The organism is Duganella sp. Dugasp78 (genome assembly GCF_059491455.1).
Genome location: NZ_CP168506.1, coordinates 6262479 through 6487978, shown reverse-complemented (window position 1 = coordinate 6487978; position 225500 = coordinate 6262479). Strand labels below are relative to the sequence as shown.

Annotated in this window: 202 protein-coding genes, 8 tRNA genes, 3 pseudogenes and 1 riboswitch (1 of these 214 only partly in view); of the genes and pseudogenes, 132 read left to right on the top strand and 81 right to left on the bottom strand. The window is 64.1% G+C overall.

Going from position 1 to position 225500, the window contains the following annotated elements; translation table 11 throughout:
- Positions 1-74 precede the first annotated feature (74 nt).
- Both ACEN9O_RS28775 and ACEN9O_RS28770 read left to right on the top strand, forming a co-directional pair.
- Entirely contained in the window at positions 75-422 is a 348-nt protein-coding gene (locus tag ACEN9O_RS28775) for a hypothetical protein (protein WP_495615203.1), read from the top strand.
- Positions 423-483: 61 nt separating this feature from the next.
- Positions 484-2187, top strand: a complete 1704-nt coding sequence (locus tag ACEN9O_RS28770) for an FAD-dependent oxidoreductase (RefSeq protein WP_495615202.1) — start codon at positions 484-486, stop codon at positions 2185-2187.
- On the opposite strand, the gene ACEN9O_RS28765 is transcribed toward ACEN9O_RS28770, so the two are convergent.
- A complete protein-coding gene (locus ACEN9O_RS28765; RefSeq protein ID WP_495615201.1) occupies positions 2188-3309 on the bottom strand; it encodes a patatin-like phospholipase family protein in 1122 nt (373 codons plus the stop codon).
- A gap of 107 nt (positions 3310-3416) precedes the next feature.
- Between ACEN9O_RS28765 and ACEN9O_RS28760 the strand changes: the two genes are divergently transcribed.
- Positions 3417-3722 (top strand): hypothetical protein, encoded by a 306-nt coding sequence (locus ACEN9O_RS28760; RefSeq protein WP_495615200.1) that lies wholly within the window; start codon positions 3417-3419, stop codon positions 3720-3722.
- Positions 3723-3759: 37 nt separating this feature from the next.
- Here ACEN9O_RS28760 and ACEN9O_RS28755 read toward each other — a convergent pair whose 3' ends face one another.
- The 3 genes from ACEN9O_RS28755 to ACEN9O_RS28745 form a co-directional block, all read right to left on the bottom strand.
- The gene (locus tag ACEN9O_RS28755; RefSeq protein ID WP_495615199.1) at positions 3760-5883 is read right to left on the bottom strand and encodes a TonB-dependent receptor plug domain-containing protein; all 2124 of its coding nucleotides are present in this window, start codon (positions 5881-5883) and stop codon (positions 3760-3762) included.
- 86 nt (positions 5884-5969) lie between these two features.
- A complete protein-coding gene (locus ACEN9O_RS28750) occupies positions 5970-7544 on the bottom strand; it encodes a peptidoglycan DD-metalloendopeptidase family protein (RefSeq protein ID WP_495615198.1) in 1575 nt (524 codons plus the stop codon).
- Positions 7541-7936, bottom strand: a complete 396-nt coding sequence (locus tag ACEN9O_RS28745) for a BlaI/MecI/CopY family transcriptional regulator (RefSeq protein ID WP_495615197.1) — start codon at positions 7934-7936, stop codon at positions 7541-7543. The genes ACEN9O_RS28750 and ACEN9O_RS28745 overlap by 4 nt, the downstream gene beginning before the upstream one ends.
- 288 nt (positions 7937-8224) lie before the next feature.
- On the opposite strand from ACEN9O_RS28745, the gene trhA reads away from it, so the two are divergent.
- From trhA to ACEN9O_RS28710, 7 genes are all read left to right on the top strand, one after another.
- Positions 8225-8842, top strand: coding sequence for a PAQR family membrane homeostasis protein TrhA (gene trhA / locus ACEN9O_RS28740; protein WP_495615196.1), 618 nt, complete (start codon positions 8225-8227; stop codon positions 8840-8842).
- A 40-nt stretch (positions 8843-8882) separates the two neighbouring features.
- Complete coding sequence (locus ACEN9O_RS28735; RefSeq protein WP_495615195.1) at positions 8883-9764, top strand: LysR substrate-binding domain-containing protein; 882 nt, start codon at positions 8883-8885, stop codon at positions 9762-9764.
- A gap of 139 nt (positions 9765-9903) precedes the next feature.
- Complete coding sequence (locus tag ACEN9O_RS28730; protein ID WP_495615194.1) at positions 9904-10062, top strand: hypothetical protein; 159 nt, start codon at positions 9904-9906, stop codon at positions 10060-10062.
- 106 nt (positions 10063-10168) lie between these two features.
- Complete coding sequence (locus ACEN9O_RS28725; protein WP_495615193.1) at positions 10169-10546, top strand: LiaF transmembrane domain-containing protein; 378 nt, start codon at positions 10169-10171, stop codon at positions 10544-10546.
- The gene (locus tag ACEN9O_RS28720; RefSeq protein ID WP_495615192.1) at positions 10543-11262 is read left to right on the top strand and encodes a LiaF transmembrane domain-containing protein; all 720 of its coding nucleotides are present in this window, start codon (positions 10543-10545) and stop codon (positions 11260-11262) included. The genes ACEN9O_RS28725 and ACEN9O_RS28720 overlap by 4 nt, the downstream gene beginning before the upstream one ends.
- Before the next feature lie 2 nt (positions 11263-11264).
- On the top strand, positions 11265-12344 hold the full coding sequence (locus ACEN9O_RS28715; RefSeq protein ID WP_495615191.1) for a sensor histidine kinase: 1080 nt from the start codon (positions 11265-11267) through the stop codon (positions 12342-12344).
- Between the two features lie 3 nt (positions 12345-12347).
- Entirely contained in the window at positions 12348-13085 is a 738-nt protein-coding gene (locus ACEN9O_RS28710; RefSeq protein ID WP_495615190.1) for a LytR/AlgR family response regulator transcription factor, read from the top strand.
- On the opposite strand, the gene ACEN9O_RS28705 is transcribed toward ACEN9O_RS28710, so the two are convergent.
- From ACEN9O_RS28705 to ACEN9O_RS28670, 8 genes are all read right to left on the bottom strand, one after another.
- The gene (locus ACEN9O_RS28705; protein ID WP_495615189.1) at positions 13075-13275 is read right to left on the bottom strand and encodes a hypothetical protein; all 201 of its coding nucleotides are present in this window, start codon (positions 13273-13275) and stop codon (positions 13075-13077) included. The genes ACEN9O_RS28710 and ACEN9O_RS28705 overlap by 11 nt on opposite strands.
- A gap of 138 nt (positions 13276-13413) precedes the next feature.
- On the bottom strand, positions 13414-15786 hold the full coding sequence (locus ACEN9O_RS28700) for an ATP-dependent DNA helicase (RefSeq protein WP_495615188.1): 2373 nt from the start codon (positions 15784-15786) through the stop codon (positions 13414-13416).
- Positions 15774-17414: a VRR-NUC domain-containing protein gene (locus ACEN9O_RS28695; protein WP_495615187.1), complete on the bottom strand. Its 1641-nt coding sequence runs from the start codon at positions 17412-17414 to the stop codon at positions 15774-15776. The genes ACEN9O_RS28700 and ACEN9O_RS28695 overlap by 13 nt, the downstream gene beginning before the upstream one ends.
- Before the next feature lie 264 nt (positions 17415-17678).
- A complete protein-coding gene (locus ACEN9O_RS28690; RefSeq protein WP_495615186.1) occupies positions 17679-18242 on the bottom strand; it encodes a phasin family protein in 564 nt (187 codons plus the stop codon).
- 68 nt (positions 18243-18310) lie between these two features.
- Entirely contained in the window at positions 18311-18520 is a 210-nt protein-coding gene (locus ACEN9O_RS28685) for a hypothetical protein (RefSeq protein ID WP_495615185.1), read from the bottom strand.
- Positions 18521-18523: 3 nt separating this feature from the next.
- Positions 18524-19645, bottom strand: a complete 1122-nt coding sequence (locus ACEN9O_RS28680) for a GGDEF domain-containing protein (protein WP_495615184.1) — start codon at positions 19643-19645, stop codon at positions 18524-18526.
- 134 nt (positions 19646-19779) lie between these two features.
- On the bottom strand, positions 19780-21981 hold the full coding sequence (locus ACEN9O_RS28675) for an ATP-binding protein (protein WP_495615183.1): 2202 nt from the start codon (positions 21979-21981) through the stop codon (positions 19780-19782).
- A gap of 81 nt (positions 21982-22062) precedes the next feature.
- A complete protein-coding gene (locus ACEN9O_RS28670) occupies positions 22063-22482 on the bottom strand; it encodes a winged helix-turn-helix transcriptional regulator (protein ID WP_495615182.1) in 420 nt (139 codons plus the stop codon).
- Positions 22483-22608: 126 nt separating this feature from the next.
- Here ACEN9O_RS28670 and ACEN9O_RS28665 point away from each other — a divergent pair, with 126 nt between their 5' ends.
- Positions 22609-23457, top strand: coding sequence for an NAD(P)H-binding protein (locus ACEN9O_RS28665; RefSeq protein ID WP_495615181.1), 849 nt, complete (start codon positions 22609-22611; stop codon positions 23455-23457).
- Between the two features lie 55 nt (positions 23458-23512).
- Here ACEN9O_RS28665 and ACEN9O_RS28660 read toward each other — a convergent pair.
- The 3 genes from ACEN9O_RS28660 to ACEN9O_RS28650 all read right to left on the bottom strand — a co-directional run bounded on the left by ACEN9O_RS28660 (position 23513) and on the right by ACEN9O_RS28650 (position 24078).
- A tRNA-Leu gene (locus tag ACEN9O_RS28660) sits at positions 23513-23597 on the bottom strand.
- A 171-nt stretch (positions 23598-23768) separates the two neighbouring features.
- A tRNA-Leu gene (locus ACEN9O_RS28655) sits at positions 23769-23853 on the bottom strand.
- A gap of 140 nt (positions 23854-23993) precedes the next feature.
- Positions 23994-24078, bottom strand: a tRNA-Leu gene (locus ACEN9O_RS28650).
- 207 nt (positions 24079-24285) lie between these two features.
- On the opposite strand from ACEN9O_RS28650, the gene ACEN9O_RS28645 reads away from it, so the two are divergent.
- Positions 24286-25890 (top strand): ATP-binding protein, encoded by a 1605-nt coding sequence (locus tag ACEN9O_RS28645; protein ID WP_495615180.1) that lies wholly within the window; start codon positions 24286-24288, stop codon positions 25888-25890.
- A 65-nt stretch (positions 25891-25955) separates the two neighbouring features.
- Here ACEN9O_RS28645 and ACEN9O_RS28640 read toward each other — a convergent pair.
- Positions 25956-26040, bottom strand: a tRNA-Leu gene (locus ACEN9O_RS28640).
- 339 nt (positions 26041-26379) lie between these two features.
- On the opposite strand from ACEN9O_RS28640, the gene rnr reads away from it, so the two are divergent.
- The 4 genes from rnr to ACEN9O_RS28620 all read left to right on the top strand — a co-directional run bounded on the left by rnr (position 26380) and on the right by ACEN9O_RS28620 (position 31219).
- Positions 26380-28881, top strand: coding sequence for a ribonuclease R (gene rnr, locus ACEN9O_RS28635; protein ID WP_495615179.1), 2502 nt, complete (start codon positions 26380-26382; stop codon positions 28879-28881).
- Positions 28882-29628 (top strand): 23S rRNA (guanosine(2251)-2'-O)-methyltransferase RlmB, encoded by a 747-nt coding sequence (rlmB, locus tag ACEN9O_RS28630; RefSeq protein ID WP_495615178.1) that lies wholly within the window; start codon positions 28882-28884, stop codon positions 29626-29628.
- 155 nt (positions 29629-29783) lie between these two features.
- Positions 29784-30530 (top strand): serine O-acetyltransferase, encoded by a 747-nt coding sequence (cysE, locus tag ACEN9O_RS28625; protein WP_495615177.1) that lies wholly within the window; start codon positions 29784-29786, stop codon positions 30528-30530.
- 11 nt (positions 30531-30541) lie between these two features.
- Positions 30542-31219, top strand: coding sequence for a YceH family protein (locus ACEN9O_RS28620; protein WP_495615176.1), 678 nt, complete (start codon positions 30542-30544; stop codon positions 31217-31219).
- Between the two features lie 121 nt (positions 31220-31340).
- Here ACEN9O_RS28620 and ACEN9O_RS28615 read toward each other — a convergent pair whose 3' ends face one another.
- The 5 genes from ACEN9O_RS28615 to ACEN9O_RS28595 form a co-directional block, all read right to left on the bottom strand.
- The gene (locus tag ACEN9O_RS28615; protein ID WP_495615175.1) at positions 31341-32078 is read right to left on the bottom strand and encodes a hypothetical protein; all 738 of its coding nucleotides are present in this window, start codon (positions 32076-32078) and stop codon (positions 31341-31343) included.
- Between the two features lie 2 nt (positions 32079-32080).
- Positions 32081-33034: a hypothetical protein gene (locus tag ACEN9O_RS28610; protein WP_495615174.1), complete on the bottom strand. Its 954-nt coding sequence runs from the start codon at positions 33032-33034 to the stop codon at positions 32081-32083.
- Entirely contained in the window at positions 33031-33888 is an 858-nt protein-coding gene (locus ACEN9O_RS28605; RefSeq protein WP_495615173.1) for an ABC transporter ATP-binding protein, read from the bottom strand. Before ACEN9O_RS28605 ends, ACEN9O_RS28610 begins: the two co-directional genes overlap by 4 nt.
- On the bottom strand, positions 33885-34256 hold the full coding sequence (locus ACEN9O_RS28600) for a GntR family transcriptional regulator (protein WP_495615172.1): 372 nt from the start codon (positions 34254-34256) through the stop codon (positions 33885-33887). Before ACEN9O_RS28600 ends, ACEN9O_RS28605 begins: the two co-directional genes overlap by 4 nt.
- Positions 34257-34342: 86 nt before the next feature.
- Positions 34343-35050, bottom strand: a complete 708-nt coding sequence (locus ACEN9O_RS28595; RefSeq protein ID WP_495615171.1) for a DUF72 domain-containing protein — start codon at positions 35048-35050, stop codon at positions 34343-34345.
- A gap of 33 nt (positions 35051-35083) precedes the next feature.
- Here ACEN9O_RS28595 and ACEN9O_RS28590 point away from each other — a divergent pair, with 33 nt between their 5' ends.
- Entirely contained in the window at positions 35084-35644 is a 561-nt protein-coding gene (locus tag ACEN9O_RS28590; RefSeq protein ID WP_495615170.1) for a DUF1439 domain-containing protein, read from the top strand.
- Between the two features lie 3 nt (positions 35645-35647).
- On the opposite strand, the gene ACEN9O_RS28585 is transcribed toward ACEN9O_RS28590, so the two are convergent.
- Both ACEN9O_RS28585 and ACEN9O_RS28580 read right to left on the bottom strand, forming a co-directional pair.
- Entirely contained in the window at positions 35648-37036 is a 1389-nt protein-coding gene (locus tag ACEN9O_RS28585) for a DUF1501 domain-containing protein (protein WP_495615169.1), read from the bottom strand.
- Positions 37037-37045: 9 nt separating this feature from the next.
- Positions 37046-38581, bottom strand: a complete 1536-nt coding sequence (locus ACEN9O_RS28580; protein WP_495615168.1) for a DUF1800 domain-containing protein — start codon at positions 38579-38581, stop codon at positions 37046-37048.
- 255 nt (positions 38582-38836) lie between these two features.
- Between ACEN9O_RS28580 and ACEN9O_RS28575 the strand changes: the two genes are divergently transcribed.
- Together ACEN9O_RS28575 and ACEN9O_RS28570 are read left to right on the top strand one after the other, a co-directional pair.
- Positions 38837-39346 carry a DUF6622 family protein gene (locus ACEN9O_RS28575; RefSeq protein ID WP_495615167.1) on the top strand — a complete coding sequence of 170 codons (510 nt, stop codon included), beginning with the start codon at positions 38837-38839 and terminating at the stop codon, positions 39344-39346.
- 80 nt (positions 39347-39426) lie between these two features.
- Positions 39427-40179 (top strand): tetratricopeptide repeat protein, encoded by a 753-nt coding sequence (locus tag ACEN9O_RS28570; protein ID WP_495615166.1) that lies wholly within the window; start codon positions 39427-39429, stop codon positions 40177-40179.
- Here the strand turns inward: ACEN9O_RS28570 and ACEN9O_RS28565 are convergent, their stop codons facing one another.
- A complete protein-coding gene (locus tag ACEN9O_RS28565) occupies positions 40180-40908 on the bottom strand; it encodes a substrate-binding periplasmic protein (protein WP_495615165.1) in 729 nt (242 codons plus the stop codon). It abuts the gene before it with no gap.
- A 129-nt stretch (positions 40909-41037) separates the two neighbouring features.
- Between ACEN9O_RS28565 and ACEN9O_RS28560 the strand changes: the two genes are divergently transcribed.
- On the top strand, positions 41038-41646 hold the full coding sequence (locus ACEN9O_RS28560; RefSeq protein WP_495615164.1) for a transglutaminase domain-containing protein: 609 nt from the start codon (positions 41038-41040) through the stop codon (positions 41644-41646).
- Here ACEN9O_RS28560 and ACEN9O_RS28555 read toward each other — a convergent pair.
- From ACEN9O_RS28555 to ACEN9O_RS28545, 3 genes are read right to left on the bottom strand one after another with little or no spacing between them, the layout of a single operon-like run.
- A complete protein-coding gene (locus ACEN9O_RS28555) occupies positions 41633-42409 on the bottom strand; it encodes a UDP-2,3-diacylglucosamine diphosphatase (protein ID WP_495615163.1) in 777 nt (258 codons plus the stop codon). The two genes, ACEN9O_RS28560 and ACEN9O_RS28555, sit on opposite strands and share 14 nt — an antisense overlap.
- 12 nt (positions 42410-42421) lie before the next feature.
- A complete protein-coding gene (locus tag ACEN9O_RS28550) occupies positions 42422-42916 on the bottom strand; it encodes a peptidylprolyl isomerase (RefSeq protein WP_495615162.1) in 495 nt (164 codons plus the stop codon).
- Between the two features lie 42 nt (positions 42917-42958).
- On the bottom strand, positions 42959-43588 hold the full coding sequence (locus tag ACEN9O_RS28545) for a peptidylprolyl isomerase (RefSeq protein ID WP_495615161.1): 630 nt from the start codon (positions 43586-43588) through the stop codon (positions 42959-42961).
- Positions 43589-43865: 277 nt separating this feature from the next.
- Between ACEN9O_RS28545 and cysS the strand changes: the two genes are divergently transcribed.
- The 7 genes from cysS (at position 43866) to ACEN9O_RS28510 (ending at position 51812) form a co-directional block, all read left to right on the top strand.
- A complete protein-coding gene (cysS, locus tag ACEN9O_RS28540; RefSeq protein ID WP_495615160.1) occupies positions 43866-45257 on the top strand; it encodes a cysteine--tRNA ligase in 1392 nt (463 codons plus the stop codon).
- The gene (locus tag ACEN9O_RS28535; protein WP_495615159.1) at positions 45257-45916 is read left to right on the top strand and encodes a DNA-3-methyladenine glycosylase family protein; all 660 of its coding nucleotides are present in this window, start codon (positions 45257-45259) and stop codon (positions 45914-45916) included. Before cysS ends, ACEN9O_RS28535 begins: the two co-directional genes overlap by 1 nt.
- Positions 45917-45980: 64 nt before the next feature.
- Positions 45981-46955, top strand: a complete 975-nt coding sequence (locus ACEN9O_RS28530; protein WP_008447525.1) for an acetyl-CoA carboxylase carboxyltransferase subunit alpha — start codon at positions 45981-45983, stop codon at positions 46953-46955.
- Positions 46956-47084: 129 nt separating this feature from the next.
- The gene (gene tilS, locus ACEN9O_RS28525; protein WP_495615158.1) at positions 47085-48506 is read left to right on the top strand and encodes a tRNA lysidine(34) synthetase TilS; all 1422 of its coding nucleotides are present in this window, start codon (positions 47085-47087) and stop codon (positions 48504-48506) included.
- 143 nt (positions 48507-48649) lie between these two features.
- Positions 48650-49897: an aspartate kinase gene (locus tag ACEN9O_RS28520; RefSeq protein ID WP_161090694.1), complete on the top strand. Its 1248-nt coding sequence runs from the start codon at positions 48650-48652 to the stop codon at positions 49895-49897.
- Between the two features lie 113 nt (positions 49898-50010).
- Positions 50011-50103: transfer RNA gene (locus ACEN9O_RS28515), tRNA-Ser, on the top strand.
- Positions 50104-50594: 491 nt separating this feature from the next.
- Positions 50595-51812, top strand: a complete 1218-nt coding sequence (locus ACEN9O_RS28510) for an AraC family transcriptional regulator (RefSeq protein ID WP_495615157.1) — start codon at positions 50595-50597, stop codon at positions 51810-51812.
- A gap of 122 nt (positions 51813-51934) precedes the next feature.
- On the opposite strand, the gene ACEN9O_RS28505 is transcribed toward ACEN9O_RS28510, so the two are convergent.
- The gene (locus tag ACEN9O_RS28505) at positions 51935-52057 is read right to left on the bottom strand and encodes a hypothetical protein (protein WP_495615156.1); all 123 of its coding nucleotides are present in this window, start codon (positions 52055-52057) and stop codon (positions 51935-51937) included.
- A gap of 462 nt (positions 52058-52519) precedes the next feature.
- Between ACEN9O_RS28505 and ACEN9O_RS28500 the strand changes: the two genes are divergently transcribed.
- The 19 genes from ACEN9O_RS28500 (at position 52520) to ACEN9O_RS28410 (ending at position 79499) form a co-directional block, all read left to right on the top strand.
- Complete coding sequence (locus ACEN9O_RS28500) at positions 52520-53719, top strand: XylR family transcriptional regulator (RefSeq protein WP_495615155.1); 1200 nt, start codon at positions 52520-52522, stop codon at positions 53717-53719.
- Positions 53720-54131: 412 nt separating this feature from the next.
- On the top strand, positions 54132-56645 hold the full coding sequence (locus ACEN9O_RS28495) for a cellulose binding domain-containing protein (protein ID WP_495615154.1): 2514 nt from the start codon (positions 54132-54134) through the stop codon (positions 56643-56645).
- A gap of 28 nt (positions 56646-56673) precedes the next feature.
- A complete protein-coding gene (locus ACEN9O_RS28490; protein WP_495615153.1) occupies positions 56674-57255 on the top strand; it encodes a PEP-CTERM sorting domain-containing protein in 582 nt (193 codons plus the stop codon).
- A gap of 576 nt (positions 57256-57831) precedes the next feature.
- A complete protein-coding gene (locus ACEN9O_RS28485) occupies positions 57832-58953 on the top strand; it encodes a hypothetical protein (RefSeq protein ID WP_495615152.1) in 1122 nt (373 codons plus the stop codon).
- A gap of 116 nt (positions 58954-59069) precedes the next feature.
- Positions 59070-62192: a TonB-dependent receptor gene (locus ACEN9O_RS28480; RefSeq protein ID WP_495615151.1), complete on the top strand. Its 3123-nt coding sequence runs from the start codon at positions 59070-59072 to the stop codon at positions 62190-62192.
- Positions 62193-62491: 299 nt separating this feature from the next.
- Positions 62492-63997, top strand: coding sequence for a tryptophan halogenase family protein (locus ACEN9O_RS28475; protein ID WP_495615150.1), 1506 nt, complete (start codon positions 62492-62494; stop codon positions 63995-63997).
- The gene (locus ACEN9O_RS28470; RefSeq protein ID WP_495615149.1) at positions 63994-65475 is read left to right on the top strand and encodes a tryptophan halogenase family protein; all 1482 of its coding nucleotides are present in this window, start codon (positions 63994-63996) and stop codon (positions 65473-65475) included. Before ACEN9O_RS28475 ends, ACEN9O_RS28470 begins: the two co-directional genes overlap by 4 nt.
- A gap of 41 nt (positions 65476-65516) precedes the next feature.
- Complete coding sequence (locus ACEN9O_RS28465; RefSeq protein WP_495615148.1) at positions 65517-67175, top strand: alpha-L-fucosidase; 1659 nt, start codon at positions 65517-65519, stop codon at positions 67173-67175.
- 114 nt (positions 67176-67289) lie between these two features.
- Positions 67290-68897: a rhamnogalacturonidase gene (locus ACEN9O_RS28460; RefSeq protein ID WP_495615147.1), complete on the top strand. Its 1608-nt coding sequence runs from the start codon at positions 67290-67292 to the stop codon at positions 68895-68897.
- Between the two features lie 109 nt (positions 68898-69006).
- Positions 69007-71574, top strand: coding sequence for a glycoside hydrolase family 31 protein (locus ACEN9O_RS28455; RefSeq protein WP_495615146.1), 2568 nt, complete (start codon positions 69007-69009; stop codon positions 71572-71574).
- A 78-nt stretch (positions 71575-71652) separates the two neighbouring features.
- Entirely contained in the window at positions 71653-73257 is a 1605-nt protein-coding gene (locus ACEN9O_RS28450; protein ID WP_495615145.1) for an alpha-L-fucosidase, read from the top strand.
- Between the two features lie 10 nt (positions 73258-73267).
- Positions 73268-75196 carry a sialate O-acetylesterase gene (locus ACEN9O_RS28445; protein ID WP_495615144.1) on the top strand — a complete coding sequence of 643 codons (1929 nt, stop codon included), beginning with the start codon at positions 73268-73270 and terminating at the stop codon, positions 75194-75196.
- Between the two features lie 213 nt (positions 75197-75409).
- On the top strand, positions 75410-75706 hold the full coding sequence (locus ACEN9O_RS28440; RefSeq protein WP_495615143.1) for a PfkB family carbohydrate kinase: 297 nt from the start codon (positions 75410-75412) through the stop codon (positions 75704-75706).
- 2 nt (positions 75707-75708) lie between these two features.
- Positions 75709-76197 carry a carbohydrate kinase family protein gene (locus ACEN9O_RS28435; protein WP_495615142.1) on the top strand — a complete coding sequence of 163 codons (489 nt, stop codon included), beginning with the start codon at positions 75709-75711 and terminating at the stop codon, positions 76195-76197.
- A 14-nt stretch (positions 76198-76211) separates the two neighbouring features.
- Positions 76212-76739 carry an MFS transporter gene (locus ACEN9O_RS28430; protein WP_495615141.1) on the top strand — a complete coding sequence of 176 codons (528 nt, stop codon included), beginning with the start codon at positions 76212-76214 and terminating at the stop codon, positions 76737-76739.
- An 11-nt stretch (positions 76740-76750) separates the two neighbouring features.
- Positions 76751-77587: an MFS transporter gene (locus tag ACEN9O_RS28425; protein ID WP_495615140.1), complete on the top strand. Its 837-nt coding sequence runs from the start codon at positions 76751-76753 to the stop codon at positions 77585-77587.
- Between the two features lie 156 nt (positions 77588-77743).
- Complete coding sequence (tnpA, locus tag ACEN9O_RS28420) at positions 77744-78034, top strand: IS66 family insertion sequence element accessory protein TnpA (RefSeq protein WP_495615139.1); 291 nt, start codon at positions 77744-77746, stop codon at positions 78032-78034.
- Positions 78031-78291, top strand: coding sequence for an IS66 family insertion sequence element accessory protein TnpB (tnpB, locus tag ACEN9O_RS28415; RefSeq protein WP_495615138.1), 261 nt, complete (start codon positions 78031-78033; stop codon positions 78289-78291). Before tnpA ends, tnpB begins: the two co-directional genes overlap by 4 nt.
- 314 nt (positions 78292-78605) lie before the next feature.
- Positions 78606-79499 (top strand): nidogen-like domain-containing protein, encoded by an 894-nt coding sequence (locus tag ACEN9O_RS28410; protein ID WP_495615137.1) that lies wholly within the window; start codon positions 78606-78608, stop codon positions 79497-79499.
- Positions 79500-80038: 539 nt separating this feature from the next.
- Here ACEN9O_RS28410 and ACEN9O_RS28405 read toward each other — a convergent pair.
- Positions 80039-80551: pseudogene (locus tag ACEN9O_RS28405) on the bottom strand (IS66 family transposase); the annotation flags it as partial.
- 28 nt (positions 80552-80579) lie between these two features.
- On the opposite strand from ACEN9O_RS28405, the gene ACEN9O_RS28400 reads away from it, so the two are divergent.
- Both ACEN9O_RS28400 and ACEN9O_RS28395 read left to right on the top strand, forming a co-directional pair.
- Complete coding sequence (locus ACEN9O_RS28400) at positions 80580-81116, top strand: IS66 family transposase (RefSeq protein WP_495615136.1); 537 nt, start codon at positions 80580-80582, stop codon at positions 81114-81116.
- 114 nt (positions 81117-81230) lie between these two features.
- Entirely contained in the window at positions 81231-81389 is a 159-nt protein-coding gene (locus tag ACEN9O_RS28395; protein WP_495615135.1) for a PEP-CTERM sorting domain-containing protein, read from the top strand.
- Positions 81390-81596: 207 nt separating this feature from the next.
- Here the strand turns inward: ACEN9O_RS28395 and ACEN9O_RS28390 are convergent, their stop codons facing one another.
- Positions 81597-82664 (bottom strand): GlxA family transcriptional regulator, encoded by a 1068-nt coding sequence (locus tag ACEN9O_RS28390; protein ID WP_495615134.1) that lies wholly within the window; start codon positions 82662-82664, stop codon positions 81597-81599.
- A gap of 103 nt (positions 82665-82767) precedes the next feature.
- Between ACEN9O_RS28390 and ACEN9O_RS28385 the strand changes: the two genes are divergently transcribed.
- Complete coding sequence (locus ACEN9O_RS28385) at positions 82768-85185, top strand: TonB-dependent receptor (RefSeq protein WP_495615133.1); 2418 nt, start codon at positions 82768-82770, stop codon at positions 85183-85185.
- A 406-nt stretch (positions 85186-85591) separates the two neighbouring features.
- Here the strand turns inward: ACEN9O_RS28385 and ACEN9O_RS28380 are convergent, their stop codons facing one another.
- Together ACEN9O_RS28380 and ACEN9O_RS28375 are read right to left on the bottom strand one after the other, a co-directional pair.
- Entirely contained in the window at positions 85592-86047 is a 456-nt protein-coding gene (locus ACEN9O_RS28380) for a hypothetical protein (protein ID WP_495615132.1), read from the bottom strand.
- A complete protein-coding gene (locus ACEN9O_RS28375; protein ID WP_495615131.1) occupies positions 86025-86666 on the bottom strand; it encodes a TetR/AcrR family transcriptional regulator in 642 nt (213 codons plus the stop codon). Before ACEN9O_RS28375 ends, ACEN9O_RS28380 begins: the two co-directional genes overlap by 23 nt.
- Before the next feature lie 254 nt (positions 86667-86920).
- Here ACEN9O_RS28375 and ACEN9O_RS28370 point away from each other — a divergent pair, with 254 nt between their 5' ends.
- Complete coding sequence (locus tag ACEN9O_RS28370) at positions 86921-87325, top strand: hypothetical protein (protein WP_495615130.1); 405 nt, start codon at positions 86921-86923, stop codon at positions 87323-87325.
- Here the strand turns inward: ACEN9O_RS28370 and ACEN9O_RS28365 are convergent.
- The 4 genes and pseudogenes from ACEN9O_RS28365 to ACEN9O_RS28350 form a co-directional block, all read right to left on the bottom strand.
- Positions 87261-87416: a hypothetical protein gene (locus tag ACEN9O_RS28365; RefSeq protein WP_495618552.1), complete on the bottom strand. Its 156-nt coding sequence runs from the start codon at positions 87414-87416 to the stop codon at positions 87261-87263. The two genes, ACEN9O_RS28370 and ACEN9O_RS28365, sit on opposite strands and share 65 nt — an antisense overlap.
- A complete protein-coding gene (locus tag ACEN9O_RS28360; RefSeq protein WP_495615129.1) occupies positions 87401-87718 on the bottom strand; it encodes a hypothetical protein in 318 nt (105 codons plus the stop codon). Before ACEN9O_RS28360 ends, ACEN9O_RS28365 begins: the two co-directional genes overlap by 16 nt.
- An 86-nt stretch (positions 87719-87804) precedes the next feature.
- Positions 87805-91440 (bottom strand): annotated as a pseudogene (gene putA, locus ACEN9O_RS28355) (trifunctional transcriptional regulator/proline dehydrogenase/L-glutamate gamma-semialdehyde dehydrogenase).
- Between the two features lie 60 nt (positions 91441-91500).
- Positions 91501-92745 (bottom strand): M24 family metallopeptidase, encoded by a 1245-nt coding sequence (locus ACEN9O_RS28350; RefSeq protein ID WP_495615128.1) that lies wholly within the window; start codon positions 92743-92745, stop codon positions 91501-91503.
- A 277-nt stretch (positions 92746-93022) separates the two neighbouring features.
- Here ACEN9O_RS28350 and ACEN9O_RS28345 point away from each other — a divergent pair, with 277 nt between their 5' ends.
- Both ACEN9O_RS28345 and ACEN9O_RS28340 read left to right on the top strand, forming a co-directional pair.
- Positions 93023-93181 (top strand): hypothetical protein, encoded by a 159-nt coding sequence (locus ACEN9O_RS28345; RefSeq protein WP_495615127.1) that lies wholly within the window; start codon positions 93023-93025, stop codon positions 93179-93181.
- A gap of 99 nt (positions 93182-93280) precedes the next feature.
- Positions 93281-93574 (top strand): annotated as a pseudogene (locus ACEN9O_RS28340) (diguanylate cyclase domain-containing protein); the annotation flags it as partial.
- Between the two features lie 17 nt (positions 93575-93591).
- On the opposite strand, the gene ACEN9O_RS28335 reads toward ACEN9O_RS28340, so the two are convergent.
- On the bottom strand, positions 93592-94257 hold the full coding sequence (locus tag ACEN9O_RS28335; protein WP_495618551.1) for a substrate-binding periplasmic protein: 666 nt from the start codon (positions 94255-94257) through the stop codon (positions 93592-93594).
- Positions 94258-94477: 220 nt separating this feature from the next.
- On the opposite strand from ACEN9O_RS28335, the gene ACEN9O_RS28330 reads away from it, so the two are divergent.
- The gene (locus ACEN9O_RS28330) at positions 94478-94939 is read left to right on the top strand and encodes a cache domain-containing protein (RefSeq protein WP_495615126.1); all 462 of its coding nucleotides are present in this window, start codon (positions 94478-94480) and stop codon (positions 94937-94939) included.
- A 25-nt stretch (positions 94940-94964) separates the two neighbouring features.
- On the opposite strand, the gene ACEN9O_RS28325 is transcribed toward ACEN9O_RS28330, so the two are convergent.
- Positions 94965-95705, bottom strand: coding sequence for a GntR family transcriptional regulator (locus ACEN9O_RS28325; protein ID WP_495615125.1), 741 nt, complete (start codon positions 95703-95705; stop codon positions 94965-94967).
- Positions 95706-95830: 125 nt separating this feature from the next.
- On the opposite strand from ACEN9O_RS28325, the gene ACEN9O_RS28320 reads away from it, so the two are divergent.
- Positions 95831-97129 carry an MFS transporter gene (locus ACEN9O_RS28320; RefSeq protein WP_495615124.1) on the top strand — a complete coding sequence of 433 codons (1299 nt, stop codon included), beginning with the start codon at positions 95831-95833 and terminating at the stop codon, positions 97127-97129.
- Complete coding sequence (locus tag ACEN9O_RS28315) at positions 97126-98049, top strand: amidohydrolase family protein (RefSeq protein ID WP_495615123.1); 924 nt, start codon at positions 97126-97128, stop codon at positions 98047-98049. The genes ACEN9O_RS28320 and ACEN9O_RS28315 overlap by 4 nt, the downstream gene beginning before the upstream one ends.
- A 127-nt stretch (positions 98050-98176) precedes the next feature.
- Here the strand turns inward: ACEN9O_RS28315 and cobA are convergent, their stop codons facing one another.
- Entirely contained in the window at positions 98177-98896 is a 720-nt protein-coding gene (gene cobA / locus ACEN9O_RS28310; protein WP_495615122.1) for a uroporphyrinogen-III C-methyltransferase, read from the bottom strand.
- An 82-nt stretch (positions 98897-98978) separates the two neighbouring features.
- Positions 98979-99171: riboswitch (cobalamin riboswitch) on the top strand.
- Between the two features lie 114 nt (positions 99172-99285).
- Between cobA and ACEN9O_RS28305 the strand changes: the two genes are divergently transcribed.
- From ACEN9O_RS28305 to ACEN9O_RS28240, 14 genes are read left to right on the top strand one after another with little or no spacing between them, the layout of a single operon-like run.
- On the top strand, positions 99286-99969 hold the full coding sequence (locus ACEN9O_RS28305; RefSeq protein ID WP_495615121.1) for an energy-coupling factor ABC transporter permease: 684 nt from the start codon (positions 99286-99288) through the stop codon (positions 99967-99969).
- Positions 99966-100313, top strand: coding sequence for an energy-coupling factor ABC transporter substrate-binding protein (locus ACEN9O_RS28300; protein ID WP_495615120.1), 348 nt, complete (start codon positions 99966-99968; stop codon positions 100311-100313). Before ACEN9O_RS28305 ends, ACEN9O_RS28300 begins: the two co-directional genes overlap by 4 nt.
- On the top strand, positions 100303-101037 hold the full coding sequence (gene cbiQ, locus ACEN9O_RS28295) for a cobalt ECF transporter T component CbiQ (protein WP_495615119.1): 735 nt from the start codon (positions 100303-100305) through the stop codon (positions 101035-101037). The genes ACEN9O_RS28300 and cbiQ overlap by 11 nt, the downstream gene beginning before the upstream one ends.
- Positions 101038-101045: 8 nt before the next feature.
- Complete coding sequence (locus tag ACEN9O_RS28290; protein WP_495615118.1) at positions 101046-101903, top strand: energy-coupling factor ABC transporter ATP-binding protein; 858 nt, start codon at positions 101046-101048, stop codon at positions 101901-101903.
- Positions 101900-102685 carry a precorrin-4 C(11)-methyltransferase gene (gene cobM / locus ACEN9O_RS28285; RefSeq protein WP_495615117.1) on the top strand — a complete coding sequence of 262 codons (786 nt, stop codon included), beginning with the start codon at positions 101900-101902 and terminating at the stop codon, positions 102683-102685. The genes ACEN9O_RS28290 and cobM overlap by 4 nt, the downstream gene beginning before the upstream one ends.
- On the top strand, positions 102682-103578 hold the full coding sequence (locus ACEN9O_RS28280) for a sirohydrochlorin chelatase (RefSeq protein WP_495615116.1): 897 nt from the start codon (positions 102682-102684) through the stop codon (positions 103576-103578). Before cobM ends, ACEN9O_RS28280 begins: the two co-directional genes overlap by 4 nt.
- Positions 103575-104252: a precorrin-8X methylmutase gene (locus tag ACEN9O_RS28275; RefSeq protein WP_495615115.1), complete on the top strand. Its 678-nt coding sequence runs from the start codon at positions 103575-103577 to the stop codon at positions 104250-104252. Before ACEN9O_RS28280 ends, ACEN9O_RS28275 begins: the two co-directional genes overlap by 4 nt.
- Positions 104249-105439: a cobalt-precorrin-5B (C(1))-methyltransferase gene (locus ACEN9O_RS28270; RefSeq protein WP_495615114.1), complete on the top strand. Its 1191-nt coding sequence runs from the start codon at positions 104249-104251 to the stop codon at positions 105437-105439. Before ACEN9O_RS28275 ends, ACEN9O_RS28270 begins: the two co-directional genes overlap by 4 nt.
- 2 nt (positions 105440-105441) lie before the next feature.
- Positions 105442-106764, top strand: coding sequence for a precorrin-6y C5,15-methyltransferase (decarboxylating) subunit CbiE (gene cbiE, locus ACEN9O_RS28265; RefSeq protein ID WP_495615113.1), 1323 nt, complete (start codon positions 105442-105444; stop codon positions 106762-106764).
- Complete coding sequence (gene cobI, locus ACEN9O_RS28260) at positions 106757-107563, top strand: precorrin-2 C(20)-methyltransferase (RefSeq protein ID WP_495615112.1); 807 nt, start codon at positions 106757-106759, stop codon at positions 107561-107563. The genes cbiE and cobI overlap by 8 nt, the downstream gene beginning before the upstream one ends.
- A complete protein-coding gene (locus ACEN9O_RS28255) occupies positions 107560-108321 on the top strand; it encodes a cobalamin biosynthesis central domain-containing protein (RefSeq protein ID WP_495615111.1) in 762 nt (253 codons plus the stop codon). Before cobI ends, ACEN9O_RS28255 begins: the two co-directional genes overlap by 4 nt.
- Positions 108318-108722, top strand: coding sequence for a cobalamin biosynthesis protein (locus ACEN9O_RS28250; protein ID WP_495615110.1), 405 nt, complete (start codon positions 108318-108320; stop codon positions 108720-108722). Before ACEN9O_RS28255 ends, ACEN9O_RS28250 begins: the two co-directional genes overlap by 4 nt.
- Positions 108719-109711, top strand: a complete 993-nt coding sequence (gene cobJ, locus ACEN9O_RS28245) for a precorrin-3B C(17)-methyltransferase (RefSeq protein ID WP_495615109.1) — start codon at positions 108719-108721, stop codon at positions 109709-109711. The genes ACEN9O_RS28250 and cobJ overlap by 4 nt, the downstream gene beginning before the upstream one ends.
- On the top strand, positions 109708-110091 hold the full coding sequence (locus ACEN9O_RS28240; RefSeq protein ID WP_495615108.1) for a (2Fe-2S) ferredoxin domain-containing protein: 384 nt from the start codon (positions 109708-109710) through the stop codon (positions 110089-110091). Before cobJ ends, ACEN9O_RS28240 begins: the two co-directional genes overlap by 4 nt.
- Here ACEN9O_RS28240 and ACEN9O_RS28235 read toward each other — a convergent pair.
- The 3 genes from ACEN9O_RS28235 to ACEN9O_RS28225 form a co-directional block, all read right to left on the bottom strand.
- Positions 110079-111071 carry a porin gene (locus tag ACEN9O_RS28235; RefSeq protein WP_495615107.1) on the bottom strand — a complete coding sequence of 331 codons (993 nt, stop codon included), beginning with the start codon at positions 111069-111071 and terminating at the stop codon, positions 110079-110081. The genes ACEN9O_RS28240 and ACEN9O_RS28235 overlap by 13 nt on opposite strands.
- A 118-nt stretch (positions 111072-111189) precedes the next feature.
- On the bottom strand, positions 111190-112623 hold the full coding sequence (locus ACEN9O_RS28230) for an aspartate ammonia-lyase (protein ID WP_495615106.1): 1434 nt from the start codon (positions 112621-112623) through the stop codon (positions 111190-111192).
- A 156-nt stretch (positions 112624-112779) separates the two neighbouring features.
- Positions 112780-113676 carry a LysR substrate-binding domain-containing protein gene (locus ACEN9O_RS28225; RefSeq protein WP_495615105.1) on the bottom strand — a complete coding sequence of 299 codons (897 nt, stop codon included), beginning with the start codon at positions 113674-113676 and terminating at the stop codon, positions 112780-112782.
- A 147-nt stretch (positions 113677-113823) separates the two neighbouring features.
- Between ACEN9O_RS28225 and cuyB the strand changes: the two genes are divergently transcribed.
- Positions 113824-115311 (top strand): cysteate racemase, encoded by a 1488-nt coding sequence (gene cuyB, locus ACEN9O_RS28220; protein ID WP_495615104.1) that lies wholly within the window; start codon positions 113824-113826, stop codon positions 115309-115311.
- Between the two features lie 51 nt (positions 115312-115362).
- Here the strand turns inward: cuyB and ACEN9O_RS28215 are convergent, their stop codons facing one another.
- Both ACEN9O_RS28215 and ACEN9O_RS28210 read right to left on the bottom strand, forming a co-directional pair.
- Positions 115363-116238, bottom strand: coding sequence for an amino acid ABC transporter substrate-binding protein (locus tag ACEN9O_RS28215; protein WP_495615103.1), 876 nt, complete (start codon positions 116236-116238; stop codon positions 115363-115365).
- Between the two features lie 62 nt (positions 116239-116300).
- Positions 116301-117569 carry a dicarboxylate/amino acid:cation symporter gene (locus tag ACEN9O_RS28210; RefSeq protein ID WP_495615102.1) on the bottom strand — a complete coding sequence of 423 codons (1269 nt, stop codon included), beginning with the start codon at positions 117567-117569 and terminating at the stop codon, positions 116301-116303.
- A 180-nt stretch (positions 117570-117749) separates the two neighbouring features.
- Here ACEN9O_RS28210 and ACEN9O_RS28205 point away from each other — a divergent pair, with 180 nt between their 5' ends.
- From ACEN9O_RS28205 to ACEN9O_RS28170, 8 genes are all read left to right on the top strand, one after another.
- Positions 117750-118652: a LysR family transcriptional regulator gene (locus ACEN9O_RS28205; RefSeq protein WP_495615101.1), complete on the top strand. Its 903-nt coding sequence runs from the start codon at positions 117750-117752 to the stop codon at positions 118650-118652.
- Positions 118653-118758: 106 nt separating this feature from the next.
- Entirely contained in the window at positions 118759-119538 is a 780-nt protein-coding gene (locus tag ACEN9O_RS28200) for a substrate-binding domain-containing protein (RefSeq protein ID WP_495615100.1), read from the top strand.
- Between the two features lie 58 nt (positions 119539-119596).
- Positions 119597-120910: an MFS transporter gene (locus ACEN9O_RS28195; protein ID WP_495615099.1), complete on the top strand. Its 1314-nt coding sequence runs from the start codon at positions 119597-119599 to the stop codon at positions 120908-120910.
- 11 nt (positions 120911-120921) lie between these two features.
- Positions 120922-121920, top strand: coding sequence for a porin (locus ACEN9O_RS28190; RefSeq protein ID WP_495615098.1), 999 nt, complete (start codon positions 120922-120924; stop codon positions 121918-121920).
- 236 nt (positions 121921-122156) lie between these two features.
- Complete coding sequence (locus ACEN9O_RS28185) at positions 122157-122768, top strand: TetR/AcrR family transcriptional regulator (protein ID WP_495615097.1); 612 nt, start codon at positions 122157-122159, stop codon at positions 122766-122768.
- Positions 122769-122833: 65 nt separating this feature from the next.
- Positions 122834-123931, top strand: a complete 1098-nt coding sequence (locus ACEN9O_RS28180; RefSeq protein WP_495615096.1) for an efflux RND transporter periplasmic adaptor subunit — start codon at positions 122834-122836, stop codon at positions 123929-123931.
- Entirely contained in the window at positions 123928-127026 is a 3099-nt protein-coding gene (locus ACEN9O_RS28175) for an efflux RND transporter permease subunit (protein ID WP_495615095.1), read from the top strand. Before ACEN9O_RS28180 ends, ACEN9O_RS28175 begins: the two co-directional genes overlap by 4 nt.
- Positions 127023-128453 (top strand): efflux transporter outer membrane subunit, encoded by a 1431-nt coding sequence (locus tag ACEN9O_RS28170; RefSeq protein ID WP_495615094.1) that lies wholly within the window; start codon positions 127023-127025, stop codon positions 128451-128453. The genes ACEN9O_RS28175 and ACEN9O_RS28170 overlap by 4 nt, the downstream gene beginning before the upstream one ends.
- Positions 128454-128474: 21 nt before the next feature.
- Here the strand turns inward: ACEN9O_RS28170 and ACEN9O_RS28165 are convergent, their stop codons facing one another.
- On the bottom strand, positions 128475-129107 hold the full coding sequence (locus tag ACEN9O_RS28165) for a TetR/AcrR family transcriptional regulator (protein ID WP_495615093.1): 633 nt from the start codon (positions 129105-129107) through the stop codon (positions 128475-128477).
- Between the two features lie 351 nt (positions 129108-129458).
- Between ACEN9O_RS28165 and ACEN9O_RS28160 the strand changes: the two genes are divergently transcribed.
- The 20 genes from ACEN9O_RS28160 (at position 129459) to ACEN9O_RS28065 (ending at position 144762) form a co-directional block, all read left to right on the top strand.
- Positions 129459-130289 carry an alpha/beta hydrolase gene (locus tag ACEN9O_RS28160; protein ID WP_495615092.1) on the top strand — a complete coding sequence of 277 codons (831 nt, stop codon included), beginning with the start codon at positions 129459-129461 and terminating at the stop codon, positions 130287-130289.
- Between the two features lie 25 nt (positions 130290-130314).
- Positions 130315-130560 carry a phosphopantetheine-binding protein gene (locus ACEN9O_RS28155; protein ID WP_116989858.1) on the top strand — a complete coding sequence of 82 codons (246 nt, stop codon included), beginning with the start codon at positions 130315-130317 and terminating at the stop codon, positions 130558-130560.
- Positions 130557-131792 carry a beta-ketoacyl-[acyl-carrier-protein] synthase family protein gene (locus ACEN9O_RS28150; RefSeq protein ID WP_495615091.1) on the top strand — a complete coding sequence of 412 codons (1236 nt, stop codon included), beginning with the start codon at positions 130557-130559 and terminating at the stop codon, positions 131790-131792. The genes ACEN9O_RS28155 and ACEN9O_RS28150 overlap by 4 nt, the downstream gene beginning before the upstream one ends.
- Entirely contained in the window at positions 131789-132496 is a 708-nt protein-coding gene (locus ACEN9O_RS28145) for a MipA/OmpV family protein (RefSeq protein ID WP_495615090.1), read from the top strand. The genes ACEN9O_RS28150 and ACEN9O_RS28145 overlap by 4 nt, the downstream gene beginning before the upstream one ends.
- 91 nt (positions 132497-132587) lie before the next feature.
- Positions 132588-133487, top strand: a complete 900-nt coding sequence (locus tag ACEN9O_RS28140) for a sulfurtransferase (RefSeq protein ID WP_495615089.1) — start codon at positions 132588-132590, stop codon at positions 133485-133487.
- 216 nt (positions 133488-133703) lie between these two features.
- Positions 133704-134975: a dicarboxylate/amino acid:cation symporter gene (locus tag ACEN9O_RS28135; protein WP_495615088.1), complete on the top strand. Its 1272-nt coding sequence runs from the start codon at positions 133704-133706 to the stop codon at positions 134973-134975.
- A 24-nt stretch (positions 134976-134999) separates the two neighbouring features.
- A complete protein-coding gene (locus ACEN9O_RS28130) occupies positions 135000-135992 on the top strand; it encodes a porin (protein ID WP_495615087.1) in 993 nt (330 codons plus the stop codon).
- Positions 135993-136030: 38 nt separating this feature from the next.
- Positions 136031-137905: a sensor histidine kinase gene (locus ACEN9O_RS28125; protein WP_495615086.1), complete on the top strand. Its 1875-nt coding sequence runs from the start codon at positions 136031-136033 to the stop codon at positions 137903-137905.
- Positions 137902-139233 (top strand): sigma-54-dependent transcriptional regulator, encoded by a 1332-nt coding sequence (locus ACEN9O_RS28120; RefSeq protein ID WP_495615085.1) that lies wholly within the window; start codon positions 137902-137904, stop codon positions 139231-139233. Before ACEN9O_RS28125 ends, ACEN9O_RS28120 begins: the two co-directional genes overlap by 4 nt.
- A 57-nt stretch (positions 139234-139290) precedes the next feature.
- On the top strand, positions 139291-139596 hold the full coding sequence (locus tag ACEN9O_RS28115) for a hypothetical protein (RefSeq protein ID WP_495615084.1): 306 nt from the start codon (positions 139291-139293) through the stop codon (positions 139594-139596).
- An 86-nt stretch (positions 139597-139682) separates the two neighbouring features.
- The gene (locus ACEN9O_RS28110; protein WP_495615083.1) at positions 139683-140438 is read left to right on the top strand and encodes an ArsR/SmtB family transcription factor; all 756 of its coding nucleotides are present in this window, start codon (positions 139683-139685) and stop codon (positions 140436-140438) included.
- A 9-nt stretch (positions 140439-140447) separates the two neighbouring features.
- Positions 140448-140963: a GFA family protein gene (locus ACEN9O_RS28105; RefSeq protein ID WP_495615082.1), complete on the top strand. Its 516-nt coding sequence runs from the start codon at positions 140448-140450 to the stop codon at positions 140961-140963.
- A 117-nt stretch (positions 140964-141080) separates the two neighbouring features.
- Positions 141081-141569 carry a hypothetical protein gene (locus ACEN9O_RS28100; protein WP_495615081.1) on the top strand — a complete coding sequence of 163 codons (489 nt, stop codon included), beginning with the start codon at positions 141081-141083 and terminating at the stop codon, positions 141567-141569.
- A gap of 42 nt (positions 141570-141611) precedes the next feature.
- Positions 141612-142010, top strand: a complete 399-nt coding sequence (locus tag ACEN9O_RS28095) for a VOC family protein (RefSeq protein WP_495615080.1) — start codon at positions 141612-141614, stop codon at positions 142008-142010.
- A gap of 90 nt (positions 142011-142100) precedes the next feature.
- Entirely contained in the window at positions 142101-142340 is a 240-nt protein-coding gene (locus tag ACEN9O_RS28090; RefSeq protein ID WP_495615079.1) for a hypothetical protein, read from the top strand.
- 72 nt (positions 142341-142412) lie between these two features.
- On the top strand, positions 142413-142721 hold the full coding sequence (locus tag ACEN9O_RS28085) for a hypothetical protein (protein ID WP_495615078.1): 309 nt from the start codon (positions 142413-142415) through the stop codon (positions 142719-142721).
- 103 nt (positions 142722-142824) lie between these two features.
- Positions 142825-143310 carry a DUF2199 domain-containing protein gene (locus ACEN9O_RS28080; protein WP_495615077.1) on the top strand — a complete coding sequence of 162 codons (486 nt, stop codon included), beginning with the start codon at positions 142825-142827 and terminating at the stop codon, positions 143308-143310.
- Between the two features lie 176 nt (positions 143311-143486).
- A complete protein-coding gene (locus ACEN9O_RS28075) occupies positions 143487-143855 on the top strand; it encodes a hypothetical protein (RefSeq protein WP_495615076.1) in 369 nt (122 codons plus the stop codon).
- Between the two features lie 101 nt (positions 143856-143956).
- Positions 143957-144388, top strand: coding sequence for a hypothetical protein (locus ACEN9O_RS28070; RefSeq protein WP_495615075.1), 432 nt, complete (start codon positions 143957-143959; stop codon positions 144386-144388).
- 77 nt (positions 144389-144465) lie between these two features.
- Positions 144466-144762 carry a hypothetical protein gene (locus ACEN9O_RS28065; protein ID WP_495615074.1) on the top strand — a complete coding sequence of 99 codons (297 nt, stop codon included), beginning with the start codon at positions 144466-144468 and terminating at the stop codon, positions 144760-144762.
- Between the two features lie 50 nt (positions 144763-144812).
- Here the strand turns inward: ACEN9O_RS28065 and ACEN9O_RS28060 are convergent, their stop codons facing one another.
- The 7 genes from ACEN9O_RS28060 to ACEN9O_RS28030 form a co-directional block, all read right to left on the bottom strand.
- Positions 144813-145379, bottom strand: coding sequence for a carboxymuconolactone decarboxylase family protein (locus tag ACEN9O_RS28060; protein ID WP_495615073.1), 567 nt, complete (start codon positions 145377-145379; stop codon positions 144813-144815).
- Between the two features lie 111 nt (positions 145380-145490).
- On the bottom strand, positions 145491-146213 hold the full coding sequence (locus ACEN9O_RS28055; RefSeq protein WP_495615072.1) for a substrate-binding periplasmic protein: 723 nt from the start codon (positions 146211-146213) through the stop codon (positions 145491-145493).
- Positions 146214-146220: 7 nt separating this feature from the next.
- Positions 146221-146961: a substrate-binding periplasmic protein gene (locus ACEN9O_RS28050; protein WP_495615071.1), complete on the bottom strand. Its 741-nt coding sequence runs from the start codon at positions 146959-146961 to the stop codon at positions 146221-146223.
- Positions 146962-146973: 12 nt separating this feature from the next.
- A complete protein-coding gene (locus tag ACEN9O_RS28045) occupies positions 146974-148008 on the bottom strand; it encodes a porin (protein WP_495615070.1) in 1035 nt (344 codons plus the stop codon).
- 233 nt (positions 148009-148241) lie between these two features.
- Positions 148242-149657 (bottom strand): MFS transporter, encoded by a 1416-nt coding sequence (locus ACEN9O_RS28040; protein WP_495615069.1) that lies wholly within the window; start codon positions 149655-149657, stop codon positions 148242-148244.
- A complete protein-coding gene (locus ACEN9O_RS28035; RefSeq protein WP_495615068.1) occupies positions 149654-154117 on the bottom strand; it encodes an Lhr family helicase in 4464 nt (1487 codons plus the stop codon). The genes ACEN9O_RS28040 and ACEN9O_RS28035 overlap by 4 nt, the downstream gene beginning before the upstream one ends.
- Before the next feature lie 65 nt (positions 154118-154182).
- Positions 154183-155187 (bottom strand): zinc-dependent alcohol dehydrogenase family protein, encoded by a 1005-nt coding sequence (locus ACEN9O_RS28030; RefSeq protein ID WP_495615067.1) that lies wholly within the window; start codon positions 155185-155187, stop codon positions 154183-154185.
- Between the two features lie 125 nt (positions 155188-155312).
- On the opposite strand from ACEN9O_RS28030, the gene ACEN9O_RS28025 reads away from it, so the two are divergent.
- The 4 genes from ACEN9O_RS28025 (at position 155313) to ACEN9O_RS28010 (ending at position 160851) form a co-directional block, all read left to right on the top strand.
- Positions 155313-156215 (top strand): LysR family transcriptional regulator, encoded by a 903-nt coding sequence (locus ACEN9O_RS28025; protein ID WP_495615066.1) that lies wholly within the window; start codon positions 155313-155315, stop codon positions 156213-156215.
- A 280-nt stretch (positions 156216-156495) separates the two neighbouring features.
- Positions 156496-157755: a hypothetical protein gene (locus tag ACEN9O_RS28020; RefSeq protein ID WP_495615065.1), complete on the top strand. Its 1260-nt coding sequence runs from the start codon at positions 156496-156498 to the stop codon at positions 157753-157755.
- A 10-nt stretch (positions 157756-157765) separates the two neighbouring features.
- Positions 157766-158191 carry a phosphate ABC transporter substrate-binding protein gene (locus ACEN9O_RS28015; RefSeq protein WP_495615064.1) on the top strand — a complete coding sequence of 142 codons (426 nt, stop codon included), beginning with the start codon at positions 157766-157768 and terminating at the stop codon, positions 158189-158191.
- A complete protein-coding gene (locus ACEN9O_RS28010) occupies positions 158188-160851 on the top strand; it encodes a bifunctional diguanylate cyclase/phosphodiesterase (RefSeq protein ID WP_495615063.1) in 2664 nt (887 codons plus the stop codon). The genes ACEN9O_RS28015 and ACEN9O_RS28010 overlap by 4 nt, the downstream gene beginning before the upstream one ends.
- Here ACEN9O_RS28010 and ACEN9O_RS28005 read toward each other — a convergent pair.
- From ACEN9O_RS28005 to ACEN9O_RS27995, 3 genes are all read right to left on the bottom strand, one after another.
- The gene (locus ACEN9O_RS28005) at positions 160838-161458 is read right to left on the bottom strand and encodes a helix-turn-helix transcriptional regulator (RefSeq protein WP_495615062.1); all 621 of its coding nucleotides are present in this window, start codon (positions 161456-161458) and stop codon (positions 160838-160840) included. The genes ACEN9O_RS28010 and ACEN9O_RS28005 overlap by 14 nt on opposite strands.
- Positions 161455-162681 (bottom strand): MFS transporter, encoded by a 1227-nt coding sequence (locus ACEN9O_RS28000; protein ID WP_495615061.1) that lies wholly within the window; start codon positions 162679-162681, stop codon positions 161455-161457. The genes ACEN9O_RS28005 and ACEN9O_RS28000 overlap by 4 nt, the downstream gene beginning before the upstream one ends.
- A gap of 176 nt (positions 162682-162857) precedes the next feature.
- Entirely contained in the window at positions 162858-163076 is a 219-nt protein-coding gene (locus ACEN9O_RS27995; RefSeq protein ID WP_495615060.1) for a DUF6500 family protein, read from the bottom strand.
- Between the two features lie 81 nt (positions 163077-163157).
- On the opposite strand from ACEN9O_RS27995, the gene ACEN9O_RS27990 reads away from it, so the two are divergent.
- A complete protein-coding gene (locus ACEN9O_RS27990; protein ID WP_495615059.1) occupies positions 163158-163679 on the top strand; it encodes a hypothetical protein in 522 nt (173 codons plus the stop codon).
- Here the strand turns inward: ACEN9O_RS27990 and ACEN9O_RS27985 are convergent.
- From ACEN9O_RS27985 to ACEN9O_RS27960, 6 genes are all read right to left on the bottom strand, one after another.
- The gene (locus tag ACEN9O_RS27985) at positions 163627-164268 is read right to left on the bottom strand and encodes a Vat family streptogramin A O-acetyltransferase (protein ID WP_495615058.1); all 642 of its coding nucleotides are present in this window, start codon (positions 164266-164268) and stop codon (positions 163627-163629) included. The two genes, ACEN9O_RS27990 and ACEN9O_RS27985, sit on opposite strands and share 53 nt — an antisense overlap.
- Before the next feature lie 164 nt (positions 164269-164432).
- Entirely contained in the window at positions 164433-165443 is a 1011-nt protein-coding gene (locus ACEN9O_RS27980; RefSeq protein WP_495615057.1) for a hypothetical protein, read from the bottom strand.
- Positions 165444-165622: 179 nt separating this feature from the next.
- Positions 165623-165958: a hypothetical protein gene (locus tag ACEN9O_RS27975; RefSeq protein WP_495615056.1), complete on the bottom strand. Its 336-nt coding sequence runs from the start codon at positions 165956-165958 to the stop codon at positions 165623-165625.
- Between the two features lie 243 nt (positions 165959-166201).
- Positions 166202-166963, bottom strand: coding sequence for a hypothetical protein (locus ACEN9O_RS27970; RefSeq protein ID WP_495615055.1), 762 nt, complete (start codon positions 166961-166963; stop codon positions 166202-166204).
- Positions 166956-167462, bottom strand: a complete 507-nt coding sequence (locus ACEN9O_RS27965) for a hypothetical protein (protein WP_495615054.1) — start codon at positions 167460-167462, stop codon at positions 166956-166958. Before ACEN9O_RS27965 ends, ACEN9O_RS27970 begins: the two co-directional genes overlap by 8 nt.
- A 9-nt stretch (positions 167463-167471) precedes the next feature.
- Positions 167472-168497 carry a transporter gene (locus ACEN9O_RS27960; RefSeq protein WP_495615053.1) on the bottom strand — a complete coding sequence of 342 codons (1026 nt, stop codon included), beginning with the start codon at positions 168495-168497 and terminating at the stop codon, positions 167472-167474.
- An 80-nt stretch (positions 168498-168577) separates the two neighbouring features.
- Between ACEN9O_RS27960 and ACEN9O_RS27955 the strand changes: the two genes are divergently transcribed.
- Positions 168578-169141 (top strand): cysteine dioxygenase family protein, encoded by a 564-nt coding sequence (locus ACEN9O_RS27955; RefSeq protein WP_495615052.1) that lies wholly within the window; start codon positions 168578-168580, stop codon positions 169139-169141.
- 19 nt (positions 169142-169160) lie between these two features.
- Here the strand turns inward: ACEN9O_RS27955 and ACEN9O_RS27950 are convergent, their stop codons facing one another.
- Complete coding sequence (locus ACEN9O_RS27950; RefSeq protein ID WP_495615051.1) at positions 169161-170000, bottom strand: HDOD domain-containing protein; 840 nt, start codon at positions 169998-170000, stop codon at positions 169161-169163.
- 170 nt (positions 170001-170170) lie between these two features.
- Positions 170171-171460 (bottom strand): D-amino acid dehydrogenase, encoded by a 1290-nt coding sequence (locus ACEN9O_RS27945; protein ID WP_495615050.1) that lies wholly within the window; start codon positions 171458-171460, stop codon positions 170171-170173.
- Between the two features lie 100 nt (positions 171461-171560).
- Between ACEN9O_RS27945 and ACEN9O_RS27940 the strand changes: the two genes are divergently transcribed.
- Positions 171561-172058, top strand: a complete 498-nt coding sequence (locus ACEN9O_RS27940; RefSeq protein WP_495615049.1) for an Lrp/AsnC ligand binding domain-containing protein — start codon at positions 171561-171563, stop codon at positions 172056-172058.
- A gap of 94 nt (positions 172059-172152) precedes the next feature.
- Positions 172153-173712, top strand: a complete 1560-nt coding sequence (locus ACEN9O_RS27935) for a hypothetical protein (protein WP_495615048.1) — start codon at positions 172153-172155, stop codon at positions 173710-173712.
- 90 nt (positions 173713-173802) lie between these two features.
- Here the strand turns inward: ACEN9O_RS27935 and ACEN9O_RS27930 are convergent, their stop codons facing one another.
- The 4 genes from ACEN9O_RS27930 to ACEN9O_RS27915 are packed head-to-tail and all read right to left on the bottom strand — an operon-like array spanning position 173803 to position 178366.
- A complete protein-coding gene (locus tag ACEN9O_RS27930) occupies positions 173803-174951 on the bottom strand; it encodes an HlyD family secretion protein (RefSeq protein ID WP_495615047.1) in 1149 nt (382 codons plus the stop codon).
- Positions 174952-174966: 15 nt separating this feature from the next.
- On the bottom strand, positions 174967-176394 hold the full coding sequence (locus ACEN9O_RS27925) for an efflux transporter outer membrane subunit (protein WP_495615046.1): 1428 nt from the start codon (positions 176392-176394) through the stop codon (positions 174967-174969).
- Positions 176395-176417: 23 nt separating this feature from the next.
- Positions 176418-177935, bottom strand: coding sequence for an MDR family MFS transporter (locus ACEN9O_RS27920; RefSeq protein ID WP_495615045.1), 1518 nt, complete (start codon positions 177933-177935; stop codon positions 176418-176420).
- Complete coding sequence (locus tag ACEN9O_RS27915) at positions 177932-178366, bottom strand: MarR family winged helix-turn-helix transcriptional regulator (protein WP_495615044.1); 435 nt, start codon at positions 178364-178366, stop codon at positions 177932-177934. The genes ACEN9O_RS27920 and ACEN9O_RS27915 overlap by 4 nt, the downstream gene beginning before the upstream one ends.
- Before the next feature lie 108 nt (positions 178367-178474).
- On the opposite strand from ACEN9O_RS27915, the gene ACEN9O_RS27910 reads away from it, so the two are divergent.
- From ACEN9O_RS27910 to ACEN9O_RS27900, 3 genes are all read left to right on the top strand, one after another.
- Positions 178475-179230: a transporter gene (locus ACEN9O_RS27910; RefSeq protein ID WP_495615043.1), complete on the top strand. Its 756-nt coding sequence runs from the start codon at positions 178475-178477 to the stop codon at positions 179228-179230.
- A 110-nt stretch (positions 179231-179340) separates the two neighbouring features.
- Positions 179341-179805: a hypothetical protein gene (locus tag ACEN9O_RS27905; protein ID WP_495615042.1), complete on the top strand. Its 465-nt coding sequence runs from the start codon at positions 179341-179343 to the stop codon at positions 179803-179805.
- 36 nt (positions 179806-179841) lie between these two features.
- On the top strand, positions 179842-181146 hold the full coding sequence (locus ACEN9O_RS27900; protein ID WP_495615041.1) for an NAD(P)/FAD-dependent oxidoreductase: 1305 nt from the start codon (positions 179842-179844) through the stop codon (positions 181144-181146).
- Positions 181147-181155: 9 nt separating this feature from the next.
- Here ACEN9O_RS27900 and ACEN9O_RS27895 read toward each other — a convergent pair whose 3' ends face one another.
- The 3 genes from ACEN9O_RS27895 to ACEN9O_RS27885 all read right to left on the bottom strand — a co-directional run bounded on the left by ACEN9O_RS27895 (position 181156) and on the right by ACEN9O_RS27885 (position 186286).
- Complete coding sequence (locus ACEN9O_RS27895) at positions 181156-183549, bottom strand: discoidin domain-containing protein (RefSeq protein WP_495615040.1); 2394 nt, start codon at positions 183547-183549, stop codon at positions 181156-181158.
- Positions 183550-183857: 308 nt separating this feature from the next.
- A complete protein-coding gene (locus ACEN9O_RS27890; RefSeq protein WP_495615039.1) occupies positions 183858-184586 on the bottom strand; it encodes a sensor histidine kinase in 729 nt (242 codons plus the stop codon).
- Positions 184587-184663: 77 nt separating this feature from the next.
- Positions 184664-186286 carry a response regulator gene (locus ACEN9O_RS27885; RefSeq protein WP_495615038.1) on the bottom strand — a complete coding sequence of 541 codons (1623 nt, stop codon included), beginning with the start codon at positions 186284-186286 and terminating at the stop codon, positions 184664-184666.
- A gap of 229 nt (positions 186287-186515) precedes the next feature.
- Between ACEN9O_RS27885 and ACEN9O_RS27880 the strand changes: the two genes are divergently transcribed.
- Positions 186516-186911, top strand: a complete 396-nt coding sequence (locus tag ACEN9O_RS27880) for a hypothetical protein (RefSeq protein WP_495615037.1) — start codon at positions 186516-186518, stop codon at positions 186909-186911.
- A gap of 28 nt (positions 186912-186939) precedes the next feature.
- On the opposite strand, the gene ACEN9O_RS27875 is transcribed toward ACEN9O_RS27880, so the two are convergent.
- The 3 genes from ACEN9O_RS27875 to ACEN9O_RS27865 all read right to left on the bottom strand — a co-directional run bounded on the left by ACEN9O_RS27875 (position 186940) and on the right by ACEN9O_RS27865 (position 191368).
- Positions 186940-187914, bottom strand: a complete 975-nt coding sequence (locus ACEN9O_RS27875; RefSeq protein WP_495615036.1) for a diguanylate cyclase domain-containing protein — start codon at positions 187912-187914, stop codon at positions 186940-186942.
- A gap of 263 nt (positions 187915-188177) precedes the next feature.
- Positions 188178-190406: a hybrid sensor histidine kinase/response regulator gene (locus ACEN9O_RS27870; protein ID WP_495615035.1), complete on the bottom strand. Its 2229-nt coding sequence runs from the start codon at positions 190404-190406 to the stop codon at positions 188178-188180.
- A 134-nt stretch (positions 190407-190540) separates the two neighbouring features.
- On the bottom strand, positions 190541-191368 hold the full coding sequence (locus tag ACEN9O_RS27865) for a response regulator (RefSeq protein ID WP_495615034.1): 828 nt from the start codon (positions 191366-191368) through the stop codon (positions 190541-190543).
- A gap of 316 nt (positions 191369-191684) precedes the next feature.
- Here ACEN9O_RS27865 and ACEN9O_RS27860 point away from each other — a divergent pair, with 316 nt between their 5' ends.
- From ACEN9O_RS27860 to ACEN9O_RS27845, 4 genes are all read left to right on the top strand, one after another.
- Positions 191685-191912 (top strand): hypothetical protein, encoded by a 228-nt coding sequence (locus ACEN9O_RS27860; RefSeq protein WP_495615033.1) that lies wholly within the window; start codon positions 191685-191687, stop codon positions 191910-191912.
- 191 nt (positions 191913-192103) lie between these two features.
- Positions 192104-192180: transfer RNA gene (locus tag ACEN9O_RS27855), tRNA-Arg, on the top strand.
- A 136-nt stretch (positions 192181-192316) separates the two neighbouring features.
- Positions 192317-192393, top strand: a tRNA-Arg gene (locus ACEN9O_RS27850).
- 136 nt (positions 192394-192529) lie between these two features.
- Positions 192530-192606, top strand: a tRNA-Arg gene (locus tag ACEN9O_RS27845).
- Between the two features lie 48 nt (positions 192607-192654).
- Here the strand turns inward: ACEN9O_RS27845 and ACEN9O_RS27840 are convergent.
- On the bottom strand, positions 192655-192855 hold the full coding sequence (locus ACEN9O_RS27840; protein WP_495615032.1) for an entry exclusion lipoprotein TrbK: 201 nt from the start codon (positions 192853-192855) through the stop codon (positions 192655-192657).
- A gap of 82 nt (positions 192856-192937) precedes the next feature.
- Here ACEN9O_RS27840 and ACEN9O_RS27835 point away from each other — a divergent pair, with 82 nt between their 5' ends.
- A complete protein-coding gene (locus ACEN9O_RS27835) occupies positions 192938-194086 on the top strand; it encodes an alpha-hydroxy acid oxidase (RefSeq protein ID WP_495615031.1) in 1149 nt (382 codons plus the stop codon).
- The gene (locus tag ACEN9O_RS27830) at positions 194083-194967 is read left to right on the top strand and encodes a class I SAM-dependent methyltransferase (protein ID WP_495615030.1); all 885 of its coding nucleotides are present in this window, start codon (positions 194083-194085) and stop codon (positions 194965-194967) included. Before ACEN9O_RS27835 ends, ACEN9O_RS27830 begins: the two co-directional genes overlap by 4 nt.
- Before the next feature lie 9 nt (positions 194968-194976).
- Here the strand turns inward: ACEN9O_RS27830 and ACEN9O_RS27825 are convergent, their stop codons facing one another.
- Both ACEN9O_RS27825 and ACEN9O_RS27820 read right to left on the bottom strand, forming a co-directional pair.
- Positions 194977-195948, bottom strand: coding sequence for a D-2-hydroxyacid dehydrogenase (locus ACEN9O_RS27825; protein ID WP_495615029.1), 972 nt, complete (start codon positions 195946-195948; stop codon positions 194977-194979).
- Positions 195945-196901 carry a LysR family transcriptional regulator gene (locus ACEN9O_RS27820; protein ID WP_495615028.1) on the bottom strand — a complete coding sequence of 319 codons (957 nt, stop codon included), beginning with the start codon at positions 196899-196901 and terminating at the stop codon, positions 195945-195947. Before ACEN9O_RS27820 ends, ACEN9O_RS27825 begins: the two co-directional genes overlap by 4 nt.
- A gap of 125 nt (positions 196902-197026) precedes the next feature.
- Here ACEN9O_RS27820 and ACEN9O_RS27815 point away from each other — a divergent pair, with 125 nt between their 5' ends.
- The 5 genes from ACEN9O_RS27815 to ACEN9O_RS27795 all read left to right on the top strand — a co-directional run bounded on the left by ACEN9O_RS27815 (position 197027) and on the right by ACEN9O_RS27795 (position 204177).
- Positions 197027-197236: a hypothetical protein gene (locus ACEN9O_RS27815; protein WP_495615027.1), complete on the top strand. Its 210-nt coding sequence runs from the start codon at positions 197027-197029 to the stop codon at positions 197234-197236.
- Positions 197233-198099: an alpha/beta hydrolase gene (locus ACEN9O_RS27810; RefSeq protein ID WP_495615026.1), complete on the top strand. Its 867-nt coding sequence runs from the start codon at positions 197233-197235 to the stop codon at positions 198097-198099. Before ACEN9O_RS27815 ends, ACEN9O_RS27810 begins: the two co-directional genes overlap by 4 nt.
- A 144-nt stretch (positions 198100-198243) precedes the next feature.
- Complete coding sequence (locus ACEN9O_RS27805; protein ID WP_495615025.1) at positions 198244-199488, top strand: efflux RND transporter periplasmic adaptor subunit; 1245 nt, start codon at positions 198244-198246, stop codon at positions 199486-199488.
- Positions 199489-199493: 5 nt separating this feature from the next.
- Complete coding sequence (locus ACEN9O_RS27800) at positions 199494-202682, top strand: efflux RND transporter permease subunit (RefSeq protein WP_495615024.1); 3189 nt, start codon at positions 199494-199496, stop codon at positions 202680-202682.
- A gap of 1 nt (position 202683) precedes the next feature.
- Complete coding sequence (locus tag ACEN9O_RS27795) at positions 202684-204177, top strand: efflux transporter outer membrane subunit (RefSeq protein ID WP_495615023.1); 1494 nt, start codon at positions 202684-202686, stop codon at positions 204175-204177.
- Positions 204178-204339: 162 nt separating this feature from the next.
- On the opposite strand, the gene ACEN9O_RS27790 is transcribed toward ACEN9O_RS27795, so the two are convergent.
- Positions 204340-204687 carry a hypothetical protein gene (locus ACEN9O_RS27790; RefSeq protein ID WP_495615022.1) on the bottom strand — a complete coding sequence of 116 codons (348 nt, stop codon included), beginning with the start codon at positions 204685-204687 and terminating at the stop codon, positions 204340-204342.
- A 176-nt stretch (positions 204688-204863) separates the two neighbouring features.
- On the opposite strand from ACEN9O_RS27790, the gene ligD reads away from it, so the two are divergent.
- Together ligD and ACEN9O_RS27780 are read left to right on the top strand one after the other, a co-directional pair.
- Entirely contained in the window at positions 204864-207383 is a 2520-nt protein-coding gene (gene ligD / locus ACEN9O_RS27785; RefSeq protein ID WP_495615021.1) for a DNA ligase D, read from the top strand.
- Positions 207384-207475: 92 nt separating this feature from the next.
- On the top strand, positions 207476-208165 hold the full coding sequence (locus ACEN9O_RS27780) for a PEP-CTERM sorting domain-containing protein (protein ID WP_495615020.1): 690 nt from the start codon (positions 207476-207478) through the stop codon (positions 208163-208165).
- Positions 208166-208183: 18 nt separating this feature from the next.
- Here ACEN9O_RS27780 and ku read toward each other — a convergent pair whose 3' ends face one another.
- Both ku and ACEN9O_RS27770 read right to left on the bottom strand, forming a co-directional pair.
- Entirely contained in the window at positions 208184-209074 is an 891-nt protein-coding gene (ku, locus tag ACEN9O_RS27775) for a non-homologous end joining protein Ku (RefSeq protein WP_495615019.1), read from the bottom strand.
- A gap of 3 nt (positions 209075-209077) precedes the next feature.
- Positions 209078-210094: an SDR family oxidoreductase gene (locus ACEN9O_RS27770; protein ID WP_495615018.1), complete on the bottom strand. Its 1017-nt coding sequence runs from the start codon at positions 210092-210094 to the stop codon at positions 209078-209080.
- A 286-nt stretch (positions 210095-210380) separates the two neighbouring features.
- On the opposite strand from ACEN9O_RS27770, the gene ACEN9O_RS27765 reads away from it, so the two are divergent.
- Positions 210381-211763 carry a GGDEF domain-containing protein gene (locus ACEN9O_RS27765; protein ID WP_495615017.1) on the top strand — a complete coding sequence of 461 codons (1383 nt, stop codon included), beginning with the start codon at positions 210381-210383 and terminating at the stop codon, positions 211761-211763.
- Positions 211764-211766: 3 nt separating this feature from the next.
- On the opposite strand, the gene ACEN9O_RS27760 is transcribed toward ACEN9O_RS27765, so the two are convergent.
- Entirely contained in the window at positions 211767-212903 is a 1137-nt protein-coding gene (locus ACEN9O_RS27760; RefSeq protein WP_495615016.1) for a thiolase family protein, read from the bottom strand.
- A gap of 87 nt (positions 212904-212990) precedes the next feature.
- On the opposite strand from ACEN9O_RS27760, the gene ACEN9O_RS27755 reads away from it, so the two are divergent.
- A complete protein-coding gene (locus tag ACEN9O_RS27755; RefSeq protein ID WP_495615015.1) occupies positions 212991-213563 on the top strand; it encodes a TetR/AcrR family transcriptional regulator in 573 nt (190 codons plus the stop codon).
- Between the two features lie 11 nt (positions 213564-213574).
- Here ACEN9O_RS27755 and ACEN9O_RS27750 read toward each other — a convergent pair whose 3' ends face one another.
- A complete protein-coding gene (locus ACEN9O_RS27750) occupies positions 213575-214870 on the bottom strand; it encodes a porin (protein ID WP_495615014.1) in 1296 nt (431 codons plus the stop codon).
- Positions 214871-215160: 290 nt separating this feature from the next.
- Here ACEN9O_RS27750 and ACEN9O_RS27745 point away from each other — a divergent pair, with 290 nt between their 5' ends.
- From ACEN9O_RS27745 to ACEN9O_RS27715, 7 genes are all read left to right on the top strand, one after another.
- Complete coding sequence (locus tag ACEN9O_RS27745) at positions 215161-216807, top strand: SulP family inorganic anion transporter (protein WP_495615013.1); 1647 nt, start codon at positions 215161-215163, stop codon at positions 216805-216807.
- Between the two features lie 184 nt (positions 216808-216991).
- Positions 216992-219541: an ATP-binding protein gene (locus tag ACEN9O_RS27740; RefSeq protein ID WP_495615012.1), complete on the top strand. Its 2550-nt coding sequence runs from the start codon at positions 216992-216994 to the stop codon at positions 219539-219541.
- A gap of 55 nt (positions 219542-219596) precedes the next feature.
- Positions 219597-221801 carry a two-component system response regulator gene (locus ACEN9O_RS27735; protein WP_495615011.1) on the top strand — a complete coding sequence of 735 codons (2205 nt, stop codon included), beginning with the start codon at positions 219597-219599 and terminating at the stop codon, positions 221799-221801.
- A gap of 22 nt (positions 221802-221823) precedes the next feature.
- Positions 221824-223599, top strand: coding sequence for a DUF885 domain-containing protein (locus tag ACEN9O_RS27730; RefSeq protein ID WP_495615010.1), 1776 nt, complete (start codon positions 221824-221826; stop codon positions 223597-223599).
- Between the two features lie 150 nt (positions 223600-223749).
- Positions 223750-224442 (top strand): MotA/TolQ/ExbB proton channel family protein, encoded by a 693-nt coding sequence (locus tag ACEN9O_RS27725; protein ID WP_495615009.1) that lies wholly within the window; start codon positions 223750-223752, stop codon positions 224440-224442.
- Positions 224432-224854 carry an ExbD/TolR family protein gene (locus ACEN9O_RS27720; RefSeq protein WP_495615008.1) on the top strand — a complete coding sequence of 141 codons (423 nt, stop codon included), beginning with the start codon at positions 224432-224434 and terminating at the stop codon, positions 224852-224854. The genes ACEN9O_RS27725 and ACEN9O_RS27720 overlap by 11 nt, the downstream gene beginning before the upstream one ends.
- A protein-coding gene (locus ACEN9O_RS27715; protein WP_495615007.1) for a hypothetical protein crosses the window boundary here: on the top strand, positions 224854-225500 show its beginning. It continues 784 nt past the right edge of the window; only the first 647 of its 1431 coding nucleotides appear in the window; its start codon is at positions 224854-224856; its stop codon lies beyond the right edge, outside the window. Before ACEN9O_RS27720 ends, ACEN9O_RS27715 begins: the two co-directional genes overlap by 1 nt.

Here is a 225500-nt window from a genome sequence, read left to right as displayed (position 1 = left end):
GCCGCGTTAGGGGTGGTGTGAGATGATGCTGAGATAGATAATTGCTGTAAGAAAATTAAAAAAGAGAAAATATTATGATTTATGCTAACACCACGCGCGGGGTCGCGGTGCTGGCGCTGATGGCCGTGTTGGCCGCCTGCGGCAAGAGCGCGGCGGAAAAGCGGCAAGAAGAAGCCGCGACGCTGACCAGTTTGGGCGAGAAATATGTGAAGGAAAAGGTGCGCGAACCGTCGTCGGCGATGTTCCGCAACCAAGTCGTAGGCAAGGGCGGCGCCACCTGCGGCGAGTTCAACGCCAAGGATGCCTTCGGCGCCTACATCGGCTATCAGCGCTACATCTCGGTGGCGCGCGACCTGACCTTGCTGGCGCAGGACGTGTCGCCGTCCGAGTTCGAGCAAAACTGGAACCAGTTGTGCCGATAGCCCCCGGCCTGCCGTGCTCGGCGATTAGCGCTATCATGGGCGGATCTGACCGAGGACACGCATGGGCATCGAACCAACAAACGCAAAAAACACGGCAGGCGTCGGTGAGTTTCCGATCGCCGCATCCACCGACATTGCCAACCGCCTGCACCAGATCCTGCCGACGCTGAGCGCGGCGGAATTTGAGCTGCTCAGCCGCTACGGCGAGCGGCAACACTTCAAGGCCGGCGACATCCTGTTCAAGCAGGGCGACCGCCACATTTCGATGTACGTCATCATCACCGGCGCGCTGGAGATCGAGCGCGCCTCGGCGCTCGGCAAGGTCGTCCTCAGCACCCATGGTCCCGGCATGTTCACCGGCGAGATGGGCACGCTGGCCGGCCGCGCGGCCCTCGCCCGCGGCCGCGCCACCGTCGACAGCGAGATGATCGTCATCAGCGAGGAATCCCTGCGCACGCTGGTGATCTCCGAGGCGGCGCTGAGCGAGACCATCATGCGCGCCTACATCCTGCGGCGGGTGGCCTATATGCAGGACCAGACCGGCGGCGTGGTGGTGTTCGGCGCCCGCCATTCGCAGGCGACGCTGATCCTGCGCCACTTCCTGACCCGTAACGGCCAGCCCACCGCCTACTTCGACACCGAACTGCACGCCGAGACGGCGGCGATGATGGAGCGCTTCGGCGTCACCGAAACCGACATCCCGGTCGTCGTCACGCCGGCCGGCCAGGTGCTGCGCCAGCCGACCCTGCGCCAGGTGGCCGACGGCATCGGCCTCAGTCCCGACAATATCGACGGCCGCACCTTCGACCTGGTGGTGGTCGGCGCCGGCCCGGCCGGACTGGCGGCGGCCGTGTACGCGGCCTCGGAAGGCCTGAGCGTGGCGGTGCTCGACTCCAAGGCGCCCGGCGGCCAGGCCGGTTCCAGCTCCAAGATCGAAAACTATTTCGGCTTCCCGACCGGCGTCTCCGGCCAGGCGCTGGCGGGACGCGGGCTGTCGCAGGCGCGCAAGTTCGGCGCCGAGGTGGCGGTGCCGGTGCGCGTCACCTCGGTCGATTGCGAAGGCCAGGATTTCGAGATCGCCATCGACAGCGGCGAGCGGCTGCGCGCGCGTTCCATCGTGGTCGCCACCGGCGCCCGCTACCGCAAGCCGGACTTGCCGGGACTGGAGCGCTATGAGGGCCGGGGCGTCTACTACAGCGCCTCGTTCATGGAAGCGACGTTCTGCGCAAACGAGGAAGTGGTGATCGTCGGCGGCGGCAACTCGGCCGGCCAGGCGGCGGTGTTCCTGGCCGCGCACGCGAAGCACGTGCACATCGTGGTGCGCGCCGACGGCCTGGCGGCCAGCATGTCGCGCTACCTGATCCAGCGCATCGAGGCCGCGCCCAACATCACGCTGCACACCCGCAAGCAGATCGTCGAACTGAAAGGCGAGGACAAGCTGGAACACATCTGCTGGCAAACGGCGGGCGGCGAGGTGAAGACCGCGCCGGCGCGCCATCTGTTCCTGTTCCTCGGCGCCGAGCCGAACACCGCCTGGCTGGGCGATTGCGTGGCGCTGGACGATAAGAATTTCGTGCTGACCGGCCCGCAGGTGCCGGCGGCGGAGTGGTCGCTGGAGCGCGGTCCGCACTTCTTGGAGACCAGCCGGCCGCGCATCTTCGCCGTTGGCGATGTGCGCAGCGGCTCGGTCAAGCGGGTGGCGGCGGCGGTGGGCGAAGGCTCGGCGGCGGTGCAATCGCTGCACCAGGTGCTGGCCTCCGACTGATCACACGCTGCGCAGCGGCTTGCTGTGGCGCGTGGCGCGGCGGATCGCCGGGTGCTTGCCCGGCGCATGCGCCAGCGCCTCTTGCGCGCGGTCGTAACCATACTGCCACTGGTCGTTCATGTGCTGGACGAAGGTGTCGTAGGTCGGCGGCATCGCCAGCTCGATGCGGTTGCGGCGCCAGTCCAGCTTTTGCTGTAGCTGCTGCTTGGCCAGCACCACCGACACATCCGAGGAATCGATGCGCAGGTCGGCCAGGTGGGTGTTGGCGTAGCGCAGGCGCGCATTGCCGTCGATGCCCAGCACCGAGCGCCAGGCGGGAATCGCAAACACCTGGTCGAACGCTTCCTTGAACTCCATGATGACTTCCGCGCCCAGCCGGCGCGCGATCTCCACCGGGAACAGGTCCAGCACGCCGCCGATGTATTCCTGGCCGCGATACTGCTGGCAGCGGAAGTAGATCATGTCGGCGATGGAGATGCGGGCGGCGTCGGTCAGCGGCACGCTGCCGTCGACCAGCAGTTCGTGCGCGACCGCGTGCTGGCCCCAGCGCGCGTCGCTCAGCGGCGACTGCATATTCTGCAGCAGCGCCGCGGCGTGTTCGCCGCAGAACACCGTCTGCGCAAACAGCTTGCGTCCCGCGCGCGGCTGGCCTACCGCCGATTCGTCGAACAGCAGCTTGCCGCCGATGATGGCCACGTCCACGTCGGGTGTGCCGGTGGCGGGCGGGAAGGGCAGCTGCGGCGGAATCTCGAACAGGTAGTCGCTGAACAGGTCGGGGATCAGCGGCGCCCTGGCGGTGGACAGCTTGCGTTTGGCGGCGCGCATCAAGCTGCCCATCAGGTCTGCGCGCTGGGTGGATTTCAGGCTGCACCAGAACTGGTACATCTCCGGCGACGACAGCCAGGCGCGTTGCGCGTCCGGGTCGGGCAGGTTGTGGATGATGGCGGCGGCGATCGCACCGCCGCAGCTGGCCAGCAGCATATCGGGAGCGCGCCCCGCCTGCCGCAGCGCGGCGTACATGCCGATGTATATGCCGAAACGGAAACCGCCCCCGCCCAGCACCATGCAGCGTTTATACGGTTTATACGATTGTTGCCAAGGTTGAATTTGTGCTTGCGTCATAAACCGAACCATACCACAGCAGGCTTCGCGGCTATGGAAATTGATATAGACCATATCGTGCGTGAACGCCGGTTGACGGTAGTGCACGACAGGTGAAGAATTGACGCATGGATGATCAACTCACCAAGATAGAGAAAGCTGTGCAGGCCTTATTGGCCAGCAATGAGGCGATGCGCGTTGACATCGCGACATTGCAGGTTCAGGTGGCCTTCATTGTTGAACACTATGCAACGAAGGCGGATCTTGAAATGGTCAAGGCACAAATTGAAACCGTCAGGACTTCGGTTTCCGATTCAAAAGTGGAATTCTATAAAGCCATGCAGGCGCAGACCTGGAAACTGATTTCCTGGATGACCGTGGTCTGCTCCGCCCTGACAGCCGCGGTCTATTTCATTGCGCGTAACGTACGGTAGTTGATCGGCGCCGCAGCGCGGCGTTGTGAGTGTTCGTTCAAAGTTGATGTTCCAGCAGGATGCGCAGCGTGGCGCTGGTCGGCGTTTGCGAGATGCGGTAGCGGCGGCCGTCTTCATTGACGTATTCGTGCGATTCGCTGGACTGCTGGCGTAGCAGGTTGCTGGCCGAGATGCGCAACTGCATCTTCGCATCCATCTTCCATTGCGCGTACAGGTCCAGTTCGCGTTTCGGGCTGGTGTTCATTTGCACCAGCGCCGATTGTCGCACCGGGCCGCCGGCCTGGTAGTTCAGGTTCCCACCGAACGTCCATGCCGCGCCGGGCAGGCGATAGTCGCCGCCCAGGTTGGCCGTGAGCGGCACCTGGTTTTCCAGGCGGTTGTCCGGCCCCGGCACGCTGTCCACCCGCGACCAGTTGCGCGCGAGGTTGGCGCGCAAGTCCAGCTGGGGCGACAGCGGCAGCTTCGCTTCCAATTCGATCCCGCGCACGCTGGCGTTACCGCTGTTGAAGGGCGCCTCAACCCACTCGCCGTCCTGCTGGAACAAACGGGTCAAGGTCACATCGCGGATGCGCCGCACATAGGTGCTGGCGCTGAGCAGGGCGCCAGCGCCGAGATAGTGCTCGTAGGCCGCGTCCATGCCCCAGGCCAGCTCCGGCCGCAGATCGGGATTGCCCTGTTCGTCGGGATTGGTCTGGTTATTGTTGTTGTCGTTGGTGTAGCGGCGCGGCACCAGCTGCGCCAGGGACGGCGCCTTGTACGTACGGCTGATCGCGAGCCGCAGCACATCCTTGTTCGGCAGCTGATAGCGCGATTGCAGCGAAGGGCTCCACACCTGCGAGCGCAAGTCCAGCGCATCGGGCGCGTTGGCGGCTTCGGCGCGGCTGGAGGTGGACAGGCTCTCATGGCGCAGGCCCAGGTACAGCGAATATCGCTCGGTGACCTGCCATTCGTCCTGCGCGAACAAGGCCAGGCGATTGACGTTGGCGCGGTAGTCGGCGTTGTTGCTGCCGGTGAGCGCGCCGCTGGCGTCGAACAGGGTTTCGCTGCGGTCCTCGTTGCGCACGGCGTGGCTGGCGTCCCAACCCAGCGCGATCGCGTGGCGCTCGCCGACCGGGTGGCGATAGGTGCCGCTGACCGTCACGCTGGTCTCCGACGGTCCGGAATCGACGTGGTGGCGGCCGGCGGGCTTGCCGTCGGCATCCATGCCGTTGAAGTCGAAGGCGCCGTTGCGGCGGTTGTCGTTCAGGCCTAGTTTGGTTTCCAGCTTGGCGCCGCTTTCCATGAGATGCGTCCAATTCAGGTCGCTGCGCAGCATGCTGAAGTTGGCCGCGAAATGGTTCAGGCTGCGTGGATACTGGCTGTGCGGGCCCAGCACCGCGGTCTCGTCCTCGCTGTGCACCTTGTCGACGCGCCGCAGATTGGCGAAGCCCAGCCAGGTCAGCGTATCGCCGCCGGCGAAGCTCCAGTTCAGGCGCGGCGTGACGGTGAGGGCGTCGTTGCGGCCGGATTCCGCCTTCGCCGTGCGGCGCTGCTCGATGATGGCACCGTTCGCATTGCTGTTTTCTTCCAGGTCGGCGAACGTCGCCGCGCTGCGATTCCGCGTCAGCGTCGCGGCCAGGCTGTAGGAATAGCCAGCGTCCTGGTCCGACAGCGTGGCCGACAGCGCCGGCGTGTCGACGCCGTCGTGGTGCGCCAGGCTGGCGCTCACCGTGCGCTGGCCGCGTCGGACGGCCTTCTTGAGGATGATGTTGATCGCGCCGGCGACGGCCTGGTTACTGAATTCCGCCGTGGCGCTGCGCATGATCTCGATCCGCTCGATCATCTCGGGCTCCACCGAATCGAGCGAAAAGCCCGCCGCCACAGGCTCGCCGTTCAGCATGATCTGCGTGTAGCCGTTGCCCAGGCCACGCATGCTGATCGCGCCGCCGCGCCCCGGCACGCCGGTGATGCTGATGCCGGGCAGGCGTTTGAGCACGTCGGCCAGCGTCTGGTCGCCCTGGCGCATGATGTCCTCGTGGTTGACGACGATGCTGGTGGTGGTCTCGCGCTGGCGTTGGTCGGCGCGCTGGCTGCTGACCTTCACTTGCGGCGGCTCGCTGTCGGTGGCATGTGCGCTGGCGGCGACCAGCAGCAGGCTGCCGGCGATATGATGTAGCTGCATATTCTTCCTTGTTTTCAAAAACGCGGGCGACACTCCCCCTTGCCGCAGCATGGAGGCTGCGGCTTGGAGGGCATCGGTGGCGTGGGCTAGTAGCCTTGCTGCTGTTGGCGCACGCGCAGGGCGCGCTTGGTGGTGTAGGCGTCCAGGTTGGCCAGTCTGGTGGCCGGGTTGATGACGTTTTCGCCTTGCCGGACTTCGAAGTGCAGGTGCGGACCGGTGGCGAAACCGGTTTCGCCGACGGTGCCGATCTGCTGCCCGGCCTGGACGGTGGCGCCGGCGGTGACGTCGATGCTGGTCAGGTGTGCGTACAGGGTGCGCTGCGCGCCGTGCTGCAGGATCACCGTCTTGCCGTAGCGGCTGGTGTTCTCGGTCAGCTCACCGGCGCTGACGACCACGCCGCCCGCCACCGCATGTACAGGCGTGCCGCTCGGCGCGGCGATGTCGATGCCTTTGTGTGGAGTCGCCATCACGGCGCGCCGCACGCCGAACAGGCCGGTGACGCGCATCTTGTCGAGCGGGTAGCGCCAGTTTGCGTCGGCGGCCTGCGCTTCAGGCGTGGCCTCAAGGGCCGGTGCCGGTATTGGCACAGCGTATGGCTGCTGGCCGGTGCTGAACGCCAGCGCCGGTTGCAGCAAGGCGCCGCCGGCTAGCACGGCGGCCATCAGCGCGGCGACGCTCCAGGCGACCGCGCTGCTGAGCACCGGCAGCGCCGCCTGCTGCATCTGGCGGATGCGCGCGCTGGCGGTGGCACCGTCGATGCCGCCGAAGGCCACGCCGCCGGTCGGCATCGCGGCTGTCTGGGCTTTCCATTGAAGCAGCAGGGCGGCGGCGTATTGCTTGCGCTGGGCTTGCGGGCGGCCAGCCAGTACACGCTGGTCGCAGATCAGCTCCAGCGCCCATTCCAGTTTCGCGTTCATCCAGCGCAGCGCCGGATTGAACCAGAACACCGTCTGCAGCAAGGCCGCCACGCCCAGGCACAGCGGATCGCGTGCCCGCCAGTGCTGCAGTTCGTGGGCGATGATCATGTGCTGCTGTTCGGTGCTGAAGCCGCGCAGGTGGCGCGGCAGCAGCAGCATCGGGCGCCGCACGCCGACCAGCATCGGCGAAATGGCGGCGTCGGTTTCCATCACGGCCAGGCGATGACGGGCGATGTCCGCCAATTGGGCGCGGTCGAAGGCGCCGTGCGCCAGCAGATCCTGTGGCGACAGGCGCTGCGAGGCGGCCAGCAAGCCGCGCCAGACGCGCCGCGCGCGCAGCCAGCGCGCCAGCATCCACGCCAGGCCGGCGGCGTACACCAGCGCCCACAGCGCGGGCAGCAGCAGGGTGAGGGAGGGCGGATCGATGTCGCCGGCGGCGGCGTCCGGCGCCACCGCTGCGGCGGCGGTGCTGCCTGGCAGGCTGACGGCCCGCAGGGTCGACGATTCGGCCGCGCTCAGCGTCATCGTCGGCGCCAGGTTGTTGTGCGCGCTGTGCGGCAGCAGTGCCAGCAGCGCGGCGCCGACTGTCACGGCTTGCGCCGCCAGCCATACCGCACGCCGCGGCAATAGCGCCGGCCAGTAGCGCAGCGCCGCCGATAGCAGTGCCCACACCAGCGCACCGGCCAGCACGCAACCCACGCTGGCCAGCATCCATTTGAACAGCATCACATAGGCCAGCATCATGGCTTGTTTGCCTCGTCGGATGGCCAGTCCTGCAGCATCTGCTCCAGCTGCGCCAGTTCATCCCGGTCGACCAGTTTGCTGCCGGTGAACATGGTGACGGGCAGCGGCGCCGCCATCTCCATCACACGGGTGCCGAAATCGTGGGCGAAGGCCGCCAGCGTGCCGACCTTTTCCAAGCGCGCGCTGTAGACGTTGACGCCGTGCGCCGTGTGCTGGGCCAGCATCTGCTTGTCGAGCATGCGGTCCAGCGTCTTGCGGGTGGACGAGAACGACCAGCCCAGTTCTTCGGCGACGGCGTCATGCAGCTCGCGCGCGCTCAGCGGCTGCTGTTTCCATAGTGCTTTTAACAACGTCAGCTCGCTGACGGACGGAATGGGAGTGGGTGTGGACATGGTCAGGCCTCTCTGCGACAGTTGGGACGATTATGCGACACATGTCGCATGCCAGTCAATCTGTTATCAATCTGTTGTCAAAAAATTTGTAACATTGCTTTATATTAATTCTCTATATGTTATGATTAAGTTTTTGCTAATTGCCAATTGTGTACGGTCGTGCCGGACGGGCCGCAAAGTGGCGTGGCGTGGGGCTGCGCTTGAAACCAGCAACACCGTTATGAAATGCGCTATACAATGCCCGAGGCCGCAGCCTTCCGCCGCTGCCTCACTGTATTGGAAACACATATGTATTACGGAGAGCGCTTCAACAGCATCACTCACACCGTGGGCGCCGCGCTCGCGGCAATCGGCGGCACCTTGCTGATTGTGCTGGCCGCGCGCACCGGCGACGCCTGGAAAGTGGTCAGCTTCAGCATCTATGCCGCCACGCTGCTGGGCTTATACCTGACGTCGACGCTGTACCACAGCCTGCGCGGCCGCGCCAAGGACGTGCTGCGGCAGATGGACTACTGCGCCATCTACCTGCTGATCGCCGGCAGCTACACGCCGTTCACACTGGTCAGCCTGCGCGGACCGTGGGGCTGGTCGCTATTCGGCGTGGTCTGGGGCCTGGCGGTGATCGGCATTTTGCAGGAGATCTGGTTTGCCAAGGGCGCGCGCGTCCTGTCGCTGCTCATTTACGTGGCGATGGGATGGGTGGGCGTGATCGGCGCCAGCCCGCTGATCGACGCGCTGGGTTGGCGCGGGTTCGGCTGGCTGGCGGCCGGTGGCCTGGTGTACACGGTGGGCATCGCCTTCTTTGTCACCGACCACAAATGGCGCTACGGCCACGGCGTCTGGCACTTGTTTGTGCTGGGTGGCAGCGCCTGCCATTTCGGCGCGGTCTTGCTGTATGTAGCGTGAAGCACCTGTACAACTGTTGGATTTCGAGAGTAGAGCACCAGTGGATATTAATTCCGACGACCTGAAGACCTTTATCACCGTGATCGACAGCGGCACCCTCAGTGCCGCCTCGGTCCACCTTGGCCAGACCACGTCCGGCGTCAGCCGCGCGCTGTCGCGGCTGGAGGACAAGCTGGCGACGTCGCTGCTGACGCGCACCACGCGCCGCATGGAACTGACCGAAGAGGGACAGCTGTTCCTCGAACGCGCGCGCGCCATCCTAGGCGCCATGGAGGAGGCCGAGGAAACCATCCGCATCCGCCGCCAGAAGCCGGCCGGCCGCCTGTGCGTGGACGCCGCATCGCCCTTCATGCTGCATTGCGTGGTGCCGCACATGGCCGAGTTCCGCGCGCTGTATCCGGAGATCAGGCTGGAGTTGAGCAGCAACGACCAGATCACCGACTTGATCGAGCACCGCACCGATATCGCCATCCGCATCGGCACGCTGACCGATTCGACACTGCATGCGCGCGCGCTCACTTCGAGCCCGCTGCACGTGCTGGCCAGCCCGGACTACCTGCTCCGCCACGGCACGCCGGAAACGCCGCAGGACCTGGCGCGCCATTCGCTGATTGGCTTCGCCCAGTACGAGCAGGGCAACCACTGGCCGCTGCGCCACGCGGGCGGCAACAGCCTGCCGATCACGCCGTCGATCTCCGCCTCCAGCGGCGAGACGCTGCGCCAGCTGGCGCTGACCGGCCAGGGCGTAGTCTGCCTGGCGGACTTCATGACGCGTGCGGACATCGCAGCGGGCCGCCTGGTGCCCATTCTTGAAGACGCCAACACCGGCTACTGCCAGCAGATCCACGCGGTCTACTACCGCAACACGCAGCTGGCCCAGCGCATCAGCTGCTTCCTGGAGTTCCTGCAGCAGAAGCTCTGAGCATCGAGTGTGCGGCGCCGTACAGATACCCCTCCGGTGCGGCGCTACACTGGCCTTGCGTGCTTGGGATAACCAGCAGCAGGTGAGCCGGTAGCCTCAAGTATCGGCACCAACAGGACATTGCCGCCGGGAGGCCATCATGTCGCAGACTACTCATCCATCGAAGTTCCTGGTGCGCGCCTACCTGGAGCGCCGCTCGCATGAAGTCAAGCCGCCGCCCACGCCGGAAGAGATCCGGCGCCAGCTGGGCTGGGGCTTGCAGATGTTTGAATCCAAGGTCGGCAACGGCCGCTCCTGACGTATTTTCGCCGTTCACCGTCCCTTTTCCGCCATTCGCCGAATAGCCGTTTCCCCGCCAGCCGTTCCCCGGTATTGTTACACCCATACCGACTTAGGGGACTGACATGAGTATCTACACCGCCTACCGCTGGCGCCAGCAAATCGTCTGGGGCACCGGCTTGATCATCGCCGGCTGCGTGCTGCTGCTGGACCGCGCGGGCATCATCGACTTCGATTTCGACCCGATGAACTTCTGGCGCTGGTGGCCCTGGCTGCTGGTCATCTCCGGCCTCACCAAGATCATCCCGCCGACCACGCCGCGCTACTTGCTCAGCGGCCTGTGGGAGATCTTCTTCGCCGGCTGGTGGTACGTATCGTTCAACCACATCTGGGGCTGGGGCTTCGGCGAAACCTGGCCGGCGCTGGTGGTGGCCTGCGGCATCGGCATGCTGCTGCGGCCTTTGCTGGACAATATCTTCGCCGCGACCAGGGAGCCGAAATGAGAGACAGATCGAGAGACAAGCGTCAACGGAATCCGGCCTCGCAGATGGCGGTCGGCCTGTTCGTCGTGGCGGTCGGCATGATCTTCCTGCTCGATAACCTCGGATGGCTGGACCTGGATTTCACACTGCATCTGTGGCCAAGCGCGCTGATCTTCTTCGGCATCCTGAAGGTGGTGCAAACCCGCTCGCCATCCGGCGCCATCGTCGGCGGCGCGCTGATACTGGTCGGCAGCATGATGCTGCTGAAGGAGACCGGCCTCATTTCCATCAGCTGGCCCTCGCTGTGGCCTTTGCTGCTGATCGCGGCCGGCCTGTCGGTGGTGTTCCGTTCGCCGTCCCGCCGCTGGCTGTTCGAGCAGCGTGGCGACATGCTGGACACGACCAGCGACGACGCCGTCATCAACATCACGGCGGTCATGGGCGGCTTCAAGCGCCGCATCACGTCGCCGGACTTCCGCGGCGGCGAGATCACCACGGTGATGGGCGGCTGCGACCTGGACCTAAGACTAAGCTCGATCAACGGCGAGGCCGTGCTGAATGTGTTCTCGATGTTCGGCGGGATCACCATCAAGGTGCCGATCGACTGGACCGTGGTCCTGCAAGGTACGCCCATCATGGGCGGCTTCGAGGAGAAGACCGTGCCTCCCGCCGTGCCGGGCAAGCGCCTGATCGTGCGCGGCTACGCCATCATGGGCGGCCTGGAAGTGCGTAACTAGGCATGCAGGAGATTTCCTCCAGCCGGCGCGGCATCACCATCTACCTGCTGGTGTGGCTGTTCCTGGGGATCGCGCTGGGCGGCGTGGTGGTGCTGGCGAACGACGCGCCGGTCGCCAACGCCATGATGTTCGCGATTCCGCTGAACCTGTTGTACGCGTTCGCGGCCGGCTATTCGTCCTACTACCTGTGCCGCGCCTATCCGCTGGGCGGCAGCCGGCCCGCCGCCACCGCGCTGGTGCTGACGGCGGCGGCGGTGGTGTCGGGCTTCCTGTGGCTGGCGGTGGGGCGCGCCTGGAACGGCGCCTGCCTGTCGCTGGATGTCTCGTGGGCCGGCATCGCCTTCAGCCCGCAGCTGTCGGCGCTGATCGTCGGCCTGGGCATCCTGCTGTACGGCTTCGCGGCGGCGGTGCATTACCTGGTGATCGAATTCGTGCGCGCCAAGAGTGCCGAGCAGCGCGAACTGGAATCGCTGCTGATGGCGCAGGAGGCCGAGCTGCGCATGCTGCGCACGCAGATCGATCCGCACTTCCTGTTCAACAGCCTCAATTCGATCAGCGCGCTGACGTCGCAGGACCCGAAGGCGGCGCGCCGCATGACGCTGGAACTGGCCAGCTTCTTCCGCCAGAGCCTGGGCATGGAGGCGCACAAAAAAGTCACCCTGGGCGAGGAGATGCGGCTGATACGCCACTTCCTGGCGATCGAGCAGGTGCGCTTCGGCGCCCGCCTGCTGGTGGACGAGCAGGTCGGCGACGACGCCGCCGCCTGCCTGGTGCCGCCGATGATCATCCAGCCGCTGGTGGAGAACGCCGTCAAGCACGGCATCTGCAATATGCCGGAGGGCGGCACGATACGGGTGGCGGCGCGGCGCGCCGGCTCGATGCTGCATATCCGCGTGGAGAATCCGGTCGACGCCGACATGGCCTCGGTGCGCAGCGAAGGCCACGGCATCGGCTTGACCAATGTGCGCCAGCGCCTGGCCGGCGCCTACAAACACGAAGCCAGCATCCACTGGGGACGTAACGAAAACAGCTTTGGCGTGGACATCGCAATGCCCGCGCAAACAGGCGAAGAGGGAGAATAGAGCATGCGTGTGATTATCGTCGACGACGAGATGCTGGCGCGCGGCGTGGTGCGCGAGTACCTGGCCGAGCACCCGGACGTGGCGGTGGTGGCCGAATGCGCCAACGGCTTCGAGGCGGTCAAGGCGATCACCGAGCTGGCGCCGGACCTGGTGTTCCTGGACATCCAGATGCCCAAGCTGGACGGCTTCGAGGTGGCCGAGCTGGCGGGCGCGAAAACGCGCTACATCTTCGCCACCGCCTTCGACCAGTATGCGATCAAGGCCTTCGAGTTCCATGCGCTCGACTACCTGCTCAAGCCTTTCAGCCAGCAGCGCTTCGACCAGGCGCTGGCGCATGCGCGCGCCAATCTGGGCAAGCCGGAGGGGGACGCCGCGCTGGCGAGCATGGTGCGCGAGGCAGCAGGCCGCAACAAGCCGCTGAGCCGCGTGCTGATACGCGACGGCGCCAGGGTTCACGTCATCAACTGCGACAAGATCGACGTCATCGAGGCGCAGGACGACTACGTGCAGATACGCTCGGAAGGCAAGTCCTACCTGAAGAACCAGCGCATGACGGAGCTGGAAGAGCAGCTGGACGCGCAGCAGTTCCTGCGCATCCACCGTTCATGGATCGTCAACATCGCTTGCGTCGAGCGCATCGAGCAGGCCACCAAAGACAGTTATGTCGCCATCCTCAAGGACGGCAGCAGGGTGCCGGTCAGCCGCAGCGGCTACCAGAAGATACGCGCGGTCATTCAGTAGTCGCCAGCCGTTCCGGCAGCGGGTCCGAATCGCGGCGTTTGCGGGCGCTGGAGAGCACCCGCAATATGGTGGCGTCGGGCACTTCCAGCGCAGTGAGATAAGCCCAGGCGTAGGCCGCGCCCCTGGTGGCGTCGATGACGACGGCCTGTTGTATGGCCCTCGACAGGCGCATGTTTTCCCGTGGTCTCATGTCGGCATTCCTGAAACTGAAGGCCCACGGAGTCGGAGTGAGCGGGAGACTGCAGCAAGCGGGCGCGAGGGTGGGGCGCAGTGCGGCGTTCAATGCAATATAACAGACATGCAAGTCACCGTTGATTGCATATTGCTATCATCGTGACGCCGGCGATTCGCCGTGCCCGGCCCGCTGGCCGGCGTCCGCGACGTCGATGCGCCACCACGCCGGCATCAGTTGCTGTATTTCGGGACGGCCGAAGCGGTCGTCGATCAGGTAGACGGTGCCGCGGTCCGATTGCGTGCGGATCACGCGGCCGGCCGCCTGCACCACCTTCTGCATGCCGGGGAAGGTGTAGGTGTAGTCGTAGCCGGCGCCGAAGATGGCGTCCATGCGCTGGCGGATCTGCTCGTTGACCGGGTTGATCTGCGGCAGGCCCAGCGTGGCGACAAAGGCGCCGATCAGGCGTGCACCGGGCAAGTCGACGCCCTCGCCGAAGGAGCCGCCCAGCACCGCGAAGCCGATGCCCTCGCTGTCGAGCGTGTAGCGGGCCAGGAACTGCGCCCGTTCCGCCTCGTCCATGCGGCGCGACTGGCGCCACACCGGCACCTCGGGGTAGCGCTCGGCGAACAGGTTGGCGGCCTTGTCCATGTAGTCGAAGCTGCTGAAGAAGGCCAGGTAGTTGCCGGGCTGGCGGCGGTACTGCTCGCCCATCAGCTCGGCGATCGGGCGCAGCGATTGCTGGCGGTGCTGGTAGCGCGTGGAGATGTGCGCGGCCACCTGCACCGACAGCTGCTCGGCCACGAACGGCGATTCCACGTCGACCCAGGCGGTGGTCTCCGGCATGCCCAGCATGTCGCCGAAGTAGTTCCACGGACTGAGTGTGGCCGAGAACAGCGCCGTGGTGTGGGTGCTGTCGAAGCGCGGCTTGAGGAACGGCGCCGGCACGATGTTGCGCAGGCAGAGCACGGAGTTGGAATGGCTGGCGCGCGCGCCCTCGGATTTTTCGATATCGAACAGCGCATGGTCGCCGAAGCTCTCGGCCAGCCGCGTGAACAGCAGCGCGTTGAAGTAGAAGGCCTGCAGATCAGCGTCGACATACGAAGGATGATCGGCCATGTAGTCGGCGATGGCGGTGGCCGCCGTTTGCAGCGCGCCCATGAATTTTTCCGGCAGCGCGGCGTAGGACTGGTACTCGGCGGGCTGGTCTTTTTCCAGCTGGTTCCACTGGCGGTGCACGCGGTCCAGCGGCTTCTTCAGTTCCTCGGGAACCAGCTTGCGCAGCAGGCGCAGCGCGGCGTGTTCCATGTCGGCCGAATACATCTTGCGCGCGCGCGAGACCATGTTGTGCGCCTCGTCCACCAGCACGTTGACCTTCCAGTCGTTCAGCAGCGTCAGGCTGTGCAGCATGGCGCTGAGGTCGAAGTAGTAGTTGTAGTCGCCGATGACGATGTCGCACCAGCGCGCCATCTCGCTGCTCAGGTAGTAGGGGCAGACGTCGTGCGCCAGCGCGACCGCGCGCAGCGTGTCGCGGTCCAGCGCGAGCAGGGTGGGGGCGGCGGCGCCGTCGTCGGGCTCAGGCGGCAGCATGATGTCCAGCGCGGCCTGGCGCGCGGCCGGCAGGCGGTCGTAGAAACCCTTGGCCAGCGGGCAGGAGTCGCCGTGGCAGGCCTTGTCCGGGTTGACGCAGGCGGTGGCCTTGGATGCCATCTCCAGCGTGCGCAAGGGCAGCAGCGGCGCGCCGGTGCGGATCACGTCCACCGCGTCCAGCGCCATCTGCCGGCCCGAGGTTTTCGCGGCCAGGAAGAACAGCTTGTCGACGCCGTGCTCGGCGCTGGCCTTGAGCATGGGGAACAGGCTGCCGACGGTCTTGCCGATGCCGGTCGGCGCCTGCGCCAGCAGGCACACGCCGCGCTTGCTGGCCTTGTACATCGCCTCGGCCAGCTGGCGCTGGCCGGGGCGGAAGTCCGCATGCGGAAAGCGCATCGCCTTGAGCTGGGCGTCGCGTTCGGTGCGGTGCGCCATTTCCTGCTGCGCCCATTGCAGGAACAGCGTGCATTGCTGCTCGAAGTAGGCTTGCAGGCCGGCCGCCGTGTGCTCTTCCTGCAGCACGGTTTCCTTCTGGCTGCCGATGTCGAAGTAGACCAGTGCCAGCTTGATCTTGTCCAGTTTCTGGTCGACGCACAGCAGGTGGCCGTAGATCCTGACCTGCGCCCAGTGCAGCTGGCGCTGGTTGTCCGGCATCTTCTTCAGGTCGCCGCGATAGGTCTTGATTTCCTCCAGGCGTTGGGCGCGGCTGTCGTAGCCATCGGCACGGCCGCGCACGTGCAGCGGGCCGAAATCCCCGCACAGCGCCACCTCGGTCTGGTAATCGTCGCCGCGCCGTGCCGTCACGACGGCGTGGCCGGCGATGCCTTCCTGCGCCGTGGGCGAGGGCGTGAAGCGCAGGTCGAGGTCGCCGGTCTTGGCGGTGAACTCGCACAGCGCGCGCACGGCGATGGTGTAGCGTGGCGCGCTCATGCCGCCCATTGCAGGTAGCAGACCGAGATCGGCATATCGTGCGTGGCGCAGTAATCGATCCAGCGCAGCTGGTTGTCCTGCAGGCGGTCGCCGGGGCCTTTTACTTCGATCATGTTGTAGCGGCGCTCGGCCGGCCAGAACTGGATCAGGTCGGGGAAGCCGCTGCGGTTGGCCTTGATGTCGGCCAGGATGCGCTCGAAGGCGCGCTTCAGGTGCAGCGCCGGGATGCAGTCCAGCGCCAGGTCGAGCAGCGCCGGGTCCAGCGCCTCCCAGTACACAAAGGGCGACTGGATGCCGGCCTTGGCGGCGAAGTTGGCGCGTATCGTGGCGCGGTATTGGTCGCCGTCCAGCTGCGCCAGCGCGGCGCCGAACTGCTGCGCGCGGCGGCGCTGGAAATCGGCGCTGTGCAGGTCGGCTGGGCCGCGATGGTAGGGGTGGAAGAAGGCGCCCGGAATCGGGCTGAACACGGCGTCCCAGCACAGCAGGCCGAACAGCGAATTGATCAGCGCGTTCTCGACGTAGTAGACCGGCGCTTCGTCGCGCGTCAGGTGGTCGCGCACGACGAACTCGACGTGGTTGGCTTCCTGCGGCGGCGGCAGGCTGAGGTCGATGCGCAGCGCCTGTGCGGGCGCGAGCGGCGCCGGCTTGGCGTGGCCCAGCTTGCGCGCCAGGCGCGGCTGCATGCGCAGCAGCTGCTGGCGTTCGGCCTCGCTCTCGGGCGCCTGCAGCGCGGCTTGCAGCAGCTCGAAGGCGGCGCGCGGCTGCTCGTTCTTTTCCAGCACGCGCACGGCGCGCGCGCGGGCGCCGGGGTAGTTGCAGCCGATGTACAGCGCGTGCGCGGCCGGCCAGTCGCCCAGCTTTTCGAGGTGCTGGCCGATCTGGAAGGTCAGCTTGTCGCGGCGGCTGCGCAGCCATTCGTTATCGGCCGGGCAGGGCGGCAGGTCGCGGATCACGTCGGCCGGCGCCTCGCCGTCGACAAAGCGCTCGTGGCAGCGGTGCAGCGCCAGGAAGTCGTCGATGTCGCGGCGGCTGCGGAAGCCACGCGCGGCCGGCGAGAAGTCCACCTTTTCGTATTGGTAGATGCCGAGGTCGGACAGCACGAATTCGGTCCAGTCCTGGTGGTAGTTGCCGAAGAAGATGAGGCGCAGACGGTCGCACAGTTCCTGCGTCAGGTTGCGGTAGCAGTGGTCGCCGGAGTCCTGGTGCCAGTTGGAGTAGCGGTGCTCGCCTTCGTACTGCGCGCGCAATGCCTCCAGCTGCTCGGCCTTGCGCAGCTGGCGCAGGTGCGGCGCCAGCTGGAAGATCTGGCCGATCTCGGGTTTTTGCAGCAGCTCGAACAGCTGGTCCAGGTCCAGCGCGGGGTCTTCCTCGATCAGGCCCAGCGCGGCCAGCGGACGGGCGGCCTCATGCGTGCTGCCGATCTCCGCATACGCCAGTTTGCTGGCGCGGAACACCGTCCCCTTGCGCATCACCATGCGCACGAACAGCGCGCGCGAGGCTTGCGGCAAGGCGGGGAAGGCGGCCAGGAAGCTGCGTTCCTCGGCGGTCAGCAAGTCGTCGTAGCGGTCGCCTATCCACGTCAGCACCTGATGGAAGTTATCCAGGTAGTAAAAGGGATTTTCTAGAACTTTAATCATTGCCGGAATAAGCTGCCGCGATAACTGTGTTTATGTACAGTGTATCGTATTTGGCAGCGCGCGCCCAGCAAAATAAAAAGCCAGGCGCGCGGTGATGCCGTTCAGTTAAGCTTAAATCGCCCGCTGTCATTCCCGCGAAAGCGGGAATCCATACGTCGCCTGCGAGACAAGCTCCGCATGGGTTCCCGCTTTCGCGGGAACGACCACCCTTGACTGAACGGCATGAAGGCGCGCGGGCCTGGCTGGTGCGGAGTGGGGAAGCGGCTATTTCTTCGCGGCCTTGGCCGGTTTGACGGTGTTTTGCTCGACCAGGGCGCTGGCCTTGGCGATCTGCGTTTCCACCGCTTCGACCGCCTGCTTGGTGGCCTTGGTCACCTGCTCGTAGCCGCTGAAGGCGTTGTCGATCGCGGTCTTGACGATCTGCACCGCGTTCTCCGAGCCGGGACGCACGTTCTTGGTGACGTCGTAGATCAGCGCGCTGAGCGTGCTCTTGGCTTCGGTCATGTGGGCATCGGCGGCGCGGGTGAATTCTTCGCGGATCTCGGCGATGATGCTGCCCAGCTGCTGGTTGTAGGCGGCGGCGCCGGCCACGCCCGGTTGCATCTTGGCGGCGGCCAGCGACATGGCGGCCTTGGGATCGGTGCTCTGGCTGAGTTCCTTGCCGGTGGCGAGGCCGTCTTCCAGCTGGGTTTTGGCGGTGGCCATGTTCAGGGCGACGACTTGTTCGACGCCTTGCACGGCTTTGCTGGTCAGGCTATTGAAGGTTTCGAGCTGAAATTCAAACAGTGCTTTGGTGGCGTTGGCAAATTGTTCGGGATTTGTAAACATACAGTCTCCTCAAGATGATGAAATGTAGCCAGTAATGCCCCGGGGTTCCCCCTGTTATTGCGACCCCATTATTTAGCAAGAACCAACTTTTCGCAACGGCTATCTTTATAGGGGCCGGAGTCCTTTTCCCAGCCCGGCCCCAGCGGCGTCTGCGAGCAGCTGAGGTAGTTGTCGATCTTGCTGCGCCACTTGTACCACGGCGCCGGTCCGGCGTTGAGGCTGGTGCAGCACAAGCCCAGCATGGCGGCGGCCAGCGCGTATCGTTTGATGTAGGTCATGTTTTATACCAGTTGTCGGGAACAGACGCGGTTGCGTCCGCTGTTTTTGGCAGCGTACAGCAATTCGTCGGCGGCGGCGATCATGTTGAGGTGGGCGTCGTGCGTGGAGGTGGCGAAGTCGATGCTGGCCACGCCGAAGCTGGCGGTGATGTGGATCTGCTGGTCCTGGTAGGCGACCGGCGTGTCGGCCAGCGCGTGGCGCAGGCGCTCGGCCAGCAGCTCGCCGCCGGCCAGGTCGGTCTCCGGCAGGATCAGCAGGAATTCCTCGCCGCCGTAGCGCACCACGCTGTCGACGCTGTCGCGCGTCATCGCCTGCAGCAGGGCGCCGAAGCGTTGCAGCACGGCGTCGCCGCCGTTGTGGCCGTAGGTGTCGTTGACCACCTTGAAGTGGTCCAGGTCGCTCATGATGACCGTCAGGCTCAGCCGGTAGCGCTGGGCCCGCGAGATTTCCGTCTCCAGCAGCTGTTCGTGCAGGTGGCGCCGGTTGTAGCAGCCGGTCAGCGGATCGCGCACCGACAGGTTTTTCAGCACCGTCTGCGCGTTGTATTCGTCGCGCAGCAGCAGCTGGTAGCGGCGTGCGGCCACGTAGCCGAACACATTGGTGAGCGTCAGCAAGGCGGCCATCGTGGCCAGCTCGACCCGGCGCAAATCGCCCAGCTGCTGGGCCAGCACGATGAAGCCCAGCGTGGCCGGCGCCGTGATCGCGGCCGCGTACAGCAGGCGGTTTGGAATGTAGATGTAGATCACAATGACGATGATGGACATCGAGATCGCGTGCAGCGAAAACTCGCCCGGCCGCAGCGCGGCGATCAGCAGGAATCCGGCCGCGCCCGCCGTTTCGACCACGCTGGCCACGGCGCGCGTGACGGGGATGGAAGCGGGCTGGCGCCGCAGCAGCACCAGGCTGGCCAGCGCGGTGGCTGCCACCAGCAGGCGCGCGCAGGCCAGCACCGCCGTGCGCGGGCTGTAGCCCAGCCAGACGACGTCGGTGACCGTAAAGCACAGGTAGAACAGCGAGCAGAACACAAAGGTCACGCGCAGCTGCGCCTGCGTCATGGCCAGGTGATGGCGCAGGAACGCCCGTTCGGCCGCGGCGTCGCTGAATTCGCAACGCAGGGTCGCCATTTCCATCTTCGCAGGCTGGGCAGGACGGTGGGGCACGGGACTGGATTCTCCACTAGGCGCCGGCTATTTGCCGGTCTGATGCAAGCTATTATACGGCTGCAATAATTGCGCGAAGGAAAATTGTTGAGTCCGGCTCAACGCGGGGCCACCCGCGGCAGGCGCATGGTGAAGGTGGTGCCGGCGCCAGGCTGGCTGTCGACGTCGATGCGCCCGCCCAGCACGCCGGTGACGATGTTGTGCGTAATGTACAGCCCCAGGCCGGAGCCGCCGGCGCCGAGCCGGGTGGTGAAGAAGGGATCGTAGATGCGCGGCAGATTGGCGCTCGGGATGCCCTCGCCGTCGTCGGCGACTGAAATGGCGATCTCACCGTTGTCGGCCTGGTAAGCCTGGATCGTGATGGTGCCCTGCGTGCGGCCGTTGAAGGCGTGTGTGACGCAGTTGTCGATCAGGTTTTCCAGCGCCTGGGCCAGCGGGCCGGCGTAGCTGTCGAGCTCCAGCCAGTGTTCGATGTGTTCGACCAGCGTCAGGTCGCGCTGGTGGAGCGCGGGCTGGGTCGACTGCAGCAGCTGCGCCACCAGGTCGCCCAGCACGAAGCGGCTGCGCTGCGAGCTGGCGCTGTCGACCGCGATGCTGCGGAAGCTGGACACCAGCGCGGCGGCGCGGTTCAGGTTGCGCAGCACCACGGCATCGGCATCGGCCGCCTGCTGCAGATAGTTGACCAGCACCGAGCGCCGCAGCCCGCTCTCCAGGTTGTGCTGGAGCTCGGCCGTGCGCTCGCTCATGCTGCCGGCCATGGTCAGGCAGTTGCTGATCGGCGTGTTCAGCTCGTGGGCCACGCCCGCCACCAGCGCGCCCAGCGCCGCCAGCTTGTCGCGCCGCACCAGCTCCTCCTGCGTCAGGCTGAGGTTGTTCAGCGCGGTGGTCAGTTCCTCGTTGACGTGCTCGGCTTCCTCCTTGGCGCGCAGCAGCTCGGCGGTGCGGGCCTGCACCAGCTCCTCCAGGTGTTCGCGGTGGCGCAGCAGTTCGGCCTCGCGCCGGGTGCTGGCGATGGCGATGCCGGCCAGGTGGCTGGCGGCCTTGATCAGCTGGCGGTCGTCCTCGGTCGGGCTGCGCGGCTCGCGGTAGTACATGGCAAAGCTGCCCAGCACCGTGCCGGGGTCGAGCAGGATGGGCATGGCCCAGCAGGCGCGCAGGCCGTAGTGCACGGCGAGCTCCTTGTACGGCGCCCACAGCGGATCGTTGAAGGTGTCGCTGACCACCACGGTTTGCTTGCGGTGGACGGCGGTGCCGCAGGAGCCCGCCACCGGGCCGGCAGCCAGGCCCTGGATGGCGGCCAGGTAGTCGGCCGGCATGCTGGGGCCGGCGGCGGTCTGCAGCGTGACGCCGTCCGGCGCCAGCAGCATCACCGTGCACAGCACCGGCGGCGCCTGCGATTCGATCAGCAAGGTCAGGCGTTCCAGCGTGTCGGCCAGCGGCGCGCCGCGCGCGATCATTTCCAGCACCTGGTTCTTGCCGTCGCGTAGTTGCTCGGCCAGCTTGCGGCTGCTGATGTCGACGATGCGCACGTGCATCAGGCGGTGTTCGGGCGTGTTCAGCGGCACCATGCGCAGCTCGCAGGCGACCTGGCGGCCGGAGCTGTGCAGCACCGTCAGCTCGAACACCTGCACGCCGCCCGCCATCACCCGGTCGACATAGCCGGCGAAGGCCTCGGCCGAGCTGCGGCCGTCCGGCTGAAGCGGCGGGCACAGCGAGGGCAGGGTGGTCTGCAGCAGTTCGGTCTCGGTGGTGCCGAACAGGATGCGGGTCTGGCGGTTGACGTCCAGGATGCGGTTGCTGCCGCGCTGCAGCAGCAGGATGGCGTCCGGCGAGCCGGACAGCATGGTGTGGTAATTGACCTCCAGCGTTGCCATGGTCGGCATGCCGGCCGCCGGCGGCGCCGGCGCGATCGCCTTCAGCTCCAGCAGCACGCGCTCGGCGATGTCCTCGGTGGGCAGCGACAGCGGCAGGTAGGTGCTGACGCCGGCTTCGCGGGCCCGTTCGCGTTCGTCGGGACTGGGGCTGCCGGACAGCAGGAACACCGGCAGCGTTCCGCCGCAGGCGGCGCGCATGCGCAGGCACAGCTCGAGCCGCGCGCTGCCGGCCAGCGCCACGTCGAGCAAGGCCAGTGCGACGTGGCCGCCGGCGGCCAGCGCCAGCGCTTCGTCGCCGCGCCGGACCAGCTCGACCTCCAGCCCGTGGCGGGCCAGCATGATCCTGAGCGTGGCGAGGTCGTAGTTCGTGTTGGTGGCGATCAACACGATATTGGGCTGCTTGGGGAGTTGTGCCGGCTGCATCATGGGTGAGGGTATCCGCTCCGCAGTTCGTGATTGCAGCCAGTGTCACAGGATGGGCGGGCCGGGTCAAGCCTTTCTGCTGGCTTAGGCCGCTGCCAGCGCGGCCTCATCCTGGGCCTGCCGGATCAGCGGGAAATTGTCTTCGATCCAGTCGACCAGCACTTCCAGCCGCTCGGCGGCCTGGCGCCCCAGCGGCGTCAGGCTGTATTCCACGTGCGGCGGCACCACCTGATGCGCCACCCGCAGCACCAGGCCGTCGGTGGCCAGCGCGTCCAGCGTCTGCGCCAGCATCTTCTCGCTGACGCCGCCGATCTCCCGGCGCAGCTGGCTGAAGCGGTGGGTGCCGTCCAGCAGCACCACCAGCACCAGCACGCCCCAGCGGCTGGTGATATGGCCCAGCACCGCGCGCGACGGGCATTCCGCCGCCAGCACCTGGGCACGCGGGTCGCCCGGCTTGCCGGCCAGTGCCTTGCGCAGGGAACGGCTGGATTTGCTTGGCTTCATATCGGTCTTCCTCGGCTCATGGGTACTTACCAAATTGTACGTACTTACAAATAGTAAGTATAGACCCTATTATAGCCTCAACCGCGCGGAAACCTCCCCGCGGCAGCCTACTCAAAGGAAGACCATATGATTATCGTTACTGGCGCAAGCGGCCAACTGGGCCGCCTGGTGATCGCCCGCCTGCTGAAAACCGTTCCTGCCGCGCAGATCGTCGCCGCCGTGCGCGATGTCGGCAAGGCCGCCGACCTGGCCGCGCAAGGCGTGCAGGTGCGGCGCGCCGACTACAACGATCCAGCCACGCTGGACGCCGCCTTCCTGGGCGCGAGCAAGGTGCTGCTGATTTCTTCGAGCGAACTGGGGCAGCGAGGCCCGCAGCACCGCAACGTCATCGACGCCGCCGTGCGCGCCGGGGCTGGCCTGCTGGCCTACACCAGCGTGCTGCATGCGGACACGTCGCCGCTGGCGCTGGCGGCCGAGCATCGCGACACCGAGGCGGCGGTGCGCGCCTCCGGCTTGCCGTACACCCTGCTGCGCAACGGCTGGTACGTGGAAAACTACACGGGCGGCCTGGGCGCGGCGCTGGCGCATGGCGCGCTGGCCGGTGGCGCCGGGGAAGGGCGGATCGCGGCGGCGGCCCGCGCCGATTTTGCGGACGCGGCCGCCGCCGTGCTGACCAGCACGCAGCCGGTCGAGCCAGTGTATGAGCTGGCGGGGGATCACGGCTTCACGCTGGGCGAGCTGGCGGCGGAGCTGTCGCGCCAGTCGGGCAAGCACATCCCTTTCCACAACCTGCCGCAGCAGGACTATCGCGAGATGCTGGTGAGTGTGGGCCTGCCGGCGCCGCTGGCCGAGCTGATCGCCGATTCGGACGCGCAGGCCGCCAAGGGCGCGCTGGACGATCGCAGCGGCACGCTGGGCCGGCTGATCGGCCGGCCGACCATCACGCTGGCGGAGGCCGTCAAAGCGGCGCTGTAATGAAAAAAGCCCCCATCTGCTTTTCAGCTCGATGAAGGCTTTTTTGCGGAATTTTTGGTGCCCACGGAGGGACTCGAACCCCCACACCTTGCGGCACATGGACCTGAACCATGCGCGTCTACCAATTCCGCCACGTGGGCACTGTTACTGCTCTCTGCTGCGTGTTCTGCAACAGAGGCCCGAATCTTAAAGGAGGGCTGCCACCTCGTCAATAGCGTTTTGGTGCTTTTATGAAATAATTTCCCGCGAGGGGCAATGAAAAAAGCCTCCATCGGCTTTTCAGCTCGATGGAGGCTTCTTGCGGAATTTTGTGGTGCCCACGGAGGGACTCGAACCCCCACACCTTGCGGCACATGGACCTGAACCATGCGCGTCTACCAATTCCGCCACGTGGGCACTGTTACTGCTCTCTGCCGCGTATTCTGCAACAGAGGCAGCATCATGCCGCATGGCGGCGCCGGCGTCAAGTGCGCATCGTGAATGAAAAAAGCCTCCATCTGCTTTTCAGCTCGATGGAGGCTTTTTGCGGAATTCTGTGGTGCCCACGGAGGGACTCGAACCCCCACACCTTGCGGCACATGGACCTGAACCATGCGCGTCTACCAATTCCGCCACGTGGGCACTGTTACTACGTTGCTGCTCTCTGCCGCGTATGCTGCAACAGAGGCCAGAATCATAGGGGAGCGGCGCGCCGCCGTCAAGAGCGGAATGCTGATTTTTCATAAAGATTGCACAGGGCGACAGGTCTGATTTGCTGCTTGCTTGTTAGCTCACACTTTCGTAAGCTCCTGAATGCTGGCCCCGACATCAGAGGCAAAGGAGGTAGGGATGGATACGATGAGCAGCTGGTTTGGCAGCCAGGGCTTCATGCCGCACGGTCACTGTTTTCTCTGGACGCCCTCGATCCTGTGGCTCGGTGTGATCTCCGACGCGCTGATCGCCCTGGCCTACCTGACCATCCCCATCACGCTGCTGTACTTTATCCGCAAGCGCCGCGACCTGCCGTTCGACTGGATGTTCATCGCCTTCGGCGTTTTCATCCTGGCCTGCGGCAGCACCCACGTGGCCGACATCTGGGTGATCTGGCATCCGGACTACTGGCTGGCGGTGATCCTCAAGGCGATCACCGCCGCCGCCTCGGTGGTGACGGCCGTCGTGCTGGTGCGGCTGGTGCCGGTGGCGTTGCGCATCCCGAGTCCGGCGCAGCTGGAGGCGGTCAACGCCGAGCTCCAGCAAGCCAATGCCGAACTGCGCATCGCCATGGAGCGCGCCGAAGTGGCCAACCGCGCCAAGAGCGCCTTCCTGGCGGCGATGAGCCACGAGTTGCGCACGCCGCTCAACGCCATCCTCGGCTACACCCAGATCCTCAAGCGCGACAAGGGCTTGACGCCGACGCAGAAGACCGGCGTCGGCACCATCCAGCAAGGCGGCCAGCACTTGCTGGCGCTGATTAACGACCTGCTCGACCTGTCGCGGGTGGAGGCGGGCAAGATGGAGTTCCATCCCAAGCCGGTGGCGCTGGCCGATCTGTTGTCGATGGTGGCCGACATCGTGCGCGTGCGCGCAGAACAAAAGCAGCTGCACTTCGAACTGGAGCTGGCGGCAGGCCTGCCGGAGGCGGTCAGCGTCGATGAAACCCGCCTGCGCCAGGTGCTGTTGAATTTGCTGGGCAACGCCGTCAAGTTCACTGACCGCGGCACGGTGCGCCTGCGGGTGCTGCAGCTGCCTGCCAGGCCGGGCGCCGCAGCCGACGCCGCCGCGCTGCGCTTCGAGGTGCACGACGACGGCATCGGCATCGCGCCCGACCATATCGACGCCATCTTCCGTCCGTTCGAGCAGGTGGGCGATGCGTCGCGCCGCGCCGGCGGCACCGGCCTGGGCCTGGCGATCAGCGGCCAGCTGGTGCGCCTGATGGGCGGCGAGCTGAAAGTGGAAAGCAGGCTGGGGGCGGGCAGCCGTTTCTGGTTCGATGTGACGATGCCGGTGGTGGCGGCGCCGGCCGCCGTCGGCAGTGAAGGCCACAACGCCACCGGCTACCTTGGGCCGCGCAAGACCATCCTGGTGGTGGACGACGTCGCCACCAACCGCGCCTTGCTGCGCGATTTGCTGGGTGCGCTGGACTTTCGCATGCTGGAGGCCGAAAACGGCGCCGAGGGCTTGCGCCAGGCGCAGTCCGGCGCGCCGGACCTGGTGCTGCTGGACATGGTGATGCCGAACATGGATGGCATCGAAACCACGCGCCGCCTACGTGCCGACCCGCGCACCAGCAGCATGCCGGTCCTGATGATTTCCGCCAGCTCGACCCGGGAAGAGGAGGAGCGCTCGCTGCAGGTGGGTGCCAATGCCTTCCTCAGCAAGCCGGTCGACGAGCTGGAACTGCTGCGCGAGATCGGCGCGCACCTCAAGCTGGAGTGGAGCACGGCGCCGGAGTGAGCCGGCCAATGAAAAAAGCCCCCATCTGCTTTTCAGCTCGATGGAGGCTTTTTTGCGGAATTTTGTGGTGCCCACGGAGGGACTCGAACCCCCACACCTTGCGGCACATGGACCTGAACCATGCGCGTCTACCAATTCCGCCACGTGGGCACTGATGCTTCTCAACAACTCTGCTATGATGACGGGGAGAGTTTCGCGCCAGATGAGCTTTCGCTCCTTACTGCACATCAACCCTGTCTAGCAATTCCCGCTTTGCCGCTGTTTTTCAACATTGTCGCTGCGAGAGACCAAGATTATAGAGGAATTTTGCGGGATGTCAAACGCCTCCACATAAAAAATTCGTTGGAATTCGCAAAAACGGCCGTAAATTAGTCAATCAGGGCGTTTCCAAGTACACTACGCCTGTCGTCGTGTCATATATATGCACCTGACGATTTTGCCAGGCCGGATTTCCTCTGAACACTGTCAATAATAACTACAGAAATACTTTTGAACCAATCTACCCATACCATTCCCAGCCGGGAGGAAATTCTCGGCATCTTCCGCAGCGCCAAGGCGCCGCTCGATCTGCGCGCACTGTCGAAGTCGCTGAAGGTCGCGACCGAGGCCCAGGCCGTGTTGTCGCGCCGCCTGAACGCCATGCAGCGCGACGGCCAGATCGTCTCCGATGACACCGGCCACTTCTCGCTGGCCACCGAAACCGGCTTCATCGCCGGCCGCGTCGCCAGCCACAAGGACGGCTTCGGTTTCGTGATCCCGGACGAGCCGGGCGAGGACCTGTTCCTGCCTGAAAAAGAAATGCAGAAAGTGCTGCATGGCGACCGCGTGCTGGCCAAGGTCGTCGGCGTCGATCGCCGCGGCCGCCCGGAAGGCACCATCGTCGAGGTGGTCACCCGCGCCAACACCCACATCATCGGCCGCCTGCTGAACGAGAACGGCGCCTGGGTCGTCGCGCCGGAAGACCAGCGCATCGCCCAGGACATCCTGGTCGAAGGCTCGATCGGCAAGGCCAAGGCCGGCCAGATCGTCAGCGTCGAGCTGACCGAACAGCCGATGCGCTTCAAGCAGCCGGTCGGCAAGATCGTTGAAGTGCTGGGCTCGCTGGACGATCCCGGCATGGAAATCGAAATCGCCGTGCGCAAGTTCGGCGTGCCGCATGTGTTCTCGGACGCCGCGCTCAAGCAGGCCAACAAGCTGCCGGACCAGGTGCGCGACGCCGACCTGGCCGACCGCGTCGACCTGCGCGACATCCCGATGGTCACCATCGACGGCGAGGACGCGCGCGACTTCGACGATGCGGTCTACTGCGAGCCGGTCAAGATCGGCCGCGCCAACGCCTACCGCCTGATCGTCGCGATTGCCGACGTCAGCCACTACGTCAAGCCGAACGACGCGCTCGACGCCGACGCGCTCGAGCGCAGCACCTCGGTCTACTTCCCGCGCCGCGTGATTCCGATGCTGCCGGAGAAGCTGTCCAACGGCCTGTGCTCGCTGAACCCGGCGGTCGACCGTTTGACGCTGGTGTGCGACGCCGTCGTCACCGCCAAGGGCGAGATCAAGGCCTACCAGTTCTATCCGGCCGTGATCCACTCGGCCGCGCGCCTGACCTACACCGAAGTGGCCGACATCCTCGGCAACACCAAGGGCCCCGAGGCGGCGCGCCGTCCGGGCATCGTGCCGCACCTGCTGAACCTGTACGAGGTGTACCACGCGCTGCTGAAGGCGCGCACCGAGCGCGGCGCGATCGACTTCGAGACCACCGAGACCTACATCGTCTGCAACCCGTCCGGCAAGATCGAGAAGATCATCCCGCGCACCCGCAACGACGCCCACAAGCTGATCGAAGAATGCATGTTGACCGCCAACGTTTGCGCGGCCGACCTGCTGATCCGCCACAAGCATCCCGGCACCTACCGCATCCACGCCAGCCCGACCGCTGAAAAGCTCAAGCAGGTGCGCACCTTCCTCAAGCAGGTCGGCCTGAGCCTGAACGGCGGCGACAAGCCGACCGCCGGCGACTACGCCACGCTGATGAAGCAGGTCAAGGAGCGTCCGGACGCATCGCTGCTGCAGACCATGCTGCTGCGCTCGATGCAGCAGGCGGTCTACTCGCCGGACAACATCGGCCACTTCGGCCTGGCGTATGAGGCCTATGCCCACTTCACCAGCCCGATCCGCCGCTATCCGGACTTGCTGACGCACCGCGCCATCAAGGCCATCCTGCTGGGTAAGAAGTACGAGCCGAAAGTGGCCAGCACCAGCGTGCTGAACACCAACGTCTCGAACGCCACCCGCAAGCAGCAGGCCAAGGACAAGGCCGAGGGCAAGGAAAAGAAAACCGTCGACCTGACCGTGTGGGACGCGCTGGGCGTGCACTGCTCGGCCAACGAACGCCGCGCCGACGAAGCGTCGCGCGATGTCGAAGCCTGGCTCAAGTGCTACTTCATGCAGGACAAGCTGGGCGAGGAATTCACCGGCATCATCACCGGCGTGACCACCTTCGGCATCTTCGTGCAGCTGGACCAGCTGTTCGTGGAAGGCCTGGTGCACATCACCGACCTCGGCGCCGACTACTTCCAGTACGACGACGCCCGCCACGAACTGCGCGGCGAACGCACCGGCAAGACCTTCCAGCTGACCGACCGCGTCAGCGTGCAGGTGGTGCGCGTGGACCTGGAAGCGCGCAAGATCGACCTGCGCCTGGCCGGGGCCGATGCGCCGCCGCCGCGCGCCGACAAGTCCGATGCGCAATCGAAGGACCGCAAGACCAACATCAAGCCGGGCCCGGCCGTGCCGAAGGCGCAGCCGATCAAGGCAGTCGCAAAAGGTCAGTCCGACAGGACTGGCGCCGGCAAGCCTGCCGCAGCCAAGCCGGCCGCGGCGAAACCTGCCGCCAAGGCGCGCGGCGGCCGCAAGACTAATGCCGGGGCGGCTGCCCCGGTAGCACCCCGAGCAGCGAAGACTGTCTCAAAAAGTAAAAAGAAGCGATAAATGAGTAAGAATAAAATGATTTTTGGTTTCCACGCCGTGACCTCGCGTTTGCGTCATGAGGCCTCGTCCGTGGAAGAGATTTTTGTCGACATCGGCCGCGACGACCGCCGCATGAAGGACCTGATCGCCAACGCCAAGGCGGCCGGCGTGCGCGTGATGCCGGTTGATTCGGCACGTCTGGACAAGATCGTCGGCACCCGCCGTCACCAGGGCGTGATCGCGTTTGCCTCGCAGCTGGCGCTGGCGCGCAACCTGGACGAACTGCTGGACGCCATCGAAGGCCCGCCGCTGCTGCTGGTCCTGGACGGCATCACCGATCCGCACAACCTGGGCGCCTGCCTGCGCGTGGCCGACGGCGTCGGCGCCCACGCGGTGATCGTGCCGAAGGACCGCGCCGTGGGCCTGAACGCCACCGCCGCCAAGGTCGCCAGCGGCGCGGCCGAGACCGTGCCTTACATCACCGTCACCAATCTGGCGCGCACCTTGCGCGACCTGAAGGACCGCGATATCTGGCTGATCGGCACTTCCGACGATGGCGAAAAAGGCTTGTACGAAGCCGACTTCACCGGCCCGACCGCGCTGGTCATGGGTTCGGAAGGCGAGGGCATGCGCCGCCTGACGCGCGAGACCTGCGACATGCTGGTCAGCATTCCAATGTTCGGTTCGGTTGAGAGCCTGAACGTCTCCGTCGCATCCGGTGTCTGTCTGTACGAGGCACGCCGCCAGCGTATCGCCAAGGAAGGCTGAGAAGCCTTCCGGCTGACCCCGGGGCGTTCCTCCGTGAGGGTCAGACCCCGTACGGGGTCTGACCCTGCCTTACCGGGGTTGAGGCCCGAGCCTCCCCCAGCAATCCCCCACCGAATACGCTACCATGAGCGTTTCCGTTGCACTCCTGACCATCCATGTTCCATCACCTGCGCCAAGACATTAACAGCATCATCGAACGCGATCCCGCGGCCCGCAACGCCTGGGAGGTACTGACCTGCTACCCAGGCCTGCAAGCCATCGTCATGCACCGCTGGGCGCACTGGTGCTGGTCGCACAGGATGAAATGGTTGGGCCGCTTCATTTCCTACCTGGCCCGCATCGTCACCGGCATCGAGATCCATCCGGGCGCCACCATCGGCCGCCGCGTCTTCATCGACCACGGCTTCGGCGTGGTGATCGGCGAGACCGCCGAAGTGGGCGACGACTGCACCATCTACCAGGGCGTGACCCTGGGCGGCACCTCGCTGCACACCGGCACCAAGCGCCATCCGACCCTGGCGCGCGGCGTCATCGTCGGCGCGGGCGCCAAGGTGCTGGGTGGCTTCACGGTGGGCGAGTATGCCAAGGTCGGCTCCAACGCGGTGCTGCTCAAGCCGGTGCCGCCGGGCGCCACGGCGGTCGGCAATCCGGCGCACATCGTGCAGAAGGAAGCGGCCTCGGCAACCAGCGCCACCGCCAACCTGTTCAGCGCCTACGGCGTCACGCCGAACGGCGACGATCCCTTGTCGAAGGCCCTGCACGGCCTGATCAACCACGCCGTGAAACAGGAAGAGCAGATCGAGCGCATCCTCGCCACCATGAAAGCGGCGGGCTTGCACTGTCAGGGCGTACCCGAATGTGATAAATTGAATTCAGACCAACTCAACAAGCTCGTCGAATAAGGAAGCTGCTTATGGAATCGTCGCCCGATGGCGTTGAAGTGCTGGACCCGTTTGAAATCCGCGTGCTGGCCGTGCTGGCCGAGAAGGAGGCGCTGACGCCGGATAACTACCCGATGTCGCTGAACGCGCTGGTCAACGGCTGCAACCAGCTGTCGAGCCGCGATCCGGTGATGTCGCTGTCGGAAGAGACGGTGGCCGAGGTGCTGCAACGGCTGATGCAGCGCAAGTACGTCAACGGCATCACGCAGGCGGGCGCGCGCGTGACCAAGTACGAGCACCGCATGCGCATCAAGTGGTCGCTGGAGCAGGACAAGCTGGCCGTGCTGAGCATCCTGATGCTGCGCGGCTTGCAGACCGCCGGCGAAATCCGCACCCGCACCGGCCGCCTGCATGACTTCAAGTCGGTGGGCGATGTCGAGCAGGCGCTGCAATTCCTGATCGACAAATATCCGCCGCTGGTATCGAAGCTGGCGCTGGCGCCCGGCACCAAGGAGCCGCGCTACGGCCAGCTGCTCGGTGGCGAGGACGCGCTGGCGCGGGAAGAAACCGCCGCCAGCATGGGCGGCTCGGTCAGCGTGGCAGGGCAGGGCGGCCGCGTCGCCGCGCTGGAGCAGGAAGTCCAGCAACTGCGCCGGCAAGTCGAAGACCTGACCGCGCAGTTCGCTGAATTCCGCCAGCAGTTCGAATAATAGGGCGGGGGTCAAGTCTGACATTCGGACACGGCCTCTGCTGTAGCACCCGCTACAGCAGAGGCCGTGTCCGAATGTCAGACTTGACCCCCGTGTTGAATGTCAGACTTGACCCCCGTGTTTATTCGAAAGTGAACTCGATCAGGGCATCGTTCGAGTAGGTCTTGTCGTTCAGCGGCACCGAGTACATTTTTCCATCCTCGTCGACCTTGAGCTCCAGCCTGCGCGCGCCGTCCACCAGCGTGGCGCTGGCGATTGCGCGGTCGCTGCGCACGCTCATATTGAAGTCCTTGAACGAGCACCAGTCCGTGGTCAGCGTCAGGGTGTTGATGGTCGCGCGGAACAGGAAGGGGATGTAGTTCTTGGCGATCGCGATCAGCACCCGGCACTCCAGCCGGATGTCGCCCAGGCGCCGCATGTCCGCCGGCACGCCGGCGCTGCGCACCTCCGGCATCCAGCCGTAGTAGCTTTTCTTCTGGTTCAGCACGACGTCGGCGTTGTCGCGCTCCGCCTGCCGGCTGCGCGGCAGCGTGAAGCTGTGGTCCGCCGCCAGCGGCACCGGGATGTCGGTCTCGTTGCCGGACAGGCGCACCACCAGGCTGTCGATGGCGCCTGCCGGCGTCTTCTTTTTGGCTTGCATGCGGAAGCGCAGCTCCTGCGCTTCCGGCGCCAGCGCGTGCTGGTCGTCAAAGGCGTCCATGCCGGACAGCATGTAGCGGTAAGGCTGCATTTCCGGGCTGCGGGTGCCGTTGATGACGACCATCTGCTCCGAGCCGGCTTCCGTTTCGGCTGCCGTGGCCGGCAGCGCCGCCACGGCCGCCGCCAGCAGCGCGGCGGTCATGAAGTGTTTGCCCGCCATACTCAACCTTCCTCGCGGCGGCGGCGCATCCAGACGGCGGCGGCGAGCATCGCCACGCCGGCTGCGACGCCTATCCACACGCTTACGCCGCCCAGCGTGTTCCACGAGGCGCTGAAGATGGCATCCGGCACCGCCAGCTTGTTCGCTTCATGGTGCAGCCCGACGTTGTCGGCGTCGAAGATGATCCACGAACCGGGAATCACGCCCAGCAGGATGCGGTCGACGACGCGGGTGACAAACCAGCCGGCGTTGAAGCCGAAGTGCAGCATCTTTTCGGTCCACAGCAGCAGCAGCGACGTCACCAGCGGCGTGCCCACGGCCCACAGGAACACCTTGGAGCGCGCCATGCTCGACACCATCAGCAGCCAGCCCACGGTCGGCAGCGCCCACAGGATGTAGACCGGCAGCAGTCCCACCAGGCGCAGCGGCGTCAGGTAGAAGTCCGGGGTCGTCAGCAGCGCGCCGAACAGGTTGGTGCCGTGTGCCAGCATGGCGATGCAGCCCGCCAGCAGGATCAGCAGCGACAGCACGATGCCGATCCCCATCGTGATCAGCGGCGCCACCACCAGGGCCAGCGCGGCCTTGGACAGCACGGTGCTGAAGTCCGACACCGGCAGCGATTTCCAGAACAGGATGCTGCGGTCGCGGCGCTCGTCGTTCAGCGCGCCCAGGCAGTAGAAGAACACCAGCAGGCCCAGCATCATCATGACCGGCAGCGCCGACAATATGTAAGCCTGCGACGCCGTGGTGACGATGCGCGCGCGCGCCGCACCTTCGATGGTGACGGTGTTGATCGACACCGCCTCGCCATCGTTGGTGAAGCTGGCGTTGTGTCCCAGGAAGATGCCGGTCAGCGCCAATGCCGCGACCAGCCCGGCGATGACGAGCGGGGTCCAGAACAGCATGCCCTTGTGCTCCCACAGCTCGCGCCTGATCAGCCATTTCATCGTTTTCATGCGTAGGTTCCTTTCATCGACGCGACAAACAGGTCGGCCACGCTGGGCGTGCGCAATTCCCCGAAGGTCGACAGTTGCGGCCGCGGCACGCCATCGAACAGCATGATGGGCTTGCCGAACACGGTGCGCTGGCTCATCGGCTGCAGCGCGTTGGCGGCCGCCACGAACTGCGGCTCGACCATCACTTCGGTGAAGCGCTCGCCCACCTCGTCCATCGACGCCGCCAGCGAGATCTGGCCGTCCTGGATGAACATCAGGTCGGTCAGGATGTGCTCGACCTCCTCGATCTGGTGGGTGGTGATCAGGATGGTCTTGTTCTCGTCGAAGTAGTCTTCCAGCAGGTTCTGGTAGAACTGCTTGCGGTACAGGATATCCAGGCCCAGGGTCGGTTCGTCGAGCACCAGCAGCTTGGCGTCGATCGCCATCACCAGCGCCAGGTGCAGCTGCACCACCATGCCCTTGGACATGGCCTTGACCTTCATGTCCGGACTGAGCTTGGTGTTGGCCAGGTATTTCTCCGCCTTGCTGCGGTTGAAGCGCGGATGCACGCCTTCCACAAAGGCGATCGCGTCCTTGACCTTCAGCCACTTCGGCAGGATGGCAACGTCGGCGATGAAGCAGACGTCGTTCATCAGCGCCTCGCGCTGGCTGCGCGGATCCATGCCCAGCACCGACAGCTCGCCTTCGAACTGGGTCAGGCCCAGGATGGCTTTGAGGGTGGTGGTCTTGCCGGAACCGTTGGGGCCGATCAGGCCGACAATGCGGCCTGCCTCGACCGTGAAGCTGGCGCCGTTCAGCGCGGCTTGTTTGCCGTATTTCTTGCTGAGCTGGCTCGCCGTGATGATGGCGCTCATGACGCACCTCCGGGGGCGGCGGGCTTGAGCAGGGTATCCAGTTCCAGCCCGAGGCGGCGGATGCGTTCGAGCATCAGCGGCCATTCTTCGCGCAGGAAGCGCTCGCGTTCAGTGGCCAGCAGTTTGTCGCGGGCGCCGTCAGTAACGTACATACCTAGTCCCCTTCTTTTTTCTACGAGCGTTTCGTCCACCAGTTCCTGGTAGGCGCGAGATACGGTGATCGGATTGAGTTGATAGTCGGCGGCCACCTGCCTGACCGAGGGCAGGGCGTCGCCGGGCTTGAGCAGGCCGTCGAGCATCATGCCGATGACCTTCTCCTTGAGCTGCCGATAAATCGGCGCATTGTCATTCCAGCCTATCGTGGACATACATGTGGTCCCCTTGATGTGTGTTAATGGATTGGTGTTGTAGTTAACTATAACACTAGAATTTGAAAAAGCAAGCCCTTCACGGTTTATATTGTTTTTTTCATCAGCGCCAGGGCGTTGGGCAGGGCGGCGCCGCTGGCGGTGTTGTCGAAGATGACCCAGCCGTCCCTGCCGGCCAGATAGGCGGCCACGCTGTCCAGGTACTGGTCCGTGTACGACGAGTAGTACATGCGCGGGCTGCCGTGCAGCCGGGCGTAGACGGTGTCGTTGGTCGGCACGTGGGGGCCGGGCTGGCCGGCGGGCGGATCGGCGATCACCCTGGCGACGCGGTGGGCGCGCAGCAGCTCGGTGGCGGCGCCGGCGAACCAGCTGGGGTGGCGGGCTTCGCAGGCGATGGTGCAGGGGAAGTGGGCGGCGAGGCGCTCGAACAGCGCGCCAGCCAGCGCCGCATCCAGCGCCAGGCTGGGCGGCAGTTGCACCAGCACGCAGCCCAGCCTGGCGCCGAGGGCGCCGGCCTCGCCCGCAAAGCGCGCCAGCAGCTCGTTGATGTCCTTGAGCCGGTGGTCGTGGGTGATGCTGCGCGGTAGCTTGACCGAGAAGCGGAAATCGTCCGGCACGTCGGCGGCCCAGCGCGCATAGGTGGAGGCCTGGTGCGGCCGGTAGAACGAGGAGTTGATCTCCACCGCGTTCATGACCCTGGCGTAGCGCTGCAGGTGGCTGCCTTCCGAGGCGAACTGCGGCGCCGACGCACGGTCGATACTCCAGCTTGCGCAGCCAATTCGCGTGTGGGTCATAATGTGGGCGATCCGTTAATTCAGAAAGACGACATGATTCATCTTAAACGTTACCTCCGAATCGCCGCGCCGCTTATGCTGGTGGGCGCGCTGGCCGCCTGCTCGTCGCTGATCGGCCCGCGCCAGGTGGAGCTGCCGCAGGCGCGCATGCAGCAGAACCTGGACCGCAAGTTCCCCGTGCGCCACCGCGTGCTGGGCGTGTTTGAAGTGGAGTTGAGCCATCCGCAGCTGGACATCCTGGCCGAGAACGACCGCGTGGCGCTGACCCTGGACGTGAACGTGTCGCCGCTGCTGGCGCGGCAGTCGTGGCATGGCAGCATGGCCTTGTCGGGCCGGCTGAAGGTGGACAATGTGCGCAACACCATCTACATCAGCGATGCGCATATGGACCGCTTCGTGGTCGACGGCATGGACGAGGGCAAGCAGAACCAGATCGCCAGCGTGGTCAACCTGCTGGGCGAGGGCGCGCTCAAGGATGTGCCGGTGCACACCTTCCGCCCGGAAGACCTGCGCTACGCCGGCGTGCAGTTCGTGCTGACCGGGATCAGCACCAGGCCGGGCGCGCTGGTCGCCAACCTGCAACCGGCGCAATAAGGCTTACACAAACCCCAGGTTGCGCGCGCTGGCGTTGTAGTTGGCCAGGTTGGGCAGCATGGCCAGCAGGTCGGTGTTCGACACGCCCAGCCAGCTGCCCAGCGTGGCCGCGTATTGTTCGATCGAGGTGGTCGGCAGCAGCCGGCCCTGGCCGACATCGTCCGGGCCGCCGCTGGCCACCACCGGCGCCGTGCCGTAGTAGCGGCCGCCCTTGACGGCGCCACCCAGCATGAAGTGCATGCTGCCCCAGCCGTGATCCGAGCCGTCGTTGTTGCCGCTCAGCGTGCGGCCGAAGTCGGACGCGGTGAAGGCCGTCACCTGGTTGGCCACGCCCAGCTCCACCGTGCTCTGGTAGAAGGCCGCCATCGCGTCGGCCACGCTCTTGAGCAGGCCCGGATGCACTTTGACCAGGCCGTCGTGCGTATCGAAACCACCCATCGACACAAAGAACACCTGCCGCTTGGCGCCCAATGCCGCGGCGCTGGAGATCATGCGCGCCACCATCTTCAGCTGATCGCCCAGGTTGTTATTGGCGGGGAAGGCGGTGTTGATGGCCGGCGCGCCCGCCAGCGCAGCGGTCAGCACGTCGTTGGCGGAGATGGCGCGCTGGGTCACGCTCGCATAGTCGGACTGCATCGCGTGCGCGTGCGGCTGCGTGATCAGCGTGCGCAGCGCGCTGCTGCAACTGGCCGAGCCGAACATCGGGCTCTGCAAGGCGCTGAACGGTACCGAACCCTTGGTCGACACCTGGTACTGCACCGCCTCTTTCCCCGACAGGAACACCGCGTTGCCGGAGACGTTGACGCAGGTGAAGGTGGCGTTGCCGTTGCCCGCTTCGAACAGGTCGCCCAGCCGGCCGCCCCAGCCCGACGTGGCGCCCTCCGGCATCGACGACTGCCACTCGGATTGCTGGTCGTTGTGCGAGAACAGCTTGGACGGCAGCGGCACCGACTTGGCCAGGTACTGCTGCTTGCTGGTTGGATGCACCAGCGTGCCGACGTTGAGCAGCACGCCCATCTTGCCGGCGTTGAAGATCGGCAGCAGCGGCGCCAGTTCCGGCGCCAGCGCGTACTGGTGGGCGACGCCGTTGACGTCGACCGGCGGCGCTCCGGTGTTGAGCACGGTGCCGGTCAGCGCGCTGTGCTGGTAGGCCAGCGTGGAGCGCAGCGCGTAGTAGGCGTTGTAGCTGGCGGCGTCGTACGGCACCAGGGTGTTGGCGTAGTCGTTGCCGCCGTACAGGAACACGCAGACGATGGCCTTGTAGTCGCTGGCGTTGGCGGCCGAGGTCTCGGCCATCGCCGCCAGGTTGACGGCCAGCGGCGCGGCCACGCCGCTCATGGCCAGCATCGAGGCGCGCTGCAGGAAGGCGCGGCGGGAAGAGTTGGTGGTCATGGCGGCTCCCTAGAGTTGGACGAGGTATTCGGGCGCGGCCATGACCAGGGTCAGCGCGGCGTAGATGCGGTTGTGCAGCGCGGCGTCGGTCCTGGCGGGCATGGTGTCGATGGCGCCGCGTATCAGGCCGACGCTGGCGCTGCTCAGCTGGCCGGCCGCCAGCACCAGGTTGATTTCGTCGACCAGCTGCTGGCCGTTGGCCGCCAGCGGCAGCAGGGCGCTGTAGTCCGGCAGCACGTCGCCGACGCCCTTGCTGACCGCGTGCTGAATGTAGTTGACGTAGCCGACCACCGAGGTTTCATTGGTCAGCTGGAATTCCGGCGCCACCAGTCCGGCCCTGGACACCGCGCTGTTGGGCGGCACGTAGCCGGGCCGGTAGAAGTTGAACACCGACGGCGAGCGCAGCGGACTCTGGCCCAGCAGGCTGGAGGCATCGCTGGTGTTGCCGATGGCCCAGGCGTCCGAGGCGGAGGCGGCGTTGTAGGCGCGCGCCCAGCCGATGAAGCGCAGCATCGGTTCGCGCAGCTTGCCGGCGTTGGGGCCGGCCTGCGTGTCGTAGCGCGCCTCGGGATCGAGCAGCAGCGCCTTGACCACCGCCGCCAGGTTGCCCTTGACGCCGTGGCTGTCGCTGTTGAACACGGCGGCCACGCGCGCCACATAGGCCGGCGACGGGTTGCTGGTCACCAGCTTCTGGATCAGCTGGCGGCTGATGAAGGGCGCCACATTGGGATGGGCGTAGATGATGTCCAGCGCCGCCTTCAGCGCGTCGGCGCCGGACAGGCCGGCCGGCACCGTGCTGCCGAGGAAGGTGGAGGCGCCGGTTTCGTGCCGCTTGGCCACCTGCGTCATCGGCCGCCGCAGGAAGTCCGGTACGGCGTTGGTCTGGCCGGCCATGTCGAAGTCCCAGCCGGTGAACACGCGGGCCAGGCCGGTGATGTCGCTCAGGCCATAGGTTTCCCTGGGCACGCCATTGCTCAGCTTGGGCGTGCCGTCCAGGTTCAGCTGCACCAGGCCGATGCTGAACAGCTGCATCAGCTCGCGCGCATAATTTTCGTCGGGCAGGGCGCCGGTGGTGGGGTTTTGCTTGACGTTGCCGCGGAAGGTCAGGTACTGGCCCATGGCCGCGCTGGTCGAGATGGCGCCCAGCAGCGCACGGTAGTTGCCGAATGCGTAGTCTTCCAGCAGGTCCAGGTAGGCCGCCGCCGAGAAGGAACGCCAGCCGGCGCCGACCAGGCCGTCGATCGCCACCACGCAGATTTCCGACAGGGCCAGCGTGACGCGCTGGCGCAGCGTGTCCGGCGCCGCGATCAGCTTGCGCCAGGCGCAGGCGTCGAAGCCGTTTTCCGAATTGCGGTTGGCGATATCGTTGTAGCCCTTGGCCATCAGCCAGTCCCAGCGGGTGCCGGAGCGCGGCGCGGCCAGTTGGCCATCGATCCAGCCGGCGTAGCCCAGCGTCTGCACCCTGGCGATCTCGGCGCGGTTGGCTCCCATCGAGGCTTGCGCCAGGAAGCGGGCGGCGGCGGCCGCGGTCGGTGTCGGGATCATGACTGCATACTCCTGCAGAAAAAAAGGGGAGGGCTCAGACATTGCTGTGTAGTAATTTATGCCGAGTCCGCTTACCTCGCCACCGATTATTTGTAACGAAGCATTGCGGCGCAACGCTTCCACGGTGGAAACCATGCGCTTTGCGCCGCGCGTCCGCATTTCGCGCCGTTTTGCCGCATTTCGTCGCATCGCGCTCCGCGCTGCCGCCGCGAACGGCATAGTGGCGTCACCTTAACCAGCCATGCGGAGCAGATCATGATTCAGCAAATTGTCAGCCACACTTCTACTTATGTTTGGGCCTTGCTGGCCTTCCTGGTGTATCGCGGCGTGCTGGCCAGCCGCGACCGCGAGATCGCCTTCCGCAATCTGTTCATCATTCCAGCGGTGATGTTGTGGCTGTCGCTGTCGAGCCTCAACCAGCATGGTGCGCTGGGCGGCGGCGTCTGGGGCGTCTGGGCCCTGGGCGCGGTGGCCGGCGCAGCGCTTACGTGGAAACTCGGCAGCGGCATCGTCATCGGGATCAACCGCGCCGCCGGCACCGTGCAACAGCGCGGCAGCTGGGCGCCGTTGATGCTGATGGTCGCCATCTTCGTCACCAAGTACGTGGTGGCGGTGTTGACCGCCATGCATCCCGAGCTGCAGCAGAACCTGGCGTTTGCCGCCACCTTCACCGCGCTGTTCGGCCTGTTCAACGGCGTGTTCATCGGCCGCCTGGCACGCTATGTGGCCGCCTGGCTGGGGCAGCCGGCAGCCAGTGTTGCTTAATTAATTAGCAAGTTTCCTTGTGGTGCGGGGCAAGAGCTTCTACAATTCGCGACATTGATGAAATGTGGGAGCTGGCCTTTATGACGATATTTGGAATTGGACTGCATGTGCTGGTGGCGCTTTTCTTCGCCATCCACGTGATCCGCAGCGGGCAGCAGATGTATTGGCTGATGATCCTGTTCATGTTTCCCGGACTGGGCAGCATCGTTTACTTCATCGCGATCTATCTGCCGGACTCAAAACTCAACCACGGCGCCCGCAAGGTGGTGACGGCGGCGGCCCGCTCGCTCGATCCGGGCCGCGAACTGCGCGAGGCGCGCGACGCCTACGCCTACACGCCCACCGCGCAGAACCAGATGCGCCTGGCCGTCGCCCAGCTGGAAGCGGGCAACGCCGACGAGGCGGCCGCCACCTACGAGGCCTGCCTGCAAGGACCATTCTCCGGCGACCTGGAAATCCGCTACGGCGCCGCGCGCGCCACGCTGGCCTGCGGCCGCGCCGCCGCCGCGGTGACGCATCTGCAAACCATCCGCGCCGCCGACGCCAATTTCCGCGGCGAGCAAGTATCGCTGCTGCTGGCCCGCTCGCTGGCCGCGGCCGGCCGCCAGGACGAGGCGAGGGCGGAGTTCGAGTTTGCGCTGGGACGCTACAACAGCTTCGCCGTGCAGGCCGAGTTCGCGATCTGGGCGGCCGGCGCCGGCGACACGGCGCGCGCCAGCCAGTTGCACGCCGAACTGCAACGCACGATGGAGCGCTGGACCCGCCACACGCGCGATATGAACCAGGAATTGATACGCCGCCTGAACGCGGCAATGGGCGCTGTCAGGCGCTGATTAGTTCTGCTTGGCGCTGTGGCCGGCGTTGTAGGCGCCGCCGGTCGCCGCGATGGCCTGGTTGAGCTTGGCCATGGTCTCGGGCGCCACGTCCTTGCTGCAAGCGATGTGGCGCTTCATCCCCGGCGGCATGTCGGCAAAGTCGTACTGCACGGTCGACTGCAACAGCTTTTCCTTCGGGCGGAAATAGTTCAAGTCTTCGCGGTCGACAAACATGAACGAGGCGCGCCCCACCGACAGCATGCGCATCATCAGCGTGGTTTCCACCGTGCGGCTCATGACGTGGACTTTGCCGTTCTTGATCATCTGGTCCAGCACCGGCCCGTAGGACACGCCTTCGACCACGCCCAGCGTCAGGCTGGTGTCGTCCAGCAGTGAGCTCAGCGTCGGATGCGCCGTGACCCGCTGCACGGCATCCTGCGCAATCAGCACGGTGTGCGGCAGGTCTTCGTGGATGGGGGCGGTGAACTGCGCCACCGCCTCACGTTCCGGCAGCCGGTACCAGCTGATCGAGCAGTAATTGGTGGCGCCGTGCGTGAGGTTGGCCCAGATCCGTTTCTGCGGTTCGTTGACGAACTGCGCAGGGACGCCGGCCAGAGTGAAAATAGCCTTTGCGCGCTCCAGCAGAAAACCCTTGGCCTTGCCCTGTTCAACGTAGTGGTAGGGCGGCTTGTCGCGCCAGGCCACGGTCAGCGTCGGCGGCGCGCACCAGCCACTGCTGCTCAACATCGCTGTGCTGGCAACAAGAGCGCTGCGGAAAAAACAGGTGCGTATCGTCATGCGCCGATTATAGGGCCATCCGCTGCGCCGCAGCTAGAACTGTGGGAGAATCTTGTTCGTTTATTAAAGAGGAGACCCATGAACGCCTTGTTGCCCGCATTCGTCGCCGCCAGCGATGTCGTCGATTTTCACCATCCCGAAGTGGAGGCCCTGGCCCGCTCGCTGCAGGCCGGCACGCCGCGCGCGACGGCGCAGCGCTGCTTCGACTGGGTGCGCGACCAGATCGAGCACAGCATCGATTACCAGCGCGACGAGGTGAGCTGCAACGCCTCCGAGGCGCTGGCGCTGGGCACCGGCCTGTGCACCGCCAAGAGCCACCTGCTGGTGGCGCTGCTGCGTGCCAATGGCATCCCGTCCGGCTTCTGCTACCAGCGCCTGACCTTGCGCGACGCCGGCTCGCCGTTCTGCACGCACGGCCTGGTGGCGGTGTGGCTGGAAGAGGGCGGCTGGTATCGCTGCGATGCGCGCGGCAACAAGCCCACGGTGCAGTGCGAATTCACGCCGGGCGCGGAGAACCTGGCCTTTCCGGTGGTGTCGCCGGGCGAGCAGCTGTATCCGCAAGTGTGGGCGCAGCCATGGCCGGAGCTGGTGCGGCGCATGCGCGAGCTGCCGTCGATCTCGGCTTATTGCGTGACGCCGATCGACGCCGCGCCGCCGGTGGATGGGGTGGCGATTACGCTGGAATGACGGCGCCGTCCTGCGCGTGGCGGGTGATGGCGCCGTGGCTGTCGATGGCGATCCAGCCGCCGCGCGGTGGCTGGGCGTCCGGCTCCCAGTCCGGCAGCACGTAGCGGCGCTTGCCGTCCACCATGTGCAGGGCGGGGCGGTGGGTGTGGCCGTGGATCATGACGTCGGCGCCGGTGGCGGCAAACACGTCGCGGATCGCCTGCGGCGTCACGTCCATGATCTCGTAGGATTTGCTGCCCTGGTCTTTGCGGCTGTTCTCGCGCATGCCGGCGATGATGGCCTTGCGCTGCGCCAGCGGCATCGCCACGAACTGCTGCTGCCACGCGGGCTGCCGCACCATGGCGCGGAACTCCATGTACTTGACGTCCTCGGTGCACTGGGCGTCGCCGTGCAGCACCACCAGGCGTTGGCCGGCGATCTCGGTCACGTAGGTTTCCGGCAGCAGGGTCAGGCCCGCCGCGGCGGCGAACTGGGCGCCGACCAGGAAATCGCGGTTGCCGGCGATCCAGTGGACGGCCACGCCCGCATCGCTCACGCTGCGCAGCGCGGCAATGATGTCTTGGTGATAGGGATCGCTGATGTCGTCGTCGCCGGCCCAGTATTCAAACAGGTCGCCAAGCAGGTACAACTGTTGCGCGCGCCGCGCATGCCGCTCCAGGAAGTCGAAAAACGCTACGCTGGTGGCGGGATGCGCGGGCTGCAAATGCAGATCGGAGATGAACAGCGCGCAGACCTGGTCCGCGCGCATGTTGGTGTCGCTCATCGGCTAGGCTGATTAAGCGGCCAGTTCGATCTTCTCGATGATGACGTCTTCCGCCGGCACGTCGGCGAACATGCCGCTGCGGGTGGTCTTGACCTTCTTGATGGCGTCGACCACTTCGGTGCCTTCGATGACTTTACCGAACACGGCGTAGCCCCAGCCGTCCTGGCCTGGGTAGTCCAGGAAGGAGTTGTTCTTGACGTTGATGAAGAACTGGGCCGATGCCGAGTGCGGCGCCGAGGTGCGGGCCATGGCCAGGGTGTAGGTGTCGTTCTTGAGGCCGTTCTTGGCTTCGTTTTCGACGGTCTCGTCGGCTGGCTTCTGCTTCATGCCCGGCTCGAAACCGCCGCCCTGGATCATGAAACCGTCGATCACGCGGTGGAAGATGGTGTTGGCGTAGTGGCCGGCTTCCATGTACTTCAGGAAGTTGGCTACCGATTTAGGCGCTTTCTCGTCGTTCAGTTCGACGGTCATGTTGCCCTTGTTGGTGGTGATGATTACGTTGGTCATGTTGTTATCCTGATGAGTTAAAAGATACGGCAGGCCGCTATTTTACAGTTTTGGCTGGATCGGGGTCTTCAAAATCGTCGCCGACTTGATCACGACCGGAATCACGGGGATGTTCTGGAAGCTGCCCTTGTCGTCCACCAGCACGCCCTTGATCTTGTCGACCACTTCCTGGCCCTTGATGACTTTGCCAAACACGGTGTAGCCGAAGCCGTCGCGGCCGGGGTAGTTCAGGGCCTCGTTATCGGCCACGTTGATGAAGAACTGCGACGTGGCCGAGTTCGGATCGCCGGTGCGGGCCATGGCCAGCGTGTAGGTGTTGTTGGTCAGGCCGTTCTGCGATTCGATCGGCACCGGCGCGTTGGTTTTCTTTTGCTTGAGCTTTTCGTCGAAGCCGCCGCCCTGGATCATGAAGCCGTCGATCACGCGGTGGAAGATGGTGCCCTTGTAGAAGCCGGCCTTCACATAGGCCAGGAAATTGTCGACCGATTTAGGCGCCTTCTCGTGGTTCAGTTCGACCACGATGTCGCCCATCGAGGTCTTGATTTCAACTTGCGGCGTGGCAGTGTTGGCGGCCCTGGCGGCCGGGGCGGCTGCCAGGGCCGCGCCGGAGAGGGCGACGCCGGCAAACATGGTCATCAGTTTGGCGAACAGCGATGGCTGAGTTTGGTGCATTGTTACTTCCTCGTGGTGGGTTTATCCGTGTTGAACAGTCCGACTTGCCAAAAATCCTCAGTCAGATTGGGTCTATGCTGTTTTTATCAATGCTATACTTGTTCATTCTACCCCTTAGAAGGTGGAAAGAATAATCGAGTAATAACTACCGAGTGTCAGCCGGTCCCCAACGATGCGATGAACTCCAGGTGCGCGCCTACCGCGCCGCGCCCGGTTCCCGTATTGCCCGGGACTGCGGCACGCGCTCAAGAACAAGCACAGAATACGCAAGAGCCCGATGAGCAATTTAAAGATTTACAACACGCTGGCGCGTGACAAGCAGACATTCATCCCCATCGAGGCAGGCAAAGTCCGCATGTACGTCTGCGGCATGACCATCTACGACTACTGCCACATCGGCCACGCCCGCATGATGATGGCGTTCGACGTCATGTACCGCTGGCTGATGGCCTCCGGCTACGAGGTCACCTATGCCCGCAACATCACGGACATCGACGACAAGATCATCAAGCGCGCGGTCGAGAACGGCGAGACGATCTCGCAGCTGACCACCCGCTTCACCCGCTACATGGACGAGGACACCGGCGCGCTGGGCATCCTGCCGGCCACGCTGGTGCCGCGCGCCACCGAATACGTGCCGCAGATGCTGGCGCTGATCGAGACGCTGGAATCGAAGGAGCTGGCGTACCAGGGCGAGGATGGCGACGTCAACTACGCGGTGCGCAACTTCCCCAACTACGGCAAGCTGTCCGGCAAGTCGCTGGACGACCTGCGCGCCGGCGAGCGCGTCGACGTCAACACCGGCAAGCGCGATCCGTTGGACTTCGTGCTGTGGAAGGCGTCCAAGGAGTCCGAGCCGGACGAGGTCAAGTGGGATTCCAAGTGGGGCAAGGGCCGTCCGGGCTGGCACATCGAGTGCTCCGCGATGTGCTCGGCGCTGCTGGGCGAACACTTCGACATCCACGGCGGCGGCGCCGACCTGCAGTTCCCGCACCACGAGAACGAGATCGCGCAGTCGGAAGGCGCGTTCGGCCACACCATGGTCAACTACTGGGTGCACAACGGCTTCGTGCGCGTGGATAACGAGAAGATGTCCAAATCGCTGGGCAACTTCTTCACCATCCGCGACGTGCTGAAGAAGTACGACGCCGAGGTGGTGCGCTTCTTCATCCTGCGCGCCCACTACCGCAGCCCGCTGAACTACTCGGACGTGCACCTGGACGACGCCCGCGTCGCGCTGACCCGCCTGTACACCGCGCTGGACGGCGTGGAGGGCGACGGCGCCGCGCTGGACTGGAGCGAGCCGCACGCGCTGCGCTTCGCCGAGGCGATGGACGACGACTTCAACACGCCGGTCGCGCTGGCCGTGCTGTTCGACCTGGTGAGCGAGCTGAACAAGTCGAAATCGCCCGCCGTGGCGCGTCAGCTCAAGGCACTGGCCGGCGTCATCGGCCTGCTGGGCCGCACGCCGCAGCAATTCCGCCAGGCCTCGGTCGGTGAGGCCGACGCGTCGGGCGACGGCGCGATCGCCGAGCAGATCGCCAAACGCATCGAAGCCAAGAAGGCGCGCAACTTCGCCGAATCGGACAAGATCCGCGCCGACCTGCTGGCGGCCGGCGTCATCCTCGAAGACAAGCCTGACGGCACGACCAACTGGCGCCGCGCATAATGGTCACCGCCAAGGATAACGAGGGCGCAGACGGCCCGGTATCGGCCGTGCCGCCGTACTGGGAAGAGGCCAAGATCGAGCTCATGAAGCGGGACCGCATCATGAAAAAGCTGATCCCGCAATTTGGCGACCTGCACTTGGTCGGCCACGACGACCCGTTTACCACCTTGGCGCGTTCCATCGTCGGCCAGCAAGTGACCACCAAGGCGGCCGACACCGCCTGGAAGAAGCTGCTGCTGGTCAGCCCGAAGTGCACGCCGGCGCAGATCATCAAGGCCGGCGCCGAGCAATTGGCGGGCTGCGGCCTGTCCAAGCGCAAGACCGAATACATCCTCGACCTGGCCGACCACTTCAAGAACAAGCGCGTCCACACCAGCCAGTGGGACCAGATGGATGATGAAGCCGTCATCGCCGAGCTGGTGCAGATCCGCGGCATCGGCCGCTGGACAGCCGAGATGTTTTTGATATTTAATCTGCTTCGACCGAATGTTTTGCCGCTCGATGACCCCGGTTTGATCCAGGGCATCAGCCAGAACTATTTTTCCGGCGAACCTGTGTCCCGCAGCGATGCACGCGAGGTTTCGGCCAACTGGGAGCCGTGGCGCACGGTGGCGACCTGGTACTTATGGCGTAGCCTGGACCCGGTTGCTGTAGAATAGATGCTCTAATCGCTGTGCGAGGCGTTTTTGTGCCCGCACGGCTGAGAATAATCACGGAGGTACAATGACCAAAACGACTTTCCTCAACTTTGAGCAACCGATCGCCGAACTCGATGGCAAAATCGAAGAGCTGCGTTTCGTGCAGGACGATTCGGCTGTCGACATCTCTGAGGAGATCGACCGTCTGGCCAAAAAGAGCCAGCAACTGACCAAAGACATCTACGCCAAGCTGACTCCTTGGCAGGTTGCGCAGATCGCGCGCCACCCGCAGCGTCCATACACGATGGACTATGTGAACGAAATCTTCACCGACTTCCACGAACTGCACGGCGACCGCAGCTACGCGGACGACCTGTCCGTGGTGGGCGGCCTGGCGCGCTTCAACGGCCAGGCTTGCATGGTCATTGGCCACCAAAAGGGCCGCGACACCAAGGAACGCGCGATGCGCAACTTCGGCATGCCGAAGCCGGAAGGCTATCGCAAGGCCATGCGCCTGATGAAGCTGGCTGAGAAGTTCGGCATTCCTATCTTCACCTTCGTCGACACGCCGGGCGCGTTCCCGGGCATCGACGCGGAAGAGCGCGGCCAGTCGGAAGCGATCGGCCACAACCTGTACGTGATGGCGGAACTGAAAGTGCCGCTGATCGCCACCATCATCGGCGAAGGCGGCTCCGGCGGCGCGCTGGCGATCGCCGTGGGCGACGCGGTGCTGATGCTGCAATACGCGACCTACTCGGTGATCTCGCCGGAAGGCTGTGCCTCGATTTTGTGGAAGACATCCGAGCGCGCCGCCGACGCGGCCGAAGCGCTGGGCCTGACCGCGCACCGTTTGAAGGCGATGGGCCTGATCGACAAGATCGTGACCGAGCCGCTGGGCGGCGCGCATCGCGATCCGAAGCAGATGGCCACGCTGCTCAAGCGCGCGCTGGCCGATTCGCTGCGTCAGTTCCACGGCATGAAGACCAAGGACCTGCTGGAAGCCCGTCACGAAAAGCTGATGAGCTACGGTAAGTTCAAGGAAACCACGCCGCAGGAATAAGATACTCGGCATGGATTCCCGCTTTCGCGGGAATGACGCGCTACCGTCATTCCCGCGAAAGCGGGAATCCATACACAACAACCGGGGGCACGCGCACGCGCTGCCCCCGGTTCGCATTTGGAGTCCACATTGAAGAAGCAACAGATCCCGACCCTGTCCTCAACCTTCGAACAGGCCGTCACGGCGGCGCTGGCGCAGCAGCAGGCGAATGAAGCGGTGCGTCCGCGCATGGCCGTGGCCCTCAGCGGCGGCCTCGACTCGTCGGCGCTGCTCCACCTGGCCCATGCCTACGCGCAGGCGCACGGCGTGGCCCTGTACGCCTTCCACGTCCACCACGGCCTCAGCGCCAACGCCGACGCCTGGCTGTCGCACTGCGAACAAGCCTGCTCCGCGCTGGGCGTCACCTTCGAAGCGCGTCGCGTGCAACTGGCGAACCAGCAGAAGAGCGGCACCGAAGCGGCCGCCCGCAAGGTGCGCTACGCCGCGCTGGGCGCGCTGTGCGCCGCGCACGAGGTCAAGCTGCTGCTGACCGCGCACCATCTGGACGACCAGGCCGAGACCGTGTTGCTGCAGCTGCTGCGCGGCTCCGGCCCGGCCGGCCTGTCCGGCATGGACGCCGCCAACGCCGCGCCCGAGTTGCTGGCCAATCCCGACCTGGTGATGGCGCGTCCGCTGCTGCCGGCCTCGCGCAAGCAACTGGCCGCGTATGTGGCCGAACATGGCATCGCCTACATCAACGACGAATCCAACGACGACCCGCGCTTCGCCCGCAACGCGCTGCGCCACCAGGTGATGCCGGCGCTGGCCGAGGCCTTCCCGGGCTTCCAGGAACGCTTTGCGCGCAGCGCCCAGCACGCGCAGTCGGCCCAGCGCCTGCTGACCGAGCTGGCCGAGCAGGACCTGGCCTTGTGCCTGGTCGACGATTGCATCGACATCGCCAAGCTGCGTCTGCTGAGCCTGGACCGCAGCTACAACCTGCTGCGCCACTGGTTCGCCACGCGCCAGCTGCGCATGCCGAGCGCGGCCTGGTTGTCCGAAATGCTGGCCCAGCTGTTGGAAGCGCGCGACGGCGCCCAACCGCTGGTAACGCACCCCGATTGCCACGTCAGGCGTCATCGCGACCGCCTGCATATCACGCCCAAGCTGGAAGACCTGGAAGGCACGCGCGAAGACGAGTTCGACAAAACGCCGGGCACCTCGTTCACCTGGAACGGCGAAACTGAAATGGTCTTCCCGGCCTACGGTGGCGTGCTGCATTTCGAGCCGGCCGGCGAGGGCGAAGGCGGGCTGGACGCCGACTGGCTGCGCGGCCAGCCCCTGCTGATCGAATTCCGCAAGGGCGGCGAGCGCCTCAAGCCGGCCCACAACCGCCCGACGCGCGGACTCAAGTATCATTACCAGGCGCTCAACATCCCGGCCTGGGAGCGCTCGCGCCTGCCCGTAGTCAGCACCGGTCGGCAGGTGTTGTTCGCGGCCGGAGTTGGCATGGATTGCAACAATCTGGTGGGTGAGGGGCTTTCACGCTGGCGTCTGCGTTGGCAGGCTGTATAGACAATAGCCCTTATTTACCGAATTTTGTATGTAGATATGTCTATTCGGTATGACTTTATGAGTTTTTTGACTTGTTATTTTGCAGTGCGACATGTAGAGTTAAGGGTTCCATTTACCTTTATTTGAGCGGAAAACTCTCTGTTATGGCTTTAATCGTGCACAAATATGGCGGTACGTCGATGGGTTCGACGGACCGTATCAAGAACGTGGCGCAGCGTGTCGCCAAGTGGCATGACGCCGGGCACCGCATCGTCGTCGTCCCATCGGCCATGTCCGGCGAGACCAATCGCCTGATCGCCCTGGCCAAGGAAATCCAGGCCCAGCCCGACCCGCGCGAACTGGACATGATCGCCTCCACCGGCGAGCAGGTCTCGGTGGGTCTGCTGTCGATGGCGCTGCTGGCGATCGGCAAGAAAGCCGTATCCTACGCCGGCTGGCAAGTCGCGATTAAAACCGATTCCGCTTTCACCAAGGCCCGCATCCAGTCGATCGACAACGAGAAAGTGAACCGCGACCTCGACGACGGCAAGATCGTCATCATCACCGGCTTCCAGGGCGTGGACGAGGGCGGCAACATCTCGACGCTGGGCCGCGGCGGTTCGGACACTTCCGCCGTGGCGATCGCCGCCGCGATGAAGGCTGACGAATGCCTGATCTTCACCGACGTAGATGGCGTGTACACGACCGACCCACGCGTGGTGTCGGAAGCGCGCCGCCTCAAGGCGATCACGTTTGAAGAAATGCTGGAGCTGGCATCGCTGGGCTCGAAAGTGCTGCAAACCCGCTCGGTGGAATTCGCCGGCAACTATCGCGTGCCGACCCGCGTTCTGTCGTCGCTGACCGACCCGATGCTGGACCTGGAAGTAGAAGCCAACTCGGGCACCCTGATTTCGTTTGAGGAAGATACACACATGGAACAAGCAGTCATCTCCGGTATCGCGTTTAACCGCGATGAGGCCAAAATCACCGTGCTGGGCGTGCCCGACCGTCCAGGCGTGGCGTACCACATCCTGGGGCCGGTGGCCGATGCCAACATCGAAGTCGACATGATCATCCAGAACCAGTCGGTCGACGGCAAGACGGACTTCACCTTCACCGTCTCGCGCAACGACTACCAGCGCGCCATCGACGTGCTCAACAGCACCAAGGCGGAACTGGGCGCGGCCAGCATCACCGGCGACGCCAAGGTCTCGAAGATCTCGGTGGTGGGCGTGGGCATGCGCTCGCACGTGGGCGTGGCCTCGCAGATGTTCCGCACCTTGTCGGAAGAGGGCATCAACATTATGATGATCTCGACGTCCGAGATCAAAATCTCGGTGCTGATCGACGAAAAATATATGGAACTGGCCGTCCGCGCGCTGCACAAAGCGTTCGAATTGGAAAAGGCATAATTTTTTCAAAAAAATCGTCAGGTAGCCTTGACCAATCTGGTCTCGCTCTATACTATGACGGTCGTCTGCTCTAGCGCAGTTTGGTAGAAAAGACATAGTTGAGCAATCGACTAGGAGACGTGGCCGAGTGGCCGAAGGCACATCCCTGCTAAGGATGCATACGGCTTATACCTGTATCGTGGGTTCGAATCCCACCGTCTCCGCCAGAACAACGAAAAAAGCCTCCCCTGCGGGAGGCTTTTTTCGTTGTTCCGGACGGAACGGTGGGATTCGAAGGATTTGCGCGTGCCGCGCAAATCCCCTCCGAATCGCCCAACTGCTGGCGCAACGCGCCAGCGCCGCGCGCCTTGGGCGCGCGACGTATGCATCATCTAAAAAAGATCCCAGCCCAAACGTCTGCTCACCGCCGGTAGAGAAGAGAAAAAACGGCATAAATCGTTTATAAAAATAGCGTTCATGTCCAGGTCGATGGATACAGGCAAGCCCATCAGCGCGTGGATGTGTTCGTTTGCTGGCAGGATTGACCCTCTCAGTTTGACCCTCTCGCCATACCCTCGCGAACGCCGCCACCCGGTCGTAAGACCCCTCGAATCCGAATTCCTTCTTTCAGGTCGCTGGCACTGAGTTAAGCTGCTATGATGTTACGAGCACCAGACAAGCGGTGCCGCCCAGAGACAGCCTAATCACCAGCAGCGACATGCAAGAATTCTATAAGAAGGCGCTCATCGCGCTAATTCTACTTGTGATCACAAACGCCTTATTGGCGTGTTTGTTCGTCTATCAGAGCTTTCTGACTTTGTCCTTGCTGGAGCCGTATCCAAATGGCGACCACTGGCGCTACGCCGGCAGTACGGATGCGGCCATCGGCGGCGCGTCTAGCATCCGTCTCGATAAAGTTAGCGATCAACGGCTCGCCTATTCCTTCAGCTTGAACGGCACCATGCAGTACCCCTACGTCACTGCGGAGCTGCGGCGCTATGACCGGAAAGAAAATCTGGTCCAGATCGATTTATCGAAGTACAGCACCATTTCCTTTGTTGCCAAATGTGCGCCTGCCAACACCTTGATGTTTGGGCTTAATACCTTTGACGACAAAATTTCCCGACTGGGCGATTTCCTGACGTATCCATCGCCCCAGACTTATTTTTTCTGCAACGAAAAAGGTAAGCCGGTGTCCCTGGATTTGACCCGGTTGACCATTCCGGACTGGTGGTTCGGCTTGAACAATTCCAATTTGGCGCATCACGAATATAACCTCGCGAAAGTGGGGAAAATCGCGTTCGGAATCACGGTCCACAGCCCGCATGATGTCGAGGCCCGCGTGGAAATCAGCGAAGTCACGCTGCACGGCCGTGATTATCGGTATGTCGGTGCGCTGGCCGTGATCGTTTTGGCAAACTTGAGCGTATTTGGACTTTGGTTTTTCCGCGCACATTCCCGCGCCTTGATGGCGAGCGTCGATTCCAATCTGACGAAAGACCTGACCCTGGTCGCTTACCGGCAATTAACGCTGGAGCCTTGTAAAGACAAGGAAAAGGGATTGATCCTGCGGTATATCTCGACCAATTACATGAATGCCGACCTGGACTTGCCCGGCATTGTGGCCGCGACTGGCACGAATCGCAACAAGGTCAACGAGGTGCTGAAGACAGAACTCGGCATGACGTTCGTCACCTACCTGAATAAATTGCGGCTGACCGAAGCGGCCCGCTTGCTGGCCAAGGAGAACGGCGCGGCCGTGGCGGAGATCGCCTACACCGTTGGCTATGCGAATGTGCCATATTTCAACAAGCTGTTCAAGGAACAATACGGCTGCACGCCGAAAGCATTCCGCGCACTCTCCGCCCGGCAGCACGAGGCTTCCGTGACTTCCTCCCCTGAGGGAAGTCCTCCCTCCGACGATCTTGCAGCCTAGCTCCGCTTAAAGGCTCCTCGGACGCCCCCCCCCATTTTTGCTGCTTGAGCTGGCGTTCAAAAACTAGTGTAAATCCCCAGAAAATTGTCGTTCTAGACACCTAATCGCTCCTTTGAAGCTGTTTAGAACGCCAGCCCGCCTTCTTTCAAAAATACCAAACGCTTCAGGTTGTAGCTCGCCGCCTTCAGATGCAAGGCGAAGGTGACGCGGACCATGCCCATGCGGCGCACCAGTTTGCCGCCCATCTGCGCGCGCTTATGTCGCTTCCAGCCCCTCGACGATTCCCCAGCCTTGTCTCTGACTGACGCGCCGCACCACCCTTTCTATCATTTTTGGCAGAACTACTTGCATTTTTTTGAGTTTTATAGCGGTTAGAAGTAGTCGTTTCATTGTCGATAGTGTCGCGCTAGCCGCCCCCCTATGCTCGGGTTGTGGGTCGGCTTCCGCTGCCGATCCTCCAGGCCGCCGTGCGAGGCCGGGCTCGTTCGGCAGGCGCCGCCGAGTACGAAAGACTGAAAAAGTCTTTTATATATGAGCGCCAGCCTATTGCTCCGATTGGATAGGGGCAGCGCCGATTGCCTGCAAGCGGAATGTTTTTATTATAAAAATACAGGATAGAGAGAGACGATTATGCCCTTCAGTTTTTTATATGCGCAGCTATGCCTGTTTTCACTTTTCCGGAAATGCTTTCAAAGCATTCAAGTCAAATGAAAACGCCGAAACTACACCGGATCGCCTTGTTATTCAACGCGAACAACATATTCGATCACGAAGTCATTGCCGGCATCGCCGCCTATCTGGGAAGAACGCGCGCGGACTTGGATTTATTCCTGGAAGAAGATTACCGACTGCGCCTGTCAGGCATCGAGCACTGGCAAGGCGATGGCATCATTGCCAACTTTGACGATCCAGCCGTGGCAGAAGCTTTGTCGCGCTGCAGCGTACCGGTGGTGGCGGTCGGCGGTTCCTATGCCGACGAGGCCCAATATCCGGTCGGCGTGCCCTACGTGGCGACCGACAATGCCAAGCTGATTGAAGTGGCACGCCAGCACCTGATCGATGTCGGCCTGCAGCGTTTCGCCCTGTTCAGCGTTCCCGCTACCGGGGAAAACCGCTGGGCGCAGGAACGCGAAAACGCCTTCCGCCGCTTGGAGCAGGGCGACTTGCTGGAGCCGGAGATCTTCCGTGGCTGGGAAACCAGCGCCCATTCGTGGGGCGAGGCGGTCCAGCGACAGATCGACTGGTTGCGCAACTTGCCCAAACCGGTCGGGATCATCGCCGTGACCGATGCGCGCGCGCGCCAGCTACTGCAGGCCTGTATCCTCGCCGGCATCGAAGTGCCGGAAAAGGTGGCGATCATCGGTATCGACAACGACCCGCTGGTACGCAGGCTTTCCCGGATACCGCTTAGTACCGTAATCCAGGGCGCGCAGGAGATGGGGCGCACCGCCGCCCATCTGCTCACGCAGATGCTGCACGGGGTGCGTCTGCCGAACGAGCGGATCATGGTGCCGCCGGCCGGCATCAACGTATTCGCGTCCACCCAGTACCAGTGCATCAAGCATCCGATCGTGATGCGGGCGCGCCACTTTATCCGCCAGTATGCCTGCCGCGGTATCAAAACCGAGCAGGTGGCCGACTATGTGGGTGTGTCGCGATCGTCGCTCGAATCCCATTTCCGCGATGAGCTCGGTTGCAGCGTGCACGACGTGATCATGAGCGTCAAGCTCGATGCGGCCAAGGCCGGCCTGAAAAGCGGGGCCTGCAGCATCGAGGACGTGGCGTTGGACAGTGGCTTTACATCGATCCACTACTTGCATCGGGTGTTCAAGCGCGAACTTGGCTGCACGCCGCGCGCCTACCGCGACCGCGTGCTGGGCGAGAGTGTACAGATGGCCGGGGTATAGCCAGCCAGTTCCCCATGCCTCCTGCTGTGAAGGCTGGGCCGGAGGGTGGGGTATTCGAATGTTGGATTTGTCCAAATCACCAAACGGAATGGAATTTCCTCCAATCAACGATGGGATGCTTAAAAGGTGCAATACGACTGGTAAGATTTAATCCAATGTCAACCCGCAAAGCATCCGCGTGGTGTACGCACTGACTGTCGTGCCATTTGAATGTGGCGTGGCGCTAACTCCTTGCCACCAAGGCATGGCGCGCCGTTTGATTTTACCAATATATGAAGAGTCAACCCGATAGCCGTGTGATAAATATTGTTCTCAATATATTTAAAACAAATACGTATTGAGTGATTTGAGTAGTGCCGGCAGCCGGTGGTGGCTGCTTGTGAGTTGGAAAATAAAACCAAAGGAGACGGTAATGCAATTGAAGAAAATGGTGGCCTGCTTGACGACGGGCTTGGTGGTGTCGTTTGGCGCCACGGCTGAGAATTATCACTGGGATAACGTTGCCATGGGCGCCGGCGGCTACGTCAGCGGCATCGTGACCAGCAAGACCGAGCGCGGCGTGGTGTTCGCGCGCACCGACGTCGGCGGCGCTTACCGCTGGGATAGTCATAACGAACGCTGGATCCCGCTGATGGACTGGCTCGGTGAAGGCTCCACCGGCCTGATGGGCGTGGAATCGCTGGCCATCGATCCGAGAAACTCGGCCAACGTCTACATGCTGGCCGGCACCGAGTACTTCAACAACGGCAAGACCGCCATCCTGCGCTCGACCGACTACGGCCAGCATTTCGACGTGATCGACGTGACCGCCCAGTTCAAGGCGCACGGCAACGGCATGGGCCGCGGGAATGGCGAAAAGCTGCAGGTCGATCCAGGTTCGAGCAATGTGCTGTTCGTAGGAACCCGCCACAACGGCCTGTTCAAGAGCGTCGATGCCGGCACCACCTGGAGTCGTGTCGATGGCCTGAATGTGACCGAGACGCCCAACGGCAACGGCATCAGCTTCGTATTGCTCGATCCGACCAGCGTGAGCCAGGGCGTGGCCAAGCGCATCTATGTCGGCGTGTCGCGCTACGGCTCGGTGGGACCGAGCCTGTATTTCAGCAAGGACGGCGGCGTCACCTTCGCCCCGGTCGCGGGCGCACCGGCCAACCTGATGCCGCAGCGCGCGGCGATCACCAACAAGGGACGCCTGTACCTGACCTACGCCAACGGCGCCGGACCGCACCCGCAGTCCGATAGCGAGCCGATGAACACCGGCGCGATCTGGGAATACAACACCATTGGCGGCGCCTGGACCAATGTCACACCGGCCAACCGGACTCACGCCTTCGGCGGCATCAGCGTCGACCCGGCCAATCCCAAACACCTGGTGGCGTCGTCCTCCAACACCTATTGGACCCAGCGGATGCTGCCAACCGGGAATACCTACGGCGAGCGCTTCTACACCTCGCAAGATGCCGGCCGCAGCTGGATCGACTTGGTGGAGCGCGCCGGCACCAACCTGACGATCGACCCGAACGGCGCCGACTGGGTCAAGCCCGTGGCGATCAACTGGGCCGGCTCGATCGAGTTCGATCCCTTCGATACCAAGACCGTGTGGATGGGATGGGGCGGCGGCGTCTTCAAGACGAGCGACATCGACGCGACCACGACCACCTGGCAGTTAGAGCCGCGCGGGATGGAAGAGGTCGCCGTGTTTGTCGCCCAACCCCTGCAGAACGGCGCGCTGGTGTCGGCCATCGGCGACGGCGACGGCTTCATCAACGCGGTGCCGGACCAGTACGGCGTGGTAAACACCCCGAGGATGGGCAACAACACCGGCCTGGCGGTTGCCGCGCAGGCCGAGCATGTGATGGCGCGGGTGGGCCCTGCCATCTACACCTCGACCGACACGGGGACCAGCTGGACGAAGGCGTCGTCCATGAATGGTTCGCAAGGCAACCTGGCGCTGTCGGCTGACGGCTTCGTGCTGCTGCACAGCCCGCAAAATTCGACCACCACTTACCGCTCGACCGACTTCGGCACCAGCTGGACGCCCGTTACCGGCCTGGCCGTGAACAATGCGCGTCCGGTGGCCGACCCGGTCAACCCGAACAAGTTCTATGTGTACGACCGCGACAACGGCAAGCTGATGCTGAGCACCGACGGCGGCATCTCGTTCAGCCTCAAGGCCCAGCTCGCCGGCGGCGGCTCGCCCCTCCTGCGCGCCACGCCTGGGCGCGAGGGCGACCTGTGGGCCTGCCTGAGCTCGAACGGCCTGAGCCATTCGACCGATTCGGGCGCGACTTTCACCCGTGTGGCCACCATCGCTTCCTGCGCATCCGTGGGCCTGGGCAAGGAAGCGCCGTCCGCTGCTTATCCGACCCTATACGTGTACGGCGCGGTGGGCGCCGCGCGCGGCTTGATGCGCTCGACCGACATGGGCGCGAGCTGGGTTCGCGTCAACGACGATGCCCACCAGTATGGCACGCAGGGCGGGTGGGTGACGGGCGACATGAGCACCTACGGCCGGGTCTACATGGACACCAACGGCCGCGGCGCCGCCTACGGCCAGATCGACCCGGCCGGTGAGGTCCAGGTGGTGCCGCAAGTGTACGTGCCGCCGCCGGCGCCGGCTATCTGCGAGTACACCGTGACCGGCACGTGGTGGGGCGGCGGCTTTGCCGTTGTTAAAGTCACCAACACGAGCGCGACCACCATCAACGGCTGGACGGTGCACTGGACCTACGCCGACGACACGAAGCCGTCATCGACGGTCTACAACGGGGTCGTGACCGGCACCTCGCCGAACTACACGGGGAGCGACGGCGGCTGGAACGCCAATATCGGCCCTGGGCAAACCGCTTCGCTCGGCTTCGGCTTCAGCCAGTCGACGCAAAATCCATTGGCGCCACCGGCCGTCACTGGCGCTATCTGCAAGTAAGCACACTCTTAATTCATCAGGAATTATCATGAAAAAAATTCTTACCTTCATCGCCAGCCTGGTGCTGGCGGGCGCGGTCCATGCTGCTCCGATCGGTTTCGAAAACGTGGTCACCGGCGGCGACTTCACCAGCCTGAGCGACCTCAACCCCTACGCCGGCCTGAACTGGAGCTCGGATTGGTACGCTGGCGACAACAGCATCGGCGGCTTCGCCAACGCTGCCCATTCCGGCAACAATTTCGCCGTCAATGGCTTCGGCAGCGATGCCATGAGCGTGAGCAGCGCGACCGGCTTCAACTTCGCCGGCGCTTGGTTCGCCACGCCGGCTGGCGGCAGCGACAAGGCCGGCTGGATCAACATCAGCGCCTACGACGCCGCCAACCAGCTCATCGGCACCACCGGCAACGTCGCCCTCGGCGACAGCTACCGGTGGGTGGGTGCAGCCTTCAGCAACGTGTCGTCCCTGAGCATCACGCACGACAGCGGCTGGTACGTGATGGACGACTTCACCACCACCGCGGCCGCCGCGGTGCCCGAACCCAGCACCCCGCTGATGCTGGGGATCGGCCTGCTGGCGCTGGTGGCGTGGCGGCGCAGGTCGGCGCGCTGAAGATCGCGGCCATCCTGGCCTTTCCATATTTTTGCTCTCCGTCACTGTGTACTGGCGCAGTGATTTTCAGGGGGCAGCTTTGGCTGCCTCTTTTTTTCAAGACCTCCAGCATGGGTGCGTTCGCGCGGGTGCCAGCATGCGCGAAGGTCTTGCGCCCCAAGGCCGGTCTGGAACGCGAGGATTGCAGCATCGAGGACGTGGCGCGCTGCCTTCCCGCGCAGCGCGGGTGTTTCCAATCCTGGCGCGCTGTTTGTCATGCGTTTTTGTAAGCGATTCCATAACAATAATGAGGCGATGCCGGTCCATCCATCCTTGACCAGGACCATCGTTCATGCCGCGCACGCGGAGCGGGACAGTGACCAATCTTTTCCTTGTCATCGGCGTCGCCGGTGTCGAGCATTTTTAGCAAACACAATAGAGAGGAACATTCCAATGAGGAGACATACCATGAGATTCCAGCTTACGGCCATCGGCCTTGCCTGCGCCACGCTGCTGGCCGCCTGCGGCGGCGGTGGCAGTTCGGCGGGCACCAAAACCCAGTCAATCACTTTCGCTTTTCCGGCGGAGTCCTATCTGTTGACGCCGCCCAAAGCGCTGGTGGCGACCGCATCGTCCGGGCTGCCCGTCACGTTCACGTCGAACACGCCAAGCATCTGCACCATCGATGGCGACAAGCTGGTGCCGGTCAAGGCGGGCGAATGCTCGGTCACGGCCAACCAGGCCGGCGACAGCACCTACATGGCGAACTCGCAGCAGCAGTTGTTCGTCGTGCTCAAGCATAAGCAGTTTGTCGACTTCCCCTCGCCCGGTTTCCAATCGATCACCCAGACCCCGCCTCCGCTTGCCGCGACGTCCGAGACGGGCGGGCCGGTGACCTTCAGCTCGACCACGCCGGCCGTCTGCACCGTCAGCGGCACCACGCTCACCCTGGTCTCCAAGGGCAACTGCTCGATCACCGCCACGCAGGCGGGCAACGACACCTACGACGTGGGGACTTCGAAGGTCACCTTCGTCGTGGGCGACGACAAACCGGCGGTGCTCACCTACATTACCGGCATCAAAGCGGTCAACAAGACCATCGAAGGCGGTGATATCCAGACCTGGTCCGGCGGTAGCTTTGACGGCTATGGTTGCCGTGACACGAACTGGTGCAGTGCGTCGTTCAATGCGGTGGACAGCAGCCTCACCTATAAGTACGTGATCCAGACCAACGACCCCAAGTTCCCGACCAACGGCGCCGGTGCCGGCGGCTACATGGGCTTCGACCTGTGGTCCAACATTGCCGTCAACAATGCTGGCGACACCACCGAGGGCCTGCGCTTGTCCAATCAGACCACGATGAAGATCACGATAGGCCAGAACGCCGAGTGGGTCGCGACCAAAGATAATTGGGTGGCTGTGAACCTCAGGCTGGGCCACCGGAACGGCGACTGCAACGTCGCCGTGATCGCGTGGATCCAGCCCTTTAGCGGCGCGCTCACCACGCAAGAAATTCCGCTGACCGAATTCAGGGCCTTCGACAGGACTTGCGGCTTGCCCTTGAAGAACGAGGATGCGGCCAAGGAGCTTGCCAAGTATCCGGTCGTGGAAGTCTATCTGTGGTCGAACCACCTGAACACGACGGTGGCGGGCCCTGCGCCAACCACTCCGGGCTATCCGACCGCGATCACCGTCAGCGGCCCGATCACGTTCCAGTAAGCCGGGGCGCCGGGAAGCGTCCGCGTTTCCCGGCTCCGCCGGGCCAGATATTATTCCCACGCCGCAGCAGCGCGCGGCTGGGCATTCGAGATTCATTCTAGAAAAGAGACAATGAAATGAAGAGACAATTGAAAAGGACCACGCTGTCCATCGCCGTAGCACAGGCCGCGCTCATTTGCGGCGGCGCCACGTTCGCGCAGGCCGGCTGGGCGCAGGACAAGGCCCCGGGCGCCGACAAGGAAGTGACCACCATCGTCGTGAGCGGCCAGCGCGCGGCGCTGCAGTCGGCCGCCCAGCTCAAGCAGAACGCGGAAGAGATCGTCGACGGCGTCGTCGCCGAGGAGGCCGGCAAGCTGCCGGACAAGTCGATCACCGAGGTGCTGCAGCGCGTGGTCGGCGTGACCATGGACCGCAACGCCAACCGCGACGACCCGGAGCACTTCTCGGTCGAAGGTTCGGGCATCTCGGTGCGCGGCCTGACCTGGGGTTCGTCCACGCTCAACGGCCGTGAGTCGTTCTCGTCCGGCTGGCCGGGACGCGAGCTGAGCTGGGGTGACGTGCCGCCTGAGCTGATGTCGGCCGTGCTCGTGCACAAGAACCCGCCGGCCGAACTGGTCGAAGGCGGAGTCAGCGGCCAGGTCGACCTGCGCACCGCGCTGCCGTTCGACTACAAGGGCAACAAGTTCATGGTCTCGACCAGCGCCAATTACAACGAGATGGGCAAGAAAACCTCGCCGGCCGCGTCCACGCTGATCTCGAGACGCTGGGAAAATGACTTCGGCCAATGGGGCGTGCTGCTGGACCTGTCGGGCAACCGGAACAACGAGCACAACGACTCGATCCAGGTGGATCCTTACTACCCGCGCACCGACATCGCCGGCCATCAAGGCCAGACCGTCTGGGTGCCCAAGTCGGCATCCTATCGCACCAACACCTCCCAGAGCGACCGCGTCGGCGAGTATGCCGCGCTGCAGTGGAAGAAGAACGGCGTGGAGTCCTCGCTCACCGTGTTCAACTCGGTCCACAAGACCCTCACCGAGGAGCACGCCCTCTACACTCAGGTGGAGAACCCCTACAAGTCGAAGCTGAACGACGCCGTGTTCGACGCCAACGGCGTGCTGCAGTCGGCCAGGTACACTTATCCGGGGGGCCGGGGGTCGAACAATTTCGTCAACGGCGGCCTGTTTTTCGCTTCGAACGCCGTAGAGGCCCACAACGAATCGAAAACCCGCGAAATCGCCTGGAACGTCAAGTGGAACGTCAACCAGCGCCTGTCGATCCAGAACGACGTGCAGTGGGTGCACTCCACCGGCGACAGAGTCAGCCGCAACATCACGCTGCAGACCTACGTGCCGAGCATGAACCTCAGCGTGAACGGCGGGCCGGCCAACATCACCTTCGACGACGCGGCGACGAAGTTCCTGGCCGATCGGAACAATTACTTCGCGGCCTCGTTTGGGCCGCAAGGGGGCAAGGATGACGGTGATCTGTACGCCTGGAAGGTCGACGCGCGCTACAAGTTCGACCATCCGGTGTTCCGCGACCTGCGTTTCGGCGTGCGCCTGACCGATCGCAAGGCCCGCCACTTCAAGAGCGCCGGTTCTGAATGGTACAACACGAGCGAGGAATGGTCGGTCGCCACGACCAAAACGCCGGGCACCCTGCCCAACGTGGCCGACGCCCAAGGCTGGATGCCGCGCGCCAGTTTCGGCTACTTTAGCGATCCGCGCTACGGGGACCTGGTCCCGACCACGCTGTTCCAATACAAGAACTTCTTCAACGGCAAGGTCCCGGCGCCGGCGCCGCTGGTGGAGCCGTCCATGGCTGCGGTGAGGGGCTATCCTGATTCCTACTCTGTGGCGCAGAAGATCTGGGTGATGGAGTGCCAGGACGGCGCCAAGCAATTCGGCTACACGAAAGACTGTGCGCCGCAGGGCGACAAGATTTGGACGCCGAGCGTCTACGACGGCGACCCGAGCAAGACCTTCAGCAACTCGGAGAAGACCCATGCGGCCTATATGTCGACCCGCTTCGGCTGGGACGATCTGCGCTTCCCGGTCGAGGGTAACGCCGGCGTGCGCGTGGTGCACACTGCGGGGGTGGCGCATGGCTACACCGTGTTCAAGCCGCAATACGACAGCATCTCGCCGCCCGCACTTCCGAGGTTCGGCCCCATCAACGCGCCAGTCGAAGGCGAGAACAGCTACATCGACGTGCTGCCGAGTCTGAACCTGAAGGCGGACCTGTCGAGCACGCTGCAGGCGCGCTTTGCCTACGCCAGGGCGATGCACCGGCCCGACTTTAGTGACCTGGGCACGTACATCGAGATCTCTCAGCAATACGTGGGGGAGAGTACTGGCAGGCCGGCGACCGTCAACTATCAGGGCTCCAACAAAGGCAACATCAAGCTCAAGCCGACCCGCGCCGACAGCTATGACGTGACGCTCGAGTGGTATCCTGGCAGCGGCAGCTCGCTGACGGCTGCCGTGTTCCACAAGGATGTGAAAGACATCATCTTGAATTCGGCCATCGCCGCCGACTACCCCACCCTGGCCGGCAACATGCAAAGCTTCTTGATCACGCAGAAGGACAACGTGGCGGACGGCTCGGTGACCGGCCTGGAATTGGCGGGGCAGACCTACTTCAACAACGTGCCCGGTTTGAAGGACTGGTTGCCGCAGTGGGCCAAGGGCTTCGGCGTCTCGGCCAACTACACCTACATCAAGAGCAAGCAGGCGCTGCATCATCCGTTCGACCAGAAGTACTGCCCGGCGGCCGGCACGTTCAACAACGCCAACCTGAACCTGTACGGCTGCGACAGCAACGGTATGCCGTTCACCGAGCTGCCGCTGCAGTACCTGTCGAGAAACGCCTACAACGTGCAATTCATGTACGACCAGGGGCCGTTGTCGGCGCGGCTGGCCTACAGCTGGCGCAGCCGCTTCCTGCAGGGCGTGAACGTGGGCGGTACCATGGGCAATGACGGCACCAGCGCCGATCCGGCGCGCGCCGGCGCGCAGGACGTGGCCTTCGGTCTGCCGACCTGGCAGGAAGCAATGGGGACGCTGGACTTCGGCACGGACTACCGCTTCAACGACCATCTGTCGGGCAGCTTCTCGGTGAGCAACCTGACCGACGTCACGGTTCGTCAGACCCAGCAGCAGGGGATCGGCAACATGGGCCGCGCCTGGTTCTCGTACGGCCGCGGCTACCGCGTCTCGCTGCGCTACCAGTTCTAAGGAGGGGCGGGGCGGCCCAGTGAACGGGCCGCCTCCGATGTTCGGACCACCTCGATATCCGGGGTGGTCCGTGTTGGTGCAAGCGTAGTGCAACGATTAAAGACAAAACGGGGGGCGGCCAAAACGCGACACGCGGCCGGCCTCTGTGAGTCCACTCAGTGAACCCCGAATGATTTTTTCCCGAATTTTATCCTCGTTATCGGTCGCTGTTGCGGCTGTTCTGGTGCCGGCGGCCGCGGCCTGGCATCGACCAAGTCCTTGCCGGCGATGGCAAGGCACACCATCAGAAAGTGACAACCATGTCCGATAATCAAATCCGGAAAGTCGTCATTGTCGGCGGCGGCACCGCCGGCTGGATGACGGCCGCGCCGCTGGCGCTCAAGCTGGGCGGGCGCAGCGAGATCGTGCTGGTCGAGTCGGCCGAGATCGGCACCGTCGGCGTGGGCGAAGCGACGCTGCCGACCATCCGCTACTTCAATCACGCCCTGGGCATCGATGATGCCGATTTCGTCAGGAAGACGCAGGCGACGTTCAAGCTCGGTATCGAGTTCAAGGATTGGGGGCATGCCGGCAACCGCTTCTTCCACGGTTTCGGCGATTTTGGCCCCCCGATCGAGCATCGTCCGGCCTATATGTACTGGCTGCGCCTGTCGCGCAGCTTCAAGGATATGCCGTCGTACGAGCAATGGTCGATGGCGTCGGCGATGGCGCGCAACAATCGCTTTGCGCCGCCGCACGAGGAGATGCCCTCCATTACCGACGCCTATTCCTACGCCTACCACTTCGACGCAGGTCTGTATGCCGCCTATTTGCGCGACTACGCCATGGCCCGCGGCGTCAAGCGGATCGAAGGCATGATAGACGGCGTCGAACAGCATCCTGAAACCGGCTTCATCACCGCCCTCAAGCTGCGCGACGGGCGGCGCGTGGAAGGCGATCTGTTCGTCGATTGTTCCGGCTTTCGCGGCCTGTTGATCGAAGGCGTGTTCAAGGCCGGCTATGACGACTGGAGCGACATGCTGCCTTGCAACAGTGCGCAGGCCGTTCCATGCGCCAAGGCCGAGCAGCTCACGCCCTACACGATATCGACCGCCAAGAGCGCCGGCTGGACCTGGCGCATCCCACTGCAGCACCGCACCGGCAACGGCCATGTGTACTGCAACGCCTTTACCACCGACGAGGAAGCGGGACGCGTGCTGCTCGAAGGCCTGGACGGCGAAGCGCAGGACGCGCCGCGCCAGCTGCGCTTTACCACCGGGCGGCGCCGCAAGAGCTGGATCAAGAACTGCGTCGCCATCGGTCTGTCCAGCGGCTTTCTCGAGCCGCTCGAATCGACCAGCATCAACATCATCGAACTCGCGGTCGGCTGGTTGGTCGAGTATTTTCCGAATCGCGATTGCCGTCCCGAACTGGCCGACCAGTACAACCGCCTGATCGCGGAACGCTACCAGTTCGTGCGCGACTTCATCGTCTTGCACTACAAGGTCACCCAACGGTCCGATTCGGAATTCTGGCGCTATACCGCCAACATGGCCATTCCCGACACCCTCAAGCACCAGATCGAGCTGTTCCGCGAAACGGGGCACGTGGCCATCTACGATACGCAGGGGTTTTCCGCGTCCTCGTATTTCTCGATCCTGATGGGGCTGGGCGTGGTGCCCAAGGCGGACGATCCTCTGATCGACGCCATGCAGTTCGACCAATTGCTGGGGCATTTCGCCAGCCGGCGCGAGATCATCAACCAGACGGTCGCGGCGATGCCCGAGCACGCGCTCTACATTTCCCGGCACTGCAGGGCGCCATGAAGCTTCCATTCAAACGCATCGTGGTGGTCGGCGGCGGCGCGGCCGGCTGGATGACGGCCGCCGCGATGGCCACCGCGCTCAAAGGCGGCACCACCATCGAGCTGGTCGAGTCGGAGGAGATCGGCATAGTCGGGGTGGGGGAGGCGACCTTTCCTTCGATCCGCAACTTCCACCGCCTGCTCGGCATCGACGAGGCCGAGTTCCTGCGCGCCACCAACGGCAGCTACAAGCTGGGCATCGAATTTCGCGATTGGCGCGCGCGCGGCGAAAACTATTTCCATACCTTCGGCGATTTCGGCGAACTGAACGGGCCAAATTCGGTGTGGGCCCAGTATCGCCGGCTGGACGACGCCCGCCTCGGCGCGCTGGGCGAGCAATGCCTGTCTTCCGTGATGGCCAGCCAGGGCCGCTTCGCGCTGCAGGGAGAAGCGGACCGCTACAATTACGCCTACCACTTCGACGCCGCGCTGTACGCCGCCTTCCTGCGCAAGCTGGCCGAGCAGCGCGGCGTGCGCCGCACCGAGGGGCGCATCGTCAACGTGGCGCGGCGCGCCGACGGCGGCGTCGAGTGGCTCACGCTGGAAGATGGGCGCGTGGTGGCCGGCGACCTGTATATCGATTGCTCCGGCTTCGCCTCGCTGCTGCTGGGGCGCGCGCTGGGCGAGCCGTTTGTCGACTTCAGCCACTGGCTGCCGGTGGACCGGGCCTGGGCCTGTCCGACCGAGCGGATCGGCGACGAACTGACGCCCTACACGCGCGCCACCGCGCTGGAGGCGGGCTGGGCGTGGCGGATTCCGCTGCAAAACCGCACCGGCAACGGCCACGTGTTCGCCAGCCGCTACATCGACGAGGACAGCGCGCGCGCGCAATTGCTGCAGCAGCTAGATAGCCCGGCGCTGGCCGAGCCGCGCTTGCTGCGCTTCCAGACCGGCCATCGCGCGCGCGCCTGGGTGCACAACGTGGTCGCCGTGGGTCTGGCGGGGGGCTTCCTGGAGCCGCTCGAGTCGACCAGCATCTTTCTGGTCCAGCGCGGCTTGGGCAAGCTGATCGATTTGCTGCTGTCGGGCGCGCCGCTCAGCGAGCCGGTGCTGGCCGACTATAACAGCGTGAACGCGCGCCAGTTCGCGCGCGTGCGCGATTTTCTCATCCTGCACTACTGCCTGAGCGCGCGCCGCGACAGCGCGCTATGGCGCGCCATGACCACCATGGAGCTGCCCGAGACCCTGGCCTTCAAGATCCACGCCTGGCGTCAGGCGGGCGCGTTGCACCAGTACGACCTGGAGGGCTTCGACGCGACCAGCTGGCTGGCGATCCATGCCGGCATGGGGCACTGGCCCGAGCACGCCGATCCCACGCTGGGCGACATGCCGCGCGCCGAGGCGCTGGAGGGGCTGCGATGGCGCCGCGAACGCATCATCGAAGCCGTGGCGGCCATGCCCACGCATGACGCTTACCTGCGCGGCATGCTGGGCCGCTGAGTTCCCTGCTGGACGACACACACACAAACACAGGAGTGATTTTGAAACGACGACAATTATTGAAGCATCTGGGCGGGGCCATTCCCGCCTTCGCCCTGTCGCCTTATGCGCGCGCCGCCGACGCGCTGACGCAATCCGGCACCCGGACGATCGCGGCCGGCCCGTTCGCGCCGACCTGGGATTCGCTGTCGACCTACCAGACGCCGGACTGGTTCCGCAACGCCAAGTTCGGCATCTGGGCGCACTGGGGGCCGCAGTGCGAAGCGGAGCACGGCGACTGGTATGCGCGCGGTTTGTACGAGGAGGGCAGCGATCACTATCGCTACCATGTGGCGAAGTACGGCCACCCGTCCAAGGTCGGCTTCAAGGATGTGATCCACCAGTGGAAGGCGGAGCGCTGGGATCCGGACGCCCTGCTGGCCTTGTACAAGAAAGCCGGGGCGAAGTACTTCATGGCGCTGGCCAACCACCATGACAATCTCGACCTGTACGACAGCCGCTACCAGCCGGAGTGGAATTCCACCAAGGTCGGTCCGGGGAAGGACTTGATCGGCGGCTGGCGCCGCGCGGCGCGCGCCAACGGCATGCGCTTCGGCGTGAGCGTGCACGCGGCGCACGCCTGGACCTGGTACGAGACGGCGCAGGGCGCCGACAAGAAGGGCCCCTATGCCGGCATTCCCTACGACGGCAATCTGACCCGGGCCGATGGCAAGGGCACCTGGTGGGAAGGAATGGATCCGAAGGCGCTGTACGCGCAAAACCATCCGCTGAGCAAGAACGGCGGCAATGGCGGCGTGTGGAGCGAGCAGTGGCACTGGGGCGGCGGCGCGGCCATTCCGGACAAGGCCTACTGCGACAAGTTCTTCAACCGCACGCGCGACCTGATCGACAACTACGACCCGGACATGGTGTATTTCGACGATACCGTGCTGCCCCTTTGGCCGTTCAGCGACGTCGGCCTGCGCCTGACCGCGCACATGTACAATCGCAGCATCGCCAGCAAAGGCAGGAACGAGGCCGTGGTCAACGGCAAGATCCTCAATGAACAGCAGCGCCGCAGCATGGTGTGGGACATCGAGCGCGGCCAGAGCCACCGGATCGAGCCCTTGCCATGGCAGACCTGCACCTGCATCGGCAACTGGCACTACGATCGCTCGCTGTACGAGCGCAAGAGCTACAAGAGCGCACAGACGGTGGTGCATACGCTGATCGACGTGGTCAGCAAGAACGGCAACCTGCTGCTGAGCGTGCCGGTGCGCGGCAACGGCAGCATCGACGAGCAGGAGCGCGCCATCGTCGAGGAAATCGGGCGCTGGATGGCGGTCAACGGCGAGGCCATCTATGACACCCGGCCCTGGGCCGTGTACGGGGAAGGGCCGGTGGCGCTGGAGGGGGCCACGCCGATGTCGGGCGCTGGTTTCAACGAGGGCAAGGGCAAGGCGTTCTCGGCGGCCGATGTGCGCTTCACCGCCAAGGGCAAGACCGTGTTCGCCTTCGTCATGGGCTGGCCGGCATCGGGCACGGTGTCGATCGCGGCCATGGGCAGCGCCGGTGCGCACCTGCCGGGCCCCATCCGGCGGGTCGAGCTGCTCGGTGCCAAGCGTGCGCTGGCGTTCGAACAAACCGCACAGGGCTTGCAGGTCACACTGCCGGCCGATATGCCCGCTCTGGCTTACGCCAATGTCTTGAAAATTTCTTAAGAAGAAAGATTTGAACGTGGCATTTGAACTTGCCGCCCATCCCACCGTCCTGACGGTGCAGATGGGCCGTTACTAGAAGTCTGTACCCCTATGAATAATTATCTGTGCGATCCCATGGCATTGAAGAAATTTACCTCGCTACCGACACGCCGACATTTCCTGGCACGGGCCGTTGCGCTCGCTGCCGCGCTGCCGGTGTGCGCGCTGGCGGCGCCGCCCATACCAACCAGCTCGCTGTTCGATGTCAAGCGCTTCGGCGCCAAGGGCGACGGCCGCACGCTCGACTCGCCGGCGGTCAATGCTGCCATTGCTGCCGCGGCGGCCGCGGGCGGGGGCACCGTGTATTTTCCGCCGGGGCGCTACCTGTCGGCATCGATCAGGCTCAAGAGCAACATCACGCTCTACCTGGAAGCGGGCGCGGTGATCGAAGCGGTTGACGCGAGCGTGGCGCGCTACGACCTGCCCGAGCCGAACGAGGCCGGCGGCAACTATCAGGACTACGGCCACAGCCACTGGCAAAACAGCCTGATCTGGGGTATCGGTCTGGACCACGTGGCCATCGTGGGCGGCGGCTTAATCCATGGCAAAGGCTTGAATAGCGGCCACGACAAGTACACCGGCAACTACACGGACAAGCCGGATCAGCCCGGCGAAGGCGACAAGGCGATCGCGCTGCGCGAGTGCCGCAACGTGACCTTGCGCGATTTTTCGATCTTGCATGGCGGCCATTTCGGCATACTGGCGACCGGCTGCTCCAATATGCTGATCGACCACTTGACCATCGACACCAACCGCGACGGCATGGATATTGACGCGTGCAGCAATGTGCGCGTCACCAATTGCAGCCTGAATACGCCGTGGGACGATGCGATTTGCCTCAAGGCCAGCTACGGCCTGGGCCGCATCCAGCACTGCGAAAACGTCACCATCTCCGATTGCATGGTATCGGGAAATTTCGACGAGGGCAGCCTGCTGGATGGCACGTTCAAGCGCAGTGCGCCGGATTACCGCTCGGGGCTATACGGCCGCATCAAGCTGGGCACCGAATCGAATGGCGACTTCAAGAACATCACCATCACGAACTGCATTTTCGACACATGCCGCGGCCTGGCGATCGAGAGCGTGGACGGTTCGCACATCGAGGACGTGACGATTTCCAACATCACCATGCGCAATGTGGTGAACGATCCGATCTTCATCCGCCTGGGCGCGCGCCTGCGCGGACCGAATAAGCCGCCGGTGGGCACCATCAAGCGCATCAATATCAGCAATATTGTCGTCTCCGGTGCGTACCGCAATCACGCCAGCACCATCGCCGGGCTGCCGGGGCATCCGATCGAGGATATTCGCATCAGCAATGTGCAGATAGAAACGCAGGGCGGCGGGGATGCGGCCTGGAGCGCGCTGGTGCTGCCCGAACTTCCCGATGGGTATCCGGAGCCAGGCATGTTCGGCAAGGCGCCGGCGTATGCGTTTTACCTGCGTCACGTGAAGGCCATCGAGGTTCATCACGTCAAGGTCGGCTACGTCCAGCCCGAGGGGCGAACCGCGGTCGTGCTGGACGATGTCAGCGATGCCAGCTTCCATGCCGTCAATCTGCAGCGCGGGCAGGGCGGGGCGGCGCTGTTCGCGCTGCGCGGGGTCAGCCAGTTCTCCACCAAGGATGTGCGCGGCATGCCGGACCGCGAGGTCACGGGGCGTGTGGATGCGCTGACATTGTAGACACGGTGGACGACAGAGGGACTCGCGGCCGGCCAGCGCTGGTTGCCGCTGGCCGGCGCATCGAGGCACCGACCGTTTAAAGATAAAAATCCACTTTCTGGAATGACCCATGAATCAACGCAGAAATCTCCTCACCCGTCTGGCCGCCTCGATCCCAGCCCTGGCCATGTTCCCCTATGGCATCGCCGCCGAGAAAAACAGTATCCGGGATCCCGGCAGAGCGGGCAGTCCGAACGCGGTAAATGGATGGAAAAATACGGGGTCAGGAATCGAATGCACGCTTGAAAAAACGCTGTTGCGCATCGACTTCGTGACAGACCAGATCGTGCGCGTGACGGCCACCCGCAATCCCGGCTGGTCAAAGGGCGCCAGCCTGATGCGTGTCGACATCGCCGCCAAACCGGGCCCGATCAAGACGCACCATGCCGCCAGCACGCTCACCCTGCAATCGGCCCGCATGTCGGTCAAGCTCGATCAGGTCACCGGTTCCATTTCTTTCTGGGGGCCGAATGGCGCGCTGCTGCTGGAAGAGTCCAACACAAGCCCGCGGGCGTTCGAACCTGTGGAGGTCATCAAGTCCGTGCCAGATCCCGCCACGGTCAAGACCGTCAAAACAGTCGATGGCGAGCGCCAACTGGTTGGCGCCTATGTGCATAAGAAGGACCGCGATGCCTGGAAGGCGACCGCGCGTTTCAGATTCGGCGACCAGGAAGCGCTCTACGGGCTGGGTTTCGATGAAACCGGCGACCTGAACCTGCGCGGCAAGAGCAAGCGCCTGTACCAGCACAATTTGCGTGTCGTCGTCCCATTCCTCGTTTCCACCCGGGGCTACGGCCTGCTGTTCGATACCTACAGCCTGCTCACCTTCAGCGACGGCAAGGATGGTGCATCGGTGAGCAGCGACGTCGTCGACGAGCTGGATTACTACTTCGTACTTGGCGGCTCCATGGACGGCGCGATCGCAGGCTACCGTCAGCTGACGGGCGGCGCCACCATGCTGCCCAAATGGGCCTTCGGCTACATTCAATCGAAGGAGCGCTATGTAACGCAGCAGGAATTGATCGATACGGCGAAGCAGTTCCGCGACCGGAAGATCCCGATGGACGTCATGGTCCAGGACTGGAACTACTGGGCCGATGGCCGCTGGGGCAGCTTTGTGCCGGATGCGGCGCGCTATCCGGATATCGGGGCGATGACAAAGGCCGTCCATGACATGCATGCGAAAGTGATGATCTCGATCTGGCCGAATCCGAGTCCGCTCGATCCGCCCGGCCGGGCCTTGAAGGACCAGGGGTACACCCTGGCGGGCACCGAATACGTCGATTTCTTTCAGCGCAAGGCAGGCGATCTGTATTTCGACAATGTCTGGCAGTACCTGGGTCGCCACGGCATCGATGCATGGTGGTGCGATTCGACCGAGCCGGCCATCGCCGACTGGGGAGGCGCCAAGCGCGCCCAGGATGCCGATGACGTGAATATCCGCGTCCTGGCCGATACCGTCGGCGCGCAGTTCATGAATGCCTACGCACTGGCCGATTCGCAAAGTCTTTATCGCAACTGGCGCAAGACCGTGCCGAACAAGCGGCTGGTCAACCTGACGCGATCAGGGTATGCGGGAAGCCAGGCGGTCGGTGCCGTGGTGTGGACCGGCGATATTTCGGCGAAGTGGCCGGTACTCGTGCAGCAAATGGCCGCGCTTCAGAGTGGCAGCGCGTCGGGCACCCCCTATGTCACCGTCGACATAGGCGGATTTTTTGTCAAGCGCAAGGAGCAATGGTTCTGGGATGGCGACTATGCCGGCGGCGTGGACGACCTGGGCTACCGCGAGCTGTACACGCGCTGGCTGCAACTGGGGGTGTTTCTTCCCATGTTCCGCAGCCACGGGACCGACACCCCGCGCGAGCCCTGGCATTTCGGTGAGCCGGGCACGCCGTTTTACGATGCCATCCTGCAGTCTATTGAGCTGCGATACCGGCTCCTGCCACATATTTATTCGCTGGCCGGACTGGTGCATCTGCATGGCGCATCCTTCATCCGCCCGGTGGCCTTCGCCTTCCCGGACGATCCGCGCACCCACGACCTGAAGTCGCAAATGCTGTTCGGAGAGGGCATGATGGTCAGCCCCGTGCTCGAGCCGATGTACTACGGCGTGCAGTCGGCGCCGCTGGCAGGGAAGGACAAAACGCGCGAGGTCTATCTGCCGAAGGGGACATGGATCGACTTCTGGACAGGGCGCCGGCTTGCGGGGGGCAGGACCGTTATGGTGGACGCACCGATCGGGCGCATGCCGCTTCATGTTCGCGCCGGCAGCGTGATCCCCATGGGACCGGTGATGCAGTTTTCATCGGAAGACATGGACCCGGTGATCGAGCTGCGGGTCTATCCCGGTGCGGACGGCGAGTACACCTACTACGAAGATGCCGGTGACGGCTGGGGGTATGAGCGTGGCGAGTATGCGCTCACGCGCATGCGCTGGGATGACGCGGCGCGCAAGCTGACGATTTTCCGGCGCCAGGGCCGTTATCCGGGAATGAAGGAAACGCGCCGGTTCAAGGTCGTTGTCGTCGGCCGCGCGGATGGCCGCGGTGCGGAACCGGCAGGCGGGGCGGCGAAGATGGTCAGTTACGATGGCCGGACGGTCGTCCTCGATGCCTTGTGTGCGCCTTGCTCGTATTGAATATGTGCAGCACAAGGCGCGAACCGCCGCCAGCGGTCTGAACGTGATTTTGAAGTGACGATACACACAGGAGTGATTTTGAAACGACGGCAATTACTGAAGCATTTGGGCGCGGCGATTCCAGCGGCCGCCCTGTCGCCTTATGCGCGCGCCGCCGAAGCGCTGACGCAAACGGGCACGGGAACGATCGCGACCGGCCCGTTCGCGCCGACCTGGGATTCGTTGTCGACCTACCAGACGCCCGACTGGTTCCGCAACGCCAAGTTCGGTATCTGGGCCCACTGGGGCCCGCAGTGCGAAGCGGAACACGGCGACTGGTATGCGCGCGGCATGTACGAAGAAGGCAGCGATCACTACCGCTATCATGTGGCGAAGTACGGCCACCCATCCAAGTTCGGCTTCAAGGATGTGATCAAGCAATGGAAGGCGGATCGCTGGGATCCGGACGAATTGCTGGCCCTGTACAAGAAGGCCGGGGCCAAGTACTTCATGGCGCTGGCCAACCATCATGATAACCTCGACCTGTACAACAGCCGCTACCAGCCGGAGTGGAATTCCACCAAGGTCGGTCCGGGCAAGGACTTGATCGGCGGCTGGAGCCGGGCTGCGCGCGCCAACGGCATGCGTTTCGGCGTGAGCGTGCATGCGGCGCGTACCTGGACCTGGTTCGAGGATGCACAGGGCGCCGACAAGAGCGGTCCCTACGCCGGCGTCGCCTATGATGGCAAGTTGACCCGCGCCGACGGCAAAGGCACGTGGTGGGAAGGTATGGATCCGCAGGCGCTGTACGCGCAAAACCATGCTCGGGGCGTCGCCATTCCGGACCAGGCCTACTGCAATAAATTCTTCAACCGTACGCGCGACCTGATCGACAACTATGATCCGGACATGGTGTATTTCGACGATGCCGTGCTGCCCTTGTTCCCGTTTAGCGACGCCGGCTTGCGCCTGACGGCACACATGTATAACCGCAGCATCGCCAGGAAGGGCAGGAACGAGGCCGTGGTCAACGGCAAAATCCTCAATGAACAACAGCGCCACAGCATGGTGTGGGACATCGAGCGCGGCCGGAGCCACCAGATCGAGCCGCTGCCATGGCAGACCTGCACCTGCATCGGCAGCTGGCACTACGACCGGCCGCTGTACCAGCGCAGGGGCTACAAGAGCGCGCAGGCGGTGGTGCATACGCTGATCGACGTGGTCAGCAAGAACGGCAACCTGCTGCTGAGCGTGCCGGTGCGCGGCAATGGCACCATTGATGAGCAGGAGCGTGCCATCGTCGAGGAAATCGGGCGCTGGATGGCGGTCAACGGTGAAGCCATCTACGACACCCGCCCCTGGGCCGTGTACGGAGAAGGGCCGGTGGCGCTGGATGCTGCCACGCCGAAGACGGGCGCAAGCTTCACCGAAGACAAGGGCAGGTCGTTCTCCGCGGCCGATGTGCGCTTCACCGCCAAGGGCAAGACCGTGTTCGCCTTCGTCATGGGCTGGCCGGCATCGGGCACGGTGTCGATCGCGGCCATGGGCAGCGCCAGTGCCCACCTGGCCGGACGCATCCAGCGGGTCGAGCTGCTCGGTGTCAAGCGTGCGCTGGCGTTCGAACAAACCGCACACGGCTTGCAGGTCACGCTGCCGGCCGACATCCCCGCTCTGGCTTACGCCAGCGCCTTAAAAATTTCTTGAGGAGAATGGCATGAACACCGCAGCCTTCGTGCTTGCCGCATTGCTGGCAACCCCGGTGCTGGCGCAGCCGGCGCCGCCGGCATTTGCCGGCATCTTCGCCGACCATGCCGTGCTGCAGCGCGGCGAAGCTTTGACCGTGTGGGGCACGGCGGCCCCCGGACTCGGCGTGACGGTGCGCCTTGGCGGCAACACCGCCGAGGCCAAGGCCGACGCACAGGGCCGCTGGCGGGCGAGCATGCCGGCGATGGCGGCCGGTGGACCCTACACGCTGTCGGTCAGCGGCGCCGGCGCTGCCACGACGCTCAAGGACATCATGGTCGGCGACGTCTATCTGTGCGGCGGCCAGTCGAACATGGAGTTTCCGTTGCGCCTGTCGACGGGCGCGTGGCCGGCTTTTCCCGCCAATCCGGACATGCGTTTCGTCAATATTGAACGCATCAGCGAACTTGCCGTCCAGCAGGACTTGAAGCGGCCCGCGGCATGGAACGTGGTCACGCCCAAGGCCGTCGGCGAAGCCCCTGCGGCGTGCTACTACATGGCGCGCGCACTGCAGCAGCAGCAGAAAGTGCCGGTCGGCTTCATCGGGTCGGACTGGGGTGGTACCACGATCCAGGGCTGGATCGGCGCGCAATCGCTGAAAACTCTGCCGGCCTACGCAGAGCGGGTCGAGGCGCTGGCGCTGATGGCGTCGGATCCCACCAGGGGCATGGCCAACGAAGCGGGCCGCCACGAGCAATGGTGGGACGCGCATGACCCGCAGGCCAAGGCGCAGCGCGCCTGGAGCTCGCCGGGCTTCGACGACGCCGCGTGGCCGAGTCTGGCGCCGAAGGGATCGTGGAAGGATGCCGGCGTCGCCGCCTTGGCGGACTTCGACGGCGCCGCCTGGTTCCGCACCAGCGTGACGCTGAGCGAGGCGCAGGCGCGCGCGGCCAACGTCCTCCAGCTCGGTCCCATCGACACCTACGACAGCACCTGGGTCAACGGCGTGCGCGTGGGCGGCGGGACCATTGCGTGGATGGGGCGCGACTATCCCGTGCCCGCCGGCGTGTTCAAGCCGGGCCGCAACGTGATCGCCGTCCATGTTCTTGGGGGGGGCGGGCTGACCGGGTTGCCGGAACAGCGCGGCGTCAAGACCAGCGACGGGCAGTTCATTGCCCTGTCCGCGCCGTGGAAATACCAGCTGGGCATGCGCGCGAAGGGCTTGGCTATCCCGGCCGCGCCGTGGCAAGTGCCGGTCAGCCTGTCGACGCTCCACAACGCGATGATCGCGCCGCTGGCCGGCTACAAATTCAAACTGGCGGCCTGGTACCAGGGCGAGGCCAACACCGACGCCGCAAGTGAATACGAGACCTTGCTGCCGCTGCTGATCGCCGACTGGCGCAAGACTCTCGGCCAGCCGGAATTGCCCTTCCTCGTCGTCCAGTTGTCCTCGTTCGGTGCGGTCGCGACCAAGCCCGGGCCATCGAACTGGGCGCAGTTGCGCGAAGCCCAGGCCAAGACGGTGCGCAGCGATCCGCATGCCGCGCTGATCGTGACGATCGACGTGGGCGACCGCAGCGACATTCATCCCGCGCAGAAAGCCGTGGTCGGCGCACGCCTGGCCCGCGCGGCGCGCGCGCAGGCCTACGGCGAAGCGATCGCGCCGGGGGGGCCGGAAGCGACTGGCGTGGCGCGGGCAGGGGACGACCTGGTGGTCACATTCAAAAACACCGGCGGGGGCTTGCGCACCTACAGCGCCGGCCATGCGATCGGTTTCGAAGCCTGTGCCGGCGCGGCTTGCCGGTATGTGCTGGCGGTGGCACAAGGCGACACGGTGACGCTGAAAGGGGCCAACCTGCCAGGCACGACGCGGGTCCGCTACGCCTGGGCCGATGCGCCCTATGTGAATCTGTACAGCGCTGAGGACTTGCCTGCTGCGCCGTTCGAGATCGAACTGTAAGCAGGCAAGCACAGCCACCCTGAATGGTCTGGCCACCGATGCCACCTCGAAGGAATGGGTGGCGAGCTGGCGCGATCCGGCCGGGGCTGTGCTGCACGCCCTGCATGGCAGCCGTTGGGGTGGTGTCCACGTCCCCGTTCTCGGAAAAAATCCCGATGGCAGCCTTCGGTTTGGCGCCCAGACCGGCAACAACGGCATCGCGCCGCCCAAGTGATGGGTGGCGCGCCATTCAACGTAGCCCGCAACCTGGCCGCGTTCGGCGAGGCCATGCTGATGATCACGCGCCTCGGCGACGACAAGAACGGCGCGCTGCTGCGTGGCGAATTCGACCGCTTCGGCATGAGCAAAGCCGGGCTGCAGATCGATCCGCAGGAAGCCACTGGCCGTGTCGTGGTCGAGCGCAACGACGGCGGCCACCGCTTCATCATCCTGCCTGACCAGGCCTATGATTATATCGACGCCAATCCTGCCCTGGCCGCGCTGCGGGAATCGCCTCCGGCCACGACCTGAATGTGCGCGACGGCCAGCTCACCGAGCGCGTGGCCCACGAGTCGCTGCACCTGGCCGATATCGTCAAGGTCAACGAAGACGAACCGAAGGACCTGTTCAGCTGGTATACCCACACCAAGCCCGGCAGCAGGTGGCTGGACTGCGGCGAGATGAAGGATGCCTGCTTCAACCTGATGCACATCTTCTCGCTGCAAGGCCTGATCGTCACGCTGGGTGAGCGCGGCGCATTGCACTTTGGCGCCGACGGCACGGTCACCGCCAATCACGAATGCCACGCGCCGGTCCGCATCGTCGATACCGTAGGCGCTGGCGATGCTTTCTCCGCCGTGTTCCTGCATGGCCAGGCGCAGGGCTGGCCGCTGCCGTTGACACTGGCCCGCGCCAATGCCTTCGCCGGTGCGATCTGCGGCATCTCCGGCGCGGTGCCGGCCGATACCGCCTTCTATCAACCTTGGATCGCAAGCTGGCAAGCCGGCCGCGTGCTGCCTTGAGAACGGAGCGCGCCATGTCTCCCTCGCCCGCAACATCGCTTGCCCGTGAAACCGTGCGGCCGGTCAAGCCGCACCTGTCGTTCTGGCAGATCGTCAATATGAATATCGGCTTCTTCGGCATCCAGTTCAGTTTCGGTCTGCAGCAGAGCAGTATGAGCCCGATCTACAAATACCTGGGCGCCGACGAAGCCAGCTTGCCCTACCTGTGGCTGGCGGGACCGATGACCGGCCTGCTGGTGCAGCCGCTGATCGGCGCCATGAGCGACCGTACCGTCACGCGCTGGGGCCGGCGCACGCCGTATTTCCTGGTCGGCGCCATCCTGTGCAGCCTTGGCCTGCTGGCGATGCCGTTCAGTCCCACGCTATGGATGGCGGCCAGTTTGCTGTGGATACTGGACGCGGCCAACAACGTCACCATGGAACCCTACCGCGCCTTCGTCAGCGACAAGCTGGCACCGCGCCAGCACTCGCTTGGCTTCCTGACGCAGAGCGCCTTCACCGGCTTGGGGCAAACGTTGGCCTACCTGACACGTCGCTGCTGATGTGGGACGGCATGAACAAGGATGCCGTCAACGGCAGCCATATTCCGCACATCGTCATCGTGGCGTTCCTGATCGGTGCCGTGTTCTCGATCGCCTCGGTGCTGTGGAGCCTGAAGACCACGCCGGAACATCCGCTCACCGATGAGGAGCTGGCCGAGATCCGCGCGCGGCCGGCAGGCTTGCGCCACACGCTGGGCGATATTGTGCTCGCAGTGCGCGAGATGCCGCCCACCATGAAGCAGTTGGCGCTGGTCAAGCTGTTCCAGTGGTATGCGATGTTCTGTTATTGGCAGTACATCATGCTGTCGCTGTCAACCACCCTCTATGGCACCACCGACCCTGCCTCGCAAGGCTTCCGCGATGCCGGACTGCTGACCGGGCAGGTGGGCGCCTTCTACAACGGCGTGGCCTTTGTCGGCGCGCTAGCGTTGTTGCCGTTCACGCGGCGCTATGGTCCCAAGGTCACCCACAGCGCCTGCCTGACACTGGCCGGCATCGGCATGCTATGCATCCCATTGATCCATACGCCGCTGCTGCTGTTGCAGCCAATGGTGGGCATAGGCCTGGCGTGGGCCAGCATCATGGGCAATCCCTATGTGATGCTGGCGGGTTGTGTCCCGCCCGAGCGCACCGGCGTCTACATGGGGATCTTCAACATGTTCATCGTGATTCCGATGATCATTCAGATTTTTACGTTGCCCTTGTACTACCGCTGTTGGCTGGCCGGGAATCCGGAAAACGTAATCAGGCTCGCCGGTGGCCTGATGATCTGCGCCGCGTTCGCGGTACTCACGGTTCGGCTTAAGGCGCCTCGAGCGTCTGCTCAGCGACCTTACAACAAGGAGTAATTGTGGGAAATTTCTCTTCGCCCTACTAGGCGGCACCCGGTCAGGCTCGGCAGCATGAGCGTTAGCTTCGACTACTACACGGTAAGCGACCAGCCGTCCCACCTGTGATTTCATCTTAAGCACATGGATACTCCGAGTTTTCTACCGGAGATCGGAATGACGGAGAAAGACAAGGAAGCCTTGTGGGCGGAGCGCATAGCGATGTGGAAGGCCAGCGGCCAATCGATGCGTGGCTTCGCGCTGCATCAGGGTTGGCCGCCGCGCCAGATCGCATATTGGAAGAAGCGCTTGCTGGGTATGCCGGAGAAGACGCCGACTTTAATTCCGGTAATGGTCAAGCCAGTTCAGGCGCATGGGACGATCAAGCTTACGGCACGAGACTGGTCGCTCGAATTACCCGCAGCAATACCACCGAGCTGGCTGGCCGAGCTCCTGCGCAGCCTGTGACGGAGCTGCGGGCAGATGCGGTCTGGCTGGCCACCATGCCGGTCGATATTCGCGCCGGCATCGACCGTCTGTCGTTGCATGTGCAGCAGGCGCTGGGCAAAGCCCCCTGCGATGGCACGGCCTACGTGTTCAGCAACCGTCGCCACACGCGCTTGAAAGTAGTTTGCTGGGACGGCAACGGTGTGTGGATGTGCGTGCGGCGCCTGCACCGGGGGAGTTCGTGTGGCCGTAACCGGGCGAAACCAGCTGGCAATTGAGCGCCGAGCAATGGCAATGGCTGGTTGCGGGTGTGGACTGGCAACGACTGTCGGCACCGCCACCGGCGGCATGGCAGTTGTAAGCCGGCTCTGTTAACCAAGGAGCCGATTGGCAAAGCTCGGTTCAAAGCCGTTCAAGTCGATATCCCATGCTCTCAATGCTGAGGCCGCGAATGAGCCCCTTACCAACAGACAGTCGCAAAAACAACAAGTGTTAAAAAATATGGGGATTGCTAGCGAAATATTTTGATAGAAATTATAATGATAAGTTGTTAATTTAACTTTCAAAATAGTATTAAAGCTAAGGGCTTCCCATGAAAAAAGCAATCGTCGTCACTCTTGTTTCGTTGGTGGGGAGCTTCAGTGCCGCCGCCGCGCCTGTCCTTTCCGGTTTCAACAGCTCGACGTTGGCGCACTGTGACGATTGTTCAAGCACGGCTCAAGACCTCGGATTCAGCATTGATTTCAATGGCCAGAGCTTTTCGTCGGTATACGTCAATAACAACGGCAACGTCACTTTTGGCGCGGCAAACGCGGGGTATGCTCCGACCTCCATGTTGCAGCATGTCGGAGCGCCGATCATCGCTCCTCTGTTTGCTGACGTCGATACAAGCCGCACCGTACAGATACGGTCAAACTACGTTTACACAAAGTATCAGGGTAATGTCACCTATGGGCAGGGTCTTTACACCGGCGCATCTGGCTTGCTGGGCGTACCAGCCTACACGAATGCCCATGCATTTGGCGTAACTTGGAGTAACGTTAGCCCCTATGGATATTATGATAACTATAGTAACTATGTTGGAGACGGCCCAAGTGAGCTCGACACTTTCCAGCTGTTGCTCATCAAAAACAACTCGGTGCCGGGCGCCTTTGAGATCATGTTTAACGAACAGTCTATCCAGTGGGTCACCGGGGCAGCCTCGGCGATACCGGGCTCGGTTGGCTTCTCCGACGGAACGGGCAGCAAGGGCCTGCATTACGATGCGCCGGGTAGCGGAACACTGGGCTTGCTTAATGGCAATGCCTACGCGCTCAATATGATGAGTCTTACGATACCATCCGTCCCTGGAAGAGAGGCGTTCCTGGTGGCGACCGGACAACCCGCCCCCTCTCCAGTTCCAGAACCGGGGGAGCTCGGAATGTTGTCACTCGGGGCGCTGGCATTGGTGCTCAGCGGCCGTCTCGGTGGGAAAAAGAACCCATAATTCGTCAGACCCGGTGCCTGTCATGGCCGCGCTATATCCAGTGGGATAGGGCACTTCCGGTTGCGAAATCTGTCGAGTCGCTCGCCTAACTCCGGCAGCAATATCAGCTCTGCGGCCTGTAGGTTGTCCGCAAGTTGCTTTTCGGAATTGGCGCCGACGATGACGGTGGCGACTTCTGCGCGTCCGAGCAGCTAAGCCAGCGCGACTTGGGCAGTCGTCGTATTGAGCGCCAGTTCTGTCGCATTGATCAACCAAGAACGAGTTTTCGCTGGTACGCTGCTCCCCCAGGCTACGCGGGACGGACCTGTCGCACCAGCGTAAAATTGCTCGGCAAACGACATGTCGGCGGCACCATCGGACGCGAACTGACCTTTCCGTGTTGATTTGCATCCAGAGCTGATAATCATCTAGCCATCCTCCCTGCTGTCAAACAGCGTCACTAATTTTCCAGTCATCAGCACGAGAATTTTCCAGTGAGAATGGCAGGAAGCCTTGCTGTCACTGGATCAGAAAATGTTTCCAGTGCGCTGAATTTTCACTTAACTGGAAAATTCACCACGCTGTTTTACAGCGATATGGGTCAGCACGTAGCGTAGCCAAGCTTCGGGGGCGACACCATTAAGCTTTGCCGTTCCGATCAGCCCATACATGGCGGCAGCGCGTTCGCCGCCACTGTCGGCCCCTGCAAACAGGAAGTCGCGACGACCCAGGGCCACGCGTCGCAAAGCCCGCTCGGCGGCGGAGTTGTCGATCTCGATGCGGCCATCGTCGCAGTAGCGCGTCAGCGCTGGCCAAAGCTTGAGCGAGTAAAGGATGGCCGCCGCCGTATTGGATTTGCGCGACAGCGTGGCGAGCATGGTGTGCGGCCAGCGTTCGAAGTCGTCGAGCAGTAGTCTGGCACGCTGCTGACGAGCGGTGCACCGCTCATCAGGCGGTTTGCCTCGTATGCCTTCCTCAATCGCATACAGTTCGCCGATGCGGCGCAGCGCCTCGGTGGTTAACGCCGATGGACGCGTTGCGTGCAAGTCGTAGAACGTACGGTGGGCATGCGCCTTATGTTGAGCTCAACATAAGGCGCACGTGCGCCGCAAGTTCTTCGAACTGCATGCCGCCAACGGCAGCCCGATCGCCGCCGAAGCGCTGCGGCGCATCGCGGCACTCTATGCGGTCGAACAGCAGGCTGCCAACCTGGCGCCAGCAGATCGTCTGCAACTGCGGCAGCAACACGCCAAGCCGGCGCTGGCCGAGCTACACGCCCGGCTGCTGGCGGCACAACGTACCGTGGCCACCGGCAGCGGTACCGGCAGGGCCGTCGAACATGCGCTCAAGCGCTGGCCGGCATTGGTGCGCTATGCCGACTCCGGTACGCTGCCAATCGACAACAACGCGGTCGAGAACGCGATACGCCCCATCGCCATCGGCAAAAAGAACTGGCTCTTGGCGGGCTCCGCACGCGCTGGCCGCCGCGCTGCAGCGATCCAAACCTTGCTGAGCACCGCCAAGCTCAATGGACTCGATCCACTGCATTGGCTGGCCAGTGTATTGGAACGTCTCCCGACGTGTCCCAACAGCCAGATTGATTCCTTGCTGCCGTTCCCAAACTCTACGCAGTCCTAAGACCTCCGCATAGGTGGTGCCGCTGAACGCTTACACTACACGGACGCGAGCGCGCTGTCGGTCGATGGCAAACCGGCCGGCGTGCTGCGGGACTGGGGCACTTGGGATACGAGGTTGAACGGTATCAGCGAACTGCGTCTGGGCTCTGGCGCTTTCAACGAACTCGACAACATCAATGTGGCAAGCGCAAGCGCCGTTCCCGAGCCAGGCTCGCTGGCGCTGCTGTTGAGCGGCTTGTCCGTCGTCGTGGCGGCGCGTCGTCGCCGTCGGTAACCTGGCGCGGGCGCGATTTCGACCGACCGGCCAAGGCGGGGAGGGCTGCGACCGCAGCGCTTCCCCGCGCTGTGGTGGACGGCGGCGGCTGGCCGTCTTCGACATGGGGCTTGAGCAGCGCGCGCAGGCCGGCCTGGCGGCCGTCCTGCGTTTCTATGCGGGTGTCCGTCGCGTACTGGCGCCTAAGAGCAAAAGCCCCCCGGTGGCCTACGTCTCCAAGCCGACTCGCCAGTGTGAGCGCTTAGTGCGGAAAGTATGCTGCTTACGGTATTCGCCGGGACTCAAGCCCATGGCACGTCGGAACAGCTTACCGAAGGTGCTGGCGTTGGCGTAGCCGCAGACTTGGGCGATGGTTTGCATGCTGTCAATGCTGATCTCTAGCATGATCCTGGCGCGCTGCATGCGCAGATCTTGCAGATAGTTGAGCGGGGTCACGCCCAGCACGATTTTGAAATGACGCAGCAAAGTGCGTTCACTGGACGCGGCCACTGCTGCCAGCGCCTTCAAATCGTAAGGTTGTCCGACATTCATCTCCAGCCAAAGCTTGGCGCGGTACACCGGGCTGTCCGCCGTCAGTGGCTGCCAATTCTTCGCCATTTGCACATTGCCCACCTGTTGACGCTCCGTTTGCACCTGCATGATGCGTGCGCAGCTGTCCGCCACTTCTGCATCGTATAGATGGCGTAGTACGGTGATCATGAGTTCAGTTTGTTCGGTCGGGGCGACGCAGGTAAACAGCCGCCCGTTCACGCTAACGGAGTCGGTGCCTGAGAAGTCGCACTCCGGTACCGTGCGGACGAAAGTGGGTTTGAAGGCCCAGTGCGCATCCAGCCGGGCTCCGCGCAGCAAGCCGGTTTCGGACGCAAAGATCAGCCCCGTGCAACACGCCGCTACCGCACCACCCTGTTCCACATGGGTGCTAATCCGCCCCAGCACATCGGGATAGCGCCGTGCCAGCAGGGGGAGTTCCGGCGCATTGGTCGCGTACACCGCAGGCACAACCAACACGGTGCGTGGTGGTGTGGGTTCCTCCGTCGGGGACGTGGAACACATGCTGGCCATGGCGCCCTCGGTAAATATAGGCGGGCTTCCTTCCGGTACCAGCATCGACCATGACAGGGATGGGACCGTGTGGCGATTTCGCAACTTCATAACCATATTGGCCAGTTGTAGCACGTCGATCGCGCTGAGCACTGTTCCCAGCATTGCCTCGGGCAGGCACAGCACTTGGACATGCAGGGCGGGAATGGCTGTGGCGGGATTGGTCATCATCATGGCGGGATCGGTCCTATCTTAAGAGAAGGGCTAATCCTAGAATGGGTTTCAGCCAGCAATCGCCGGCACGTCTGCGACACATTAACGGGAGAGAAGAATGAGAATGAATCAACAACGGCTGCCTTTGCGCTTGAGTGCCAGTGCCGTCAATCTGGCGCTGGCCAGCATGGCCAGCATTGCCACCACTGCGAGCTACGCGCAGGACAGCCAGGTCGTCGTCGTGACGGCCCAAAGTCGCAGCCAGCAAATCCAGAACGTACCGATTGCCGTACAGACGATGTCGGGCGCCGCCTTGAAGGACGTGGGCATCACTAACCTGGGCGAGGTCGCCGCCTTCGTGCCAGGCTTGGCGATCGATGTCAAGCAGCCGACCCGCCCCGCGATCTACCTGCGTGGCGTGGGCACCGAGGATTTTGGTATCGGCACCGATTCGCCGGTTGGCATCTACACCGACGGCGTCTACACTGGCAAGACCGGTGGCTCGATGCTGAGCTTTAACGACGTCAAGCGCATCGAAGTGCTGAAGGGCCCGCAAGGCACGCTGTTCGGCCGCAACGCGGCAGCTGGTGCTATTTCCATCGTCACCAACGATCCCAACCAGAACGTGGAGGCCAGCGGGCTGGTGCGCGTCGGCAATATCGGCACCAGGCACGTGGAAGCGCTGTACAACACGCCGCTCAGCGACAGCATGGCACTGCGCATTTCCGCCGTCAGCCAGCAAGACAACGGCTGGGCCCACAACACTTATGACAGCACCCGTCTGGGCGACGACGGCGACCGAGGTCTGCGCGCCGCACTGCGCTGGCAGGGCGACACCACTACCGCCACCGTCAGTTGGGAGCACGAGGTCATGCGTCAGGCGGCGCCACCAGTGTTCTCTGTTACCGGCGGCAAGATCAATTTCGGTTCGCCCTCCACTTGGACCGATCCGCTCAAGCAGCCACTGAGCAACGACGCTGCGCCAGATGTGCAGTCGCGCACTTTCGACGGCGTCACCTTTCGGGTGGAGCATCCGCTGTCCTTCGCCACCCTGAGCAGTACCACCGCCTACCGCCACTTCAACGCGCGGAACTGGCAGGACAGCGACGGCTCCTCCAATCCCGCCGCCTACATGGTAACCGACAACGTCGAATCGAACGCCACTTGGCAGCAAGAGTTCAAGCTCAGTGGCCAGACTGGCGCGCTGGACTGGGTGACTGGCGTTAGCGCCTTCCGCGAACGCGCCACCGAATCGGAAAACGTGAATGTCACCACCACGTCGCTCGACACCATCATCAAGGCCGCAGCCGGCATCGCGCCGTACGCCACGCTGACGGCGCTGGCGCAGGGTGTGGGCAAAGCCACCGGCAGCGGCGCGCTGCAAGGCGTTAGCCTGATGGGCCAGCCCTGGACCGAGGGCGTGATCGATCGCGCCGACAACCGCGCCTACGCTATCTACGGCGACGTGATCTGGCATGCCAGCAGCGATACCAACCTGACGCTCGGGGGGCGCTATACCCATGACCAGAAGTCCTTCAGCTGGTACAACCCGGCACGCACGGCCAGCGCGCTGGATGCGCAACTGGCTGCGCTCCGACAGCTCAACTTCTTCAACACCCTGGTGGCGCTGAAGCAGCTGAGCGCCCAGCAGGCTGCTCTGCTGCAAGGCGTGACGGCGAATAACATCCAATTCAATAACCAGGCCTCGGCCACCGCGCCATTCGCCTCGTCGCGCAGCTGGAACAACTTCAGCCCGCGTGTTGTGCTGGACTGGCATCTGAATCCAGACACCATGGTGTTCGCTTCCTGGAGCAAGGGCTACCAGGCCGGCGGATTCGACGCGGTAGGCGTGAACGGCCATTATGACCAAGAACTGGTGACCAACATCGAGCTCGGGATCAAGGGCCAGCTGCGCGCGCTGGGCTTGTCCTTCGGTGCGTCGCTGTTCCAGTACAAGTACACCAATCTGCAAAGCCTGACGCTGGTTCCAGCCAGCACTAATACCGGCCTCCCCAGCTATCAAGTAGTCAACAGCGACCAGAAAGCCACCGGCATCGACCTGGAGGCGCAATGGAAGCTGAACCGTACGTGGCGTTTGACCGGTTCCCTGGAGTATTTGGACCAGACCTATGATCACTATCTGGCGCCGAGCGGCGTGACGCTGGACGGCCAGTCCGCCGGTGCGCCGTTCCTGAGTGCTTCGGCCGGGGTAGCGGCCAAGTGGGCGGTCCTGAGCGGCAAGGGTGATTTCAACCTGATGTACGGCTACACGGGAGAGAAGCGCTGCAATGACGACACCCGCAGACAAGGTATCTGTCTGCGCACCAACGACGTCGGCGCAGGCGCCGCGCGCGAGCGGGTCGATGCGCGCCTGGGCTGGACTGCACCGTCCGGTCATTGGGGCGTGGGGCTGGTGGTGAACAACCTGACCAACAAGCAATACGTTTCCATCAGCACGCTGGGTTCTGCGGTAGGTTCGCCGTATGCCTATGTTAACAAGCCGCGCGTGATTGCACTGGAACTGCATGGCGATCTGCAATGAGGACGGGAGCGCAGCCGGCAGTGATGCCGCGGAATATATTGCGCCTGTCCTCATAGTGCTCTGATCAAGGCCGCTGCGGCTATCCCCGCCGAGATAGCACGCAGTGGCATGAAGGACTGGCTCCGCTCGTAGAAAGGGCCGAATGGCATGACAGGAATGCCGCCCCGGCGCGCGGCGCGCGTTACGCCAGCCATTACGAAAATCACGATGAGGAGCCTTTGCCATTGATGTCAATATTCATGCTCTTCCTTCGCCAGACAGCGCCAAATACAGGCCTGGCCAACTGCCTGTTACCTGGGTTAGAGCATGATCCCATAGCGCGTGGCACGGGGCAAGTCGAAATAGGGAGTAGTTGCCTGAAGCCGGTCCAGACTTCAGCAAGCTCCAGTGATAGCGGAATGTTTTTTTATATGATGAAGGACAGGAAATTCACGAGCAGCCCATATAGATTGATGCCGAGCGCCAGATGCCAAGCGGTAATCGATTGATGCGACAAAGCGATACGGCGGCGTTGGCGCAAGTGCTTGAGCACGCCGCCGTATCCCAGGACGACCAGCGCGAGCGCCATCAGGCATCGGTAGGCCCAGAGCGGGCCATAGATGCCCGGTAGCAGTGCCAAGGCATAGGCCGCCATGACGCCCATCCCCATAGCGGGAGGGGTTGACGTCAATGCGTTTTGGCCGCGAACGGTACGCCCAAAGCTGTGCGCGTTGTAAGCGAATCCGCATAGCGCATACAGTGCTTGGAAGGGCAGTACTGGGGAGAAGGACATGTCGGTCAACAAAAAGTGGTGTTGGAACCTGAGATTGAATTGCAGGCTCAGGTGGTCAGCCGGGATCTTATCCCGGCGCGCCTGACGCATGCTCGTTGTGTTGCAATTCCGTGAACTGGCGGATCGCTATCGCGATCCAGGCTTCCAGCAGGTGCTCATTCAGCGCGTTGTCCTGGTTGAAGCTGGCATGGACGGCCATGCCTCGCAGCATGCACAGATTGAGTTGCAAAAACAGCGTCGTGCGTTCCGCGTCGAGTTTTTCGCCCACGGTCTTGCGGAACACGGCGTCGCGCACCGCGGTCCAGTCGGCCAGTTCGGTTTGCAACGCCGCGCGCAGGGCCGGATCGCCACGCGCGGCCAGCATCAATTCAAGCACGGCGATATAGCGGGGTTGGCCGAACACAGCCCGCCACAAATGGCGGATGCACGTTTCCAGCCCTGACGACGCCGACAATACTTGCAGCAAGGCTTGCAATTCACTGCTCCACGCCCTCAGAAGCTGCTGCATCGCCCCGACCAATAGATCGTTCTTGGTCGGAAAGTGATGTGTTTGCGCTCCCCGAGACACTTGTGCGCGTGCTGCAATCAGTTGAGTCGAAATTCGCTCATATCCCACTTCGCACAGCAGGTCCAGGGTCGCCTCATTCAGACGCCGGCGTGTTTCGTTGCTACGCTCGGCTTGGCTGCGGCGACCGGCTGGCTGGCTCATCGGGTTTTCCATCTTTATTCTCTTCGTTGGTAAGAAACACATATTGTGCCCCATTAGCATGATTTCATGCACCTCTCAGTCGTATCCACCAAATTGTCCACCCCGTATTTTGTTCTCGCCTCCTATTTAAAAAACAGATTAGACTGTTTGTTATAAGTCGTCAAGTAATTTCCCGAAATCACTATGACTTCAATCTAAAGGCTGGTTATGAAAACATTTTTCAAGCGCGACGTAGACACCGTGGAGAGGAAACGATGACACAAACGAAGCTTGCAATGCGTGCCTTGGCGCACAACAATGCAACCAGTCGTTGCGGGCATAAATCGCTGATGGCGCTGGCAGTGCTCAGCGCGATCGCCTCGACCGCGAATGCGCAGGACAACCTGCCGATCACCATCAGCGGCTTTGGGACGGGAGCGCTGACCAAGACCAATACCGACCAGGCGGAGTTCGCCCGCCTCAGTCAGGCCGCAGGCGCCCGCACGGATTTCCGCACCGGCGTGGACTCCGACTTCGGCGTGCAGGCCACGGCCAAGTACGCGACAGTTTGTCCTTTACGGCGCAAGGACTGGTACTTAAACACGGAGAGCACGACTATTTCGGACGTGCGCAACGTCGGCTACGCCAACACCATGCTGCGGCACCGGCGCCGATCGTGACAAAGGCATCGTGCACGGGATCGAAGCGTTCCAGCCCGCCGCCGTTGGTACCGACCCACAGACGTCCCTCGCGGTCTACGTGTAGGGAAATGATGAACTGTCGAGTAGGGAACCCGGCATGCTGGCGTTGCCGATATAGCGGCGCATGCGCAGGCCGTCCCAGCGTGCCAATCCGTTTTGACTGCCCATCCAGATAAATCTGGTACGGTCTTGCGCAAAGACGGTGCCAAAGCTAAAGGAGGTTTCGGTCTGGTGGCGGAATGCGGTGTGGGCCATGCCGGCCCAAGGTTGCGCTGCGCCCGCCGCCCGGCTTGCCGGAGCGTACAGCGCTAGCGCCGCCAGCATGATACTGACCAGCGTGATGCCGGCATAGCGAAAGAGCATAACCATCATAAATGGTTGTTTCCGATTGGGATTTTCACCATGCCGTGATTGTGCTGGTTCTCGGATGATCCCGCACCTCAGAGCTTTTATAACACCTAGCCGCCCAGCGTCATCAGGCTGGCATTTCCGCCAGCAGCAGTAGTATTCACGCATAGCGCGCGCTCTACGACCAGTCGCCACAATGGGATTTCCCCATTCTCGGTGGTATCAATCACTGAAACCAGGGCTCCTCCGCGTGCCGCCAGCTGTTCGCGGATGCCGGAGCCAAGCATGGAGTCTACCAACACGATTTGCACATGCTCCTTAAGGTCGGCGACATTCCCCACAAACTGGATGCGGTTTTGCAAGGACAATCGCAAGTCAGCTGGCAGCAGGGTCTCACCATGCACCACCACAGCCGAATTGCCGGTCGCAAAGACGGCTGCCAGCTGCTGCACGAGTACCTTGCGATTGGCAGCCAGGCAGGCAACTGAGCCGCGTGGCGAATAGGACAGTGTATTGACCTCTCCAGTTGGCCCCGGCAGATCAATCACTGTACCGGCTGGGGTCGTGCGCGCATACCGCACGATCTGCGCTAACAGTAGATGCTGACCCTGTACTTTCGCCCACCCGGCCAGTGTTTGAGCCGCCGGAAAAACTTGGTGGTTGTGAAGTTCGTCCGACACCACGCCCTTCTGCAGGCGCTTCAGGTACAGAGGACCGCCGGCTTTCGGGCCGGTGCCCGATTTGCCTTCGCCGCCGAACGGCTGCACGCCGACGACGGCGCCGACGATATTACGGTTCACATAGATGTTGCCGACGTGAGCACGAGAGGCGATGAAATCGATGGTTTCATCAATGCGCGAATGGATACCGAGGGTCAGACCGTAACCGCTGGTATTGATTTGTTCAATCACTGTCGGCAGCTCGGAACGCTTGTAGCGAATGATGTGCAGGACTGGGCCGAAAACTTCGTTGGTGAGCTCATCCAGCGAACCGATCTCCAGCACGGTCGGCGGCACGAATGTACCCTGATCCCCGCCAGGAGCCGTCAGTGAAAAGGTTGCCTTCGCGCATTCCTGCATGTTCTTGATATGCTTAAGCAATTTCTGCTGGGCTTCGGTATCGATGACTGGACCGATATCGGTCACCAGACGGTCTGGCGAACCCAGCTTCAGCTCCTGCATCGCACCCAGCAGCATCTTGATCGTCTTGTCGGCAATTTCTTCCTGCAGGAACAGCACGCGCAACGCAGAGCAACGCTGACCGGCGGAGTCGAAAGCGGAAGAAATTGCGTCTATAACTACCTGCTCCGGCAGCGAGGACGAATCGACGATCATGGTGTTTTGGCCACCGGTTTCGGCGATCAGCGGAATGTCCGTATTTTCTGCCGTGATACGCTTGGCCAAAGTACGGTTGATCAGTTGGGCGACTTCCGTCGAGCCAGTGAAGATCACGCCCTTCACGCGGCTATCTTGGCACAGACGAGCCCCGATGACTTCCCCCCGGCCCGGCAGAAATTGCAGCGCAGCGCGTGGAATACCTGCTTCATGCAACAACTGCACAGCGCGGTGGGCGATCAGAGGAGTTTGCTCGGCGGGTTTGGCCACCACTACATTGCCAGCCGCGAGCGCAGCGGCAACCTGACCGGTGAAGATCGCCAAGGGGAAGTTCCACGGACTGATGCAAGTTACCGGACCAAGAGCCTGGCTGGTGGCCGAGCCACGGATCTGGGCGCCATAGTAGCGCAGGAAGTCCACCGCTTCGCGCACTTCGGCGACCGCGTTCGGCAGCGACTTGCCCGACTCGCGGATCGCCAGCGCCATGAGTTCCAGCATATGCGCTTCGAACAGGTCGGCAGCACGGCTCAGCGCAGCGGCTCGTTCACATGGTTCGGTGAGTTGCCATGTGTGCGCGAATTGACTGGCACAGGTCAGCGCGGCATCGACGTCAACGACATTCGCTTCGATGACATGGCCCACCACGTCATCCTTGCGGGCGGGATTCACCACCGCCAGCGCAGCGAGGCCTGCGCTGGCGTCAACGGCGAGCAACGCACCAGCCGTCCAACTGCGTGGCTTCGCCAGCGAAGCGGCAACTTCGCGCAGCACGTCTTCGTTCGATAGATCCAGGCCTCGCGAATTCTTTCGCTTGTCGCCAAACATTTCCAGCGGCAGCTTGATCGCCGGGTGCGGCCTGCCGTGCAGCTCGCGCGCCAAGGTCAACGGATTCTGGACCAGCGCATCGACTGGAATGCGCTCGTCGACGATCTGATTGACGAAGGACGAGTTGGCGCCGTTTTCCAGCAGGCGGCGTACCAGGTATGCCAGCAGGGTTTCGTGCGAGCCGACCGGCGCGTAGATCCGGCAAGCCTTACCTAGCTTGTCAGCCCCCACCACCTGGTCGTACATGGTTTCACCCATGCCGTGCAGGCACTGGAATTCGTAATCGGTGACGCCGTCGTGCTTGGCCCAGGTGTAGATCGTGGATAGCGTTTGCGCGTTGTGTGTTGCGAACTGCGGATAAATCAGATCCGTCGCAGCGAGCAGGCGCTGGGCGCAGACGAGATAAGAAACGTCGGTGTAGACCTTGCGGGTATACACCGGGAAGCCCGGCATACCATCCACCTGGGCCCGTTTGATTTCGGCATCCCAATAAGCGCCTTTCACCAGCCGCACCATGAACTTGCGGCCGCTGCGTCTAGCCAGGTCGACCAGGTAGTCAATCACAAACGGGCAGCGTTTTTGATAAGCCTGCACCACAAAGCCGATGCCGTCGAAGCCAGCCAGCGACGGATCAAATGCCAACGCCTCCATCAGGTCCAGCGACAATTCCAAGCGGTCAGCCTCCTCGGCGTCGATGTTCAGACCGATGTTGTATGTCTTAGCCAGACTAATCAGTGCGGTCAGGCGCGGCAGCAGTTCTTCCATCACGCGGCTGCGCTGGGCGCGGCTGTAGCGCGGGTGCAGCGCCGACAGTTTGACCGAAATGCCGGGGCCGTTCTTAATGCCGCGGCCGTTCGAAGCCTTGCCGATCGCGTGAATCGCGGTTTCGTAGGACGCTTAGTACTTCTTGGCGTCGGCCTCGGTCAGCGCCGCTTCGCCCAGCATGTCGTAGGAGTAACGATAGCCGCGCGCCTCGTTGGCTTGGCCGTTCTTGATGGCCTCATCGATGCTCTGGCCGGTGACGAACTGGTTGCCCAACATACGCATCGCCAGATCCACGCCTTTGCGGATCAGCGGCTCGCCACCCTTGGAAATAAGCTTGGTCAGCGCCGAGCCCAGGCCGGTTTCGCTGCTTGGGCAGACCAGCTTGCCGGTGATTAGCAAGCCCCAAGTGGCCGCGTTGACGAACAGCGAAGGCGATTCGCCCAGGTGCTTGCGCCAATCACCCTTGCTGATTTTGTCGGCGATCAGGCGGTTGGCGGTGGCGCTGTCGGGAATGCGCAGCAGCGCTTCGGCCAGGCACATCAGCGCCACGCCTTCTTCCGTCGACAGAGCGAACTGCTGCATCAGGGCGTCCACGCCGGACGAACGGGTGCGTTTCCCGCGCACAGTAGTCACCAGGTGCGTGGCCAGGACGCGGGCCTTCAGTTGGGCTTCCAGTTCACCATTTCGAGTGTGCGATAGCAGCCATTGGACAGCGGATTGTTCATCCTTGCGATACGCGGCCGTGATTGCCGAGCGCAACTGGCTGGGATCGCGCAGGACTTCTGCCTGCAGGGCGGCGAAGGGAAGGTCGTTGGGGTGCATCAGGAGAGGGCCATCGGCAATTTTCATACGTATCTTTCACAAGAATCTGGTTGTACCGCTTTATTGTTTTTCGCTGTTTCTGCCCAATCCCAGGCTTCGCCGCACCAGCCAGCCCATTGAGCGCGCAGACAGAGAGGTGCGCGTGCGGATCAAATCTGGCAGCGCGTTTGACACGCGGGTTAACCGGCGATACCCGTTCTCGGTCACCAGCACGGTGTCGGAGTGACGGAAACCGCCGACACCAGGAAAGTAGAGGCCCGGTTCGATAGAGATGAGCATGTTCTTGACCAGCACATGGGTGCTGCCTGCGGCAATCCAGGGCGCTTCGTGATTGCCCAGGCCGAAGCCATGGCCGCAACGGTGCAGACGGGTGTGGTAATTGCCATAGCCGGCTTGCGCCAGGAAACTACTGACCGCCTCGTCGATTTCGGCGCAGTGCATTCCTGGCCGGACCATCGAAAAAGCGAGCCTGCGCGCTTCTTCCATCAGCCGGAACAACTCACGCTCCTGGGCCGAGGGTGGCACTGTGAAGAAGGTGCGCTCGCTCTCCGCCGCATAGCCGTTGACGCGGGTCAGCACCATCGCCACATGCGGGCCTCGTTCCAGCTGCATGCCTATCGGTGGGATAGAGTGCGGTTCGGCACTGACAGGGGCGGGCCAAGCGGCACCGATCACCTTGGTGGCCAAGGCATCCCAGTCCGGCGTTTCCCTGACGATTTTGCGCAGCAACTGCTGGCTTGCAGCATAGGTTTCCGCCACAGTCACCCCGCGGTAAGCGCTGTTCAGGATGCGCTCCACGCCCCAGTCCGCATAGGCCGCAGCCCGCTCGACCTGCCCGACTTCCCAATCCGATTTCACCATCCGCAGCTCACCCACCAGATCGAGCGCCTGGCCGCCGGCCGCTATCAGCAAGGCCGCCATCGATTGCGGCGCACTGTCTTCAAAGGCAAAGTTGGGAGCCAACATTTCGCAACCAAACAAACCGTCCTGCCAACCGGCTCCCACCGGAGCGGGATACTCTTGGTAGGTGCGGGCATTCTCCGGGGCGATGCCCCAGCATTTTTTCAAGTGTTCGAGTTCCAGCATCGGCACCAGCAATTGGCGCCCTCTGGCCTCGCCGTCGGCACCGATCAGCAGAAAAAATGGCCGTTCCAGCGCTTCGAACGAGGCGCCGGTCAGGTAATAGATGCTGTCTGTCTGGGTGACGAGGTATTGGTCTATGCCCAGTTCGCGCAAGCGGTCAACCAGCAACGCATGGCGTCGGCTGAATTCCTGATTAAGTTCGGAACTAAAAATTTTCTTCATAACTAGTCTTTCAATTGAAGTAAGGGCGTCTTCAGGAAATTTCTTAACTGTAATTTACAAACAGTCTAATCTGTTTTTAAAGTGAAAGCGAGAAAAAAATGTGTGAGGGGGCAATTTGGAGGGGGACGCCTAATAGGCGCAGGAAGTCAACCGGGTGGGGCGCGATATGCGCCTCCTATCAATGACGAGATTAGAGATGAAAAAGGCCGGTGGTCCGTCACACTGTTCAAAAGCCTGCACCGTTTGGTGCCGCGCTGTTTTGAGTGGAGATCAGCAAATGAATACATTAAGCAAGGCGCGCGTGGACTATGCCGTGCCAACGCCGCTGGTCGTGGCGCATGGCACAGCCACGATCCTGATCGTCGACGACTGTCCTGCCAATCTGCGCGGCACGGTTGACACTCTGCGGGACTTTCAGCGTCAGACGCTGCAGTAAGTGCAGGGCAGCGTGCGCAGCGAGGTCGAGTCGCCCAGCACCATTCAACGACAGCTACCGATTGTTACAGGACGAACTGGCGCAACGGGGGGCGGTCCCATGATCGAGGATGAAATCGCCTTCGACCTGCATCAGGGCTGGCCTGCCATGGTGCGCTCGCGCGTGCTGAACCGGGGCAGCCGTCGCATGGTGAGCATTGCGCGCGGCATCACTCGCTTACGGGCTTACCAGGTCCAACTGACATTTCATGCCAACCACGACGCGCTGACCGGCCTGCCGAACAGGCTTCATTTTCGCAGCCACCTGGCCCGGGCAATCGCTCGGGCCGAACGCGCGGGCGGCAGCGTCGGCTTGCTGATGCTGGATCTGGACAATTTTCGTGATATCAACGAGACCCTGGGCCACTGGCGCTATTCCACGTCGAGACCATACTTCTTGGCGATGTGCGCCAACTCGCCAGATTTACGCAGTTGCTGTAGTTCACTGTTGAAATCGGCTACGACAGCGGGCTCCAGTCTTTTTGAAAAGCCGATACGGAACACCTGCTTTTCGGCGATCAACACCGGAACGGTCGGGATGTCCAGCGCCGCCGCGACAGACGCCAGCATGATCTCGGTGCCGAAGATGACGCCCTTCTCGCCATAGCGTCCGGCACGCAGCTTTTGTACGGAGGTGACAATATCGGTTTCGGCGATCACCCTGATCTTGGGTATCCGGCTGGCCTTGTCTTGCAGCATGCGCAGCGTCGTTGAGCCACGCACCGCCGCCACGGTGTAGCCCTCCAGATCGCTTTCGTTGCGCACTGGACTGGCCCCGGGATTACCGACGAACGCCACCCTGGCCACTACGATGGAGGCGCTAAACGTCAGGAATGACGAGCGCTCGTCGTTGTATAGCAGGCCGAGCACGGCGTCGACGCGGCCCGTCCGGCTTTCCGTCAACGCCCTAAGCAGGGGCACGCTGTTGAACGAACAGCGATGTCCAAGCCGCACGCAGATGGTACGAGTAATCTCAACCATTGCTCCGTCATAAGATCCCGCCACCGTTGAATTGAACGGTGGAGACTCCTGTCCCACAAATTTCAAGTCCCTGGCCTCAGAATCGAGACACAAAACTGATATTGTAAAGATAATTATTCTCAGCACTGCGCGCCTCCGCTGACGATCAGTATAGTCGATGCACTGGCACCATTAGACGCCTTTGCCGTTCTTGAATTGTATTCCTCGCCTGATTGATGCAAACTGCCTTTATGGCACCAGGACCGGGCGTCGGATTTTTCAATTAATGGAGAAGAAAATGAAGAAATTTGTGCAATTGATCGTGTTCGTTATGGGTTTCGGAATGGTGCAACTTGCATTCTCTGCCAATGAACACGGCACTCCGGAGGAAGCTCAGTCCTTGGTCAAGACATTCATTAGCTTTATGAAAGAGCACGGCAAGGAGCAAGCCTTGGCTGAAGTGAATACCCGAAAGGGGCGGTTCGTCGATCGGGATTTGTACATTACGGTATTCGACATGACAGGGAAAAACCTCGCGCATGGTGCAAATCCCAAACTTGTTGGCAAATCGCTGGCGGAATTAAGGGATGTGAACGGCAAATTCTACATGCGCGAACGCCTTGATCTGCTGAAGACGAAAGACAGCGGCTGGAGTAACTATACCTGGCCCAATCCCGTTACGAAGGCGTTAGAAGAGAAAACAACGTACTTTGAAAAATACGAGGATGTTTTTGTAAATTGCGGCGCTTACAAGAGATAGCCTGCTCAATTCGCGGCAGGTTTTCCTAACGAATCTCAATTTGGTAGCGGAAGCCTTCCGCAGGTCCGCGCGAGCGGCGCCATTCCAGCGGGCGTCGGTCGTAGCCGAGCGCCAGCCGCTCGATCACCACCACCGGTTTCCCGGGTTGGATGCCCATCAGCTCGGCATCGTGGTTGCCAGCCGAATCTACCGTCAAGGTCTCTTCGGCCGACGCAATCACTTTACCGCACAGCGTTTCGTAAAGCGGGTACAGCAAATCCGGAAAATCGGCCGGCGCGATCTTCATCAGCGCCGCAAACTCTATCTGCGGTAGCCAGATTTCCTCCAGCAGCACCGGCTTGTCATCAACCAGGCGCAAGCGGTCGAGGCGGATGGCTTGTGCTTTTTTTTGCAGGTCCAGCGCTGCGGCCACGGCAGCCGGCGGCGCTGTCAGGGTGCGTTTCAGGATGCGGCTGCGCGGTACTTGGTGCTGCTCGCCGCGCATCTGATGGCGGAAGAAACGGAATAGCGAGGCGTCGAAACTAGGGCGGCGGATAAAGGTGCCGCGGCCTTGGCTGCGTTCCAGCATGCCGTCAGCCACCAGCGTGTCGATCGCCTTGCGCAAGGTGCCGATGGCCACGCCGTAGTGCTTGGTCAACTCGATTTCCGTGGGGATCGCCACGCTGGTCGGCCACTCGCCGCTGGAGATCCTGGCTAGCATGTCGTCGTGCACGCGCTGATACAGCGGCAGACGGTCATCGGCGGCGAGGAGGGTCGATTTTTTCATTGATGTATAGGACTATAGAACTGGATGTGTAGCACTTTAGCCGGATATCGTGCGCCAGTCCATTGGTGCTGGTTGACATCGTCCGACATGCGGACTACTATTCATACAAACATATATATGTTTATATGAATAGAACCGAGGAGATGGCAATGTTTAACTGGTATCGGCAAGTGTCGGCGCAGGAGCGCAAGACGTTTTGGGCTTGTTTCAGCGGCTGGGGACTGGATGCGCTGGATGTGCAGATGTTCACCCTGGCTATCCCGGCGCTGATCGCCGCGTTCAGCCTCGACAAGACGCAGGCGGGCATGATCAGCGGCGCCACGCTGGTCGCCTCGGCGCTGGGCGGCTGGATCACCGGGGCCATTTCGGACCGTCTCGGCCGGGTACGTACCCTGCAACTGACCATCCTGTGGTTCTCGGTCTTCACCTTCCTGTGCTCCTTTGCCCAGACCTTCCCGCAACTGATCGTGCTGAAGGCGCTGCAGGGCTTCGGCTTCGGCGGAGAGTGGGCGGCCGGTGCGGTACTGATGGCGGAAACGGTGCGTAGCGAGCATCGCGGCAAGGCCATGGGTACGGTGCAAAGCGCGTGGGCGGTGGGTTGGGGAGCGGCGGTGATCCTCTACACCGTGCTGTTCTCCTGGCTGACGCCGGATATGGCATGGCGTGTGATGTTCATGCTCGGCCTGCTGCCTGCGCTGTTGGTGGTGTATGTGCGCCGCTCGATCAAGGAGCCGGCCAAGGCCTTGGCGGCGGTGGCGCCGGTAGCGGACAAGGTGCCCCTGATCGGTATTTTCTCGCCTAAACTGTTGAAGATCACGGTGATCGGCAGCCTGCTCGGCATGGGCGCGCACGGCGGCTACTACGCGCTGATGACCTGGCTACCAACTTATCTGAAGACCGAACGCCATCTGTCGGTGCTTGGTACCGGGGGCTACCTGGCAGTGATCATCGTTGCGTTCTGGATGGGCTGCATCGCCAGCGCGCAACTGCTGGACCGCATCGGACGGCGCCGCAATGTCGCGCTGTTCGCGGTCTGCTCCACCATCACCGTGTTGATCTACCTGCTGGTCCCGCTCGGCAATATGGCGATGCTGTTCCTTGGCTTCCCGCTGGGCTTCTTCGCGGCCGGTATCCCGGCCAGTCTGGGCGCGTTGTTCAACGAACTGTACCCGGCACCGATACGCGGCGCCGGCGTCGGCTTCTGCTATAACTTCGGTCGCATTGCCTCGGCTGGTTTTCCGGTGCTGGTTGGCTATATGAGCAAGTCCATGCCGCTGGGGGCGGCGATCGGCATCGACGCCGCCATCGCCTACGGCGTGGTGGTGCTGACTGTGCTGATGCTACCCGAGACCATGGGCAAGCAGATGGATGGGGAGGCGAGCAAGCCGTCCGCCCGCGCAACGAAGGCTGGGGTGGCGCCGTGATAACGCGCCGCGATTTCAACGTGAGCTTGATGAGCCTCTCTGCTGGGATGGCGCTTGCATCGCTGTCCGGATGCGCTACTACCCCAAGAACACAAAGATCCGACTCCATGATTGCTATTGATTGCCACGCCCATGTATTCCTGCACAGCTTACCGATGCCGGATCCGCGCCGCGCTCCTGCCGGCTACGACGCCACACCGGAAGTCTATCTGCGCACCTTGGATGCCAATCAGATGACCCACGGGGTACTGGTGCAGCCCAGCTTTTTGGGGCTGGACAACAGCTACATGCTGGACGTGTTGCGGGCCCATCCGGCCCGGCTTCGCGGCATCGCCGTGGTGGCGCCAGGCGTAACGGCGCGGCAGCTGGATGAAATGCAGCAGGCGGGGGTGGTTGGCATCCGGCTGAACCTGATCGGCCTGCCCACGCCGGACTTTGACAGCCCCGGCTGGCGCGCGCTGCTGGAGCAGATACGCCAGCGCGATTGGCAGGTCGAGGTGCACCAGGTGGCGGCGGGTTTGAGGTCGGTGCTGGAACCGCTGCTGGCGGCCGGTGTCAATGTGGTGGTTGATCACTTCGGTCGTCCCGACGCGACACTGGGCGTGGATGATCCGGGCTTTCATTACCTGCTTTCGCTGGGGGCGTCGCGCCAGGTGTGGGTCAAGCTTTCAGCTGCCTATCGTAACGGCCCGGCCGGCCGCGGCGAGGCGACCGCGCTAGCCGCGATGCCTCTGTTGCAGCGGCATTTCGGCGTTGAGCGCTTGCTGTGGGGAAGCGACTGGCCACATACCTTGTTTGAAAGCACGGTGCGGTACGGGGCACAAAGGCGGCAACTGGAACAATTGCTACCGTTAAAGAGCGAGCGCAGCGTGGTACTGCACGATACGCCAGCAAAGCTATTCCATTTCACCGACATATAAGCGATGCGGAGCATCAGAAAAGAGAAGCATCTGATGACAGCACGGCCATCGCATAATCCGGCGACAGTGGCGCGCCCACAGGAATGCCAGGACAGGCTGGAGCGACTGGGGCGCGGATTTTTTCAATTCAACTTGTCTGGTGCACGCGCTGTTGCAGCGCCTCGCCGATCATGACCAGCACCGGCCCGTGCGCCACCTCCAGCCCGTCGGCCAGGTCCGACAGCGTCAGGCGCAGAATACGTTGGTCGGCCCGGCTACAATTTTCCACCACCACCACCGGCAGATCCAGCCGGCGGCCCTCGGCCAGCAGGCGGGTGGCGGTGGCGATGGCTTCGCGGCCGCCCATGTATTGCACCAACGTGTCGGTTGCCGGCAGTGCCGGGTGCGCCGGTTCGTCGGGCGCGGTGCTGGAGGTGAAGAAGGCTACGCTGCGGGCCACGCCGCGCCGTGTCAGCGGCTGCTTGGTGGTTGCGGCCGCGGCCAGCGCGGTGGTGACACCCGGCACGACCTCGACGTCGATGCCCTCGGCTTCCAGCGCGCGCAACTCCTCGTCGGCGCGGCCGAACAGCATCGGGTCGCCGCCCTTGAGCCGCACCACCGTCCGGTGGCGCTGGGCCGATTCAACCAACTGCTGGTTGATCAGCTCCTGCGCGGTTGAGCGCTGGCCGGAGCGCTTGCCGACGGAGATCAGCTGCGCCTGCGGGCACAGGGCCAGCATCTCCGGCGTGACCAGCGCGTCGTACAGCACCACGTCGGCCTGCGCCAGCAGGCGGGCGCCGCGCACCGTAATCAGGTCGGCCGCGCCCGGCCCCGCTCCGATCAAATAAACTTTTCCCAGCACTGTCATGGCATTTCCTTGAAGAGGTTCCAGCGCGCATGATACCGGCTGCCGCACGATTTGGGTTTTGCTTGGTATGTTTGGCATGTTGATGTAATATGCAACATTGGGTGCGCCAAACCCCCTGCGGGAATGGCGTTAAACGGGAAGCCGGTGAAATTCCGGCGCAGCCCCCGCTGCTGTAAGCCAGACGACTCCGTCATCACGTCACTGCCGTAACACGCGGGAAGACACGGAGAAGGATGAAGGCGAGCCAGAATACCGGCCCAAAAAATCCAGCACCATTCTCCGGGGTAAAGGGAAGCCGCTGTCGACCGGCTTTCCGTCCGCGCTCCTGTCGACCGTCCTCTCTCGCTTCTGTCTGGTGTCCATATAGACCATTCGACGGGAGATCTCGAATGCACATCATGGAAGGCTTTTTGCCGCCGGCGCACGCGCTTGGCTGGGCAGCCGTTTCCTTACCTTTTCTGGCCTGGGGCTTGCGCTCCGTCGGCCGCGACCTGCAGGCACATCCCGAGCGGCGCATGCTGCTGGGCGTGGCCGCCGCGTTCGCGTTCCTGCTGTCGGCGCTCAAGCTGCCGTCGGTGACGGGCAGTTGTTCGCACCCCACCGGCGTCGGGCTGGGCGCCGCGCTGTTCGGCCCGGCCGCGATGGTGCCGGTGGGTTTTGTCGTGCTCTTGTTCCAGGCGCTGCTGATGGCGCATGGCGGCTTGACCACGCTGGGCGCGAACGTGTTCTCGATGGCGATCGTCGGGCCGTTCGTCTCCTATGGCGTGCTGCGCGCCGTGGCCGCGCTGGGCCTGTCGCGCTCCGTGGCGGTGTTCCTGGCCGCCAGCCTCGGCGACCTGGCGACCTATATGACCACCTCGGCGCAACTGGCGCTGGCGTTTCCTGCAGCCGCAGGCGGCTTTGGCGTGTCGTTCTTCAAGTTCGCCGGCATCTTCGCGCTGACGCAGGTGCCGATCGCCATCAGCGAAGGTTTGCTGACGGTGCTGGTGGTGAACGCCATGGTGCGCTTCAACGCCCACGAGCTGCGTGCGCTGCCGGTGATGCGCCTGGGCGCTCGGAAGGAGGGCGCATGAGGGCCCGTACCTGCTTGCTATGGCTGGCCATTGTTTTGCTGACGGTGCTGCCGCTGTGGCTGGCGAGCGCGCCGCCGGCGGCGCCCGGCGCCGACGCGCCCGCGCTCTTTGCCGGCGCCGACGACCGTGCACAGCGGGCCATCGGCGACATCGCGCCCGGCTATCAGCCGTGGTTCGCGCCGGTCTTCGCGCCGGCCAGCCCGGAGATCGCCTCGCTGCTGTTCGCGCTGCAGGCGGCTATCGGTGCCGGCGTGATCGGCTTCTGGCTCGGCCTGTCCGTTTCCCGCGAACGCGCGCGCCGGCAGGCTGCGGCCGTGCCGTCCCGGGATCATCGTGCTGATTGAATCGTCCGCGTATGCGAGCCGCTGGCGCGATGTGGCGCCGTCGGCCAAGGCCTTGTTTGCGCTGGCCGGCATCGTCGCGGCCTGGCTCGCGCGCGGTCCCGCCGCGCTGGGCGTACTGGCGGCGTTGCCGATGCTGGCCGCGCTGCTCGGTGCGCGCGTGAACCCGCGCGCCTACCTGCAAGTTGCGCTGCCGCCGCTCGGCTTCCTGCTGCTCTCCTGCCTGACCATGCTCGTCGGCCCAGACGCTCGTGGCGACTGGGGCTACACCAGCGCCATGCTGCCCACGGTCGAACATACGGCGCTGCGCTCGCTCGCCATGCTGGCCGCGCTGCTGGGCCTCGTGCTGACCACGCCGCTGCCGGACCTGCTCCACCTGTTGCGGCGCCTGCGCACGCCCGAATTGCTGCTCGACCTGATGGTGCTGTGCTACCGCATGCTGTTCGTCATGCGCCAGGCATGGGACGAAAGCATCACCGCGCAGAGCGCGCGCCTCGGCTATCGCAACTGGCGCCAGGCATGGCGTTCCACCGGCCTGCTGGCGGGGCAGATGGCGGTGCAGGTGTGGCAGCGCGCCGCCGCCCTGCAAATGGCCGCCGCCGCACGTGGATACCAGGGCACGCTGCGCTTCCTGCCGACCGCCTATCCGCTGGCCCGGCGTCAGCAGGCGTGGGCCGCGCTGGCCGGCATGCTGATGCTGGCGATCGCCGTGGGGGATCAGCTGTGAACGCGCCGGTGAGCACGTCGCAACTGGAACTGCTGGCCGTCGACCACGTCTACCCGGACGGCAGCACCGGCCTGCGCGACTGCACGCTGGCGCTGCAGCGCGGCCGCCGTTACGCCCTGCTGGGTGCCAACGGCGCCGGCAAAACCACCGTGCTGCTGCACCTGAACGGCCTGCTGCGCCCGACCGCCGGCACGCTGCGCGTCGACGGCCAGCCCTTCGACTACAGCCGCCGCGGAATGACCGCGCTGCGCAGCCGCGTAGGCCTGGTGTTCCAGAACCCGGACCGTCAGCTGTTCTCCGCGCTGGTCGAGGAAGACGTCTCCTTCGGCCCCTTGAACCTTGGCCTGCAGCCGGACGAAGTGCGCGTGCGCGTGGCTGCGGCGCTGGACGCCGTCGGCCTGCGCGGTCATGCGCGCCGCGCCGTGCACCAACTGAGCTTCGGCCAGAAAAAGCGCGTCTGCATCGCCGGCGTGCTGGCGATGGAGCCGGAGGTGCTGCTGCTGGACGAACCCATGGCCGGTCTCGACGCCCCCATGCAAACCGAATTGACAGCACTGCTGGACCGCCTCGCGACGCACGGCGTGACGGTGCTGCTGTCGACCCACGATATCGACTTCGCGCTGGGCTGGGCCGACGACATCCACGTGATGGCGGCCGGCCGCTGCATCGCCTCCGGCCCCGCGCAGCAACTGGCGGCGCGGACCGACATGCTGCACGCCGCCGGCCAGCGTCCGCCGGCCGCGCTGGCGCTGCACGCGGAACTGGTCGCCCTCGGCGTGCTGCCGGAAGGCCCGGCGCCACGCAGCGTCGACACGCTGCTGGAGGCGCTGCGCGCACTTAAACAATCAGGAGTAAGTACTGCATGACCAACTTCGGAAAAATATGGTTTGTCGGCGCCGGCCCCGGCGACCCGGAGCTCATCACCGTCAAAGGCCAGAAACTGCTGTCGCAAGCGGGCGCGGTGCTGTTCGCCGGCTCGCTGGTCGACCGCGCCGTGACGCTGTACGCGCCGCCCGGCTGCGCCATTCGCGACTCCAAGGACATGACGCTGGAAGAGATGACCGCATGGCTGATCGACCAGGCGCGCAGCCACGCCACGGTGGTGCGCCTGCAGACCGGCGATCCCGCCCTGTATGGCGCGCTGATCGAGCTGGCGCGCCCGTTGAGCGATGCCGGCATCGAATGGTCGGTGGTGCCGGGCGTCTCGTCCGCCATGGCCTCGATGGCGGCGGCCGGCGAATCCATGACGCTGCCGGAGGTGACGCAAACCGTGATCCTCACGCGCGTCGAGGGCCGCACGCCGATGCCCGACGGCGAAGACCTCGCCAGCCTGGCTGCGCACCGCAGCACGATCTGCATCTTCCTGTCGATCACCCTGATGCACAAGGTGGAGACCGCACTGCGCGCCGCCGGCTGGGCCGAGGACGCGCCGATGCTGGTGGTGCACAAGGCCAGTTGGCCGGGCGAACAGAAAATTGTGCGCGGCACGCTGGCCGACATCAAGCAGCGCTGCCGGGAGGCCGGTATCGCAAGCCAGGCGATGATCGTCGCCAGCCCCACATTGGGCGCGCTGCACTGGGAAACCCTGGCGCGCTCCAAATTGTATGACCCAACCTTCACCCATCGTTTCAGAAAGGCGAGCGCATGAACCCAGTACCCCACGAGACGATCCTGATTGTCGGCCATGGTTCCCGCGAGGACTCCGGCAACCAGGAGATACGCGAATTCACGGAGCAATGGCGCGCGCGCCGTCCGGGCTGGCGCATCGAGTTGTGCTTCATCGAATTTGCGCCGCCCGAAATGAACGCAGCCTTGCTGGGCGTCGCGCGCAGCTCGCGCCGCGTGCTGGTGGTGCCGCTGATCCTGAACGCGGCCGGCCACGTCAAGATGGAGATTCCGGAAGCGATCGAGCAGGTGCGCGCGGCCTGTCCGCAGACCGAGATCGTGCTGGCGCCGCACTTGACCGCTTGCGACCCTGTCCTGGCGATCCTGAAGCGCCGCCTGCGCAAGGGCATGAACGCGCTGGACATGCCCGATCCAACCACCACCGGCGTGGTGGTGCTGGGGCGCGGTTCGTCCGATCGCGGCGCCAACGGCGAAATGGCCAAGATGGCGCGCTGGCTGCTGGAGGAGGGCGACCACGAACTGGTCGACCTGGCGTTCACCGGCATCACCTGGCCGCGCCTTGAGAAGGTGGTGCAGCGCCAGGTTATGCTGGGCATGCGTCAGGTCGTGGTGCTGCCGTACTACCTGTACACCGGCACGCTGATGCAGCGCATACACCGTCAGGTGGAGCACCTGCGCGGCCAGTATCCGCAGGTGCGTTTTGTCTGCGGCGAGCATTTCGGCTTTGAGACGGAAATCTTCGAGCTGATGGACCAGCGCGTGGAAGACCTGCGCGCCGGCGTGCCCGATAGCCGCCTGCCTTGCGATGGCTGCAGCTATCGCGAGATCGCGCACGACCTGGGCCACGGCCATACGCACGCGCACACCCACCCGCACGAACACGAACATGTCCACCATGAGGTCCAGCCGGCATGAGCACCGTGAACACCGTTACCGAACAGTTGACGCGTGCCGGCCAGGTCATTGAGCACGACAGCTTCGCCATCATCGACGCCGAAGTCGGCGCGCACGCCTACACCCAGGCCCAATGGCCCATCGTACGCCGCATGATCCACGCCAACGCCGACTTCGACTTCAATGGCCAGACCGACTTCCACGTGGACGCCGTGGAAGCAGGCGTCGCCGCCATGCTGGCCAGCGGCACGCCGGTGGTGGCGGATGTCGAGATGATCTGCTCCGGCCTGTCGCAACCGCGCCTGCGCCACTTCGGCATGAAGACCCACCAGTTCATCAGCGACGCCGACGTCATTGAAACGGCCAAGACCGAAGACACCACGCGCGCCGTGCAGGCGATGCGCAAGGCGCACCGCCTAGGCTTGCTGAATCGGGCCATCGTCGGTATCGGCAACGCACCCACCGCCTTGATCGAACTAGTACGCCTGATCCGAGAGGAGGGCGCACGTCCCGCATTGGTGGTCGGCATGCCGGTTGGTTTCGTCTCCGCCGCCGAGTCCAAGGACTTGATGGCAGGGCTGGACGAAGTGCCGTGGATCGTCATCCGCGGCCGCAAAGGCGGTTCGACGCTGGTGGTGGCGGCGCTGCATGCGCTGCTGTCGCTGGCGGAAGCGCGTCAAAAGGTCCAGGCATGAAGGAAAAAGCGGCTGCCGAACGCGGCACCCGTACCGGCTTCACCACCGGCGCCTGTGCCGCCGCCGCCGCCCGCGCGGCGGTGCTGGGCCTGGCCCACGGCCGGGTGCCGGAGGAAATCGAAAGCCTGCTGCCCAACGGCAGCCGGGTGCGTTTCGCTATTCACGACGGCCGCTGCGAAGCGGACCGCGCGCACGCCATGGTCATCAAGTTCGCCGGCGACGACCCTGACTGCACCGACGGCGCCCACATGACGGTCGACCTGCGCCGGCTGCGCGGCCAGGCGGGTGTCGTCGCCTACGTGGCGGGCGACGGCGTCGGCACGGTGACCATGAAAGGCCTGGGCCTGGAGGTGGGCGGGCCGGCCATCAACCCGGTACCGCGCCGTAACATCGCCGATAACCTGCGCGAGGCCGCGCCTGCGCTGCTGGCCGAAGACGGCATCGAAGTGACCATCAGCGTGCCGGACGGCCAGGTGATGGCGAAGAAGACCACCAACGCCCGCCTTGGTGTCCTGGGCGGCATCAGCATTCTAGGCACGACCGGCATCGTCAAGCCGTATTCGACGGCCGCCTGGCGAGCCAGCGTGGTGCAGGGCGTGCAGGTGGCTGCCACCGCCGGCTACGACATGGTCGCGCTGACCACCGGCGGCCGCAGCGAAACCTTCGCGATGACCACGCTGCGCGCCGAGCGCGCCGAGCTGCCGTCCGCCTGCTTCGTGCAGATGGGCGACTTCTTGCGCTACGCCCTCGACGAGGTGGTGGCACAAGGTATCGGCCTGGTGGTGCTGGCGCTGATGGTCGGCAAGCTGACCAAGATCGCGCAGGGCGAGACCATCACCCACGCCAATCGCAGCGAAGTCGATACCGACCTGGTGGCCGACATCGCCCGCCGCATCGGCGCCACGCCGGAGGACTGCGCCGCCATGGCGGCCGCCGAAACCGCGCGCTTCGGCGCCGAGCTGATGGTCGAACGCGGCCTCGGTGACGCCTTCCATACCGCGCTGGCGCAAGCCGCCATCGATACCCTCACCGCGCCCGATCGTTACGGCCGCGCCTTCCAGCTGCGCGTGCTGGTGTGCGACTTCAGCGGCGTACAAGTGGCCGACGTCTGGTCGGCCCCGGCCGAACGCCACGAACGTCCGGCCAGCGCCGGCCGCACCGGCATCGACCATTTACCGGAATCCTGACTATGCAAATACAAGACCCCAACCGCTGCCGTGTGATCGGTGTGCTCGACGACGGCGTCGCCGGCTTGAGCCAGACCGCGCTGGCCTTGCTGCGCAGCGCCGACGTGATTATCGGCGGCACGCGCACGCTGGCCTTGCTGGCGGCCGAGTTCAAGCCCCGCGCCGTGCGCCACGACCTCACCGGCAAACTGAAGGAAGTGCCGGAATGGGTGCGCGCCGCGCGCGCCGACCACCTGGCCTGCGTAGTGCTGGCAACCGGCGACCCGCTGTGCCACGGTATTGCGCCTTACCTGGCGCAGCATCTGTGCGTGGAAGCGCTGGAAATCCTGCCTAACCTGTCGACGCTGCAACTGGCTTGTGCACGCATCGGCCTGGCGTGGCAGGACGCCCGCATCGTCTCCGTGCACGCCAGGGACGCCGGCGAATGGCAGCGCGGCAGTGTGCCCGGCCATGGCCTGTATGCGCTGGCGCAGGCCGTGCGGCAGCATGCGCGTCTGCTGGTGCTCACCAGCCCTGACAATAGCCCCGACCGCATCGCCCGCCTGCTGCTGGCCGAGGGGCTGGGCGAGGATTTCCTGATGGCGGTGGCGGAAAACCTGTTGCAACCGGAAGAACGTGTGGTGGCGGAACTGACGCCGCAGCAGGCGGCCGGGATGCGTTTCGCCGCGCTCAACGTGGTGCTGCTGTGGCGCGTGACGCCGGCCGCGCGGCCGGTGCGCTTTGGCCTGGCCGATGCGCAGTTCGTGCAGCGGCAGCCGGAGAAAGGCTTGATCACCAAGCAGGAAGTGCGCGCGGTCAGCCTGGCGCGCCTGCAGCTGCGGGCCGACAGCGTAGTGTGGGACATCGGCGCCGGTTCCGGTTCGGTGGGCCTGGAGGCGGCGCGGCTTTGCCCGCAAGGCCACGTGTATGCGACTGAAAAAAACGAGGCGGATTTCGCCATCGCCGGCCAGAACCACGCCAGCTTCGGCGTCAGCAACTACAGCCTGTACCTCGGCAAGGCGCCGGAGGGACTCGACGCCTGGCCGGACCCGGACGCGGTCTTCATCGGCGGTTCCGGCGGCGAGCTGGCGGCGCTGATCGGCGGCGTGATGTCGCGCCTGCGCGCCGGCGGCGTGCTGGTGATGAACTTCGTCACGCTGGAAAACCTGGCCACCGCCACTGCCACGCTGCAGGCGCTGGAAGGCGTCGACTGGGATGTGCTGCAACTGCAGGCCGCGCGCAGCAAACCTATCCTGCACATGCACCGCATGGCGGCGGAAAACCCGGTGTGGATAGTCTGCGCGCGCCGTGCCGATGCGCCCAACAGGGAGGCCGGCGATGAGTGAGTCGATCCAGCCAGGCACCCTGTGGGGAATCTCGCTCGGCCCCGGCGATCCCGGCCTGATCACGCGCGCCGCGTGGGAAGCGCTGCAGCGCCGCGATACGATCTGGGTCTACCCGGCGCGCAGCGGCAAGACGCCCAGCTACGCGTTCGACATCGTGCAGCGCGCCGGCGCGACGCCGCCCGCGCAGCATACGCAGCTGCTGTTCCCGATGACGCACGACGGCGAAAAACTCGGCCGCGCGTGGCTCAAGGCCGCCGACACCGTGCTGCCATGGCTGCGCGCCGGCCGCGACGTGCTGTTCCTGGTCGAAGGCGACGCCAGCACCTACGCCACCTTCGGCCACCTGGCCCGCACGGTGAACGCGCTGGACGCCGGCGTGCCGGTGCGGATCGTCGCCGGGGTCAACGCCTTCACCGCCGCTTGCGCGCAGGTGCCGGTGCCGTTCGCCGAGCAGGACGACACGGTCGCCATCGTGCCCGCCGCCTACGGCGTCAGCGCGGTCGAGCGCCTGCTGCCGGACTTCGACACGCTGGTGCTGATGAAGGTGAAGCCTTTGATGGATGAGTTGATCGACTGGCTCGAACGGCGCGAGCTGCTGGCAGGCGCGCACTTCATCGAGCGCGTCGGCGCACCCGACGAGCGCCGCTTCAGCGGCCACGACATCCTCGCCCTGCGCGGCACAAAGGTCAGCTACCTGTCGCTGCTGATCGTCAAACACGCGCACCGCATCCGCGGTGAACGCATCAAGGGCTGCTTGAAGAAGGACAGCCCTCAACCCTTGTCCCTGGAGACCCTATGAGCAGCGCACCTGTCACCACCGAAGCACCACGCGTATGCCTGGTGGCCATCACCAAGCACGGCGCCGCGCAGGCCGCACGCCTGGCCGCCGATCTGCCGGAAGCCGCCATCTGCACCTCGGCCAAATTCGCCGCCGCGTTTGCCGGCGTGGACAACACCGTGCGCGCCTACGACGGCGCCCTGCGCGACGAGATCGGCCCGCTGTTCGCCGGCTACGATCAGATTATCTTCTTCGTTTCGCTGGGCGCCGTGGTGCGCCTGATCGCGCCCCACCTGCGCAGCAAGGACGAGGACCCTGGCATCATCGTCGTCGACGACGCCGGCCAGTATGTGATTCCGGTGCTGTCGGGCCACGTCGGCGGCGCCAACGAATGGAGCGAGCGCGTGGCCGACCTGCTGGGCGCGGCGCCCGTGCTGACCACCGCGTCCGACGTCGGCCGCACGATACCGGTCGATATCCTGGGCCGCCACCTGGGCTGGAAGGTCGAGGCGCCCAAGATCAACGTCACGCGCGTTTCCGCCCATGTGGTCAACGGCGAAGCGATCGCCTTCGTGCAGGAAGCGGGCAGCCCGGATTGGTGGACCCGTCCCACGCCGGTTCCGGACAACATCCACCGCTTTGCGCGCTTCGACGATGTGCCGCTGGAGCGTTACGCGGCGCTGCTGTGGGTCACGCACGCCGACGTTCCGGCCGAGCGCTGGGAGGCGCTGACCGAGCGCCTGGTGGTCTATCGTCCGCCGCTTGAAAGTGCGGCATGACGCAGTTCACCGTCGGCCTGGGCTGCGACCGCGGCGTGCTGCTGGAAACCATGCGCGAGGCGATGCAGGCGGCGCTGTCGGCTGCAGGCGCGCATGCCGGGCAGGTCGTGGCGGCCGCCAGCATCAGCTTGAAGAAGGACGAGACTGCGCTGCTGGCACTGGCTGCGGAAAACGGCTGGCCGCTGCATTTCTACGAAGCGCAGGAGCTGGCCGCCGTCGAGGTGCCGCACCCGTCCGAAACCGTGCGCCGCTACACCGGCACGCCGTCGGTGAGCGAGGCGGCGGCGCTGCTGGCTGCGGGACCGAATACGCCGATGACCGCGCTGGTCATCGAAAAACATAAACTCAGGGGCGCGGATGGCCGCAATGCCACCGTCTCCATCGCAAGGAAACAACCATGAACGAAGCATACGTCCCGACCGCCGGCAAGATCATGCTGGTGGGCATAGGCCCCGGCAGTGTCGACCACATGACCAAGCGCGCGCGCGACGCCATCGCCGAAGCCGACGTGGTGATCGGCTACGTCACCTACATCAAGCTGGTGGCGGATCTTATCGAAGGCAAGGAAATCATCCGCAAGTCCATGACCGAGGAGTTGGACCGCGCCGTCAGCGCACTGGAGGCGGCGCGCGCGGGCAAGAAGGTGGCGTTGATTTCGTCCGGCGATGCGGGCGTGTACGGCATGGCCGGGCCGACGTTCGAGGTGCTGTTCCAGTCCGGCTGGACGCCGGACGATGCGGTGCAGGTCGAGATCATCCCCGGCGCCTCGGCGCTGAACAGCTGCGCGGCGCTGGTCGGCGCGCCGCTGACGCACGACTTCTGCGCGATTTCGCTGTCGGACCTGCTGACGCCGTGGCCGACCATCGCCCGCCGCCTGGACGCGGTGGCCAGCGCCGATTTCGTCGTCGCGCTGTACAACCCGAAGAGCGGCCGCCGCACGCGCCAGATCCTGGAGGCGCAGCGCCTGTTTCTGCGCCACCGCCGTGCGGATACGCCGGTGGCCATCGTCAAGAGCGGGTATCGCCGCCGCCAGAACATCGTCTTCACCACGCTGGACTCGATGGCGGACGCGGACATCGGCATGCTCAGCACCGTCCTGATCGGCAACAGCAACACCTTCGTGCGGCATGGCCTGATGGTCACGCCGCGCGGCTATGCCAACAAGTACGACATGGAGGAGGGAGGCGCCACGCGCGAGGGCGAGCGCGCGGGCCGTTCGCTGTCCACAGGCCTGCTGGGCTGGCTGGAAACGCTGCATGCCGAGCACGCGGCCGGCGACAGCATCGCCACGCTGGCGGCGCGCCATCGCCTGCCGGCCGACTACATCCGCGATACCTTGAACGAGCCGGTAGAGGCTGAAGCGGTCACTGGCGAGGAGAGCGAAGCATGAGTGAAGCCGTCGTCAAGCCGAAGATCGGCCATTACCATCGTCATCTGCTGATCTGCACCGGCCCGCGTTGCAGCGGAGACGGCGTATCGCAGTCGCTGTTCGACAGCCTGGGCGCCAAGTTCAAGGCTGCGGGGCTGGACGCCGGCGAGTTGCGCGTCAAGCGTAGCAGGGTGGGGTGTTTTGCCGCCTGCAAGGGCGGCCCCATCGTCTGCGTGCAGCCTGACGGCACCTGGTACTACAACGTCACGCCCGAGAACATGGACCGCATCATCGATGACCACTTGTGCAACGGAAGACGGGTCGAGGAGCTGGTGTTCCACCAGGCCGCCCCGCCAGGCTTGGCGGGGTCGTCCGGAGCGCAGGAAAATCAGAATCGATGACGGATGCCGATATCGGTGCCAGTGTTACCGGTCCCCGCATCCGTGCCATTGCCCACCGTATAGCTGGCGCCGTTGCGGTTGTTGATATGGCCGTAGCTCAGATAAAGGTCGGTCCGCTTGGATAAGCTGTACAGATAAGCTGCAGCCCACTGATGCGCGTCCTTGTTGGCGGCAGTTTGATCATTGTGACGGATGTACGAAGCAAGCACGGTGTGCACGCCGCTGGACCAGGTGCCGCCCAGCACATCGTCCTTGCCGCGGGCGCCGGCCAGGCCGTGGGTGATGCCGTGCGCGTAGTCCACACTGAATGCGCCGACCTTGTACTTCACCACGGCCAGGCTGTAGCGCGAGGCGTCGCTGGCGTCGGCGTTTTCCTTGATGTGGTTGGTCAGCGTCACGTTGAGCGGGCCGTCCACGTAGCTGAGCGCCGCGCCCAGGGTGCGGTTCTTGCTGCTGTCGCCGGCGGTTTCGCCCGCGCCGTAAGCCAGGTCGGCGGCAAAGCCCATGTAGCGCGGCGTCTTGTATTCCACCATATTGTCGACCCGCGTGTTGCCCGGAATGATGTTGGTGACGTTGCCGGCCAAGCCGATTTCAAACGGGTCCACGACATCGCGCAACGTGGTGTACAGCGGCGAATACTGGCGCCCCAGCGAAATGGCGCCGTATTTGGTGGACAAGCCGACGAAGGCCTGGCGGCCGAACAGCAGCCCGCCCTGGCCGGCGCTGCCGGTATCGATGTTGTAGCCATTTTCCAGCTGGAAGAATGCGCTGACGTCGCCGCCGAGATTTTCCGTGCCCTTGAAGCCCAGGCGGGAGCCGGAGCCCACGCCGCTGCTCACGCGGCTGACGCTGCCGGCGGCGCCGCCGGTTTCGCGTACCAGGCCGGCGTCGGCGATACCGTAGATGGTGACATTGGACTGCGCCGACGCGATGCCGCAAAGGGATGCGATGAGCGCGAGGCAGGTGGCTTGTGATTTCATGTGTTCTCCCAGTTTTGAAACGTTGTTATAAAAAGATGAGAAAGGACGGATGACAGGCGTGCGCGTCCCCCTGCGCCCGCCAGGGCGCCTGTCCGTCAAGACAATCGGGTAGGGCGGCTTAGCGCGCCGTCGCTGCGGCCAACGGCGACAGCCGGGGGCTGGTCAACTGGGCGGGCTGCAAGAGTTGAATCAGCTCGGATTCGGTCAACAGGCCTTGTTCGACGACCAGTTCCGCCACGCCACGGCCGCTGCTGAGCGCAAGTTGAGCGATACGCGTGGCGGCTTCGTAGCCGATGTAGGGATTCAATGCGGTCACCAGGCCGATGGATCTTTCCACGCTCGCCTGCAGGGCGGAGCGATTGGCGGTGATGCCATTGATGCAGCGCGTCGCCAGCAGGGTGCATCCCGCCGTGAGGTGGCTGATACTCTTGAACAGGCTGTAGCCGATGATGGGTTCGAAAGCGTTCAACTGCAGCTGGCCGGCCTCGGCGGCGAAGCTGACCGTAACGTCGTTGCCCAGCACTTCAAAGGCGATCTGATTGACCACCTCGGGAATCACGGGATTGACTTTTCCGGGCATGATGCTGGAGCCGGCCTGCATGGCCGGCAGGTTGATCTCGCCGAAGCCGGAGCGCGGTCCGCTCGACAGCAGGCGCAGATCGTTGCAGATCTTCGACAGCTTCAGTGCCACCCGCTTCAGTACGCCGGACAGCTGGACGAAGGCGCCCACGTCCTGGGTCGCCTCGATCAGGTCTATCGAGGTCGACAGCGGTGCGCCGCTGACCTGGCGCAGCGCCGCGCACACCAGCCTGGCGTAATCGGGATGGGCATTGATGCCGGTGCCGATGGCCGTGGCGCCCAGGTTGATCTCGCACATCAGCATCGCGGCCTCGCACAGGCGTTCCTGGTCTTCGGACAGCATCACGGCATAGGTGGCAAACTCCTGGCCCAGGGTCATGGGTACCGCGTCCTGCAGCTGGGTGCGTCCCATCTTGATGACATCCGCGAACTCAATGGATTTGGCGCGGCACGCCAGTTTCAGCACTTCCATCGCCGCGATCAAATCATCCATCGCGCGATAGGTCGCCAGTCGCAGCGCGGTGGGGTAGACGTCATTGGTGCTCTGGCTCAGATTCACATGCTCGTTGGGATGGAGCACATCATAGGCCCCGCGCGGCTGCTGCAGTAGATCCAGTGCCAGGTTGGCGATCACCTCGTTGGCGTTCATGTTGGTGGAGGTGCCGGCGCCGCCCTGGATCATGTCGACCACGAAGTGCTGATGAAACTGGCCGTCGATGATTTGCCGGCAAGCGGCGACAATGGCGTCGAGATGCACGTCGCTCAACATCCCGAGCTTGTGGTTGGTCAGGGCCGCCGCCTGTTTGACCGTCGCCAGCGCGACGATCAGGCCTGGCCATTGCGAAATGGGCGTGCCGGAAATCGGGAAGTTTTCCAGCGCGCGCAATGTGTGGATGCCGTAATACGCATCTTCGGGCACGGCGCGTTCGCCAAGCAGGTCGTGTTCTATTCGTGTTGCCGTTGCCGTGGTCATGCTGTCTCTCCTTGCTTGAATTGGACTTCGCCGATGCCGCGTTGAGGTGCGGCTGATGGAAGTAATTCTAGAGACGCGATGCCTGGTATTTATGCTGATTCGGCATACATTCATTCCATACGGGAATGCAAGCCTTGCTGGCGCAAGCGCGCCGCTTCAGGATTGCTTCAGCGTCTCCCACAGGCGCTGCAAGGCCGGCTTGCGGTTGTCCAGCGCGCGGAACAGGCGGATCTCCATGGTCATATTCCACTGCTCGCCGCCGGCGGCCACCAGTTTGCCTTCGTTGAGTTCGCGCTTGATGCAGCTCTCGGGCAGCCAGGCCAGCCCGAGGCCGGACAAGGCCATCGTCTTCAGCAACTCCGCCAGGTCGGATTCGTAGGTATTGCTCAGGAAGCAGGGCTGATCCACGCGCGCGGCGATGCGCTCGACCACCCGCGCGAAGAAGGAGCCGGCGGTGTACGCCAGGTGCGAGGTCGGCGCCAGGCGGTTGCCGGGCAGGGGGAAGGCCGCGAAGCCGCTGCGCTTGGGGATGGAGACCGGCATCACGATCTCGCTGCCGAGATTGACGAATTCGAAGCGCGCGGGATCCAGTTCGATGGGCAGGTCGGAGTGGTAGTAGCACAACAGCAGATCGCAATTGCCTTCCACCAGCGACAGCACCGAATCGTGCACGTTGGCCGGCAGGACGCGCGTGCGCAATTGGCCTTGCCGCGCTTCGATGGCGCCCAGCCAATTGGGGAGGAAGTTCAGCGACAGCGTGTGGCCGGCCGAGATGCTGAGCATGTTCTCGTCCTTGCCTTCGATGCGCAACAGCGAGCGCGCGTCGTTCAGCAGGCGCATGGCGTCCGTGGCGGAGCTGCTGAAAAGCTTGCCGGCGGGCGTCAGGATCAGCGGGTAGGTGCTGCGATCGACCAGATCGGCGCCGACCCAGGCTTCCAGCGCACGGATACGGCGGCTGAGCGCGGACTGCGTCACATTGCGCTCCTGCGCCGAGCGCGAGAAGTTGCGCGTCTGAGCCAGACTCAGAAAATCTTCCAGCCATTTGATATCCATAGGTTCCAAAATCCGTGTGGGTTGAAGAGCTTAGCCGTCGCCGGATATTTTGCTATGCTTGTGTCGCATGAGGTCAGGTCTAAATTGCATAACCTGGTGGTCGGACTCGGATATTGTATGGAATGTCTCCCGGATACCACAAAGCTTATGTCTCATACATCTAAATTTCCCACCGCCGCCGATTCCGCGAAAACCTGCATCGGCATCATAGGCGGTCTCGGCGCGTTGGCGGGCGCAGACGTGCACGGCAAAATGTTGCGCAGTATCGCGGCAGGAGACCATGCCGACGACTATGCCGTTTTGTATGAGCAGCACCCGTTCCAGGGCGGGGACCGGCTGGAAGGCGGAACGCCTGAACTGGCCGGCCGCAAGCTCTACATCTACGACATGCTGCAGCACTATGAACAGGCGGGCGCGCACTGTGCGATGCTGCCTTGTTTTATCAGCCATACTTTCCTGCATCAATTACGCAATGAGCTGCGCCTGCCGATCATCAGTCTGATGGATGCCCTGTTGGCGGCGCTCCGGCAAAACAGCCCCCACGCGCGCACTGTGGGGGTGCTGACCTCCGACTATGTGCTTGGCCAGCGGTTGTTCGAACGGCATCTGGAACCGGCGGGCTATCGTGTGCTCTATCCGGCGCCGCGGATACAGCGGGATTGCGTGATGGAGGCGGTGTACGGTCCCGGCGGGCTCAAAGCCCATGACCGCTCTCCGGCGGCGGTGGCGTTGCTGCTGGAGGCGTGCCATGACCTGATGGCGCAAGGCGCGGATCTGATCGTGCCGGGCACGACGGAAATCGCCATGATATCGAGCCTGCTCAACGTGGCCGGCATACCGGCGATGGACAGCAACCAGGCCTATGTCGACCACGCGCTCACGATCCGCGAGCAGATGCCGCCTCAGTCTTTCAAGATCGGCATCATCGGCGGCGTTGGTCCGGCCGCGACGGTTGATTTCATGGACAAGATCATCGTGAACACGCACGCCGGCCGCGATCAGGAGCACGTCAAACTAATCGTCGAGCATAACCCGCAGATCCCCGACCGCACCGCCAACCTGATCGGCGACGGCGAGGATCCGACGCTGGCCATCTATGCCGCCTGCAAGCGCCTGGAAGCCAATCATGCCGACCTGATCGCGATTCCCTGCAATACCGCCCACGCTTACCTGCAACGCATCAGCGGGCAGGTCGCCGTACCGATCATCAATATGCTGCACGAGACGGTGAGCCACATCGAACGGCATCACGCTGGCCATCGGCGCGTGGGCTTGCTGGCGACCAGCGGCACCATACAGAGCCGTGTCTATCATGACGCGGCGGCGGGCGCGCCGTTTGAGTTGCTGGTCCCGGACCAGGCCCACCAGGAATTGGTGATGCGCGCCATCTACGGCGAGCGGGGGATCAAGGCAGGCTATCTGGAGGGGGAGTGCAGGGACGATCTGATGCTGGCGCTGAGCCATCTGGTGCAAGCCGGCGCCAGCGTGGTGATACTGGGCTGCACCGAATTGCCATTGCTGTTGCGTGAAGACGCGGCGTTTCCGCTTGGTGAACTCAGTATCGTGCTGCTTGATCCCACCGCGATCCTGGCGCGCCGCTGCGTTGAACTGGCGCGAGGCGGTGCGCCAGCGTAAACGGGAAAACGGGCGGCCGCCGTTGCCGGCATGGCCGCCCGTTCGATTTATTTAATTAGCTTGGTTGTTCGGGTTTTTCAACAATTTCTTCAGCGCGTCGCTCATCGGGAACTGCAACGACGGCGTGATAAACCATTTGGCATATATCTTGTTGAACTCACCGCTAGCCACCAGCGCCGACAGCGTTCGATTGGCGATGGCGTGCAACTGAACATCCTGTTTTCTCATCATGATCCCCAGCGCATCGATCGAGATGGGTTCGCCAACCACCGCATAGTCCTTGGGATGAGTGGAGTGCGCGATATACTGCGCGAACTGGATATCGTCGCTGACAAACGCGTCGACCTTGCCGCTGTCGAGCGCCTGGAAACCGTCGGTGAAGTCCTTCACCCGCACGTAGTGGATGTTCAATCCCTGTTCCATATCGATTTTGCTCAGCAGCGGTGCCACGCTGGCGCCCTGTGCAATGGCGACGCGCTGTCCTTTCAACCCGGCCACGCTTTTGATGGTGCTGGAGGCATGCGTCAAAATCCGGCTCGATGTCACGAATGTCGTATTCGCGAAGGTGACCTGTTCCGCGCGCTCGCGGGTGTTGGTGGTTGAGCCGCATTCCAGATCGATCTCGCCATCCAGCAGTTTCTGGATGCGGTCGCTCGACTTGACCTCCACGTACGTTACCTTGAGGCTCTTCCCCAATTCCTTGCCGATGTTGTCGATGATGTGCGCGCACAGATCGAGTGTGTAACCGGTGGGGGCCGCGCTGCCGCTACGCATGGAAAACGGCACCGACACCGGGCGGTAGCCGACGGCGATGGTGCCGCTGGCCGCGATTTTTTGCAGCGTGCCTGCCGGGGTTTCCGCCTGGCAGAGCGTGGACATGCCGATGCAGAGCAGGGCGCCGATTGTGATTTTTGAAAAGCGGGACATAGATAACTCCATCAAAGTTAAAAGCCACCGGCTTGCCCGGTGGCTCAGTGTACATAGCTTGCTCAGGGGGCGGTGGCGATCACCGGGCGGTTTGCGGCATGGGCAACTGGACTGGACTCCCATTTGGACACGACTGCGGTGGCGATACCGTTGCCCAGTACATTGGTTGCGGTGCGCGCCATGTCGAAGATCTGGTCGATGCCCATGATGAGCAGGAGGCCGGCTTCCGGCAGCCCGAACATGGGCAGCACGGCCGCGACCACCACCAGCGAACCGCGCGGTACGCCCGCCATGCCTTTGCTACTCACCATCAAGACCAGAAGCATGGTCAGCTGCTGGGTGAGCGACATGTCGATGTTGTAGGCCTGGGCGATGAAGAGCGCGGCGAAGGCTTGGTACATCATGGAGCCGTCCAGGTTGAACGAGTAACCGAGAGGCAGCACGAAGCCGGTGATCTTGTTATCCAGGCCGAATTTCTCCAGCTGTTCCAGCAGTTTAGGATAAGCGGATTCGCTGCTGGCCGTCGAGAAGCCCAGCATGATGGGCTCGCGCAGCATGGTCAGCAGCTTAAAGACCCGCGGCCCGATGAAGGCGAAGCCGGCGCCGATCAGCACCGCCCACAGCACCGTCAGGGCCAGGAAGAAGCTGCCCAACAGCTTGCCGTAGGTGGCAATCGCGCCGAAGCCCTGGACGGTGATCGCCGCCGCCATGGCGGCAAACACGCCGAGCGGGGCGAAGCGCATCACGTAGCCGGTGAGGCGCAACATGACGCCCGAGACCTCGTCTGCGAATTTGACCACGGTGACCGCTTCCCCCGGCCGCGCGGATGCCACGGCGCAGCCAAAGAAGATGGAGAACACCAGGATCTGCAGGATTTCGTTATTCGCCATCGCTTCGAAGAAGCTCTTCGGAACGAGATGGGTCACGAAGTCCTTGAGGTTGAGGCTCGCGGTGCTCAGCTTGGTCGCTGCGCCCAGTTCGGGCAAAGGCAGACCCAGCGCCTGACCGGGATGCAGCAGATTGGAAAACAATAAACCCAGCGACAGTGAAATCAGCGAGGCCAGCACGAACCAGGTGAAGGCCTTGATGCCGATACGACCCAGGGCCTTGCCATCGCTCATGCTGGCGATGCCGCTGACGAGGGTGGCGAAGACCAGCGGAGCGATGATCATTTTGATCAGTCGCAGGAACAGGTCGGTGATCAGGCTGAAATACCCGGCGATATCCTTGGCGGCGGCAGCCGTGGCGGCCTGGCTGTGACAGACGGCCCCCACCGCTATCCCCAGGATCATCGCGATCATAATCCATGTAGTTAATTTAACGCTTCTCATGCTAGTCCCGCTCCCGATGTAAGAACTGTATTGATCTGTATTTTTAAGTGGCTCCTGCGGGCCGGCCGGTGGAGTATTTCCACGGGAAAACCTTGAGAGACGCACCTAGTGTAGGATCGCGGGACGGCCGATTTATGCTACTTCGGCATAAAACTATTCCGAAATGGAAAATTGGAAAACATGAGTCAGTTGCGTTTTGATTTAAGTGATTTGCGGGCGATGGTGGCGGTGGTGGAGCAGGGTGGCTTTCGCGCCGCCGCGACGGCCTTGCACCTGTCGCAGCCGGCGCTGTCGCGCCGCATCGCCAAGCTGGAAGAGGCGTTGAACGTCAAGCTGTTCGAGCGCAGCACCCGGCGCGTGTCGCTGACCTTGATGGGCCGCGAGTTCTTCGTGCGGGCGCTGGAGATCCTTGACGGCGTCGAACGTTCGCTGCACCAGATCAGCGACTTGTCCCGCACTTACTCAGGCCAGGTGACTGTCGCCTGTGTGCCGTCGGTGGCGCATCATTTCCTGCCGCCCATCCTGCAGCGCTTCCATGCCGCGCTGCCGGGCGTGCGCGTGCGCGTGGCCGACGAGGGCGCGCACGAGGTGTTGAACATCGTCGCCCGCGGCGAGGCCGATTTTGGCGTCAACTTTCTTGGCGCGGGCGAACCGGGCATCGGCTTCGAACCCATTCTCAAGGAACGTTTCGTCCTGGCTTGCCTGCCCGACCATCCGCTGGCGCGGCACAGCTCGGTCAGCTGGGACGATATCGGCAAATATCCGTACATGACCGTGGCCAAGTCCAGCGGCAACCGCCTGCTGCTGGACCAAGCCATGGCGCCGGCCGAGCAACGGCCGGCCTCGTTTATCGAGGTCCGCCACGTGTCGACCTTGCTGGAGCTGGTGCGCGCGGGACTGGGGGCTGCCGTGGTGCCCCAGCTGTCCATGCCGGGCGGCGCCACCGGCGCCATGCTGCGCGCCGTGCCCCTGACCGCGCCGGGCATCGAACGCACGCTGGGCATTATCCGCCGTTCCGGCCGGGTGTTCGCGCCGGCGGCCCAGCATTTGTATGAGGAACTGAAGGCGGCGCTGATCGCCTGATTGATGCCCGGTGGGTATCAATACGAAGAAAGTATGCATTTTACTTTCGTAATGAAGCTCCTGATAATGACCAGACAAAAATCTGATCATAAAACAGGAGATTCTCATGCTGACATCTATTGCACGCGCAGCCAAGCTGGCCGTTGTGCTGGCGTTCGCCATTCCGGCAGCCTCCGCCGAACAACTGGACGTCATGAATTCCGGCGGCTATACGGCGGCCTATCTTGCGCTCAAGCCGCGCTACGAGGCGGCCAGCGGCGACACGCTGGTCACCGCCTGGGGCCCGTCGATGGGCAAGTCGCCGGAGGCGATTCCCAACCGCCTGGCGCGCGGCGAGCCGGCCGATGTCGTCATCATGGTGGGCTACGCGCTTGACCAGCTGATCGCGCAGGGCAAGGTCGATCCGGCCAGCCGCACCGAGCTGGCCGACTCCCGCATCGGCATGGTGGTGCGCGCCGGCCACGCGCTGCCTGACATCTCGACTGTCGAGGCGTTCAAGGCGGCCTTGCTCGGGGCCGATTCGATCGCCTATTCCGACAGCGCCAGCGGAGTCTACATCGAGCGCGAGCTGCTGAAAAAACTCGACATCGAAGCGGCCGTCAAACCCAAGGCCCATATGGTGCAGAAGACTCCGGTCGCCATGCAGGTGGCGGAGGGCAAGTATGAGCTGGGCTTCCAGCAGGTCAGCGAGATCCTGCCGGTGCGCGGCGTCACCTTTGTCGCCCGCATCCCGGAGGCGGTGCAGAGCGTGACCCGTTTCGCCGCCGGCATCCCGGTGCAGGCGCGCCATCCCGAGGCCGCCCGCAAGCTGCTGCGCTTCCTGGCCGCGCCGGAGGCACGCGAGGCAGTGGTCGCCAGCGGCCTCGATCCTTTGCCGGGTAACTGAGCCTTCTCCAAGTTTTTTTCCCACCTGATGCCGCCGACGCGCGGCAAGCGAGATCACAATGACTGCCACTTCAACCAAGACGCAATCGCGCGTCGGCATGGTGCTGCGCGTTACCAGCGGCAATTTCATGGAAATGTTCGATTTTTTCCTGTTCGGGTTTTACGCGACGGCCATCGCCAAGGCGTTTTTCCCGTCCGATAACGAGGTCGCGTCGCTGATGATGACGCTGATGACCTTTGGCGCCGGCTTCCTGATGCGGCCGCTGGGCGCGATCATACTGGGTGCTTATGTCGACCGGGCCGGACGCCGCCAGGGCTTGATCGTCACGCTGGGCCTGATGGCGCTGGGAACGGTGCTGATCGCCTGCGTGCCCGGCTACGCCACCATCGGCGCGCTGGCGCCGGCGCTGGTGCTGATCGGCCGCTTGCTGCAGGGCTTTTCCGCCGGCGCCGAGCTCGGTGGCGTCTCGGTGTATCTCGCGGAGATGGCCACGCCGGGCCGCAAGGGCTTCTACGTCAGCTGGCAGTCGGCCAGCCAGCAGGTCGCGATCATCACCGCTGCCGCGCTGGGCTACGGCCTGAACCTGTGCTTCACCCCGGCGCAGATGGGGGCATGGGGCTGGCGCATTCCCTTCTTCATCGGCTGCCTGATCGTGCCGGTGCTGTTCGCGATCCGTCGTTCGCTGCAGGAGACCGAGGAGTTCCAGCGCCGCACCCATCGCCCGACCCTGCGCGCCATCCTGCGTTCGATGCTGGATAACTGGGGGCTGGTGCTGTCCGGCATGATGCTGGTGGCGCTGACCACGGTATCGTTCTATCTCATCACCATCTATACGCCGACCTTCGGCAAGACCGTGCTCAAGCTCAGCACCGGCGACAGCCTGATCGTGACGCTGTGCGTGGGCCTGTCCAACTTCATCTGGCTGCCGCTGATGGGCTCCTTGTCCGACCGGGTTGGCCGTCGCCCCCTGTTGCTGGTCTTTGCCTTGCTGACCGTCCTCACCGCCTATCCGGCCATGTGCTGGCTGGTGGCCGATCCGAGTTTTGGCCGGATGCTGGCGGTGGAGTTGTGGTTGTCCTTCCTGTACGCAAGCTACAACGGCGCGATGGTGGTGGCGCTGACCGAAGTGATGCCGGTGGAAGTGCGTACCGCGGGCTTTTCCCTGGCCTACAGCCTGGCCACGGCGCTGTTCGGCGGCTTCACCCCGGCCATCGCCACCGCGCTGATCGAGGCCAGCGGCGACAAGGGCGCGCCCGGGCTGTGGATGACGGCAGCGGCAGTGTGCAGCCTGGTCGCCACCTGGATGTTGTACCGCCGCAGCGATATGCGGCAGGCCGGCCGCAAGCCCATTGCGGTGTCCCCAATCAGATGAGAGAACAACACATGAAAAAATCATTAAAAATGCTGCTACTGCCTGCTGCGCTGTGGGCTGCAGGCGCGGCCGCACAGAGCAATGTGGCCGTGTACGGCATCGTCGATGTCGGCCTGGTACGCGAGAGCGGTACGCCGACCGGCAAGGTGACGAACTTGAATAGCGGGCTGGCCTCCGGCTCGCGCCTGGGCTTCAAGGGTATGGAGGATCTGGGCGGCGGCCTGAAGGCCAATTTCGTGCTGGAGAATGGTTTCAACGCCGACACCGGCATCGCCGGCCAAGGGGGGCTGCTGTTTGGACGCCAGGCCTTTGTCGGCCTGAGCGGCCAGTTCGGCGCTGTCACGCTGGGCCGGCAGTATTCGCCGTATTACAAGGCGCTGCGCGATGTCGGCGATCCTTTTGGCGCGGTCAGCCTGGCCGGGCGTGCCGGCAACCTGATGGCCACCAACACCCGCACCGACAATATGGTCGAGGTGATCACGCCGGAGATGGCCGGTTTCAGCGCGGACCTGGCCTATGGCGCAGGCGAGACCGGCGGCGACAACGCACGCAACCGTATGCTGGGCGGCGCGCTGGCCTATGCCGGCGGCCCGCTCAAGGCGCAACTGGCTTTTCACCAGATTAATAACGCCGTGGCCACCGACCATGTCAACAACACCATCCTGGTGGCCAGCTACGACTTCGGTGCGCTGATGGTGCATGCGGCGGGCGCTGTCAACCGCGGTCCCGGGCTGGAGGACAGCCGTGATTTCACCGCCGGCGTCACCGTGCCTTTCGGCGTCAACAAGGTGCTGTTCTCCGCGGTCCATCACGACGACCGCACCAAGGTCAACAAGGATGCGCAGCAATGGGGTATCGCCTACCTGCGGGCGCTGTCCAAGCGCACCGACCTGTACGCATCGTACGCGACCATCGACAATCGCAACGGCGCCGTCTTCAAGGTCGGCAACGCCACCGACAAGGGGACCGGCTCCAAGGCGCTCGACCTGGGTCTGCGCCACACGTTCTAATCGTTGGATTGCTTCGATGACTTTGCCACGAGGGTGACGTGACACGCGCGGGCGAGCAGGGGCGCGGCGGCGGCCAAGGAAATCGAGGCCTTGACATCGCCTGCCTTGCCGACTCCGCGCTGCATTCATCACAATCAGTACCTCTTCTGACATTTTAGCGTTCATTTAAACGCTAAAAATAGATTATACTAAAACTCTAAATGAGGCCGAAAGCGCCGAAATACAGGAGTGGCGGTATGAAAAAGTCAAAAAGCGAAACGATAGCCACGCGCAAGCGCATCGTGTCGGCCGCGACCAGGATGTTTTTGGAGCGCGGGCTGGCCGAGACCGGCATCGCCAGCATCATGGCCGCAGCCGGCCTGACACAGGGCGGCTTCTACCGCCACTTCCGCTCCAAGGAACACTTGATCGTCGAGGCCAGCATCGCTGCCCACGACAGGCTGCGCGGCGTTTTCAGCGAGGCGATCCGCGGTAAACCGCCGGCGGAAGGGCTCGACATCGCCGTGGATTTGTACCTTTCCCAGTCGGAGCAGCAGGGCTGCGAGGGCTTGTGCCCGCTGCCCAACCTGGGAAGCGAACTATGCCGTTCGGACCAGCAGGTCAGGGACGCCGCGATGGCCGGCTATCAGCGGCTGGTGCAGTTCTTTGCCTGGCTCGCCGATCAGGCGGGCTACACCGAACCGGCCCGGCTGGCCGACGCCATCGTCGCCACCATGGTCGGCGCGGTGTTGCTGGCGAGGCTGGCAGCCGGCCCGGCGCCGGCCGCCAACGTCCTGCGCAATGCCCGGCAGACGATCCGGCTGATGCTGCCGGCGTCCGGCGCGGACGGCAATTCAAAAATGGCTTGAGTTTTATAGATTATGTGTGTAATCTATTTTTAGCGTTTGTTAGAACTCTAAATTACGAGGGCCTTATGAAAACGATATTCCCCACATTCCCCCGGCGCACAGCCGTCGCCTCCACACTAATGCTCGGCCTGGCCGCGTGCAGTCAACCGGCGCCACCGCAGGACACTGTGGCCAGGGTCGCCTGGTTCACCGCCCAGCCGGCCACATCCGGCGTGGCCAGTTTCACCGGCGTCGTGCACGCACGGACCGAAAGCAACCTGGGTTTCCGGGTGGCCGGCAAAATCGTCGAGCGCCTGGTGGACCCGGGCCAGACGGTCCATAAGGGCCAGCCCCTGATGCGTATCGACGCGGTCGATTACGATCTGGCGCTGGCCGCCGCGCGCTCGGCGGTCGACGCCGCGCAGGCGCGCCAGGTGCAGGCGGTGGCGGAGGAGGCGCGTCTGCGCAATCTGCTGGCCCACGGCGCGACCTCGGCCCAGGCCTACGAACAGGCCAAGGCCGCCGCCGACGCCGCCATCGCCCAGACTCGCGCCGAGACCGCCAGGGCGCGCGAAACCGAGCACCAGCGCGATTACGCCGTGTTGCTGGCCGACATGGATGGCGTCGTGCTGGACGTGCCGGCCGATGTCGGGCAAGTGGTATCGGCCGGCCAGAGCGTCGTCAAGCTGGCGCGCCAGGGAGCGCGCGAGGCGCAGGTCTTCCTGCCCGAGCAGGAGCTGGCGCTGGCCAGGCGTCCGGCCAGCGCCTCGCTTTACAGCGAGCCGGGCAGCGCCGCCCCTGCCACCTTGCGCGAGCTGGCCGCCGTCGCCGATCCGCAGACCCGCACCTACCTGGCGCGCTACACCTTGGGCGGCGACGCCGGCCAGGCGCCGCTGGGCGCCACGGTGACGATCCGCATTGCCACTGCGTCCCCGGCCGGAATCAGCGTGCCGGTCAGCGCCCTGACCGACCAGGGCCAGGGCCCCGCCGTCTGGGTGATCGACAACAAGACCTCCACCGTCAGCCTGCGTCCGGTCACGGTGGCGCAACTGGGCGAAGAGCAGGCCCGCCTGTCGCAGGGCCTGGCCGCCGGCGAACGGGCCGTGGCTGTCGGCGGCCATCTGCTGAAGGCCGGCCAGAAGGTCCGCCTGCTGGCTGAGACCAGGACCGGGAGCGGATCATGAGCGGCTTCAACCTGTCCGCCTTCGGCGTGCGCGAACGCGCCATCACCCTGTTCCTGATCATCGCCATCAGCGCAGCCGGCCTGTTCGCCTTCTTCCGGCTCGGGTGGGCGGAAGATCCCAGCTTCGTGGTCAAGGTCCTGACCGTGGCCGTCAGCTGGCCGGGCGCGACCGCCAACGAAATGCAGGAACAGGTCGCCGACCGTCTGGAAAAACGACTGCAGGAACTGGAAGCCTACGACCGCGTGGAGACCAGCGCGCGGCCGGGCCTGGTGACCATGAAGGTCTACCTGAAGGACGACACCTCGGCCAAAACGGTGGAAGAGCAGTTCTACCAGGTGCGCAAAAAGCTGGGCGATGAAGCGATCAATCTGCCGCGCGGCGTCATCGGCCCCTTCGTCAACGACGAATTCTCGGACGTTTATTTTTCGCTGTTCTCCTTGAGCGGCAAGAAGCTGCCGCACCGCCAGCTGGTGCTGAAGGCGGAAGAGGTCCGCCAGCGCCTGCTGCATGTGCCGGGTGTGCAAAAGGTGAATATCCTCGGCGAGCAGCAGCAGCGGATCTTCGTCGAGATCTCGCATGAACGCCTGGCCACGCTGGGCATCAAGGCGCAGGCGGTGATCGATGCGCTGGGCCGGCAGAACACCGTTACCTCGGCCGGCTTTGTCGAGACGCGCGGGCCGCGCGTGCAGCTGCGCCTGGACGGCGCCATCGACAGCGTGGACAGCGTCAAAGCCATCCCCATTGTCGACGCCGGCCGCACGCTCAAGCTGGGCGACATCGCCGACGTGCGGCGTGGTTACGAAGACCCGGCCAGCTTCGCCATCCGTACCCAGGGCGAGGCATCGCTGGTGCTGGGCGTGGTGATGAAGCGCGGCTACAACGGCCTGCAGCTGGGCCACGACCTTGGCACCGCACAGCAGACGCTGCGCGGCGAACTGCCGACCGGCATCGAGCTGGACCAGATCTCCGACCAGTCGCTCGCCATCAAGGCCGCCGTCAACGAGTTCATGATCAAGTTCGTGGTGGCGCTGGCGGTGGTGATCGTGGTCAGCCTGGTCACGCTGGGCTGGCGCGTCGGCATGGTGGTGGCCGCGGCCGTGCCGCTGACGCTGGCCGCGGTGTTCGTCATCATGCTGGTGACCGGACGCGTGTTCGACCGCATCACGCTCGGCGCGCTGATCCTGTCGCTGGGCCTGCTGGTGGACGACGCCATCATCGCCATCGAAATGATGGTGGTGAAGATGGAGGAGGGCATGAGCCGCATCGCCGCTGCCACCCATGCGTGGACCGCGACGGCGGCGCCCATGTTGTCGGGCACGCTGTTGACCATCATCGGCTTCCTGCCGGTGGGCTTCGCCCGCTCCACCGCTGGCGAGTATGCCGGCAATATCTTCTGGGTGGTGGCCTTCGCGCTGATCACCTCGTGGGTGGTGGCGGTGCTGTTCATTCCCTATATGGGCGTCAAGATGCTGCCGGATATTCCGGTCAAGGCCGGCGGCCACGACGCCATCTACAACACGCCGAACTACAAGCGCCTGCGCCAGCTGGTGCGCTGGTGCGTGGACCACAAATGGCTGACCGCGGCGGTCACCGTGGCCATGTTCGTGCTGGCGGGCGTGGGCATGGGCGCTGTGCAGAAGCAGTTCTTCCCCAATTCCGAACGTCCCGAGCTCACACTGGAAGTGAACCTGCCGCCGGGCAGCGCGTTTGCCGCCACCGACGCTGCCGTGCGCCAGATCGAGGAGGCGCTGCGCAAGGAGCTGGAAGCGAAGCTGGTGTCGAGTTATGTCGGCCAGGGCACGCCGCGCTTCTTCCTGTCGGTCAATCCCGAGTTGCCCAACCCGGCCTTTGCGCAGCTGATCGTGCTTACCGCCGGCCCGCATGAGCGCGACATCCTGAAGCAGAAAATCCGCACCATGATCGCCGAGGGCCGCTTCCCGCAGGCGCGCGTGCGCGTCAGCCAGTTCCTGTTCGGGCCGCCGGTGCCGTATCCGGTGCTGTTCCGCGTGGCTGGTCCCGACCTGGACCGCGTGCGCGAGCTGGCCGGGCAGGTGCGCGCCGTCATGGCGCAGAACCCCGACATGCGCGACGTCCACCTCGACTGGGGCAACCGCACGCCATCGCTGCATCTGGCGCTGGACCAGGAGCGGCTGCGCCAGGTCGGGCTGTCGCCGCGCGACGCGGCCAACCAGTTGCAGGCGCTGTTGAACGGCATCCCCGCGACCCAGGTGCGCGAAGGCGTGCGCACCGTGGACGTGCTGATCCGCAGTCCGCACGCCGAGCGCAGCAACCTGGCCGATATCCGCAACCTGACGCTGACCAACGACAGCGGCGCCAGCGTGCCGCTGTCGCAGGTGGCGCGGCTGGAGACGCGGATGGAAGACTCTGTGCTCAAGCGCTATGACCGCGAAAGCTATATTGCCGTGCAGGGCGACATCCGCGACGGCACCCAGCCGCCGGACGTGACCAAGGCCATCCTGCCCAAGCTGGAGCAGATCAAGGCCGGCCTGCCGCCCGGCTACCACATCGACACCGGCGGCGCGGTGGAGGAGAGCGCCAAGGCCGACATGGCGCTGGCCAAGCTGTTCCCGCTGATGATCATCCTGATGCTGGCGGTGATCATGGTGCAGGTGCGTTCGTTCGCCACCATGTGGATGGTGTTCGCCACCGCGCCGCTGGGCCTGGTGGGCGCGGTGCCGACGCTGCTGGTATTCCATCAGCCGTTCGGCTTCAACGCCATCCTCGGCCTGATCGGCCTGGCGGGCATCCTGATGCGCAACACGCTGATCCTGGTGGACCAGATCCAGCACGACCTGGCCGCCGGACTGACGCCGTACCAGGCAGTGATCGAATCGACGGTACGCCGCGCGCGGCCGGTGATCCTGACTGCGGCGGCGGCCATGCTGGCCTTTATCCCGCTGACCCATTCCAGCTTCTGGGGGCCGCTGGCGTATGTGCTGATCGGCGGCGTCGGTGTCGGCACGGTGCTGACCCTGCTGTTCCTGCCTGCGCTGTATTCGCTGTGGTTCAAAGTCAGCAAGCATTCCGCGCCGGCGGTTGAAGTGATCGATATGGAATCCAAGGAGGCAGCATGAGTATCGTCGTCAAACATTTAGGGGGCGCGTCGGTCCTGCTGGCCGCGCTGCTGGCGGGCTGCTCGCTGGCGCCGACCTACGAACGTCCGGCGCTGCCGGTGGCCGGTGAGTGGCCGGCCGCAGTCGCGCCGCAACACGCGGACGATGGCCCATCGGCACGCAGCGTGCCGTGGCAGTCGTTCTTCAAGGACGAGCAATTGAAGCAGTTGATCGGCATGGCGCTGGAGCATAACCGCGACCTGCGCGTGGCGACCCTGAATATCGAGCGCGCCCGCGCCCTGTATCAGGTGCAATCGGCCGACCGGCTGCCCGGCGTGAACGCCGGCCTGAGCGGCGCGCGGCAGCGGGTGCCCGACCTGGTCGCGCCCGGCGGCCGTGGCGGGCTGTTCACCAGCTACACGGCGGGCCTGGGCGTCACGGCCTTCGAGCTGGACTTGTTCGGCCGGGTCCGCAATCTGTCGGGTGCGGCGCTGGAGCGGTTTGCCGCGACCGGGGAAGGACAGCGCGCCGCGCAGATCAGCCTGGTGGCGCAGGTGGCCTTCAGCTACGAGGCGGTGTTGGCCGACGAACAGCTGCTGGCGCTGGCCCGCCAGACGCTGGACAGCCGCAGCGCCTCCCACCAGCGCCAGACGCTGCTGCGCGCCTCGGGCGCCAATTCGGATTACGACCTGCGGCAATCGGAGTCGCTGCTGGAGGCCGCCAAGATCGCGGTGCTGCAGGCGCAGCGCCAGCGCGTGCTGGACGAGAACGCGCTGGTGGTGCTGATCGGCCAGCCCTTACCGGCAGCGCTGCTGCCCGGTCCCGGCAAGCGTTGGGACGGCGAGGCGATCGCGGCCTTGCCGGCCGGCCTGCCGTCGGACCTGCTGACCGCGCGGCCCGACATCCGCCAGCAGGAATCGCTGCTGCGCGCCGCCAACGCCAACATCGGCGTGGCGCGGGCGGCGTTCTTCCCGCGCATCAGCCTGACCGGCGCGTTCGGTTCATCGAGCGATGAGCTGAGTGGCCTGTTCGATTCCGGCAGCCGCGCCTGGAGCTTCCTGCCACAGGTTTCGCTGCCGATCTTCGACGGCGGCCGCAACCGCGCCAATCTCGGCGTGGCCGTGGCGGAGCGCGATATCGCGGTGGTGCAGTACGAAAAAACCGTGCAGGTGGCGTTCCGCGAGGTGGCGGACGCGCTGGCCGGCCATGCGACGCTGGGCGAGGAGCTGCAAGCGGTCAGGGCGCAGGAGCAAGCCGAGCAGGCGCGGCACGACCTGGCCAAGCTGCGCTATGACAGCGGCGAGGCGAGCTATCTCGAGTATCTCGACGCCCAGCGCGCCTTGTTTGCGGCCCAGCAGCAGGCCATCCGGACCGGCCTGGCCGAACTGCAGAACCGTATTGCCTTGTACAAATCGCTGGGCGGCGGCTGGAGCGCGCCGCAAGGTTAGCGCTTGCGGGCGGGGCTGCCGTCAGGCTTCGGCGGTGGCCTTGCCGTTCGGCTCCAGCCCGGAGCTGGTGGCGGCGTTTTGCAGGATCAGGTTTACCGTTTGTTGGGCGTTTTGCAGGATGGAGGCGGCGAGGGCGGGATCGGTGACCACACGCGACACCGACACGGCGCCGATCAGCACGGAGACGATGGACTCGGCCACCCCAAGGTAGTCGCTGTAGTCGAGGCGCATCAAATACGAGGCGAGCAGTTTGACAAACCGGGCATAGCCGTCGGTGACGACGTCCTTGATTTGCTGGTCCGCGTCCCGGAGTTCGCTGGCCAGGTTCGCCATCGGGCAAAGATTGCCGGCCGAGGTGTCCTGGTGCTGGTTGAGGTAGTACTGCACGATCAGGTCGACGGCTGCGCGCGGCGGCATGCCCGCCGTGGCCGCATCGAACATGGCGCGGATCTGCTCGAAGGCGGCAGCGCTGGCCGCCGCCACCAGGTGCTCCTTCGACTGGAAATGGCGGTAAAAGCCGCCCTGGGTGAGCCCGGATGCAAGCATGACATCGGCAATCGCTGTCGCGGAAATGCCATTCCTTAAAAACAAGCCGGAAGCGGTCGACAGGATACGTTTCCGCGTCTCCGCCACCTCCGCATTCGATTTGCGCATGCCAGCCCCCGCAACTGATGATGGATGTATAGAGTGTTATTGTACTCTAAAATTCCGCCGGGGCTGCGGGCTGCCTTTCCAATCTGTAATGAAGTGATCACCCTACCGCAAGCTGCGGCTGGATAAAATTCGTTATCCACCTCCCGCCTTGGCGATCATACCAACCTGATCGCCCGCACGATGCATCCCCTGGCGAAAAAACCTGCATGTCGACGGTATCGCGACGCGGTAGCTACTGGAATTCCGGTGCCAAACGAGGGTATGATGGACCCATTTTTTGACGTTCGCGGCGACAGCTCTCGGCGGCCGTTTCACAGTCAATAATAATAAGAATTTATTGAACAGGGTAGTATGAAAACTATTGAATTGGCAGGCGGTCCGCATGCCGTGCTGGCATTGCACGGCCTGCTGGGCAACCCGCTGGAAATGCAGTATGTGGGCAAGCGCCTGCAACGTGCAGGCTACACTGTAGTCATTCCGCTAATACCGGGCTACGGCTATTCGTCCGGCCAAGCCGACTCCTACCGCACCACGCGCAGCGAGCGCTGGTTCGAGGAAGTGTCGCGCCTGTTCGACCAGCTCAAGCAAACCCACGCCAGCGTCTCGGTGGTGGGCCTGTGCATCGGCGCGGTGCTGGCCTTGCGCCTGGCGATCGAGCGCGGCGACCAGATCGCCTCCCTGGGCCTGCTGGCCACTACTCTGTCGTACGACGGCTGGAGCATCCCGAAATACCGTTTCCTGTTGCCGCTGGCGTACTACACGCCGGCGCGCCATTGGTACTCCTACCAGGAACGTTATCCTTTTGGCCTGAAAAATGAAAACCTGCGCCGCTGGATCGCGCGCGAAATGAAGGTCAGCGATTCGTCGGCGGCGGGCGCGTCGCGCCTGTCGGCCGAGGGCATCTTCCAGGCGCACCGCCTCATCAAGCAGGTGCGCAGCCAGCTGTCCAAGGTGGTCGCGCCGGCGCTGATCATCCACGCCGAGGAAGACGACGTCGCCAGCACCAAGAGCGCCGACCTGGTCGAGCGCAGCATCAGTTCGCCGAGCCGCCGCAAGATCATCTTGCACGACAGCTACCACATCATCACCCTCGACAATGAGAAAGAACTCGTTGCCGACGAAACGATCGCGTTTTTCAACCAGCACCTGCCGTCCGAGGACGCCCTGCTGAACCGCGCTTAATACATACCATACCGAGACTATTTTTATGAATTCCTTTCCAACCGTCGCCAAACTGCTGGCCAAGAGCCTTGATGTAGCCGAAGACACCATCCAGCCGCAAACCGAACTCGAGGCGCTGGGCGCCGATTCGCTGACCGTGATTGAACTGATTTTTGACCTGGAAGAGGAGTTCGGCATCGAGGTGGGCGATGAGCGTCCGAAGCTGGTCGTGGTGCAGGACATCGCCGACCAGATCGATACCTACCTGGCCGGCAAGGCCGCCAACGCATGACCGCGCAGCGCGTAGTGATCACCGGCCTGGGGGCGATCTCGTCCCTGGGCGTCGGCGCCGACCATAATTTCGAGCAAGCCCTGGCCGGCCACAGCGGCATCGGCGTGCTGCAGCTGGGTGGAGAACGCCAGCGGCCGGGCACGCCCGCCGCGCAGATCCGCGGCCCCTTGCCCGAGCTGGTCAAGACTTCGGAATTGCCGGTCTTCGATCGCTTCGCGCTATTGGGCTGGGCCGCCGCCAGCGAGGCGCTGGCCCAGTCGGGCCTGGATGCCACCGTCGCGCCTGACCGCAGCGGCGTGTTCTGGGGCAGCGGCATGGGCGGTGCGCTCACCGTTGAGTCCGGCTATGTCGATCTGTTCGTCGACGGCAAGACCCGCGTGCGGCCGATGTCGGTGGTGGCCGGCATGACCAACGCGGCGGCCGCGCAGATTGCGTTGCGCTGCGGCTTCAAGGGCAGCGTCAACAACTACAGCAGCGCCTGCGTATCGTCGGCGCAGGCCATCGGCGAGGCTTACCGCCACATCCGCCACGGCTACGCCGACCGCGTGCTGGCCGGCGGCTCCGAAGCCTTGCTGAGCTACGGCGTGGTCAGCGCCTGGGACGCGCTGCGCGTGCTGGCGCCGCTCGATGCCGAACACCCTGAACGTTCGTGCCGGCCGTTCTCGGCCGGGCGCGGCGGCCTGGTGCTGGGTGAGGCGGGCGCGGCCGTCATGCTGGAATCGCTGGCGTCGGCGCAGGCGCGCGGCGCCACCATCCTGGCCGAGCTGGTCGCCTACGGCACCAGCAACGACGCCACCCACATCACCAAGCCCGACGCCGACGGCCAGGAACGGGCCATGCGGCAGGCGCTGGAGCAGTCCGGCTTGCCGCCGTCGGCGATCGGCTACATCAACGCCCACGGGGCCGGCACGCCGGCCGGCGACGTCGCCGAGGCCACCTCGATCAAGCAAGCCTTCGGTCCGGCGGCGCGCGGGCTGCTGGTCAGCTCCACCAAGTCCATGCACGGCCACACGCTGGGCGCGGCCGGCGCGCTGGAATTCGTGCTGACCACGCATGCCCTGCGCCACGGCGCGGTGCCACCGACCGCCTTCCTCGACCGTCCCGATCCCGAGTGCGATCTGGACTTCGTGCCGCGCGAATGCCGGCGCGGGCTGACGCTGCAGGCGGCGATGTCGAATTCGTTCGCCTTCGGCGGCAGCAATGTCGCGCTGATCGTCTGCACGTTCCGATGAGCGCTGCTGGCTGGCGGTGGGCCTTGCTGGCGCTGCTGTGCACCGGTGGAGCACAGGCGCAGCAGGTGCAGCAGGCTGAGACGCGCCTGGTGGGCGATATCGGCGTGGGCGTCAGCGTGGCGCCGGTCGCGGTGCCGGCGCAGTCGCGCAGCGGCAGCGCCGTCCCATACGCCAACTTCGACTACGGCCCGGCGTTTGCGCGCATCGATACCTTCGGCGTCAAGCTGGCGCCGGTAGACTACGGCAGCGTGGAACTGCTGACGCGCGTGCTGGAAGACGGCTACCGCGGCAGCGCGCCGCCGCAAACCCAGCAGCGCTCGTCGATACCGCTGGGCCTGGGCACCTTGCAGGTGACGCCGGCCGGTGCCTTCATGGCCAATCTGTATCGCGACCTCGGCAAATCGCACGGCGCCATGCTGGACCTGATGTACGCGGCGGAAATCGACCAGGGCCGCTTCGCCTTCTATCCGCAGGCCGGCGTCGAGTACCGCTCGGCCAGCTACGTCCGCTATTACGACGGCGTCGCGCGCTCGGCCAGCAATCCATTTGCCGGCCTGCTGGTGGAAGCGCAGCTGAGCGGACACTGGTACTTGGTCGTCAACTTGCGCCGCACCTGGCTGGACGACGCCATCCGCAGCAATCCCGCAGTGCACCGCCGCTCGCTCGATTCCGGGCTGGCGGCGATCAGCTACCGTTTCGACTGAGCTGGCCGCAACGTCAGGCGCCCGAAGTCGGGTGCCTGGTCCGCGATCACGTAAAATAGCGGCCCCTACACACTTGCAGCGCCGTTCCACCATGATTGCCACCGATATCGCCGCCGACTTCCGCCGGGACCTGGTCCGCTGGCGCCAGCTCGTCACGCCCGCATGGCTGGCGGCGCTGACGGCCGGCATCCCGGTGGAAGCGGCGCCATCGGCCGGCTGGCGCCTGTTCGAGGTCGGCTGCGGGGGCGCCGTGCTGTTCGAGCAGGCCCATATTCCGGGCGCCGCCTACCTCGACACCTGCGACATCGAGCAGCAACCCTTGTGGAACAAGGTCTCCGACCAGGCCCTGCTGGCGCTGCTGCTGGCGCGCGGCGTGCGCCACGACACCACCGTCATCCTCTACGGACGCAACAACCTGGCCGCCGCGCGGTTGGCGCATCTGCTGTTGTACGCCGGCGTGGCCGACGTGCGCCTGCTCGACGGCGGCTACGCGCGCTGGCTGGCCGGCGGCCACCCCTGCGCGCACGGGCCGGCGGCGGCCAGCGTGGCGGCGGCCGGGTTCGGCATCGCCTTCCCGGCCCGTCCCGAGTACCTGGCCAGCACCGCCCAGGTGAAGGCGCTGCTGGCGCGCGGCGACGGCGTGCTGGCCAGCATCCGCACCAGGGCCGAATTCATGGGCCGGGTCTCCGGCTACAGCTACATCGCCGCCGGCGACATCCCCGGCGCGCGCTGGGGCAGGGCGGGCGAGGACGGCGACGTCAACAGCATGAGCGCCTACCACCGCGCCGACGGCAGCATGAAGCCGGCGGCGGACATCGTCGCGCCGTGGGCCGCGCACGGCATCGAGCACGGCACTCCCGTCACCTTCTACTGCGGCACCGGCTGGCGCGCCTCGATGGCGTTTTTCTATGCCTGGCTGATGGGCTGGCCCGACATCAGCGTCTACGACGGCGGCTGGTTCGAGTGGAGCCAGACCCCGCCGGCCGGCTGAGGCGCGTCCAACTTTTCATACAGGACCCTCTCCAGGCGTTTGGATTTCGGGGTGTCTGCCGCGGCCCGTCAAATGTTTCCATAATGAATTATATTTAGAATCAAGGACTTGCTTCCGAATTTTTGTCTGTCAAAGGCTGGCACAACCATTGCTAACTAGCATAGACCCGCCGGCGCACGCCGAGCGGTGACGACAACAAAAAACTGGAGAAGCCAAGTGAAAAAGAAACGCCCATTAACGCTCTACATCCTGATCGCCATGGTACTCGGCATCGGTGTCGGCTACGCCTGCCATGACACCTTCCCCGACAAGGCGCTCAGCGCCAGTATTGCCAGCAATATCTCGATCGCCACCGACGTCTTCCTTCGTCTGATCAAGATGATCATTTCGCTGCTGGTGTTCTCCACGCTGGCGGTCGGCATTGCCCACATGGGCGACGGCAAGGCCGCCGGCCGGGTCGGCATCAAGGCCATGGGCTGGTTCGTGATCGCTTCGCTGGTGTCGCTGACGCTGGGCATGCTGCTGTCGAACTTCCTGCAGCTGGGCACGCACCTGGGCCTGCCGCTGCCGGCGATCGACGCCGCCACCGGCCTGAAAACCTCGGCCTTCACGCTCAAGGACTTCGTCAGCCACATGGTACCGAAGTCGCCGATCGAGGCGATGGCCAATAACGAGATCCTGCAAGTGCTGGTGTTCTCGATCTTCTTCGGCAGCGCGCTGAGCGCGATGGGCGAAGCGGGTGCCAAGCTGACCGCCGTGATCGACCAGCTGGCCCAGGTGATGTTGCGCATCACCGGCGCCATCATGAACCTGGCCCCGCTGGCCGTGTTCGCCGCGATGGCTTCGGTCATCACCACCAACGGCCTGGGCATCCTGGCCACCTTCGCCAAGTTCATGGGCGGCTTCTACCTGGGCCTGGTGTGCCTGTGGGCGCTGCTGGTCCTGGGTGGCTTCCTGTTCATCGGCAAGCGCGTGTTCCGCCTGATGGCCCTGATCCGCGAGCCTTTCCTGCTGGCGTTCTCGACCGCGAGCTCGGAAGCGGCCTATCCGAAACTGCTGGTCGCGCTGGACCAGTTCGGCGTGCAACGCAAGATCTCCAGCTTTGTGCTGCCGATGGGCTACTCCTTCAACCTGGACGGCTCGATGATGTACTGCACCTTCGCCGTGCTGTTCATCACCCAGGCCTACGGCATCGATCTGTCGCTGGGCACCCAGATCACCATGCTGCTGTTACTGATGGTGACTTCCAAGGGTATCGCCGGCGTGCCGCGCGCCTCGCTGGTGGTGATCGCCGCCACGCTGAATCAATTCCATATCCCCGAAGCCGGCCTGCTGCTGTTGATGGGCATCGACCAGTTCCTGGACATGGGCCGCTCCGCCACCAACGCGGTCGGCAACGCTGTCGCGACCGCCGTGGTCGCCAAGTGGGAAGGCGCTTTGGAAGAAGAAGTGGAACAACCTGTCGTCGCCACGATGCGCGCGGCTTGAAAAATAACTAGAGGAGATTGAAAGATGCAAAAGTATGTGATGAGCGCTCTGGCGCTGGGGCTGGTATCGGCTGTAGCACAAGCCCAAACGAGCGTGACCGTGTACGGCATCGCCGACGCCGGCCTGGTGCTGGAACGCGGCGGCCCGGCCGGTAACACGCAGAACGTCAGCAGTGGCGTGGGCTCCGGCTCGCGCCTCGGCTTCAAGGGCAAGGAAGACCTGGGCGGCGGCATGAGCGCGGGCTTCCTGCTGGAAAACGGCTACACGATAGACACCGGCGCCGCCGGGCAGGGCGGCCTGCTGTTCGGCCGCCAGGCCTATGTGAGCCTGTCCGGCTCGGCGGGCTCCATCAGCGCCGGCCGCCAGTACATGCCGTACTTCAAGGCCCTGCGCGACGTCGCCGACCCGTTCGGCACCGGCTTCGCCGGCAATGTGCAGAACGTTTTCTTCCCGAGCACGCGGGTCGACAACTCGGTCGAGTACATGACGAAGAAGTACAGCGGCTTCTCGGCGGACCTGCTGTACGGCTTCGGCGAAACGCCGGGCGACACCGCCAAGAACCGCACCATCAGCGGCGCCGTCAGCTACGACAACGGTCCGCTGAGCGTGGTGCTGACCCACCACCAGCGCGACAACGCCCTGGCCACCGCCCACACCCGCTACACCATGCTGGCCGGCCGCTATCGCTACAACGACGTCACCGGCCACTGGGCCTATTCGCGCAACAAGGACCTGCTGGGCATCGGCAGCCGCGACGCGATGCTGGGCCTGACCGTGTCGGTGGGCGCGGACAAGCTGCTGGTCTCCTACATCGACCATCGCGACGACAGCGCCGTGCACCAGCGCGCGCGCCAGGCGGCGATCGGCTATCTGCATCCACTGTCGGTGCGCACCGACCTGTACACTGCGTATGGCCACATCATCAACCGCAACGGCGCCAATTTCCATGTCGGCACGGCGACCGACAGTGGTACCGGTACAACCGGATTCAACCTCGGCGTGCGCCATGTGTTTTAATGTGAGCCGATGAAACCACAATAACACCAGGGGAGTTTATGGCAGCAGCACAGCAGACCGACTTGCCGTCTCGGCCGGGCCGCCGGCTGCTGCGCCGGGTCGTGCCGTGGCTGCTGCTGCTGGTGTGCTGCCTGGTGGTGGCGGTGCTGGCCTGGCGCTGGACCGAAAGCGCCGCCATCGAAAAGCTGCGCCTGGCCGGGGCGCAGCGGCTCGACAGCTACGCCGTCAGCCTGGAGAATCTGCTATCCAAATATGACTTCCTGCCCGGTACGCTGGAATTGAACAAGGACGTCATCGACCTGCTGCAACGGCCGAACGATGAAGCCCTGCGCACCGAGGTCAACACCTACCTGGAACAGGTCAACCGCCTGTCCCGCTCCACCACCATCTACATCGTCAACCTGCAAGGCCTGACCCAGGCCTCCAGCAACTGGCGCCAGCCGGACAGCTTCGTCGGCGACAACGTCGCCTTCCGCCCCTATGTGCGCGATGCGCTGCGGCGCACGCCGGGCGGCTTCTACGGCGTCGGCACCACGCGCGGCGAGCCGGGCTACTTTTTCGCGCATGGCATTTATCACAACGGCCGCATGCTGGGCGTGGCCACCGTCAAGGTCAACATCGAGACGCTCGAGAGCGGCTGGGTGCAGGGCGCCGACAAGGTGATGCTGACCGACGCCCACGGGGTTGTCTTCCTGAGCTCGGTGCAGGACTGGAAGTACCGCACGCTGGCGCCGCTGTCGGCGGAGGTGCTGCAGGAGCTGAACGCGTCGCGCCAGTATTTCTCGCACGCCTTGCTGCCGCTGGGGATGCGCGAATTGAGCAAGCTCGACAACGGCGCCAGCATCGTCGCCACGCCGGCGCCGGCCGCCCATGCGCGCATGCTGAGCCAGACCCGCTCGCTGGCGCCGCGCAAGTGGCAGTTCGTCTACCTGTCGGACCTGGCGCCGGCCCAGATCAGCGCCCGCAACGCCTTCATCTTCACCTGGCTGTCGGAGGCGCTGCTGGTGATGCTGGTGCTGTACGCGCGCCAGCGCCGCCGGCTGGGACGCCAACGCCAGCGCGCGCGGCTGGACCTGCAGCGCGCCTACGACCATCTGGAAACCATGGTGGCCGAGCGCACCGCCAGCCTGCAGCAGATGACCCACAACCTGAGCGAGGAAAACGTCGTGCGCCGCCAGGCCGAGCAGAAGCTGCGGCAGGCGCAGAGCGAGCTGGTCCAGGCGGGCAAGATGGCGGTGCTGGGCCAGATGTCGGCCGGCATCACGCATGAGCTGAACCAGCCGCTGACGGCGCTGCGCACCATGTCCGACAACGCCCGCGTGCTGATCGAGCGCGGCCGCCTGGACGAGGCCAAGGACAACCTGAGCACCATCTCGCAACTGGTCGGCCGCATGGGCGCGCTGACCGGCCAGCTGCGCCAGTTCGCCCGCAAGGCCGACGCCAGCCTCAAGCCGGTGCCGGTGGGGGCCGCCATCACGGCCGCGCTGTTTCTGGTCGAGCGGCGGGTGGAGCAGGAGCGGGTCAACTTCCGCATGTCGATGCAGAGCCCGGAAGTGCACGCGCTGTGCGACAGCAACCGGCTGGAGCAGGTGCTGGTCAACCTGTTCACCAACGCGCTCGACGCCATGGCCGACAGCGAAACGCGCCAGCTGACCGTCAGCGTGTCACGCAGTTTTGAGAAGGCGCTGATCGCCGTCTCCGATACCGGACCGGGCATCCCGGATGCGATCCGCCGTCATTTATTCGAACCATTTTTCACAACAAAGCCGCAAGGGAAGGGCCTCGGCCTGGGCCTGGCGATATCCGAGCAGATCATTCGCGAATTTGGCGGCCAGCTGCTGGCCGAAACCACGACCGCGGGCGGCGCCCGGTTTATCATCGAGTTGCCCATTGCGGAGCAGGAGACAGCATGAAAGTATTACTGATCGAAGACGACCCGACCGTGCGCGCAGGCAGCGCGCAGGCGCTGGACCTGGCGGGCATCGAGGTGCAAGCCTTCCACACCGCCGAGCAGGCGCTGCCGCTGATCACGCCGGGCTTTGACGGCGTGGTGGTGAGCGACGTGCGCCTGCCCGGCATGAGCGGGCTGGAATTCATGGCCGCAGTCAAAGCCATCGACGCGCAACTGCCGGTGGTGCTGGTGACGGGCCACGGCGATATCACGATGGCCGTCGGCGCCATGCGCGACGGCGCCTATGATTTCATCGCCAAGCCGTACTCGTCGGAGCAGCTGACCGACGTGGTGCAGCGCGCGATGGAGACGCGCCGGCTGGTGCTGGAAGTGGCCGCGCTGCGTCACCGCATCGCACACGGCGAGGGCATCGAAGCGACGCTGCTGGGCGATTCGGCCGCGATCCGCGACCTGCGCCGCCTGATCCTGGACCTGGCCGACGAACCGGCCGACGTGCTGATCTACGGCGAAACTGGCACCGGCAAGGAAATGGTGGCGCGCTGCCTGCACCAGTTCAGCCGCCGCCGCCAGCACAATTTCGTCGCGCTCAATTGCGGCGCGATTCCGGAGACCATTTTCGAGAGCGAAGTGTTCGGCCATGAATCGGGCGCCTTCACCGGCGCCGCCAAGCGCCAGGTCGGCAAGATCGAGCACGCGGACGGCGGCTCGCTGTTCCTCGACGAGATCGAGAGCCTGCCGATGGCGCTGCAGGTGAAGATGCTGCGCGTGCTGCAGGAGCGCTATGTGGAGCGGCTGGGCTCCAACAGCCCGGTGCCGGTGGACGTGCGCGTGATCGCGGCGGCCAAGGTCGACCTGAAGGAATGGTCGGACCAGCAGAAGTTCCGCAGCGACTTGTACTACCGCCTGAACCTGATCGTGCTGAACCTGCCGCCGCTGCGCGAGCGGCGCGAGGACATCCCGCTGCTGTTCGAGCACTTCCTGCTGGGCGCCGCCGCGCGCTACAAGCGCAGCGCGCCGCCGGTGCCGGGACCGTTGATGCAATCGCTGATGGCGCATGACTGGCCGGGCAATGTGCGCGAGCTGCGCAACATCGCCGAGCGTTTCGTGCTGGGATTGTCGAGCGGTGCCGACGGCCTGCTGTCGGCGCGCAGCATGGCGCCGCTGCCGCTGGCCGAACAGGTGGGCTGCTTCGAGCGCGCCGTCATCGAACAGGAGTTGCGCAGGGCTAGCGGCAGCGTCACCGAAGTGAGCACGGCGCTGGGCGTGCCCAAGCAAACGCTGTATTACAAAATGCAGAAGTACGCGCTGACGCCGGACGACTACAAATAGGCCGGGCAATACTGCTATGCTGACCGCTTCGGCCCAGTTCGGCAAAAAGGGGATGCGGTGTCAGGAAAATCGCTCGCGGCCCAGGCATTCGGCGTTGCCTGGAAAACTGCTCTGGGATACGCGAGCACGGTTGCTGTCGCGTATTTGCTTACCGTCTGGACCTCCAAAATGCTGGGTTGCCAGGTCGATGAAGGTTCCGTGCATGATTGCATGGTACTGGGCGTCAATATTGGCGGGCTGTTATTTGCGGGCGGCATGTACCTCGTACTGATGGCTTTCGCCGCTCCCTTAGTTCTGATTGCTGTCTGCGCAGCGCTTTCAATCGCCATTGGCGCCTGGCTGTCCGATTTTTTTGGATCCTGAGTCTACTTAGCGCTACAAAGGCGGAACGTCGACTTTTCACGTGACCTTATTGACACGTGACTATTTAGTCACTTAATATGATCGCCATGGATGCGATCTTTAAAGCCTTAAGTGATGAAACCCGCCGTCAACTGCTGGACATGCTGCGCCGTCGCGACGGGCAGACGCTGACCGAGCTTGAAAGCGCCCTGGGCATGACGCGCTTTGGCGTCATGAAGCACTTGAAGGTGCTGGAGGCCGCATCCCTGGTGGTGACGCACCGGTCTGGCCGGTTCAAATACCACTACCTCAACGCCGCTCCGTTGCAGTCGCTGGTCGACCGCTGGATCGAACCGCTTACACGCCAACCGCTGACCCGGGCCATCCTTGACCTGAAGGTCGAACTGGAAAGGACATCATCCATGGATACCGTTAAACCAGATTTCATCCTTGAGACCTTCATCCGCACCACGCCCGAGAAGCTGTGGGAAGCCCTGACCAGCGCGGAACTATCGAAGCGCTACAACCTGCGCGGCACCGAAATCCACGGCCAGTTCGAAACCGGCGGCAAGTACGAACATCGCACCGCCGAGGGCAGGGTGATGGTGTCGGGCGACATCCTGTTCGCCGAGCGCGGCAAGCGACTGGAAATGACCTTTATTCCCAGCTGGATCCCGTCCGACATCAAGCCCTCGCGCATCGTGTATGAAATCAAGCCAGGTGGCGAGACCACCAAGCTGACCATCCTGCACTACGACCTGCCCGAAGGACACGAGGGCTTGAAGGAAGCATGGGCGCAGATCGCCTCCAGCCTCAAGTCCCTGCTTGAAACCGGAAACGGCCTGGACTTTGCTTCGACCTAGGAGAGGATAATGCCGACGCCAACCAAGCAGGAATTGGTCGTATCGTGCGCATGCGGAAGCGTTGCGTTGAAAGTGCGCGGGGCGCCTGTCACCAGCGTCATCTGCTACTGCGCCGACTGCCAGCGGGGATCGCATGACCTTGCCTGCTTGCCCAACGCGCCTGCCATACAAGACCCCGATGGCGGGACCGCATACGTGGTCTATCGCAAGGATCGCGCGACGCCGGTGAAGGGAGCGTCGCTGCTGAAAAGTTACAAGCTCGACGCGGCGTCGGCGACCAATCGCATGGTTGCGACGTGCTGCAACTCGGCCATGCTGATGAGCTTTGACGACAGCCGGCACTGGGTATCGATGTACCGCGCGCGTTTTCCAGATGACGCGATGCCGGTGCAGATGCGCATTTGCACTAAATCCAGAACGGCGAAGGGGCCGCTGCCGGCTGACGTGCCAAGTTTCGCGTCGTATCCGCTCCGGTTCATCGCGAAGTTGATTGCTGCCAGGATTGCGATGGTTTTCCATACCTGAATATCGCGATGACCGGGCGCACCGGTGATAATTCGTGCATTTTGCACGTTAGTAGGATGCTATCCTGTGCCGTTAAAGTCGCGTGTCCGACGCGTCTGCTGGGTTAAAGGAAAAGAGATGCGCTCCATCTGGTTATGCTTGCTATTGTCGAGCAGTTTGATGCCCCTGACAGTCCATGCGGCTGACGTTCTGCCAACTCATATAATTGGCACGTGGGGTACGGGATCGTCGCTGTACGATGGTACGGATAAACAAAGTGAAATTTATCTAGTTGCCGACGGATTTGGAGTGGCCGCCGGCTCAACAGAGCCTGCCCGTCGTGCGGATGGCGTAGACGACGGTAAGCCAGGTCCGCGCGCCATCATTGGTTTTCCAATACAGGCGACCTTGGACGGCGATAATTTGTTGGTTCGCCCGATAGTGCCGAAGGAACAGCAAAAATTCAAAAACGTTGATGTGACTATTGCCTGTCATTATGAGCCGGTAGGGCAGAAATTAGCTTGCACTGGCCCCGATGGCGTTCCGATGACGATGACACGACGTAGCGCATCCGTCGCGGATGAAATTGCGCGAACGATTGACCAGGTTCGGGCGACGATTCAGTAGTCCGCTCATCCCTATTGATCCACCTTTCAGGAAGGAGACGCCATGAACAAACAAGTTATCTTCAACTTGCCGGTGAAGGACCTGGACAAATCCAAGGCCTTTTTTTCCGCGCTCGGCTTCAGCTTCAATGCGCAGTTTAGCAATGAGAATTCGGCTTTTATGACCATCGTGGACGACTGCATATACGCGATGCTGATGACTGAAACCTTCTTCAAGTCCTTTATCAACAAATCCGTCGTTCGGGCGACGGAAGCTAATGAGGTCATCATCTGCCTGAGCTGCGAGAGTCGAGAAGAAGTGGACGCTCTGATTGCGAAGGCCGCTGCCGCGGGGGCGCGCATTCCCCATCCCCCCGAGGATCATGGCTTCATGTACGACCAGGGTTTCGAGGACATTGACGGCCACCTGTGGAACCTGGTCTGGACGGCACCTGAGACCTGATGGGTTTAGAGCAACCGTTCCCTGAGGCAGCACACGAGCACCAAAACACTTAAATTTTCTGGGGTAACCATTGTGAGTGGAGTATTTGTCTTGAAGATTTCCGATAACGCCCACGTGTGTTTGAATGACGTGAAGCTGAGTTCGACGACTGAGGTTGCTGAAGCTCTTGAAAAAATCCAAGCCGGCAATCCGGATGCGATCGTTTCAATCGAGGCAGACACATCCTCATATTACGAGGCTATCGGTAAGGCCATTTATGGAAGCCACCGCGCCGGTTTTTCGGGCGAACGATTGCGCATTCTTGTCGAAGGCAAGCTCCTGGAAGACTGACTTCAAGAAGCGATGCACACAAGCGGCTCCTATCGGCGGCCGCAAGCAGCCGTTTAAGATCAAAAAACTAAAATGAAAAACATTCAAATTTTTGATGGTGCCGACAATGCGGTCTATGACATCTTCGCTGCGACCGATGACGAGTTCGTTCTCATCTTCTCTTCAGGAACGGATGTGGCATTTATAGATGAAGTGTACAAGCAACAGTCTGCCGAGGTTTTGGATGCTGCTTTCAAGGCCATATGGCAACGTCGAGTACCCAAGAGCCAAGCGGAGGGCATTCACGGAATTCTCTTTTACGAGAGCGAACACAAAAAGGTCTATTATCCTACCCGTCGCGACGAAGAAGCCATCAATCCTGATGGCTCCAGGTTGCGATGAGACGAAACTCAATCAATGGCATAAACCGGCAACAGGCAGATGTTAAGCACGCCCGTTTGTCGGTGGTGGCGCAAATCTACTCTTAACTTGCACAGAGGTTACCTTGATTTGTTCAAAATGCGGTGTAGAGCATTCTTTGGAAGAAATGGAACTCACTTTTCGTCGACCTGACGATGTTGTAAAGCTATCTGAGGACGACCGGACTCGTTTGGTTAAAGAGAATAATGATTTGTGCGTTATCGAAGGAAAGCGATTTTTCATCCGAGCGCTTCTACCTTTGCCGGTGAAGTCAATCCAGCATTCATACTGTATTGGCCTGTGGGTTGAGGTATCTCAGACTGCCTTTGAGCGTATCTACGACTTGTGGGACTCGGAATCGCAAATTCATGAACCTTCATTCGCAGCAAAAATTGCAAATAAAATTCCAACTACTGATGGCTCATTAGGCTTGGACGGGGAACTCCGTTTGACAGGGCCAACTACCAGACCAGAATTTTTCCTTCAAGTTTGCCCTCACCAACTCTACATCGAGCAAGCCGAGGGAATAGATGCGCATCGAGCCTCCGAGTATTCGGCGCTATTTGCGTAATGGATAGTCTTTAAACGCCAATAGCCGTGATTGCCGCAGCCCATTTTTTCTGTTTATTTGCCCGCGCTAATTTACAGCCTAATGTCGATTACGGCTGTGGCCACGCAGCGCACCTATGGTAATTTGCTTAGTATGGCTTAGGGCCTGACTGCATCTATTCGGGGGGGGGACACGTTGTGAAACTACTCTTTCTGGGCATTTTGATATTTTCTACAGCGGCTATTTCTGCCGAAAACGTGAGGGACCCGTTGAGCGACGCCGTCCCATCCGAAGTTCAGTTGAAGGCTGTACAGGGGCATGTCGATCCATCAATAAGCAAAGCAGTCGCCGAAACGTTAAAAAACGAAGCACCGCCGCCGTATTATCAAAGCGCCATAGCGTTCAGCTCAGCCAATACGAGTATTATGACCGCTGCTTTTATTGAAGCGAAGGTGCCGGATTGTCTCCACTCAGATGGACTAAAGCGCCAGCCTACATTTCTTTTCACAGGATATCTAGCGTTGCCTTTCATCGCTGTCGCCAAAGTACGAGGAAAGTGTATCTGATATTTTTGCGGCAATCGGCCAAGAGTTAACGTCTCTATTAATGACCTGATTTTTTTCACCTGCCTCGCGGCACGGCTGATCGTTCACGTTAGGGCCCTAGTATGTCTAATGAAATCAGGATCGCGCTTTTTGGGGGCCTGGTTTGGTTTGTGCTTAAGGTCCTTCAAAGAAACCCAAGCTCGCTTGCCGCAAAAATCGCGTTTTCTTGGTATGGCCCGTTACCCGTTGTTGGCGAAAAACGAAGTGCATTCTATTTTCGACAAACCAGGTATGCTTTAGGATGGCTTGTCGAGCTGCTCTTTGTGAGTGCGATTCTTTGCTTGGCAGTGCGGTTTATACCGGCGATCAAATCTGCGGAAACATTTTTGATCTTTTGCATGTTCGCTTTGAGTATAGGCGTTGGTATGTCGATTCTCGGTGCGCTGCTTGCTTCTCTGGTTTCTGCCAAGGCTAGGTTTATCGGGCCAGATCCGGAATTTGTCTTGGTTGAGGAAGATGCTGAAAGTGGGGAGCGGGAAGATGACCTTGCCTAGCAATGTTCCGACCTGGTCAATGCATGGCTGCTCGCTGCGTTTACACGAGCGTCGGCGTCAGTTTGAGGATATTCGCCTTGAAAAATAAATATAGAGTTATGCTTCACGGTAATAATCTCTGGATGGCCATGGATGGGAAGAAGTGCGGAGGCTTTTATGCAACGAGATATGTTCGAGCATATGACGAAAAGGAAGCCATCGAGATTGCCATAGACATGGTCTCGAACGAGTTGTATTCGAGCGGACATGTTTTAAATGAGCCCGGGGACCCTATGAATGTCATGGCGGAAGAGGTTGTTCAGATTTTGATTATTGCGAGGAAATCCAATCTTGGAAAGGGTTTTACGTTTTACGGAAATGACGATGGCACGTAGTTTTGGCGGCGACATTTGCCGCTTCGCCGCCGCATCCCAAAACCGAAGCCTCAATCCCGTTCCGGCACCGGCACGTTAAAGCCGTTCAGCGTGACCGACACCAGCGCATACAGGCCGACCAGATAGATCAGCTCATTCGCACCATGCTGGCCGAAGGTGCTGACCGCCAGCCGGTACAAGGGCTCCGGCAGCGTGCCGCCGCGGCTCAGCGCGTAGGCCATGTCGTAGGCCACGCTTTCTTCCTTGCTCAGATCCACCGGCTTGACGTCCGCCACCAGCGTGGACAGGCGTTCGGCCGACATGCCTTCGCGCTCGGCGACGGCAATGTGGGCGTAGATTTCATAAGCCGCGTTGTAGCTGGCGCCGACGGTAAGGATGGCGATCTGCCGCGCGTTGTCGGGCAGCGTGGCGTTGGCGGTCATCGCCAGCGTCAGATCCCAGATCGCCTTGCCGATGCCCGGCTCGTGCAGCCACGGGTTCCACGGCCCCATCAGGGCGCCGTCTTCGCGTACGGAGATGAAGTCATTGAAGTTGCTGGAGATGCCCTTGCGCATATTGTCGTACAGGGCTTTTTGTTCGGGAGTCAGGTCTTGCGGGGCAATCAGAGGCAGGCGCATGGCGGTTCCTTCGGTAAGTTGGATGGTCATCCCGCAGCCTACGCAGGAACCGCCGCGCACTCTGTACGGCACCGCACCCTGATTACCCGTCGCAGCGCACCACCTGCCGCGTCATGGCTCACCTGACTTCTGCTGAATTCCCTTGTCCAGCCGGCGCATGATGTCGTCACTGACGTCCTTGCTGCACATGATGTGGCGCTGCTCGCCGGTTGGCACATCCAGCAAGCGTAGGACGCGCAAGCCCTTGTCGCGCAGCTCGGCAAGCTGAAGCAGATAATCGGCTTCTTCCGAGGCCAGGAACATCAGGTCCGCCCGGTGCGCGCCGATCATCGCCACCATAGTCACGCTCTCGGCGGTGGTGGCGATCCGGGTCGCCAGCGCCTTGGCCAGCGATTCGTCGACGTAGGCGCCATAGGAGTACTTCTGTTTCACCAGCACCATCAAGCCCCGCATGGCGACGAGTTGTCGCAGCGTTGCCGCGCCGTGCAAGGCAAAGTCGTCGCGCACGATCGCCACCAACGGCAGGTCGCGGTAGATCGGCAGCGAGAACTTGGCGTAACGCTCGCGCTCCGCGTTCCTGAACCAGCCGACCGCGCAGCGCTGACCGCCTTCCTGAAGCAGTGCCAGCTGACGGTTGCTGGGCGCTCGCATCCAGCGCGCCGGAATCCCGGCGTCGGCAAACGCCGCCGCCGCCGGGTCCGCCGTCAAGCCGTGCACGCCGCCATCCGGCGTGCTCATCAGGTACGGCGGGCGTTCGTTGTAGTAGAGGACCACAGGTTCCTGCGCCCGGGACGACGGCAACAACAGCAGCCACAAGCACAGGATGCGGAACATGGCACCTCTATTTCTTACTCTTCTTCGCGCCGATCGCCTTGTTCAGCTTGCCGATGATTTCATCGGAAACGTCCTTGCTGCACATGATATAGCGGTCGTCGCCTGCGGGCACGTCGGGCATCTTGATTTGCTTGAAGTTGCCGGCGCCGATGCCGGACTGCTCCACGAGATAGCTGGCTTCCTCTTCAGACGCAAACATGAAGTCGACCGAATTGGCGTTGACCAGTTGCAGCATCTGGGTCGACGTGCCATTCGACTTGGTCTGCGCGGCCTTCACCTTGTCCAGCGCGGCATCGATGTACGGGCCGTACGAAAAATTCTCCTTGATCAGTATGCGCACGCCTTTGGTCGCCAGGATATCGCCGAGCTTGGCGTGCTCGGCAGGGGCGAACTTGGGATTGGCGATGATCACCGTCGGCTTGTCGCGATAAATCGGTTTGGTGAATTTGGCGAATTGCTCGCGCTCGGCCGTCTTGTACCAGCCGATCGCGCAGTTGGGGCCGCCTTCCTTGATCACCACCAGTTGCCGGTTGGGCGGAACCTTGCTCCATGCGATATCGATGCCGGCGGCGTGGAACGCTTCGGCCGCAGGCGTGCCGGTCAGGCCGCTCGCCGAGCCGTCGGCGCCGGCCACCAGGTAGGGCGGGCGCTCGTTGAAACTCAGGGTGATCTTGTCGTCGGCCATGGCAAGCGCCGGCGCCAGCATGGACAGGCAGGCCAACAGGCGGCTGAAAGTATGGTGTTTCATGATGGTGTCCGATCAGAATTTATGGAAGATGCCAACGCCGTAGAAATTGACCGACGTCGCGCTGGCGCGGCGCGAGGCATCCGCGTAAAGGTAGGTGCGGGTCGACAGATTGTATTCATAGCCGACGCTGGTTTGCTTGGTCTTGGCGACGCCGTCGGGGGACTTCTGTCCATAGCCCGCGAGGATCGTGCCCACCCCGACATTCCAGTTCAGGCCGGTCACCCATGCCTTGGTGTTGGCGTTGCTTGCCATGGTATGGCTTTGATCCTGCTTCTGGTACGACGCGACCAGCTTGACGTCGGGAAGGGGCTTGACCGAGCCGGCGACCGACCACAAGGTGGTCTCGGCCGCGTTGCGCTCGTATGCCAGCATGCCGCCGAACACGCCGCCAGTGTACGTGCCAGACACGGAATAGGGATTCGATTCGAGCATCGTGTTGGCCGGATACTGTGGGTTCGCCAAGTTGCCGCGGCCGATGATGGCCGGATTGCCGTTGGCTTCCTTGGTCGCGACCGTCACGTTGAGCTGGAAACCGCCTTTCTCTGGCGAGTTGTAGAACAGCGCGTTCGACCACCGGTTGGCCGACGAGCCGGCCGGATCGAGCGGCTGGCTGTTGTAGCCGGCCACCGTCAGATCGGTCTGGAAGCCTGCAGTGCTGGGCACCCCACGCCATGGCTCGAACGCGCTGGACGAGTCCTGCAACGCGGTCAAGCCGCGGCCGATGCGCACGGTGCCGAAGTCGCCCTGCAAACCAACCCGGCTCTGGCCCTGGAACAGCGGCCGCGTTTGTCCCTCGATCGTGCCGATGTCCGGGTCGTAGCGTATCTCAAGCTGGAACAATGCCTTGAGGTCGCCGCCGAGATCTTCGACGCCCTTGAAGCCAAGCCGATTATTGTCGCGTCGGCCAACGGCGAGCGTCGTGTTGCTGCGCTTGCTGACGCCGACGTCAATGTTGCCGTAGACGGTGACGGAGGACTGCGCGGCGGCGTAGCCAGCGCTGAAGGCCATGAGAGAGAAACATGCTGCGGATGCGGTCGCTTTGTTCATTCGTATCTCACCTGTGTGTGATGGTTGCGAAAGGGCGTCTCTTCCTGCGTCGTTGCCGACATGAAAGTAGGCCCAGCATAAAACGGCGGTAGTGGTTTTTGGGGAAATTTCGTTCCACTAAGCATTAGTTTCCGAAAATAATGTGTCTTTTGTGTTGCCGAAGACACAAATTGGGGTGGGAATGTATCAATTCGCAACGAGGTGTCGGATGCGCGGGTGCTGATGGACACCGCTTACTGCGAGATCCAGACGAAGGCGCAAGCCGCGCTGGCCAGCGCCGTCACCGCGCAGGCCAGCGCGGCAATGTGGAAGGATGCCAGCAGCGCGGCGCCGTGCGAACCGAGCACGATGCCCAGCAGGGCGGTGGCGAACAAGCCGCCCGCGCGCGCCACCGCGCTGTTGAAGCCGGAGGCGACGCCGCTGTGGCCCGCGTCCACCGACGACAGCACGGCGGTGGTCAGCGGCGCCACCGCGATCGCCATGCCGATGGCGATGACCAGCATCGCCGGCAGCGTGGTGGTCCAGTAGCTGCCGCCGCCGATGCGCATGGACAGCAGAAAACCACCAGCGACAACGATGGGCCCAATCGTCAACGGCAGCCGCGCGCCGATCTTGCCGGCGACGCGGCCCATCGTCGACGACGCCAATGCGATCACCACCGGCAGCGGCAGCAGCGCCGCGCCGGCCATGCTGGCGGAGTAGTGGTCGAATTCGATCAGCACAAACGGCACCAGCAACAGCAGGGCTCCCAGCGCGCCATACAGCAGGAAGGTCATCAGATTGAGGCCGCTGAAACTGTGGGAGGCGAACAGCGACAGCGGCAGCATCGCATGATCGCCGGCGCGCTGCTCTACCGGCAGGAACACGACCAAGGCCAGCACGCCGCCGGCGATGGCAAGCCACGGCAGCCAGCCCACGCCTGCGGCGCTGGAGGCCACCGTCAAGCCCCACGTCAAGCCGGCGAGTCCCAGGCTGGCCAGCGCGGCGCCGGGCAGGTCCAGCGTCACCGGCGCCTTGCCGTTTTCGTCGCGCAGGTAGCGCAGGCCGAGGTACAACGCGGCCGCGGCCAACGGCAGATTGATGAAGAAGATGGCGCGCCAGCCGACGATGTCGATCAGCCATCCGCCCAGCAGCGGACCAAGCGCGCCGGCTGCCGCCCCCACCGCCGCCCAGATGCCGATCGCCCGTCCGCGCGCCTCGCCCTCGAAGTGGGTGCCGAGGATGGCGAGGCTGTTGGGCATCAGCAGCGCCGCGCCCATGCCCTGCAGGATGCGTCCGGCCACCAGCAGCGGCAGCGACGGCGCGAAGGCGCACAGCAGCGATGCCAGCGCGAACACGGCCACGCCGATCAGTAGCAGCAGGCGCTTGCCGAAACGGTCGCCGGCCGCGCCGCCCAACAGCAGCAGGGCGCTGAGCGGCAGCAGGTAGCCGTTGACGATCCACGATAGCCCGGCGCCGTCCGTACCCAGGCTGCGGCCGATCGCGGGCAGGCCGACGTTGACCACCGAACCGTCAATGAAGGCCAGGCTGGATGCAAGGATGGTGGTGGCCAGCACCATGCGCGGATGGTCGATAGTCCGCGTTTGCGGACAGGGTGGCGCCGCCAATGCGATAGCTTTGTCGCAGCCTGTTTGCGCGCTGGTGTTCACGTGTGCACCAGTGCGCCGTGCAGCGCGTCGCGTTCTTCGGCGGAGGGTTGGTACAGGTAGTTGAATTTTCCGGACACCATGGTCGCCACCGGCAGGCCGTCGCGGAACAGCACGCGGTTACCGGCTAGCGCGGGGACCTTGTCGCCGGGCAGCAGCGTGCCGCACAGGTTGAGCGGGTCGATGCCGGAGACGCATACCAGGCTGCCGTCGTGCTTGCGGCGGCGTACGTCGCGCAGCAGCGGAATGGCTTCGGGCAGCGCGAACTGCTCGCCCGACAAGCCGGCGACGAAGCGGCCGCCGCGTATCTCGCCGCGCGCTTCGAGGCGGTGGTAGACCGGTAGCAGCTCGCGCCATGACGGCATCCACGCAGCCTCGCGCTCCAGCAGACGCCAGAACATCACGCCGTAGCGGCGCAGCAGCGTCATGGCGATGTGCTCCAGCGTTTCGGGATCGGTGCGTGGTTTGCGGGCCGGCGGTGCGACGCGGGTGTTGACGTTTTTGTTGTCGGCGGGCGAGGGCGCGTCCGACGCGGCGTGGTCGCTGCCGGTGATTCCTTCGTTGGCGGCGGCGATTTCGCTGATCCGCTCGCGGATCGTCACGCCATCGCCGCGCCGCACCAGAGCCCAGCGTCCGGCTTCCTCCATGGACGGCGCAGCGCCTGCGCCACGGTGGCGGCGCTTGTCGGTGCTGGCGCGCTTGTTCGCGGGCAGCAGCATGGCGCGCAACCCGGCGAAGCTGTCGGCGTTGACCAGCCCTGTCGCCACCAGTTCGCCCAGCGTGTTTTCCAGCTCCACCGGCAGCAGGCGCGCGTCCTGCACAAGCTCGTCGAAGAACATGGCGCCGTCGCGGCGCAGCGCGGCCAGTACGCGCGCCGCGCGTGGCGATATTTCGATCTCGGTGGCGACCGCCGGCAACGCGTGCCACAACGCCAGCTGACGGCGCGGCAGCAGCACCAGCGGCGTATTGCGCACCGGCCCTCCGGCGGCGCTTGACGGCGCGCCGATGCGTGTCCAAACCAGTTTGCCGCTGCGGCACAGGTCATCGAGCCAGGACTTCGCGTAGTCCTGCATGCGCAGCGAGAGCAGATCGCTTTCCCAAGCGCCGGCGCCGGCTTCGTAGCCTTCCAGCTGGGCCAGCAGCAGCGGCAGCGATTCCTCGCCTTGCAGCTGGGCGTCCGGCGACAGGTGCTGCCAGTCGAACAGGAAGCGCATGAAATCCTGGCGCTCCACCGGTTCGATCTCGCGCCGCAGGCTCTTGATGGTGTAGCGGTGGATGCGCGCCAACAGATGGCGTTCGCACCATTCTTCCGTTTTGGCGCCGGGCGAGAAGCGGCCGCGCATCACATAGCCTTCGCTTTCCAGTTGCGTGAGGGCGATGGTGGCGGTGCTGGCCGTCAGGCCCAGTGCGCCAGCGATGGCGGCCACCGGCTGCGGACCGAAGCCGCTCAGGCGCGCGCGCAGGATTTCTACCAGTGCGGTGTCGGCGGTCCATCCGTTGTCGTTGTCGTTATCGGCATGGGCGGGCGGCGCGGCCAACGGTGGCGCGGACTGGGCTTGCAGATAGGCGGCCTGCACGCAGGCCAGACGTTCCAGTGGCACCCAGAAGTCGATGCCGCCTTGCGCTGCCGCTGCGTCGCCCCGCATGCGCGTTGCGCGTCCGCCAGCGGCCAGCGCATCCAGCCAGCCGGACCAGCCTTCGTTGGACGACGCCTCCGCCTGCGTGATGCAGGCCAGCGACATCAATGCCTCATGCATCTCGTCGGCATTGCGCACGCTCGGCCAGGCTTCCTCCGCCACGCTGGCGATGGCGCCGGCGTCGAGCGCGCCCAGGTCGTCGGTGGATGCGGGATCGGTCCAGCGCCGGTTGATGACGGCCTGCGTGCGGCGCTCCTCCAGCGGCGCGTCGTCGAGGAAGGTGTAGGGGCGGGCGTTGAGGATCTCCATCGCCAGCGGCGACGGCGCCGGCAGGTCGCGCGCGATCAGCGTCACTTCGCCCGCTTCCATGCGGCGCAACAGGGCCAGCCAGCCCTCGCTGTCCATGGCTTCGTGCAGGCAGTCGTCCAGCGTCTGGTCGACCAGTGGATGGCTGGGCAGTTCGCGTTCGCCGACGATATTCTCAAGGCAGGCCGCCTGGTCGGGAAAGACGGAGGCCAGCAGGTCGTCGCTCTTCATGCGCTGCAGTTGCGGCGCGACTTTGCGGCCGCCGGCATAGCGCGGCAGGGCCAGCGCGGTGGTGGCGTTCCAGCGCCACCGGACATTGAACAGCGGAGCATCAAGCAGCGCCTGGATCAGTATGTGCTCGGCGGTGGCAGAGCGCAGGTAGCGCCACACTTCGTCCAGCGGGAAGCTGTGCGCAGTCGACAACGACAGTACGATGGCATCCTCGCTGGCGGCGGCCTGCAATTCGAAGTTGAAGCTGCGGCAGAAGCGCTTGCGCAGCGCGAGCCCCCAGGCGCGGTTGATGCGGCTGCCGTAGGGCGAGTGCAGCACCAGCTGCATGCCGCCGGATTCGTCGAAGAAGCGCTCCATCACCAGCGTGTCGCGGGTGGGCAGGGCGCCCAGCGCTGCGCGTGAACGGGCCAGGTATTCGACGATCTGGCGCGCGGCTTCGTCGGCCAGGCCGAGATGCTCGAACAGCCAGTCAACGGCGCGTTCGATGGCCGCCTCGCCGTCAGGGGTCGCCGCCAGTTGGTGCTCGATCTCACCGCGCAGGCGCGCCACACCCATCGACAGCTCGTCGCTGCGGCCCGGCGCCTCGCCCAGCCAGAACGGAATGTTGGGCGCCGCGCCGTGCGCATCCTCCACGCGCACCTTGCCAGCTTCGACGCGCTGGATGCGGTACGAGGTGTTCCCAAGCTGGAAAACGTCGCCGGCCAGGCTCTCGACGGCGAAGTCCTCGTGCACCGTGCCGACCATCTGGCCCTGCGGTTCCAGCACCACCGTGTAGTCGGCATTGTCCGGTATGGTGCCGCCGGAGGTGACGGCGGTGAGCTTGCCGCCGCGCCGGCCGCGCAGAGCCCCGGCTACCGTGTCGCGATGCAGGTAGGCGCCGCGCACGCCGTTGCGGCCTGTGTAACCCTCGGCCAGCATGCGGATCACGGCATCGTAGCTGGCGCGCTCCAGCTGCGCGTACGGCGAGGCGCGACGCACCATGTCGAACAGTTCGTCCTCGCGCCATTCGCGGCAGGCCACTTCGGCGACGATCTGCTGCGCCAGCACGTCCAGCGGCGCGCTGGGAATGTGCAGCAGGTCCAGCTCATCCCGGCGCACGCAGTCCAGCAGCGCGGTGCACTCGATCAGGTCGTCGCGCGAGGTGGGGAACAGGCGACCCTTGGGCAGGCCGCCCACCTGGTGGCCGGAGCGGCCCACGCGCTGCAGCAGCGAGGCGATATTCCTCGGTGAGCCGATCTGACACACCAGATCGACGTCGCCGATGTCGATGCCCAGCTCCAGCGAGGCGGTGGCGATCAGCACGCGCAGCTCGCCGCGCTTGAGGCGCTGTTCGGCGTCGAGCCGGTATTCTTTGGCCAGGCTGCCGTGGTGCGCCGCCACCAGTTCAGCGCCGAGCCGCTCGCCCAGGTGACGCGCCATGCGCTCGGCCATGCGCCGCGTGTTGACGAATACCAGCGTGGTCTTGTGCAGCACCGACAGTTCTGCCAGTCGATCGTAGACGCGCTCCCACACCTCGTTGGCCATGACCGCCTCCAGCGGCACCGGCGGCAGCTCCAGGCCCAGGTCGCGCGCCCGCACGTGGCCGACATCGACCACCGCGCAATCGCCGCCGGCGCCGACCAGGAACTGCGCCACCAGCGACAGCGGCTTCTGCGTGGCCGACAAGCCTACCCGCACGGGCGGCCGCGCACACAAGGCGTCGAGCCGCTCCAGGCTCAGGGCCAGATGGCTGCCACGCTTGCTGCCGGCCACCGCGTGGATCTCGTCGACGATCACCGTGCGCACGGTCGAGAGCATGGCGCGGCCGCTGTCGGAACCCAGCAGCACGTACAGCGACTCTGGCGTCGACACCAGGATGTGTGGCGCACGGCGGCGCATGGCGTTGCGTTCGGCCTGGGTGGTGTCGCCGGTGCGCACGGCGCTGCGGATGCCGTGGTCGGCCAGCCCCATCGCGGCCAGTTCGCGGCTGATACCTTCCAGCGGCGCCAGCAAATTGAGGCGGATATCGTTGGACAGCGCCTTCAGCGGCGACACATACAGTACCCGCAATTCGTCGGGCAGTGGCGCGCCGGCGCTTTCGGCCACCAGCGCGTCGATGGCGGCCAGGAAGGCGGTCAGCGTCTTGCCGGACCCGGTAGGCGCGGCGATCAGCGTCGGCCGCCCGCCCTGGATCAGCGGCCAGGCGCGCCGCTGAGCCTCTGTTGCCGCCGGGAAGGCCGAGCGAAACCATGCCGCCACAGCGGGGTGGAAGTCTTGCCACAGGTCGGCGGCGGTGGGCGGTTTGCGCATCCCCGTATAGTTGGGGATGTCTCGTTGGATGTCAATTGGCTGCGATGAAACCGCCCACTCAAGCCTTAAACTTCAGCGACCTGCACCACCACCTTGCCGCGTGCCGTGCCTTCGGTCAGCGCCACGTGGGCGGCGGTGACGCTGGCTGCATCCAGCGTGTAGACGCCTGCATCCAGCGCCACTTTCAATTTGCCGGCGGCGGCCAACGCGCTGGCTTCCTTCATGATCGCGCCGTGATGCGCGCGGCCTTTGCCGGACAATAGCGGCAGCAGCGTGAAGACGCCGGAATACGTCGCGGCGCGGAACGACAGCGGCGCCAGCGCATGCGTACCCCAGCCCAGGCAGCTCACCACATGGCCGCCGTACTGGCGCGCTGCGCGGAACGAGGCGTCCAGCGTGGCGCCGCCTACCGTGTCGTAGACCACGTCGTAACCTTCGCCGTCGGTGTACTGCTGAACGTATTGCTCGACGCTGGTGCTCTGGTAGTCGATGAAGGTCGCGCCCATTTTTTCGATGGCCTCGCGTTGGCCGGCGCTGCCGGTGGCGTAGACCTGCGCGCCGCGCGCCTTCGCCAGCTGTACCGCCATGTGGCCAACGCCGCCGGCGCCGCCGTGCACCAGCACTTTCATTCCGGGTGCGACGCGTGCGCGGTCAACCAGGCCTTCCCATGCCGTGATGAAGATCAGCGGCAGGGCGGCCGCCTCGCGCATCGTCAGCTGCGACGGCATGTGCGCCAGCAGTTGGGCGTCCACCGCGGCGTACTGCGCCAGCGAGCCTTGCACGCCGCCTATGCCGCCCGTCATGCCGAAGACGCGGTCGCCGACGGCAAATCCCTGCACGCCGTCGCCGACGCTGTCGACGATGCCTGCGATGTCGATGCCCAGCACTGCGGGCAACTGGACTTGGGCGTGGTCGGCCTTGCCGGCGGCGATCTTGGTGTCGAGCGGATTGACGCCGCTGGCGATCACGCGCACCAGCACCTGGCCGGCGCTGGCGACCGGCCGGGCGATGCGCTGGTCCGACAGGGGAGTATCAAAGGCGTTCAGTACGACGGCTTGCATGGTGTTCATGGCGCGGCTCCTTGGTGATTGGTTGATGGAGCTATTCTGCGACCTGGCGGTGGCGGGAAAAAGTGGGCAGCGCCGCATTCAGTATCCCGGAATCGTGGATAATCAGCCCAGAACAAGGAGAAAACGTGGACCGTCTGGATGCCCTCAAGGTTTTTTGCGCCGTCGTCGATGCCGGAGGCTTCAGCCGTGCGGCTTCCAATCTGGGGATCTCGACATCGTCGGTGACCCACCAGATCGGTGTGCTGGAAACGCACTTCGGCGTCAAGCTGTTGAACCGCACCACGCGCAGCATGTCGTTGACCGATGAGGGCCGGCGCTGCGTCGAGCAGGCGCGCCGTCTGCTGGACGAAATGGAGGAGCTGGAAGGCAGCATGAACGACGCCCACCAGGCGCCACGCGGCACCCTGCGGGTCGACATGCCGGGCATCCTGGCGCGCCAGTTCGTGGCGCCGGCGCTGCCGCGCTTCCTGGCCGCGTATCCCGAGCTCAGTGTGCGCCTGACTGCCAGCGACCGGCTGATCGATATGGTGGACGAGGGCGTGGACGTGATGCTGCGCATCGGCGAGCTGCCCGATTCCGGCCTGGTGGCGCGTAGCGTTTTCAAGAATCGCTATATCTGCTGCGCCTCGCCGGAGTTCATCGAGCGCCACGGCCGGCCGCAGCATCCCGATGACCTGAACGATTTCCCCTGCCTGAACTTCGTCTATCCCAAGGCTCGCCAACTGCGGCCGTGGACCTTCCAGCAGGACGGCCAGCCCTTCACCGCTACCCCGCGCGGCGCGGTGGCGATGGACCACGTGGAATCGCTGATCGAGACGGCGGTGCGCGGGGCAGGCGTGGTGCAGCACCTGTCGGTGTCGCTGATCGAGCCGCTGCGCAGCGGAGCGCTGGTACCGCTGCTGGAAGAATGGCAGGCGCCAGGGCCGGACGTATCGGTGCTGTATCCGCAGCGGCAGCAGCGCGCCGCCCGGGTCAAGGTGTTCGTCGACTTTGTCGATGCCGTGTTCAAGGACGCCGAAGGGGTGTGATCACATCCGCAAGCTGAGCAACGAGACAATATATTCGCTGCTTAAATAGCATCTCTATTAGCATTTGTTTATTCAAATACGTGGTTTTTCGATAGATTTTTTGGTGTTGTGCTCTAATCCATCGACAGTTGCCGTACGGCAGTATAAAGTACCTACATCCCCACCTTGTTGAGCACGACCGCCCGCGCTTGCGGACGGCGCCCGCGTCTTTTCGCGTCCTGAACACGGTGCACTTGGCAGAACACACTGCATGTAACGTTAGACAGGACAGGAACCACGAATGACCGTTGATTTTTCACCGCTGCGCGCCACCAGGGCCTCGCTGGTTTTCACCTTGACGCTGCTGTCCTGCGCCATGGCGCAGGCCGACGACAGCGCCGGCGCGCCACGCTGGACCTTCGGCGGCTACGGCACGCTGGGTCTTGTGCACAGCAATGACAGCCAGTCCGACTTCACCGGCAACGTCCTCAATCCAGGCAACGCCGGCGCCAGCCACGAATGGAGCGCCACGGTGGATAGCCGCGTGGGCATGCAACTGGGCCTGAACCTGGACAGCCACTGGTCGGCGGTACTGCAGGTGCTGTCCGAGCGTACGCTGCAAAACGGTTATGCGCCGATGGTCGAATGGGCCAACATCAAGTACCAGGCCACGCCGGACCTGAGCCTGCGCGTGGGGCGTATCGCGCTGCCGCTGTTCCTGGCCGGCGACTACCGCAAGGCCGGTTATGCCTTGCCGTGGGTGCGGCCGCCGGTCGAGGTGTACGGCGCCATCCCGATCAGCAATAGCGACGGTATCGACGCCAGCTACCGCTGGAGCGCGGCCGGCACCAACAATGTCACCCAGGTTTTCTTCGGCCATAACGACATCCGCGTCGCGCCCCAGGCGCACGCCGTGGCGCGCGCGCTGACCGGCCTGTCCAACACCACCACCAGCGGCGCGCTGACCGTGCGCGCCAGTGCGATGAGCGCCGAGCTGTCGCTCAACCTGGCGGGCGATCTGTTCGCCGGCATGAACCAGTTCGGACCGCAGGGCGCGGCGCTGACGGCACGCTACGATGTCGACGCCAAGCGCGCCGACGTCGTCTCGCTGGGCGCCAGCTACGACCCCGGCGTCTGGTTCCTGATGGGCGAAGTAGGGCGCATGAATGCCCGCTCCTACCTGGGCGACAAGACCGTCGCCTACATCAGCGGTGGCTATCGTTTCGGCGACCTGACGCCGTACCTCGGCTACGCCGTGTCGCGCGCCAATATGCCGACCCGTAGCGCGGGGCTGGACCTGCGTGGCATGCCGCCACCGCTGGCCGGCGCCGGCGCCCAGCTGAACGCCGGCTTGAACCAGCTGCTGGACGCCATTCCGCAGCAGCGCAGCATCACCGTCGGCATGCGCTGGGACCTGCGCGCCAACTACGCGCTCAAGCTGCAGTACGACCGCCTCACGCCGCGGCAAGGTTCGAACGGCACCTTCATCAACGTGCAGCCGGGCTTCCAGTCCGGCCATCCGATCAGCGTGATGAGCGCGTCGGTCGACTTTGTGTTCTGAAGGGGATGACATGTCTATCCTCCGCCTGATCTCCCTGTTGCTGCTGGTGCTGGCGTGCACCGGCGCCGGCGCGGCCGAACTGGTCGTCATCGTCTCGGCCCGCAATCCCTTATCGGTACTGCGCCCCGACCAGGTGGCCGACATCTTCCTGGCGCAGACCGGCCGCTTCCCCGGCGGCGAGGAAGCGATGGCGCTGGACCTGCCGGTCGGCAGCCCGCTGCGCGATGAGTTCTACAACAAGGTGGCGGCCAAGTCGCCGGCGCTGATGAAGGCTTACTGGACCAAGATGGTGTTCACCGGCCGCGGCCAGCCGCCGCGTGAGCTGGACAACAGCATCGCCGTGCGCAAGATGGTGGCTGAGAATCCGTCGATGATCGGCTATATCGACCGCGCCGCGCTGGATTCCAGCGTCAAGGCCGTGCTGGTGACGCGATGACGATGCGCGCCCGCAAAGAGACCCTGCGTAACCGCTGGCTGCGGCGCGGACTGGACACGCATGTCTCGCTGCCCTTGTTTGCCTTGCTGCTGCTGGTGGCGATCTGGGTGGTGACCTTCCACGAGATCGACGCCGAGCAAGCGCACGCGCGCGAAGCCGCCACCGATTCGCTGCGCGAGTTGATGGGCACTTACGAGGCGCAGGTGGCGCGCAGCCTGGACGGCATAGACCAGACGCTGCGCGTGCTCAAGTACGCGGTCGAACGCAAGGGCGCGCTGGGCGCGCTGCCGGAGCTGGGCCGTGAAGGCTTGCTGCCGCCGGGCGTTGTGTTCGTGGTCAGCATCGTCGACCGCAACGGCCTCACCGTCGCCAGCAATCCCAAGGCGCTGCCGATTTCGGTGGCCGATCAAAACTACTTCAAGTTCCACCAGGAGCGCGACAGCGGCGTCACCTTCGTCAGCCAGGCCACGCGCGACGCCGCCAACACCGAATGGCATTTGCACTTCACGCGACGGCTGGACGACGAAGCGGGCAATTTCGCCGGCATCGTCATCGTCGAAACCGATCCCGCCTACTTCACCAGCAGCTATGAGCGCAGCCGCCTCGGCGAACACGGCATGCTGGGGCTGGTGGGCAGCGACGGCGTGGTGCGCTCGCTGCGCATCGGCGACAAACTGTCCTTCGGCCAGCACATGGAGGTGGTGACGGAGCAGATCAGCGCCATCGACGGCGTGCGCCGCTACAGCGGCATGCGCGAGCTGCATGGCGTCGCGCTGAACGTGGTGGTCGGCCTGGCGGAGCGGGAGCAGATGGCCGGCTTCGAACGTCAGCGCCGCGAGAAAACCTGGGAGGCTTCGGTCGCCAGCGCGGTGCTGGTGCTCAGCACCGCCTTGCTGTGGCTATGGTCCTGGCAGGGCGCGCGCAACCGCGCCCGCATGCGGCGCGCGCAGGAGACCTATGCGGCGGCGTCCGCGGCCAGCCTGGACGCCTTCTTCGTCCTGCGCGAAGTACGCAACATCGGCGGCGAGATCATCGACTTCGTGTTCGTCGACGCCAACTCGCGGGCGGAGAAAATGACGGGCTACAGCAAGGAGCGGCTGCGCCTGATGACTTTGTGCGGCCTGATGCCGCAGGCGCGCGACAACGGCATGTTCGAGCACCTGGTGCACGTGACGCGGGTAGGTGGCGTGCATGAACAGGAATGGGAAAGCAATATCCCGGAACTGCGAGCGCGCTGGCTGCACCAGCAGGTGGTGCCGGTGGAGGGCGGGCTGGTGGCCATTGTGCGCGACATCAGCGAACGCAAACTGGCCGAGGAGCGCATGCTGCACCTGGCACACCACGATGCGCTGACCGGGCTGCCCAACCGCAGCCTGATCGCCGACCGGCTCGACATGACCATCGCCCAGGCCAGCCGCAGCGGCGGCTCGGTGCTGGTGGCCTTCATCGATCTTGATGGCTTCAAGCTGGTCAACGACGGCCTGGGACACAACGCCGGCGACGAGCTGCTGAAAGTGGTGGCCGCGCGCATGGGCGCCTGCCTGCGCGCCGGCGACACCGTGGGCCGTTTCGGCGGCGATGAATTCGTGCTGGTGCTGAACGAGCCGCGCCACAGCGAGCTCGCCGCGCCGGTGCTGGAGCGGGTGCGCGAGGCGGTGCTCAAGTCGATCACGCTGAACGGGCAGGAAGTGCAGGTCAGCTGCAGCATCGGCGTGGCGGTCTATCCCAACGACGGCGACGACGCCGAAACGCTGCTGATGCACGCCGACGCCGCCATGTACCGCGCCAAGGACCTGGGCAAGAACAACTGCCAGTTCTACACCCGCGAAATGAACGCCTGCATCGAAGAGAAGCTGGTGCTGCTGGAAGGCTTGCGCGGCGCGCTGGACGAAGGCCAGTTCCGCCTGGAGTACCAGCCCAAGGTCGACCTGCATACGGGCCGCATTTTCGGCGTGGAGGCGCTGGTGCGCTGGGAGCATCCGCATCACGGCCGCATCGGGCCGGACCGCTTCATCCCGCTGGCCGAGGAAAGCGGGATGATCATCGCACTGGGCGAGTGGGTGTTGCAGACCGCCTGCCGCCAGAACCGCGCCTGGCAGGACGCCGGCCTGCCGCCGCTGCGGGTTTCCGTCAACGTCTCGCCGCGCCAGTTCGAAGAGCAGGGGCTGGTGCAGCGCGTGGCGCTGGCGTTGGCCGACAGCGGCCTGGCGGCCGAATGGCTGGAGCTGGAAGTGACCGAAGGCGTCATCATGCGCGACCTGCAGCAGGCCGTGGACAAGATGGCGGAAGTGCGGGCGATGGGCGTGTCGCTGGCGATCGACGATTTCGGCACCGGCTATTCCAGCCTGTCGGCGCTGAAGTCGTTCCCGATCAGCACTCTGAAAATCGACAAATCGTTTGTGCGCGACCTGGGCGTGAGCGAGGGCGATGAGGCCATCGCCAGCTCCATCATCGACTTGGCGCACCGTCTGCGCCTGCGCGTGATCGCCGAGGGCGTGGAGACCGAGCAGCAGCAAGCCTTCCTGCGCCGGAACGGCTGCGACGAGATGCAGGGCTATCTGTTCAGCCGTCCGCTGCCGCCGGAGCAGCTGCGGCAATTGCTGCAGGATCAGGCGCCGGCGCGCCTCATGGCCGCGCTGCTGGAACCTACAGTGGCTTGATCACATAGACGCAGCGGCGCGCCCCGTTGAGCATGTGCTCGACGCGGCCCACCGAACATTCGGGGCCAAGCACGCGCTGGAACACGTCCAGCTCCGAGCGGCAGAACTTCTGGCATTGGCGGGCGGCGGCGCAGATCGGACAGTGGTTCTCGATCAGCAGCATGCTGCCGTCGTCGCGGGTTTCGATTTCGGCCATATAGCCTTCGGTGCTGCGCGCCTGGACCAGCGCTTGCACCCGCTGCGGCAGTGTGCCGGATGCTTGCAGGTGCTGGCGGTATTGCTGCTCGCTGGCCGCTTCGCGTGCGCCGATCAATTTATCGAGACCGGCTTCGCCGAACAGGCCGCGCACCTGGTCGATCAGCTGCAGCGTCAGGTCGGCGTGGCGGTCGGGGAAGCGCGCGTGGCCGGCCTCGGTCAGCAGCCAGCGGCGCGACGGGCGGCCTGGCTTGTCGGCCACTTCCTCGTACGTCACCATGCCTTTTTCCTGCCACGATTCGAGCTGCTTGCGCGCGCCCATCGAGGTCAGGTTGAGCAGGCCTGCCAGCTGCTGCGCGGTTTGCGGGCCGCGCGTCTTGAGCAGGAACAGCGTGTGTTCGGCGGTGTTCATTGCAGCGCCCCTTCGAGCTTGTCGCGGTCACTGCGGGCCATGCTGGCGTGCCAGGTCTGCATGCGCCAGGCCGACCACGCCGTCAGCGCCGCGCCCAGCGCCAGGATCAAACGCGTGTCGATCAGGGTCAGGACCGCGCCGATCAAGGCCATGATGATATTGGCCAGGCAGAAGGTGGTGGAGATCAGGCCCATGACGGCGCCTTGTCCGTGCGCGCCGAAGCGCTCGGCGCACCAGTTGGGAACGATGGCGTTGTAGATCGAATGCGGTATGCCGTACAGGATGATGGCGGCGATGCCGATCCACGCGTTGCTGGCCGCGAGCAGCGCGATCAGCGAGGCGGTGATCAATGCGAAGCGGCGCGCCCGCAGCAGCGGCTCTCCTTTGAAGGGACGGCCGGCGAACATGGTGGTGGTGGTCATCACTGCGCACATGGCGGCGGTGGTCCAGGCTATGCCGCGCGCGCCGTAGCCTGGTACTTCGACCAGCCACAGTGGATAGAATTCGTAGAACGCTGTTACGCCACAGGTGTAGGCCAGCGTGACGATGAACAGGTTGCGCAAATCCGGCTCGCGCAGCAGGTTGAGCGAATGGCGGTCGCGCGCCACTTGCCACCACGAGGTGGTCGCCAGCGAGGGCGCCTCGTTCGGCAGTACCGCGGCCACCAGCAGCGCCACCAGCAGCAGCGCCGCCATCGCGATCCAGAACGGCACCGTGAGGCCCCACGCCAGCGTGACGCCGGCCACCAGCGGACCGGCCAGCCAGCCCATGTAGAAGGCGCCGTTCAGCCACGACAGCGCTTTGCGGCGCAGGTCGCCGTCCAGGCGGTCGGCCAGCATGGCGCGCGCGACCGAGCCGTTACCTTCCAGCAGACCAGTGACGAAGCGGGCGACGATGAACAGCGGGTAGGATTCCAGCAGCAGCGCACAGGCGGTGGCTGCGTGGCCGATTGCGGCGCCGACGGCGGTGATCAGCAGTACCGGGCGGCGGCCGTAGCGGTCGGACATGGGGCCGAGCAGCGCGGAGCCGATCAGCAGCCCCAGTGGATTGATGGTGAGCGCGAGACCGAACAGCAGCTTGGGCGGCAGGCCGAGGAACTGGTTCAGGCCGTTGCTGACGCCGGCGGCGAACAGCGGCGGCAGGATGGGATAGGGCAGCGATGCGCCTATCGTCGAGAGCAGGGCCAGCAGGCAGGCGGCGCCTATCAGCAGGGGTGTTTTCATGGTCGGCGATCAAAGTAGCGAGTATCGATACTGTAAGCGGACGCCACTAATAAGTAAACAAAAATGTTTATAAACTCAGTGGTGCAGCACTAGCGGCAGGCTGGGACGGCAATCGTGGGTCTGGTCTTGCGCGCCGTGGTCGAAGCGGATGAACAGGTGGTCGATCTGCATGGCGGCTATTGCTGCTGTTCGACCACGGTGCGGATCTTGACGGCCTTCTCGAAGTGATCGAGTTTGTGCTTGCGTATCCACCATTCGGCCGCTTCCATCAGCAGCTCCGGGTCGTCGTTCTTGTTGGCGAAGAAGGCGTAGAAGGACAGTCCCACCGTCTCACCCTTTTGCGCGATCTTGTCGTTACAGACGCGGATGATTTTTTCTCTCAGTTGAATGCGCACGTTATCGGTTTTTCGGCTTGCAAGAACCTTAACTATACATCGTTGCGCTATGATGCGACATCACTCATACACAGAATCACGATGAAGAATTGGTTTGCCAGCCAGCGCGGCGCGTACTTTTTTCTGCTGCTCGGCATCGGCTTGATGCTGCTGTTCGTCGCGTTGGAGCGCCACTTCCCCGACGCCGGTCAACTGGAGACGGCCAGCGGCCGCGTGGCCTGGTCGCAGGCAGCGCAGGGCGGCCTGTATTTCACGCTGGACGGTGAGTCGCGCCAGTTCGTGTTGTTCGTTAAGGGAGACTCGGACCAGCGCCTGCGCGCGGCGATTCACGATGCCGAGGCTTATCCGATCAAGGTGCGTTACCATCCGGAGCAGGTTAGTAGTCCGAGTTTTTTGCCGGGGCGGTTCTATGCGGTCTACGGCGTCACGGTCGGAGGCAAGGAGGTCTCCAGCCTGGACACGGTGCGGAGCAGCTACCGCCGCGACAACCTGATCGCGCTGGCGATGGGCGTGCTGTTCGCGGCCTACGGCGGGACGCGCGCCTGGCGCTTCAGGAATGCGGTGCCAGACGCGCCAGCAGTTCGACATCGCCGGCCACGATAAAGGCCAGGTTGGTTGTGATATGTTCGACCGGCCAGTCCCACCACGCGATCGCCTGCAAGCGCGCCGCCACGTCGGGCGCAAAGCGCTCCTTTATCTGCCTGGCCGGATTGCCGCCGACGACAGTGTATGGCGCGACGTCGGCCGTCACCACCGAGCGCGATGAGATGATGGCGCCGTCGCCGATGGTCACGCCGGGCATGATCAGCACGTCGTAGCCTATCCACACATCGTTGCCGATCACCGTGTCGCCCTTGTACGGCAGTTCGCCTGGCGCCGGCATGACTTGCTCCCAGCCGTTGCCGAAGATCTGGAACGGGTAGGTCGAGATGCCGGACAGCTTGTGATTGGCGCCGTTCATGATGAACTTGACGCCACGCGCCAGCGCGCAGAATTTGCCGATCACTAGCTTGTCGCCGATGAAGGGGAAGTGATACAGCACGTTGCGTTCGAAGTTTTCCGAGTCGTCAGGGTCATCGTAGTAGGTGTAGTCGCCGATGACGATGTTGGGATTGTTGACCGTGTTCTTGATGTAGCAGACTTGCGGGAAGCCAGCCATTGGATGTGGGTTATCGGGGGATGGTCCGTTCATTCACTCTCCTTATGTGTGCTAGCTCCGACTTGGATTCATACGACGCGTCGGCTGGTAGGCTGCTTCCGCCCCATCTCGGACCTTGAGAAGCGCTGACAAATTCAGGGCCAATTTGGAAATTGGAACTGTTGCCTAAATCCTGCTACAGGCTCCGCTAACACCATTCAGCAAGCGCGGATATCCTCATAAAGCTCAGGTTCATTCAGGCTATTTCTTAAAAGTGAATGCGTGACTTTTCTCAAAAATTCATTCGCATGACTTGAGTTGCGCAAGATCGTAAACTCGCCCTCAAAGGTCAGAATGGAACCGTGCGCGACGGCGCTACGATAACCATATAGCTTATCCCAAACCTTCTTCGGAGACGTATTTCCGAAATAAGCATCATACGGGATTGGTTGATCAAACGTGCGGGACAGTAGTGCAACTTTAGTTGTAATTTGATGATTAATGGAGTCGCCCTTGTCAATCGGCTTGTGAGTTATAAGTGATTCGATAATCGCGAAGAGTCCCAGAACTTCAAACAAGGTTTCAGAGGATTGAGCATTGAGCAACCACAATCTTTGCAGGGCGTGTTCTATTACTGAGTGAGTTCCTGGTCGTCTATCGGGCCCAAGGAGGTTAGCAATCGCAGCGTACACCTTGGTCACTTGCAACAACGATTCAGGAGTCAGTACAACACCTTTTTCTATCCCTGCGGAAGAGTGCATCATGTTTAGAAGCTGATCATGCCATCCTGCTCCCCCATAGCTATCAATATGAAGCCCTTGATTGTTGAACGGAGTGTCACATAGTTCCGAGGCATAGCCAATCCAATGGCTCGTAGAGCCGGCTGAGGGAGTGCGAATTACATAGTAGCGCCAATCTTTGGCGTCCAATTGAGTCCAATGCCAGCTCGATTGATTTTCATTTGAAACTACAGTTACTTTATCGTATTCGTATTGCAAGTACGGAGTTTCAAACTGGCTGCTAGGGCGCCGACTACTCAGCAACGCCTTTAGCGCGTCTCGTTCTTCGTTAGTGGCGCGATCAATAACACAGTTCGGAGCCACCGTAAAGGGAAAAACTCCGTCATCAACTTGAACGCGCCCCAAAATCAACGATACTCGACGGGAGTTCAGGAATCTAACTTCAAAACTACCATTCTCTGGATTGGATGCAGATGAAGACGTCGTCATAATATTGGAACTGCTATTGTCATTTCTAAATATTCGCAAAAAATGTCAGCTTCCGTTTGCTGACTTCTTAGCCCAAAAAACGAGCAATTCCCTTAGTAGCGAGCGCAATGAAAGGAACGATAATTTCATAAATTTCGAGGTCCGCTTCTGGCCGATAGCGAACGAGGTTAAAGCAGCGCTCAGCTAAAAACGCCAACCACGTTATAGACAAACCCGCCGAACATCAGAGCCATCGACAACCACATTGCTGGCAGCAGGCGAGGAGGAAACAACTTGGCGTAGGCATTGCGCTCCGCGCTGTCGTCGAGACGGACCGGCATACGCGCAACGCGGAAGAAGTCGCCGTAGGGGACGAGGGCCCAGATGCAGCAATATAGGCCTAGGCCAGCGCCCATCAGGGCGTGGCCCAGCTGGCCGCTCGGAACCAAAAATACGGCATTGGCGACCAGTGCGATACCGACAATGGAAGCGGCTACGGAAACAAGGGGCGCACGGTTCGGTTGAAATCGCATCATCTTTACTTTCAATGGTTCTACGAGCAGAGCCACATGATAGCGCCGCGAACAAAGAAAACATACTCTTCAATTCTCACACGTCACCGTTCAATTTTCAGCGTTCAAAGACGATGTGGACGTATATGCATGCGATTGTAGGTCAGCTCTTGGCCGAATCCGGCCGGCTGTGATCAGGATAGCATCTTGCTCATGCGAAAGGTTCACGCTTTGTCACCTTGACTGAAGTCTCTCCGTTGCGGACGGTCACTTTTCTGCAGGAGAGAGCCGATCGGCATGCACCCATCCTTTAGCCTGCTTAGCGGTCTTTGGATTTGTGTACGTCACGTATGCAAAGTCTTCAAATCTCAGTGACGACATGAGCCTGTCTCCCGAAAGAACGAACACACCATTCTTTGCACAGGTGTCGCTGGGCGCCGAATAGAACTGCAATCTCCCCGCGCCGCCGACCTGCTTTTCCATATTGGAATTGACTTTTTTGGCAACGGTCGTCGCTGAAAAGTCCAGTGAGCGACAACTATCGGTAGATTCGAAAATCTTACTAATCGCTCCGCCCCGCCAAAGGAAACTCACCATTTCAACAGGATTGCCGTCAATGGCCCGTTTAAGATGCACTACTGGATCAGCCGCAAGGAAGCCCGCGCCGCCAAGCTCAAAACATTCCCCAAATTCTTGGGAAACCTTGGCGGCTCCACTCGATGAAAGCTCTACTATTTGAAAGAAGCCACGGCAGTTGAGACCGCCTTGTGAAAAGTTCACGATGACGTATTCGTTGCCGGTATCTGAAGTTATGCGGGACAGACTAGCTCCGTCTGCCTCAGTCGTCAGTATGACTTTGTCTCGATAGCGAATGGAGACTTTCTCTGGGCCGTTAATGGCGCTGATTTTTCCGAATCTTGTTTCAAGATGTTGAAAATCAGTTGCTAATGCAGCACTGCTCAAAGCTGCCAAGAATAATAGCCCCGAAGCGATTTTTCTAACTATGTATTTAACCACGAGCTTACGCACTCCGGCCTGCACGCCGACTCAAGTCGACACCGAGTGCAGCTTTGCGAAGGCGGCGATTGCGCAGCACGTAACGCACCGACGCGGATGTGTCGTACATGAGCTGGTAATGGTAATAGTTAATATGCTCAAGCACGGCGAACAGGAAAATTCCGAGGGGCCATGCCAATCGCGTGCTCCACCCGGCGCCCGCTATCTGGACAGCGAATCCGAGCGCCATGCCGCCGAGCAGCACAAGATTGGATGCCTTGAACGCGTTGAACAGCCGGTCAAAGTAGCCCGGCAATGGGGCCGACGCTGACAAGGCGCTGTGCTTCAGTTGCCAATACAGGGCACCCTGCACCAGCAGATAACTGACCGTGAACAGCGCCGACAGTCCAAGCGGCCAATGCACATCCATTGCGGACTTGCGCCAATCCAGGATAAAAGTAATCGGCAGCACGACGGCAGCCAGGGCTTCCATTCCGCGCAGGTAGTTGAAGCGATTGCTGAGTTTATGCATGGTCTCCGCTCACGACACCTCGCGCTGGCGGCGGAAGGCCAGCCAGCCGGCGATCACGGTGAAGCTGGCGACGATCGCCACCACCAGCCAGAAACCTTCCGGGTCCTGCGCCAGCGGGATGCCGCCGACGTTCATGCCCAGCAGGCCGGCGATGATGTTGATCGGCAGGGCCAGCACCGTGACGATGGTCAGCACGAACAGGCTGTGGTTATTGCCTTCGTTGACCAGCGCCGCGATCTCTTCCTGTATCAGCTTGATGCGCTCCTGCAGCGAGGCCATGTCGGCCAGCACCATCGAGAACTCCTCGGTCGACTGCCGCAGCTCCTGCGCGTCCAGTTCGGCCACCCAGGCCGGTGGCCGTTGCAGCAATCGGAACAGCGCCGCAGGTTCCGGCGCCAGCAGCCGTTGCAGGCGGACCAGCACGCGCCGCAGCGCGCCCAGGCTGGCGCGCTTGGTCTTCAGTTTGCCGGCCAGCAGATTGTCCTCGATCTCGTCGACGGTGCTGATGGCGTTGCGGACGATCTTGATGAGCGCGTCGGCCTGGTCGCGCAGCAGGTGGATCAGCAGTTCCACCGACGAGCGTATCGGCTCGCCGTTACGCACCGCGTTGCGCAGGCCGTCGACCGCCTTCAGCGGCTTGCGCCGCGCGCTGATGACGATCTGCCGGTCGACGCTCAGCCACAACGTGGAGATGTCGGACGGCTCGAACGAAAAATCGTGCAGCACGTCGTTGACCACGGCGATCAGCGTGTTGTCGGCCATTTCGATGCGGGTCGAGCGCGGGCCTTCGTGCAGACTCTCATAGAATTCCTCCGGCAGCGCGGTGTGCTCGTGCAGCCATTTCTCGCTGGCGGTGTTGGCGAGGTTGTAGTGCAGCCAGATGAATTCCTGCGGATGCTGCTCGCGCACGGCCAGCCACTGGCAGGCGGCGTCGGCGTCCAGCGGCAGGCCCTTGCTGTCGGGCGCGCGGCCGAACAGGTAGCCGCAAACCAGACCCGATGAGTCGGAACCGTAGGACAGTGGCGCATTCTGCATTCAATTCTCCGTGATGGTCGCGGGCATCAGAATAGCAAATTACGTTAAGATGGGGTGATATATCCTCGGCCGGAGAAAGCATGCAACTACCGGATCTGCCGCCGCGCCTGCGGCGCTTTGTCGATGGCATGGACCTGCTGCTGGCGCGCGGTCCGGCCGAAGCCGACATCGTGGCGCAGGGCGGGGCGCTGCTGCGCGCCTTGCTGGCGCACGACGACTGGCTGGCCGATGCGCTGGCGCAGCCGCATCCGCAGTTCTACCGGCAGTACCTGCTATATCTCGATCCCGCGTTGCGCTATTCGGTCGCCAGCTTTGTGTGGGGACCGGGCCAGCGCACGCCGCTGCACGATCACACGGTGTGGGGCCTGGCCGGTATCCTGCGCGGCGCGGAGGTGGCGCAGGCCTGGCGCTACGACGAGGGCGGGGCACTGGTGTTGGACGGCGCGCCCTTACTGTTGCGGGCGGGAGAGGTGAACGCGGTGTCGCCCACCCTGGGCGACATCCATGAAGTGCGCAACGCTTATGATGACCGGGTGTCGGTCGGCGTGCATGTGTATGGCGCGGATATCGGCGCCGTCGACCGCTATGTGTATGCGCCCGACGGCAGCCGCAAGCCGTTCCGTTCCGGTTATGCCAATCGCTGAGTTGAAGTCGGGTTGAACTTCAGACCAGCAGCGCGGCGTTCATCTCGATGGCGTCGATCCTGGCTTCGGCCAGCATGGCTTCCAGCTTCTGCTCGTCGATGAACAGGTCGATGGCCGAGTCGGAGTGCGGCGGCAGGTCGCGCTGCGCTTCCTGCAGCGGCGATTTCACCGGCGTCAGGTGATTGGCCAGCAGCAGCGTGTCGAGCAGGGTGTCCGGCGGGATCGACATGAAGCTGTCGCGCAGGCCTTCGATGGCTTCGGCCACCGGCTCCGGGATGCACAGCTTGCGCATCACTTCGCGGGTGATGATCTCCTCGCTGGCCGAGTGCCAGTTTTCAGGATCCTCTTCCAGCAGGCCGGGGAATTCGTCGGCGCGCGACAGCAGGTAGAAGCCGCCTACCTCATGCACGATGGCGGCGAACAGCGCGGTGTCCGGATTCACGCCGGTGACCTGGCGCGCGATGATGCGCGACAGCGCCGCCACGGCGATGGTGTGGTCCCACAGCTTTTCCGCCTTGTAGCGCAGGTCGGGGTCGGCGATCTTGGCGCCGAACTGGCGCACCACCATGGCGGCGGCCAGCGCGAACAGGTTCTGGTAACCGATGCGCATGATGGCGCCGCGCACGTTGGTGATCATTGGCGCGCCGGAGCGGTTGAACATCGCCGAGTTGGCGATGGCAACGGTGCGTGCGGCCAGGATGGGTTCCGCGAGCACCAGGCTGATGGCCTTGTCGACCGGGCATTCCGGATCGTCGAGTGCGAGTTGAACGCGGAGTGCCGCATTGACACTGGTCGGGAAAACCAGTTCACCGCGGATGGCCAGCGCCGCGATATGGCCGAATGCTTCGAGTTTATTCATGATCAAAATTATACGCATGCGCGGCCCCAATCTCAACGCCATCTTGGATTGCAGGCGCAGGGAGGAGGCGACAATGCCACAGTATCAGGGATTCGGCGGGGCGCGGAACGCAGCAGGGAGGCGCGCGCGGCGCCTTCACGGGCGCCGCGCGCGGGGAAAAGCGGGGTGCGTCAGGCGTTGGCGAACTGCGGACGGCGCGTGGCGCTGTCGCGCTGGTAGCGGCTGACCGAGAGGTCGTCCGCCAGGATGGCGGGGCGGCGCGCCGAAATCAGGTCGGACAGCAGCTGGGCCGAGCCGCAGGACATGGTCCAGCCCAGCGTGCCGTGGCCGGTGTTGATGAACAGGTTGCGCAGGCCGGTGCGGCCGACCACCGGGGTGCCGTCCGGCGTCATCGGACGCAGGCCGGTCCAGAAGCTGGCGGCGGCGGTGTCGCCGGCGCCGGGGAACAGGTCGTTGACCACCATTTCCAGCGTCTCGCGGCGGCGGGGGTTCAGGTTCAGGTTGAAGCCGGCGATCTCGGCCATGCCGCCGACGCGGATGCGGTCGTCGAAGCGGGTCACGGCGATCTTGTAGGTCTCGTCCAGAATGGTGGAGACCGGCGCGGCGCCGGCGTTCACGATCGGCACGGTGATCGAGTAGCCCTTCAGCGGGTAGACCGGAATCTTGACCAGGTCCTTCAGCAGCGTGGTCGAGTAGGCGCCCAGCGCGACCACGTAGGAGTCGGCCGTCACCAGCTCGGCGCCGCACTGCACGCCGGCGATGGCGTCGGACCGCGCGTCTGTGACCAAGCCGGTGATGTCGACGCCGTAGCGGAACTTGACGCCCAGCTGCTCGGCCATCGCGGTCAGGCGGGTGGTGAACAGCTGGCAGTCACCGGTTTCATCGTTGGGCAGGCGCAGGCCGCCGACCAGCTTGTTCTGGTCCAGGCCGGGTTCGGCGGCGACCAGTTGTTCGCGGTTCAGCAGCTCGTAGGGCACGCCGGTTTCCTGCAGCACCTGGATGTCCTTGGCGGCGTCGTCCAGTTGTTTCTGGGTGCGGAACAGCTGGGTGGTGCCTTGCTGGCGACCTTCGTATGCGATTCCGGTGGCGGCGCGCAGGGCCTTGAAGCAGTCGCGGCTGTATTCAGCCAGGCGCACCATGCGTTCCTTGTTGACGGCGTAGCGTTCGGTATTGCAGTTCTGCAGCATCTGCCACATCCATTGCAGCTGGAACAGCGTGCCGTCCGGCGTGATCGACAGCGGAGCGTGGCGTTGCAGCATCCATTTCATGGCTTTGAGCGGGATGCCGGGCGCGGCCCAGGGGGAGGCGTAGCCGGGGGAGATCTGGCCGGCGTTGGCGAAGCTGGTTTCCAGCGCGGGGCCGGGTTGACGGTCGAGCACGGTCACATCGTGGCCGGCCTGCGCCAGATAGTAGGCGCTGGTGACGCCGATAACACCGCTACCCAAGATCACTACGCGCATACAGTCTCCCGATTATTTAGCCATACCAGATATTCCGCTATGGTATGCTTGTATCACTAGTATTTGTTACTGTATAACTTGATATATTCAGTGGATTTTCATGCGAATTCAAAAAGAATCGGTCCGCAGCCTGGACAAACTGGACAGAAAGATATTGCGCATCCTGCAGGAGGATGGGCGCATCTCGATGAAGGACTTGAGCGAGCAGGTGGGCTTGTCGATCACGCCGGCCATCGAGCGGGTCAAGCGCATGGAGCGGGACGGGGTGATCACCGGCTACCACGCGCGCATCGATCCGCCAGCGCTGGGGGCGAAGTTGCTGGTGTTCGTGGAGATCACGCTGAACCAGAAGTCGGGGCCGGTGTTCGAGCAGTTCCGGCGCGAGGTGCTGCGGATTCCCGAGGTGCAGGAGTGCCATCTGGTGTCGGGCGATTTCGATTACCTGATCAAGGCGCGCATTCATGAAATGGCCGAGTACCGCAAGCTGCTGGGCGATATGCTGCTCAGCCTGCCGGGCGCGGCGCAGTCGAAAAGTTATGTCGTGATGGAGGAGATCAAGGAAACGTTGATCCTGTCGACCGAGGTGGTGCAGGCTTGACTACTTCCGCTTCTAGCCGTTCGCCTGCTCACGCAGCGATCGAGCCGCTTCAGTTAGAATGCAATAACAGCATTATTTACGAAGCGGAGCAGGTGTGAACAATCAGCACGGTACTCCAGGCGATACCCATGTGGTCAACGTGCGCTCGCTGGACGAGCACATGTCCAGCGACCAGAGTTTCAGCTCTGCCTATGCGCGCGCGGTGGGCGCCATCGCTGGCAACGAGGGCAGCCTGACGCTGGCCCAGTTCGCCGCCGTCACCGACATCGCCGGCGACGGCAAATCCTCCGCCGTCTTCACCGCGCTGGTGTTGAACGCCATCGAATCGGGCGTCGACGTCGACTGGGCATTCAACGCCCTGAGCCGCAGCAGCGCCGGCATCGACCAGGCCGCGCGTGAAAACGCACTCGGCATGACCATCCCGCTTCTGGCCCTGCATGGTTCCGATGCCCGTGGGCTGGCGCAACGGCTGGCCAAGGCCTTGTCGGCCCGGCTGTCGCCCGAAGACCTGAACCGCCTGCCGCAGGCCGAGGAACGCGGCATCCTCGCCAGCCTGGGCGAGCAGGCGCGCCGGCTGGTGCGCGGCCGTTCGCTGGCCGATGCCGTGGCCGATTTCGGCCGTCATGCGGGGCAGCCGGTGCTGGTCGAACACGCGCGCAATTTCCAGTCCGGCGACATCGATCATGGCCAGTTGCGGGAGCTGGTGGGCAGCACCACCGCCGCCATCGCGCAGGATATCAGCGCCTATCTGGAGCAGGCGCGCATGCTGTCGGTGGGCGAGGCCATGGCCGCCACCCTGGCCAGCGCCGCCAACGATCTGAAAAACCAGGTGCTGCAGCGCCTGACATTGGTGGACCAGCGCATCGCCTACGAACGCCGCCTGCTGCTGGAGGAAATCGACGACGCCGTGCACGATGCCGGCAATGCCATCGAACTGGCGATCACCGATCGCCTCAACACCGACCAGTGGAAGGATGAGGATGTGTGGGCCAGCATGGGACGCCAGCAGTTCGGCCAGGAGATGGAGCGGCGGCTGGACCGCATCGTGCGGCGCAAGGAGCAGTCGCTGCATCTGTTGCAGGAGGACTTGCGGCTGTTCCAGCAGGCGATGCGCTTGAATCAGTCGTCGGTGTTCCAGCGTCAGCACCATTCGACGCTGGCCAAGCTGATGCCGCGCCTGAGGATAGGCACGCGCATCGTCAACAGCGTCGATACGGCGGCCAATGTCACCTTGATGAGCGGGGCGGTGGTGGCGGCCGGCACTGGCACGGCGGCTTATCTGATCGGCGCGGCGGTGGTGCTGCCGGTGGTGGCGCCGGTGGCGCCGTTTGTCGGCGGCGCGGTGCTGTTGGCGGGCGCGTTCAAATGGTTTACGGATGGCGGCAAGCGTAAGCGCACCGAGATCCGCGATAAGCGCGCCGCCTTCGAAGCTGAGCTGCGCAAGCAGTTGCAAGCGGCGGAGCTGAGTTTCAATGCGCAGCTGGATCTGGTGGCCCAGGGCTTCCATGACTCCGCGCTGCAACTGCTGACGCCTTTGCTGCTGGAAGCCGAAGCGGCGGGCCGCGTGCCCGGCATGCGCCAGCGCATCGCCGATCGCGTGATCACCCAGGCGCAGGCGGCGATCCGCCAGCTCGACGCCGAGCTGCGCAAATAACGTCATTCCCGCGCAGGCGGGAATCCATACTGAGCCTGGTGCGGCAGCGTTCTATGGATTCCCGCCTGCGCGGGAATGACTGCGGTGGGGTTAGAGGTTGCGGGCGATGATGGCGTCGGCGGCGGTGGCGGCTTGTTGCAGCGGCTGCGTCAGCGCCTGCGTGCTGTAGACCGGCGCCTGCGGCATCGCCGCACCCAGCATCGGGCCGTCGGTCTTGCTGATGTCCACCGTCACCGTGGTCGACAGGCCGATGCGCAGCGGATGCTCGGCCAGCTCCTTGGGATCGAGCGCGATGCGCACCGGCAGGCGCTGCACCACCTTGATCCAGTTGCCGCTGGCGTTCTGCGCCGGCAGCAGCGAGAACGCGCTGCCCGTGCCGGCCGACAGTCCCACCACCTTGCCGTGGAATTCCACTTTGCTGCCATACATATCGGCCTCGATCTTTGCGCCCTGGCCGACGCGGATGTCGCGCAGCTCCGATTCCTTGAAGTTGGCGTCCACCCACAGCTGGTCCAGCGGCACGATGGCCATCAGCGAGGTGCCCGGCGTGGCGCGCGCGCCGATCTGCACGCTGCGCTTGGCCACATAGCCTGACACCGGCGCGACGATGGTGTTGCGGCGCGCCGCCAGCCACGCCTGCACGTAGTCCGCCTTGGCCGCCTGCACCGCCGGATGCTGGGCCGCCGGCACGCCCGCCACGCCGGCCTGCGCGGCCTCGGCCTGCTTGAGCGCCACCGCGATCGCGGCGCGCGCGTTGTCCACGGCCTGGCGCGCGTGGTCGACTTCCTCGCCCGATACGGTGTGGTCGGCCGCCAGCGGCTTGCGGCGCGCCAGGTCGTCTTCTGCGGTTTTCAATTGCAGCTTGCGCAGTGCGACGGTGGCCTGGTACTGCGCGACGTCGGCGTAGCGCTGGCGTTGCTGGCGGACCGCCGTGCCGAGGCGGGCCTCGGCCTGGCTCAGCGCGATGTCGGCATCGGCCGGATCGAGCTTGATCAGCGTGGCGCCGGCTTGCACCATCTGCGTTTCGTCGGCGCGGATTTCGGTGACGTTGCCGGTCACCTGCGACGACAGGTTGACCAGGTTGCCGCCGACGTAGGCGTTGTCGGTCCGCTGCTCCTTCGACAGCACGGCCTTGTAGTAGACCGCGTAGGCCGCGCCGGCGGCGAGGAACAGCAGCGTGATCGCGGCCAGCACGGTCTTGCGCTTGCTGTCGTTGGGTTTGGTGATGTCAGTGCTCATGATGGATTCCCGTTTTTATTTGGAGGCGGTGGCGGTGGGCGCTTCTTCGCGGTAGCCGCCGCCCAGCGCGTTCGTCAAGGCCACTTCGGCCAGCAGCTGCACTTGCTGCAGATAGAGGTCGGCATCCTGCTGCTTGAGCAGCGCCAGTTGCGCGGACAGCACGCTGGCGCGGCCGGCGAGGCCGCGATCGAGCCGTGCCTGCGCCGACGCCATCTGCGCGCGCGCCGCGCTGGTGGCCGCCGCCTGCTGCACGATCTGCTGTTCGATGCCTTGCAATTGCACGCCGTCCTGCGCCACATCGCGCACGGCGTCGACCACCGCCTGGTTGTACTCGGCGATGCGTTCGTTGCGGCCGGTGCGGGCGCTGTCGAGCTGCGCGTCGAGGCGGCGGCTGTCGAACAGCGGCAGCGTCAGCGTTGGCCCGATGTAGAGCGTGCGGCTGGCCGCTTGCAGCAGGTTCTCCAGCCTGACCGTGTCCAGGCCGATGGAGCCGGTCAGGTTCACGTCCGGATAGAACGCCGCCTTGGCCGCGTCGATCTTGCTGAGCGAGGCTTCCAGCTTCCAGCGCGCGGCCTGCAGATCCGGGCGGCGCGCCAGCAGGTCCATGCCGAGGCGGGCGGGCAGGGCGTGTGCAGCGTTGCCCAGTGGTTGCGGCTTGAGGTCGGCCAGCGCGCTGCTGTCGGCGCCGATCAGGGCGCGCAGGGCTTCGCGTTCGCGGCCGATGTCGGCCTTGAGCTGCGCCTGCTGCTTGCGGATCAGGCTCAGTTCCGATTCGGCGGCGCGCTGCTCGTCGCTGGTGGCCAGGCCGCCGGCGATGCGTTTGGCCTTGTCCTGCACCAGCGCCGTCTGGGTGGCCGCCAGCTGTTCAGTGTTGGCCAGGCGTGCCCACGCGCCTTGCAGGCGGAAGTAGCTTTGTGCGATGGACGATGCCAGCGCGCGCTCCGCTTCGGCGTATTCGGCGCGGCCGGCGTTCAATTCGCCGACGGCGGCGGCGACCTGCGCGCGGTTCCTGCCCCACCAGTCGAAGTTGTAGCGGGCGTCCAGGCGCAAGGTCTCGGCCGTGAACCATGCGCCGCCTATCGGCGCCGGGAACAGGCCGGTGCCGGAGTAGCGTTGGCGGTTGGCGCCGGCGTAGCCATTGACGTCCAGCCCCAGGTCGGCGGCGGTGCGCGACAGCGCCGAGCGCGCGCTGCCGATCTGCGCGGCAGCCACTTCCAGCGACGGGCCGGCGGCCAGCGCCTGCTGGATCAGCGCGTTCAGTTGCTCGTCATGGTAGGCGGTCCACCACTGCGCGCCGGGCCAGCCTTCCTTGGACAGCTTGATGTCGGACGACAGTTCGGCGCTGGCGATGTCGCGCCTGGCCAGCGGGTGCTGGTCCGGTGTGATGTGGGCGCAGCCGGCCAGCGCCAGGGCGGCAGCCAGCAGCAAGGCGGTTTTTTTCACTTGAGGCTCCAATCGTTTCATCATCACTCCATCGCCGCGTGGTCGACGGCCGGCGCGGCCTGTTTGGCGGGCGGGCGTATCAACAGCAGCAGCGGTATCACGCACAGCGTCAAAATCATCATCAGCCAGAAGTCGTCCACGTACGAGATCATCGAGGCTTGGCGGGTGATCTCGCCATTCAGGGCGGCCGCCGCTTCCGGCGTGGCCAGGTTGTCCAGCAGCGATGGATTGACGGTGGTGATCTTCTCCGTCAGCGTGGCGTGCATGGCCTGCGTGTTCCGCACCAGCAGCGTCTGCACCATGGCGATGCCGATCGAGCTGCCGATATTGCGTATCAGGCTGTAGATGGCCGTGCCTTCGGCCCGCATCTCCGGCGACAGCGTGGCGAAGGTGGCGGCGCTCAGCGGCACGAACACCAGCCCCAGGCCCAGGCCCTGGATGACGCCCGGCCAGACGATATCGCTGCGCGACAGCACCAGCGTGTAGCGCGTCATCTGCCACAGCGAGAAGGCGGTGATGGCGAAGCCCACGCCCAGCAGCAGGCGCAGGTCGAACTTGCCCACCAGCCGGCCCACCACCATCATCGCGATCATGGTGCCGATGCCGCTGGGCGCCGTCACCAGGCCGGCGACGGCGGCCGGGTAGCCCATCAGGCTTTGCAGCATCGACGGCGTCAGCGCGCGCGTGGCGAATAGCACCAGGCCGACGATGAAGATGAACAGCAGACCGCTGACGTAGTTGGCGTTCTTCAGCAGCCGGTAGTCGAAGAACGATTTGCCGGCCGGCCGCAGCGCGGTGTGCGCCGCGAAATAAGCGAAGCTCAACGCCAGCACGATCGCTTCCACCCACGTCTCCCGGGCGGCGAACCAGTCGTTCTGTTCACCGCGGTCGAGCAGCATTTGCAGCGCGCCGATCGACAGGCTGAGGGTGGCGAAGCCGAAGGCGTCGAACGTCATCTTGCGCGCGCCCGGGACCGGACGGATGTAGCGCCAGATGCCGTAGAACGCCAGCGCGCCCACCGGCACGTTGATGAAGAATACCCAGCGCCAGTTGTAGCTGTCGGTGAGCCAGCCGCCCAGCGTGGGGCCGAGGATGGGGCCGATCATCACGCCCATGCCCCACACGGCCATGGCCGAGCCATGCTTTTCGCGCGGATTGATGTCGAGCAGGGTGGCTTGCGACAGCGGCACCAGCGCCGCGCCGAACACGCCCTGCAGCAGGCGCGCGGCGACGATCTCCGCCAGCGAGCCCGATAGCCCGCACAGCACCGAGGCCGCCGTGAAGCCGGCCACCGCGGTGAGGAAGATGTTCTTCTGGCCGTAGCGGTCGCACAGCCAGCCGGTCAGCGGCGTGGCGATGGCGGCGGCCACGATGAAGGAGGTCAGCACCCAGGTGATCTGGTCCTGCGAGGCCGACAGGCTGCCCTGCATGTGCGGCAGCGCGACGTTGGCGATGGTGCCGTCGAGCGCCTGGATGATGGTCGCCAGCATGATCGACAGGGTGATCATGGGGCGGTTGATATCGGCTCCGGCCGGGCTCATAGGCGCGTTTCGAGATCGGTCAGCATCGTCTCCAGGAATTCGGTGACGATGCGCAGCAGCGCCGGATCGGTGCCGCCCAGCAGTTCCAGCCGCACGGCCGAGGCTTCGGTCCAGACGGTCTGGTAGATCGCCTTGCCTTGCTCGGTCAGGCTGACCAGCTTGACGCGGCGGTCGGTCTCGGACGGCGTGCGCAGCATGTAGCCGGCTTTGACCAGGCGGTCGATGGTGGCGACCATGGTCGGGTCTTCGACGCCGACGCGCGCTGCCAGCCGGGTCTGCGATGGCGGTTCGCTTTCCTTGGCGGTGTAGGCGATCGCCATCCAGCTGGCCTGGCTGATGCCCAGGTGTTTGAGGCGGCGGTCGATGGCCAGACGCCAGGCGCGGGCGGTGCCGTGCAGCGCGGCGGAGAAACGCTCTTCGATAGAAGACATACCATTTACCTGCTAATAGTTAGGACTCGAACGATTATTCTAGCATGGGTGTTTTCTCTTCGGCAAGCTACGTGCTACGCTGGTGGTATCGCTTATCAAGGAAACGCTATGAAAACTCCGCTTGCCGCCGCGCTCTGCCTGTTGCCGCTGTTTTGCCTGGCCGATGATGGCCCGCCGATCACGCCTTACCGCCCCTCCGTTTCCAGTCCGGCGCAGTTGCCGGCGGCCGGTCAGCTGGAGCTGGAACTGGGCGGTTTGAGCAGCAAATCCGACGACGGCCGCCGCAACAGCCTGCCGTACGCGCTCAAGCTGGGCTTTAACGAGCAGTGGGGTGTGGTGCTGGTCGGCGAAGGCTTGGTGTCGACGCCGGACGGTGACGGCGGCCGCGCACGCGGCATCGGCGACACGCAGTTCGTGCTGAAGCGCGCCTTCGTGCTGAGCGAGGCCAGCGCGCTGGGCCTGGAGCTGGGCGCCAAGGCGCCCACCGCCAAGGACAGCATCGGCAGCGGCCGCGCCGACTACAGCCTGAACGGCATCTACAGCCAGGACATGGGCAGCGTCCACATGGACGCCAACCTCAACGCCACCCGCCTGGGCGCCTATGACGCCGGCACCGGCCGGGTGCAGACCGGCTTGTCGGCCTCGTTCTCGACCCCGATCAACGAGCGCTGGGGCGCCACCGGCGAATGGTCCGGCACCCGCCGCAGCGGCGCGGCCAGCACCGCGCAGGTGCTGGTGGCGTTCAGCTACAGCCCCAGCAAGCGGTTGACCATGGACTTCGGCGCGGCCCACGGCCTGAACCGTGCCTCGCCGGATTGGGCTTTCTTCAGCGGCGTGGTGTTGCCGCTGGCGCAACTTTGGTGAGCCATTATGGCCTTTTGTGTACGCTAGCGTACGGATAGTCAGGCATGGCTCTGTTATTATTTCAATTGAGCAAGTTCGCTCAGCCACGATTACAAGAAAAGAAGGCCATCATGAAAGCCAAGATCCTTGCCGCCAGCCTGTTGGCGGTGTCCTCCGCAGCCTTCGCCAGCGATGTCGGCGTATCCATCAACATCGGCCAGCCGGGCTTTTACGGCCGCATCGATATCGGCGATTTCCCGCAGCCGCAGGTGATCTACCGCGAGCCGGTGATCGTCCAGCGTCCGGTGCGCTACGTCGAGACCGCGCCGATCTACCTGCGTGTGCCGCCGGGCCACGCCAAGCACTGGGACAAGCATTGCGCCGAGTATCGCGCCTGCGGCCAGCGCGTGTATTTTGTCGATGATGGCTGGTACCAGAACCAGTACGCGCCGCGCTATCGCGAGCGTCATGGCGAAGGCCGCCGCGACGACCGTGACGATCGCCGCGATGACCGCCGCGATGACCGTCGCGACGACGACCACGACCACGGTCGGGGCCATGGCAACGGTCACGGCAACGGCCACGGCAAGGACTAATCACGCGGCGCAGGCCGCCGCCCACAGGAGTCAGGTTTGCACAGCAAAATCGTGATTGTAGGCGGCGGGGCAGGCGGGCTGGAGCTCGCCTGCAAACTTGGCCGCAAGCTGGGGCCGCAGGCCGTCGCACTGGTCGACAGCCGGCAGTTCCACATCTGGAAGCCGTCGCTGCACGAAGTGGCGGCCGGCACGCTGGACGTGCATCAGGAAGGCCTGTCCTACCAGATGCTGGCGCATGACAACGGCTTCACCTTCGTGTACGGGCCGATGCAGGCGCTGGCCGCAGCAGATCATCAGCTGACGGTCGGCCCCATCTACAGCAACGACAACGGCCAGCGCGAACAGCTGCTGCCGGAGCGCCGCGTCGGCTACGACGCGCTGGTGCTGGCGGTCGGCAGCGTCTCCAATTATTTCGGCGTGCCCGGCGCGGCCGAGCACACCATCTCCCTGAATGCCACCGAAGACGCCGAGCGCTTCCGCCTGACGCTGCTCAAGCTGCTGACCCAGGCCGGGCGGCGGAAAAGCACGCATCCCGAGGCCGGCGTCGACATCGTCATCATCGGCGGCGGCGCCACCGGCGTCGAGCTGGCGGCCGAGCTGCGCGAGGCCAGCGGTGTCTACACGGTGTACGATTTTCCTCAACTGCGCGCCGAGCGCGACGTGCGCATCACGCTGCTGGAAGGCGCGCCGCGCATCCTGGCGCCGCTGCCGGACAAGGTGGCCTCGGCCGCGCTGACGCTGTTGCACGAGCGCGCCGTGACCGTGGTGACCGGCACGCGCGTAACCGCCATTGCCGCCGACGCGGTGACGGCCGGTGACACCGTCTACCCGGCGCAGCTGGTGGTGTGGGCGGCCGGCATCAAGGCGCCGGAATGGCTGACGCAGCTGGGCCTGCCGACCGTGAAGTCGGGCCAGCTCGACGTTGACGATCATCTGCAGGTGCGCGGCCATCCCGGCATCTACGCGCTGGGCGATTGCGCCGCCTGCAACGGGCCGGACGGCAAGCTGGTGCCGCCGCGCGCGCAGGCCGCCCATCAGCAAGCCAGCTATCTGGCGGACACCTTCATGCGCCTGCACCAGGGCAAGCCGGCGCCGGCGCGGCCGTACGTCTACCGCGACTATGGTTCGCTGGTGTCGTTCGGCCAGACCACGACGGTGGGCAGCCTGATGGGATCGCTCAAGGGATTGAGCTGGTTTGTCGACGGCCTGGTGGCGCGGCTGATGTATGTCAGCCTGCACCTGATGCATCACCGTGCCGTGCTCGGCACGGTGCGCACCGCCTTGCTGGCGCTGGCGCGCTTCCTGATCAAGCGAAGCACGCCACTGGTCAAGCTGCACTAGCCCGGCTTGTTACGGCTTGGCGGCGAACAATCCCAATTCGGCGAGATCCGTAAAGGTGGTGTCGCCGTTATTGGCCGTGATGTTGAGCCGGTAGTAGCGATAGGCGGCCGGACTCGCGATCGTGTAGTCCTTCAGCTGGTTGCGGCCGCTGAAGGCCTGACCGCTTTGCGTGTCGAGCGTGGTCCAGGCCAGGCCGTCGTTGGAGCCCTGGAACTGCCAGTCCTTCGGATCGCGCGGGACCAGGTCGGTGGAGCTGATGAGCGTGTAGCGCTGGACGATCTCCGTGTGGCCGAGGTCATACTGCAGCCACCCCGTCACGCCCGTGTAGAACCATTCCGTCGCCGAGTTTTTGTCGAAGGCGTATCCGGCGTTGGCCGGGTTGTTCCTGCTGTCGTTGGCGGCGCCGCCGGTGGCGACGTTGACCAGCGGGTGTGCCGGCGTGGCGCTGTCCTCGGGAGACGCAACGCTGGTGCCGGCGGAGCTGGTCGCGGTGACGGTGTAGTAGTAGGTCGTGCCGTTGGTCACCGACTGGTCCGTGTAGCTGCCATCCGTGATGTCCATCGCGATGGTCGAGTAGGGACCGCCGCTGGAGGTCGAGCGCATGACCGTGTAGCTGGTGGCGCCGGCGGACTGCTGCCAGCGCAGCGGCACGGCGCCATCGCCCGGCTCGGCGTACAGCGCGGCGGGCGCGGCGGGGATGACGCTCGGCGCGCCACCGTCGCCGCCGGTGATCTGGACATTGCTGAAGGTGGAGGTGTTGAGCGTGCCGTTGGCGTGCGAGACGACCGTCAGGCCGACATAGATGGTGTCGGGCAGCGGGCCGTTGATGCGGCCGACGTCGGTGGCGGCCCAGTTGGTGCCATCGGGAGAAAGGTAGCCGGTGATCATGTTGCCGATACGCTCGAGCTTCACCCAGTACGACGGCACGTTGTTCGCGATGGCGAGGGCCTTGTTCCCGTAGTTCGTGCCGCCGTACACCGCGAGATTCGGCATGTTCTGTTCGACCCTGATCTGGTTGGTGACCACCATGGTGGCGCGGGGAGCGCCCTGGGCCAGGCTGGTGCGCATCATCACGCCCGCCTTTGCGTACGGACTGGTGTTCTGGATAGCCTCGACCTTCGCGATGATGGCGCCGTCGCCGGTGAGCGCCTTGTAGCTGAAGTGGCTGCTGTCGCTGGTGCCCCAGTTGTCGGCGCCCGCGCCCACCACGGTCCATATACCGTTGGCGTAGCTGGACGTTCCGCCCGGGGTGGCGCCGCCGATATCGATATTGGTCAGTCCCGACGTGAGGGAGGCGGTGGAGGGAAGGGCGAGCGCCGGCGCCGGCGCAGCGGTCGAGGTGTCGGTGTCCTTCAGGAACATGAAGCTGTTGCCGTCCACCGGCATCCACAGGCGCCGTTGAGCGATATAGGGTGCCTGCATGCCTTTGCGAAGGACGTAGGCGCTATAAATCTGGTTGAGCACCACGTTGCCGCCGCCCCAGCCCGACCACCCGCGGTTGGTCGTGTCGGTGAGGTAGTAGGCATCGGTGGTGCCAAACGGCAGGGCGGTCGTGGGCACGAGCTCGTTCACCCGCGCGAAATATTCACCGGCCGCCAGCAGGCGGTTGTCAAAATCGGAATAGACGTCGATGCCTTGCTTCCAGAGCGCCTCGGCCAGCATGGTCAGCGACCTGAGCTGCCCGTGGGCGTGCCCCTGGTCGCGCAGCGAGTCGCCGAGCATGCCCAGGTCGTTGGAGTTGCGCAGGCCGATGTGGGCCAGCGTGCGGGTCTGGTAGACGACCTGGTCCAGCATTGCGGTGTCGTCGTTGAAGATGGCCATCAAGCCGAGCGCGACGAGGGCCAGCGCGCCCTTGTTGGCGGCGCCGAACTGATTTTCGCCGTAGGGGTTCGAGGCCGGCATCAGCACATCGTTGAAATACTTCTTCACCACGGTGGTGTCGTTGTCCGTCCACCCGCCCCATGTGCCGCGCAGGATGTCCGCGGCGCCGACGAACTGGTAAGCGTAGTCGCCCAGATCGAGCATCGACTCGGCGCCCGTGAACGCGGTCTGGGTGGTGGCCCATGCCATCAGGATGTCGTGCGCCTTCTTGGCGTAGTCGTCGTTGCGCGTGAAATACCACATCCGCGAGAGATTCCAGACCGCCACCATGTCATTGCGCCATGGCCAGAGATTGACGTCCGGCGCGCGGCCCACAGTCGCAAACGGCCCCGCCATGACGTAGGTGAGCTTGGCCTTGCCATCGTTCGCCAACAGCTTGTAGGCGGACTTCCAAGGCTCCCGGCCTTGGTCGACGTTGGCCTTGAGCGTCGTGAGATCCGAGAGGGTGAGCGGAGCACCTGGATGCGCGAAAGGGCCCACCGTCGCGGCGGCACCGTAACCCGGGAGAACGGTAGAGGTCAACGCGAGCAGCGCGGCGGCAACAGCGGTGCGATTAAACAGCTTGGCATTCTTGTTTCGGATTTCCATAAACCATACTCCAGAGTGATGTTTATCTTGAGGGGGAATAGCTAAGACCGGGATGGTATTAATGCAATATGTACGATGCATTAACGAGTTGCAAGCGGAGTCTAAGCTAATTAGTTGCCGTACGTCAACATAGATAGCGACGTTTTGGCGAGCGCCTGGGCATCGCGCTGGCGCGTGGAGGTGTTGGGGGCGGGAGCTTGCGCGCGGCCGCAGGCCGTCGCGCAATGGATGAAATATTCGGCCTAGGCGGCCACCGGCTTGGGCAGGATCATGGTCAGGATGACGCCGCGCTCGGCGCCGTTCGACAGGGTCAGCGTGCCGCCCAGGTAGGCGGCGCGTTCGCGCGCGGTGCGCAGGCCGAACTTGCCGCCGATCTGGCCCAGCAGCGCGGCCACCGGCCGGTTCAGGCCGACACCGTTGTCCTTCACCGTCAACATCACTTCGTCCTCGTTGTCGTCGATGATGACGTCCACCTCGGACGCCCGCGCATGGGCGGCGATGTTGCGCAGCGCTTCCTCCAGCGTGTGCAGCAGCACGATGCCGTGGCTGCGCGGGCAATTCAATTCCTCTTCCGGCAGGCTGCAGCGCGCGGTCAGCTGCTGCTGCTGGCCGAACTGCTCGACCGCCTCGCCCAGCGCCACCCGCACGCCGAGGAATTCCAGCTTGTCGTTCCACAGCTTGATCTGCATCTGGCGGTTGGTTTCGACGATCTGCATCAGCAGCTGCTTCATGTGGGCGGCGCGGTCTTGCAGCGCTGCCTCCTGCGGCATCTTCTGCATCAGCAGGCCCAGGTGCATGGTCAGCGCCGTCAGCGACGAGCCGAGGCTGTCGTGCAGCTGGCGCGACAGCGAGCGCCGCTCGTTGTCCCAGCAGGTGTGGACGTGGCCGAGCAGGTCGCTCAGGTCGGCGCTGCGCAGGGCGTCTTGCTGGCCGTGCGCTGCTTGCTGGTGTTGTGGTGCCGGGACGGACATGGTTTTCTCTGTTAGTACGTACTTTGTGGGGCGATCATACCCGAGCTTTGCAAGTCGTGGCGCACTCTGGCAAATGCTCACTGTTTGACGGCGAGCGGGACGCCGCCGCCGATGACGTCGGCCAACTGGTCGATGTCCACCGGCTTGACCAGATGGCGGTCGAAACCGGCGTCCAGCACGCGCCGCAGGTCTTCGGCCAGGCCGTAGCCGGTCAGCGCGATCAGGCGGATGTCGCGCGTGGCGGGGTCGGCGCGCAGGCGGCGCGCCACCTCGTAGCCGTCGATGCCGGGCAGGCCGATGTCGATCAGCGCCACGTCCGGCTGATGGCGCACGGCGGCCGCCACGCCTTCGTGGCCGTCGGCCGCCGCGTGCACTTCGTAGCCGTAACAGCCGAGCATCATGGTCATCATCTCGCGGCCGTCGTCGTTGTCCTCGATCAGCAGCACGCTGGGCATGCCGTGCTTGCCGATGGACTCGACAGGCAGCGGCGCCGGCGCCTGCTGGTGCTCGATGCGCGGCAGGCGCAGCGTGAAGGTGCTGCCGCCGCCCGGGCCCTTGCTTTCGGCGGCGATGCTGCCGCCGTGCAGGTCGGCCAGCCGGCGCACCAGCGACAGGCCGATGCCCAGGCCGCCCTGCGAGCGGTCCAGCGTGCTGGCGCCCTGCACGAACACGTCGAACACATGCGGCAGCAGGTCGGCGGCGATGCCGACGCCGGTGTCGCGCACGCTGAGCACGACGTCGTCGTTCTCGGTCCAGGTGCGCACCTCGATGCGGCCGCCGGCCGGCGTGTACTTGAGGGCGTTGTCGATCAGGTTGCTGGTGATTTGCTCAAGCCGGGTGGGGTCGCCGTCGACCCAGCCCTGGTCGAGGTCATGGACCAGCTGGTAGTCGGCGCTGCGGCCGGTGGCGCGGTAGGTTTCCAGCGAGGCCGACACGAGCGCGGCCAGGTCCAGCGGCACGCGGCTGAGCAGGATCTTGCCCGACATCGCGCGCGACAGGTCCAGCAGGTCGTCGACGATGCGGCCCAGGTGCTGGCTCTGGCGCTGGATGATCTTCTTGGCGCGCGTCACGCCCTCGGCCGACACGCCGGGCAGGCCGATCAGCGAGGCCGCGCTGCTGATGGCCGACAGCGGATTGCGCAGCTCGTGGCCCAGCATGGCGAGGAACTCGTCCTTGGCGTGGTTTTGCCGTTCCGCCGACTGCCGCTCCTCGATCTCGCGCGTCAGGCGCTCGTTGGTGGCGGTCAGCTCGGTGGTGCGCTGGCTCAGCTTGCGCGCCTGCTTTTTCAACTCTTCGTTCTTGGTGGCGAGCGCAACAAACACCGCCACCTTGGCGTACAGGATTTGCGGGATCACCGGCGTGAACAGGAAGTCGACCGCACCGCGCTGGTAGGCCTTCAAACGGTCGAGCTCGTCGGCGAGGAAGGCGGTGATGAAGATGATGGGAATGTCGGCCGAACGGGCGCGCTGGTGGATCGCCTCGGCCGTTTCAAAGCCGTCCATGCCGGGCATGTTCACGTCGAGCAGGATCACGGCGAAGTCGTGCATGAGCACCTGGCGCAGCGCCTCCTGGCCCGAACGCGCCGCCAGCACCTCATAAGATTCCTGTTCGGCCCACTGGGTGAGCAGGCTGGTCAACGCGAACAGGCTGTTGGCATCGTCGTTGACAACCAGGATTTTGGGTTTTTCGGTTTTAGGCACGGGGTCTCTGCACACTGCTGAAAACTGCGAAATCTTCGCGGCCTTGAAGCTGCCAGAGAAGCAAGAAATGTACGCCAAACCATCATATCAATTGCCTATATGAATGTCAAAAACGCCCCGTCAATCGAACGCGACAACAGACCTGCTGGTCACTGTGTTCGATTCCGTACAGACTCCGCCCACCCGCGCTGCGACAGTGGGGGCGTACCTTCAACCGAAAGGATGCATCATGAATATCGACACTATCGTGGATAAAGAGTACCTGGGCCTGAGCTTCCGCGCGCTGGCCGACGCCCCCACCAGCGCGCTGCGCGGCCTGAGCGGCAAGGACGCCAAGGCGCTGGCGCAGGCCTTCAACGTGCACACGGTGCGCGAGCTGGCCGAACTGGAGTTTGTCAAATGGGCCGCCGCGATCACCACGCTGGCCGCGCACGAGCAGGCCACGCCGCAGGAGCAGGCCAAGGAAACCCTGCTGGACGATGGCCTGGAAATGACCTTCCCGGCCAGCGATCCGGTGTCGGTCGACGCCGGCGTCACCCGCATCGAGGTGGCGCCGGAAAAGGTCGACGCGCGTGACGATCACCAGCACGCCGGCAAGATGGAGGAGGCCGGACACCCGGCGTAGGGGCGGCCGAACGGCCGGCCGCGGCCGCTCAGGCCGGGGCCGGCGACATCATGTGGTGCTGGGGCGGCCGTTGCATAGTCTGCGCGGTGCAGCAGCGGTTCTTGCCGGAGCGCTTGGCTTCGTACAGCGCGCTGTCGGCCGCCGCGATCACCGACGCCACCTGGTCGGCGTCGTCGGGATAGATGCCGATGCCGATGCTGGTCGACAGTCGCAGGGTCAGGCCGTTGACGATATACGGTTCGGAGACCGCCTCGATCAGCTTGCTGGCCGGCTCCTGGGTATCGCCCAGCTGCGCGATATTGCCCATGACGATGACGAACTCGTCGCCGCCGACGCGGGCCACGGTGTCTTCCTTGCGGGCGCAGCCGACCAGCCGCTGCGCTACCATCTTGAGGATCTCGTCGCCGGCGGCGTGGCCGTGGGTGTCGTTGATGGCCTTGAAGCCGTCCAGGTCCAGGTACATCACGGCCGCCTTGTTCTGCTGGCGCGTGGCGTGCTGCAGCACGGTGGCGATGCGGTCTTCCAGCAGGCGGCGGTTGGGCAGGCCGGTCAGCGGATCGTGCAGCGCCAGCTCCTGCTGCTGGCGGCTGTACTGGGCCAGCTCCTTGTACAGCAGCCGCACTTCCAGCATGTTGTGGATGCGCTTGTGCACTTCCAGCAGGTCGAACGGCTTGCTGATGAAGTCGCGCGCGCCCGCTTCCAGCGCGGCGATCTTGAAGCTGGGCTGGGCGGTCAGCGCCAGCACCGGCAGGTAGCCGCCTTGCTCGATTTCCTTCAGGCCCTTCATGACCTGGAAGCCGTTCAGGCCCGGCATCTGCAGGTCCAGCAGGATCAGATCGTAGCAGTGCTGGCGGTGCAGCGGGCAAACCTGTTCCGGCAGCATGGTGGAGGCGACATCGGTGTAGCCGGCTTCGCGCAGGATCTCCAACATCAGTTCGACGTTGTCGGCGCTGTCATCCACCACCAGTATCTTGGCGTTCAGGATCTCGTCTCGGCTCGGCATAATGGTCTCTGTCTGTCTCAAGTTGGCCATTCCGGCCGGAAAAATTATCGTCCCACGATCTTAGCGCATGCGTCCGTGCTGCGGCGCACACATGCACGCTGTATTTCCACATGGAAACTAATTGTACCCGCTTTTTGGGATTTTTGTAGTCTATCAAGCAAACTGCTGATTGCTTGTAGGACATTGCCGCGTCTGCAAGTAGGAACACATTTATTTCTATATGGAAATAATTGCCACGGTTGTTGAATGCCGGACATCGCCGCTCAGGCGTGGCGTGGAGCCGCCCCCATGGCCGCCACCTTGGCGATCAGTTCATTGGGCTCGACCGGCTTGGAGATATGCGCCATGAAGCCGCTCGACAGCGCCTTGATGCGGTCCTCGGAGCGCGCAAAAGCGGTCAGCGCGATGGCCGGCAAGTCGCCGCCGCGCGCCGGCCCCAGCGCCCGGATCCGGTCCAGCAAGCCGTAGCCGTCCACCTCCGGCATGCCGAGGTCGCTGAGCATCAGGTCCGGCCGCGCGTGTTGCAGCAGCTTCAGCGCCTCCGTGGCGGTGGCGGCGGTCAGCACGTCGGCATTGCAATCGTTGAGGATGCGCTTGATCAGTTCGCGGGCATCCTCCTCGTCGTCCACCACCAGCACCTGCAGGCCGGACAGGTCGTGCGCGGCGCCGCGGCGGCTGCCGTCGAGGCCGCCGCTGGGCGGGGCGGCGCCGCCGTGGCGGCGCGGCAGGCGCACGGTGAAGCAGGCGCCCAGGCCTTCGCCGTCGCTGGCGGCGCTGACCGTGCCGCCATGCTGCTCCACCAGGTGCTTGACGATGGCCAGCCCCAGCCCCAGCCCGCCGTGGCGGCGGGTGGTGGTGGCGTCGGCCTGGCGGAAGCGCTCGAACACATGGTCGAGGAAGGAGGGCGCGATGCCGATGCCGTTGTCGCGCACGGTGACGGCGATCTGGTCGCCCTCGCGGTGGATGCCCACCTGGATGCGGCCGCCGGGCGGGGTGAACTTGAGGGCGTTGGTCAGCAGGTTCCAGACGATCTGCTGCAGGCGGTTGGCGTCGCCGGCCACCATGCCGGGCGCGGCCTCGAAATCCCTGTCGATGCGGATCTGCTTGGCCTCGGCGGCCGGGCGCACCGTGTCGATGGCGGCGGCGACGATGGCGGCCGGCGCCAGCGACAGCATTTCCAGCCGCACCTTGCCGGAGGCGATGCTGCTCATGTCCAGCAAGTCCTCGATCAGCTGGGCCTGGGCGCGGGCGTTGCGCTCGATGGTCTGCAGGCCGCGGTGCAGGTCGGCCTGGTCGCGGCTGCCGCGCCGCAGCACCTGGGCCCAGCCCAGGATGGCCGTCAGCGGCGTGCGCAGCTCGTGCGACAGCGTGGCCAGGAACTCATCCTTCATCTGGCTGGTGCGTTCGGCGTCGGCGCGCGCCTGGCGTTCGCTGTCGAGCAGGATCTTGCGCTCCTCGGCCGCCTGCCGCGAGGCGTCGTACAGGCGCGCGTTGTCGATCGCGACGGCGGCCTGGGCGGCGATGCCGCCGATGATGCGCTCGGTGCGCTCGCTGAACATGGCCGGCTCCGGGTGGCCGAAGAACAGGCAGCCGATCACCGTGCCCGAACGCAGGGCCACCGGCACCGCCAGGTAGCTGCGCACCGGCGGCTGGCCGGCCGGCAGCCGGTGGCAGGGCGAGTCGCGGCCGTAGCGGGCGTCGGCCGGCCAGTCGTCGCTGCGCACCGTGCCCTGGGTGCACAGCTCGGCGCTGGACAGGGTGCCGTCGCGCGGGCGGCCGAAGTTGGCGTAGCTGGCCGGGGTGCCGCTTGACAGCATGTGCAGTTCGCGCGGGCGGCCATGGCTGTCGATGCCGCGATAGAAGAAGGCGCCGAAACGGGCGCCGCTGATGCGGGTGGCGGCGTCGGTCACCTCCTGCAGCAGTGGATGCAGGTCGCGGGTCGAGGCCAGCGCGTTGCCGGTGCGGTTGACCAGCTCCAGCACGGCGGTCTCGTCGCGCAGGGCTTCCTGCACCCGCTTGACCTGGTCGACGTCGGTGCTGGTGCCGAACCAGCGCAGCACGCGGCCGGCGGCGTCGTGCACCGGGTTGGCGCGCGTCAGGAACCAGCGGAACTCGCCGCTGGCGCTGCGGATCGGCACTTCCAGCTCGTACGGCAGGCCGGTGGCGCGCGAGTGCTCCCAGCGCTCCAGCATGGGGCCGATGCAGTCCGGCGCGTAGACCTGGCGCCAGCCGTCGCCGCTCATCTGTTCGGGGGTGGTGCCGGTGTAGGCGTACCAGGGCTGGTTGTACCAGATCCTGGTGCCGTCCTGCTCGGCAATCCAGGCCAGCTGCGGCATGGAATTGGCCAGCGCGCGCAGCTCCAGCTGGCTTTGGCGCAGCGCCTCACGGGCATCCAGCAGATCCTGCTGGATGTTGGCGGTTTCAGGGAGCGCGGCGTCGTGCGTCGGGGGCTGGGACGTTACGGCGTCGGTGGGCTCGTTAGGAAGATTCATGTGGGGCTTCGGGCTGCCGCGGTACTGGCTGCCGCCGGGCAGTGGCCGCCGGCTCGCCATGCTAACGCTCGACGTTTATGGTGACTTCATTGTAGCTCCATCTCCGGGCGTGGCTCCGCACGGTTGGCAACGGCTCAGCCCGGGCGGGCGGCCATGCGCTGGGCGACCTGGTCCAGCGCGGCTTGCAGCTGTTCGATGTCGTAGGGCTTTTGCAGGGACTGGGCGGGGAATTCCAGATGGCGGGTCAGCTCGTCGCCATAGCCGGAGGCGAACAGCAGTTGCAGCGTGGGCGCCTGCTTGAGCGCCCGCCGCGCCAGCTCGACGCCGGACATGCCGGGCAGGCTGACGTCGGTGAACAGGACGTCGAAGGCCAGCCGCGCCAGTTCGGGCAGGGCGTCCTCGCCGGTGGCGGCGGCCTGCACCTCATGGCCGAGCGCGCGCAGGGTTTCGCAGACCAGGTAGCGGGCGTCGGCGTTGTCCTCGACCACCAGGATGTGCAGCGGCCGCGCGGCATCGGCCGGCGGCACGGCCTGGGCTGGCGCCAGCGCGCACAGCACGCCGGCCACCGGGCCGGCCTCGGTGCGCACCGGGGTGTAGTAAAGGTCCAGCGGCAACTGGGCGGCGCCGTTGTTGCGCCACGCCGGCAGGCTGACGCCGCGATAACTGGCGCTGTCGCCGGCCCAGGCCTGGCGGATCGCGGCGCTGTTCCAGCTCCACGGGGCCGGCTGGATTGACGGCACGCCGCCGCCGGGCGCACGCAGGCTCGACAAGCCGATCAGCGCCGCGTAGGCGTCGTTGTACACCATGATTTGTTCGTGGCCCCACATCAGCAGCATGGCTGTGGGGGAATTGAGCAGGATGTCCACCGTCAGCCGCAACGGCAGCGGCCAGCCGGCCGGATCGCCTAGGGCGGTGCGCGACCAGTCAGGGGAGGGCGGCGCGACGGCGGTGGGTGGTGTCATGCTGGGGCAACCTGTCTGTATTTGTCTTGGAAGGCAAAGCTGACCGCATCGTACACTAAAAAAAAAGCCCGCTACAGGAGCGGGCTAAATCTATTTCCTTGGAGGAGAATAGAGGAGACAGGTCAATGATGCTGCAATGCGCAAACGAAAGCAAATTTTTTCTGATGATGAGCGAGATCACTGGCATGAATGAAGCCACTCGCACGCCTTGAGGAACCTTGGTTTGTGAGCGGAATGACCATGTTTTTTCCCGCATTCTGTCGCGCTGCATATACACTGACAGGTGACGCGGCGCAGTGCCGCATTTGGAGGCGCCATGGCGACTGTGGTGAAGCACAGGAAGATTAACATTGTTGTTCTTGAACAAAACGAACAGATAGCGGACCAGTGCCGGCAGGGCGACATCGCCATCGTGGCCGACGCCGCCGGCTGGTGGATCAAGTTTGTCGGCGAGGGCGGCCACGTCGATTGCTACGGCGTGCCCTACGCGTCCTACAATGAAGCGTTGTGGTCGGCCAAGGCGGCGGCCGAATTCGGCACCTGACAGAGAGTGCTGGACAAGCCGGGGGAGTGTCCCTATAATGCTGCTTCTTTCGAACGGCATGCCGGTTGAAAGAGATACAGTAAGGCAGTTTGCAGAGTGCTTGATTCGGTGTTTCGTACACTTGACCAAACTAAACGATAGAAAATATCGAACTTTGCAAAACGAAATTAATGCTTTATAATGTAGCTTAAGCGGCTGTAGCTCAGCTGGATAGAGTACTTGGCTACGAACCAAGGGGTCGTGGGTTCAATTCCTGCCAGCCGCACCAAAATTCGTAAGTGAAAGGGCCTGAAGAGCAATCTTCGGGCCCTTTTGCTATTAGTGTAAGACCTTGAAACTGATTGCAAAATTTCTTCAAGGAATTCTTCGCCAAACAGGAAAACGCTGTTATAATCTTGTTTTTCGCGGCTGTAGCTCAGCTGGATAGAGTACTTGGCTACGAACCAAGGGGTCGTGGGTTCAATTCCTGCCAGCCGCACCAAAATTCGTAAGATGAAAGGCCTGAAGAGTAATCTTCAGGCCTTTTTTCTTTGGCGCGCGACGCTGAAAATACGGTGTAAAAAATCCCTGGTCAAGGCTTCTTGATTTGAGTTTCCCCTGCTATAATATTGTCTTTCGCGGCTGTAGCTCAGCTGGATAGAGTACTTGGCTACGAACCAAGGGGTCGTGGGTTCAATTCCTGCCAGCCGCACCAAAATTCGTAAGACGAAAGGCCTGAAGAGTGATCTTCAGGCCTTTTTTCTTATTTGCGCGCCGCTTTATCGCATTGGGCGGCCAGGATGGAACGCTGCATCGCGTCACCGACGCCGCGGATGTAGTCCGGTGTGCAGGTCGCGGCGCTGGCCGCGATCGGCTGCACCTGCCGGGCCAGGCTGCGATAGCCGAACACCCCGAGCAAAGCGGCCGCGGCCAGCGTGACGAGGACGTTGGTTTTGGATTTCAAAAAAATTCCTTATTTGATAGTACTTCCATGATACACGGGCCCCGTGCGATGATAGTCCGATCATCGTCCCCGAGGAGCGTGCATGACCATCATCACTACTGTTGAAGACCTGCGTGTCTTGGCCAAGAAGCGCGTGCCGCGCATGTTCTACGATTATGCTGATGCCGGCTCGTGGACCGAATCGACCTATCGCGCCAACGTCGACGATTTCCAGGCCATCAAGTTCCGCCAGCGCGTGGCCGTCAACCTGGAAAACCGCACGCTGAAAAGCACCATGGTCGGCCAGGAGGTGGCGATGCCGGTGGCGCTGGCGCCGACCGGCCTGACCGGCATGCAGCACGCCGATGGCGAGATCCTCGCCGCCAAGGCCGCGGAAAAATTCGGCGTGCCGTTCACCTTGTCGACCATGAGCATCTGCTCGATCGAAGACATCGCCGCCAACACCAGCAAGCCGTTCTGGTTCCAGCTGTACGTGATGAAGGACCGCGAATTCATCAACCGCCTGATCGACCGCGCCAAGGCCGCGCGCTGCTCGGCGCTGGTGCTGACGCTGGACCTGCAGGTGCTGGGCCAGCGCCACAAGGACTTGCGCAACGGCCTGTCGGCGCCGCCCAAGCTGACCATCGCCAATATGTTCGACATGGCCACCAAGCCGCGCTGGGTGGTGGGCATGCTGGGCACCAAACGCCGCAACTTCGGCAACATCGTCGGCCATGCGTCGTCGGTGTCGGACATGTCGTCGCTGTCGGCGTGGACCAGCCAGCAGTTCGACCTGAGCCTGTCGTGGAAGGATGTCGAGTGGATCAAGCAGCGCTGGGGCGGCAAGTTGATCATCAAGGGCATCATGGACGCGGAAGACGCGCGGCTGGCGGTGGAGAGCGGCGCCGATGCGCTGATCGTCTCCAACCACGGCGGCCGGCAACTGGATGGTGCGCAGTCGTCGATCGGCGCGCTGCCGGCCATCGTCGACGCGGTCGGCCAGCGGATCGAGATCCACATGGACGGCGGCGTGCGTTCCGGCCAGGACGTGATCAAGGCGCTGGCGCTGGGCGCCAAGGGCGTCTACATCGGCCGTCCCTTCCTGTACGGCCTGGGCGCGATGGGCGAGCAGGGCGTGAGCAAATGCCTGGACATCATCCGCAACGAGCTCGATCTGACGATGGCCTTCTGCGGCCTGCGCGACGTCACCAAGGTCGATAAAAACATCCTGCTGCCGGGCAGCTACCCATGAAGCAGGCCAGCGGCGGCAAGGGTTTGTTGCAGCAGGGCGTAGCCAGCCGCAGCGCCTTGGCGGTGGCCATGCTGCGCGCCGCCCACCAGTTGATCGACACGCCGCTGGTGTTCGACGATCCGCTGGCCTTGTCCATCCTCGGTCCCGAGAACGAGGCCGTGGTGCGCGCCGCGCCGCAAAAATTCGACACCGGCGTGGTGCGCGTGCTGCGCGCCGCGATGGCCGTGCGCAGCCGCTTCGCCGAGGACGAGCTGGCGCAGGCGCTGCGCCACGGCGTGCGCCAGTACGTGGTGCTGGGGGCGGGCCTCGACACCTACGCCTACCGCAATCCGGTGGCCGACCTGCGCGTGTTCGAGGTCGATCATCCCGCCACCCAGCGCTGGAAGCGCGGCTTGCTGGAGCAGGCCCACATCGCGGCGCCGCCGTCGCCATCGTTGGCCTACGTGCCGGTCGATTTCGAACGCGACGACCTGGCCGATGCCCTGACGGCGGCAGGCTGCCGCCTGGACCAGCCGGTGTTCTTCTCCTGGCTGGGTGTGACGCTGTACCTGACCAGCGACGCCGTCTTCGACACGCTGGCCTTCGTCGCCGGCCTGCCGTCGGGCAGCGGCATCGTGTTCGACTACGGCGTGGTGCCGGAGCTGCTCAACCCGATGGAGCGCATGGGCATGGCCTACTTCGCGCAGAAGTACGAGGCCGAGGGCGAGCCCTGGATTTCCTACTTCGCGCCCGAGGTGCTGGCCTGCGAGCTGCGCGCGCTGGGTTTCGGCGACGTCTCCGACCACGGCGCCGACCAGCTGCGCCAACGCTATCTCGCCGACCGCAACGACAGCCTGCGGCTGGGCGGCGGCACGCGCTTGATGCGCGCGCATGTCAAGTGAGTCCCTATTTCAGGCCAGCGTATTTTTTGGCGCGCCGGCCACCCATGCCTCGATGTTATCGATCAGCTGATCCACCAGCACCTGCATCGCCTGCGAGCTGGCCCACGCTGAATGCGGCGTCAGGATGAAGTTCGGCAGCCGAAGATTGAGCAGCACGTTGTCCTCCGGCGGCGGCTCCTTCACCAGCACGTCGAAGCCGGCGCCGGCGATCACGCCGCTGCGCAGCGCGTCGGCCAGCGCAGTCTCGTCCACCAGGCCACCGCGCGCGGTGTTGATCAGCAGCGCGCTGCGCTTCATACGTATCAGCTCCTTCGCGCTGATCAGGTTGCGCGTCTTGTCGTTCAGCGGCAGGTGCAGGCTCAGTACATCCGACGTTTCGAGCAGCTCGTCGAAGCCCACTTCGCGCACGCCGTCGGCCGCCGCGTCGGGAATCGGCGAGCGCGTATGCACCATCACCTCCATGCCGAACGCCTTGGCGATCCGCGCCACCGATTTGCCCAGCGCCCCATATCCCAGCAGGCCCAGACGGCTGCCGGCCAGGTCGGAGATCGGATGGCCGAACAGGCAGAATCGGTCCGACTTCTGCCACAAGCCGGCCTCGATGTCGGCGCGGTAAGCCACCAGCTGGCGGCGCAGCGCCAGGATCAGCGCGAAGGTGTGTTCGGGCAGCGTGTGCACCGCGTAGTTGCGGATGTTGGAGACGACGATGCCGCGCTCGCGGCATGCGGCCAGGTCGATGATGTCGGTGCCGGTGGCGGCCACCGCGATCATCTTCAGGTCCGGCAGCTGCGCCAGGTCGGCCGCGCGCAAAGGCACTTTGTTGGTGATGGCGATGGTGGCGCGGGCGTCGCGCAGCCGCTGCATGGCGTCGGCAGCCGTCGTGGCCGGATACTCGCTCCACTCATGCGCGAACGACGGCTTGCGGATGTTGGCGATCACGCTGTCGCGGTCGAGGAATACGATGCGGTGAATATCAGTCATAGTGCAACCTCAAATGGAATCGGGCGCGCCGGCGGCGGTGCTTTCGGCAGGCGCATGCCCGGATGGTTGGAAAACAGTTCGGCGACCCATTCGACAAACACCCGCACCTTGGCCGACAGGTGGCGGTTCTGCGGATAGACCACGTGGACCGGCAGCGGATCGCTGCTCCAGTCGGCCAGCAGCTGTTCGAAGCGGCCGTCCTTGAGCATGGGCTCCATCATAAAGTTCGGCATCTGCACGATGCCCAGTCCCGCCAGGCCGGCCGCCGTGTAGGCGTTGGTGTCGTTGACGGCGATGTGGCCGGGCAGGGCGACCTGTATGCGGTGGCCGTCGCGCGAGAAGTCCCAGTCGAACAGCTTGCCGGTGCGGGACGAAAAATAGTTCACGCAGCGGTGGCGCATCAGCTCATCGGGGTGCGCCGGCCGACCGTAGCGGTCCAGGTAATCCGGCGTGGCGCAGGTGACGAACTGCAGGATGCCCACGCGCCGCGCGATCAGGTTGGAATCCCCCAGCACGCCGCCGCGCACCGCGCAGTCCACGCCTTCCTCGATCAAGTCGATGGTGCGGTCGCTGCAGCCCAGCTCCAGCTGGATGTCCGGATAACGCGTGAAAAAGTCGGGCAGGGCGGGGATCAGCACATCGCTGGCCAGACCGGTGGGCGCGTCCACCCGCAGCCGTCCGCTGGGGCTGAGCCGCGTGCGCGACAGCGATTCCTCGGCCTCGCGCACGTCCGACAGGATGCGCAGGCAGCGTTCATAATAGGCCGCGCCGTCGGCCGTCACGCTGACCTGGCGCGTGGTCCGGTGCAGCAGCTTGACCGACAGCGTCGCCTCCAGCGCCTGGATCAGCGTCGAGACGGTAGCCTTGGGCAGCTGCATATTGTCGGCCGCACGCGTGAAGCCGCCGGCATCGACCACCTGCACGAATACTTCCATTGCTTGCAGTTTATTCATCTTCTTATCCCATTGTTCGGAATCCTGAACAATCAATTCGACATTGCGGTATTTATCAGATTGTAGATCAAGTCTATGATTGCTGTACTGCACCAAGAAAGTACTGAGAAGGAAAGGGGATCAACATGAAATATCGGAATGGAATTTTTGCAACGATCGCACTGGCGCTGACTTCGGTCGCCCTGGCGGGCGTGGTCTATACCGATGCCTATTCGCAGGCGGCCAAGGCCGAAGCGACCGGCGTTCGTGCCCTGACCGAGGTGGCCGCCGGCGAGACGCTCGCCTGCGCCGACACCGCCATGCTGTCCGGCGCATCGGATACGGTGCAGCGATGAGCGCCGCTGTCGAGCCGCTGCCGCAGCTGTCGGACCTGATCAAGGTCCGTGCACTTGAAGTGCGCGGTGCGGAAGGCCCGTTGGCCGCCCGCCTGTACACCAGCGGCGAGGCCGGCAGCAAGCGCGACACGCTGATCGTGTTCTTCCACGCCGGCGGCTTCAATAGCGGCGACCTGGAAGATGCCGACATGTTCCTGCGCCACATGGCCGACGACAACCAGGGCAGCGCCGTGCTGGCCACCGCCTACACGCTGGCGACGGTGCGGCCTTTCCCGGCCGCCGTCGAAGATGCGCACGCGGTGCTGATCTGGGCCAAGAAGCACAAGGCCAAGCTGGGCTGGACCGGCAAGCGCATGGTCGTTGCCGGCATCGAAGCCGGCGCCAATCTGGCGGCCGTCTGCGCGCTGATGTCGCGCGACCGTGGCGGCCCGGCGCTGGCCGGCCAGATGCTGGTGATGCCCATGCTCGATCCGGGCCTGAGCACCTGGTCGATGCGCGAGATGCAGAACGCGCCGGAACTGCTGGACGTGGCCGACGCCTGCGCGGCGGCCTACCGCGGTTACCTGCCGAATGCAGCCGACCGTACCCACCCATACGCCTCGCCCTTGCAGTCGAGTCGTTTGAAGCACCTGCCGCCGGCACTGATCCTGTCGGCCGAAGACGACCCGCTGCGGGACGAAGCGGAACAATACGGCGCCAAGTTGATCGCCTGTGGTGTCAAGACCACCGTCAACCGAATGCCAGCCGCGGCCCTGAACGAAGCCGGGGCGCGCAACGAATGCGCGTGCAAGTGTTACGCGCTGGGAGAAATCGCCGGTTTTATCGCCGGCCTGGAACGGTCCGAGACGCCTCCAGCCGAATAGGGTTCCCCAACTTTTAAGCAGTATCTGTGATCACGTCCCCACTGGCTTGCCGGAGGGGCGCTAGTACCGTGTTTTCTCGCAATTCGTTGAGGGCAACCGGTGCCGCCATTTCTATTAATTATTTTCATATAAAAGGGAATAAACATGAAAACCATTAAACAACTCACCGTCGTAGCCCGGCCGCTGGCCGCCGCTATGGCGCTGGCGGGACTGGCCGCTTTCGGCCTCTCCGGTTGCGATGACGCGACCGGCAAGACAGCTGAAGCACCGGCCGCCGCCGGTGGTCCTCCGATTTCGGCCGCCGTGGTCGTCGAGAAAACCATCACCGAGACCCAGGAGTTTTCGGGGCGCCTGGAAGCGATCGAGCAAGTGCAGATCCGTCCGCGCGTGGCCGGCTTCATCACCGCCATCAACTTCAAGCCGGGCAGCGAAGTGAAGAAGGGCGAAGTCCTGTTCGTCATCGATCCGCGTCCGTTCCAGGCTGAAGCCAACCGCGCCGAAGCCGCAGCCGGCTCGGCCCGCGCCAAGGCCGACCTGGCCAAGGTGGAACTGGTCCGCGCCGAAAAACTGCTGGCCGATAAAGCCATCGCCCAGCGCGAATACGACGCCTCGGCATCGAGCCTGAAACAGCTGGACGCCGATGCCCGCGCCGCGCAAGCGCTGTACGAAGCGGCCAAGCTGAATCTAAGCTACACGCAGGTGACGTCGCCGATCAACGGTCGCGTGTCGAAAGCGGAAATCACGCTGGGTAACTTGGTCGACGCTTCGGCGGTCCTGACTTCGGTGGTCTCGCTGGAGCACATCTACGCTTCCTTCGACGGCGATGAAGACACCTATCTGCGCGTCGGCGCCGCCGCCCACCAGGGCAAGCCGGCCACCGTCAAGATCGGCCTGGCCAACGAAACCGGCTTCCCGCACGAGGGCAAGCTGGAATTCGTCGACAACCAGCTCGATCCACGCAGCGGTTCGGTGCGCATGCGCGCCACCTTCAGCAACACCGACGGCGCACTGGTGCCCGGCCTGTTCGCCCGCGTGCAGCTGGCCGGTTCCACCGGCGCCAAGCAAGCGTTGATGATCAACGAGCGCGCCATCAGCACGGACCAGAACCGCAAATACGTGTTCGTGGTCGACAAGGAGAACAAGGCCGAGTACCGCCCTGTGGTCCTGGGGCCGGCCATCGACGGCCTGCGCGTGGTGCGCGACGGTTTGAAACCGGGCGAGAAGATCGTCGTCAACGGCTTGCAGCGGGTACGTCCCGGCGCGCCGATCACGCCGACCGTGGTCGCCATGGATTCCGATCCGCTGGCCGCCAACGTGCCGAAAACCGAAGTTAAAAAAGATGAAAAAGTAGCGGCGGTCGTTGCGAAGACCGGCACTTCCAAGGAATAAAAACTATGAACATCTCTCGATTTTTTGTCGACAAGCCGATTTTTGCGGCTGTACTGTCGATCATTATCTTCGTCGCCGGCTTGATATCGATCTTCAAGCTGCCGATCTCGGAGTACCCGGACGTGGTGCCGCCGTCGGTGGTGGTGCGCGCGCAGTATCCTGGTGCGAATCCGAAGATCCTCGCCGAAACCGTGGCCGCGCCGCTTGAGGAACAGATCAACGGCGTCGAGAACATGCTCTACATGTCCTCGCAAAACACCTCGGACGGCGCACTGGCGCTGACCGTCACCTTCAAGATCGGCACCAACGTCGAACAGGCTGAAACGCAGGTGCAGAACCGCGTCCAGCGTGCGCTTCCACGCCTGCCGGAAGAGGTGCGTCAGATCGGTGTGACCACCGTGAAGTCGTCGCCCAACCTGACCATGGTGGTCCACCTGCAATCGCCGAACGGCCGTTACAACGACCTGTATCTGCGTAACTATGCAGTGTTGAACATCAAGGACCAACTGGCCCGCCTGCCCGGCATGGGTGAGGTGCAGCTGTTCGGTTCCGGCGACTACGCGATGCGTATCTGGCTGGACCCGCAGAAGGTGGCGCAGCGCGGCCTGACCGCCAGCGATGTTGTCGCCGCGATCCGCGAGCAGAATGTGCAAGTGGCGGCAGGTGTGATCGGCCAGGGCCCGACCAAGGGTGCTGACTTCCAGCTGACCGTGAACACGCAAGGCCGCCTGCAAAGCGAAGAAGAATTCGGCAACATCATCCTGAAGACCAACGGCGACGGCGCGGTAACGCTGCTCAAGGACGTGGCCCGCATGGAGATGGGTTCGAACTCGTATGCACTGCGCTCCCTGCTGAACAACAATTCGGCTGTGGCGATCCCTATTTTCGAAGCACCTAACGCCAACGCGCTGCAGCTGTCGGCCGATGTACGTTCGACGATGGCTCGCCTGTCGAAAGATTTCCCGGAAGGCGTCACGTACAGCGTTGTATATGACCCGACCCAATTCGTGCGCGAATCGATCCGCGCCGTGATCCACACCCTGGTCGAAGCGATCATTCTGGTGGCTCTGGTGGTGATCGTGTTCCTGCAAACCTGGCGCGCATCGGTGATCCCGCTGCTGGCCGTTCCCGTGTCGGTGGTGGGTACCTTCGCCGTCATGCTGGGCTTTGGCTTCTCGATCAACACGCTGTCGCTGTTCGGGCTTGTGCTGGCCATCGGTATCGTGGTCGATGATGCGATCGTGGTGGTGGAGAACGTTGAGCGCAACATCCAGAACGGACTGTCGCCGCACGACGCGACCATCCAGGCGATGAAAGAGGTGAGCGGTCCGATTATCGCTATCGCGCTGGTGCTGTGCGCCGTGTTCGTGCCGATCGCTTTCGTATCGGGCCTGTCCGGCCAGTTCTACAAGCAGTTCGCGCTGACCATCGCCATCTCGACCGTGATCTCCGCATTCAGCTCGCTGACGCTGGCTCCGGCCCTGGCCGCAGTGCTGCTGCGTCCACACGACGCACCGAAAGATGCGCTGACCCGCGTGATGGACAAGATCTTCGGCCGCTTCTTTGGCTGGTTCAACCGCGTCTTCGGCCGTGCATCGCATGGCTATGAAACCGGCGTGACCGGCGTGTTGAAGCGCAAAGGCGGTTCGCTGATCGTGTACGCCGTGCTGGCTGTCGCTGCGGGCTTCATGTTCAAGATCGTGCCTCCGGGCTTCGTTCCTGCGCAGGACAAGCAGTACCTGATCGGCTTCGCGCAACTGCCGGACGCCGCTTCGCTGGACCGCACCGACGCCGTGATCCGCAAAATGTCGGACATCGCCAAGGACATCCCAGGCGTGGCTGATTCGGTGGCTTTCCCTGGCCTGTCGATCAACGGTTTCACCAATGCGCCTAACGCCGGTATCGTGTTCACCCCACTGAAACCGTTCGAGGAGCGCACCAAGAAGAGCGAATCGGCTGAAGCCATCGCCGCTGAAATCAACAAGCGCATGGGCGCCATCGAAGGTGCGTTCGTGATGGTGCTGCCACCGCCGCCGGTCAATGGCCTGGGCACTACCGGTGGTTTCAAGGTGATGGTCGAGGACCGCGACAACCTGGGTTACGACGCGCTGTACAAGGCGATCCAGGCAGTGCAGATGAAAGCATGGCAGAACCCGAAACTGGCCGGCGTCTTCTCGAGCTACCAGATCAACGTGCCGCAGCTGTTCGCCGACATCGACCGCGCCAAGGCCAAGCAACTGGGCGTGCCGCTGCAGACGATCTACCAGACCTTGCAGATCAATCTGGGCTCGCTGTATGTGAACGACTTCAATCAGTTCGGCCGTACCTATCAGGTGCGCGTCCAGGCTGACCAGCAGTTCCGTTCGCACGCTGAAGATATCGCCCAGCTCAAGGTCCGCAACGACAAGGGCGAGATGATTCCGCTGTCGTCGCTGATGCGCGTCAAGGACAGCTATGGCCCGGACCGCGTACAGCGCTACAACGCCTACGTGGCTGCGGAGATCAACGGCGGTGCCGCTCCTGGCGTGTCGTCGGGCGAAGCGCAGGCTGAAATGACCAAGATCCTCAACGAGGTTCTGCCGAAAGGTATCGGCTACGAATGGACGGAACTGGTGTACCAGGACATCCTGTCCGGTAACACGATGATGTATGTGTTCCCGCTGTGCGTACTGCTGGTGTTCCTGGTGCTGGCCGCTCAATACGAAAGCTGGACCCTGCCGCTGGCGGTGATCCTGATCGTACCGATGTCGATCTTCTGCGCGCTGCTCGGTGTGAAGCTGACCCACGGCGACAACAACGTCTTTACGCAGATTGCCTTGTTCGTGCTGGTTGGCCTGGCCTCGAAGAACGCGATTCTGATCGTGGAGTTTGCACGCGAACTGGAACACCACGGCCGTAGCATCGTCGAAGCAGCGCTGGAAGCTTGCCGTCTGCGTCTGCGTCCGATCCTGATGACGTCGATCGCATTCATCATGGGCGTACTGCCGCTGGTGTTCTCGCACGGCGCCGGTTCGGAAATGCGTCATGCGATGGGTGTGGCGGTGTTTGCCGGCATGCTGGGCGTGACCTTCTTCGGCCTGTTCCTGACGCCGGTGTTCTACGTCCTGCTGCGCAAGCTGGCCGTGAGCCTGGAGAAGAAAAAACCTGCCGTGGCCGGCGACGCCGCTGCGGTAAAACTGGAAGGGACCCATTAATATGAACAAGCTGCATATGATCGCTAAAGGTGTGGCGCCCGTATTGGCGGCCTTGCTGATGACCGCATGCGCCGCGCCGGAATTCAAGCAGCCTGCGATGGACGTGCCGGTCGCGTTCAAGGAATCGCAGCTGCCCGCGCCGGTGAAGGTCGCCGCCGACGGCAGCACCTGGAAACAGGCGCAGGCCGCCGAAGCGCAACCGCGCGGCGAGTGGTGGCTGGCTTTCAACGATACGGCTCTCAATGAGCTGATCGCTGAAGCCACCAGGGCCAACGCCAACCTGGCAGTGGCCGCGGCCCGCGTCAAGCAGGCCCGCGCCATCGCCGGCATCGCCGAGGCGGACCGCATTCCGCAAGTGGGCGTCAACGTTGGCGCACAGCGTCAGCGCCAGTCCGACGTGGCGCTTGGCCTGCCGGCCGGAACGCCGGTCGCTCCGGGCAACGCGTTCAGCGCCAACCTGACGGCTAGCTACGAGGTCGACCTGTTCGGCCGTGTATCGTCGAACGTCAGCGCCGCCCGCAACGACGCCGCTTCTGTCGAAGCGACTTATCGTTCGGTGCTGCTGTCGGTGCAGGCCGACGTGGCGCAGACTTACTTCCGTCTGCGCGCCACCGACGCCGAACTGGAGACGTTGAACCGCACGGTGCAGACCCGCGAGGAAAACGTCAAGGTCAACCAGCGTCGCTTCGACCTGGGCGACATCGGCGAATTCGACCTGTCGCGCGCCAAGACCGAACTGGCCACGTCGCGTGCCGAAGCCATCGGCCTGCAACGACAGCGCGTGACGACCGAGCATGCACTGGCGGTCCTGCTGGGCAAACCGGCGGCCAGCTACACGGCCGGCGCCAGCCCGCTGCTCGACACCTCGCTGCTGCCAGTGATTCCGGCGGGCTTGCCGTCGTCGCTGCTGGAGCGTCGTCCCGACATCGCTTCGGCGCAGCGCACGATGGAAGCTGCCAACGCCCGCATCGGCGTCGCCAAATCGGCGATGTTCCCGGCGCTGACCTTGAACGCCAACGCCGGCGGCATTTCGGGTAATACCGTTGCCGACGTGTTCAAGTGGAGCAGCCGTTCGTGGGTGCTGGGCGCGTTGATGTCGATGCCGCTGATCGATGGTGGCCGCAACAAGGCCAATATCACCCGCAGCGAAGCAGCGCTTGAGGAATCGGTGGGCACGTATCGTCAGAGCGTGCTGGTGGCTTTCGCGGAAGTGGAAGACAACCTGGCGGGCCTGCGCATCCTGGCTGGCCAGACCGCGCAGATAGAGGATGCCGTTGTGTCGGCGCGTCGTTCGGCCGACCTGGCGCAGAAGCTGTATTCGGCTGGCCGTTCGAGCTATCTCGATTTGCTGGACGCGCAGCGCAACCTGGCGACGGTGGAACGCACCGCAGTGCAGTTGCGAGGCAATCGCGCGGTCACCACCGTGGCGTTGATACGCGCCCTGGGCGGCGGCTGGGATGGCGCCAACGCGGCAGAGAAGGTCGCGCAGCGATAAGCTGAACGGCCAATGAAAAACCCCGCTGGCACTGAGCGCGATCTTGATCGCGTTCGGGCCGGCGGGGTTTTTTGTTGGCTCGTCGTTCCCGCGAAAGCGGGAACCCATACTGAGCGTGCTGTCTATGGATTCCCGCCTGCGCGGGAATGACGGGGGCGAGAATTACTTGGTGACGACAGGTGCTGGTGCAGCAGCTGCTTCGGCTTTCTCGGCCTTGGCGTGGGCTTTGGCTTTGGTCTTGTGAGCCTTGGCGTGGGCGTCGGCTTTCTCGGCTTTTTCATCAGCCTTGGCGACGGCGACATCTTTCTTGGCTTCGGCTTCTACCTTGGCGGTCTTGGCTTCGGCCTTGACAGCGGTCTTGGTTTCTTTAGCGGTCGCTTTGGCGTCGGTCTTGGCTTCCTTGGCTTCTGCTTTCACGGCTGCTGGAGCGGCTGGAGCGGTGGCTGGGGTCTGTGCAAAAGCTGCGGTAGCGAACAGGCCGGCGATCAGGGTAGCGATAAGTTTGTTCATGATGAAATCCTCATTCAGGTTGATTTGGAGCCGGGACAATTCCCGTGTCACTGAGCAAAAAACGCGGCCCTGATGGCTGTCGTTGACGGGCTTTACATTCACTTACAAGCTCTCCAGATTGATTACATGTTGGTCAGCGCACGGAGTAGGCTGCCGCGCTGGCATAATCTGCTTGCATGGGAGACGCTCTTAAAACCTACAAGTCCAAGCGCAACTTCGCAATCACGCCCGAACCGGCCGAAGGGGGCGAGCAGGGCGGCGAGGCGCTGGCCTTCGTCATTCAAAAACATTGGGCCAGCCGCCTGCATTATGATTTCCGGCTGGAGCTCGATGGCGTCATGCTGAGTTGGGCCGTGCCCAAAGGCCCCAGTTACGACACCCACGACAAGCGCATGGCCGTGCACGTGGAAGACCATCCGATTTCGTACAACGATTTCGAAGGTACGATCCCGCCCAAACAGTACGGCGCGGGCAAGGTGATCATCTGGGACCGCGGCGTGTGGCGGCCGCTGGATGATCCACGCAAGGGACTGGCGGCGGGTAACCTGAAGTTCGAACTGGCAGGCCACAAGATGCACGGCCGCTGGGCGCTGGTGCGCATGAAGGGCAAGGGCGAAAAGCAGGAGCCGTGGCTGCTGATCAAGGAGAAGGACGACTACGCGCGACCAGCCGATGAGTTCAGCGTGGTGGACGAGATGCCGGACAGCGTCAAGGCACTGCCGCCCGCTGCCGCCGCAACTGCAGCCGCGCACGCACATGCGCCGCCATCGGCCGCGTCGGCGCAAGATGCGCTGGCGGACGCGCCCAAGGCCACCATGCCCGAAACGCTGTCGCCGCAACTGGCCACGCTGGTGGATGCGCCGCCATCCTCGCCCGAAGACTGGCTATTCGAAATCAAGTTCGACGGCTACCGCCTGCTGGCGCGCATCGACGGCAAGGACATCCGCCTGATCACGCGCAACGGCAACGACTGGACGCATCGCCTGCAAGCCCTGCGCGCCGCCATCGCCAAAATGAAGCTGCCGGACGGCTGGTACGACGGCGAAATCGTCGTCCACGACGACAACGGCCGCCCGGACTTCGGCCTGCTGCAAAACGCCTTCGACGAGAACAATCCCGCCGACATCGTCTACTTCCTGTTCGACATCCCGTTCCACGATGGCCACGATCTGCGCCACGCGCCGCTGGCGCAGCGCCGCGCCATCCTGCAAGCGCTGCTTGAAAAGAAGCCGTCCGATACGGTCCGCTTCAGCGCCGCGCTGGACGCGGCGCCGCAGCAGATGATCGCGGCCGCTTGCAGCATGGGCCTGGAAGGCATCATCGGCAAGCGCCGCGACAGCGGCTACAGCTCGCGCCGCAGCGGCAGCTGGATCAAGCTCAAATGCGGCCAGCGGCAGGAATTCGTCATCGGCGGCTACACCGATCCACAAGGCTCGCGCAGCGGCTTCGGCTCGCTGCTGCTGGGTACCTACGACAAGGACGGCAAGCTTCAATATGCGGGTAACGTTGGCAGCGGTTTCAATGCCGGCACGCTGCATGACATCAAAAACAAAATGGACAAGCTGGCTGCCGACAAAAGCCCGTTCGCGCCCAATCGCGACATCGACAAGAAAGCCCATTGGCTCAAGCCTGCGCTGGTGGCGGAAGTCAGCTTCGGCGAATGGACGCATTCCGGTTCGATCCGCCACGCCGTTTTCAAAGGACTGCGCAAGGATAAGAAGGCCGATGCCATCGTCCGTGAAGTCCCGGCCCACCTCAAGGAGCAAGCAGACATGCAGCCAGCAAGCACAGTGCAGGGCAAGCTGCCCGCCACACTCAAGGTCACCAACCCCGATCGCGTGATCGACAAACAAAGCGGCGCCACCAAGATCACGCTGGTGCGCTACTACGCGCTGGTTGGCGCGCTGATACTGCCGCACCTGAAGGGCCGCCCCGTATCGCTGGTGCGCGCGCCGGCCGGCGTCGGCGGCGAGTTGTTCTTCCAGAAGCACGCCGAGATCGGCAAGCTGCCCGGCGTTAAACATCTCGATCCCGCGCTCGATCCCGATCATCCGCCGATGCTGGAAATCGCCACCGAGCGGGGCTTGCTGTCGGCCGCGCAGTGGAACGTGGTGGAGCTGCATACGCAAAACGCCAACGCCTCCAGTTACGAGAAGCCCAACCGCATGGTGTTCGACCTCGACCCCGGCAAGGGCGTCACCTGGCCGCAGGTGCAGGAGGCGGCGCAACTGATGCGCGGCTTCCTCGATCACCTGGGTTTGCCGGCCTTCCTGAAGACCAGCGGCGGCAAGGGCCTGCACGTGGTGGTGCCGGTCCGGCCGGGTTATGGCTGGGATGAGGTCAAGGCGTTTTCGCAAGCTGTCGTCGCCCACATGGCGGAGCACATCCCGGAGCGTTTTGTCCTGAAGAGCGGGCCGCGTAACCGCGTCGGCAAGATCTTCATCGACTATCTGCGCAACGGGCGCGGTGCCACCACAGTCGCCGCGTGGTCGGCCCGCAGCCGGCCCGGCCTGGGCATCTCCGTGCCGCTGGCGTGGGAGGAGCTGGACGGCCTGCATGGCGCCGACCAGTGGACCGTTACCAACGTGCATACGAGGCTCGATGTCGGCAATGCGCCATGGGACGGCTACGACAAATCAGCCACAGGGCTGGCGCCGGCGATGAAAGTCATGGGGTTCAAGCCCGGCCGCTCATAAGTATTATCAAAGTGAAAATTATTATTTAATATTGACAATTGTTGTTATGAATGTTTTAATGACGGCTTGATACATAATTCAGGACTCTCCAGATGAAAAAGCTGCCCATTTTGTTAGCCGGTATGGCCTTGTTCGGCTCCGCCCACGCGACCGTCTTTCAATTTGATTTCACAGCCAAAGTGCAGGAAATGGTCGAGTTCTCGCCGCTGACGTTTAGCGGCGGCAAGGTTGCTTCCAGCAGCCTGTCGGGCAGCACCGTGTCGGTTGGCGATAATATCGTTGGTCATTTCAGCTACGACACCGAAACCGGCGTGTTCAGCCACTTCGGCGGCAGCACCATGTATGCCGCCCCTACGGCCGGCAATAGCCTGGACGTCAGCATCGGCGGCGCCAACATCGGTTTGAGCGGCGCGACCTACAGCAGCACCAATGTGCAGGTCGCCGATAACGCAGCCGCCTTGGGTGGCGCGGACAGCTTTGGCGTCGCCAACGTCTCGACCAATGCCTACGCATCGCAGATGATGGCGGTGAGCTTCTTCGACAAATCCGGCCTGGCCCTGAGCGCATCGACCATGCCGGGCAAGCTGGACTTCTCCAACTTTGGCCAGTCGAGCTTTTACTACACCTATTCCTCCAACGCGACCCATGCGATGATGGGCGCGAACGGCGAGCTGACGTCGGTGACGATCACGCAGGTGCCGGTGCCGGTTCCCGAGCCGGAAACCTATGCCATGCTGCTGGCCGGTCTGGCGGCATTGGGCTTGAAAGCACGCCGCCGTTAATCAGCCGCCAAGCGGCCGCTAGGCCGCTCCGGCGCGCGCGCGGGATGCGCTGCGCGCTGCGGGGCGCCTGGCCGTGGTTTTAGCTTTCGGGGCATGGCCGGATTTCGCCGGCCGCTTGCCCAGGCTGTCCTGCAACAGCGCCACCAGATCCACCACGTTCGACGACTTGGCCGCCTTGGCTTCCGGCTCGGCAGCGGTGATGGTCTTGGTCTGGCCGGCCTTCACCTTTTTCTTCACCAGTGCCAGCACGTCGTCCTTGTAGGTGTCGTGGTACTGCTCCGGTTTCCACGGCTCGCTCATGCCCTCGACCAGCGACAGCGCCATCTGCAGCTCCTTGTCGCTGATGCCGGCCGCCTTCATGGTGGCGGGCGGCAGCTTCAATTCTTCCGCGCTGCGGATCTCGGCCGCATAGCGCAGCGTGTTCAGCACGATCTTGTCCTCGTCGCAGACCAGGGCGCACAAGTGCTGCTTGGTGCGTATCACCACCGTGGCGATGGCGATCTTGCCGGCCTTGCGCAGCGTCTCGCGCAGCAGCGCGTACACCTTGGCGCCGCCGCGCGCCGGTGCCAGGTAGTAGGGCTGTTCGTAATAGGTCAGCGGCACCTCGGCTGCGTCGACGAAGGCCTGGATGTCGATCGTGCCCGTGGCCTCCGGGTTGGCGCGCTTGAGGTCCTCGTCCGACAGCACCACGTACTCGCTGTCCTCGTACTCATAGCCTTTGACGATATCGTCCCAGGTCACTTCCTTGCCGGTGTTCTTGTTATAGCGCTTGTAGCCGACCGGCGAGAAGTCGCGCCGGTCCAGCATCGTCAGATCCAGCTCGTGCTCCTGCACGGCCGAATACATCTCGACCGGAATGTGCACCAGCCCGAAGCTGATGGCACCTTTCCATAACGCGCGCGCCGCCATGGCTCACTCGCCGACGCTGCCGGTCACCGGCAGCACGATCCCGGTGATGTAGCTGGAGCAGCAGGGCGCCGCCAGGAACACATAGGCCGGCGACAGCTCCTGCGGCTGCGCGGGCCGCCGCATGTCGGTGTCGGTGCCGAAATGCGCCACCTTCTCGGCCGGCGCGTCGGCCGGGTTCAGCGGCGTCCACACCGGCCCCGGTGCGATGGCGTTGACCCGTATGCCGTGCTCCAGCAGGTTGGACGCCAGCGACATCGTGAACGCATGGATCGCGCCCTTGGTGGTGGAATAGTCCAGCAGGTGCTTCGAGCCTTGCAAGCCGGTGACCGAGCCCGTATTGATAATGGCCGCGCCGCGCTTCAGGTAGGGCAGCGCCGCCTTGGCCATGTGGAAGTAGCCGTAGACGTTGGTCTTCATGGTCAGGTCGAAGCGCTCTTCGGTCAGGTCGGCCAGCGATTCGGCGTGCTCCTGGAAGGCCGCGTTGTTGACCAGGATGTCGAGCCGGCCGAAGCGCTCGTACACCTGCTCGACGGCGCTGCGGCAGAAGGCGGCGTCGCGTACGTCGCCCGGCAGCAGCATGCAGCTCTGGCCTTCCGCCTCCACATAGCGCTTGGTGTCGTTGGCGTCCTCGTGCTCGTTCAGGTAGAGGATGGCGACGTCGGCGCCTTCGCGCGCATACAGCACCGCGACCGCGCGGCCGATGCCGGAGTCGCCGCCGGTGACGATGGCCACCATGCCGGCCAGCTTGCCGCTGCCGCAGTAGTCGGGCGCGAGGAATTCGGGCTTGAGCTGCATCTCCGCCTCCAGCCCCGGCTTTTCCAGGTGCTGGGCCGGCAGCGGCGTGCCGGGGTAATCGTGCTCGTTGGTTTGCACCGGACCCTGACGGTCGCCGATCTGGCTGGCGCGTCCTTCCTGCTTGCTGCGCTGGTCCGATTGATCCTGACGTTGCTGAATCTCGCGCTGCATGCTGGCCGCGCCGTGATCCGCGCCGTGATCCGATTGATGCGTGGTATTTGCCATGGCGTCCTCCTTGGAGTACATAGTATTGGCGGCTATGTGTCCGATGACGGTGCGCTCGTTCACACAAAACCACGACCCAACTAGTTTCCTAGGGAAATATTCTAGTCTGCAATACAAAAAATATTGCTAATTATGAACTTTATGGCACACTAGCAGAGGGGACACATTTAATGATTTTAAAAGCATATGTAGGAGCAACATAATGGCGGACCGGACCACTAGCGTAGGTGTCTTTTTTAACGCCACGGGCGGGCGGCGCGCGGAGTTTCAGGCGTGCTGCGGGGAGATGTTTTCTCAGCTGAGCATGACGGAGCACGTCGACGCCACAGCTGCGGCCCTGGGCAAGCGCCACGTGGATTTGCTGGTGCTGGACCTGAACGGCTACGAGCAGCTGAGCGAGCTGGCAGGAATCGGCGCGCTGATACGGGGCCGCGCCGGCGCACCGGTGCTGGTGCTGTGCGCCTATGAACACAGCGCCTGGCTGCCGGAGCTGATGACCTACGGCCAGTTCGACTACCGCATCTGCCCGGTGCTCAGCGACGAGTTGCAGCAAGCCGTGCAGCAGGCGCTGGCGGTGCCGGCCGATGCCGCCGCCGCCATGCAGCAGGCCTTGCTGGACAAGGAAAAGGAACTGCGCGACCTGCTGGGCGTGCAGCGCAGCCTGCAGCGCGCGCTGAGCGGCATCGACACCGTCGAATCGATGTCGGCGCAGATCTGCCTGGCGCTGTGCAATTTCCCGGGTGTGCGCCATACCGCCGTGCTGCACATGAAGGAGCGCGGCGACCTGCAGCTGGTGGCGCAGGAGTCGCGCAACCACCTGGACCTGGCGCGCCTGCTGCAACGGCCCGACCGCCTGCTGCAATCGCCGCTGCGCGACGTGTTCCCGCCGCTGCTGGCCGTGTCGCGCGGCGAGATGGTGCTGCTGGACGCGCCGGAAAAAGCCGGCGACCCGGAACTGGCGATGCTGCTGCACGACCGCTGCGTGCGCATGGTGCTGGCGCTGCCGCTGCGCGCCGAGCCGGGCAGCCCGGAAATGGGCGCGATCTGCCTGATGTTCGACCGTCACATCACCTTCTCGCGCGAGCAGTTCGCCTGCTTCGCCAGCCTGGCGCAGTTCGTCAGCTTCGGCCTGGGCATGAGCGAATTGAAGCACCAGAACGAAGAATTGTCCGGCCGGATTTCCTTGATGAGCACCATCGACAGCGCCACCGGCGCCGCCAACCGCCGCGCCGGCGAGGACATGCTGGACAACGAAATCCGCCGCGCGCGCCGTTACGGCCTGCCGCTGGCGGTGCTGTCGTTCGACGTCGCCAGCTTCCAGTCCGTAAACGATTTATACGGTTCCCCGGTCGGCAGCCAGGCGCTGCGCGCGGTGGCGGAGGTCGTCAAGGGCCGGCTGCGCACCTCCGACATGCTGGCGCGCATGCGCGGCGAAGAGTTCCTGATCGTCGCCACCCACACCACGGCGGCCGACGCCATGCGGCTGGCCGAAAAGCTGCGCGGCGCGATCGCCGAAGCGGACCTGCCGCGCAATGGCGAGGTGGTGATCAGCCTGGGCGTGGCCCAGGTGGGGGCGGACGAGGGCAGCGGCGCCGTGCTGGACCGGCTGGACGCCTCGCTGCACCGCGCCAAGCGTGCAGGCCGCAACTGCATCGACCTGGCGCAGTAAGCTTCAGATTTTTTCCAGCACCGTCGCCACACCCTGGCCGCCGCCGACGCACTGGGCGGCCAGCGCGTAGCGGCCGCCGGTGCGCGCCAGCAGCGCCGCCGCCTTGCCGGTGATGCGTGCGCCGGTGGCACCCAAAGGGTGGCCGATGGCCATGCCGCCGCCATCGATATTCAACACCTCCGGCCGTATCCCCAGTTCGCGCACGCTGGCCAGCGCCTGCGAGGCGAAGGCCTCGTTAATCTCCGCCACATCGATATCGCTGGCCTGCAGGCCGGCCAGCTTCAGCGCCTTGCGCGTCGCCGGAATCGGGCCGATGCCCATCAGCGCCGGATCGCAACCCACCGCCGCCATCGCGACGATGCGCGCGCTCGGCTGCAGGCCGTGCTTGCGGGCGAATTCCTCGGTCGTCACCAGCACCGCTGAGGCGCCGTCGGTCAGCGGCGACGAGGTGCCGGCCGTAACCACGCCGTGCTCGGGATCGAACACCGGCTTCAATGCGGCCAGCGCTTCGAGCGTGGTAGCGGGGCGGATGCAGCCGTCTTCGGCCACCACCTCGCCAGCGCCGGTGGTGATCGGCACGATTTCATCCTTCAGCAAGCCGGCGGCGCGGGCGCCGGCAGCCTTCTGGTGCGACTGCAAGGCCAGCAGCTCCTGGTCGGCGCGCGACACCTCGTATTTGCGGGCGACGTTTTCTGCGGTGTCGCCCATGCTGATGTAGGCGTCGGTTTCCGCCAGCAGCCGCGGGTTGGGCGAGAAGTTGTAGCCACCCTGCGGCACCATCGTCATCGATTCGACGCCGATGCACAGATAGGCCTCGCCCAGGCCGGCCTCGATCTGCGCGGCGGCGATGTGGATGGCCGACATCGACGAGCCGCAGAAGCGGTTGATCGTCATGCCCGGCACCTCATGCGGAAAGCCGGCCAGCAGCGAGACGATGCGCGCCAGGTTGTTGCCCTGCGAGGATTCCGGATAGGCGCAGCCAAGGATCACGTCGTCCAGCAGCTTCGGGTCCAGGCCGGTGCGCTGCATCAGGCCTTGCACCACCTGGGCGGCCAGGTCGTCGGGACGGACTTCGGCCAGCTTGCCTTTGCGGGCGAAATGGAAGGGGGAACGGGCATAGGCACTGATGACGGCTTTCATGGCTGAACTCCTTTAATGATGATCGTAATGATTGATATATTACGCTCGTAATGTATAATGTCAAGAGACGTAATGAAGGAGGCCGGCATGAAAGTCAGCAGGGAACAAGTGGCGCTCAACCGCGAGCGCATCGTTGAAACGGCGGCGCGGCTGTTCCGCGAAAAAGGCTACGACGGCATTGGCGTGGCCGATCTGATGAAGAGCGCCGGCCTGACGCACGGCGGCTTCTACGGCCACTTCGCCTCCAAGGAAGACTTGCTGGCCGAGGCCGCCGCGCATGCGCTGAAAAAATCGGTGCAGCGCTGGCAAGGATATCTGGCCGAAGGGCGCGACACGGCGCTGGAGAAAATCAGCGACGGCTACCTGACCCGGCAGCATTGCGAGCATCCGGAGAAGGGCTGCTCGGTCACTGCGCTGGGTGCGGATATCGCGCGCCTTGGCCCGAAGGCGCGCCACGCCCTGACCGAGGGCGTCAACGGGCAGATGGCGGTGCTGGAAGAGTTGATGCCGGGCCAGGACCCGGCTGCACGGCGCAGGCAGGCGCTGGCCACTTATGCCTCGATGGTCGGCGCCATCGTGCTGGCGCGCGCCGTCGACGACGAAGAGCTGTCTGCGGAAATCCTGCAGGCAGTGCAGCAATCGCTGCCTGCAGGATCGTAGGTGCCCCTGCGTCAGAAGCGGTGGCGCATGCCGACCTGGATGCCTTTGCTGGCCTCGCCCGGCTTGGAGGTAAATCCGCCCGAGGCGCTGGCAGCGCCGATCGCATACTGCCCATCGCCCTGATTCCTGATGTAGGCCGCCACCATGTACAAATCGGTGCGCTTGGACAGGTTGTGGTCGTAGCCCAAGGCGAACTGGGTGGCGTCGCTGCCGGACGCGGTCCTGTCGTGCTGGCGCGCCACCGAAGCCATGATCCGCCCGGCGCCGATCTGGTAGTGGAAGCCGATCTGGGTGCTGGCGGCGTCTAGGTAGAAGGTGCGTGCGAGCGTGCGGTGCAGTTGGCCCGCCAGCATCGGCCCGAGCGCCGGGCCGAAGGCGGCGAAGGTCGGGGCCAGGGCGGCATCGGCGTACAGGATGATCACCGAGTTTTCGTTGCGCTGCCGGTGGTAGCCGGCGAACAGTTTCCAGTCGCCGGCCTTGTAGGAACCGCCCAGCGTGGTGGTGACCAGGCCCGGATTGCCGAGTTGATCGGTGCCATGGTTGTGACCGAGGCCGGCATCCACCCCGTTTGCCTTGTAGAACAGGTTGGCGCCCCAGGAGCGCTTGTCCATACCGATGTAGCCCGAGTTCTCGGTGCCGTACATCAGCGCGGCACTGACGCCGTTCGGTGATTGCACCCGGTATTGTATCGATTTGTCGGAACGGATCGCTACGCCCGCTGTCAACAAGCCGCCGGTGCCGCCGACGATGCCGCCCCAGCCACCGGCTGTGCCGGTTTCGAACACGTCGGCGTTGGCCAGCACTTCGTAGCCGGGTGTGTACATCCGTCCAAGCAGGATGGCGCCCGCTGGCGTCACCAGGCCCACCATCGACGTGCGGTCGAATATGGCGCCGTTGATATTGACGTTGACCGCGGGCTGCAGCGCGCCTCGCACGCCAGCCAGCAATTTGGCCGCGGTGGCAGCGCCGCCGGCGGCGGCCGGTACGCTGAAGTCCAGGCCTTTGGTCAGGGCGTAACCTTGGTTGCTGGACAAATTGCCCGCCTGGTTGCTGCCATTGTCGAGCTGGACGCGCATCTCGAGGTTGAAGACGGCCTTGTAGCCGCCGCCCATGTCTTCCGCACCCTTGAATCCCAGGCGGGAACCGTCGGCAATGCCGCTGACCAGTTTGGTCCGGGCGTCGTTGCCGCCGTTGTTAACGTACATTAAGCCGGCATCGGCGATCCCGTAGACCACGACCGATGACTGGGCCAGGACGGGGGCGGCGCAACAGGCGGCGATCATGCCGGCAAGTAATTTTGTTTTCATATGTCTCCGTGTCTCCAATAGGTATCTGTTTTTGTTTTCGGTTTTTAAGACCGAACGTTCGTTCTATTTAGAACGTTTCCTCAATATGCCTGTGCTGCCGGCACTTGTACAGAACGCCGCGCGTGGCGAGAGATTTGGAGTTGCAAAAGAGACACAAGTGCGTTTTGCTACCACGACTGCAGCTTGTCTTATGTGTTTTTCGTATATGTAAGAATAAAAAACGTCTAAGACTGGGCCGCCCATGGCCGATGACGTAGACTGGCGGTATTTCTAGTTCCGTGGACAAACAAATGCTGCATTGGTTGAAGCACTACCGGCGCGAACTGCTGGCCGGCGATATCTCCGCCGGCCTGGTGGTGGCGATGATGATGATTCCGCAGGGCACCGCCTACGCACTGGTGGCGGGCCTGCCGCCGGTGGTCGGGATTTACGCCAGCATCCTGCCGCCTATCATCTACGCGCTGTTCGGCAGCAGCATGACGCAGTCGGTGGGGCCGATGGCCATCATCTCGCTGATGACGGCCACCGTCATCGGTCCGCTGGCGCCGGCCGGCTCCTCGCTGGCCGCGGTGCTGGCGGCGCAGCTGGCGCTGATCTCCGGCGCGGTGCTGCTACTGTGCGGCGTGCTGCGCATGGGCTTCCTGGCCAACTTCTTTTCCCGTCCGGTGATGAGCGGCTTCACCGTCGGCTCGGCGCTGGTCATCGCCTTCGACCAGCTGCATACCTTGCTCGGCGCCGAACTGCCGCAGGTGCACATGCCGAGCGCCGCTCTGGGCGTCGGTTCGCTGCTGGTGCTGGTGCTGTCCAGGCAGTACCTGGCCGGCCTGCTGAAACGCTGCGGCATGCGCCCGGCGGCGGCCGATATCGCCGCCAAGCTGGCGCCGATGGCGGTGGTGGTGGCCGGCATCGTGCTGATGGCCAGCACCGGCCTGGCCGCCATGGGCGTGCGCACCACCGGCGCCATCCCCGGCGGCCTGCCGCACCTGAACCTGGCCAGCTCCAGCGCGCACTGGAAGCCGCTGCTGCAACCCGGACTGCTGATCGGCTTTATCATTTTCCTGATGTCGATGTCGGCGGCGCAGTCGCTGGCGCTCAAGCGCAACGAAAAGCTGGTCAGCAACCATGAGCTGATCGGCCTGGGCGCGGCCAACGTCGCCAGCGCGCTGACGGGCGGCTTCCCGGTCACCGGCAGCCTGTCGCGCTCCGCCGTCAATTTCGCCGCCGGCGCCCACACGCCGCTGGCCAGCCTGATCACCGCCGCGCTGCTGGCCTGCGCGCTGCTGGCGCCCACCGGCTGGCTGGCGCTGCTGCCGCTGCCGGTGCTGGCCGCGACCATTATCGTCGCCGTGCTCGGCCTGCTCGAACTGGACATCGTGCGCACCGCCTGGCAGTACGACCGCGGCGACGTGCTGGCCTGGGGCGCCACCTGCCTGGGCGTGCTGGTGCTGGGCGTGGAGGCGGGCGTGGTGGTCGGCGTGGCGCTGTCGATGGGCACCCTGATCTGGCGCGCCAGCCGGCCGCACATCGCGGTGCTGGGCCGCATCGCCGGCACCGAGCACTTCCGCAATATCGAACGCTATCCGGCCGAGACCCAGCCGGAACTGCTGGTGCTGCGCATCGACGCCAATCTGTTCTTCGGCAATATGGAGGCGGTGGTCGAGCGCATCGAGTGCGAGCTGGCCACCCACGCCAGCGCGCGCCACCTGGTGCTGGTGATGACGGCGGTCAGCTCGATCGACACCACCGCGCTGTACGCGCTGTCGGAGCTGAACCAGGGCCTGAAGCGGCGCGCCATCGGCCTGCACCTGGCCGAGGTGAAGGGGCCGGTGCTGGACCGCCTGCGCAACAGCGCGTTGCTGCGCGAGCTGAACGGACAGCTGTTCCTGAGCACCGCCATGGCCTGCGACCATTTACATCCTGCCAAGGATGTTGCTTGAATGTGTAAAAACTTGCTGTTCCTGTAATTTAATCCTTTCGAGCAACAAAATGCATGGACTTCAGGTCGGTTTACTCCTATGATTTAAGTCGAAGGACAATAGCTCGAAGCGCAGACTAACCCCAAAGAATGGTTATCCGATGTTGGACCAACTTGCTCGCCGTGCAGGAAGAGTATCGATTGCCGTGTTCGTCAGCGTCACGCTGACCGCCGTGGTGACGCTGGTATTGACCACGTTTGCGCTGTACTTCTACCAGGTCGAGCGCGCCCAGCGCTGGGAGCAGCTGCACAAGACGCTGGCCAACAGTGCCGAGGAGCTGGCCGCGGCCGTGGCGCTACCGGCCTGGAACTTCGACGAGACCCAGATCGTCACCATCATGAAGAGCGGCTTGAGCAACCGCGACCTGTACGCCAGCGCGGTGGCGCCGGTGGCCAGCAACCATCCCTTCATCATCACCCGCAACGACCAGGCGCAGCTGGTGGCCGCCAGCCGCATGCCGGACAATCCGGAGCTGCTGTCCGAGCGGCGCGCCATCGTCGCCGGCGGCCAGAACATCGGCGTCATCACCGTGTACGCCTCGCCGGCCGGCCTGATCGAGCAGCTGCGCCAGCGCCTGTACACCATTGCCGGCATGATCTTCGTGCTGGACGTGACGCTGGTGCTGAGCCTGTACCTGCTGCTGTGGCAGCTGATCCTCAAGCCGCTGACCACCATCGAGCGCTACGCCGCCAACGTCAAGGCCGGCCAGAATCCGGGCGCCTTGCCGCCCAGCGACTGGTTCTTCGGCGAGCTGAAAACCCTGAACGGCTCGATCCGCGAGATGGTGCGCCTGATGGACAGCCGCTTTGTCGCCATGCACGCCAGCGAGGAGCGGCTGCAGATCGCCAGCAGCGCGGCGGCGATCGGCATCTGGGACTGGAACATCCCCAGCGACGAAGTGGTGTGGGACGAGCAGATGTACCGCCTGTACGGCGTCGAAGGCCGCAAGGTGGAGCGGCCGTTCGAACTGTGGCGCAGCATGATGCACCCCGACGATGCCATCCCCACCATGGCGCTGCTGCAGCAATCGCTGGAAGGCCGGGCCGAATTCGACGTCGAGTTCCGCGTGGTCTGGGCCGACGGCTCGGTGCACCATATCAAGGGCGACGCCATGATCTTCCGCGACGCCGACGGCCAGCCGGCGCGCATGGTCGGCGTCAACTACGACGTCACCGCCAGCCGCGAGGCCGAGCAGGAACTGCGCCGCCACCGCATCCACCTGGAGGACCTGGTGGCCGAGCGCACCAACGCGCTGTCGGTCGCGGTGCTGCAGGCGCAGGCCGCCAACCAGGCCAAGAGCATCTTCCTGGCCAATATGAGCCACGAGCTGCGCACCCCGCTCAATTCCGTGATCGGCTTCTCGCGCCTGATGGCCGACTCCAAGAACATGCTGCCGGAAGAGAAGCGCAACCTGGCCATCATCCACCGCTCCGGCCAGCACCTGCTCACGCTGATCAACGACATCCTGGAACTGTCCAAGATCGAGGCCGGCCGCGCCGTGCTGCAAACCGAGGTGGTGGGCCTGGACGACATGCTGCAGGAAGTGATGGACATGGTCAGCATGCGCGCCGGCCAGACCGGCGTCGAGCTGGAGCTGGACGCCGCCGGCCTGCCGTCCGGCGCCCGCGTGGACGGCACCAAGCTGCGCCAGGTGCTGCTCAACCTGATGTCGAACGCGGTCAAGTTCACCGGGCAGGGCAAGGTCACGCTGCGGGTGCGCGGCGACACGCGCAACAACAATATGCTCAACGGCGCCAACGGCGGCCGCTGCGAGCTGGAATTCGCCGTCAGCGACAACGGCCCCGGCATCTCGCCCGCCGACCAGGCGCGGATTTTCGAACCCTTCATCCAGGCCGAGGGCCCCGGCGCGCATGAGGGCACGGGCCTGGGCCTGACCATCTCGCGCGAATTCGTGCAGCTGATGGGCGGCGAGCTGACGGTGCAATCGGCGCCGGGCGCCGGCGCCACCTTCCGTTTCGCCATCCCGGTGCAGGTGGCCGACGGCGCGCCGCTCGATGGCGAAGACGATGAAGTCATGGCGCTGGCGCCGCCGCAGCGCGGCCGCCGCGTCCTGGTGGCCGACGACAACGCCGACGGCTGCGCGCTGCTGGAAAGCCTGCTCCAGCCGCTGGGCTTCGAGGTGGCGGTGGTGGGCGACGGCGCGCAGGCGCTGGCGATGGTCGACGTCTGGCGGCCGGACCTGGTGTTCATGGACTGGCGCATGCCGGCGCTGGACGGCTTGAGCGCGACGCGCCAGATCCGCGCCAACGCCGCCGGCCCGCAGCCGCGCGTGGTGATGCTGACCGCGTCCGCCTTTGCCGAGGAACGGGAAGAGGCGCTGGCGGCGGGTGCCGATGAATTCATGCGCAAGCCGGTGGAGCAGGACCAGTTGTACGCGGTGCTGGAGCAGCAGCTGGGCGTGCAGTTCCAGCGTCGCCACCACAGCGCGCGCCTGCCCCTGCCGTCGCCGTTGTCGTGCGACGACCTGGGCTTGCTGGATCCGGCGCTGCGCCATCAGCTGAAGACCGCCCTGCAGGAACTGAACCTGGCGCGCGTGGCGCTGTTGCTGGCGCCGTTGCCGGAGGAGCTGGGCGAGGTGGTCGAGCGCATCGAGCACATGATACGGCTGCACCAGTATCCGCAGCTGTGCGGTTTGCTGGATGAAGCGGGGAATGAGTTGGAAGCACAAGCCTGACGGGTATATCATGGTGGCGATCAATATGGCAGCAAACCAGGCGAGAGAGCATTACATGCATCGGGATTTGTCGGAACAACACACCAAGGGCGAAGTGCTGATCGTGGAAGACACGCCAGCCTCGCTCAAACTGCTGAGCGACCTGCTGACCGAGGCGGGCTACTACGTGCGCCAGGCGCCCAACGGCGAGCTGGCCCTGTGGACCGCGCAGTCACGTCCGCCGGAGCTGATCCTGCTCGACGTGCGCATGCCCGGCATCGACGGTTTCGAGGTGTGCCGCCGCCTGAAGGCCTCGCCGGAGCTGAGCCAGGTGCCGGTGATCTTCCTGTCGGCCCAGCATGACACCGACGACAAGGTGCGCGGCTTCGCGCTGGGCGCGGTGGACTTCATCGCCAAGCCGTTCCAGGCCGAGGAAATCCTGGCCCGCACCGACGCCCACGTGCGGCTGGGCCGCGCCCAGCAGGCGCTGGCGGCCGAACGCGCCTTGCTGGAGGAGCGCGTGATCGAGCGCACCACCGAGCTGGCCGCGCTGGCCGCGTCGCTGGAAAAGGAAGTCGAGCAGCGCCGCGCCAATGAAGAATTCATGCGCCTGTCCAGCCAGGTGTTCGAGGCGACCCAGGACGCCATCGTCGTCACCGACCGCGATGCGCGCATCGTCGCCACCAACCCGGCCTTCACGCGGATCTCCGGCTACAGCGCGGACGAGGTGGTGGGGCAGAGCGTGGCGCTGCTGCACGCCGGCGAGCCGGACGCCCAGTCCTTCGAGCTGATGGCGCAGTCCATCGCCAAGACCGGCCACTGGTCGGGCGAGGTCCTGGCGCGCCGCAAGAGCGGCGACACCTATCCCGGCCTGCTGAGCGCCTCGGTGGTCAGGGACGAGCAGGGCCACGTGATCAACCACGTGGCGGTGTTCATGGACCTCACCGAGCGCAAGGCCGAGCAGCACCTGATCGATTTCCTGTCCAACCACGACGCGCTGACCGGCCTGCCGAACCGCCTGCTGGCGCGCCAGCGCTTCGAGCAGACGCTGGCCGCGGCCAAGCGCGAGCACCGCTGCGTGGCCGTCATGTGCCTGGACCTGGACCGCTTCAAGAGCATCAACGACTCCTACGGCCACGACGTCGGCGACAAGGCGCTGCAGGTGGTGTCGAAGTTCCTCAGCGAGACGGTGCGCGAAGGCGACATCGTGACGCGCCAGGGCGGCGACGAATTCCAGATCATCGTGCCGGACGACGCCCAGCTGGGCGCGACGATGGCACTGGCGCAGAAGATCCTGGGCGGCCTGCGCAAGGAACTGATGATCGACGGCCAGCAGATCACCGTCACCTCCAGCATCGGCATCGCCGTCAGCCTGACCGACGGCGAGAGCTTCGATGAGCTGGTGCGCAACGGCGACACCGCGCTGTTCCGCGCCAAGGAGATCGGCCGCGACAACTATGCCTTCTTCACCGAGCGCATGGACGCGGAGATCCGCGACAAGCTGGCGATCCAGGGCCAGCTGCGCGGCGCCATCGCGCGCGACGAATTCGAGGTGCACTACCAGCCGCAAATGTGCCTGAAGACCGGCGCCATGCTGGGCGCGGAAGCGCTGCTGCGCTGGGACAGCGCGGTGCTGGGCAAGGTGCCGCCGAACCGCTTCATTCCGCTGGCCGAGGAGTACGGCCTGGTGAACTCGATCGGCGAGTGGGTGCTGGAGAGCGTGTGCGCACAGATCAAGGTGTGGCACGACCAGGGGCTGGGCGACATCAAGGTGTCGGTCAACCTGGCGGCCGGCCAGTTCGCCAACGACGCCACCGTGCCGTACGTGGAAAGCACGCTGCGCAAGTTCGGCATCGCGCCCGAGTACCTGGGCCTGGAGATCACCGAGGGCACGGTGATGGGCGATCCGGACAAGGCGGTGGCGGCGCTGCGCCGGTTGAAGGACATTGGTGTCAGCGTCTCGCTGGACGACTTCGGCACCGGCTACTCCAGCCTGAGCTATCTGAAACGCTTCCCGATCGACGTGCTGAAGATCGACAAGTCCTTCGTCGACGACGTCACCACCAACGCCAACGACGCCGCCATCGCGCTGTCGGTGATCTCGCTGGCGCACAACCTGAACATGCGCGTGATCGCGGAGGGCGTCGAAACCCGCGAGCAGGTGCAGTTCCTGACCGAACGCGGTTGCGACGAGATGCAGGGCTACTACTTCAGCCGTCCCGTCAGCGCCGAAGCCTTCACCGCGCTGCTGCGCGAGCGCCGCAACCTGTTGGACATGTAATCAACCTTCCCACTGGAGCACCATGGAAAAGAAGTTCAGCGCCGCGATCGCCGGCGCATGCATGCTGTTAGCCGCCACCGTTGTCCACGCCGAGCCGGCACCGGCCGTCAAGCCCGGTCCCGCCGACGCGCAGTTCAAAGCCATCTACACCCAGGAGTGGAAGTGGCGCATCAGCCAGAAACAGGAAGAGGATGAGGACGACGACAACGGCGTCTCGCCGTCGCTGCCGCGCATCGACGCCGCCACCCAGCAAAAACGGCTGGCTTACTGGCAGGGCGTGATGAAAAAGCTGGACGGCGTCGCGCAGGACAAGCTGTCGGCTCCGGAGCGCATCAACTACCAGGTGTACAAGGCGCAGATCGCCGCGCTGATCGCCGGCCAGGTGTTCCGCGAATACGAGAAGCCGCTCAACGCCGATTCGGCCTTCTGGTCCAATATGGCGTCCGGCGCGCGCAAGCCGCTGACCAATGAAAAACAGTTCCAGGACTATCTCAAGCAGCTGGCGGAGACGCCGCGCTACTTCAACGAGGAGATCGACAATATGCGCGCCGGCCTGGCGCGCGGCTTCACGCCGCCCAAGGTCACGCTGATCGGCCGCGACTCCTCGATCACCTCCGTCACCGACGCCAAGACGCCGCAGGACACGGTGTTCTACCTGCCGTTCAAGACCATGCCGGCCACCATGCCGGCGGCCCGGCAGGAAGCGCTGCGCGCGGAAGGCGTGAAGGCGATCCAGGCCTACGTGCTGCCGTCGTATGCCAGGCTGCTCAAGTTCATGCGCGAGGAGTACGTGCCGAAGGCGCGCGAGGAATTGGCGGCCGAGAGCCTGCCGGACGGTAAAGCCTACTACCAGTCGAAGATCGTCGAGTTCACCACCACCACGATGAGCGCGGACCAGATCCACAAGATCGGCCTGAGCGAGATGGCCAAGATCCGCGCCGAGATGCAGGACGTGATCAAGCAGACCGGCTTCGAAGGCGACCTGCCGGCCTTCCTGCAGTTCCTGCGCACCGATCCGCGCTTCTACGCCAAGACGCCGGAAGAGCTGCTGATGCGCTCCGCCTGGGTGGCCAAGAAGTTCGACGGCAAGGTTGGCCAGTATTTCGGCTACCTGCCGCGCCGCCGCTTCGCCGTGATCCCGGTGCCGGACGACCAGGCGCCGTTCTACACGTCGGGCCGTGGCGGTCCGGGCGTCTACCTGGTCAACACCTACAACCTGCCGGCGCGCGCGCTGTACTCGATGCCGGCGCTGACGCTGCACGAATCGGCGCCGGGCCACGCCTTCCAGATGCCGGTGGCGATGGAGCAGAAGGGCCGTCCGCCGTTCCGCAACGCCTACATCTCGGCCTATGGCGAGGGCTGGGCGCTGTACTCGGAACGGCTGGGCGTGGAGATGGGCATGTACGAAACGCCGTATGAGGTGTTCGGCATGCTGAGCTACCAGGCCTGGCGCGCGTCGCGGCTGGTGGTCGACACGGGCATCCACAGCAAGGGCTGGACCCGCAAGCAGGCGCAGGACTACCTGCACGACAACACCGCGCTGTCCGACCACGAGATCGAGACGGAAGTGGACCGCTACATTTCGTGGCCGGGCCAGGCGCTGTCCTACTATCTGGGCGAGATGAGCATCATCAACGCGCGCAAGAAGGCCGAGGCGGCGCTGGGTACCAGGTTCGACATCCGCGCCTTCCACGACACGGTGCTGCAACTGGGCTCCGTGCCGCTGCCGGTGCTGGAGGCGCGCATCGACACCTTCATCGCCGAAGGCGGCAAGAGCCCCTATCCGAAAGAGGATTGATACGGCGGGCGATACTTTTTTAGATATCGCTCGCGCAAAAAAAATTATTGGTTGATTTGCCTGTCAGGGTGCCAGAATTACAATGGAAATAACCATGCCGCAATGCGGCCCTGACTCATGCACAAATCGTTCGCTGTCGTACTCCTCGTTATGGCCACGCTGCCCCGCGCAGCATTCGGCGCCGACCTTGACCTGCTGGAGCAGGCCAGGGATGGCGGCATGGCCTTGGCCGCCATCCTGGCGCTGTCCATCCTGTTCCTGGCCGTGGCAATCGAGCGCCTGGTGCGATTCCGCGCCAGCCGCGTTGTGCCCGAGGGCTTGGCCGACGCCGTCATGCCGCTGTGGGAAGCTCACGATTTCGCGGGCATACAGCAAGTGTTGGAGCGCCACGACAGCACAATGGCGCGTGTGATCGAGTTCATCGTCGCGCACCGGCATCACGAATTCGCCCGCGTCAGCGGCGGCGCGGCGGATCTCGCGTCGATGGAGCTGCGCCATCACCAGCAGAAGTTTTACGCGCTGTCCATCGTGGCGACGGTCGCGCCCATCGTCGGCCTGCTGGGCACCGTCATCGGCATGATCGAGGCCTTTCACGTGATCGCCTATGCCGAGGGCATGGGCAACCCCGCGCTGCTCGCTGGCGGCATTTCCAAGGCGCTGGTCAACACCGCGTCCGGGCTGTGCGTGGCGCTGCCTGCGCTGGCCATGCACCACTTCCTGAAGAACCGCCTGGCCTTCCTCGGCCTGGAGTTGGAGAAGGAGACCAACAAGCTGCTGAACGCCTGGTTCCCACCGCGCATGGCCGGGCCGCAGAACCTGCAAGTGGTGAACCATGCGCATTGAGCTGGGCCCTGACGAGCAGCCGGAAATCGGCCTGATCGCCCTGATCGATTGCATCTTCTTCCTGCTGATGTTCTTTATGGTCGCCACCTCCTTCAAGCAGGATCCCCAGCAGAAGCAGGAAAAGGAATTGCCGGTGACGCTGCCCACCGCGCAGGCCAGCCTGGTCGCCGGCGGCGCGGCGGGCGCGCCGCTGGTGATCGGCGTCGATGGCAAGGGCAAGATCTACATCGACGGCGACCGGATATCGGTGCAGGGCTTCCACGACCGGTTGAAGAAGGAGGCTGCCGCCAATCCGCAACGGCGCATCCGCATCGACGGCGACCAGCGGGCCGAGTACCAGCACATCGTGCGCGTGCTGGACTTGTGCCAGTTCGAGGGCTTCACCAACATCGCCATGCGTACGCGTAAGTGATGCGTCCTTTATTTGCCTTAATGATGCGGCACCCGTATCTGTGCGTCTCGCTGGCGGCCCACGCGGCGTTGCTGGCGCTGCTGTACTACGTCGGCTCTTACCGGATCGACCAGGCGGAACTGCGGCAGGTCGACGCCAGCTACCAGATGGCCAGCCATGACAATATGCGCAAGCGTGTGACGGACATGGAGCGCATCAAGGAGCTGATGCGGCAGAGTATGGGCGAGGCGGACGATGGCGCCGCCGATGCTCTGCGCTTCGACGCCACGACGGCGCCGGACAGCAAGGAGGCGCTGCTGGCGCGGGCGGAATCGCTGTCGAAGGAAATCGCGGCGATGGACCAGCGGCTCAAGGCCGAGGAACAGGCGAGGCTGACCGGCGTGAAGCCGGATGAGGTGCTGGCGCAGCTGAAGGCGCAGGCGCAGGCGCCGGCCGACGCGGGCGCCAAATCCGGCGCCACCCCCGACGCCCGTATCGCCGCCCTTGAAAAAAGCGCGCGCGATGCGCTGTCGCAGCGCCAGCGGCAGCTTGAGCGGCAGGAGCAGGGTGTGCAGGTGAGCGGCGGCAGCGGCGACGGCAAGGGCGGCGGTAAGGGCGACGATAAGGGCTTGGCCGACAGCCGGCAGAACGGCACGGGCCAGGGCAA

Excerpts from the sequence above, each read along its gene's own strand:
- ACEN9O_RS28775 (WP_495615203.1), top strand. The coding sequence starts at position 75 with ATGATTTATGCTAACACCACGCGCGGGGTCGCGGTGCTGGCGCTGATG.
- ACEN9O_RS28770 (WP_495615202.1), top strand. The coding sequence starts at position 484 with ATGGGCATCGAACCAACAAACGCAAAAAACACGGCAGGCGTCGGTGAG.
- ACEN9O_RS28765 (WP_495615201.1), bottom strand. The coding sequence starts at position 3,309 with ATGACGCAAGCACAAATTCAACCTTGGCAACAATCGTATAAACCGTAT.
- ACEN9O_RS28760 (WP_495615200.1), top strand. The coding sequence starts at position 3,417 with ATGGATGATCAACTCACCAAGATAGAGAAAGCTGTGCAGGCCTTATTG.
- ACEN9O_RS28755 (WP_495615199.1), bottom strand. The coding sequence starts at position 5,883 with ATGCAGCTACATCATATCGCCGGCAGCCTGCTGCTGGTCGCCGCCAGC.
- ACEN9O_RS28750 (WP_495615198.1), bottom strand. The coding sequence starts at position 7,544 with ATGATGCTGGCCTATGTGATGCTGTTCAAATGGATGCTGGCCAGCGTG.
- ACEN9O_RS28745 (WP_495615197.1), bottom strand. The coding sequence starts at position 7,936 with ATGTCCACACCCACTCCCATTCCGTCCGTCAGCGAGCTGACGTTGTTA.
- trhA (WP_495615196.1), top strand. The coding sequence starts at position 8,225 with ATGTATTACGGAGAGCGCTTCAACAGCATCACTCACACCGTGGGCGCC.
- ACEN9O_RS28730 (WP_495615194.1), top strand. The coding sequence starts at position 9,904 with ATGTCGCAGACTACTCATCCATCGAAGTTCCTGGTGCGCGCCTACCTG.
- ACEN9O_RS28725 (WP_495615193.1), top strand. The coding sequence starts at position 10,169 with ATGAGTATCTACACCGCCTACCGCTGGCGCCAGCAAATCGTCTGGGGC.
- ACEN9O_RS28720 (WP_495615192.1), top strand. The coding sequence starts at position 10,543 with ATGAGAGACAGATCGAGAGACAAGCGTCAACGGAATCCGGCCTCGCAG.
- ACEN9O_RS28715 (WP_495615191.1), top strand. The coding sequence starts at position 11,265 with ATGCAGGAGATTTCCTCCAGCCGGCGCGGCATCACCATCTACCTGCTG.
- ACEN9O_RS28710 (WP_495615190.1), top strand. The coding sequence starts at position 12,348 with ATGCGTGTGATTATCGTCGACGACGAGATGCTGGCGCGCGGCGTGGTG.
- ACEN9O_RS28705 (WP_495615189.1), bottom strand. The coding sequence starts at position 13,275 with ATGAGACCACGGGAAAACATGCGCCTGTCGAGGGCCATACAACAGGCC.
- ACEN9O_RS28700 (WP_495615188.1), bottom strand. The coding sequence starts at position 15,786 with ATGGGCGGCATGAGCGCGCCACGCTACACCATCGCCGTGCGCGCGCTG.
- ACEN9O_RS28695 (WP_495615187.1), bottom strand. The coding sequence starts at position 17,414 with ATGATTAAAGTTCTAGAAAATCCCTTTTACTACCTGGATAACTTCCAT.
- ACEN9O_RS28690 (WP_495615186.1), bottom strand. The coding sequence starts at position 18,242 with ATGTTTACAAATCCCGAACAATTTGCCAACGCCACCAAAGCACTGTTT.
- ACEN9O_RS28685 (WP_495615185.1), bottom strand. The coding sequence starts at position 18,520 with ATGACCTACATCAAACGATACGCGCTGGCCGCCGCCATGCTGGGCTTG.
- ACEN9O_RS28680 (WP_495615184.1), bottom strand. The coding sequence starts at position 19,645 with ATGGCGACCCTGCGTTGCGAATTCAGCGACGCCGCGGCCGAACGGGCG.
- ACEN9O_RS28675 (WP_495615183.1), bottom strand. The coding sequence starts at position 21,981 with ATGATGCAGCCGGCACAACTCCCCAAGCAGCCCAATATCGTGTTGATC.
- ACEN9O_RS28670 (WP_495615182.1), bottom strand. The coding sequence starts at position 22,482 with ATGAAGCCAAGCAAATCCAGCCGTTCCCTGCGCAAGGCACTGGCCGGC.
- ACEN9O_RS28665 (WP_495615181.1), top strand. The coding sequence starts at position 22,609 with ATGATTATCGTTACTGGCGCAAGCGGCCAACTGGGCCGCCTGGTGATC.
- ACEN9O_RS28645 (WP_495615180.1), top strand. The coding sequence starts at position 24,286 with ATGGATACGATGAGCAGCTGGTTTGGCAGCCAGGGCTTCATGCCGCAC.
- rlmB (WP_495615178.1), top strand. The coding sequence starts at position 28,882 with ATGAGTAAGAATAAAATGATTTTTGGTTTCCACGCCGTGACCTCGCGT.
- cysE (WP_495615177.1), top strand. The coding sequence starts at position 29,784 with ATGTTCCATCACCTGCGCCAAGACATTAACAGCATCATCGAACGCGAT.
- ACEN9O_RS28620 (WP_495615176.1), top strand. The coding sequence starts at position 30,542 with ATGGAATCGTCGCCCGATGGCGTTGAAGTGCTGGACCCGTTTGAAATC.
- ACEN9O_RS28615 (WP_495615175.1), bottom strand. The coding sequence starts at position 32,078 with ATGGCGGGCAAACACTTCATGACCGCCGCGCTGCTGGCGGCGGCCGTG.
- ACEN9O_RS28610 (WP_495615174.1), bottom strand. The coding sequence starts at position 33,034 with ATGAAAACGATGAAATGGCTGATCAGGCGCGAGCTGTGGGAGCACAAG.
- ACEN9O_RS28605 (WP_495615173.1), bottom strand. The coding sequence starts at position 33,888 with ATGAGCGCCATCATCACGGCGAGCCAGCTCAGCAAGAAATACGGCAAA.
- ACEN9O_RS28600 (WP_495615172.1), bottom strand. The coding sequence starts at position 34,256 with ATGTCCACGATAGGCTGGAATGACAATGCGCCGATTTATCGGCAGCTC.
- ACEN9O_RS28595 (WP_495615171.1), bottom strand. The coding sequence starts at position 35,050 with ATGACCCACACGCGAATTGGCTGCGCAAGCTGGAGTATCGACCGTGCG.
- ACEN9O_RS28590 (WP_495615170.1), top strand. The coding sequence starts at position 35,084 with ATGATTCATCTTAAACGTTACCTCCGAATCGCCGCGCCGCTTATGCTG.
- ACEN9O_RS28585 (WP_495615169.1), bottom strand. The coding sequence starts at position 37,036 with ATGACCACCAACTCTTCCCGCCGCGCCTTCCTGCAGCGCGCCTCGATG.
- ACEN9O_RS28580 (WP_495615168.1), bottom strand. The coding sequence starts at position 38,581 with ATGATCCCGACACCGACCGCGGCCGCCGCCGCCCGCTTCCTGGCGCAA.
- ACEN9O_RS28575 (WP_495615167.1), top strand. The coding sequence starts at position 38,837 with ATGATTCAGCAAATTGTCAGCCACACTTCTACTTATGTTTGGGCCTTG.
- ACEN9O_RS28570 (WP_495615166.1), top strand. The coding sequence starts at position 39,427 with ATGACGATATTTGGAATTGGACTGCATGTGCTGGTGGCGCTTTTCTTC.
- ACEN9O_RS28565 (WP_495615165.1), bottom strand. The coding sequence starts at position 40,908 with ATGTTGAGCAGCAGTGGCTGGTGCGCGCCGCCGACGCTGACCGTGGCC.
- ACEN9O_RS28560 (WP_495615164.1), top strand. The coding sequence starts at position 41,038 with ATGAACGCCTTGTTGCCCGCATTCGTCGCCGCCAGCGATGTCGTCGAT.
- ACEN9O_RS28555 (WP_495615163.1), bottom strand. The coding sequence starts at position 42,409 with ATGAGCGACACCAACATGCGCGCGGACCAGGTCTGCGCGCTGTTCATC.
- ACEN9O_RS28550 (WP_495615162.1), bottom strand. The coding sequence starts at position 42,916 with ATGACCAACGTAATCATCACCACCAACAAGGGCAACATGACCGTCGAA.
- ACEN9O_RS28545 (WP_495615161.1), bottom strand. The coding sequence starts at position 43,588 with ATGCACCAAACTCAGCCATCGCTGTTCGCCAAACTGATGACCATGTTT.
- cysS (WP_495615160.1), top strand. The coding sequence starts at position 43,866 with ATGAGCAATTTAAAGATTTACAACACGCTGGCGCGTGACAAGCAGACA.
- ACEN9O_RS28535 (WP_495615159.1), top strand. The coding sequence starts at position 45,257 with ATGGTCACCGCCAAGGATAACGAGGGCGCAGACGGCCCGGTATCGGCC.
- ACEN9O_RS28530 (WP_008447525.1), top strand. The coding sequence starts at position 45,981 with ATGACCAAAACGACTTTCCTCAACTTTGAGCAACCGATCGCCGAACTC.
- ACEN9O_RS28520 (WP_161090694.1), top strand. The coding sequence starts at position 48,650 with ATGGCTTTAATCGTGCACAAATATGGCGGTACGTCGATGGGTTCGACG.
- ACEN9O_RS28510 (WP_495615157.1), top strand. The coding sequence starts at position 50,595 with ATGCAAGAATTCTATAAGAAGGCGCTCATCGCGCTAATTCTACTTGTG.
- ACEN9O_RS28505 (WP_495615156.1), bottom strand. The coding sequence starts at position 52,057 with ATGGGCGGCAAACTGGTGCGCCGCATGGGCATGGTCCGCGTCACCTTC.
- ACEN9O_RS28500 (WP_495615155.1), top strand. The coding sequence starts at position 52,520 with ATGAAAACGCCGAAACTACACCGGATCGCCTTGTTATTCAACGCGAAC.
- ACEN9O_RS28495 (WP_495615154.1), top strand. The coding sequence starts at position 54,132 with ATGCAATTGAAGAAAATGGTGGCCTGCTTGACGACGGGCTTGGTGGTG.
- ACEN9O_RS28490 (WP_495615153.1), top strand. The coding sequence starts at position 56,674 with ATGAAAAAAATTCTTACCTTCATCGCCAGCCTGGTGCTGGCGGGCGCG.
- ACEN9O_RS28480 (WP_495615151.1), top strand. The coding sequence starts at position 59,070 with ATGAAGAGACAATTGAAAAGGACCACGCTGTCCATCGCCGTAGCACAG.
- ACEN9O_RS28475 (WP_495615150.1), top strand. The coding sequence starts at position 62,492 with ATGTCCGATAATCAAATCCGGAAAGTCGTCATTGTCGGCGGCGGCACC.
- ACEN9O_RS28470 (WP_495615149.1), top strand. The coding sequence starts at position 63,994 with ATGAAGCTTCCATTCAAACGCATCGTGGTGGTCGGCGGCGGCGCGGCC.
- ACEN9O_RS28460 (WP_495615147.1), top strand. The coding sequence starts at position 67,290 with ATGGCATTGAAGAAATTTACCTCGCTACCGACACGCCGACATTTCCTG.
- ACEN9O_RS28455 (WP_495615146.1), top strand. The coding sequence starts at position 69,007 with ATGAATCAACGCAGAAATCTCCTCACCCGTCTGGCCGCCTCGATCCCA.
- ACEN9O_RS28445 (WP_495615144.1), top strand. The coding sequence starts at position 73,268 with ATGAACACCGCAGCCTTCGTGCTTGCCGCATTGCTGGCAACCCCGGTG.
- ACEN9O_RS28440 (WP_495615143.1), top strand. The coding sequence starts at position 75,410 with ATGGGTGGCGCGCCATTCAACGTAGCCCGCAACCTGGCCGCGTTCGGC.
- ACEN9O_RS28430 (WP_495615141.1), top strand. The coding sequence starts at position 76,212 with ATGTCTCCCTCGCCCGCAACATCGCTTGCCCGTGAAACCGTGCGGCCG.
- ACEN9O_RS28425 (WP_495615140.1), top strand. The coding sequence starts at position 76,751 with ATGAACAAGGATGCCGTCAACGGCAGCCATATTCCGCACATCGTCATC.
- tnpA (WP_495615139.1), top strand. The coding sequence starts at position 77,744 with ATGACGGAGAAAGACAAGGAAGCCTTGTGGGCGGAGCGCATAGCGATG.
- ACEN9O_RS28410 (WP_495615137.1), top strand. The coding sequence starts at position 78,606 with ATGAAAAAAGCAATCGTCGTCACTCTTGTTTCGTTGGTGGGGAGCTTC.
- ACEN9O_RS28390 (WP_495615134.1), bottom strand. The coding sequence starts at position 82,664 with ATGATGATGACCAATCCCGCCACAGCCATTCCCGCCCTGCATGTCCAA.
- ACEN9O_RS28385 (WP_495615133.1), top strand. The coding sequence starts at position 82,768 with ATGAATCAACAACGGCTGCCTTTGCGCTTGAGTGCCAGTGCCGTCAAT.
- ACEN9O_RS28380 (WP_495615132.1), bottom strand. The coding sequence starts at position 86,047 with ATGCGTCAGGCGCGCCGGGATAAGATCCCGGCTGACCACCTGAGCCTG.
- ACEN9O_RS28375 (WP_495615131.1), bottom strand. The coding sequence starts at position 86,666 with ATGAGCCAGCCAGCCGGTCGCCGCAGCCAAGCCGAGCGTAGCAACGAA.
- ACEN9O_RS28370 (WP_495615130.1), top strand. The coding sequence starts at position 86,921 with ATGACACAAACGAAGCTTGCAATGCGTGCCTTGGCGCACAACAATGCA.
- ACEN9O_RS28360 (WP_495615129.1), bottom strand. The coding sequence starts at position 87,718 with ATGATGGTTATGCTCTTTCGCTATGCCGGCATCACGCTGGTCAGTATC.
- ACEN9O_RS28350 (WP_495615128.1), bottom strand. The coding sequence starts at position 92,745 with ATGAAGAAAATTTTTAGTTCCGAACTTAATCAGGAATTCAGCCGACGC.
- ACEN9O_RS28345 (WP_495615127.1), top strand. The coding sequence starts at position 93,023 with ATGAATACATTAAGCAAGGCGCGCGTGGACTATGCCGTGCCAACGCCG.
- ACEN9O_RS28330 (WP_495615126.1), top strand. The coding sequence starts at position 94,478 with ATGAAGAAATTTGTGCAATTGATCGTGTTCGTTATGGGTTTCGGAATG.
- ACEN9O_RS28325 (WP_495615125.1), bottom strand. The coding sequence starts at position 95,705 with ATGAAAAAATCGACCCTCCTCGCCGCCGATGACCGTCTGCCGCTGTAT.
- ACEN9O_RS28320 (WP_495615124.1), top strand. The coding sequence starts at position 95,831 with ATGAATAGAACCGAGGAGATGGCAATGTTTAACTGGTATCGGCAAGTG.
- cobA (WP_495615122.1), bottom strand. The coding sequence starts at position 98,896 with ATGACAGTGCTGGGAAAAGTTTATTTGATCGGAGCGGGGCCGGGCGCG.
- ACEN9O_RS28305 (WP_495615121.1), top strand. The coding sequence starts at position 99,286 with ATGCACATCATGGAAGGCTTTTTGCCGCCGGCGCACGCGCTTGGCTGG.
- ACEN9O_RS28300 (WP_495615120.1), top strand. The coding sequence starts at position 99,966 with ATGAGGGCCCGTACCTGCTTGCTATGGCTGGCCATTGTTTTGCTGACG.
- cobM (WP_495615117.1), top strand. The coding sequence starts at position 101,900 with ATGACCAACTTCGGAAAAATATGGTTTGTCGGCGCCGGCCCCGGCGAC.
- ACEN9O_RS28280 (WP_495615116.1), top strand. The coding sequence starts at position 102,682 with ATGAACCCAGTACCCCACGAGACGATCCTGATTGTCGGCCATGGTTCC.
- ACEN9O_RS28275 (WP_495615115.1), top strand. The coding sequence starts at position 103,575 with ATGAGCACCGTGAACACCGTTACCGAACAGTTGACGCGTGCCGGCCAG.
- ACEN9O_RS28270 (WP_495615114.1), top strand. The coding sequence starts at position 104,249 with ATGAAGGAAAAAGCGGCTGCCGAACGCGGCACCCGTACCGGCTTCACC.
- cbiE (WP_495615113.1), top strand. The coding sequence starts at position 105,442 with ATGCAAATACAAGACCCCAACCGCTGCCGTGTGATCGGTGTGCTCGAC.
- cobI (WP_495615112.1), top strand. The coding sequence starts at position 106,757 with ATGAGTGAGTCGATCCAGCCAGGCACCCTGTGGGGAATCTCGCTCGGC.
- ACEN9O_RS28255 (WP_495615111.1), top strand. The coding sequence starts at position 107,560 with ATGAGCAGCGCACCTGTCACCACCGAAGCACCACGCGTATGCCTGGTG.
- ACEN9O_RS28250 (WP_495615110.1), top strand. The coding sequence starts at position 108,318 with ATGACGCAGTTCACCGTCGGCCTGGGCTGCGACCGCGGCGTGCTGCTG.
- cobJ (WP_495615109.1), top strand. The coding sequence starts at position 108,719 with ATGAACGAAGCATACGTCCCGACCGCCGGCAAGATCATGCTGGTGGGC.
- ACEN9O_RS28240 (WP_495615108.1), top strand. The coding sequence starts at position 109,708 with ATGAGTGAAGCCGTCGTCAAGCCGAAGATCGGCCATTACCATCGTCAT.
- ACEN9O_RS28235 (WP_495615107.1), bottom strand. The coding sequence starts at position 111,071 with ATGAAATCACAAGCCACCTGCCTCGCGCTCATCGCATCCCTTTGCGGC.
- ACEN9O_RS28230 (WP_495615106.1), bottom strand. The coding sequence starts at position 112,623 with ATGACCACGGCAACGGCAACACGAATAGAACACGACCTGCTTGGCGAA.
- ACEN9O_RS28225 (WP_495615105.1), bottom strand. The coding sequence starts at position 113,676 with ATGGATATCAAATGGCTGGAAGATTTTCTGAGTCTGGCTCAGACGCGC.
- cuyB (WP_495615104.1), top strand. The coding sequence starts at position 113,824 with ATGTCTCATACATCTAAATTTCCCACCGCCGCCGATTCCGCGAAAACC.
- ACEN9O_RS28215 (WP_495615103.1), bottom strand. The coding sequence starts at position 116,238 with ATGTCCCGCTTTTCAAAAATCACAATCGGCGCCCTGCTCTGCATCGGC.
- ACEN9O_RS28210 (WP_495615102.1), bottom strand. The coding sequence starts at position 117,569 with ATGAGAAGCGTTAAATTAACTACATGGATTATGATCGCGATGATCCTG.
- ACEN9O_RS28205 (WP_495615101.1), top strand. The coding sequence starts at position 117,750 with ATGAGTCAGTTGCGTTTTGATTTAAGTGATTTGCGGGCGATGGTGGCG.
- ACEN9O_RS28200 (WP_495615100.1), top strand. The coding sequence starts at position 118,759 with ATGCTGACATCTATTGCACGCGCAGCCAAGCTGGCCGTTGTGCTGGCG.
- ACEN9O_RS28195 (WP_495615099.1), top strand. The coding sequence starts at position 119,597 with ATGACTGCCACTTCAACCAAGACGCAATCGCGCGTCGGCATGGTGCTG.
- ACEN9O_RS28190 (WP_495615098.1), top strand. The coding sequence starts at position 120,922 with ATGAAAAAATCATTAAAAATGCTGCTACTGCCTGCTGCGCTGTGGGCT.
- ACEN9O_RS28185 (WP_495615097.1), top strand. The coding sequence starts at position 122,157 with ATGAAAAAGTCAAAAAGCGAAACGATAGCCACGCGCAAGCGCATCGTG.
- ACEN9O_RS28180 (WP_495615096.1), top strand. The coding sequence starts at position 122,834 with ATGAAAACGATATTCCCCACATTCCCCCGGCGCACAGCCGTCGCCTCC.
- ACEN9O_RS28175 (WP_495615095.1), top strand. The coding sequence starts at position 123,928 with ATGAGCGGCTTCAACCTGTCCGCCTTCGGCGTGCGCGAACGCGCCATC.
- ACEN9O_RS28170 (WP_495615094.1), top strand. The coding sequence starts at position 127,023 with ATGAGTATCGTCGTCAAACATTTAGGGGGCGCGTCGGTCCTGCTGGCC.
- ACEN9O_RS28165 (WP_495615093.1), bottom strand. The coding sequence starts at position 129,107 with ATGCGCAAATCGAATGCGGAGGTGGCGGAGACGCGGAAACGTATCCTG.
- ACEN9O_RS28160 (WP_495615092.1), top strand. The coding sequence starts at position 129,459 with ATGAAAACTATTGAATTGGCAGGCGGTCCGCATGCCGTGCTGGCATTG.
- ACEN9O_RS28155 (WP_116989858.1), top strand. The coding sequence starts at position 130,315 with ATGAATTCCTTTCCAACCGTCGCCAAACTGCTGGCCAAGAGCCTTGAT.
- ACEN9O_RS28150 (WP_495615091.1), top strand. The coding sequence starts at position 130,557 with ATGACCGCGCAGCGCGTAGTGATCACCGGCCTGGGGGCGATCTCGTCC.
- ACEN9O_RS28145 (WP_495615090.1), top strand. The coding sequence starts at position 131,789 with ATGAGCGCTGCTGGCTGGCGGTGGGCCTTGCTGGCGCTGCTGTGCACC.
- ACEN9O_RS28140 (WP_495615089.1), top strand. The coding sequence starts at position 132,588 with ATGATTGCCACCGATATCGCCGCCGACTTCCGCCGGGACCTGGTCCGC.
- ACEN9O_RS28130 (WP_495615087.1), top strand. The coding sequence starts at position 135,000 with ATGCAAAAGTATGTGATGAGCGCTCTGGCGCTGGGGCTGGTATCGGCT.
- ACEN9O_RS28125 (WP_495615086.1), top strand. The coding sequence starts at position 136,031 with ATGGCAGCAGCACAGCAGACCGACTTGCCGTCTCGGCCGGGCCGCCGG.
- ACEN9O_RS28120 (WP_495615085.1), top strand. The coding sequence starts at position 137,902 with ATGAAAGTATTACTGATCGAAGACGACCCGACCGTGCGCGCAGGCAGC.
- ACEN9O_RS28110 (WP_495615083.1), top strand. The coding sequence starts at position 139,683 with ATGGATGCGATCTTTAAAGCCTTAAGTGATGAAACCCGCCGTCAACTG.
- ACEN9O_RS28105 (WP_495615082.1), top strand. The coding sequence starts at position 140,448 with ATGCCGACGCCAACCAAGCAGGAATTGGTCGTATCGTGCGCATGCGGA.
- ACEN9O_RS28100 (WP_495615081.1), top strand. The coding sequence starts at position 141,081 with ATGCGCTCCATCTGGTTATGCTTGCTATTGTCGAGCAGTTTGATGCCC.
- ACEN9O_RS28095 (WP_495615080.1), top strand. The coding sequence starts at position 141,612 with ATGAACAAACAAGTTATCTTCAACTTGCCGGTGAAGGACCTGGACAAA.
- ACEN9O_RS28085 (WP_495615078.1), top strand. The coding sequence starts at position 142,413 with ATGAAAAACATTCAAATTTTTGATGGTGCCGACAATGCGGTCTATGAC.
- ACEN9O_RS28070 (WP_495615075.1), top strand. The coding sequence starts at position 143,957 with ATGTCTAATGAAATCAGGATCGCGCTTTTTGGGGGCCTGGTTTGGTTT.
- ACEN9O_RS28060 (WP_495615073.1), bottom strand. The coding sequence starts at position 145,379 with ATGCGCCTGCCTCTGATTGCCCCGCAAGACCTGACTCCCGAACAAAAA.
- ACEN9O_RS28055 (WP_495615072.1), bottom strand. The coding sequence starts at position 146,213 with ATGTTCCGCATCCTGTGCTTGTGGCTGCTGTTGTTGCCGTCGTCCCGG.
- ACEN9O_RS28050 (WP_495615071.1), bottom strand. The coding sequence starts at position 146,961 with ATGAAACACCATACTTTCAGCCGCCTGTTGGCCTGCCTGTCCATGCTG.
- ACEN9O_RS28045 (WP_495615070.1), bottom strand. The coding sequence starts at position 148,008 with ATGAACAAAGCGACCGCATCCGCAGCATGTTTCTCTCTCATGGCCTTC.
- ACEN9O_RS28035 (WP_495615068.1), bottom strand. The coding sequence starts at position 154,117 with ATGCGCAAACCGCCCACCGCCGCCGACCTGTGGCAAGACTTCCACCCC.
- ACEN9O_RS28030 (WP_495615067.1), bottom strand. The coding sequence starts at position 155,187 with ATGAACACCATGCAAGCCGTCGTACTGAACGCCTTTGATACTCCCCTG.
- ACEN9O_RS28020 (WP_495615065.1), top strand. The coding sequence starts at position 156,496 with ATGACCGTTGATTTTTCACCGCTGCGCGCCACCAGGGCCTCGCTGGTT.
- ACEN9O_RS28015 (WP_495615064.1), top strand. The coding sequence starts at position 157,766 with ATGTCTATCCTCCGCCTGATCTCCCTGTTGCTGCTGGTGCTGGCGTGC.
- ACEN9O_RS28010 (WP_495615063.1), top strand. The coding sequence starts at position 158,188 with ATGACGATGCGCGCCCGCAAAGAGACCCTGCGTAACCGCTGGCTGCGG.
- ACEN9O_RS28005 (WP_495615062.1), bottom strand. The coding sequence starts at position 161,458 with ATGAACACCGCCGAACACACGCTGTTCCTGCTCAAGACGCGCGGCCCG.
- ACEN9O_RS28000 (WP_495615061.1), bottom strand. The coding sequence starts at position 162,681 with ATGAAAACACCCCTGCTGATAGGCGCCGCCTGCCTGCTGGCCCTGCTC.
- ACEN9O_RS27990 (WP_495615059.1), top strand. The coding sequence starts at position 163,158 with ATGAAGAATTGGTTTGCCAGCCAGCGCGGCGCGTACTTTTTTCTGCTG.
- ACEN9O_RS27985 (WP_495615058.1), bottom strand. The coding sequence starts at position 164,268 with ATGAACGGACCATCCCCCGATAACCCACATCCAATGGCTGGCTTCCCG.
- ACEN9O_RS27980 (WP_495615057.1), bottom strand. The coding sequence starts at position 165,443 with ATGACGACGTCTTCATCTGCATCCAATCCAGAGAATGGTAGTTTTGAA.
- ACEN9O_RS27975 (WP_495615056.1), bottom strand. The coding sequence starts at position 165,958 with ATGATGCGATTTCAACCGAACCGTGCGCCCCTTGTTTCCGTAGCCGCT.
- ACEN9O_RS27965 (WP_495615054.1), bottom strand. The coding sequence starts at position 167,462 with ATGCATAAACTCAGCAATCGCTTCAACTACCTGCGCGGAATGGAAGCC.
- ACEN9O_RS27960 (WP_495615053.1), bottom strand. The coding sequence starts at position 168,497 with ATGCAGAATGCGCCACTGTCCTACGGTTCCGACTCATCGGGTCTGGTT.
- ACEN9O_RS27955 (WP_495615052.1), top strand. The coding sequence starts at position 168,578 with ATGCAACTACCGGATCTGCCGCCGCGCCTGCGGCGCTTTGTCGATGGC.
- ACEN9O_RS27950 (WP_495615051.1), bottom strand. The coding sequence starts at position 170,000 with ATGAATAAACTCGAAGCATTCGGCCATATCGCGGCGCTGGCCATCCGC.
- ACEN9O_RS27945 (WP_495615050.1), bottom strand. The coding sequence starts at position 171,460 with ATGCGCGTAGTGATCTTGGGTAGCGGTGTTATCGGCGTCACCAGCGCC.
- ACEN9O_RS27940 (WP_495615049.1), top strand. The coding sequence starts at position 171,561 with ATGCGAATTCAAAAAGAATCGGTCCGCAGCCTGGACAAACTGGACAGA.
- ACEN9O_RS27930 (WP_495615047.1), bottom strand. The coding sequence starts at position 174,951 with ATGAGCACTGACATCACCAAACCCAACGACAGCAAGCGCAAGACCGTG.
- ACEN9O_RS27920 (WP_495615045.1), bottom strand. The coding sequence starts at position 177,935 with ATGAGCCCGGCCGGAGCCGATATCAACCGCCCCATGATCACCCTGTCG.
- ACEN9O_RS27915 (WP_495615044.1), bottom strand. The coding sequence starts at position 178,366 with ATGTCTTCTATCGAAGAGCGTTTCTCCGCCGCGCTGCACGGCACCGCC.
- ACEN9O_RS27910 (WP_495615043.1), top strand. The coding sequence starts at position 178,475 with ATGAAAACTCCGCTTGCCGCCGCGCTCTGCCTGTTGCCGCTGTTTTGC.
- ACEN9O_RS27905 (WP_495615042.1), top strand. The coding sequence starts at position 179,341 with ATGAAAGCCAAGATCCTTGCCGCCAGCCTGTTGGCGGTGTCCTCCGCA.
- ACEN9O_RS27890 (WP_495615039.1), bottom strand. The coding sequence starts at position 184,586 with ATGTCCGTCCCGGCACCACAACACCAGCAAGCAGCGCACGGCCAGCAA.
- ACEN9O_RS27880 (WP_495615037.1), top strand. The coding sequence starts at position 186,516 with ATGAATATCGACACTATCGTGGATAAAGAGTACCTGGGCCTGAGCTTC.
- ACEN9O_RS27875 (WP_495615036.1), bottom strand. The coding sequence starts at position 187,914 with ATGCCGAGCCGAGACGAGATCCTGAACGCCAAGATACTGGTGGTGGAT.
- ACEN9O_RS27870 (WP_495615035.1), bottom strand. The coding sequence starts at position 190,406 with ATGAATCTTCCTAACGAGCCCACCGACGCCGTAACGTCCCAGCCCCCG.
- ACEN9O_RS27865 (WP_495615034.1), bottom strand. The coding sequence starts at position 191,368 with ATGACACCACCCACCGCCGTCGCGCCGCCCTCCCCTGACTGGTCGCGC.
- ACEN9O_RS27860 (WP_495615033.1), top strand. The coding sequence starts at position 191,685 with ATGGCGACTGTGGTGAAGCACAGGAAGATTAACATTGTTGTTCTTGAA.
- ACEN9O_RS27835 (WP_495615031.1), top strand. The coding sequence starts at position 192,938 with ATGACCATCATCACTACTGTTGAAGACCTGCGTGTCTTGGCCAAGAAG.
- ACEN9O_RS27830 (WP_495615030.1), top strand. The coding sequence starts at position 194,083 with ATGAAGCAGGCCAGCGGCGGCAAGGGTTTGTTGCAGCAGGGCGTAGCC.
- ACEN9O_RS27825 (WP_495615029.1), bottom strand. The coding sequence starts at position 195,948 with ATGACTGATATTCACCGCATCGTATTCCTCGACCGCGACAGCGTGATC.
- ACEN9O_RS27820 (WP_495615028.1), bottom strand. The coding sequence starts at position 196,901 with ATGAATAAACTGCAAGCAATGGAAGTATTCGTGCAGGTGGTCGATGCC.
- ACEN9O_RS27815 (WP_495615027.1), top strand. The coding sequence starts at position 197,027 with ATGAAATATCGGAATGGAATTTTTGCAACGATCGCACTGGCGCTGACT.
- ACEN9O_RS27810 (WP_495615026.1), top strand. The coding sequence starts at position 197,233 with ATGAGCGCCGCTGTCGAGCCGCTGCCGCAGCTGTCGGACCTGATCAAG.
- ACEN9O_RS27805 (WP_495615025.1), top strand. The coding sequence starts at position 198,244 with ATGAAAACCATTAAACAACTCACCGTCGTAGCCCGGCCGCTGGCCGCC.
- ACEN9O_RS27800 (WP_495615024.1), top strand. The coding sequence starts at position 199,494 with ATGAACATCTCTCGATTTTTTGTCGACAAGCCGATTTTTGCGGCTGTA.
- ACEN9O_RS27795 (WP_495615023.1), top strand. The coding sequence starts at position 202,684 with ATGAACAAGCTGCATATGATCGCTAAAGGTGTGGCGCCCGTATTGGCG.
- ACEN9O_RS27790 (WP_495615022.1), bottom strand. The coding sequence starts at position 204,687 with ATGAACAAACTTATCGCTACCCTGATCGCCGGCCTGTTCGCTACCGCA.
- ligD (WP_495615021.1), top strand. The coding sequence starts at position 204,864 with ATGGGAGACGCTCTTAAAACCTACAAGTCCAAGCGCAACTTCGCAATC.
- ACEN9O_RS27780 (WP_495615020.1), top strand. The coding sequence starts at position 207,476 with ATGAAAAAGCTGCCCATTTTGTTAGCCGGTATGGCCTTGTTCGGCTCC.
- ku (WP_495615019.1), bottom strand. The coding sequence starts at position 209,074 with ATGGCGGCGCGCGCGTTATGGAAAGGTGCCATCAGCTTCGGGCTGGTG.
- ACEN9O_RS27770 (WP_495615018.1), bottom strand. The coding sequence starts at position 210,094 with ATGGCAAATACCACGCATCAATCGGATCACGGCGCGGATCACGGCGCG.
- ACEN9O_RS27765 (WP_495615017.1), top strand. The coding sequence starts at position 210,381 with ATGTTTTCTCAGCTGAGCATGACGGAGCACGTCGACGCCACAGCTGCG.
- ACEN9O_RS27760 (WP_495615016.1), bottom strand. The coding sequence starts at position 212,903 with ATGAAAGCCGTCATCAGTGCCTATGCCCGTTCCCCCTTCCATTTCGCC.
- ACEN9O_RS27755 (WP_495615015.1), top strand. The coding sequence starts at position 212,991 with ATGAAAGTCAGCAGGGAACAAGTGGCGCTCAACCGCGAGCGCATCGTT.
- ACEN9O_RS27750 (WP_495615014.1), bottom strand. The coding sequence starts at position 214,870 with ATGAAAACAAAATTACTTGCCGGCATGATCGCCGCCTGTTGCGCCGCC.
- ACEN9O_RS27745 (WP_495615013.1), top strand. The coding sequence starts at position 215,161 with ATGCTGCATTGGTTGAAGCACTACCGGCGCGAACTGCTGGCCGGCGAT.
- ACEN9O_RS27735 (WP_495615011.1), top strand. The coding sequence starts at position 219,597 with ATGCATCGGGATTTGTCGGAACAACACACCAAGGGCGAAGTGCTGATC.
- ACEN9O_RS27730 (WP_495615010.1), top strand. The coding sequence starts at position 221,824 with ATGGAAAAGAAGTTCAGCGCCGCGATCGCCGGCGCATGCATGCTGTTA.
- ACEN9O_RS27725 (WP_495615009.1), top strand. The coding sequence starts at position 223,750 with ATGGCCACGCTGCCCCGCGCAGCATTCGGCGCCGACCTTGACCTGCTG.
- ACEN9O_RS27720 (WP_495615008.1), top strand. The coding sequence starts at position 224,432 with ATGCGCATTGAGCTGGGCCCTGACGAGCAGCCGGAAATCGGCCTGATC.